Here is a 230,686-nt window from a genome sequence, read left to right on the forward strand (position 1 = left end):
AGAGAAGCTCATGATCGAAGCCCCGGTAAACGGCGGCCGTAACTATAACGGTCCTAAGGTAGCGAAATTCCTTGTCGGGTAAGTTCCGACCTGCACGAATGGCGTAATGATGGCCACGCTGTCTCCAGCCGAGACTCAGTGAAGTTGAAATTGCGGTGAAGATGCCGTATACCCGCGGCTAGACGGAAAGACCCCGTGAACCTTTACTATAGCTTGGCACTGAACATTGACCCTACATGTGTAGGATAGGTGGGAGACTTTGAAGCGGGAACGCCAGTTCTCGTGGAGTCGTCCTTGAAATACCACCCTTGTAGTGTTGATGTTCTAACCTGGGCCCCTAATCGGGGTTAGGGACAGTGCCTGGTGGGTAGTTTGACTGGGGCGGTCTCCTCCCAAAGAGTAACGGAGGAGCACGAAGGTTGGCTAAGTACGGTCGGACATCGTACGGTTAGTGTAATGGCATAAGCCAGCTTAACTGCGAGACAGACACGTCGAGCAGGTACGAAAGTAGGTCATAGTGATCCGGTGGTTCTGAATGGAAGGGCCATCGCTCAACGGATAAAAGGTACTCCGGGGATAACAGGCTGATACCGCCCAAGAGTTCATATCGACGGCGGTGTTTGGCACCTCGATGTCGGCTCATCACATCCTGGGGCTGAAGTCGGTCCCAAGGGTATGGCTGTTCGCCATTTAAAGTGGTACGCGAGCTGGGTTCAGAACGTCGTGAGACAGTTCGGTCCCTATCTGCCGTGGGCGTTGGATGATTGAGGGGAGTTGCTCCTAGTACGAGAGGACCGGAGTGAACGAACCGCTGGTGTTCGGGTTGTCATGCCAATGGCATTGCCCGGTAGCTACGTTCGGAATCGATAACCGCTGAAAGCATCTAAGCGGGAAGCGAGCCCCAAGATGAGTCATCCCTTGGACCTAGAGTCCACATAAGAGCCGTTCGAGACCAGGACGTTGATAGGTCAGGTGTGTAAGCGTTGTGAGGCGTTGAGCTAACTGATACTAATGACTCGAGAGGCTTAACCATACAACCCAGATGGGTTTTACGTTTTGCTTGAAGTACCCAAACTTGATTGAAGTCGAGACTCAAGGCTCAAAAGAGCAGCAGCACAGAATTTCCGGTCGCTTAGCTCAGCCGGGAGAGCACCTCCCTTACAAGGAGGGGGTCACTGGTTCGATCCCAGTAGCGACCACCATATTTCACTGCACAGCTTTCCAAATTACCAATTTTGTCTGGTGACAATAGCATTGTGGTCCCACCTGATCCCATTCCGAACTCAGAAGTGAAACGCAATCGCGCCGATGGTAGTGTGGGGTCTCCCCATGTGAGAGTAGGTCATCGCCAGACGCCTAATTTGGGCCTAGCCCAAAGGAGCGGTAGTTCAGTTGGTTAGAATACCGGCCTGTCACGCCGGGGGTCGCGGGTTCGAGTCCCGTCCGCTCCGCCAACATAAAGACGAAAGCCTCTGCAGCAATGCAGAGGCTTTTTTCGTTATGGCCCCGGTTTAGAGTGCTACCAACGGCTCACAAGCCTGCGCCGAGAAATAGCTGATTGCATCATCACCGTCTATACACTTATCGCTGCGCTTTTTAAGCCTTTTAAATACAGAGTGTTGCCAACTTTACACTTCGAAAGTTAGCTATCCTGCATCTCTCTTGCTATTGGGGCTTCCCTTACTTACCTTATAGCCAACTTGCAACCAAGGGATGTTGAGATGAAGCTTGAGATGATCTGCACCGGGGAAGAGGTGCTGTCGGGCCAGATTGTGGATACCAATGCGGCCTGGTTTGCCAATGTCATGATGGAACAGGGAATTGAGGTGCAGCGGCGGATCACCGTAGGTGACAGGCTCGAGGATCTGATCGCTGTGTTCCAGGAGCGCAGTTTGCATGCGGATGTGATTTTGGTAAATGGTGGTCTTGGGCCCACCAGTGACGATTTATCCGCCGAAGCTATGGCAAAAGCCAAAGGTGAACCCCTGGTGGAAAACCTTGTCTGGCGTCAGCGCCTGGAAGATTGGTTTACCCGCAATGGCAGGGAAATGCCGCTGAGTAATCTCAAGCAAGCGTTGTTGCCGGAATCGGCAGTGATGGTGGACAACCCGGTTGGCACCGCCTGCGGATTCAGGGTCAAGCTCAATCGCGCCTGGTTGTTCTTTACACCAGGTGTTCCTTTTGAGCTGAAGGAAATGGTGAAGGGTCAGTTTATTCCTTTCCTGCAGCAGGAGTTCGGTGTCGGTGCCAAGGTGGCGGTCAAAAAGCTGCTGACCATAGGCCACGGCGAATCCGCACTGGCGGACAAACTGGAGACCCTTGAGCTGCCGGAAGGGATTACCCTGGGCTATCGCTCCAGCATGCCCCACATAGAAATCAAGATATTTGCCCGTGGTGACAAGGCTATCGGCCTGTTGCCCAGAGTGACCAACCATGTGCGTCAGGTACTGGGTACGGCCGTGGTGGCGGAAGACAGGCAAAGTCTGGCGGAAGAAATTCATGCCAGACTCAATCAGTCCGGTTTTAGCCTGGCGTTGGCGGAATCCTGCACCGGCGGATTGATTGCCAGCGATCTGGTGACCTTTTCCGGCAGTTCATCCTACCTGCATCATGGGTTGGTGACCTACAGCAACGAGTCCAAGGTGAAGGTGCTTGGGGTGTCGCCCCAAACTTTGGATGATCACGGTGCCGTCTCCATTGCCACGGTGGAAGAAATGGCCGTGGGCGCCCGTCGCTTGCTCGACAGTGACTTTGCCCTGGCCACCAGTGGCATCGCCGGGCCCGATGGCGGCTCGGAGGAAAAGCCCGTTGGTACAGTAGCTTTGGCATTGGCAACCCGGGGTGGGGTCTATAGCCAGATGATTAAATTACCGCGGCGCTCGCGGGATCTGGTACGCAGCCTGAGCGCGGCAGTGGCCCTGGATATGCTGCGTCGCGAACTGCTGGGTGAGGCCGTGATAGTGGATTACGGCTCCATAGGCAGGTACAGCAAGTAACAATATAAGTAGCAAGCAGCCATAAAAAAACGCAGCCTTGGGGCTGCGTTTTCTGCTTCCTGGGGCCGTGACTTTCAGGACTGCTATTTGAATTCCAACACCAGCTTACCCGGTTGAACCCTGATGCGCCGGGTCATTTCAGCCATTAGCGCCTGCTGACTCTCTTTAACATCCAGTACATACACTGGCTCGCTTTCAAGATAGGTTCGCAAAAACAGCATCAGCTGAGGACTGATGCTTTGCAGAGCGCGGCCAAGTTCTTTGGGGCTGGATTCCACTTGCAGTAATTCCAGATCGCGCAAATACACGGCATGGCGCTCACTGTCGTACCAGGGTTTGGCCTCAAACTCGGCCGTAAGGCTGGCACGCAATGGCACGAACAGCGCCTTGAGCTCCAGCACCGAGGTGGCCTTCACCGCCATGGTGTCGGGTTTGTGGCCCAATCGAACCTCTACCTGGTTGACCCTGATGTCAGCGCTACGCAGGATCTTGTCCTTATGTATGTCTTGGCCCAAGCGACCGTCGAGGAAGGACTCAATCTGATTTTCGCTGATGCTGTATTGGCTGACGCAGCCACCGAGCAAGCCGACCAGCAACAGTGGCAGCCAAAGCCTGTTCATCCCGTGTTCCTCATGCCCGCCGCAACCCCGGCTATGGTCAACATCAGGGCCAGCTGCACCGGTGCCGATGGCGTTTCTTCCTTACGTGTCCGGGCCAGCAGCTCGGTTTGCAGGAAGTTCAACGGGTCTATGTAAGGGTTGCGCAGCCGCACCGATTCCCTGTTCCAGGGGGTGTGTGCCATCAGGCTGTCGCTGCCGGTCAGTTCCAGCACGGCTTCTATGCCGAGCGCCAGCCGCTGGCGCAGTTTTTTACCCAGGCCGTGTAACTCGCTGGGTACCAGGCACTGTTCATAGTAGCTCGCCAGATTGGGCTCGGCCTTGCTGTACACCATCTCCAGCATGGAAATCCGGGTATTGAAGAAGGGCCAATCTCGCTCCATTTCTTTAAGCAAAGGCATGTCGCCGCGATCGGCTGCCGCCTTGAGGGCCTCGCCGGCGCCGAGCCATGCCGGCAGCATCAAACGGTTCTGGGACCAGGCAAAGATCCAGGGGATGGCCCGCAGGCTTTCGATACCACCGTCGACCCGGCGCTTGGCCGGCCGGCTGCCCAGCGGCAGTTTGCCCAGTTCCACTTCCGGCGTGGCAGAGCGGAAATAGGGAACAAACTGAGGTTCTTCCCTGACTATGCCGCGGTAGGCAAGCACCGAGTCCTCGGCCAATCTTTGCATGCATTCACGCCAGGCCTGTTTGGGCTCCGGCGGTGGCAGCAGGGTGGCTTCCAACACCGCAGAGGTATACAGCGCCAGGGATTGCACCGCCAGTTTGGGCAGACCGAATTTAAAGCGGATCATTTCCCCTTGTTCCGTTACCCGGATGCGGCCATCCACGGAGCCCGGCGGCTGTGACAGGATCGCCTGGTGAGCCGGACCGCCGCCGCGGCCTATGGTACCGCCGCGGCCATGGAACAGATTCAGTTTGACTCCGGCCTTGCGGCAGACCTTCACCAGTTGTTCCTGGGCGCAGTATTGGGCCCAGGCAGCGGCCATCACCCCGGCATCCTTGGCGGAATCCGAGTAACCAATCATGACTTCCTGCATGCCCTTGGTGTAACCACGATACCAGTCGATATCCAGCAACGCCTGGATGCAGCTTGCCGCCTGGTTGAGATCGTCCAGGGTCTCAAACAAAGGCACTACCCTGATGGGATAGCTGCAGCCGCTTTCTTTGAGCAGCAAGAGCACCGCCAGCACATCCGAGGGATGACTTGCCATGGAGATAACATAGGAGCCCAAGGCCTGCTGTGGCTGGGATGCCACCAGACGGCAGGTTTTCAGTACCTCGGCTACTTCATCGGATGGCTGCCAACTGACAGGGATCAGTGGTCGGCGATTGGCCAGTTCCCGCAGCAGGAAGGCTTGCTTCTCATGTTCTTCCCAATGGGCATAGTCACCCATGCCCAGATAACGGGTCAGCTCGGCGATGACATCGCAGTGACGGCCGGCATCCTGGCGTATGTCGAGCCTGAGCATATGAATGCCGAAACAGGCCAGGCGCCGCAATATATCCAGCAGCAATCCGTTGGCAATCAGGCGCATGCCACAATCGCACAGGCTGCGATACAAGAGCTGCAGCGGCTCACGGATGTCGGCGTCTTCCCAGATGATGCTGTCGCGGCTGACCTCGGGTTGATGCCCTTCAATACGTGCATTGAGATAGTCTATGGTGTTGCGCAGCTTCTGCCGCAGGCCCCTGAGCACATCGCGGTAGGGTTCGCGGCTACCGGGATTGAGGGCCATAAGTTCGGCATTGGCTTGCTCCATCGACAGCTCATTGACCAGCTCGACTATGTCCTTGAGGTACAGGCGGGCGGCGGCATGGCGGTTTCTGTCCAGCACCTCGGCGGTGACCTTGGCGGTGACAAAGGGGTTGCCGTCGCGATCGCCCCCCATCCAGCTGGAAAAGCGTACCGGGGCTATGTCTGTGGCCAGCTGGACGCCGGTGCGTTCTTCCACCTTGTCATTCAGCTGACGCAGAAAGTCGGGAATGGCCTGCCACAGGGAGGTTTCTATGGTGGACAGGCCCCAGCGGGCTTCGTCTACCGGCGTGGGGCGTTCGGCACGAATTTCATTGGTATGCCAGATTTGGGCGATCAGCTGCCTTAATCTGAGCATGACGCTCTTGTGTTCCTGCTCGGTCAGCAGCGGATTTTCCATTTCCTGCAGGCAATCGACCACGGCGGAGTATTTCTGGATCAGGGTGCGGCGGGAAATCTCCGTGGGATGGGCCGTCAGCACCAGATCTATGTCGAGGGTCTGCAGGGTCTCCAGCATGGCATCGGCATCCACCTTGCCGCCGAGTATACGTCCAAGCAGCTGCTCTACCGGATCGGGAACGCACACCAGCTCATCGCAGTTGCGGCTGATGGTATGAAACTGCTCGGCGATGTTGGCCAGGTTAAGGAATTGGTTGAAGGCCTTGGCGAAGGGGGCCAGCTCTTCGTCCGGAAGTGCGGTCAACAGGGCCAGCATTTGCTCGCGGGCACTCTCATCGCCGCGACGACTTTGTTTGGCCAGCTGGCGGATTTGTTCGACCTTGTCGAGGAAGGCTTCACCCAAATGTTCACGCATGGTGTCGCCGAGTATTTGTCCCATCATGCCGACATTGGCTCGCAGCGGGGCGTACACGTCAGCCAGATTTTCACTTACCTTCATCTTGTCTCCAGTCACAGTTCGGCTGCCTGGGCAGGCTTGGTCGTTAAAGCACAATAAACAGCCGTGGCCTCGTGGTCAACTGCCTGCGGTAAATTGGACTGACCAATTTTTGGATTCATGCCATGGTGTTGTGGTTTATTGAATGCAGGCCCTATGAATTAATTTTTTCAATAATTCGACCGTAGGTTTGAGCTGATCCATTGCCAAATATTCATCCGGCTGATGTGCCTGCTCTATGCTGCCGGGGCCAAGCACCAAGGTTTGACAACCCAGACGCTGGATATAGGGGGCCTCGGTGGAGTAGTTCACCACCTGGGCCTCATTGCCTGACAGGGCCTCCACCAATTGGGTCCAGGGATTGTCGCGGCTGCCGGCAAAGGATTCGGCGCCGGGGTACAGGGTTGTGATGCTGATGGCGCCGGGGTAACGCAAACTGATGTCCTGCAGGTAGTTGGCCACCATCAGCTCCAAATCAGCCAACGACAATCCGGGAAGCGGACGAATATCCAGATGCAGATCGCAGCAGCCGCAGATTCGGTTGGCGGCATCGCCACCGTGTATATGGCCGAAATTCATGGTGGGATAGGGCACGCTGAAGGCGTCCTCGTGGAAATTATCCGCCAGGTGCTGCTTGAGTTTCAGTAGTTGGCCTATCACCAGGTGCATAATCTCAATGGCGTTCAGACCGCGGGCCGGATCCGAGGAGTGACCACTGCGGCCGCTGACCCGGATCCCCTGGGCCAGGTGGCCCTTGTGCATGTATACGGGGCGCAGATTGGTGGGCTCGCCTATCAGGGCATACTCGGGGCGGATACCGCTGTGCTCGGCGAAAGCCTTGGCGCCGCTCATGGTCGTTTCCTCATCGGCACTGGCAAACACATACAGAGGCCGCTTGAACTGGGCCGGGCTGAAGTCCTTGACCGCTTCCAGCACCAAAGCAAAAAAGCCCTTCATATCGCAGCTGCCAAGGCCATACCAGCGATTGTCTTTCTCCGTCAGGGTGAAGGGGCTTTGGGTCCAGCGCCCCTCATCGAAAGGCACTGTATCCGTGTGGCCCGCCAGCAGCAGGCCGCCTTGACCGCTGCCAATCTGGGCGAGCAAATTGTGCTTGTTGCGGGAGTCGATGACCTCGCTGCTGTGGCATTGAAAACCCAGGTCGCTGAACCATTGGTGCAGCAAGGCAATAACTGCATGGTTACTCAGATCTTGCTCTGGGGTCAGTGCGCTGATTGAAGGTGCAGCAATCAGCTTAGAAAATCGGGCTTTAAGTTCAGGAATTTTGTTCATTCGCAGTCAACCGTAAAAATAAGTATTCACATATATTGCATAAATAAATGTTTATGCTAGTCTAGCAAACACTTGAATCAGGCACCATAGAGCAGGCCTCGGGAATGAGAGAAAATATGGTTGGTTTTCATCCTTCTTGCCACAGTGGCACGTCTTTTCCGTTAGTGCGACGATAGTCCCGTGCCAATGGTGGCCAGAGGCTGCCACTCACTATGGTTTTTAGACCATACTTCTAATTCCTGTTTTGCGACCTAGACCAGAGAGACAATGAAAAGTATCGCTATTATCGGCGCCAGTGGTTACACGGGTGCCCAAATTACCGCCCTTATCCATTCCGAAGCCCAACTGAGTATTCAGGGGCTGTATGTGTCTGAAGGCAGTGCCGACAAGGGCAAGCCCCTGGCGGAACTTTACCCGGTATACAGCCACATAGATTTGTGCCTGTCGCCCCTGACCGAAGAGGCCAAGCATCAGATAGTACAGGATGCCGATGCCGTAGTGCTGGCAACCGAGCATTCGGTCAGTCTGCATCTGGCGGCCTGGTTTTATGCCCAGGGTCTGGCGGTGTTTGACCTCAGTGGCGCCTATCGCTTTGCCGATACCGCCCAATATCCCAAGTGGTACGGTTTTGAACATGCCCATCCCCAGGTGCTGGCGGAAGCCGTCTACGGTCTGGCTGAGTGGAATGCCGAGGCCATAGCCAAAACCCGGATGATCGCCGTACCCGGTTGTTATCCCACGGCATCCCTGTGTGCTCTCAAGCCGCTCAAGCATCTGCTGACCGACGCCTGGCCGGTGATCAATGCCGTCAGTGGCGTGACAGGTGCCGGCCGCAAGGCTCAGCTGCACACCAGTTTTTGCGAGGTCAGCCTGACGCCCTATGGGGTGCTGGGCCACAGGCATCAGCCGGAAATTGCCTCCCAGCTGGGGCAGGAAGTCATCTTTACCCCGCACCTGGGCAACTTCAAGCGCGGCATCCTGGCCACCATCACTGTGCAATTGAAACCCGGTACCCTTAGCCGCGACGTGGCCCAGGCGTACAGCGTGTATGACGATGCGCCTTTGGTGACGGTAAAGCAGAACCAGTTCCCCAAGGTAGATGACGTGGTCCATACCCCAAACTGCCACATTGGTTGGAAGTTTGATGAGCTCAGTGGCTACCTGGTGGTATCCAGCGCCATAGACAACCTGATGAAAGGCGCCGCCAGTCAGGCGCTGCAATGCATAAAGATTCATTTTGGCCTGTGATCCTGCCCCAGCAGATCCCGGATGAGAGAGAAATACAGATGTCAGCAAACAATGTTTTGGTTTTGAAGGTGGGCGGTGCCCTGTTGCAGTGCGAGATGGGCATGGAGCGGCTGATGAATACCGCCAAGCAACTGCTTGAAAGTGGTCAGCAGGTGATTCTGGTCCACGGCGGTGGCTATCTGGTGGATGAGCAGCTCAAGGTCAATGGTATGGACACGGTCAAGCTCGATGGCCTGCGGGTCACTCCGGCCGAGCAGATGCCCATTATCGCGGGTGCCCTGGCGGGTACCTCGAACAAACTACTGCAGGGTGCCGCCCGCAAGGCCGGTGTGCGCAGTGTCGGCATGAGCCTGTGTGACGGCAACCTGGTCAGCGCCGTTATCAAGGACGAGCGTCTGGGCATGGTGGGCGAAGTGAGCCCCCAGGATGCCGCCCTGCTGCACTTTGCCATGTCCCAGGGCTGGCTGCCGATTATCAGTTCCATCGCCATGTCAGACGAGGGCGAACTGCTTAACGTCAATGCCGATCAGGCCGCCAGTGTGCTGGCCAAGCTGGTGGGAGCCAAGTTGGTACTGCTGTCGGACGTGTCCGGGGTACTCGACGGCAAGGGCAAGCTGATTGAAAGCCTCGACAGCCAAAGCATCAGTGAGCTGGTGCAGCAGGGCGTGATCGAGAAAGGCATGAAGGTCAAGGTCGAGGCTGCTCTGGAAGTGGCCCAATGGTTGGGACGGCCGGTGCAGGTGGCCTCCTGGCGTGATGCACAGCAGCTGGCCGCCCTGGTCAGGGGTGAGGCCATCGGAACTCAAATACAACCTTAGAAGTGAGAAGTGGAGTGTGTCTATGAAGCATTTTTTGTCGATAAAGGAACTCACGCAACAGCAGCTGCTGGATCTGCTGGCGCTGGCCCGTAAGATTAAGGCCAAGCCCCAGGAGTACAGCCAGGCGCTCAAGGGCAAGAGTGTGGTGATGTTGTTCGAAAAGCCCTCTCTGCGTACCCGCGTCAGTTTCGATATCGGGATCAATAAGCTTGGTGGACACTGCCTCTACCTCGATCAGCAAAACGGTGCCCTGGGCAAGCGCGAGTCGGTGCAGGACTTTGCCACCAACCTGTCCTGTTGGGCCGATGCCATAGTGGCGCGGACCTTTTCCCACGGCACCATAGAACAGCTGGCCAAATATGGCTCAGTACCTGTGATCAATGCCCTGTCGGATCTCTATCATCCCTGCCAGGCGCTGGCGGATTTCCTCAGCCTGGCTGAGCAGCTGGATGACCTGTCCAAGCTCAAGCTGGTGTACATTGGGGATGGTAACAACGTCAGTCAGTCACTGATGTACGGTGCTGCCCTTCTGGGGGCACGTATGACAGTGATTTGCCCGGCCGGCCATTTCCCCGATGGCTTTGAGGTCACGGAGGCTCAGCGCATAGCCAAACAGCATGGCGGTGAGATAGTGCTGACCACGGATGTGAATGCGGTGCAGGGCCACGACGCCATCTACACTGATACCTGGATTTCCATGGGGGACAACACGGCGCTGACGGATATCCGTGCCAAGTTTGCCCCATACCAGGTCAACCGGGAGTTGATGAATCAGGCCGGTGCTCAGTATTTTATGCATTGCCTGCCGGCACACCGTGGCGTGGAAGTCACAGATGAGGTGATGGATGGCGAGGGTTCCTTGATCCTCGATCAGGCCGAGAATCGTATGCATGCTCAAAACGCAGTGTTGGTGACGCTGCTCGGATAATTTTCAATTAAGTTCAGGATTTTTCTATGGCAATTGCAAACAACAACACAGGCGTTAAAAAGGTGGTGCTGGCTTATTCCGGCGGCCTGGATACCTCGGCCATCATTCCCTGGCTGAAAGAAAACTATGACAACTGCGAAATCGTCGCCTTCTGTGCCGATGTGGGCCAGGGCGAGGAAGAGCTGGTGGGCCTGACCGAAAAGGCGCTGGCCTCCGGCGCCAGCGAGTGCCACATAGTGGACCTCAAAGAAGAATTCGTTAAAGACTACATCTATCCCACCATAGCCACGGGCGCCATCTACGAAGGCACCTACCTGCTGGGCACCTCCATGGCGCGGCCCATTATTGCCAAGGCCCAGGTGGAAGTGGCCCGCAAGGTCGGCGCCGATGCCCTGTGCCACGGTTGCACCGGCAAGGGCAACGATCAGGTACGTTTCGAGGGTTGCTTCGCCGCCCTGGCGCCGGATCTCAAGGTGATTGCCCCCTGGCGTGAATGGGAGATGCAAAGCCGTGAAGATCTGCTGGCTTATCTGGCGGAGCGCAATATCAAGACCTCGGCCTCGACCACCAAGATCTACAGCCGTGATGCCAACGCCTGGCACATCTCCCACGAGGGTGGTGAGCTGGAAGATCCCTGGAACGAGCCAAGCAAGGGCGTTTGGACCCTGACCGCCGATCCGCTGGATGCGCCCAATGAGCCTGAGTACGTCAGCCTCAAGATAGCCAACGCCCGTATTACCGAAGTCAACGGCGAGGCCTTGAGCCCCTATCAGGCGCTGATGAAACTCAATGCCATTGCCGCACCACACGGTGTCGGTCGTATCGATATTACCGAGAACCGTCTGGTGGGCATGAAGTCCCGTGGTTGCTATGAAACCCCGGGCGGCACAGTGATGTTTGCTGCCCTGCGTGCGGTCGAGGAGCTGGTGCTGGACAAGAGCAGCCGCGAGTGGCGCGAACAGATCGCTGCCCGCATGGCGCACCTGGTCTATGATGGCCGCTGGTTCACTCCCCTGTGTGAATCCCTGTTGGCGGCGTCCGAGTCTCTGGCCAGGGACGTTAACGGCGAAGTGGTGGTCAGGCTCTACAAGGGCCAGGCCGTGGCGGTGAAGAAGCGTTCTCCCAACAGCCTGTACTCGGAAGCCTTTGCCACCTTTGGTGAGGATTCGGTTTACGATCAAAAGCATGCCGAAGGCTTTATCCGCCTGTACTCGCTGGCGAGCCGCATTCGCGCTCTCAGCAGCAAGTAACAATTCAGGGCCCTGCGGGGCCCTTTGATTCTCATCCGTGATGGGCGCCGGTTGGGCGCAAAGGAGTGACACATGGCCCTATGGGGTGGCAGATTTCAGGGGCAGAGCAGCGCCCTGTTTCAACTCTTCAATGATTCTTTGCCGGTGGACTATCGCCTGTTCCAGCAGGATGTGGAAGGCTCCATCGCCTGGGCCGATGCCATCGCCAGTGTCGGTATCCTGAGTGCCGATGAATGTAAACGGCTGAAGCAGGCTCTGAACGACTTGCTGACCGAAGTGGGTGAGGACGGCAATGCCATTATTGCCAGTGGCGCCGAGGATATTCACAGCTTCGTTGAGCAGCGGCTGATTGCCAAGGTCGGGGATCTCGGCAAAAAGCTGCACACGGGCCGTTCCCGTAACGATCAGGTGGCCACGGATCTCAAGCTCTGGTGCAAGGCCACGGTTGCCGAATTGCAGCACAAGCTGCAGACCCTGGTTGGCGCCCTGCTGGCCCTGTGTGAGCGGGAACTGGATGCCGTGATGCCAGGTTATACCCATCTGCAAAGAGCCCAGCCTGTGACCTTTGGTCATTGGTGTCTGGCCTATGTGGAAATGTTTGAGCGGGATCTGTCCCGGCTCAATGATGCCCTGAAACGCCTGGATACCTGCCCTCTGGGCTCGGGCGCCCTGGCCGGGACCGCCTATGCTATCGACAGGCAAAAGCTGGCTCTGTCCCTGGGGTTCAATGGTCCCACCCTCAACAGCCTGGATGCGGTATCCGACCGGGATCACGTGGTGGAACTGTGCTCCGCTGCTTCCCTGTCCATGCTGCACCTGTCGCGCATGGCCGAAGATCTGATCTTCTTCAACTCAGGCGAGGCCGCCTTTATCGAGTTGGCGGACAATGTCACCTCGGGCTCGTCCCTGATGCCGCAGAAGAAAAACCCCGATGCCCTGGAGCTGATCCGCGGCAAGACCGGCCGTGTCTACGGTAACCTGATGGGCATTCTGACGACCATGAAAGCCCTGCCACTGGCCTATAACAAGGACATGCAGGAAGACAAGGAAGGCCTGTTTGATACCCTGGACTCCTGGGGCATTTGTCTCGACATGGCGGCGCTGGTGCTGGAGGGCCTCAAGGTCAACCGTGGCAATGCGCTGACGGCGGCCCAGCAGGGCTATGCCAATGCCACCGAGTTGGCGGACTATCTGGTGGCCAAGGGCATGCCATTCCGTGAGGCACACCATGTGGTGGGTGAGCTGGTGGTCAAGGCCATAGGCTTGGGCTTGCCGCTGGAGCAGTTACCGCTGGAGCTGTTACAGCAGAGCGCGGCGGTCATCCAGGATGACGTGTTTCCACACCTGAGTATCGAAGCCTGCCTCGGCAAGCGCGATGTATTGGGCGGCACAGCCATCAACCGGGTGCAGGCGGCCCTCAAGGTCAAGCAAGGTGACTGAGCCGCTGTGGCGATAACAGTTCCGGAAAACGACCAAAGAAAAAGGCTCGCAAATGGCGAGCCTTTTCGCAGGCGTCAGATTAGATTTCCTCTTCCCACACCACCTTGGCACCTCGGACACCGTCCACCTTGGCGCTGAAACGCGCTTCCAGCACGTGACGTTTGATCTTCAATGTTGGCGTCAGCACATCGTTTTCTATGGTCCAGGGATCCGTCACCACCACCACGGCATCCACTGTTTCATGGGATTCCAGATTGGGGTTGATGGCATCCAGGGTTGCCTTGATGGACACCCGCACTTCTTCCCTTGGTTGCAACTTGGCACCCTCGGACAATTGCACCAGGGCTATGGGGTGTGGCAGGCCGGAACCTATGACGCAGATAAGTTCAATATGGGGATCCTGGGCCAGCTTGCGCTCAATGGGCACTGGCGCCACATACTTACCTTTCGAGGTTTTGAAGTTGTCCTTCACCCGGCCCGTAATGCTGATACAGCCATCTTCATCTATGGTGCACAGGTCACCGGTGTGAAAGAAGCCATCGCCATCGAAGGCGGCCTCTGTGGCCTCCGGTTGCAGATAGTAGCCGCTCATTAGTCCCGGACTCTTCACCAGCAGTTCGCCATCCTCGCCGCGGCGCACATCGCAACCGACTATGGGCTTGCCAACCGTGCCTATCTTATTGGCGTCGAAGGGATAGTTGATGATCGAATAGGCACTGTTTTCCGTCATGCCCCAGGCCTCACAGATGTCCAGACCTATGCTGTGATACCACTGGATAAGCGATGCCGGTATGGGCGCCGAGCCCGAGCCCAGCAGACGGCATTGGTCGAGGCCCAGTCCCTTGTGGATCTTGCGCTTCACCAGATAACCGATGAGGGGGATCTTCAGCAGCAGTTGCAGTTTGTTGTAGCCAATCTTGTCGATAATGTTCTTTTGGAACAGGGTCCATAAGCGTGGTACCGAGAAAAATACCGTGGGGCGCATGCGCTGCACATCGGCGACAAAGGTGTCCAGGTTCTCGACAAAGGCCACCGGACTGCCGGAGTAGAAAGAAGAGCCCTCAATCGCCACCCGCTCAGTAATGTGTGCCAGCGGCAGGTAAGACAAGAGACGGTCTTCGCCACTGGTCTTGAGATCGCGCACCACGGCGCTGCAGGTCCAGGCATAACTGCCAAAGGTCTGGATGGCGCCCTTGGGTTTACCCGTTGACCCTGAGGTGTAGATCAGGGTCATGATGTCATCCAGCTTCGGCAGGGGGGCTTCCAGCAGGGGTTGGCCCATGGTCAGCAGCTGCTGCCAGCCATATTGGGTCGGCATGGTGTCGTAGGGCATGGCCAGACGCAAAATGCTGCCGCCGAGACCGGCCTCCTGCTCGGCCCAGTGATCCAGCTTGCCTATGATGATGGCCTTGGCACCACTGTGCTCCAGTACATAACGAATGGTATCGGCATTGGCAGTGGGATAGATGGGCACGCTGATGTAACCGCCGTACATCAAGGCCAGATCGCTGATAAACCACTCGGCACAGTTCTTTGACAGCACGGCAATCTTGTCACCCGGCACCAGACCAAGATGACGCAAGCCTCCGGCCAATTGCTGCATTTGCTGCTGCACCTGACGCCAGCTGAAATCCCGGTATTGACCGTTAATGGGTTGGCGTAAGTAGACTTCGTCGCCCCGGGTCTCCACCCAATGGGTCAACATTGCTATCGGGGTCTTGTTTTGGGTTTCCATCGGTTTATCCATCCACGATTATTGTTATTTTGCATGCTGCTTCAAACGCACGTTTAAGTTCCAGTATGTCGACTTTAGCGGCAATGGGCAAACAGTTTAGCAGATGGTGATATCTCTCTATTAATACAAATAGTTAATTGAGAAAATTCTTATGATTAACCTTGAGTTTACAACTTTTCAGGAAAGGAATAACATCTCGTCGCGGAATTCGGCATTACATTTACCGGCGATGAAAAGGTAAAGCTGGTGGTATTGCCTACCCAAGGACAGGTATCGGGAAGATACCGTGCTGCAAGAGCAATTCTTGCGACCAAGGAGTTTATTATCTTGCAAACCCCAAGCTATAGAAAAACCATCATCGCTTCTTTAATTGCCGCCTCCCTGTCAGCCTGTGGTGGTGGCAATGATGAGACTAAACCTGCGCCTGTTAACCAGGCTCCCACAGTTTCTGTGACCGATAGCAGCATCCAGGAAGGTTTGGCCATCAACCTGACTGCCGTAGCCAGCGACAGCGACGGCAGTATCAGCAGTTATAGCTGGAGTCAAAAATCGGGTACCAGCGTGATCCTGAATGGCGCAAATACCGCTTCCATCAGCTTTACCGCCCCTGCTGTGACCGAAGATGAGAACCTTGTATTCACTGTCACAGTGACAGATGACAAGGGCGCTACCGCTTTCAAAGATGTGACTGTGACAGTTACCGCCAAAATGCTGGAGCTGACTCTGCAGGGCAAGGTGACAGATGGTCCCATAGCCAATGCCAAGGTGACAGTATCTGTGGGTGAGCAAGAGTTTATCACTGCAGCTGATGAAAATGGTGATTACCATATCGGCTTGAGAGTCGACGATTCCTATGCCACCAAATTAATCAACATCACTGCAGTTGGACCTGCGCAAGGCAGTCCAGTCAAGTTGGTTTCTCTGCTCGGTAGCCTGGAACATCTCATTGAACAGGCCGGGGCGGATGGCATTCTGACTAAGGATGAGATATTTGGCGTTAACGTAACTAACGTGACTTCGGCTGTCAGTGCTCTCATGCAGGCTGCCAGCCCAGATGGGCTGATTTACACTCAAGATGCATTCGACAGTGCGGCCAGGGTCTATGACACTTCCCAAGTGCTACCATTGGCAACGGCTGTCAAATTACTGCTGGATTATGCTGAAGCCAATCCAGAGCTGGCAATACCTGAAGGGGTTGCCAATACCCAGGAATTGATTACTCATCTGGAATCGGCGCAAAAATACCTGAGACAAGCGCAATTGGGGATGACGTCAGTTTACGAAGAGGCTCTGGCCGCCATTATTAGCGATGAAAATATCGTTGCTACCAATACTGGGAGTGGCAATATCCCCATCGCTGACAGTTATTATTTTAAATCTTCGGGTGGGGACATGAATGGTGCCCGGTTAGTGTTGAACGCTGATGGCACAGGCTCGCTGCAGCATATTTATACACCTATGATCGAGTTGACATGGACCCTCGGCGATCAGGGACTGATACTCACATATGATGGTGATGGGCTCTGGTATATTAGGAATGAGCGTGAGGGGCAGGTCGAATATCACCGAACCCAGACGCACATTAAATGGCTATCCAGGAGTGGTGACGTCGACCAGATGATAATGCAGCATACGGCCAATACTCATTATCTTGAGGGACAGATTCCTGATGGTGAGGTGGTCTTTCCTGAAGTGGTCCAGGCGGTCAAGAGTGCCGGAGTTAAAACAGTACAACCTCAGCTGGAGATCGGTGCCCTTTATTCTGTGCCTCGCGCACATTATCTAGATGGAGATTTGAGCTATAGCGCTATCAATCTCCAGCTTGAAAATGCTGATACGGCAAAACTGGAATTTCCTATGATGTCAGCCGATGGTAGTCTGCATTTTCAACGTGTAACGGCACACTACAATTATAACGATGCCGGACATTTAGTTCTGACTACTGATTATAAGCAACAACCTTTGGCATTGGACTATGCCTTTATTGGAAAAGATAAGGTGCTGGAAGCAAACGTGTTTTTTGAGAATAAGACAGAGCAAAATGCTCTTTTGGAAAACGCATTGTTTTTAAGAAAAGAGGTGGATAAATGGAGCCTACAAAGTGTTGTGGGAATTTTTCAGGAAAAAAGCGCTGCAATACTGCCTCTTAATTATAACTGGACTGAAATTAATGCCGATGGCTCGGTGCTGATGGTAAAAGTAAGTGATGGAAATGCCGATGGTGAAATAAGCGAAAGGGAGATCTCTCATTATTCCGGATTATGGCAAATTACTGATAATGGCAACCTCAGTATACGTCGTTATCGCTTCAACAGGGCTGTTACGGACACAACAGGTTATTGCATACCTGATAGCTTTGACCCTGCATCAACCGATACCTGTGTACTTGAATATGAACGTCAGTGGAATCTGCATCAAGTAGTGGGCGATCAATACTATGTACAAAGGATTAACCGTAATTATGTGTATGGTTTGGATTCCACCGGGGAAGTTATTCAACAGCATACTGTGGATTACGCTTCTTTGTCTAACGCCGTGCTATATAAGGTTGATAGCCGTCCCTATCCGCTATCGGTCAATGTGCAATAAAGGAGTTTTGTCAGCGCACAATATGTCTCCGTGCCTCGCTCAATATAACACCTGGAAAGGTTGCCTCCCAAAGCAGATGAATAGGCTAGCAAAGCGGGTTTGCTCCGTCTAATGCCACAGCCTTAACCCGATAAGCCATGAAGCCCTTGGACTACTTTATGATGTGGTCCAAGGGCTTTGTATTATCCCGCAGCAGCGCGCATCTTGTCCCACCACTCGGGGGGAGCGTCTATCTGGCCCTGGTCATCGATGCGCGGGTAGGGCAGCTCTTTACGGCGGCAGGCCTTGGCCATAAGTGTTGGGGTGGCTGGGTATGGGTCACCCTTGTCTACTCAGGCCATTGTTTCTGGCATGGGGGCGCGCATCCTGTCCCACCAGTCCTTATCGGCAAGGATCTGTCCTTGCTGATCCAGTTCGGGGTAGGGGATGCCTTTGCGGCGGCAAGCCTTGGCGTAGATGGGGTGCCCCTGTTCGAACAGCAGCTTCTGACAATAGGCGTCATCCAGCTTGCGCTCGCCATACATGCCGGCCAGCTTGCGCTGGCGTTCGGCCTCAAACAGGATCAGTGCGGCGGCCACTGACACATTGAGGGATTGCACCATACCCACCATGGGAATGATCACCTGATGATCGGCGTGAGCTATGGCCTCGGCACTGACGCCGTTTTTCTCATGCCCCAGAATGATGGCGGTGGGGCGAGTGTAATCCAGCTCGCGAAAATCAACCGCTTCTGGCGCGAAGTTGGTTGCCACCACCTGCATGCCACTTTCCTTAAAGCCGGTGATGGCCGAGCTTACATCCGGATGCTTGACCGTTTTGACCCATTGCTGGCTGCCGGAAGCAGTATTGCCCGACACCTTCATATCCGGCTCGGGCCAGATGGCGTGGATTTCATGGACGCCCACGGCATCGGCGCTGCGCAGCACGGCGGCAATATTGTTGGTCTTGTGCACCTGATCGAGGCACAGGGTGAGGTCCACCTGGCGGTTGTCCAGCATGGCATTGATGCGGGCGAAACGTTCTGGGCTCATAGCTAAAAATCTGTTCTGACTTACAAAAACAAAAGGGCGCCGAAGCGCCCTGCAAACAACCGGAACTTAAAGTTCCATCACTCCGTCCATCTCGACCTGGGCACCCTTGGGCAGCTCTTTCACGCCGATGGCGGCGCGGGCCGGATAGGGTTGCTGGAAGTAACGACCCATGATCTCGTTCACCTTGGCAAAGTGGGACAGATCGGTGAGGAAGATGTTGAGCTTGGCTATATCGGCCAGGGAACCGCCGGCGGCTTCGCACACAGCTTTCAGGTTGTCGAACACCTGCACCACCTGGGCTTCGAAATCCTCACCCACCAGGGTCATGGTGGCCGGTACCAGGGGAATTTGGCCGGACAGGTAGACGGTTGCGCCTACTTTTACAGCCTGGGAATAGGTTCCAATCGCAGCCGGCGCCTTGTCGGTGGCGATGATAATTTTTTCAGCCATAGCACTCTCTCTCTGGTTGTTGATCTTGTTGATGTTCTTGTGGAGCGTTATCTGTTTCTTGAGGTTCTGAGCACCTCGGGCAGTACCCTGATGCGCCGCATCACGTTGGCCAGATGGATACGATCCCGCACCGAAATCCGCAGGTTGATCAGATACACCCGACCGTCGCGCTCTTCGGTGCTGAGGTTGTGAATGTTCGAACCCTCGCCAGCAATGATTGAGGTGATCTTGGCCAGGGCGCCCTGGTGGTTAACTATCTCCACCCTCAGGTTGGCCTGGTATTCAACGCCGTCGACCTTGTCCCACTGTACCGGAATGTACTTGTCGGGCTCGCCCTGGTAACCGCGGATATTGGCGCAGTTTTCCATATGCACCACCAGGCCCTTGCCGGGGCTCACGTGGGCTATGATGGCATCGCCGGGGATGGGGCGACAGCACTTGGCGAAGGACACCAGCATGCCTTCGGCACCGCGGATAGGCATCAGATGGGTCTCACCACCGGCGCTGCTGTCGATGTTATCGCCCAGCAGGCGTTGGGCTATGACTATGCTCATGGCGTTGCCGAGGCCAATGTCGGCCAGCAGGCTGTCGAGACTGGTGTGCTTGGTGTCACGGATAACCTTGTCAATCTGCTCCAGCGGTATGGTGTCCAGGCGGGTCTCACCCAGGGCATGGTTGAGCAGGCGCTTGCCGAGGGCAATGGCGTCATCCTGTTTGAGGCTCTTGAGCACCTGACGGATCTTGGCTCGGGCCTTGCCGGTGACCACAAAGTTGAGCCAGGCGGCATTGGGCCTGGCGCCCTTGGCGGTAATGATTTCCACCGTTTGGCCCGAGAGCAGTGGCTGGCTGAGCGGATAGGCCTGGCGGTTGACCCGGGCGCCGACGCAGGTATTGCCCACGTCCGTATGCACTTCGTAGGCGAAGTCCACCGCCGTGGCACCCACAGGCAGTTCGAGGATGCGACCCTCGGGGGTAAAGACGTAAATTTCTTCCGGGAACAGCTCGGTTTTAACGTTCTCGACAAATTCGAACGAGGAGCTGGCACTCTGCTGCAGCTCCAACAGGCTTTGCATCCACTTGCGGGCCCGCACCTGGGTGGTGGTGCCACCGCCTTCACTGCCACCCTTGTACATCCAGTGGGCCGCCACACCCTTGTCGGCCATCTGGTCCATGTCTTCGGTACGGATCTGGATTTCCACGGGGACACCATGGGGACCGAATAGCGAGGTATGCAGCGACTGGTAACCGTTGGCCTTGGGAATCGCAATATAGTCTTTGAAGCGGCCGGGGCGCGGCTTGTACAGACCGTGCATGGCGCCCAGTACCCGGTAGCAGGTGTCAATGGAGTCGACTATGACCCGGAAGGCATAGATGTCCATCACTTCCTGGAATTGCAATTCCTTGCTCTGCATCTTGTTGTAGATGGAGTAAAGGTTCTTTTCCCGGCCCTTGACCTTGCCGGGGATCCCCGCATCTTCAAGGCGGGCGGCAATGGCGGATTCTATGTTCTGGATCAGTTCCTTGCGGTTGCCACGGGCGGATTTGACCACCTCTTTGAGCACCCGGTAGCGCATGGGGTAATAGGCGTGGAAACCCAGATCCTCCAACTCGGTCTTGATATTGTGGATACCGAGACGGTTGGCTATGGGGGCGTAGATTTCCAGGGTTTCCCGGGCGATGCGGCGGCGTTTATCTGGCCGCAGGGCGCCGAGGGTGCGCATATTGTGGGTGCGGTCGGCCAGCTTGATGAGGATCACCCGGATATCTTGGGTCATGGCCATCATCATCTTGCGGAAGTTCTCCGCCTGGGCCTCTTTTTTGTCGCGGAACTTGAGCTTGTCGAGCTTGGAGACACCTTCCACCAACTCGGCCACCGAGGGGCCAAACAGCTCCGCCAGATCGTCCTTGGTGACGTGGGTGTCTTCTATGGTGTCATGCAGCAGGGCGGCCATCAGGGTTTCGTGATCCAGACGCATGTCCGCCAGGATCCGGGCCACCGCCACGGGATGGGTAATATAGGGTTCGCCACTGGTGCGCATCTGCCCTTCGTGGGCATCGCGCGCTACCTGATATGCCTGTTTGAGTAAAGCCATCTGCCCGCTATCCAAGTAGGCGGAAGCAGATTCTTTAAGACCTTCAAACAGATACAAGTGGCGCGTCTCCCTATATTGTCATTCCTTAGAATGTACGGCCTTCGGCGATGGCGGCAACGGCAGCGATTTCGGCTGCTTCGCGCTCACGCACGCTCTGACGCTCGTCGGCATCCAGAGTGGTGGAATTAACCAGACCGCTTTCGATTTCACGCAGGGCGATAACCGTTGGCTTGTCGTTTTGCTCTTCAACCATGGGGTCTTTACCCTGCACGGCGATCTGACGGGCACGACGCGCCGCAACCAGGATCATGTCAAAACGGTTGCCGATTTGCTTGACGGCATCTTCTACTGTTACGCGAGCCATGTGATGGAACTCCAGTTATCGAGAGGGAAAAAATGACGCAAAATTGTACACGAAGGCAATTACTCTGCCAACAGATCGTTAAGCATATCACTGTGGGTGCGGGCTTGACCAGCACAGCTTAGCCGGGCGGCGCGAATGATCGCCCGCAGATCCGCCAGGGCGGAATCAAAGTTATCGTTGACTATCACATAGTCATATTCGTTGTAGTGGGACATCTCGGACACGGCCTTGGCCATACGGCTGGCAATGACCTCGGCGCTGTCCTGGCCACGGCCGGTTAGGCGCCGCTCCAGTTCGGTCTTGGACGGCGGCAGGATAAAGACGCCTATGGCCTCCGGCATCAGTTTGCGTACCTGCTGAGCGCCCTGCCAATCGATATCGAGGAACACATCAATGCCCCTGGCCAGGGTGTCTTCCACCGCATGACGGGAGGTGCCGTAATAATTGCCGAACACCTCGGCCCATTCGAAGAAGGCCCCTTCGGCGATCAGACCCTTGAACTGGTCAACGCTGACAAAGTGATAATGCTGTCCGTTGGTTTCGCCTGGGCGCGGCGCGCGGGTGGTATGTGACACAGACACCTGCATATCCGCCGGTTTGTCCTGCAGCAAGGCCGCGATTAAGGAGGATTTTCCGGCGCCGCTGGGGGCCGATACGATAAACAGGTTTCCACGAGCACTCATGCTGATGCCATCCAATCGGGTTGGCCCCGTGCGCCTTGGCTTAGGGGCGAAAATCAAAGAGCTGGCCATTATATCTGCCGTGGGGCATAAAACGCCAGCGGGGCAGGGCTGACCGCTGACATTTGCGGGGAAATCCGCTACGCTGCCTCCCAGAATGAGTGCTTAAAAATCGCAACGGGAGTCAATTTTGCAGTATCGAACCTTAGTGACCAGTGACGGATGTGACAATGGACCACGGCTGGTGGCCATAGGCCTGGTTGGCCTGTTGCTGCCCGGCTTGGGCGCCCTGCTGTTTGGCGCCGGTCACTGGTTATGGGCACTTGGACTGCCTTTGATACTGGTGTCGTGGTTGTCGGCCAAGCGCCGTTGTCGCGACAGTTCCCGGCCGGGGTTCTGGGCCATGGCGCTGGTGGCCTTGATGTTGTTGTGGCTGTTAATGCTGACCCTGGCGGCGCCTGTGGCCGCCAGCCTGGGACTGCTGGCCCTGGCGGGCGCCATGCTGGGATTGCTGGCGGCGTTCCCATCCCATCCCCGCAAACATTACCGGGACGGTTATTGGCACATGGACATGCCTGTTCCTGAACCCTCAGTGGGGGGCCGTATTGAACCGAGCCTGGACGGCCACGCCGGAGCGGGGCCGGGGGGGCGTATTGAGCCGTCTCTTTCCATGGGCGGCCAGGCCATGCAAGCTCAGGCCATTCATGAGCGGGCCATGGAGGGGATAACCGAGGTATTGCCGGAACAGCTGGCCCACTCAGGTTACCGGGCACAAGATCAGCTGCCGGAAGACAGCGCCATAGGCGCCCCATGGCAGGCCGACGCCAATGGACCGGAAGCCTGGGATGAGGGCGCTGGTTGGCAAGCAAGGGAAGCTGAGGACGAACCGGATACCACGGGTTCCCTGACCGAGCTGATGCAGCAAATCTTGGTTGTATTGCAACGCTGGTGGCGCCCCATGTTGGCCTTGCTGGCACTGCTCGCCGTGGTTGCCTTGGTGACCTTGCTGTGGCCCAAGGGGCAAGACAGTGAAGAAAATGCCGGCGAGACTCAGCCCGAGAACCACAGCCGCGAACAGGTGAAATTGCCCGATGGCCTTAACCTGGCGCTGGAAGAAGAAGCACTGCTGCTTATCTGGAAAGGGGAGCGTACCCAGGAAGGACCCCTCTGGTCCCAGGCCACCGCCAAGGGTGATGCCACTTGCCGGGTATTGGAATTCAATAACGGCAGCCAATACAGACCTTTGGAGGTGCGGGTGCTTGCCTCCTCCGACACCGAGGCACGCTTCTCGCCGCTGGACAGCCGCGACATTATCCGCGACATGGCCCTGCGCGGCAGCGTCAGCCTCTGCGGCTACCAGTTCAGTCTCCGTGGCAGTCAGGCGGTGCTGGAGCAACAAGCCCACTTTGCCGAATACCTGCCCTGAATACCGACACATTTGATAAAAAGAAGGCACCCCTAGGGGTGCCTTTTGATTTTCCGGGCGTGCCTGGTTGCAGGCATAGCTTAGGGGGCCGGCGATATGCGCGGGCTCACTCGGCAGACGGCAATTTTCCTTGATCTATGCCGACCAGACGGCGAGTCTGCTCGGCTATCGGTAAGTACTGCGACCCGCTCTGCAGCTTGGCTTGCAACAAGGGCGCCGCTTCTGCGGCTATTTCACGGGCCTTGTTGGTTTCTCCCAGATACCAAAGAGCTTGCGCATTTTTGAGACGGATTAATTGGCCCTCGACCGAACCCGGAGGATGGTATTTTTCCGCCAGCTCCCATGCCCGCCCCAGCACCTTGTGGGCCTCTTGCCATTGCTGCGCGGCCAGATAGTAGTCGCCCTCGATACGAAGCAGGGTGACATGGGCCACATGATCCGGTGGGAAATGGGTCTCAAAAATGACCTTGGCCGCTTGTAACTTACTGTTTGCTTTTTCGAGGTCGTGATTGTTGAGGGCCACGGCTCCTTGCAGCAGTGAAACCAGGCCCAGGTTGTAGTCGCCTTTTTGGAATTGCTGTTCCGCCTGAACGTAAAGTTCCTCAAGTGCGCCATCAGCTATGGCTGCTTCACCGAGAAACGAGCGGCTGTAAGCCAGGAATAAACGGGCCGGGAATGTTTTCAGGGTGGAATCCGCGTAATGAGGGCTCAGCAGTGTCAAGGCTTGTTCAAAATCGTCCTTGCTGGCCTGGAAGTTGCCCAGTTCCAGATGGGCCTGCCCTCGGTCCGAGTGATAATTTCCAAGGGTGATAGGGTTGGTCAGATCCCTTGCCAGCTCCTGGTTGAGGATCTCGATTTCTTCCTGGTAACGTCCCTGATCCGTGAGCAGGTAAGCATAAGATTGGGTCACCGACTGATTGAGCTGAGAGTCGGGTTCGAGGATCCTGTGGGCCAGTTGATAGGCACGCACTATGGCGGTTTCGGCCTTTGCGTAGTCACCCAGATGGCGATAACAGTTGGACAGCATTCGCAGGGTGTCCAAATTCTGCGGATGATTGGCTCCGAACAGTCTCTCCGTATCGGTCAACAGTGCGCTCAATATGTCAATGGCCTGGGTATATTCCTCGGCATAGTAGTGCACATAGGCCAGGTGAAAACGGACGTCCAACGGCATTGTGTCCTGCGGGGACGGGTGTTGCTGCCAGTAGGCGTCGGCTTTTCCAAGGTAGTCCAACGCCTGGGCGAACTGGCTTTGCATCTCAAAGTAGGTCCCCAGATGATAATCCAGCAGCGCCTTGTCTTTTTCGCTGACACCGGGGGCCTGTGCCATCTGCTCGCCCCGGCGCAGGTAGCTGAGGGCCTCGTCAAATTGTCCGGCGCTGGCATAGGCACTGCCAAGCTCGGCGACATCGACCAAGGTTGGTTGCCCGCCGTTTTGCTGTTTCAACTTGAAGGCCTCTTCCATCAGGGCGACTGCCTGTTGATCCTGGCCGAGGTTGTTTTGCACCTTGGATAAAACCCCAAGCAGGCGGGACTTCACCTCGGGTTGTTGCGACAAGGTATTGCGGGTTTTGGTTATCGCGCTATTGACCAGCTTGTCGATACTGATGGCTTCACCCTGGGCATTTTCCGGCGAGGCGGCATCGAACATGTCGGTTAACAGCTCAATGACTTTATCCGCGGTGTGGGTTTGTTGTTGCAGGCTTGCCTGGGTGTGAATGAGTTCATCCCTTTGCTCGGTCAGGGAGCGGTTGAGCTTCGCAGTCACCACCAGGCCAGTAGTCATGGCAATGGCCAGTGCCGATGTCAGCAGGGAGGCGAGCGGGTGCCGTCCCAGCAGTTTACCAAAGCGATAACCCGGGGTGTTTTTGGTGGCCGACACTGTATGACCCGTGAGAAAGCGCTTGATGTCCCAGGCCAGCTCACCCACGGAGGCATATCTGTCTTCGGGACGCTTTGCCAGCGCCTTGAGCACTATATTGTCCAGGTCCTTCGGAATGCTGCGGTAGAGAGTGCTCGGCGTCTTGGGTTTGGTCTGGCAAATGTGTTCGAGGGTGGCGGACATATTGTCGCGGTCCACCGGCAAGGGAGCCTCACCCGTGAGCAGCTGGTACAATAGACTGCCCAGACCATAAACATCGGTGGCCGTGGTGGGTTGTTCGCCGCGGATCTGCTCCGGGCTGGCACAGCTTAGGGTCATGGCCAGCAGATGGGCTGCGCTGTCCCTATCCTGTCCCTGATTGAGCATGCGGCTGGTGCCGAAATCCAGCAGCTTGACCAGGCCAGTCTTGTTGACCAGCACGTTTTCCGGCTTGAGATCGCAATGAATAATCAAATGGTTATGGGCATAGCTGACCGCATCGCACACCCGCAGGAACAGCTCCAATCGCTCGGCCACGGACAGTTTGTTGCCAAGACAGTATTCCCTGAGGTTCAGACCTTCGACGAACTCCATCACCAGAAAGGGGCGGGCATCCTCGGTCAGGCCACCGTCGAGCAGCATGGCTATATGGGGATGTTGCAGCTTGGCCAGCAACTGGCGCTCGGTGGTGAAATGTTGCTGATCCTCACCGGCCACCATGGTCGGCGCCAGCTTGATGGCGACCTTTTGCTCGTATTGGCCATCGGCACGCTCGGCAAGAAACACCACGCCCATGCCACCTGTGCCAATTTTTTCGATGATTTTGTATGGCCCCAGCTGCTGACCAGGCGTCAGTTGCGATCCCAGTTCCCGAAGCTGATTGCCGATCAAGTCTCTCGCCTGCCCCGTGAGCACAGTGGTGGCCGCGCCGGCATGATCGAGCATGCGCAGCACCTGCTGGCGTTCGGCATCGCTGCAATTGCTGTGGTTCAGGAATTCAGTGCGCTCGCTGACCGGAAGCTCGATACAGGCATCAAACAGTTCTTTTATTCGTTTTAGTTCAGGCATGTTTGGTCTCAGTTGTTATGGTTCAGGCAATCGAAACTAATGCAGGCATCAATAAGTGTTTAAGTTCAGGCATGTTTGGTCTCAGTTGTTATGGTTCAGGCAATCGAAACTAATGCAGGCATCAATAAGTGTTTAAGTTCAGGCATGTTTGGCTTCAGTTGTTGTGGTTCAGGCAATCGAAACTAATGCAGGCATCAATAAGTGTTTAAGTTCAGGCATGTTTGGCGTCAACGTTACGGTTCAGACAATCGAATATATAGGCGCGGGCAAATGTCAGTTCCCGCTCCACCGTGCGCAGGCTGAGCTGCAGGGTTTCGGCCACCTTCTGTTGGCTGAATCCGGCGAAATAATGCAGCTCGACTATGGCCTCCATTCTGTCACCCAGGCTACTTATCTGGCTGATGCATTGCTCGACGGCAATCAGGCCCTCGTTTTCGTCTTCTGTGCTGAGTAAATCGTCCAGCCAGCGGGTCTTGATGGCCTTGCCACCGCGTTTGTCGGCGGTCTTGGCGCGGGCATAGTCAATCAGCAGATGACGCATTGCCTTGGCGGCGGTGCGAAACAGGTGTTCCTTGCTTTGATATTGGCCGTCAGCCTCTATGAGTTTGACGCAGGCTTCGTGAACCACCTCCGTGGTCTGCAATGTGATATTGCCGGCGTGCCGGGCCAGAATGCGGTTGGCACAGGCCTTGAGCTCCTGATAGAGCAGGGGATTGATCATGAGTTCGGCTGGGGTCAATTGGCCGGTCAAGGTGGCGGCCTCTGCTTTGGTGTAAGCCATATCGGAAGGGGACAATTTCATATTATTCCTTGCCCCGCTGTAACAGCTCTTCCATCAGGTGCTCAAATTCCAGAAACTTGGCATCCAGCCGGGCAAATGCCTGATCCTGATTATCGTACATGCCATCCTGTATGGCTTCGACATAGAGCTTAATCACCGAAAGGGGGGTGCGCAGCTCGTGTGACAGCATGGCCAAAAACTCGGCCTTTCGCGCCTGACATTCGGCGTCGGTCAGAGGGCTGTCGACGACAGCAGGGCCATCCGTATTCTCTGGCCGTTGCGGTAAAGGCTGGTTCATAATCTCTCTGGCACCCTGGCAATTAGTATGATTGCAGGATTAGAGCAGAAGAATATGCAGTGAGTATGCAGAAACCCCGGCGCCGGAGTATGTGTTCAGGGCAAGGGCTCGAATTTGTAACCTGCACCGTATACCGAGCGGATCAGTTCCTGCTCTATCCCCAGGGAGGCCAGTTTTTTACGGACATTGCGGATGTGACTGTCGACGGTGCGATCGGACACATCGCGGTAATCCTGATACACCAGATCCAAAATCTGGGCCCGGGAGTAGATGCGGTTGGGATTGGAGTACAACAAATGGAACAGCTTGAACTCAATGGCCGTCAGTTCCACCGCGGCCGCTCCCATTGACAGATTAAAGCTGGCGGTATTCACCTTTAAGCCGCTGTCCACCATGGGCTCACGATTGAGGCGCCGCAACTGTACCTTGACCCGTGCCACCAATTCCTTGACCGAGAAGGGTTTACAGACATAGTCGTCGGCACCTATCTCCAAGCCCACCAAGCGGTCGACTTCTTCCACCTTGGCCGTGGTCATTATGATAGGCAAATTGGAAAAGGCGCGAATTTCCCGGCACACCTCCAGCCCCTGCTTGGTGGGCAGATCGAGATCCAGCAGTACCAAGGCCGGAGCATGGGCTTGCACCCACCCGGCCACACCGGCACCATCGGCAAAGTGTTGGGTTTTCAGGCCCGCCGCGTGCAGGTACATCAGCACAATGTCGGCGATTTCCTGGTCGTCTTCGACCAGCACTACTGTATCTGTCATAGGCTCCGGTGCCTTAAAGCGGGAGCCGTATTCTAATGGCCAAACCGCCAAGAGAGGAAGCGCTGGCGGAAATCGCGCCGCCATGGGCCTCGACTATGGACTTGCAGATCCACAGTCCCAGCCCAGAGCCGGATTGGCTCCTGTCTTTGGTGGAGCCGGCGCGGTACAAACGCTCGAATATCCGCGCCAGCTCCTCGGTCGTGATGGCGGGCTTACTGTCTTCTACCTCAATCACCAGCCAGTTGTCGTCTTGGCTCAGGACGACCCGGGCCTGACCCCAATCATCCGTGTACCTGTAGCTGTTTTTCAGCAGGTTATTCATCAATTGCATCATCCGGCCCTGATCCAGTAAGGGCTCCAGTTGATGGGAGGTCTTATCCGTCAAGGTCAGCTGGATGGCTTTTTGTTGCATCATGGGCCTGAAGGATTCAACGCTGGATGCCAGCAGCTCGCTGATCTGGGTTGGTTGGCGATTTAATATCAGCGCCCCCGAATCCATCAGTGACAACTGGTAAATATCGCCCACCAGGTGGTTGAGGTTGGCGATGCGCTTTTGCAGCAGCTCATAGGATCTGTCATCCGGCTGCAATACCCCATCCTGCAAGGCTTCCAGCTGGATCTTGACCATGGCCAGTGGGGTACGCAAATCATGGGTAACCTCGGCCAACATCTGGTTTTTCTGCTCCATGAGTTCGCTCATCATCTCGGCCTTGCGCAGCGCCTCGCGCTTCTCGAAGACTTCCCTCTGCTTGGCCTTGGCCACCGCCAGGCGCCAGCGGAACAGCCAGTACAACATCAGACCCAGCAGCAGCAGACTCAGCAGGCGGAACCACAGGGTCTGGAAAAACTTGGGCTCTATATCCACGTCCAACACCAGGGGGGAGCCACTCCAATTGCCCGCGCGATTGCTGCCTTCCACAAGCAACCGATACTGACCCGGAGGCAAGGACGTGTACTTGGCCTGGCGCAGGTCCGCCGGCGTGGACACCCAGTCGCTGTCGTAGCCTTCCAGCTTGTATCTGTATTGATTGGCTCTGGGATCGGAAAAATCGAGTGCGGCAAAACGCAGCGAAAACTGATTGGCCGTGCTGGGCACCTTAATCTTGGGCTGGCGATAATCAAAGTTCAGCTTTTGATTGCCGACCATGAGTTCGGTCACCACCAGGGGGATCGCGTCCTGGCCTTTAATGCCCGGGTCCTGGTCAAGCAGCACCAGGGCATCGCGGGAGGCGTGCAGCAGTTGACTGTCGTTCAAACGCAGAAAATTATTGGCCTGCCCCATATCCAGGGCACCATCGGCCTCGTTCAGCGCCTGCAGCAGCTTGCCATCCTCATCCAACAGGAGGCGGGTTCCGAGCCAATAGTGGCCGTTTTCCAGCTGCAACAGACCATCTTCGTTGTCGATTTGACCTATGGCCTCGGCGGCAAAGGGCGCGAAGTGCAGCGTGCCGTCGTGCTCGGACACCAGCCTGTCTATGCCGGCATTGTGGTACACCAGGATCTCGCCGCGGCGGTTTTGCAGGAATTGCACGATAAAGTCATGCCTAAGGGTGCCGTCTGTGCCTTGTTTTCCGGTGTAGAGCCGCATCTGTTGCCGGCCATTGTCTATCAGGCCAAAACCGCTGGTGGTCGCTATCCACAGCCGGTTGCTGTTATCGACCATCAAGCGGCGCACGTAGTTGATGACCGGGCTTCCATCTGTGTTTTGCGGGACAGTGAAACTGCGACTGGCCAAATCCAGTCTGGCCAGGCCGCGATCCGACCCCACCCAGAGTTCCCCCTGTTTACCGAGCGCCAAATGGCGCACGTATACCCCCTCGGTCTTGGCCAGTGGCAGGCGAAACTCCTCGGCCGTGCCCAACTTGCGATCAAGCCTGAAAATATTGCCATTGCCTCCGCCGAGCCAGTAAATGTTCTCTGTCTCTCTGATGCCGGAGAAAAACGACTGCTTGCTCAGGCTGGGATCCTTGAGCAGGGGTTCGGTTTTCCCCGTGATTAGGTCGAGTTCTATGGGCTGGTGCTGATTGAAGATAATGAGTTGCGACTCGCTGACCTTGATAAGGTTGGCCAGGTAAGAACTGAAGGTATCCTCCAGCTGGGGCGAGAAGCGATCAAAGTAATGGAAGCGCTGGGTTTGCGGATTAAAAAACTGCAGCCCGAAGTTGGACACCCCAATCCATAGCAGTCCGTCCTTGGTTCTGAGCAGGGGATAGGCAAAGTCGCCCCGCAGGCCATGTTTGTCGAGCAGATTGCCCCGCAACTCCTTTTGCAATTGCCCAGTGTTTGCATCGCGGATCTCCAGCCCCAGGGTACCCGACAGCCACACCTGGCCGTCGCCGCTTTCGACAATGGCGGTGTTGGCGGCATCGGCCCGGGAATCCGGAGAATCCAGCTTGATGGCGGTTCGGCGATCGCGATTCAGTATATAGGTGCCCTGTTTTTGGGTGGCGAGCCAGATGCGCCCATCCTGTGCCAAATGCAGCCGCCTTATCACCACGCCATTCAGCAGGGCTGGCTCACTGACCAAAGCGAACTGCCGCCCCCCGGGCGCCATCTTGGCCAGCCCCTTGGCGCTGGACAGCCACAATGTGCCGTCACTGTCGACTTCCAAATCCAGCAAATAGTTGAAGAATCGCTCCCCGGCATTGTCGGCCGAATTGAAATGACTGAATTTCCGCGTCGTCAGGTCCAGGCGGTCGAGACCAAAGCTGTGGGCCAGCCACAGCCGACCCTCGGCATCCTTCTTGATGGCGTTGACCTGGTTACCGCCCAATGAGGCCGGATCGCCGTCATCGTGACTGAAGTGGCTGAACTCATAGGTGCGCAGATCCAGCCGCAGCAGGCCGCTGGTCATAGTGCCTATCCAGAGCACATCGCCATCGGCAAGCAAGGAGCGCACATAAATGCCGGACACATCGAAGGGCATGCCTTCAGAGGTCATTTTCAGGTTTTCATAGCCGTCAAAGCGGAACAGGCCCTTCTGGGTGCCGACCCAGATAAAGCCCCTGTCATCCTGGGCCAGCTTCAAAATTTCCTTGTTGGCCAGCTTGCCATCGGCCTCGGCCGCAAACAGCAGCGGTGAAAACAGCCTGGGATCATAGCTGGTGGCTGCCTGGCACAGGCAACTGAAAGTCAAAAGAAAACCAAGGATGATTCTGGTTCGGAATGAGGGCATATCCGCTGTTTATTTGTGCTTGTTATGGTGGAAATTCTGTCACAGCGGCACCGGGAGTGCCAGCGTTAAACCGGCACTGCCAGGATCCTCAAACCGGCGCCACTTTTTTCTCCAGCCGGGGCAGTCTGCAAACTCAGTGCACAATTCGCATTTTCAGTCTCCGGGTAAGCAAGAACGCTTTTAAAAAAATGTGGCGGGTTTGGTCTCAGGAATTCGTAACTGAAGTAGTGGGTTCACTGCAAGGGCGACGGGGGCTGGCAAATACAGAATGCCGCAGCGCGATGCTGGGCCCACCAAAAGCTGAGTAACAAACGGGGCCGCCAGGTGTTTGGGTTGTTGCCGTATATAAAAACCGAGGAGAAAGCTTGATGAGCAAGCAGTTTAAAATCAATAAATTGTCAGGTTTAATTACCGCAGCCGTGTTGGGCACGCTAAGCAGCACCGCAGCAATGGCGGCGATCCATCTCGATACCACCGTGGGTGAGGCGGCGTCTTTTAAAATGATTACCCTTGACGGTGGCAATGGTTATTTTGATAACACCTTTGAAGTGTCTGATCGTGTCACTGTCGACTCCGAGGGCCGTTTGCTGGTGGTGGGAACGACGTCGCCAGGCGTTGAGCAAAACGACCAGGTTTATATAGAGCGGCGCCTGGCAGATAACAGCCCGGATGCCAGTTTCGGCGACGGTGGTAAGGTGACCATCAGCGACGCCAATTATCGGCTGTTCGGTTCTGTTGTCGCCATAGACAACCAGGGCCGGATTTTGGTGGCAGGCGAAAGCGACAACAATGAGCTGCGCTTATATCGTTTACTTGCAAACGGGTCTTTGGACGGCAGTTTTGGCACTAATGGCGAAACCATTTTCAGCATTAATACTTACGGCCCTCAGACAACCAGCATTACCACAGATTCGCAAGGACGGATTTACCTGGCCGGACGGGTTTACACCGGCGCCGGAAATGATGCCTATATCGCTCGCTTTGACGCCAACGGCAACCTGGACACCGGCTTTAACAGCACAGGTTATTGGCTGCTGGGCGCCGAAAGTGACGACCTTATCAATGATTTGATGATTGACAGCAATGGCAAACTACTCGCCGCTGGTCACCTGGCCTTTGTGCCCACTTTGCTTCGCTTTAATCAAGACGGCAGTATGGATACCAGCCTGGCCGGTACAGGCCAGGTTTCAGTCAGTCGTGCCGCCACCCCCAACAGTGAAGCCTATGACCTGACCATTGACGCCACTGGCAAAATTTTGGTTACCACTACTGAGCGCACCAGCGACGTTGACGCAACGCCAATCTTTAATTTGTACCGCTATAACAGCGATGGCACCCTGGATACTGGCTTTGCCGACAATGGCTGGTTTGGCCTGGATGCAGCCAATGCGGGTACGCGCCGCTATAACGAGGCCTCCATGGTGGAACTGGACAGCCAGAACCGCATCTTGTTGGCCGGTAAAGTCGGGGATGGCAATGAAACGCATATGGCCATGTTACGCCTGACCGATGCCGGCCAGCTGGACAGCAGCTTCGGTAGCAATGGCATTGGCCATTACTATCTCGAGCCCGCTGAAGCAAACAGCAAACCGTTAATGGTGCATCAGGAATCCAACGGCAACCTGAATATCTTTTCCCACCAAACCGGCAATGAAGGCCATGACTTGGGTTGGACCAAGGTGAACGTTGACGGCCATGCCACCACCCCATTTGCCAATGACGGCACTGTGATTGCTGGCGCCGACGACCTGACCATCCCCTTTGATCAATTTGAAGACCTGAATAAAGTGCGGGTTGACGCCCAGGGCCGTACCCTGGCGGTAGGTAATGGCGAAGACAGCAACAAAACCACCGGCGAAGACGCTTTTATCCGCCGCTACAACGTCGACGGCAGTCTGGACACCAGCTTTGGTAACGGCGGTATCTATCAAGTGGACCTGGGGACCGGCGATTATATTCGCGATATTCAGTTGGATGACAGTGGCAATATCTGGTTACTGGAAACCTCAGACTGGAATAACACCACCTTTCACCTGATTAAACTTACGCCAGATGGTCAGCCGGATACCAGCTATGGCACCAACGGTGTGGCCACCTTAACGCCGGGTTTCGGCGCCGAGCTTATGGTGCTCACTAGCGACGGCAGTGCTGTGGTGACGAGCAGCACCTACCAGACAGTTAAAGTGCTGGCAGACGGCAGCCAGGACACCAGCTTTGGCAATAATGGGATATATGTGCCTGCTGGTCTGAGTGGTTTCTACCGCTCCAGATACCTCAGTCTGGACAGCCAGGGCCGGATTATATTGGCGGGTACTGTCAATAATGCTTCCAACAGCTTAGTAATCCGTGTGAATGCTGACGGCACGGTCGACAATACCTATGCCAGCAATGGTATGCTGACTGTCAGCCTGCCGACGTCACTTTCACCAAACGGCGATGCCAATTACACGGCCGCTTTGGTCGATGGCGATACCTTATGGCTGACAGTTGCGGCCCCAAGCAGCAATGGTGATATGAACTTTCTGCTGCGTATTGACGGCAATGGTGCCATTGACAGCAGCTTTAATGGCGGTTCACCAGCGCAATTTGGCGCTGGCCAGAAGTTTAATCCACTAACGATGCAGAAAGACAGTGCCGGCCGCCTGGTGATTGCTGGTTGGGTCAGCCGCTATAGCTACGATTTCTCCTTTGTCGCACGAATGAATGCCGACGGTAGCAATGACGAAACCTTTGCCACTGGCGGGGCTAAAACTTTTGATTTCAGCGCTAACACCGATTTCACTGACTTGGCGATTAAACCCAATGGCGATTTGGTGATTGCAACCTACGCGGGTTGGAACAATGACCGCGGCATGCTGGTGCACCTGACCGAGAACTCGCCGCCGACCATATCCGGTACCCCTGCAGCTGAGGTCAACCAGGACGCGGCCTACAGTTTCATCCCCACGGCCGCAGATCCTGAAAACGACAACCTCAGCTTCAGCATCCAGAACAAGCCCGCCTGGGGCAGCTTTGACACCAACACCGGCGCCCTCACCGGCACCCCGGGTTATGCGGATGTCGGCAACTTTAGCGACATAGTGATTTCGGTCAGCGACGGCAAGCTCAGCGCCAGCCTGGCGGCCTTCAATATCTCTGTGGCCAACGTCAATGACGCCCCCACCGGCAGCGTCACTATTGCCGCCAGCAGCCCCAACGGTCAGACCCTGATTGCCAGCAACACCTTAGCGGACCTTGATGGCATGGGCACTGTCGGCTATATCTGGTCACGCGACGGTATCGAGATCGCAAATGGCGCTCAATATACCCTGGTACTGGCGGATAAAGATCACAACATTAGCGTCAATGCCTATTACACCGATGGCTTTGGTACCATAGAATCAGTTGATAGCGCAGTCACTACAGCAACTGCCGACTTCTTCAACGCCGACGCCGATGGCGATAACCTCAGCAACGCCGAAGAACTGGCCCTGGGCACAGACTACACCAAGGCCGACAGTGACGCCGACGGCGTCAACGACGATGTCGACGCCTTCCCGCTGGATATCAACGAGTCGGTCGATACCGACCAGGACGGCATAGGCAACAACGCCGACACCGACGATGACAACGATGGTGTGCTCGACGTCAACGACGCCTTCCCGCTGGATGCGACCGAGACTGTCGATACAGATAACGACGGCATAGGCAACAACGCCGACACCGACGATGACAACGACGGTGTGCTCGACGTCAACGACGCCTTCCCGCTGGATGCAACCGAGACTGTCGATACCGACAACGACGGCACAGGCAACAACGCCGATACCGATGACGACAACGACGGTGTGCTCGACGTCAACGATGCCTTCCCGCTGGATGCCACCGAGTCTGTCGACACAGATAACGACGGCATAGGCAACAACGCCGATACCGACGATGACAACGACGGTGTGCTCGACGTCAACGACGCCTTCCCGCTGGATGCGACCGAGACTGTCGATACCGACAACGATGGCATAGGCAACAACGCCGATACCGACGATGACAATGACGGTGTGCTCGACGTCAACGATGCCTTCCCGCTGGATGCGGCAGAAAGCCTCGATACCGATAACGACGGCATAGGCAACAACGCCGACACCGATGACGACAACGATGGTGTGCCGGACAGCGAAGATGCGCTGCCGCTGGATCCGACCGAGACTGTCGACACCGACCATGACGGCATAGGCAACAACGCCGACACCGACGACGACAACGACGGCGTGGCCGACACCGAAGACGCCTTCCCGCTGGATGCCAGCGAGTCGGTCGACACAGACCAGGACGGCATAGGCAACAACGCCGACTTGGATGATGACAACGACGGTATCCCGGACGTGGATGACAGCGCGCCGCTGGATCCCAAGGTCGGTGACGCCATAGCGCCTGTGTTTGCCGCGCTGGAGCCGCTGGTATTTGAGGCCGAAGGCCCCACTACCGTGGTGACCTTGCCAGTACCTGTGGTGACTGACAATAACAGCCATGCCCCGAGCGTCAGTTCCGATCTGCAGGGCGGCTTGTCCCTGGGTGAGCACATCATCACCTGGACCGCCACCGACTATGCCGGCAACCAAAGCACCGCCGAGCAGAGCGTGACCATAGTGGACACCACGGCGCCTGTGTTTGCCGAGCTGCAACCGCTGGAGCTGAACGCGACCGGTCGCCTGACCGATGTTGCCGCCGTGCTGACCGCCAAGGCAGATGACCTGGTGGACGGTGAAGTGAGCGCCGAGATTGTCGGTGACAAACAACTGGTGTCCGGCCTGCATCAACTTGAGCTCAAGGCCAGCGACAGCGCGGGCAATGTGGCGACCACCCAGCTTGAGGTCAGCATACTGCCGAAACTGGAACTGGTGGCGAGCCTGCCGGTGGAAGCCGGTGGCGACTACCAGGTGCCCGTGAGCCTGAGCGGTCTGGCACCGGCCTATCCTGTGGACATCAGCTACAGCCTGTCGGTGGACGGCGCTCTGGTCAGCCAAGGCAATGCCGGCATAGCCAGTGGCACAGACGGCAAACTGTCTGTGACAGTACCGGCCACCGTTGGAGTGAACTCGACCGTCAGCCTCAACATAGACGAGGTCACGCATGCCTTTGCGCCCGAAGCAACGGCCAGCAAACTGGCGGTGATAGCGCAAAACCTGGCGCCGTCGATGACACTGCAACTGTCCCAGCAAGACGTCGTAGGTAACCTGGTTGACCCGGCCAATGGCACAGTGATGCTGAACGTGGCCGTCAGCGATGTGAACCAGGGCGACAGCCACAGCGTCAGCTTCGAGGTGCTGGACCAGGCCTTCAGCGGTACCGTGACCCAGGACGGTCTGGGCTTCGAGTTTGACCCCAGCGCCCTCGATGATGGCAGCTATGCCATAGAGGTGACAGTCACCGAGAGCAACCGCGTCGAGCCGCTCAGCAGCAAACGCCGGCTGAACTTCGTGGTGCAAACCCTGGCGCCGCTGACCGACAGCGACAGCGACGGTGACGGCATCGCCGACAACCTCGAAGGTTACGGTGACAGCGACGGTGACGGCATCGCCGATTACCTGGACAACGACAGCAATACTGCCCGCTTGCCTCTGGGTGACAACACAGAGCCGATGCAAACCACCCCGGGTATCCAGTTGTCTCTGGGCTCCCTGGTGAGTGCCGCCAATGGCAGCGCCGGCAGCGGTGCCGCCCTGAGCAACGAGCAATTGGCTGCACTGTTGGCCAATGACCCGACAGCGGCCAATACCACGGACGGTCACTATGTGGCGGCCACCCCGCTGCTGGACTTCAGCCTGAGCGACCTGAGCGAGGCGGGACAGACCGTGTCCGTGGTTATCCCACTGCCGAGCGGCGTACTGCTGCCGGAAGGGGCTGTGTACCGCAAGTACAACACCACCCAGGGCTGGTTCAGCTTCGTTGAGGATGCCAACAACCAGATAGGCTCGGCCCAATTGGATGCCAACGGCAACTGCCCGGTACCGGGCTCGGCTGCCTATGGTCAGGGATTGACGGCGGGCGATCAGTGTATCCAGCTGGTACTTGAGGACGGTGGTCCGAACGATGCCGACTTCAGCGCCAACGGTGCCATCGACGATCCGGGGGTGATCAGTACCCAGAGCCAGAACCGCGCCCCTGTGGTGGTGGATGATGTGGCCACCACCATGGCAGGTCAGACCCTGGTTATCGACGTGCTGGCCAACGACAGCGATCCGGACGGTGACAGCCTGACCCTGATCGGCGCCAGCGCCGACCATGGCCGCGCCGTGGTGACGTCCAACAACCAGCTGGGTTACATCCCGGCGGCGGGCTTCAGCGGCACGGCCACCATCACTTACCAGGTAAGTGACGGCATGGGCGGCAACAGCGAAGGTCAGCTGCAGGTGACTGTCACCCCGGCGCCGGTAGCGCCCGAGAAGGACGACAAGGGCGGCTCACTGCCACTCTGGTCGGTGCTGCTGGGTCTGCTGGAGCTGAGACGTCGCAAAGCCAAGTAATCTGAGGACTTCCGGCATCGCCTGGATATCCAGAAGCTCTTAAACAAAGCCTCCGCCATGCGGGGGCTTTTCTTTTGCCAGCAGGGACAGTGGGAGTTTATCCCACGGGGCCTGGGCCACATTTTACGAGTATTCTGCCCCAAGGCTGTTAACAGACTGTAGCCTGGCTGCGGGCCATGCAGTAAACTGCTCGCTTTTGCGGTGGGCCCAGATCCATGGGAAAGCGTCATGGGAAAACACAGATGAGTTCCGGAGAACAGCGCGGATGACGCAGGTCCTGACACTGGTGATCCTGGCGGCCGGTATGGGCAGCCGTTTTGGCGGTGACAAGCAGTTGGCCGAACTCGGCCCCAGGGGCGAGAGCCTGTTATTGCTGTCGCTGCGCCAGGCCTTTGCCGCCGGTTTCCGCAGGGCCGTGTTGGTGATCCGCCCCGAACTGGAGGCGCAGCTGTTGGCCTCGTTGCAAGGTCAATTGCCGGACGAACTGGAACTGCATTGCTGTTTTCAGCGCCTCGATGATCTGCCCGCGTCTGTGAAGACGGCACCGTGGCAAGGTCGCAGCAAACCCTGGGGCACGGCACACGCACTCTGGAGTGCGCGCCATCTGGTCAGCGGACCAATGGCGGTGATCACCGCCGATGATTTTTACTGTGCCGATGCCTTCGCGCAATTGGCCTTGGGGCTCAGGAACTCGGATAACTGGATGCTGGTGGCCTATCGCCTCGGCAATACCCTGTCGGAGCATGGCGGGGTCAACCGTGGTCTGTGCCGCGAAGCCGATGGCTGGTTGCAGGATATCCGCGAGTGCCTGGCGATTGAATATATAGATGGTCAGCTGCAGGGTAAACTGGCCGGCAACACAGTGGCACTGAGTGCGGACATGCCTGTGTCCATGACCAGCTGGGGCTTTCAGGCAGATATTTTTCCCCGGCTGGAGTCGGCGCTGACGAACTTTTTCAAGCAGCAGCCGCAAGCCTCCAGTGAGTGTTTCCTGCCGGATGTGGTACAAGAGGCCATGGCCTGCGGGCAACCGGTGCGACTCGCAACCGCCCGGGACATCTGGCTGGGGGTGACCTTCCCCGGGGATGCGCCCAGGGTCAGACAAGCTTTGATGGAGTTATTGGGTGATTGAACTCATACGGCAGCGGGTGCTGCCTCACTATTCGATAGCAGCTAACAGCGCAATAGCAGCAAGCAGCGCTGGCGAGATTAAGATTTCGCCCCTGGGCAACGGCCATATTAACGACACTTTTTTGGTGCGTGCCGGCGGCACAGAGTTGGTGCTGCAAAGGCTCAATACCCAGGTGTTTCCCGATCCCTGGACTTTGGTGAACAATGCGGCCCTGATTGATGCCCATCTGCAACGGCAGCAGGCGGCCGGTCGCTTCCGCTTGCAGCGCATAGATCCGCAGCTGACGCTGGATGGCAAGCTGGCGGTGGATTTGGGTGCCGACGGTTTCTGGCGTGCCATTCGCTTTCTGCCGCACAGCACCAGTCTGGAGGTGGTAGGCTCGATTGCCGAGGCAAGGCAGGCCGCTGCGGCCTTCGGCCATTTTGCCATGGCTCTCAGCGATTTTAATGCCTCGCTGCTCGGCGATGTGATCCCCAACTTCCACCATCTGCCGGGGCGTATGGCCCAGCTGCAACAGGCCGTGGCCGCAGACAAGGCCGGCCGGGTGGCCGAATGCCAGGATTGGCTGAGCTTTGTGCAGCAACAGCAGCCCCTGCTGGATGAACTGGCGCAAACCCTGCCCAACTTGCCGCTGCGGGTGTGCCATAACGACACCAAGATCAACAACATGCTGTTCGACAAGCGCGACGGCAGCGCCATGGCTATTATCGACCTCGACACCTGTATGCGCGGTCAGCTGATGTATGACTTCGGCGACATGGTGCGTACCTTCACCTCCCCCGAGGCCGAGGATTCTCGAAACCTGGATAAGGTGCGGGTGCGACCCGAGATGTTTGCCGCCATCTGCGAGGGTTTCCTGGGCGAACTGGGGCAAGTGCTGACCCAGGCCGAGCGCCACAGCCTGTGGCTCGGTGCCAGGGTCATGTGCCTGATGATTGGGGTGCGCTTCCTCACCGATCACCTCAATGGCGATGTGTATTTCCATATCCAGCGCGAGGGTCATAACCTCGATCGGGCCGCCAACCAGTTCAGCCTTTATCTGAGCCTGCTGGCCCAGGCCGACAGTTTGAAGGCCTGTTTGAGTTGAATCGCGCCAAGCCACAGCTGTCATAGCCTGAGCGAGTGTTGCCCTTACCCTATGCCAAAGTGCCAAGAGAAGCCCCTATGAACTGGAATGTTGACCCTATTTTGTTGCAGCTTGGAAGCATCAGCCTCCATTGGTACGGGTTGTTGTTTGCCACAGGTATCTGGGCCGGAGCGTCGCTGCTCAAACGCCTCTTGGTCGAGGGAAAGCAGAATGCTGAGCTGGTGGATGAGCTGTTTCTGCCCGTGTTTATCGGCATCCTGGTCGGCGCCAGGCTGATGCATTGCCTGGCCTACGAGCCGGACTACTTTCTCGCCCACCCCATAGAAATGCTTTACCTCTGGAAGGGCGGCCTCGCCAGCCATGGTGGCGGCCTGGGCGCTATTCTCGGCGTGCTGTGGGTGGCGAAACGACAAAAGGTCGGTCTGCTGTTCCTGCTGGACTATCTGGCCCTGCCGACCCTGGCATTCGCCGTTTGTGTGCGTACCGGCAATATGATGAACTCGGAAATCTACGGCACTGTGACCGACATGCCCTGGGGCATAGTGTTTGAACGTATTGATATGCTGCCAAGGCACCCGGCGCAGCTTTACGAAGCCCTGGGGTATCTGCTGCTGGCGCTCTTGCTGTGGCGTTTTCGCCGCGGCCTGCTGGCCCTTGAGGGGAGGCTGTTCGGCGCCTTCCTTATCGGGGTGTTTGTCATCCGCATGCTGGTGGAAACGGTCAAACCGGAACAGGCCAGTTATATTCCCGTGCTGCCCCTGACCGTGGGGCAAATTCTCAGCCTGCCCTTTATTCTCACCGGCGTCTGGCTCTGGCTGCGCGCCCGCCGCAGCTAAGGTGACAAGTCGTCGACAGTGTCGGCGGCAATATTTCCCGGCCCGATATTTCCCGACAATACTGGCAGTTGCAACAGGGTTAATTCATAATCGCCGCAGACTTTCTTTTTGCGGTCAGGTCAATGTCACGCTCAGATCCTTCGTCCCAGGAGCCATGCCAGAATCGCCGTGCCGAGCGTTGCAGCTGGTTGCGGCTGACCCTGAAGCGCTCCCAGCAGGAGGCTGCTGCCTCCTCGGCAATGACGGCCACCAGTGACAACTTCTTCAACGCCTATGCCATTTTCCTCGGCGCCAGTCTGGGGCAGATGGCCTGGGTCAGCGGTTTGCCGCAATTGTTCGGCGCCATCTCCCAACTGTTGTCCGTATGGCTCGCCAGTCACTTCTCCCGCAAGCAATTTATCGTCGCCTGTGCCGGCTTGCAGGCACTGGTGGTCATGGCCATGGGCGCAGTGGCGGCTTTCAGACCTGACGAGGGCGTGTGGATCTTTATCGGCCTGGCCGCCCTGTACCACGGCTTTATCAACCTCATTCAACCCCACTGGCGCGCCTGGATGGGGGCCATAGTGCCGGAGCGGCGCCGCGGCGCCTTCTTTGCTGCCCGCACCCGGCTGACCATGGGGGCTTCACTGTCGGTATTCTTCATCGGTGGCGGCATACTGACACTGACAGACTCGGCGGGTATGGCCTGGCTGGGGTTCAGCCTGCTGTTCTCCATCGCCGCCATGGGGCGTTTTGTGTCGGCGCGGTTGTTGTGGCTGATGCACGATCCCGAGCCCAGATACCCGCGGGAACGCGGGGTCTTTGTCCGTACCCTGAAAAACTTTGCCGGTGCCTGGAAGGATAAAACCTTCCGCCACTACAGCCTGTTCGTGGCCGGGATGCAGGCCATGGTGGCCATCTCGGCACCTTTCTTTGCTGTGTATATGCTGGAAGGGCTCAAGTTCACTTACCTGGAATTTGTGTTTGCCAGCGTGGCCTCCATCTGCACCCAGTTTGTCACCCTGAGATTTTGGGGCCGCTTCAGCGATCTCTACGGCAACCGCTTGGTGATGATCATCACCTCCTGCCTGATCCCCAGCCTGCCGCTGCTGTGGCTGTTCTCGGATAACTACGGTTACATACTGGCTATTCAGGCCTTCTCCGGCTTCGCCTGGAGCGGCTTTACCCTGAGCACCGCCAATTACCTGTATGACATCCGCCCCTTCCGCTCCGATTTCGCCACCTACGCGGCGTTGCAGGCGGCCCTCAGCGCCGGTCTGGTGTTTGTCGGCGCCATGTTCGGTGGTCTCATCGCCAGCCACGCGGCGGACTTCCTCGCCTGGAGCGGCTGGGATCTCGCCAGCCCCATCTTCGTGGTATTTCTGGTGTCGACGGCGCTGCGCACCCTGGTCACCGCCTGGTTTATTCCGCGTTCGGTGGAACCCAAGGTGCGCCCAAGGCCACAGCTGTTGCAGCTCATCTTCCGCATCCGCGGCTTCAATGCCATCAGCGGTGTGGCGCTGGATTTTCTTACCGTGGTCAAGAAGCGCAAGGATTAAGGTCAGATAGAAACAGCCCGGCGGTTGCCGGGCTGTTATTTGTGGAGCTGCACGGTATTGAGTGGGACCTATTGGGCCAGCCTCAGCCACTTGTCGCTCCATACCTCGCCGACGCTGCCATCCATGGGCGCCCAATCGCTTTCTTCATTGAAGCCCTTGATGGAGACATAGTCGCCATACTTGCCGAGCAAACTGAGGTAAGCCCTCATGGCCACACCGCCGTTGCCATCGCTCACTTCAACAACTATCTCGCCGAGATCATTGATGCTCCAACTGAAGTCTGTCGTTTCCGCGGGATCGACCATATAGTCGGTAAAGCTGCCGCCATTTTCATTAAAGAGGATCAGGGTCTCCAGGTTACCTTCGGAGTCGTATTCCTTGAACTGATAACCTGTCAGCATCCCGGCGGTAAAAGCCATGGCTCCGGCGTCACCGCGACAGCCGGCCACCAACTCGCGGTACTGTGTCAGTGACTTGAGGGTGTCGACTATTGGGCCACCGCTGCTGTCATCCCATTGGGTGTTGCCACTGTCGCAGACGAAATCTGCCGGCGGTATTCCACCGTTGAACAGGGTGAAATCCAGATTGTTGACTATGTCGTCTTTGGCTGTTTGGTTGAAGATGATTTCATCATCATCGTCGTGGCCCGCACCGGCGGGGATAAAGGCACCGATACGAACGGCATTCTGCAGCTCGGCGAACAGTATTTCCCCCATGTCTTCCATCTCATGGTCGCCGAAATGGCGCACCGCGTCCGGCAGGGCCAGCAGGAACAGGGTTTGTCCGGATTGGGTTACTGTGCGCCAGGTGCCGGTGGCGTAGAGCATGGCGCTGCGTGTCTGCATGCCCATGCCGTCCTCCATCCAGTACAGTTTGTGGTACTTGACTGTGCCGCCTTCAATCAATTCGGCCAATATGTTCATATCGTCATGCCAGGCAACGTAGGGGCCCACCAGATGATCGGCACTGCCATCGGAGGCGGTGGCGGACACCATGGAGGCCAGGGTCAGCGCAGGTCCTTCGGTGCCATCGGCCATGCGGGCCCAGACGCTGTTGCACATGCCTTCCACCGTGCCGTTGTCACCACATCCATCCCACAGAAACAGTCGATACTGGTCGTGATCCGTGGTGGCCTTAATGGCAAAGGCCTTGGCACCTTCACTGAAACTCACACTCTCAGGCATAACCTTGTGCCAGGCCCAGGTGTTTTCCTGCTTGGACAGCAGGAGTCTGGTATTGAGCCCGGCAAGGGCGTACTCGGTGGCGCTCAGGGTTTCACTCAGGGACGGAAAATCAGGATGGCTCAGGGTAATGGTACCGTCCTGATTCAAGCCGCTGATGACGAATTTTTCCGTGGTGGCTTGCCAACCGTTGTCGGTCAGCACAAAGTCATCCATATCAAATTCATCACTGCTGTGGACGACGAATTGGCCATTTAACAGTTCGTAGCGGGTCTCTGTGGTGGTCTGATTGGTGGCGTCATATTGAATGCCACCATATTCGAGACTCAGTTCGGCTTCCTCTACCTCGCCATCGAACCAGAAGATGCCGTTGCCACTGACCTCGGCCACCAGATTGGCCGCCGCCGCATTGGCTTCGGCGTGGAGCAGCGCGACCTGATCTTCCAGATTCTCACCGGACACGCCGGCGGCCCCTTCCACTTCATCTGAGCCGGCCACGGCGTCGGGATCAAACTCGCCACCGGCTTCCACCGCCGCCTGAACCTGGGCCACTATGGTGTCGAGGGCGTTGACCAGGGTATCCACAATCAAGGCAACCAAATCGTCGGTGGAGATGCCGGCCGCTGCGGCCGCTTCCTGGATTTGCGCCAGGTTGTTGGCTATCACCCGGGCTGTCACCTGGGCGACCTGGTGCAGCCGCTCAAAGGCGTCCCTTTGCTCTTCGGTCAGGCTATCGTTGTTTTGACCTGCCACATAGTCATCGGACAGCTCCATGCTGGTGCCCAGCAAGGCTTTCAGCCTGGCTTCGGCATCATCCTGGCTCGCGCCCTGATCCATCTCCCCCAGCACCATGGTGCTCAGGGGGCTGACAAAGTTGTAACCCGCAGGCGCAGTGAGTGTGTACCCCTTGACTATGGCTGCGCCTGTGTCTTCATCCATGGTACCGGCCGCCACTTCTACCAACAGGGGGAAGCTGTCCAATTGTTGTTGAGTGGCAGCGCTGAGGCTGAAACTGCCGCCGGCCCCTGTGGTGGCACTGGGCTCACCGGTATCGCAGACCTTATTGCTGTTCAAATCCAGGCACACCTTGGCGCCCACCAGATAGCCGTCCGCCACCTTGCCATTCAGGGTTACTGTGGTGGGTGGTGGGGGCTCAGGATTATTGTTATTGCTGCCGCCGCCACAGGCCGAGAGCACTGTGGCCAATGCCGTGGTGATTAAAAGCCGTTTGAGATTCATATGATCACTCCGCTGATATTGTTGGCTGAGTTCCTGATTGCGGGAGTCCTGTGCCTTGGGGACTGTGTGCTCCTGCGCTTCCTCGCCGCGCCTTCTCCTTTGGCGCGGTGAAATGTACTCAAAAAGTGTAGAAGCCAAATTGGGTGGGCGGTTGGAAATCGGATGTCGAATCAGGATCTGGCGGTGGCAAGCAGAGAGTACAGAGCCGGGGCTATCACAGAATTCCGGGTTTTAGGCGGGAAAACCTGAGGCGCTACAGCCTTAAATCAAAATGGCTTGAATCAGTTATGGCTTGAAACAGTTTTGGCTTGAAATCATTCGGCCTGGAATCAATCCGGCTTATAGTCGAAAAAGGCCCGCCGCTCGGGGCCGGAAAGATTGGCGCTGATCTTGTTGGGGTGTTTGAACTCGTCGAAGCCGGCCACGTTGCGGCCACGATTGAGGTGAGGGAAGGGCGTGTCCGCTGCTACCGGCGGCAGATCCAAAAATTCATGCAATTTTGCCAGGGCGCCGGGGGCGCTGATGTCCAGTATCAACAGGTCGTCGCGCCTCTTGGCGCCTTCCTTCCCGGAGAAATAAGCCACTGCTCCGGCGCGGTGGCGCTCATAGGCATTTTGCAAAGTCGCTTCCTCCTGCCTCTGCGGCGCCACGCCGAAACAGAGTTGGAAGCTGCGCTTCATGATCGGATGAAAGCGCCCGGACACAGGATCCAAATGGGGCCCCATCCGGCCCAGCAGCATCTGCATTGAGTTTACCCAGTCGGCCATTGTTCGCTCTAAGTAAACAAACTTGCTACCTGGAAAGAGTTTGTCCAGTTCTCTGTAGTCACTGAACACCGGAGCATCGGCAATAACCTCGGCGGCCGCGAACGACGCCTTGGTAAAAGCCGTATGGGCCACCTTTAACCCGGCCTCAAGCAAGGCCACACAAACGCTGGTGGTGCCGGTGCGGGGCAGGCCTATGATAAAAATCTTGTTGATGGGCAGGCTCATGTGGTGTCAGTCAGCTTGGTCACTCAGGTGCTGCTTCCCTGAGTAAGCAGCTTGATTCAGCACGGATTGAATAAGGGTCCTGATGGTATCAAATCGGGCGGGAAGTTGCCGCTGGCGTTTGTGAATAAGATACAAGGGCTCGAACACTGGCTCTTTGCCCACAAATACTGTGAGTTTGGCCTTGTTGCTGAACTGCTCCACCACAGACAAGGGCAGCACGGTGAAGCCGAGCCCCAAAGACACGGGCAGTAGAATCTGCCCTAACTGATTGATGTAGCTACTGACCGGGAAATCTTCGGCAAAGGCGCTTTGGTAACTCTCATGCTGGCTGTGGGCAAAAAACAGCGACAAATAATGTGCCGCATCCGGGTGGCTTATCAGCCCAAGCGCTTTTAATTCGTCAATCGGGGGCAGGGGAGAATCAAGAGTCGCTGGCATTGCCGTTTCTGAAATCGAAAAGTTCGACGCAGGCGTGATAAGACACAGTGCCTGAGTTCCTATGTCTTGCTCCTGAAACAGCCCCCGCGGTGGCGCGGCGGTAATAATGCCAAGGTCTTTATCTCCCTGCTGCACCTCGTTGATGATGCGCGCATTGGGCGCTGCCTCCACATGTACCTTAAGCCCCGGATGCGCAGATTGCAGTGCCAGCAGTTCTGGGTACAAAAGCTGCGCCAGGGCACCCGAGCAGGCGAGGCGACATGTGCCATTGAAGGGGGTGTCCTCACCCAGACTGTCGAGCAGTGCTGCCTCAGCTCGGGCTTGCTCAAGGGCATAATGATACAACCGCTCGCCAGCTTGGGTGAGTTCGATGCCGCTGCGGCTGCGAACCAGCAGCTGGTGGCCACAGGCCTGCTCCAGCTTATTCAGGTGCTGGCTTACCCCGGGCTGAGTCATAAACAGTTTGCTCGCCGTTTGGGTAAAGTGGCCTGTGTCCACCAGGGTGACAAAGGTCTTAAGCCATAGGGGATTAAGCATGGGTTGAGTTCTCGCAAAGGAAAGGGATGTGCGCGCCTTGGCCGCGGCTCCGTTTGGGTACTGGTGGGCACGTTTGATAATTAAAAATTATCAAAATAAGAATATATGATAATTATTCATTTGTGTGTCTCGGGCTTAATCTTTGTGCATCGGGAGGAGGGGCTGTGCACCACATGGGTTGCGGCTGTTGTCCTTCTCCCTTCGCATTAATGAACAGGAAGGCGAGGTTAGCCATGAACACATATCCACGCAGCTTTTCCCACATAGGTATCTCTGTGCCCGACCTTGAGGCCGCAGTGACCTTTTACACCGAGGTACTGGGCTGGTACCTCATTATGCCGCCGACCGAGATTGTGGAAGATGACTCGGCCATAGGTGAAATGTGTACCGATGTTTTCGGCGCCGGCTGGGAGAGTTTTCGCATCGCCCACCTGTCCACCGGCGATCGCATCGGCGTTGAGCTGTTCGAGTTCAAAAACCAGCAGAACCCGGAAAACAACTTCGAATACTGGAAAACCGGTATCTTCCACTTCTGTGTACAGGACCCGGATGTGGAAGGCCTGGCCGAGAAAATCGTCGCCGCCGGCGGTAAAAAACGCATGCCCGCCCCTCGCTACTATTATCCCGGAGAAAAGCCTTACCGCATGATTTATATGGAAGATCCCTTCGGCAATATTCTTGAGATCTACAGCCACAGTTATGAGCTGCACTACGCCAGTGGTGCCTATACCGGCTAATCGCTTTCAGGCTGCCGATTTGATTCAGCCTTTACCATCAAGCCCACGGTGTTGTTCTCATGAAGCCGAGACCGTGGGCTTTTTCACGCCTGCTCAAGCGTGCGGCTGTTGTTGTATCGCAGTGATTGCCGCGATGGCGTCGCTTTCGGCTTCGTTGGTTGACCAGGTTAACCCTTCGTCCCAGATGCCATCGTCTTTGACTATCGACCACATGAGGCCACCGCGATACCTATCCGGATTGGGAGCTATATAAATTATCCAATCGTCCTGTGCGATTTCAATTTCCATGGCAGCCCCTGTTTGTGCTCAAAACGTTGATGGGTTCAGGGTATGGGGAGTGGGAAAGATAAGCCACGGACTATGAGTCACATTGGGCCCCAGGTGTCATATATAGTTGTGCCAGAGGCGCGGTGCTTTTGATGTCCCTGTGGGACTGGCCGCTTGCAGCGGCCGGAAAGTCGCGGCCTTCCAGCCCGCCTCCGGGCAAGGGGCTTTGCTCGTCCAAAGCCCCTTGCAACCCAAAGGACGCCCCCGCGAAGCCGAGCGCTTTGGCCTTATGGGCTGAAAACGACCACCGTGACCGACTCGCTCCATGCTCGACGGTCACTGCCTCGATATCCCTATCTTGTCTTGGTCGTTTTCCCACGCCCAACAGCCAAAGCGGCTTCGATGGGGATTGGTGTATTCTGCAAACCTTTCCAACTAAGACGTCGATAGCAGTTGTTTAAGTTGGGTTATCGCTTCAGGAGAAAATCTAATACTTTGGCTCTTTTTCCCTTTTTCTTGGCGTTCTTTAGAGCCATAGGTGTCAATCTGTAAGTGCCGTTTGCCAGTAGAATCGACGACCCAGGTGTAAGTTGCATTGACTTCTGTGTGTTCCGAAGATCTAGTGAGCGTCAGAGGCTCCATTTTTCTGATAATCGCCATTAGCATTCCCTTGTTCTCAGTTGAATTAAATAAAAAAGTACGCCGCAAGTGCTGTGTGAAAGCCCTCCATTTAGCTTTAGTGATAACACGATTGATACGATACTAATCGTTCGGAACAGAGACACTCAAAATCGTTCTATTGCTTGCAATTGATGCAAGCCATTCGGCTGATACAGTCCGGAAGTGAGCTTGTAGTTCAAGCAACAGCTATGAGTGTCTCGGTGCCACTTGTAAACAAGTGTCATCATCAGCAAATCAGATGTGACTGCCTAGAACCACAGAATTTCAAAGGCAGCCTGATGCCAAACGTCTGCAACAAATTGGCTTTACCGTTACTCTCTCGGTATAGGCGAATAAATTGTTGCATGTTTCTCCCCTATATCGACATGTCCTACCATGTGACTGCACAGCTCTCTGATGGCTTTCCAAAGCATGGCTGATTCATAGTTCTCTAGATCTGCCGGCACATTATCCAGAAGAGATTTCGCACATACCACAATGAGGCGTTCTTGCGTTCTAGAGAATGCAACGTTGGCGCGGTTTAAGTCCAAGATAAACGCAGCATTCTTAGTAATAGCAGCCGTATCACTTGCTGTTGCCGATACAACTACAACCGGACATTCGCCCCCTTGCATCTTCTCTACGGTATCAATGCGAAGAATTTCATCACGCTTACCAAGCTGCTGTGTCAGAAGGCTGCGTTGAGCACGGTGCGGGGTCATTACCACCACGCTTTTGGGACTATGCCTGTTCTTGCTTTGAAGAATGGCCTCGATAATCTCCACTTCAAGCGGATTTGCTTTTACCGAGGTTTGATCGTCATGTACTACGAGATGCAGCCTTGCTGAATCAGTCCAGATTGCACTCCAGGGGGATTCAGCATCAACTTCGTGAGCATGATTTACCATTCCTTCGGCATCCTCCCTACCCAACAATTGAATGTTGTCGCGCTCGTAAACGGGATTTATAAGATGACGAACAACCTCTGGCAGTCGGAAGGTGAATGTCAATGAAGACAGCACAACCTGATTGTCTGCAACTTTGCGGTTAACCTTAATACCGCGCACAGCTTCATAGGCGCTTACATAAGGTTGGTAAACAGTTACTGGGTACCTGTCTTCTTCTTCCCAGTTATGAGCAACTATTGGCGCAAGCTGCCTGTGATCACCCGCGAGCATAATTTGACCATCTGCGGCGACAAGAGTTGTCAAAGCTAGGAAATGAGCGAGCACCATCATGCTGGCTTCGTCGATAATTAACAGTTTGCTCTGGAATCCGGTGGGCCGTTTTCCAAACGCAGCTGATGAGTCGAGATTAGCTGCCAACTTCAATAGCGCAGTTGTAGTGCCACCGAGGATGACAATTCCGTTCGCTTGAGCGCTTTTGAGAGCCCTGACTGCCGCAGTGCTATGAAGTGTTGCTATGCCGTCTAAGTCTTCATTTTCTCTTGGGTCAACGCGGAAGAGATTCACGGGGGGGGTTGGTAGTCCCGCAGCTGCAAAGCTGTGTTGTAAAGGTTCTACAGTTGTTAGAATGCGGCTCATGAGTTCGTTAACAGCCGTGTGCGTCTGTGCGCCAATTACAACAATATCGCCAGCTTGAAGCCCTATCCAGCAACGTGATAAAACGCTTGCTGCCGTCGTCTGCGTTTTACCTGTTCCAGGAGGGCCTTGTAAGAGTTGAATTCGTGCGGACTCACCCTCAATAACAGCTTGCTGCTGGTCGGGCATCAACTGATAGCCTTCTAAAGTACGGAATGCAGACAGTGCAGCAAGCAAGCGTTGGCTTGAGTTCTCTTCGAGCGCAGCCTTTGCTGGTACGCGAGGGTTAGCCGTATCGAGCCATTGGAATGTGTGATGAGCGGGAACTTCGACAAGTCTGGCATCGGCTTTTGGTGCCACGAAGTCACTTACGCTTTCATCTAATGTTGCAAACGAAAAAGCAATCTTATCAGCTGCTTTGCTAGCAGCTATATATCGACCGCTTTTCGAGTATAGAGGGGAAAGGCGGACGAATCCTCTTGTCCAATCGATATCTTCAACTACACAAGTAGAGCCGCCAAAAAGCAGTTGGTTAATTGTTTGACCTATCTCTGGATCTCCGGAGTGTGGACTTAATCTAGCAAACTCTGCACCACTGAAGATGTTTCGCAGAGTCGCCAGGTCAGTCTTATAAGTACCAACATCAATTTCTGCTGTCAGCTCTTTCCCTCCAGTCGCAACCTGCACATTACGGAGCGGGAGCGTAATTCCCTTGGCTACTCGATTTGCAGCCGGCACCATATGTATCGATAACCACTCAGCAATCTTGACATGGTGATCTAGTCTCAGGAAATCGAGCGCGGCTTCTGCTGGTGTTGTTATGCCTAGATTGAATTGTCTCAGAGCAACAACATCAAGCTGAGGCTTTGAAATTTCGTCGTTGCGAGGAAGGAACCATTCCACCCATCGCATGGCATGCACACGCGCTTGCAGAAGCCCTTGAAGATAATTTGGTTGTGTTGCTTCGTAATAGCGCTCCAGTTGACCGCGTTGCTGCGCGTCTTCTGCTGTTTCTGGTTTAGGAAGGGTGTTCCAGTAGGCCCTCCAATATGGGGCACTGAGCGAATCAAAGAAGCGACTCCTGATCTCAAAATGGTGTTCAGTCTTATCAACATCACGTTCTCGAGCCCATTCGTTATTTGGTCGAAGTTCAAGTGCTGTCTTGAAATCAAAGAGGTCTTGTCGGAAGACCCAGTCCAGGGGCACTGACTTACGGTTAATCGTGCGAGTCCAATGAAACCGCTCACCGAACCATCTTAACGAAGTCAAGACAGACAGCCCGCGGCCAGTCCAGCCAAAAGCAAGCTGATTGTCAGCTTCTTCACCAATACAAGAAAAAATTAGCTGATCGAGCGGTTCTCTGCAGCCCATCAGTTCCTGAAGGCTACGTAGTAGTCGTGTGTTTGACCGAAGGCATGCTTCGATAAGTTGTGACATTTCAGCACGTGCCCAGACATAGAAATGAATTGGCGCAAGCCGTCCTGGTGCAATGTCTACGATTGCATTTATCAAATCATCGAAGAAGCCTTGTAGTAGTTCGGCTTCTTGTCCTGAGGCTGTGTCATGATTACTTGACCATGGGGCTGCGCGTGTCCGAATGATGTCTCGACATTCAGTAAGCTCCCGTTGCTGATAGATGGGCCTGCCATCCTCTCCAACCGCTTCCGTCTTAAGCCGCTCAACTATCGTTGCCTCTGGAGCCCACCGACCATTCGTATGTTGGAACGGTGTATGAAGTTGCCATTGGCTCGTTGTGATATGAGCTGCGAGAGAACCAATTCTATTCTCAACATAATCGTAGTGAACACCTAAGTAGATTCGAACTACAGGAACACCTTGACTCTCGAACTTCGGCAATTGACTTTGCACTCGCCAAGGGAGTCTGGCTACAGGATAGTCCTCTGGCTTATGTGCTCCGTTTGGTAGAGTTGTTCTACGAGCTCGCGCAAGCGCTTTAAGTAGGGATAAATTGCCTGAGAATCCTGGGGCAGTTCTGCATCCTCGCGCAGCAGGCGAGTCAAGATCTAGCTCGGCTAGCTGATCGATGTTGCCAATTCCATTGCTCTTGAGAACCCTTGCCGCAGATGAGTCGATGGCAACTAGTTGCATGGCTCGAGTGCGGCCAGCTTCGGGAAGACAGACCACGTTGAATTTACAGTGATCACACTTAGATTCAATCGTGTATGGAAGGTCATTGAGATCCGTGGTGAAGACAGTATCTATTTGTCCACTTTGTTCAAGGAGCCGTAAGACATCTGAGGTTTCGACCTCCAAGTCAAGCGCGGTCAGGCCCCGTACTGGTTGAACTTCTTCCGTACCTTCGTCGATTCTCGCTACGACAGCTTCAATCGAATTCGCATGGACAGCGGCTCCGGCGATCTCCAGACCATGAACTTCGACCAGCCCTCGGACCAGCAACCTGTAGATAGCCGCTTGAATTCGCTGATACGTCTTATCTTTCCGTGAAGCTTTGCATTCAACAAGACGAATCCGTGGTAAAAGGTCATGCCATTCAACGATCACGAAATCGATCCGACCAAGCACTTCAAAGGCACCGACGAATCCACTTACATCTATCTCGCGTCCAAACGCTAGTTGCCCAGGCACAAGTGTCCTAAGTACCTCTGCAAATTCCATCCATGTCGTTTGGGTATCTTCGCCAGCATCTCTTCGAGCACGAAATCTTGTTAGGTCAACAAAATCTTCGGCAACCAGGCCATCATCAACTTCGTCTTCACGATCGGCTCCAGCAGTACGCAAGACAGGGTCAAGCGGATTGAATAGGCGGTTATAGAAGGGTAGCTCGCGTCGCAATTGCCGCTCATCATGCCCAAGCTTCAAGCGGCGAGCACAAGAGTGATGTCGGATATATTCCCCTATATCCGTGACTTTCAAAGCGACATGACCAGCATCTGGCATGTCGTCTTCCCTATCGAATATTGCTGTGGGCAGATCCATTTGCTCCTCTCCCCCAAAGTGAAGAATTACCCGAAGAATTTCGGCCTTTAATTCGTGTGCGTGTCGTGCTCCACGTTCAATGATGGCCCAGATCCGATCGGTAAGTGATCAGTTGTGATTGTTCATGAAGTGTATCTACATTCACCATGCGGAGAACATCTGTTTCTAATAATGTCTTTGATTGTAAAGTTGATAGTTATCAATAAGAAGAGGTGTCATGGAAATTAATAGTGATTTAGATCTCATTTTTTTTCAGAAACTAATCCGCCGTCCTTCATTGCGGAATCGCAAAGTGAGGAAGATGATGGTAACATTGGTTCAGCATCAAAATAATCTCCTACAGAACAAAATGAGCCATTAAATGATAAAATGTCATCTTTCAAAAGTGATGGGGGAGCAAAAGCTCAAAATATCCGATGTATCTAGAAAAACTGGGATCAACAGGGGAACTTTAACAAGGATGTATCATGAAACATTGGTACGAATTGATTTAGATACTATCAACACTCTCTGTGAGTCCCTAGGTATATCTGTAGATGAGTTATTCGAATATCAGAAAAAAGAGACGAACGTGTGAGCACTAAGCCAGCTAAGTATATGATGTCGCTTTTTAGTGGCGCCGGTGGTTTAGATCTCGGGCTAAAAGCAGCAGGATTCATCAATAAGCTCTGTGTCGAAATTGATACAGCGGCCCAAAATACAATTATATTAAACCACCCTCAATGGAAGCTCGCCTCTCAAGGTGATATTCATGCGTTAACACCAAAAGAGCTTTTAGATGAGGCAGGGCTTAAACCTAGGGAACTTACTCTACTTGCAGGTGGGCCACCATGTCAGCCTTTTTCCAAATCCGGATACTGGGCCACTGGTGATACAAACCGTCTCACAGATCCTAGGGCAAAAACCTTAAAAGCCTATTTGGATATTGTTGGTGAAGCTTTACCTGAAGTTATATTGCTCGAGAATGTAAAAGGTATTGCCTTTTCCGAAAAGGATGAAGGATTGCAGTTTTTTATTGATGAACTTAACAACATCAATAGAGTTAAAAAGACCAACTATCACCCAAACGTAATCGGTCTTAATGCTGTTGATTATGGCGTCCCACAGTCACGGGAACGCGTATTTATTATCGCAAGTAGAGATGGAAAACATTTTAAGTTGCCTTCGCCAACGCACTTTGATCCTGAGAAATGCCCGGATCAAGGTTTACCATATTTAACGGCATGGGATGCTATTGGTGATTTAGATGTTGATATTTGGTTGGACGAAGTTAAACCTTCTGGTAAGTGGGCCGACCTCCTGCCTTCGATTCCTGAAGGTCAAAACTATCTCTGGCACACAGAGAGAATGGGGGGGATACCGTTATTTGGGTGGAGAACCCGGTTTTGGTCATTTCTTCTTAAGCTTGCGAAAAATAAACCAAGTTGGACTATTCAAGCTCAGCCTGGTCCGGCAACAGGCCCCTTCCACTGGAAGGGGCGGCTGCTTTCAATTCGCGAACTTGCCCGGTTGCAAACTTTTCCAGATAGCTATGAATTTGCTGGTGATCGACGTGCTGTGCATATGCAAATTGGAAACGCTGTACCCCCGGCAATTGGAGAGTTCTTGGGCTTGGAGATTTGCCGCCAATTTTTTGGTGAAAGTGTCCGTAGAAGACTAGAGCTTATTCCTGAAAAAAGAACAGACTGCCCACCTCTAGAAACACCTAAAGCTGTGCCTAAAAAGTATTTATCGTTGCAAGGTGCTCACGGTGCTCACCCAGGACCAGGGAAAGGTCCTGGAGCACAAAAGCGAGAGCAAAAAGCACATGCTAATGTCTAATCACACATTAAAATTCAGTCTAATTTGATATAAGAGGTTTTGCTGGATGAGGTACGTCTCCGAGGTCCTTTTCATCCCATGAGGATCATGTAATGAGCTTAGTCCGGAGGCGGCAGGGACATATGTTCAGAAAGAGTAAGAGGGGCTTGCTGTTGAGCCCCTTTTGGCCGGGTGTGGGGTGGAGACCCACGACGTTTGCCAAGCGCAGCTTGGCATTACGTTATTGGGCTGATTTCGAAATCAGCCTACTCATCATCACATTCGATGCGATGGAAAACAGGCAGTAGCCGGTGAAGCACCAGAAACCGGGTTCCAGTTGGGCGTGCATTGTGATGAGCTCGCCCATCTGGCCCTTGGCGTTGCCGGCGAGGTAGCTGACTATAATGGCCACCACGAACACGTCGGCCATGCTCCATTTGCCGATAAGGCCAATAAAATGATGCAGGCTGCGGGCGAGCCGGTCTGCGGGTTTGAGTGCCAGTAGCCCCAGCTGGCACAGCAGCTTGAGGCCGGGGATGATGACGGAGAAGGTGGCTATCAGTACTGCGACCAGCAGGTTGCCGTGGTCGGCCAGATCCTGAATTGTGCCCCAGATGCTGCGGGTCTTTTGGTAGATTTCCACCTGTCCCTCAACACGATTGAAGCCCAGCAGGGCGGATACCGAGCCGAGAATGCCGCGCACCTCTCTGTCTTCTGTCATCATACCTATGGTGGTGTCGGCAAATTTGGCCTTATCGGCCTGGCCATCGAGGCTCAGCATCGGCAGGGTCAGGCCCGGGATCAGCAGGGTGAGGGCGATAAGAATGACCAGCAGTTGGGGCCAAAGGTTGCGCTTTATCATGGAGTCTCCTGAATGTTTTGTCACCGCCGTACCGGGGAAATGCCCAGTGTATTAATGGGGCATGAACGGCGCCTGAATGGCGCGACTTTAGCACGGTGGGCTGCTTAACGCCGCCTGTTTGCACTCTCCCCACCCAGTATTGGCTCACGGCATTTACTCACAGGGTTCACTCGCAGCGTCACCATTCCCGCTTCCCACTCATTCCATGCATTCTGCTCATGCCAGGCGCCGATGCTTTCTATCGGGGCCTGCGACTGATAAGTTAGCCCCATGGCCGTTAACATAGATTCAACACATGAGTTCAGAGACGTCTTATTCCTTTGCCCAAGCCGCTGCCGATTTTTCCGCTTTCTCCTGGGGGCCACACATGCTGGTGTTGCTGGTGGGTGGAGGCTTGTTTTTCCTGATCTATTCAGGCTTGGTGCCGTTTCGATACCTTAAACACGCCATCGATATCCTGCGGGGCAAGTACCCCGAAGCCAATGCGGTGGGCAATATCAGCCACGCAGGGGCGCTTTCCAGCGCCATGGCGGGGACTGTGGGTATGGGCAATATCGGCGGGGTGGCGATTGCCATAGTGGCCGGCGGTCCCGGGGCGATTTTCTGGATGTGGGTCAGCGCCCTGGTGGGCATGGCCACCAAGTTTTTTACCTGTACCCTGGCCATCATGTATCGCGGCAAGGATGAAACCGGGCGGGTGCGCGGCGGCCCCATGTACATCATTACCCAGGGGCTTGGCAGCAAATGGAAGCCGCTGGCGGTATTCTTTTGCTCCGTGGGCCTGGTGGGCAATTTCCCGCTGTTCAATACCAACCAGCTGGTGCAGATCCTCAAGGAATACCTGTTTCTGGCCCCCGGTAGCACGGGGGTGGCGGTGGGCAGCGGCGAACACTTCTGGATGGAATTCAGCCTTGGGCTGGCAATCATGGTGCTGGTAGCCCTGGTGATCCTGGGTGGGATAAAGCGCATCGCCGCCGTGGCGACCCGAGTGGTGCCGCTGATGATCCTGCTCTATGTCGGCTGCGCCCTGTATGTGATCCTCACTCACCTGGGTGATGTGCCCATGCAACTGGCGCGGATTGTGACCGATGCCTTTTCGGTGCAGTCTGTGGCCGGTGGATTGCTGGGCACCATGTTGACCGGCGTCAAGCGCGCGGCCTTTTCCAACGAGGCGGGCCTGGGCACAGAGGTGATGGTGCACGGCAATGCCAAAACCTCGGAGCCGGTGAAGGAAGGGCTGGTGGCCATGTTGGGTCCGGCCATCGACACCCTGCTGGTGTGCACGGCCACGGCGCTGATCATCCTGATTTCCGGTGTGTGGGAGAGCGGCGGTGCCAACGGCATCAGCCTGTCGAGCGCCGCCTTTGCCGAAACCATGCCCGGCGTCGGGCCCTATCTGATGCTGGTGTGCGTGAGCTTTTTTGCCATTACCACAATCTTCACCCAGGCCTTTTACGGCAGCCAGTGTTTTGCCTTCCTGTTCGGCGCCAAGCGCGAGCACTGGTATCTGTACCTGTATCTGTTGGCGATTTTGTTTGCCGCCACCAATAACCTCAGCGACATAGTCAATATCATCGACGGTGCCTATGGTCTGATGGCCATTCCCACCATGACGGCGGCGCTGTTGTTGGCACCCAGGGTCAGGGCGGCGGCGAAGGACTATTTCGGCCGCCTGCGTGTTGCCAATGCCGCGGTTGGGGCTAAGGATGTGCCCGCCAATCGTCGTTGAGTTTTGGGGGACAGTGTGAGTTGGCGTACAATCGACTCCTTCACCTTATTCAACGGGAGTGTGAATGTCGTATTGTGATCAGGTCGGATTTGACTGGGTGCTGTTTGACGCCGACGAAACCCTGTTTCATTTCGATGCCTTTGCCGGACTCAGACAGCTGTTTGCCGGCTTCGGGGTGGACTTCGGCGCCGTCGAATACGAAGAATATCAGCGGCTGAACAAGCCCCTGTGGGTCGAGTATCAGGAAGGCCGCATCAATGCCAAAACTCTGCAGGAAAGCCGTTTTGCCCTCTGGGGTGAGCGTCTGGGTGTGGCCCCGGCTGAGCTGAACTCGGGCTTTTTATCGGCCATGGCCGACATTTGCGCGCCGCTGCCCGGCGTGCCCGAACTGCTCAATGGCCTGCGCGGTCGCTATCGTTTGGGGATCATCACCAATGGTTTTACCGAGTTGCAGCGCATTCGCCTGGCGCGCACCGGCTTTGCCGAACACTTCGAAGTGCTGGTGATCTCCGAAGAAGTGGGGGTCGCCAAGCCCGACAAGGCCATCTTCGACCACGCCCTGGATGCCATGGGTAATCCCGATCCCGCCAGGGTGCTGATGGTGGGCGACACCCTGGCCAGCGACATCCTGGGTGGTCTCAATGCCGGCATGCAGACCTGCTGGTACAACCCGGGTGCCAAGGCAATCGATCCCGGTATCCAGCCGCACCTGGAAATCCGCTGTCACAGCGAGCTGGCCCGTTTGTTGGCCTGAGTCGATCCCCTTTATCCCCCCAGCCGCGGCGATTCGTTTCAGCGCTCGCGGCTTTGTTTTTCTTGCGGTTTTTCTTCTGCCCCCTGACCTTGCTGATTGTTGCAATTGTTAAGTTATTGTTGTGAATACGTATGCATAAGATTGAGCTGATAATTTGACCAGGCTTAGTATGGGGCCCACATGATCCAATGCTCCTTGGTGTCTGCTGTACAGGCGGGTGTTGGCAACAACAAGTGTCGCAAGACCAGGGAGAAAAACCATGTTCAAGCTCAAACCCAGTGTCCTGACTCTGGCGTTGGCGGCTGCCGGCCTGCCGGGGGCAATGCTGCATTCGGCGGCTTTTGCCGCCGAGCCGCAGCAGAGCGAGCCAACGCAAACCGCTGAAGCCACAGAGAAAGAGACCGCCAATCAGACCAAGATCAATCAGGAAGACCTGGAACACATAGAAGTCACAGGTTACCGCCGCAGCCTTATCGATTCACTCAATGCCAAACGTTTTGGCGATACCGTTTCCGAGCAGTTGTCCGCCGATGACCTGGGGGCCTTGCCCGACGTGTCCATGGCTGATGCTCTGACCCGCTTGCCGGGGATCTCGGCGGTGCGCACCGGCGGTCAGGCGGCGGAAATCAATATCCGCGGCATGTCCGGTGGTTTTGTGTTTTCCACCCTCAATGGCCGTGAGCAGGTGTCCACCAGTGGCTCCCGCAGCATCGAATTCGATCAATACCCTTCGGAACTGATCAGCTCCGCCGCCGTGTACAAGTCACCCAAGGCATCGCTGATAGAAGGCGGTCTGGCAGGCACGGTGGAGCTGGCCACCGCCAGCCCACTGGCGGCGGATAAAGAGCAGAATGTCACGGTCAACGTCCGTGGCATGTACAACGACAGGGCCAGCGAAGTGTATGGCGCCGAGGAATTCGGCCACAGACTGAGCTTTTCCTATCAGGGCAAGTTCCTCGATGAAACCCTGGGTGTGGCCCTGGGCTATGCCCGGCTGGAGCAGCCCAGCGTAGCCACCCAGTTTATCGGTCTGGCCTACAACGACAGCAAGGATGTGGACGGCCTGGCCAACGACACCAATGGTCCGGATGGCGGGCTGAACAAGGAGTACATCAGCGAAGGCTTCGAGTTGCAGCATCTTGGTGGGCTTGAGGTGCGTAACGGCTATATGGGCGCCATAGAGTGGGCGCCGGTCAGCAACTTTAAGCTCAAGGCCGATGCCTTCCTGTCGCGCTTTGACAGCGAGGCCTTTGCCCGCGGCTTTAGGGTCAAGCTTGGCGGTCCCAACGTTGCCGTTGCCAACCCGGTGCTCGACGGCAATGCGGTGATCGGCGGCACCTTCAACCGCACCTCAAGCAGCTATACCCGGGTGGAATTGGTCAACGATGACAACCAGGACTTCGATCAGGTCAACAGCTTTGGGGTCAACGCCGACTGGCAAGTGACCGACAGGCTGAATGTGGCGGCGGACGTCTCTTATTCCTCCGCCAAGAGCGATTTCCGCAACGGCCTGCTGTGGTCAAACGTGGCCGTGGATGCCAATGCGGACAAGCCGCTGTTCGATGAAAACGTCTCCATCAGCTATCAGCTCAATGGTCTCGACCTGCCGGATCTGGGCTTTAACCAGGCCGATGCCTTCTCCGATATCAACCGGGTGATGGTGAGCAAGTACGGCATTTATCCCTATGAAAACGAAGATGAAGTCAAAGCCTATCGCCTGGACTTCAAGTACGATCTCGACAGCGACTGGCTGGCATCGGTTGAGTTTGGCGTGCGTTGGTCCGACAGGACCTACAGCAATGACCGCTCGGTATTTGAGTTCGGCAACGATGGTGGCTTCTCCGGCACCGAGCCGCCGCTGCAACTGACCGAAGATATGGTGACAGTGGTGGACTGGAGCGGCGACTTCAGCTATTTCCCCTCCTATCTGGCGATCGATCTCGACCAGGCCCTCAATGCCTGGTTCCCCGAGGGAATTCCCCAGCCGGTACAAACCTGGGGTAATGCCAAAGGGGTCAGCGATTCCATGGGCTATACCTCTGACTACTCCTGGTCCGTGCAGCAAAGCGGCGAGGTGTACGAAAAGGTGCTGGCGAGCTACCTGATGTTCAATATCGACACCGAGATCGCTGGTTTGCCGCTGACGGGTAACATAGGCCTGCGCCGGGTGGATACGGATCAGTCGGCCACCCTGCTGCAGGACGTTGGTAGTGATCCCAGACAGGGTGCCCAGTACATTGTCGATGAGGTTGGCATAATCAATAACCTATATGCCCCGACCGTAGTGGGCATCACCTATACCGACTACCTGCCCTCCCTGAACCTGAGTCTCAAGCTCACCGAGGACAGCCAGCTGCGTTTTGCCGCTGCCAAGGTGATGGCGCGGCCGCCCATCAACCGTTTGGCGGGGGATGCCAGCGCCACAACCAATAACGATGGCGTAATTAACGGCTCCAGCACCAACAACCCCTTCCTGAAGCCCTTTTATGCCACCCAGTATGACCTGTCCTACGAACGCTATTTCGAGGAAGGGGCTCTGGTGGCGGCCCTGTTCTACAAGAACATCGACTCCTTTATCGACACTGTGGGTATTACAGGTTTCGACTTCCGTGGTCATGGCTTCAACGTGCCCGATTACATAGTGGATCCCGACAGCGGTGAGCATAAAGCGACTACCAACGGTACCTACACCACGGCGGTGAACAACACTGAAGGCGGCTATATCCGCGGTCTGGAACTGGCCTACACCCAGGTGTTTGCCTCCTTGCCCCGTCCCTTTGATGGTCTCGGTCTCAACGCCAGCTACTCCTATACCGAGAGCGAGGTGCAGAAATTCACCAGTCTGGGGGGCGACAGTGTGCCGCAAACCCTGGAAGGCCTGTCGAAAAACGTTGCCAACCTGACCCTGTTCTACGGCTATGAAGGTTTTGAGACCCGTGTCAGCGCCCGTTACCGCTCGTCATTCGTGTCCGAACAGGTGGCCATCAACAGCCAAGTGGTGAATTTCGATGCCGAAACCGTGCTCGATTACCAGGCCTCCTACCAGATTAATGACAATCTCGGAGTGCTGTTCCAGGTCAACAACCTCACCGATGAGCCCACCAAGAGCTACTTCGGCACCGAGGCCAAGACAGGCACCCTGCAGTACTTCGGCCGTCAATTCTTCCTGGGGGTGACCTATGCCATGTAATCCCAAGGCCGTTCGAAAAGGTCATAAACTCACTTTTACCGAGGGAAAACTCATGTTGAGTATCTCTAATCTTGCCCGACTGTCTGCGCTGGTGCTCGGCGCCAGCCTGCTGTGGGGCTGTGGCAGCGATTCATCCGAACCCGGTCAGGTACTGCTGACCTGTGATGTGCCCATGGTGCCCGACGCCAGCGGCACCCAGTGTGTGGCGCCGCCCCCCAAGGTCTGCCAGGCGCCCACGTTTCCCGATGCAAAAAATGAAAACTGCATAGTAGGTTACAACCCCGAGCTGCCGGACCCAGTGGTCTTTGCCGGTAAAAATCAGGCCGTGCTCTATTACAACCGCATCAAGGATAAAGACAACAGCAGCGCCAATCCCAATTACCCGGGTTACAAGTTGCACACCTGGAACAATGACACCTGCGATGCCTATGCGCCGCCGTTTGACACCAGTAGCTGGGCCAACGGTCATCCCTTCGATGGCATAGATCCCAACTACGGTGCCTACTGGATATTAACTCTCAAGGAAGGTCACAGTGATTGCGCCAACTTCATAGTACACACAGGTACCGAAGGCAGCGGCAAGGCCCTGGGTGATGGCGATCTCAAGATGAACCTCAAGCCTTTTGAGGATCCCAGTGCAGCCGAGGCCAGGTTCGACAGGGTCAACTTCACCATCCACGGTGAGAGTAGTGTTTACGACTTCCCTATTCTGGATGTGGGTTTTTCCATCTCGGGTGCCAGCGCCCACTGGCTGGATAAAGACACCTTGGTGTGGAATGAAAGCCCCGAAGGTATCAGTCAGTTCGTACTGCTGCACTCACCCAATGCCGACATTGGTGTCGATGAGCGCGGTAACCTCAGTGGCGCTCGGTTGCTGCTGACCCAAACCGAACTCAATGAAGTGCAAAAGGCCCAGGTACCGCAGCTGGCAAACTGGCCGGCGTATCGGCTCAGCCATTCTGACACTGAGGCCAGGGCCTTGGTGAAGGAACAACTGGTGCTGGCCGGTCTGGATGCCGACGGCAAACCTCTGGCCGCCACCTATGTGCAAAATGCGCGGGCCCTGGATGACCTCTATACCTCGGGAGATGCTGATGCCAATGAGGCGAGCCTGGGGATCAGCTATGAAGGCGATGCAGTTACCGCGAGACTCTGGGCGCCCACGGCTCAGGCGGTGACCCTCAAGGTGTATGACGAGGCGAAAAACTTAACCCGTAGCGAGACCATGACCGAAGACCCTGCCACCGGTATCTGGTCTTTCACTGGCACCGGGCTTGACCGTCGCTATTACCGCTATGAACTGACCCTGTATCATCCGGTCAGCAAAAAACTGGAAACCGTCGAGAGTACCGATCCTTACTCGGTCAACGTGTCCGCCAATGGCCGTTTCAGCCAGTTTGTTAACCTGAGCGATGCCGACACCAAGCCAGATGGCTGGGATGGTCATATGGTGCCCGAGGGCGCGGATCCCGAGGACATAGTGGTGTACGAGGGCCATGTCCGCGACTTCAGCATCCGCGATGACAGCACCAGCGCCGCCAACCGCGGCAAGTACCTGGCCTTCACCGAAGAGGGGTCGGCCCCTGTGGAGCATTTGCGTTCACTGGCACAAAAGGGCCTGACCCACTTCCATGTGCTGCCTGTGACCGACATGGCCACGGTGAACGAGCTGGAAGATGAGCGGGTGGAACTGACCGACACCCTGGGCAAGCTGTGCGGCAAGATTAACGACAGCGCCGATGCCTGTAAGACCAAGGACAAGGGCGCCACTATCCAGAGCCTGCTGGAAGACAGCCTGCCGGGCTCCGCCGATGCCCAGGCACTGGTGAATGCCATGCGTGGTCTGGATGGCTTCAACTGGGGCTACGACCCACAGCACTTCCTGGCACCCGAGGGCAGCTATGCCTCAAGCCCCGATGGTGTGGCCAGGGTTAAAGAGCTGAGAGCCATGAACATGGCGCTGCACGGCATTGGTCTTCGCACCGTGCTCGACGTGGTGTACAACCACACCAGCTCCTCCGGCTTGTATGACAACTCAGTGCTCGACAAGGTCGTGCCCGGTTATTACCACCGCTACGACCCTGTGACCGGTGCCATGCAGCGCTCCACCTGCTGCGAAAACACCGCCACCGAACACGCCATGATGGCTAAGCTGATGAACGACACCCTGGTGTCACTGGCGCAGGATTTTGGCTTTGACGGTTTCCGTTTCGACATCATGGGCCATATTCCCAAGTCGGCCATGCTGGCGGCGCGGGATGCGGTGCGTGCCGTGGACCCCGATACCTACTTCTACGGTGAGGGCTGGAACTTCGGCGAGGTGGCCGACAACCGCCTGTTCGAGCAGGCCACCCAGGCCAATCTGGCCGGCACCGAGGTGGGCAGCTTCAACGACAGAATTCGTGAAGCCATCCGTGGTGGCAGCCTGTTCCAGAGCGAGCTCAAGGACGAAGTGCTGCGGGATCAGGACACCCTCAGGCTGTCCATGGCCGGCAACCTTAAAGACTATGTGCTCAAGGACTTCAACGGCAATTCGGCCAAGGGCAGCAGCTTCAGCTGGAATTCCCAGCCCACGGCCTATGCCACCGATCCGGCCGACATCATCAACTATGTGTCCAAGCACGATAACGAGACACTGTGGGACAAGCTGCAATACAGCCTCCCCGTGGGCATGAGCCTGGAAGACAGAGTTAGGGCCCAGAACATTGCTGCCACTGTGCCACTGCTGAGCCAGGGTATTCCCTTCCTGCAACTGGGCGGTGACATGCTGCGCTCCAAGTCCATGGACCGCAACAGCTATGACTCAGGCGACTGGTTCAACTATGTGGACTTTACCCAGTCGGGCAACAACTGGAACGTGGGTCTGCCGCTGGCACAGGACAACCAGGGCAACTGGAATACCATCTCCGGTATTTCGGCCAACCCCAATACCGCGGCCTCGGCCAGCGAGATTGGCTTTGCCGCCGAGGTGTTTGGCGAGTTTCTGCAAATCCGTCATCAGAGCAAGCTGTTCCGTCTGACCACAGCCGAGGACATCATTGCCCGGGTTGGCTTCCACAACGTGGGCAAGCGCCAAACCCAGGGTGTGATTGTGATGAGCCTGGATGATGGTGCGGGTCTTACGGATCTCGACCCTGCGGTCGACGCCATAGTGGTGATGGTCAATGGCACGGCAAGCAGCCAGTCCCATACAGTACCTACGGCCTCGGGCTTCAGCCTGCATCCGCTGCTGGCATCTTCCATCGATGCCAGGGTGCGCGGCGCCAGCTTCAGCGCAGGCGATAACGAGGGCACCTTCACAGTGCCTGCCTACACCACGGCGGTGTTTGTTAAGGCCCAGGGCGCGGCCCAGGGCGAAGGTCTGTCGGCCAATGCCACCGTGGGCGCCCCCGATGTGGTGCCCTATGGCAGCACCACAGTGTATGTCCGTGGCAGCCTGAACGGCTGGGGCACAGGCAATCCACTGCAATACGTTGGCAACGGCGAATACCGGGTGGCTATCACCCTGGCGCCCGGCGACTATGAGTTCAAGCTGGCGTCGGAAGACTGGAGCACGGTGGACTTTGGTGGTGTGTCTGCGGACGTTGCCGATGTGGAAGAGGGCGTGGTTGAGCAATTGGCGGCCAAGGGTGCCAACCTTAAGTTCAGCGCAACCCTGGCGGCGACCTATGTGTTCTCCCTCGATGCCAGTGACAAGGACAATCCGCAGCTGACCGTGTACAACGAGGAGCCGTTCCCCGGCACCCAGGTGTACCTGCGCGGTGATATGAACGGCTGGGGCTCCGACAACGCCATGACCTATCTGGGTGGCGGCGTTTACCGGGCCGATGTAGCGCTGACCGCCGGCAGCAAGGGCTTCAAGCTCGCCTCCAGCGACTGGAGCACAGTGGATTTTGGCAGCGGTGAGGCCGATGGCAGTGTGACCCTGGGCGTGGAGAAATTACTGGCCGTTAAGGGCGGTAACCTCAGCATGAACTTTGATGAGGACACCAGCTACAGCTTCATCTTTGACCTGTCGAACCGTAGCGAACCTTTGCTGACCGTGTTCAAGACCGACATTTTTGCCGGCACCCAGGTGTTCCTGCGCGGCGGCATGAATGGCTGGGGCACAGACAACCCCTTAAGCTATCAGGGAGCAGGTGTCTACAGCACAGACGTCAGCCTCGGCGCTGGTGCGGTTGAGTTCAAGGTGGCAAGCTCGGATTGGAGCACAGTGGATTTCGGTGCCCTGTCAGGCGATGTTGCCGATGTGGCGCTGGACGAGGCCGAGCCGCTGGCGGCCAAGGGCACCAACCTCAAGCTCAATGTGGCCGAGGCAGGTACTTACCGCTTCACGGTAGCAGGGCCGGACCCGAGTGCGCCCAGCTTGACCGTCACCAGGGTCAATTGACCTGACATTAAAAAAGCCGCCCTTGGGCGGCTTTTTTGTCCTTGTCATTCCCTTGGCTGAGTTGGTCCTCGGCAGACTTGTTATCGGGGCCTAAGCTGTTACAGTCAGTCGTATTCTTATAAATGGAGACCAAGATGTCCCTGCCGCAATATGCCGATGTGCTGGCCGCCAGCGAACGAATTCAACCCTATATAAGTGAGACCCCGATAGTCAGTTCCTACCTGCTGAACGATTGGCTCGGCCACAAGGTGTTTTTCAAGGCCGAATGCCTGCAACGGGTCGGTGCCTTCAAGTTGCGCGGTGCCACCAATGTGCTGGCCTGGCTCAAGGAACAGGGCAAGCTGCCCAAAAAGGTGGTCGCCAACAGCTCGGGCAATCACGCCCAGGCGGTAGCCTATGCCGCGCGCCAGTTTGGGGTGGCGGCGCAGATTTTCAGCCCGCAGAACGTGTCCAAGGTCAAGGCCGCCGCGACCCGTTTCTATGGTGCCGAGCTGGTGCTGTGCGAGACCCGGCAAGAGGCCGATGAGCAGGTGCAGGCCGCCGCGGCCGCAGCCGACACTGTGTGGATCCCCCCCTTCAACCATCCGCAGATTATTGCCGGTCAGGGCACGGCGACGCTGGAAGCCCTTAGGCAATTGCCGCCCATGGATGGGGTGTTTGCCCCCTGCGGTGGTGGTGGCCTGCTCAGCGGCACCCTGCTGGCGACCCGGGAACTGTGTCCCCATGCGGCCGTGGTCGGTGCCGAGCCCTTGCTCGGCAATGACGCCGCCCGCTCACTGCGAAGTGGCTCAATAGTGCGTCTCGACGCCCAACCCGACACCCTGGCCGATGGCGCCGCTACCCTGGCGGTGGGTTCTCTGACCTTCCCCCTGTTGCAGCAACTGGATGATTTTTACGAGGTGGATGAAGAGCGCATCGCCTATTGGACCCAATGGTTACAGCACCTGCTGAAGCTGCATGTGGAACCCACCAGTGCCATGAGCATGGAGGCCGTGGTGCAATGGCTCGGCAAGCAAACCAGCCCCAAACAGGTGCTGGTGATCCTCTCCGGCGGCAATATAGATCAGGCTAAAATGCTGCGCATCTGGCAGGATGACCACCTGCTGCACAGGCCCGGGCTTTGAAGCGCCGATTGCCACCTAATGCAAAAACGCCAGCAAAAGCACAATAAAAAACGGCTGCAATGCAGCCGTTTTTTTCAGTCACAGACATTCTGCGTAATGGTTTGGAGCCTGTTTCATATGTGTCATAACAGCACTCTCAGGTTGGATTTGGCCGGTTTAACCAGGGATCTTATCCATGATCTTTATACAGCGTTCCACCCGCTCTTTTTTCACTTTCAGTGAGCGCACCACGGGGAACTTAAGCCCCTGCCACTCGTTCAGCAATTTGCCGAGCAGTTCAGCATCATCGTGGTTACAGTTGGACGGCAGCATGGCATTGGCGTAGCTCACCAGGAAACGATCATCGGCGCTGTCGTTAAGCTTGGGAATAGTGTCGATAATGGTGTCCAGATAGGGCGTCCTCAGTTCTGGGTGTTCGTTATTGAACAGCGAGAACATGATGAACTGTTGTTCCCTGAGTTTGAGGTTGGCCGCGTCATTTTGTATGGTGCTGAACCACTTGGCTTTGACATCGACCAGAGGGCGCGACACCTCGGTCGCCAGGGCGCTCAGCTTGCCCCGATCGGAATTGTCGCGCTGTTTCTCTTCCTCCAGTAATCGCTGATAGTCACCTTGAAGGAAGCGGTTCGCCATGCCAACCAGGCGCCAACGTTTATCCTGATCCAGGGTAAAGCCATCGAGTTGTTCCTTACCGCTGATAAAGCCCAGCAAGGTATGCCAGTGGCTTGGACTGTCGACGCTGCCAATGTACAGATTAAACCAGAGCTTTTGCAGATCGGAACCCGGCTTGGCAGCCTTAAGCTGTTGCCAGGCGAAGCTTTCAACATTGGTGATTTCTTCTTGTACTTGTTTGCCTTGGCGACGAGCTTCCCACAGAACGTTATTAGCATACTCCAGACCATCCACCACCAGGGCTATGATGGTTTCGTCCTGTTCCTTGGGCAGGTTGGCCATGGCAAAGTCCACATATTCCATGGGCGTGATCTCTGCCTCATTGACACCGTCAATCAGGCTTTGCCACAGCATCAGGCGGGTATAGTTGTCTGATACACCGTTGATATGTGTCTTCAGGGTTTGATGGGACTTTTCGTCAAGAATCACCTTGGCATAGGCAAAGTCGCCCTCGTTGGGGTACACCATATCCGGGCAGGGGGCGCCGATAAGTGAACTGACGTCGGTATTGGCTCCCCGATAGATCAGATCTTCAACCCGGGTCTTGGTGAGTTTGCCGGCCTTTTCATTGAAGAGGGCAATACGGGTTTTTTGGGTGCGCAGGGTACTGTCGTGCTCGCCGTGGCCCTGTTGCAGGCTGAATTGGCTGATACGCTCATCTTTACACTGATAGCTGACCTTGATGTTGTTAAGTCCGGAAGTGTAGAGCCATTCCTTTGACCAGGCATCGAGGTTAACCCCTGAACTGTGTTGCAGCGCGCCGATAAAGTCGGCCAACTGGGTGTTTTTCTCGCTGTGGGTTTTCAGGTAGTGACTGACGCCCTCACGGAACTTGTCCTCGCCCAGATAGAACCACAATTGCTTGAGCACTGAGCCACCCTTGCCATAGGTGATACCATCGAAGTTGGAGAAGGCTTCGGTGGTATTGGCGACATCGAGTTGAATGGCGTGGGTGGTGACCGAATCGTCGGTCCCATAGGCCCACTGCTTGGTGCTGCTGTAGTAATTTTCCCAGACTCCCGGGAACATCTCGGTTTTATACAGCGCCAGGTTGGACATAAAGGTGGCAAAGCTTTCGTTGAGCCACAGGCCATCCCACCATTTCATGGTCACCAGATTGCCAAACCACATATGGGCCAGTTCGTGGGCTATGGTGTTGGCATGATTACGGCGGGCATCAAGGGTTTTTTCTCCGCGGCTGATATAGCTCTCATTGAAAGTCACTGCGCCGACGTTTTCCATGGCCCCGGAGTTGAAATCGGGCACCATCAGCTGGTCGTATTTATGGTAGGGATAGTGGATATCAAAATATTGATTGAAAAAGGCAAATGACTTCTTGGTCGGCTCAAACCATTCCTCGGGCTTGACGTACTTTGCCATGCTCTTGCGGGCAAATAGTCTTAAGGGTACGTCACCGGCTTTGTCTTGCCACTGGACAAAGGGACCGGCGTGCAGTGCAAACACGTATGAAGAAAAACGGTCGGTTTGCTTAAATTGCCAATGCCTGGTGTTTTCTTGTTCATCTATGCGGCTTTCCCTTTGGTTGGAGATCACCTGCCAATCGGCGGGCGCCTTCACATCCAGCAGGTAGGTGGCTTTTAAATCGGGCTGGTCAAAGTGCGGGAACAGGCGGTTGGCATCGTAGGGCTCAAAGTCCGTGTAAAGGTAGACGGCATTATCTTCGGGATCTTTGAAACGGTGCAGTCCGGTACCCGTATTGCCATAGTTGGCGCGGTAGCGGATTTCGATGCGGTTATGCCCATCAGCCAGTTGTTGCGAGGGGATTTCGATAAACCATTTGCTATAAGTAAACTCGGCCGGCTTACCGTTGATGAGTATGGTTTCCACGGCTCCCTGATAAAAATCCACCGTCAATGGCAATGTTGTCAGCGGTTTATAGTCAAAGGTGATCACACTGGTACCGGAAAAACTTTCATCGCCCAGGGTGAAGTCGACGGATAACCGGTAATCGACCTTGCTGATAAGGGCGCTGCGTTGGGCCGCATACCCCTGTTCCAGTGCATCGGACTGCACCCGTGGCGCAAATGCTATTTGAGTTACAGCCTCAGTGGTGTTGGTTGCAACCTGGCCAGGAGCACTACTGCATCCCTGCATCAACAGAAGTCCGGTTAAGGTGCTGGCGATAATAGATTTTTTCATTAAAGAAGATCCCCTTTCTTGAGTCAGTGTCCGTGTATAACACAAGCTCGATGGTTATCAGAGTGTAAAAATTGTAACCGGGGGTGAACCGTAGAACGCAAGGCGCAGCAGCGTGGCCAAGTTGGGCTGGGTGCCATAAAGAAGAGCGCCAATAGGCGCTCTTCTTTATGGGGGAAGTAATGGGATTATTCCACGTTCTGGATCTGTTCGCGCATCTGCTCGATGATGACCTTGAGTTCCACCGCGGCGGCCGTGACTTCTGAATTGATGGACTTGGAGGCCAGGGTGTTCGACTCGCGATTGAATTCCTGCATCATAAAGTCTAGGCGACGCCCTTCACTGCCACCTTTTTTGAGGATACGGCGGGCCTCATTGACGTGGGCCTCGAGTCTGTCCATTTCTTCGGCAACGTCCTGTTTCTGGGCCAGCAACACAAGTTCCTGCTCCAGGCGGGCGGGATCCAGCTCGGCCTTGATCTCGGCGAGACGGCTGGTGAGTTTTTCCCGCTGCCATTCCATCACTTTCGGCATGTGAGCTCGCACCAGGGCGATTTGGGCTTCGACCCCGTCAAGGCGGGTCAACAGCATCTCCTTGATGGCGCTGCCTTCGCGGCCGCGAGCCTCGATAAATTGATCGATTGCGGTGTCAAAGGCCTGCAGCAGCTCGGTGCTGATGGTATCCATGTCCTGCTCGGCTGTGGCGATAACGCCGGGCCAGCGCAGTATGTCGGTGAGGCTGATTTCACCACTGCCGGCTTCCTGCTTGAGCCAGTCGGCGGCCGCCAGCAGTTTGCGGGCCAATGGTTGGTTGAGGTTGAGCTCGGCACCACTGTCTTCGGCCAGCTCATAGCGCAGATTGACTTCCACCTTGCCGCGGTTGAGGCGTTTGCGCAGCTTGTCCCTGAGCACGGGCTCCAGGCTGCGGAACTGCTCGGGCAGGCGCAGGTAGGTCTCAAGGTAACGCTGGTTGACCGAGCGGATCTCCCAGGAGGCGTTGCCCCAGGAGGCTTTGTGCTCAATACGAGCATAGGCTGTCATGCTTTGGATCATTGGCTTTTCCGCAGAAGTGATTCCGGATTGAAGGCCGATTATAACCACAAGACAGGGCAAAGATCAGTGCCTGGTACATAAAGCGGCGCCAGGGTGAGTATTTTTCCGCTATCGGCCCGGCTCTGGGCGCTAAATGCCAAGCCGGCATGGCATAGCGGCCGCCATGGCCCTATAATGTGCAGCCAACTAAATGAATCCCCCAAATTTACAGGAATCGCCATGCGTCCAGGTAATCGTACTCCGGCTCAAACCCGGCCCATCACCATCACCCGTCAGTTCACCGCCCATGCCGAAGGCTCGGTACTGGTGGAGTTCGGTGAGACCAAGGTGTTGTGCACCGCGAGCTTTACCGAGGGCGTACCCCGTTTCCTCAAGGGCCAGGGCCAGGGCTGGGTAACCGCCGAATACGGCATGCTGCCGCGTTCAACCCACACCCGCATGGACAGGGAAGCGGCCCGTGGCAAGCAGTCCGGTCGCACCCAGGAAATCCAGCGTCTTATCGGTCGCGCCCTGCGTGCAGCTGTGGATATGAAGCTGCTGGGTGAAAATACCCTGGTGATCGACTGTGACGTGATCCAGGCCGATGGCGGCACCCGCACCGCGGCCATTACAGGTGCCTGTGTGGCGCTGGTGGATGCCCTTAATTGGGCCCGCGGCAAGGGCATCATCAAGGCCAATCCCTTGAAGTTCCTGATCGCCGCCGTCAGTGTGGGCATTCACAATGGTGAGGCCATCTGCGATCTGGAATATGTGGAAGACAGCGCCGCAGAGACAGACATGAACGTGGTGATGACCGAGACCGGCAAGATCATCGAAGTGCAGGGTACCGCCGAGGGCGAACCCTTCAGCCACGAAGAGCTGCTCAGCATGCTGGAGCTGGCCAAGCACGGCATTCGCGAGATCATCGATGTGCAGAAGGCTGCACTGAACTGATCCCATCAAGGACCCCACGGGGTCCTTTTTAGCAACAGATTTAGCAATTGAATGTGACCCGCCAATAGTCGCGGGCGGTCACGGCAGTGACCCGAGTTAACCCTTAAAGGAGCGATTGTGAAAGCCTATCAGCGTGAGTTTATTGAGTTTGCCCTGGAGCGCAATGTACTGAGATTCGGCGAGTTTACCTTGAAGTCGGGTCGTACCAGCCCCTATTTCTTCAACGCCGGCCTGTTCAATACCGGTCGCGATCTGGCCCGTCTGGGACGTTTTTATGCGGCGGCGCTGATGGATGCCGGCATAGATTACGATTTGCTGTTTGGCCCGGCCTACAAGGGTATTCCCATCGCGACTACCACTGCTGTGGCCTTGGCCGAGCACCATGATGTGGATGTGCCTTACTGCTTCAATCGCAAGGAAAAGAAAGACCACGGCGAAGGTGGCACCCTGGTGGGCAGCGAGCTCAAGGGCAAGGTGATGCTGGTGGACGACGTGATCACCGCAGGTACCGCCATCCGCGAATCCATGGAAATCATCCAGGCCAACGGCGCGACCCTGGCCGGTGTGCTTATCGCCCTCGATCGTCAGGAGAAGGGCAAGGGTGAGTTGTCCGCCATTCAGGAAGTGGAGCGGGATTTTGGTTGCAGCATAGTGGCCATTATCAAGCTTGAAGACCTGATTGCCTATCTGGCCGAAAAGCCCGGCCGGGAGCAGGAACTGGCGGCCGTTCGTGCCTACCGTGAGCAATACGGCATCTAAGGCGCTAAGTGCAGATAGCAAAAAGCCAGACCTGAGTCTGGCTTTTTTGTTGTCCTGATTTTGAGAGCCGGCTTAGCGGCTCTTTTGCAGGAACTCGGCGCGGGTGGCCGGATTGGACTTGAAGATCCCGCCCAGGGCCGTGGTGGTGGTGGAGCTGGTGGAGTCCATCACACCGCGGGCTTTAACGCAGTAATGCACGGCATCAATCTTGACCGCCACATCCTTGGTTTCCAGCAGGGTCTGCAGAGCCACCAGAATTTGCTGGGTCAGCCGCTCCTGCACCTGGGGACGTTGGGAAAAGAAGCGCACTATGCGGTTGATCTTAGACAGACCGATGATCTTTTTACGCGGTAAGTAGGCCACGGTAGCCATGCCGTCTATGGTCACCAAATGATGTTCGCAGGTACTGGTCAGGCTGATGTCCTGCACCCGCACCATTTCGTCCACGCCCATCTTGTTGTCTATGACGGTGATCTTGGGGAAATTTTGGTAATCGAGACCGGAAAAAATTTCGTCCACATACATCTTGGCGATACGGCGGGGAGTGTCGGCCAGGCTGTCATCACGCAGATCCAAAGACATCAGGCTCAAAATGGCCTTCATGTGCTCTTCGATCTTGCTCTTGCGCTCTTCGCTGCTGAGACCGCAGGGAACCATGGGGGTTTCCAAGCCGTGTTCCAGCAGTGCTGATTGAACCTGAATTGCTGCTTCGGTAATTGCCATTGTTTCCTCCACCACTTAACGGGACGCGGTCGGCCGCCGCCATCCTCCGCAGGCATTCGACCGGAACAGACAGTCGGCCGAAATGCGGAAGCGGGAGGATACTCTCATTTGCTGCAAATTCATACTAAATTCGCACGTCAGCCCATGAAAAGGCCGCCCCATGGGACGGCCTTTTGGGATGTACGCTAAGCTATTAGAGCTTGAGGTTGGCTTTAAGGAACAGCAAAAGTTCCGAGTAATACTTGGCCCTGTGGGTTTCATTGTAGAAACCGTGGCCTTCGTTATCCATCACCAGGGTCTGATACGGATAATTGCGGGCCTTCAACGCATCTTCCAGAGCTTCGAATTGCTCTATTGGGGCTCGTTCATCTTTGCCACCGTGCACCAGCAGCAGCTTTGCCTTGAGCTTGTCAACGTTATGCACCGGAGACATGGCTTGCAAGGTGGCCTTGTCCTTGGGAAGAACGTCCTTCAAGTATGCTCGGCCGGACGCCCGTTGCTGTACGTCACCCTCTTCAAACATCATTTCCAGGTCGTAAATGCCGGCAAAGCTTACCGCGCACTTGAACAGATCCGGGGCCAGAATAGAGCTTTGCAGGGCACTGTAGCCGCCAAAGCTTCCTCCCACGATACAGATACGATTCTTATCTGCGGTGCCCTCTGCAATTAACTGTTGAGTGGCATCAATGATGTCATATTGAATGTCAGAACCCCATTTGCGGTAACCTGCTGATTCAAACGTTTCACCATATCCTCCCGAGCCTCGGAAATTGACTTGCAGAACCGCTATGCCATTGCTGGCCAGCAATTGGTTCTGTGGATCAAATGCCCAGTAATCCCTGGGACCGTGGGGACCACCATGGGGGTTGACCACCAAGGGCAGGCTTTTCCCTTCCGATCCGGGTGGAATGGTCAGGTAAGCCTGAACTTGAGTGCCATCCCGGGCAATAACTTTAAAGGGTCTAACCTCGGCCATCTTCTCTGGATCCACGGCATTATTGACTGAGACCAGATAGCGCAGTTTGTTGGTCTTGCTGTTAAACAAGTAGTAATCACCGGGATTACGATCATTAAAGGCGGCGATCACCATCAACTCACCTTTGTCATCTTCGCTGACAATTCGCACTTGGTGCCCGGGAAGTGCGGTAAGCAGATTCTTCATCAACTTGGCCCGTTCATCTTCCGGGTTTACAAACGCATAGGTGGGATAACCATCAGCGAATTCAATGGCGTACAACTGCTTGGTTTGGCCATTAATCCAGTATTTATCCGGATCGACTTTTGCGTCCTGAATGATCTTAGTTTTTTCGCCTTTCTTCAGATCTATTCTATATATTCCCTGCGTTTGACCTGATTCAGTACCTGCGGCATAAATGACATCTCCGCTGTCAGCAAATGACAAAGGCCGAAAGTTTTTCAATTGCAAATCCAAGTTTTTGCTCTGGAGCCAATCCCCATCCTCCCGGTAGTAGACTTGGGTTTTATTATTGCGATCAATACCCGAGACGAAACGGACATCACCCTCATCATCTGGTAAAAACTCGGCGTAACTGATTGGGGCTGTAGTAATTTTACGTCTGATGCCACGGTAGACATCCACTTTGTAGACATCGGCTGGTGTTTCTAAAAGCGGTCCGGAAGTGTTCCAGGAAAAGGCTTTGACCAACATGTTCTTTTTATCATTTTTTAATGGGTCAAGAATAAAAGCCGTGGCATTGATGGCCGTATTCTTCTTCAGGTGAGAGCCTGTTTGTTGTTGGCCATTGTTATAGCCAAATAAATAGGTGGCCTTGCTGCCATCTGCATTGACCGCAAAAAGTTCGCCGTAATACTGAGGCACATCGCTCCATCCTTTAAGGTACTCTTTTGCCAAAACGATGCGCTCACCATTGACCCATTCGTAGTCGCCGACTTGTGCATTTCCAGGGAAAAATACGGCATGTTTAAAATTAAGTGTCTCCGTGTCTAAAATCACCAGCTTAGCTTTGCCTTCATTGATCATGATAGCGCTCAAGTAGGTGCCGTCTGGTGATAATTTAACATTAGAATATTGGCTGGGACGGGCAAAAGTCTCTTCCTGTGTCATTGCATATGATGCCGTACTGAGGCCCAGCAATAAGGCGCAGATAAGTCTGTGCATTGGTATGTGACGTCCTTGTATGATGTGTTAGATTTTCGAGGCGAGTGTAATACAAAGGTTTGGTGTGGAAAAGAAAAAGGATGGCGATGCCATCCTTTTTATGAGTGAGTTAACTCTGTAGCAACTGTTGCTGAATAAAGGTCCACTGCTCATCAAAATGGGTGGTGGGCTTTATTTTAAACTCGCTGCGGATGTATTGGGCGATGCGGCCTTCGGCAAAGGCCAGTAATAAGTTGGCCAGAATGCCTTCGTCCAGATTGAAGCCCTTGCCTTCGCGCAGGGTCTTTTCCCGCAGTATTTGCTTGAGCTGGGTTTCTATTTTGGCGAACAGGGTGCCGATGCGATCCCGCAGGCGTTCATTTTCGCCCAGCAGGGCGTCGCCGCTGAGCACTCGGGAGATGCCGGGATTGCGCTCGGCAAACAACAACAGCAGTTGCAGCACCAACTGGCAACGGCGCATGGTGTCTTTTTCGTCGTCCATGATGAGGTTAATGCGCGACAGCAGCGACTCTTCAATAAACTCGATAAGACCTTCGAACATGCGGGCCTTGCTGGGGAAGTGGCGGTAAAGGGCCGCTTCCGATACGCCCACCTCGGCGGCCAGCTTGGCCGTGGTTATGCGTTGTCCCGGGCTGGTTTCCAGCATCTGCGCCAGGCACTGGAGAATATGATCCCGGCGATTGATTTTTTCTTTGATGGCCATTACGGCGTCCTTCACTCTACTGCTACTACAGACATCAGCGGGTGCCGGAATGGCCAAAACCACCTTCGCCCCGTGAAGAGGTGTCAAATTCATCCACCAGTTTGAATTGCGCCTGAACAACAGGCACAAACACCAGTTGCGCCAGACGATCGCCGATTTCCAGAGTGTAGGGTTCGCTGCCACGGTTCCAGCAGGACACCATCAGGGGCCCCTGATAATCCGAGTCGATAAGCCCCACCAGATTACCGAGCACTATGCCGTGTTTATGACCCATACCCGAGCGCGGCAGAATGACAGCCGCCAAACCCGGATCGGCCACATGAATGGCGATACCTGTTGGAATAAGGACGGTTTCACCGGGCGCTATGGTTAAACGGGTGTCCAGCATGGCGCGCAGGTCCATGCCAGCACTGCCCGGAGTGGCATAGGCCGGCAGCGGAAATTCCGAGCCGATGCGTGAGTCGAGGATTTTCAGTTCTATCGGTGTTTTCATGGATTATTTTTATGTTTCACTATCAGGGAAAGCAATTGATTGGCCAGTGACAGCTTATCGGTTGCCGGCAAGTCTTCGGCGCCCGATTGCCAGAAAACCCTAAGGGCATTTTGATCGGCATTGAAACCGAGCCCGGGGATGGACACATCATTGGCGGCAATCATATCGAGGTTTTTGCGCTGGAGTTTATCTCTGGCGTAGGTTTCCACCTCGTGGGTTTCGGCGGCAAAGCCCACGGTAAAGGGCTTGGGATTGCGGGCCGCGACCGTGGCTAAGATATCAGGATTGCGTACCAGTGCAAGGGACATGGTCTCGCTGGACTTTTTAATCTTGCCCTCTGCCACTTCGGCAATGCGATAGTCGGCTACTGCGGCGCAGCCGATGAATATGTCCTGGCCATTGATGTCCGCCAATACGGCATCGAGCATCTGCTGGGCCGATTCGACGTTTATCCGCTTCACGCCCGCAGGGGTTGCCAGGTTTACGGGACCGCTCACCAGGGTCACCTCGGCGCCCATGGCGCTGGCTGCCTGCGCCAGGGCATAACCCATCTTGCCCGAGCTGTGGTTGGAGATATAACGCACAGGATCTATGGCCTCACGGGTGGGCCCGGCGGTGATCATCAATTTGGACCCGGCAAGCAGCTTGGGGGCAAAAAACTGCTCGGCACGCTCGGCGATGTCCAGAGGCTCCAGCATTCGGCCAGGGCCGACTTCGCCGCAGGCCTGACTGCCGCTGCCCGGCCCCCATATTGTCATGCCGCGGTTAGCGAGTGTCGCCAGATTGTCCTGGGTGGCCGCATTGGCGTACATCTGTTGGTTCATGGCCGGGCACAGCACCACGGGGGCCGAGGTCGCCAGAGCGGCCGTGGTGATCAGTTCATCGGCCATGCCTGCGCGCAGACGGGCAATAAGGTTGGCGGTGGCCGGAGCAATCAGCAGCATGTCGGCCCAGCGTGCCAGCTCTATGTGGCCCATGGCGGCCTCGGCGGCGGGATCCAGCAGATCCATGGCCACGGGAAAACCGCTGAGTGCCTGCAATGTCAGTGGGGTGATAAATTCACAGGCACTGCGGCTCATCACCACCTTCACTTCGGCGCCCCGCTCTTTGAGGCGCCTGACCAGATCGGCACTCTTGTAGGCTGCTATGCCTCCGCCGATACCCAGCAAAATTTTGCGATTTGTCAGGCTCACAGATCCATTCCGGCTAAAATTAACAAGCGTCAACGATACCATAAAGCCTTGGCCTGTAGTGAGCGCCGAAGGGAATATTGATGGCCACAGGGAGTGTGACTATGGGCATGAAAGACTGGCCCCGGGGCGAAGGCCCGCGGGAAAAACTGTTGGAGCGGGGCGCATCTGTACTGTCCGATGCCGAATTGCTGGCGGTATTGTTGCGTAATGGCCTGCAGGGACACAGTGCCCTGGATTTGGCCAGGCAGCTGATCATCGAATTCGGTGGACTGCGGGGGTTAATGTCGGCATCCAAAGCACATGTGTGTCGACTCCCGGGGCTGGGACCGGTAAAATACGCCCAGTTGCAGGCAGCGGCCGAGCTGTCGCGACGTTTGGCTGCCGAGTCCCTGTTGCGTGGGCAGGTGCTGACCAGCCCGGACCTGACCCGTCACTATTTGCTGAGTCAGTTGACGGACAGGGGATATGAGGTGTTTGCCCTGTTGCTGCTGGATAGCCAGCACAGGCTGATCCAATTTGTGGAGCTTTTTCGCGGCACCATAGATGCAGCATCTGTGTATCCAAGGGAAGTAGTGGCCTTGGTGCTGGAGAAAAAAGCGGCAGCCGTGATCCTTTGTCATAATCATCCTTCCGGGGTGGCTGAGCCCAGTCAGGCCGACAGACGGATCACCGAAAGATTGAAAAATGCCTTGGCAACCATAGACGTGCCTGTGTTGGACCATATGGTTGTTGGCGATCGGGAGATAGTCTCCTTTGCCGAGCGCGGGTGGATAAGTTGATCTATTGCTTGATCTCACCCTGCCATTCGTGTATAAAATGCGCCCTCTTTGTGCCTCGGGCGACGGCCATACGAGGTACATTAATGCTCGAGCGTTAAAATTGTTTTTTGGAGAAGATTGACATGTCAAGAGTATGCCAAGTTACTGGCAAGCGACCAATGGTTGGTAACAACCGTTCGCACGCAAAGAACGCGACTCGTCGTCGTTTTTTACCTAACCTGCAAAACCATCGTTTCTGGTTAGAAGGCGAAAAGCGTTTCGTACAACTGCGCGTTTCCACCAAGGGTATGCGCATCATCGACAAGAAAGGCATTGAAGTCGTTATCGCTGAACTTCGTGCCCGTGGCGAGAAGGTGTAATAGAAAATGGCTAAAGCTAAAGGTAACCGTGAGAAGATCAAGCTGGTTTCCAGCGCTAAAACTGGTCACTTCTACACTACCGACAAGAACAAGCGTAACATGCCAGAAAAGATGGAGATCAAGAAGTTTGATCCTGTGATCCGTCAGCATGTTATCTACAAAGAAGCCAAGATCAAGTAAGACTACTTGAACCGGTTTCCCAAAAAGCCCCTGCATTGCAGGGGCTTTTTTTTGGACTATACTTAGGCCGCAATGTTTAATTTTATATTCATGTAGTTAAGGCTCGAAGCAGTGTAAATTGTGTGATGACGGCGACGGGTCTTTAGCTATTGCGCCTTTGCTCTCAAATTGAGAATAAATGCTTTCAATGTGAATTTAAATGCAATAAAATTGCGCGTTCATTCAGTGCTGTGATGCTCAGTGCTGTGATGCTGGAAAAACAGCCGTGTCAGCCCACGTTTTTGCGAGGTAACTAAAGTCAGTGCGTACCACCGAATTGGTTGATGGATTTCGTCACTCCGCCCCCTATGTCAATGCACACAGAGGCAAGACCTTTGTGGTCATGCTGGGTGGTGAAGCCCTGGCCCAGCAACAGTTTCGCGCCATTATCAACGATGTGGCCCTGTTGCACAGTCTGGGGATCAAGGTTGTGCTGGTGTATGGTGCCAGGCCTCAGATAGACGGCGCCCTGGAACAGCATGGTATCGCGCCGGCTTATCACAATGGCGTGCGGATCACCGACGAAGACACCTTAAGGGTGATCAAGCAGGTAGCCGGGGTGTTGCAATTCGACATCACCGCCCGCCTGTCCATGAGCCTGTCCAATACCCCGATGCAAGGCGCCCAGCTCAATGTGGTCAGCGGCAACTTTGTGATTGCCCAGCCGCTTGGAGTGGAAGATGGCGTCGATTTTTGCCTGTCGGGCAAGGTCCGCAGAATTGACACCCAGGGATTAAGGCGCCAGCTGGATAATAACGGCATAGTGCTCATGGGCCCCATTGCGGCCTCTGTGACCGGTGAAAGCTTTAACCTGACGGCCGAAGAAATTGCCACTCAGGTGGCGGTCAAGCTCAAGGCCGACAAGATGATTGGCTTCAGCGCCCAAAACGGTATTCTCGACCGCGACGGCGATGTGATTGCCGAGCTGATGCCCACCGAAGCCCAGAAGATTTTGACCAAGCTGCAGGAGCAGGGCACCGCCTGTGTTGGCACCATGGCGTTTCTCAAGGCCAGTATCGATGCCTGTCGCATGGGCGTGCCCCGTTGCCATCTGGTAAGTTATCTCGAAGACGGCGCCCTGTTGCAGGAACTGTTCTCCCGTGACGGTATCGGTACCCAAATAGTGACCGAAAGCGCCGAACGGCTGCGGCGGGCATCCATTGCCGATATAGGTGGCATTCTCAACCTCATCCGCCCCATGGAAGAGCAAGGGATCTTGGTGCGCCGCTCCCGTGAGCAGCTGGAAATCGAGATTGAGCAATTTATGGTGATCGAGCGTGATGGCCTGGTGATCGGCTGTGCCGCCTTGTATCCCTTTGAAGAGGACAACGCCGGCGAGTTTGCCTGTCTGGTGGTGCATCCCGATTATCGCGATGCCGACCGGGGCAGCCTGCTGCTGAAGAACATCATAGGTCAGGCGAGGGTGCGTGGGTATTCCAGATTGTTTGCCCTGACGACCCGCAGCATTCACTGGTTTTTGGAGCACGGCTTTAATCTGGTGGAGGTCGACGCCCTGCCGACCAAGAAGAAGCAACTGTACAACTACCAACGCCGCTCCAAGATCCTGGCGCTGGATCTGCAGTAAACACTGTATCTGCAGTAACCTCTCTACATCCCATAACAAACAACCCGCCAAGGCGGGTTGTTTGTTATTTCAATCCTGCGACGGGCTTTTAGTTTCTGCGCCGCCTGAACATGTCCAGGGTGAAAATCGCCAATGCGCTCCAGATAAAACCGAAGGTAACGCCTTTTTCTATATCAAAAGGTTCGTTGAACAGGCTGACCGCCAATATAAACATGATGCTGGGGCCTATGTATTGGAAGAAGCCCAGCATGGACAAGGGGATACGTACAGCTGCGCCGGCGAAACACAGCAGGGGCGCCGTGGTGACCACACCCGCAGCCATCAGCAGCAGGTTCAGCGTCCAGGTATTGGTCAACATGCTGGCACTGCTCGTGGTAAGCATTAGGTAGATCAGTGCCACTGGCATCAGAATAGCGGTTTCTACCAATAGCCCCGTCTTGGCATCCACATTGGCTTTCTTGCGCAGCAGGCCATAAAGACCAAAGGAGCCCGCCAGGGCCAGGGATATCACAGGCACAGAGCCAAAGGAAATCACCTGGATCATCACCCCTATGGTTGCCAAGCCCACCGCCAGCCACTGCAATCTGCGCAGGCGCTCGCCCAAAAATAGCATACCGAGCAAGACGTTAAACAGGGGATTGATGTAATAGCCGAGACTGGCATCCAGCATATGGTCATTGTTAACCGCCCAGATAAACAACAACCAGTTGCCGGCAATCAAGGTCGAGGTTAACAGCAGCACGGCTAGGCGTTTTGGTTGACGCAGCAGCTGATGCAGGCGCTCGAAACCACCGATGAACACCATCAGCAGCGCGGTGAAGAAAAAGGACCAGATGATCCTGTGCAGCAGAATTTCGGTGGCGGGAACGGCTGCTATCAGTTTGAAATACAAGGGCGCGAAGCCCCACATGGTGTAAGCGCCAATGGCCAGAAATATGCCCTTGCGGTGCTCGCTTTCGGCTGTGTGCATCTGCGAAAGTCCTGAAATCTTTGGGAGGAAGGGCATTGTAAGTGGGTCATTGGCCAGCCACAAGCCCGCTGCCCGGTTTTAGCGAACGACAACCGGGTCCCGGGCAAGCTTCAAACATAGACCGAATTTGGGCAAGACAGGGGCTGTCAGGTACTTTAGAATTGGGCTCCTTTTGATATTTAAGCTGTCCCATGGATCTTCAAACTACTCCTGCCACCGAAGACGCTTTAGCTCAATGCCTGCACCAGGTATTTGGCTACCGTGAGTTTCGCCCCGGCCAGCGGGAAGTCATTGAACGGCTGTGCCAAGGGCAGGATTGCCTGGTGATCATGCCGACCGGCGGTGGCAAGAGCCTGTGTTATCAGGTGCCGGCGCTGGTGTTACCCGGAGTCGCGCTGGTGGTATCGCCGCTGATCTCCCTGATGAAAGATCAGGTCGACAGCCTGCTGCAGTCCGGAGTGGCCGCCGCCTTTCTCAATTCATCCCAGCCACGGGAGCAAAGCATAGAAGTGCTCAGGCAGCTGCGCCACGGCGAGCTTAAACTCTTGTATGTCTCACCCGAGCGCCTGCTGCAGGCGGATTTTCTCGACCGGCTCGGTGATATGCACATCAGTCTGTTTGCCATAGATGAGGCTCACTGCATCAGCCAGTGGGGCCATGATTTCCGCCCCGAATACGCGGCCCTGGGACGACTGCGGCAGACCTTTCCCGGTGTGCCCATCATGGCATTGACGGCGACCGCCGATCTGGCGACCCGCAGCAGCATCTGCGAGCAGTTGCAGATTAACCCCCATCAGCAGCTATCGAGCTTCGACAGACCCAACATCCGCTATACAGTGGTTGAAAAGCTCAATGCAGGAAATCAATTAAAGCAATTCATCGCAGCAAGGAAAGGCGTCAGTGGCATAGTCTATTGCAGCAGTCGTCGCCGGGTTGATGAAGTGGCAGAGCGCTTGCGGCTGCAGGGATGTTTCGCCGAGGGCTACCACGCCGGCATGACCCAGGAAGAAAGGGCCAGCGTTCAGGACAGGTTTCTGAAAGATCAAATCGATGTGGTGGTGGCGACTGTGGCTTTTGGCATGGGGATCAATAAGTCCAACGTGCGCTTCGTGGTGCATTATGACATTCCCAAGAGCATTGAAGCCTATTACCAGGAAACCGGAAGAGCGGGCCGTGATGGCCTGGAGGCCGAGGCTTTAATGTTGTTTGACCCGGGTGACATAGGTCGGGTGCGTCACTTAATCGAACAGCAGGAGCCGGGGCCGCAGCAACAGGTAGAATTCCACAAGCTCTACTCCATGGCGGCCTTTGCCGAGGCGCAAACCTGTCGGCGCCAGGTGCTGCTGCATTATTTCGATGAGCCGGCCCTGGAGCCCTGTGGTAACTGCGATATCTGCCTCGACCCACCCAAGCGCTATAACGGTACCGAGGATGCCCAGAAGGTGCTCTCCTGCATCTACCGGTTGAATCAACGCTTTGGCATTCAGCATTTGATTGAGGTGCTCAGGGGCTCAAAAGCCTCGGGTGTGGTGGACAAGGGCCATGACAAGTTGTCCACCTGGGGTATAGGCAAAGACAAGAGTCCGGAGCACTGGCTCAGTGTGACCCGCCAGTTAATTCATCTGGGGCTCGCCAGCCAGGATATTACCCGGGGATCGTCGGTCAGGCTCAATCCGGCGGCCAGGGCGGTACTCAAAGGGGAAATGGCCCTGATGCTGGCGGAACCCAGAGTGTCCCTGGCACAGATCCCACAGCGCAAAAGCAGCCGTGCGCCCCTCAATTACGATCGTAAGCTGTTTGCCCGCCTGAAACATTTGCGTCGCACCATAGCCGAGGAGCATGACCTGCCGCCCTATTTGGTGTTCAACGATGCGACTCTGGCCGAAATGGCCTTTATGCTGCCCAAAAGCGCGGCGGAGTTGCTGGCGGTCAATGGCGTCGGCGAGCGCAAGCTCAGCCGCTTTGGCGACGCCTTTCTTGACGAGATTGCCGCTTATCTCAGTGGCGAATAAGCAACCTTGCTAGGCCAGCGAGGACTGACTCAACCCGCGGCAACTGGCGCGTTTCAGCAGCGAGGCGCAGCTGTCAAATTGTTGCAAGCTGGCATGGCCGACGGCTCGGGTACCTGTATTCAGCAAAGGGCTGAGTTGCGCCATCACCCGCTCCAGTCCCTTGTTACTGGTGTAGGGTAAAAGTACCAGCCAGTCTTCAGCCCCTAAAGCCACTATGGCGTCGGTTTCCCTGAGGGATTGCTCCAATCGGGAACGCAGTTGTTCCAGCTGAGATTCAGTTGCGCCCGATACCTCCAGCAAAAGGACCGACAGCGGATAGTTGCCACGTTTGGCATGCTGCATGGCATTTTCCAACCGTTCCATACCGGTTTGCGCCTTATCGCTGACGGCATTTTGCGGTGCTGTCTGGGGGCGGCCACTGCGGACAAACAATGCCAGCGCCACGGCGACCAATATCAGGGTCAGCATCAGCATGGTGGCGTACAGCCAGTTGAACCGGTATTTTTGCTGCAGATCCTCTTCAATCAATTCTGCCTGGGTGTTGGCTGTCGACTGCTGTGCCAAGCGAGCCTTGTATTGCAAAATTCTGGCGGCATTCGTACTGGTATTGGCCTTGGCAGCAGCAGTTGCAGCGCGTTGTGACAGCGCGTAGGCAGATTTGAAGTCGCCGGCATCCGCATAAGTTTGAGCCAACATGGTCAGGGCAATATCGAGTTCGTTATAGCGTTCTTTATCTTCAGTAATCTTGATCACCGTTTCCAATTCGGCTCTGGCTTGCTTTTGCTGTCCCTGCATCAAATAACTCTTGGCCAGCAGTCTGTGGACCCGCATAGCATTCAATGAGTTATTTTCATGATCGAAGGTGTTCAGTGCCAGTCTCAGCATGTCCTGTGCATTGCCAATGTCGCCCAATTCCAGCTCAATGGAAGCAATAGTGGCATAACTGGTTGCCAGATCTTTGGTTGACTTTATCTCTGGTAATAGCTGTTTGGCTTGTTTCAGAAGACTTGCTGACAGGTTGTAATTTTTAAGGGTTAAGGCCGCCCTGGCGGAGTTGATTAGCAGAACCTGGCGAATTTTTCCTTTTGCGGTGTCATCTTCAAGACCTTGCTGGTTGTATTCCAATCCTCGAGTCAAATCACCACTGGAATAAAGCAGATTGCCCATGGCGGCGAGCAAGTAAGGCTTGGGAGGCCAGGTCCAGTGTTGGCGTTGACTCGGTACATCGTCATAGGCATCCAATGCCAGACGCAGATCTTCAATGGCAGACCCATAGTTTTCATTATCTGTATCCAGCTGCCCTCTCAGCCTGAGGGCTGTGACCAGTGCCTGGGGCTGCTGATGGTGGCGGGCCAGTGATATGGCGCTGTCCAGCAGCGGCATGGCGTGTTCCAGATCGTCAAAGCCGGAGTAACCGTCTGCCAGGCAACTTTGGAAATAGGGCCTTGCCTGCTCATGTCCGAGCTTTTTTGCGTTGGCATCACCCCACTGTGCCAGATTGATGGCTGCCTGAAATTCGCCGAGTTCCAGTAAAGTGAAACACTTTAGCGCAGAGAGTCGCAATTGGGTTTGCTCGTCGGCAGGCGCTTGTGCCAGGGTCTGCTCCAGTTGGATCAATTGCTCATTGGCCTGCTGGGGATATTGATACAGCAGGGTGTTGATCTCATCCATGGTGGCTTCTGTGCTGGCCAGCAGCGCCGGGCACCACAGCAATAAACCAAGAAGCAGGGGGCGAAAATCCATTCGGGCTCCGATCCAATAAGGGCAAAAATGTGAGGTGAGAAAATTTCGCGGCAGTATAACAACTTTTGTGACAATTGTGCATAAATCCAACTAATTGGCCCTGTGGATCATACTTGAATTACGGCTCAGGTTGCGCACTTTCCCAATCTCCATGCCGTTATCGCGGTGCCGATGTTGAAAATTATTGGGGTTGACACTCATCGGGGGGCGGGTTAAAAGTAATCAGGTCAGCAGGGCGCAATCTGGAATAAATACCCAAATATTATGCATAAAATTACGCTAACACTTAACATCCTTCTTCTTTCTCTCGCAGATTCTGCGCGGAGGGAATAGTGTTGCACGCTCGCTAACCAGGCAAAGCATCCACCAAACCCCGCGCAAACCCGCGGGGTTTTTTGTTTCTGAGCGCCAATCAGGAACCCAAACAGCTTGAAAACGGAGAAACGGAATGTCAGACAGAGTCATCATCTTTGATACCACCTTGCGGGATGGCGAACAGGCGCTGGCCGCCAGCCTGTCGGTAAAGGAAAAGCTGCAGATAGCCCTTGCGCTGGAGCGTTTGGGGGTGGATGTGATGGAAGTGGGTTTTCCTGTGTCCTCTCCGGGGGATTTTGAATCGGTACAAACCATAGCCCGCACCATCAAAAACAGCCGGGTTTGTGCCCTGTCGCGGGCGCTGGAAAAAGACATAGACGCTGCCGCCCAGGCCCTGTCGGTGGCAGAGCAGTTCCGCATCCATACTTTTATCTCCACCTCCAATATCCATGTGGAGAGCAAGCTGAAACGTTCCTTCGATGAGGTGCTGGACATGGCCGTGGGCGCGGTCAAGTACGCCCGCCGCTTCACCGATGATGTGGAATTCTCCTGTGAAGATGCCGGTCGTACCCCGATGGATAACCTGTGCCGCATGGTGGAAGCGGCCATTCGCGCCGGGGCCCGTACCATCAATATCCCCGATACCGTGGGTTACACGGTACCCAGTGAATTTGGTGGCATTATTCAGACCCTGTTCAACCGGGTGCCCAACATAGATCAGGCAGTGATCTCAGTGCATTGCCATGATGATCTGGGCTTGTCCGTGGCCAACTCCATTGCCGCGGTGCAGATGGGGGCGCGCCAGATAGAATGCACCATGAACGGCATTGGCGAGCGTGCCGGTAACTGTTCTCTGGAAGAAATCGCCATGATACTGGCGACCCGCAAGGATTTGCTGGGACTGCATACTGGTATTAACGCCCGGGAAATCCACCGCACCTCCAGCCTGGTGAGCCAGCTGTGCAACATGCCCATCCAAGCCAACAAGGCCATAGTGGGAGGCAACGCCTTTACCCATTCCTCCGGCATTCATCAGGATGGCATGCTCAAGGCGCAAAATACCTATGAGATCATGACGCCCGAGAGCATAGGCCTGAACCGCAATAACCTGAACATGACCTCCCGCTCCGGTCGCCATGTGATCAAGCACCGTATGGAGGCCATGGGCTATGGTCCCAATGACTACGATATGGACAGCCTGTATGCCGAGTTTTTGAAGCTGGCAGACCGCAAGGGCCAAGTGTTTGACTATGATCTGGAGGCATTGGCCTTTATGGAGGCCCAGGCCGAAGAGGATGATTTTTACACCATGGAGCAGTTGGTGGTGCAGTCTGACTCCACCGAGGGTATGGCCACCGCCACTGTGCGTCTGAATATGGGCGGCGCGGTGATTACAGAGGCGGCTACGGGCAATGGCCCGGTTGATGCTGCCTACAACGCCATTGCCCGGGCCAGCGGCCGTACCATAGATATTCACAGTTACAAACTGAGCGCCAAGGGTGAAGGTCAAAATGCCCTGGGGCAGGTGGATATTACCGCCCGTTATGATGGCCGTAATTTCCACGGGCTGGGGCTGGCAACCGACGTGGTTGAAGCGTCGGCCCAGGCCATGGTGCATGTAATGAACCTGACATGGCGCGCCGACAAGGTGGCCGATTGCAAACAACGAATTCAATTGAACCGGGAATTGGGGGGCGTATGAGTTTTCAGATAGCCGTATTGGCAGGGGATGGCATTGGTCCCGAGGTGATGACCGAGGCCCGTAAGGTGCTCAGTGCCGTGGAGGCACGTTTTGGCCTGGACATCAAGTACAGCGAATACGACGTCGGCGGCATCGCCATAGACAACCACGGCTGCCCGCTGCCTGAGGCGACCCTCAAGGGCTGCGAGGCCGCCGATGCCATACTGTTCGGCTCTGTGGGCGGCCCCAAGTGGGAGCATTTACCGCCCAATGAGCAGCCCGAGCGGGGCGCCCTGTTGCCACTGCGCGGCCATTTTGAGCTGTTTTGTAATTTGCGCCCGGCCAAGTTGCACTGCGGGCTGGAGCATATGTCACCGCTGCGGGCCGATATCTCATCCCAGGGTTTTGATGTGCTGTGCGTACGTGAGCTCACCGGCGGCATCTATTTCGGCAAACCCAAGGGGCGTCAGGGTGAGGGCGAAGAGGAAGAAGCCTTCGACACCATGCGCTACAGCCGCCGCGAAATTCGCCGCATCGCCAAAATAGCCTTCGAGGCCGCCCGTGGCCGCCGCGGCAAGGTGACCTCGGTGGACAAGGCCAACGTGCTGGCCTGCTCGGTACTGTGGCGCGAAGTGGTGGAAGAAGTCGCCAAAGACTTCCCCGATGTCACCCTGGAGCACATCTATATAGACAACGCCACCATGCAGCTGCTGCGCCGGCCCTTTGATTTTGATGTCATGCTGTGCTCCAACCTGTTCGGCGACATTCTTTCCGATGAGATTGCCATGCTGACCGGCTCCATGGGCCTGTTGTCCTCGGCCTCCATGAACGGTTCCGGTTTTGGTCTGTATGAGCCGGCCGGTGGCAGTGCGCCGGACATCGCCGGCAAGGGTATTGCCAATCCGGTGGCGCAAATTCTGTCGGCGGCGCTGATGTTACGTCACAGTCTGCAGCAGGAAGAGGCCGCGGCCTGTATCGAGCGCGCCGTGGGTAAGGCGCTGGAAAACGGTTATCTCACCGGCGAGCTGCTGCATGCCAGCGAGCGGCATATGGCCAAATCCACCAAAGAAATGGGCGACTTTATCGCTGACGCAATCCGGGAAGGTGTTTGATGGGAAAGACTCTGTATGAAAAAGTGTGGGACGCCCACCTGGTGGCCGAGCCCACTGGGGAAGCGCCCATCATTTATGTTGACCGCCATCTGGTGCATGAGGTGACTTCACCCCAGGCCTTCAGCGGTCTGAAAATGGCCGGCCGTCAACCGCGGGCGGTGGAAAAGACCTTTGCCACCATGGATCACAACACCAGTACCCGCAGTGCCAGCCTGGCGGCCCTGAGTCCCATGGCCCGCACCCAGGTGGAAACCCTGGCGGAGAACTGCCGCGACTTTGGCGTGCGCCTGTACGATATTCACCATCCCAACCAGGGGATAGTGCATGTGATGGGGCCAGAGCTTGGTATCACCCTGCCCGGCACTGTTATCGTCTGTGGTGACTCCCATACCGCCACCCACGGTGCCTTCGGTGCCCTGGCCTTTGGCATTGGCACCTCGGAGGTGGAACATGTGCTGGCCACCCAAACCCTGCGTCAGCTCAAGGCCAAGACCATGAAGATCGAGGTGCGCGGCAAGGTGGCCGAGGGCATTACCGCCAAGGACATAGTGCTGGCCATCATAGGCAAAATCGGCATGGATGGCGGCACAGGTTATGTGGTGGAGTTCTGCGGTCAGGCGATTCGCGATTTGTCCATGGAAGGCCGGATGACTGTGTGCAACATGGCCATCGAAATGGGGGCCAAGGCCGGTATGGTCGCCCCCGACGAAACTACCTTTGCCTACCTCGAAGGTCGCGAGTTTGCCCCCAAGGGTGACGCCTGGCAGCAGGCCCTCAGCGATTGGCGCGAGCTCAAGACAGATGCTGATGCTGTGTTTGATGCCGAAGTGGTGCTCGACGCGGCCACTATCGCACCGCAACTGACCTGGGGCACCAACCCGGGCCAGGTGGTGGCCATAGATGGGGTGGTGCCCAATCCCGCCGATGAGGCCAATCCCGTGGTCCGCGCCAGCATGCAAAAGGCGCTGGAGTACGTGGCGCTGATCCCGGGAACGCCCATGACAGACATCAGCATCAATAAGGTGTTTATCGGCTCCTGTACCAACTCCCGCATCGAAGATTTGCGTGCCGCAGCGGCCCAGGCCAAGGGCCGCAAGGTGGCCGCCGGGGTCACCGCCATAGTGGTGCCCGGTTCAGGTCAGGTGAAGCTGCAGGCGGAAGCCGAGGGACTGGACAAAATTTTCCTCGATGCCGGGTTCGAGTGGCGTCTGCCCGGTTGCTCCATGTGTCTGGCGATGAACGACGACAGGCTCGAGCCCGGCGATCGCTGCGCCTCCACCAGTAACCGCAACTTTGAGGGACGGCAGGGGCGTGGCAGTCGTACCCATCTGGTGAGCCCTGCCATGGCTGCGGCTGCGGCTGTGTCAGGTCACTTTGTCGATATCCGTGTTCACAGACCCCTGGAGGAATAAGCAATGCAGGCATTCACTACCCATAGGGGGCTGGCGGTCGCCATAGATGCGGCCAATATCGACACGGATCAGATCATCCCCAAGCAATTTCTGTCCAAGGTCACCAAGGATGGTTTCGGGGTGCATTTGTTCCACGACTGGCGCTACCTGGACGAGGCGGGCAATGAGCCCAATCCCGACTTCAGCCTGAATCAACCCCGTTACCGCGGCGCCACCATCTTATTGGCTCAGGAGAACTTTGGCTGTGGCTCCAGTCGTGAGCATGCGCCCTGGGCCCTGGCCGATTTTGGTCTGCGGGCCATTATTGCCCCAAGCTTCGCCGATATCTTCTACGGCAATGCCATCAACAACGGCCTGCTGCCGGTGAAGCTGCCGGTGGAAGCTGTGCGCCAATTGATGGATGAAGTGGTCGCAGAGGAAGGGGCAGAGATCACTGTGGATCTGCAAAACTGCAAGGTGATATCGCCATCCGGTGCCGAGTTCGGTTTCACCCTGGCGGAGTCGGCTAGACAGAATCTGCTTAAGGGCCTTGATGCCATTGGCCTGACCCTGGCGCACGAAAGCGCCATCGCCGAATACGAGAGCAGGATCCCAGCCTGGCGCCGCTGATATTGTTATTTTCTGCGCTTAAGGCCACTGTCACAGTGGCCTTTTGTTTTTCATAGTCTGAGTTTTTGCAGGGAGGGAGATTGAAGCTAGTGAATTATGCTGAAAATAACTCCCTGGTTCAGCGAACACTTGTGTTGGCGCTGTTTTGGGTTTCGGCTCAATAAATACAATTTGTTGGGTGCTGCGGTTGTTGGGTGTCTGTCATGACTCGGAGAGCATCTGAATCGACTTCGGCGACCTGGTTGAGTTTCAAACCGTGATCTGGCTCATTTTGTCACTGCCTTGGAGGCGAAAAGCCAGTGATTACTGCTGTTTTTCCTGCTGCTGTTGCAAAGAACGTCTGTGAGGGTACACTGCCCGCTCTTGATTTGAGTTAACACTCTAACTCATCGCCACTGACTTGATGCCGCCCTTGGCATGCATTCACCACAACAACAGAGAATAACAATGAAAAAGTGTCTACTGACCTTAGCCGTATCATCGGCACTTTTGACTTCCATGACTCAGGTACAGGCCGCCGGATTCCAGTTGGCCGAATACTCTGCCACAGGCCTTGGCCGAGCCTTTGCCGGTGAAGCCGCCATGGCCGACAACGCGTCGGCACAGGCGCGCAATCCGGCATTACTGACGCTGCTGCCCGGACGCCAGGTATCCACCGGGGTCATTTATGTGTCCACCGAAGTGGATGTGACCGGTGACGTGCACCTGAGCTCGCCGCTGCTGGGACCCAATGGCCTGACCCTGCCCGCCGATGCCTTTGATGTGGCCGACAGTGCCTATATTCCCAACTTCTATTATTCCAGTCAGATGGATGACAACTGGAGTTGGGGCCTGGCGATGAATTCCAACTATGGTTTGGCCACCGAGTTGCCCAAGACCCATAGTGCTGCCATCTTCGGCAATGAAACCTCGGTCACCACAGTGGAGCTGGCCCCGAATCTGGCCTACAGACTCAATGAGCAACTTGCCTTGGGCGCCGGTGTGCGTCTGGTCTATGGTGAGGGCAGCATAGGTGCGTCCACGCCGGCCTGGGTCGGTGCCATCAAGGCCAACCCCATGTTGCCGGCTCAGATCGCCGCCCGTTTGCCTGACCCAGGGACCAGTCTCAAGACCATGGAAGGCGATGATCTGGGCTATGGTTGGCAGTTGGGCGCCACCTGGCAGCCAAGTTTGAATCACAGATTTGGCCTGGCCTATCACAGCGGTGTTGAGCTGGAGTTGTCCGGCAGTGCTTCCGGCGTTATGTATACCGGCGGTCAGCCGCTGGAAATCGACGGTTATCTGCCACTGGAATTGCCGGCGTTCGCCGAGCTGTCTTCGTTCCATCAATTGAGTGATGCCCTGGCGCTGCATGCCAGCATCAATTGGACGCAGTGGAGCAGTTTCGATCGCCTGGTGGCCTACTTCCCCGGTGACACCAAGCCCATTGGCGGCCTGGAGTCAGACCTGGTGAAGGAAGAGCACTTCAAGGACAACTGGCGTTATGCCCTGGGTGCCAGCTATGTGCTGAACCCGCAGTGGACACTGCGTGCCGGTGTGGCACTGGATCAAACCGCGGTGGATGATGAGTGGCGTACCACCACCATTCCCGACAGCGATCGGCTTTGGTTCTCCCTGGGTGCCAGCTATCAGTTCAATGATAAGTTGACCCTGGATCTGGCGCTTACCCATTTGCGCGCCCACGGCGATGCGCCCATTACCGAGCAGCAGGATCTGGCCGGTTTGGCGCTGGTCGAGTTCGATGGTGAGGCCGGTGGCAAAGTGTGGCTGGCCGGTATCCAGCTGAGCTACAAGTTGTAATCTTAAGTGGTTGAATCGCGGCGCTAGCCCGATCTTCAAGTACCTATGAATCAAGCCCCGCAATGCGGGGCTTTTGCTTGCCGATTTATCTTGTATAGTGTTGGGCACAACCACCCATTTACAAGAGGTGCTCCATGAAAGCCCTAATCCTGTTAGCCGCCGCGCCCTTGCTGGCTTTGGCCGGTCCCTTGCCCGGCGATGCGCCCGCCGACACTGTGCGTGCCTTTCTCGCCGCCTTCAACGAACACAAGGTCGAGGCCATGTTGGCCTACACCCAGCCCCAGGTGCACTGGAATCATATCAAGGGCCAAAAGGTGGACACCGAGGCCGATACCCAGGCCGAATTCGGTGCCGCCATGGCCGACTATTTCCAGACCCTGCCCAACGCCAGGGCCGATATTCTCAGCCTGACCGAGTCCGGTAACTATGTCAGCATCCTGGAGCGCATCAGCTGGGACAACGATGGCGAAACCGGCAGTCAGTGCTCCATAGGTGTCTATGAGTTGAGTGGTGGCAAGATCAGCTCCATCTGGTATTACCCGGCCCATGCCTGCAACCCGGAAGTGGCGCCGGAAATCGGCGTACTGCAGGAAACCCGTCAATAAGGATTTGTTGTGACAGAGAAATATGTAGTGGCACTGGATCAGGGCACCACCAGTTCCCGTGCCATAGTCTTTGACAAGGACGCCAATCCGGTTGCTGTCTCCCAGCGGGAATTCAGCCAGATCTATCCCAGGGGCGGCTGGGTCGAGCACGATCCCATGGAGATCTGGGCCTCCCAAAGTTCGACCCTGATTGAAGTGTTGGCCCGGGCCGGGATCCACAGCGATGAAGTGGCCGCCATAGGTATCACCAACCAGCGGGAAACCACTGTTATCTGGGACAGGGAAACCGGCAAGCCGGTGTACAATGCCATCGTCTGGCAATGCCGTCGCAGCAGTGCCATCTGCGAGGAACTTAAGGCCAGGGGCCTGGAGGCCCGTTTCCGGGAAAAGACCGGTCTGCTGCTCGACCCCTATTTTTCCGGCACCAAGATCAAGTGGATCCTCGACAATGTCCCCGGCGTACGCGAGCGGGCCGAGGCGGGGCAACTGCTGTTCGGCACCATTGACACCTGGCTGGTGTGGAAGCTCACCGAGGGTAAGGTTCATGTGACCGACCCCACCAACGCCTCGCGCACCCTGATGTACAACATTCACAGCCAAGGTTGGGATCCCGAGCTGCTTGAAGCACTGGATATTCCCGCCAGCCTGTTGCCTGAAATTAAACCGTCCCAGGCCGTGTATGGCACTACCCGTATCGCCGGTGAGGGCACAGAGATCCCGGTGGCCGGTATGGCCGGCGATCAGCAGGCGGCCCTGTTTGGGCAGCTGTGTGTTGAGCCGGGCATGGCCAAGAATACCTATGGCACAGGCTGTTTCCTGTTGATGAACACCGGCAGTCAGGCCGTCAGCTCAAAACACGGGCTGTTGACCACCATAGCGGTCGGTGCCGATGGGGGCATCAGCTATGCCCTCGAAGGTTCGGTGTTTATGGGCGGTGCTACCATCCAATGGCTCAGGGATGAACTGGGCCTCATCCGCGACGCCAGCGATACCGAATACTTTGCTTCCAAGGTGGAGGATACCAATGGCGTCTACTTGGTGCCGGCCTTTGTCGGTCTGGGCGCACCCTATTGGGATCCCGATGCCCGCGGTGCCCTCTATGGTCTGACCCGGGGCGCCAACCGCAACCACATCATCAGGGCGGCGCTGGAGTCCATCGCCTTCCAGAGTCGGGATCTGCTGGATGCCATGAGCAAGGACAGCGGCGTGGCCCTGAAACAGCTCAGGGTCGACGGCGGAGCCGTGGCCAACGATTTCCTGATGCAGTTCCAGGCCGATATCACAGGGGTTGAGGTGTTGCGCCCGGCGCTGACGGAAACCACTGCCATGGGGGCGGCGTTTCTCGCCGGCCTGGCGGTGGGATTCTGGGGCTCGGTGCAGGAGGTCAGTGACCGCAGTGCCATAGATAAGTGCTTCCTGCCGCAAATGGACGCCGTCAAACGCGGTGCCCTTTATCATGGCTGGCAGGATGCCGTGGCCAGGAGTCGCAGCCGCTAATCAGCGGCTGTCGCCGGTTTGCCCCAAGGCGCCCAGGCGCTTTTTTATTGGCTTACATATAGGTGTTCCATGGCGGAATAGGTGCCCAGGGTGACATTGGACAGCGGAAGAGTGACTATCCAGATACCTAAGCATTCGGCGCCACCACAGTGAAAATTAAAGTCGTGAGTGGGGGACTCAAGTCTCAAATCAGGCTTCGGTATCGATATGACCCGGGTCGGCTCGGCGATCCCCACGGCCACTGCGCTGGGAGTGTTCGTACTGGGGATTGCTGTCGTTGCGCAGATCTTCCCCGTCGGGGTTGCGGCGATCCCGCTCGGCCTTGCGTCTGTCCTTGGTGATCTTGGGGGGCAACTGAGATTGAGGCGCTTCATGGCTGTCGGCAGCAATGGCGGTATCCTTGTCCAACTGCTCGACCACACGCTTGTTTTCTCTGATTGCCTGTACCGGTTTTGCCAGCATGGCATAAATACTGTCCAGCCCTACCATAAGCCCTCCTGTCTCTCCCTTACAGATCTTATCGGCAGCCTTTGGTTATTATTTAGTCTATCACGTCAAGGGCCTGATCACCCAGTGGAAGCCTGGCCTGGGTCAACCAATGGCGTGCCTGGGCCGGGCTTGCCAGTTGATAGTAGCCACTGCCGTGACTGTGTTGGCAGGCCAGTCGCAGTCCCTGTTCCAGTCTGCTGGGGCGCAGCAGGGCCTTTTCCTTGTCGTTGGCCGGCGGCGGCTCGGAGCATTTGAGTACACACAGGCCGCAACTGCCACCACCACCACATTGGGTCAGCAGCCACTCGGTTTGGTGGTTGATACTGTCGAGCAGATTGCTGCCGTGGCTGTCGAAGTGGCCCAATAGGGTGCCATCCCTGTCCCTGACCTCAAACCGGCTGCCGCGGCCCGGCAGTGTCAGGCGATACTGGCCTGCTTTCAGCTGCCTGAACACCAGCACCCAGCCACTGATGCTGAGCAACAGGGTCAGTATGGCCAGCAGGCGAATGGGCAAGTGGTTGAAGTGAATGCCATCGCCGGGCATATAGTCCATAAAGTGCATCATCATCAGCACGGATTTGAGATCCGAGCCAGCCGTTTGTTGCTCCAGTATGCGGCCGTTGCCCGCATCCAGCAGAATGCGGGTGCCATCGCGGGCGACGAAACGCGCGACTGTCGGTGTGTCCGGGTAACCGGTTTCATCCCCCGGGAGCAGGTCGATCCCCAACTCCAGCGGGGACTCTATGCTGGCGGCCGCCAGTTGACGCAGCTGGGCCTTATCCAGCGTCAGCGGGGTTAGGGTATCGGCCCAGTACAGTGGCTGTTGTTCAAGCTGCTGCAACTGATAGACGGGACGGTTCAGTATGCCGGACAGCTCGACGCTGTGGGTTGATGGCCCTAAAAGTTCAGAGACAGCTCTGGGGGGCGTAGTGAAAGCCGTTGATGGTCGCAGCCGCGCGCGGTTGCCATCGAGCCAATCTTCATCCAGCAGGCTTAACGCCAGTCCCGAACCCAGCCACAGAATGAATTGCAAGCCGACGATGGCGCCAAGCCACAGGTGCAACCTTTGCCAGCCTTTCGGTGCTTGATTGCGGCTGCGCAGGCCCCGCCAGGCCAGGATGGCACCCATGAGGGCGGTGATGAGGCCCAATGTTGCCAGTGATTGCAGCAACAGGTTATGGATATTCTCCCGGCTGTCGTAATCCATGATGTGCAACATCCACATCACATCGAACAAGCGCCAGCCGGTATGGCGCTTGGTCACCACCCGTCCTTCAATTGCCGAGACATACAGGCTGCTGTTGCCGGCATCGTTAAAGTTTATCTGCCACAGGGGCAGCAATCTGGGGCTGACCTCGGCCGGAGCTTCTTCCGAAAACAAGCGGGCGTCGCTGATTTGACCCGTGCCTGTATACACTTGTGTTGCGACCTTACTGGCGTCCTGCTCCGACAGTAGTGCCATGGGCGAGCCGTTCAAAGCGCTTATCCTGAGCTTTTCGCCATGGTGGCGCAGGCTGTAGAAGGGGCCCTGGGCTGAAGCTTGCAGCCTGACCTGCTCCGCCGCCGGATAGTCCTTCAGTAACTTATCCATGTCATACGCAATGGTCCCGGTTTGCAGCGTCGGGGCGCGGCCTGGCTCCAGCAGGTGATCGCCGTGAATGAAGTCTATGTCTGTGACCACCATATAGAGTCCTGACAGACTCCACAGAAAAAGTTGTACTCCAATGAGCAGCGCCAACCACCGATGCAGGTTGCGTATGGTACGAATTGAAGGCATAAATCCGACTTAAGCAGGAGAATTTGTGAGCCATCTTAACCCAGTCTTGTATCGGGATGAAAAGAGGCGATGCTATCTTAAGGGCGTCTTTATGGGCCGGAACACCACTGAATTGGTTCCTTGATGCACTTTGCCCCCGAAGTTAATGTGTGTTTTTTCCACCGTTTAGCATTTTTCACCCACAATTTCCCACCGAATTTCCTCCATGGCCGCTTCCGGCCAATCGGCTTAGAAGCCGCTCCCAGACTGGATTTTTAACCTTGACCCCACCTTGACATTGGTTGTCAAGTGTCCCTACACTTAGCAATTGTGGGAAATTGTGGATTTTTGTGGATCAAAAAGCAGAGCAGGAGCTGAATAACAGTGTTTCGGGGTGCGAGTGCAATTAATCTGGATGCCAAGGGGCGGATCGCTATTCCAATGCGATACCGGGACTCCCTGCATGCGGAGCACGGCGGCAAACTGGTGATCACTGTCGATATTCAATCCAGCTGTTTGCTGCTCTATCCCATCCACGAGTGGACCAAGATCGAAGCCAAACTGATGTTGCTGTCCGATACCCAGCCGACACAGCGGGCGCTGAAACGCATGTTGCTCGGTTATGCCCATGAAATTGAATTGGACGGCAATGGCCGCTTATTGCTGCCCTTGCCCTTGCGCCAGTATGCCAACCTGGATAAGCAGGCCATGCTGGTGGGACAGTTGAACAAGTTTGAACTCTGGGATGAGCAGGCCTGGCAGAGCGAAATCGCCGCCAGCCAGCAAACCATACGTCAGGAAGACCTTGCCGCAGATGCGCGCCTGGCGGATTTTTCACTGTAAACATGACCCGATAGACAGACAAAAAGAAGAGAGCCATGAGCCAGGAATTTGCCCACCTTTCGGTCTTGCTCAATGAGACAGTGGAAGGATTGAACATACGCGCCGACGGTATTTATATCGACGGCACCTTCGGCCGTGGCGGGCATTCCCGTGAGGTGCTCAAGCGGTTGGGGCCCAAGGGCCGGCTGATCGCCATCGACAGGGATCCCCAGGCCATAGCGGCGGCGGAGCAATTTGCCGCAGATCCCCGCTTCCAGATAGTCCATGGTGGCTTTGGCCAGCTGGCGGACTATGTGGCCGAGCTGGGACTGACCGGCAAGATTGATGGTGTGCTGCTGGATCTTGGCGTGTCCTCTCCCCAACTCGACGATGCCGAGCGGGGTTTCAGTTTCCTGCGCGACGGTCCGTTGGACATGCGCATGGACAACAGCCAGGGTGAAACCGCAGCCCAGTGGCTGGCGAGGGCAGAGATTGAGGATATGGCCTGGGTGTTCAAAACCTATGGTGAAGAACGCAATGCCCGCCATATCGCCCGCTGCATTGCCGCTGACAGGGACAAGACCCCTTTCCTGCGTACCAAGGATTTGGCGGATCTCATCGCCCGCATCAGCAAAAGCAAAGAACGCAACAAGCATCCGGCTACCCGGGTGTTTCAGGCTATCCGCATCTACATCAACAGCGAACTGGAACAGATAGACCAGGCCCTTGAAGGCGCGCTCAAGGTGCTGGCGCCCAAGGGACGCCTGTCCATCATCAGCTTCCACTCGCTGGAAGATAGGATAGTGAAACGCTTTATCCGCCGTCACAGCCAGGGTGAGGAATTGCCCCACGGCCTGCCGGTGACCGAGGCTCAGCTCAACCGCAACCGGCTGTTGATGCCGGTAGGCAAGGCCATGAAGCCCTCGGATGAAGAAATTGATCGCAACGCCAGGGCCCGCAGCTCGGTACTGCGGGTGGCCGAGCGGCTGGATAACTGAGGCCGGCAACATGAGCAAGGCGCAGTTGCGGCTGACCCGGATAATCCTGTTGGATCTGTGGCATCACAAGTGGGTGGTGCTCTTGGCCATCATGGTGATGCTCAATGCCGTGGCCGTGGTTTACAGCAGCCACGTCAGCCGCAAACTGACTTCCCAGTGGGATCAGTTGCTGCAACAAAGGGACAAGCTGGACATAGAGTGGCGCAACCTGTTGTTGGAAGAACAATCCCAAACGGAGCACAGCCGGATCACCCGGATTGCAACCAAGGAGTTGAACATGGTGAGGCCTTTGCCCAATGAAGAAGTGGTAGTGAGAGTGCCATGAGCAAACAGGCAAAACGCAAACAGAAACCGCAACTGATCCACTGGCGTTTATACGTGGTGGTGGGCTTCGTTTGTCTGCTGTTCACCAGTCTGATCGGCCGGGCCGCCTACATTCAGATTATCGAGCCGGAAAAGCTGCGCCACGAGAGTGATATGCGCACCCTGCGCACCACCAGTCGCGAGGTGCAGCGTGGCCTGATCACCGACCGCAACGGCGATATGTTGGCGGTCAGTGTGCCTGTGCGCGCCGTGTATGCCGATCCCAAGGTGGTTCACGACAAGGATGGCTTTGCCGATATGCGTCGCTGGCAGGCGCTGGCGGAAGTGCTGCACGAGAATACCGATGAGCTGGTGGCCCGGGTCAGGGATAACCCCAGCAAGCGCTTCACCTACCTTAAGCGCCAGGTGACGCCGGCGGTGGCCGAGTATATTGAACAGCTCAAACTGCCGGGGATCTTCCTCAAGTCCGAGTCACGCCGCTATTACCCCACAGGGGAAATCACCGCCCAGTTGGTGGGGGTGACCAATATCGACGATGTGGGTATCGAAGGCATAGAGAACACCTACAACAGCTGGTTGACCGGCACACCGTCGAAGCAGAAGGTGCGCAAGTCCCGTGACGGCCACGTGGTCGAGCGGCTGGACATAGTGCAGGAAGGTGAGAGCCCCAACGATCTGGTGCTCAGCATAGATCAACGTATTCAGCAGCTGGCCTACCGTGAGCTCAAGCGCGCCACCGAGATGAATCAGGCCACCTCGGGCTCTGTGGTGGTACTCGACATCCATACCGGTGAAGTGCTGGCCATGGCCAATACCCCGTCCTACAACCCCAACGCCAGGGACGATTGGCAAAGCTTCAAGATGCGCAACCGCGCCCTGACCGATACCTTCGAGCCCGGCTCCACGGTTAAGCCCTTCGTGGTGGCGGCGGCACTGGAAGCCGGTGTGGTCAAGCCCGATGAGATTATCCCCACCTCGCCCGGCTGGATGCGGGTCGGTGGCCGTCAGGTGCGGGACTCCAACAACTATGGCGACATGTCACTGGGCAAAATTCTGGTCAAGTCCAGTAACGTGGGCATCAGCAAGCTGGCACTGGCAATGCCGGTGGAACAGTTGCTGGGTACCTATTATTCCATGGGCCTTGGCAACTATTCCGGCATCAACCTGGCGGGCGAAAGTGCCGGTCTTATCCAGGAGCGTCACCGCTGGTCCGATTTTGAACGCGCCACTCTGTCCTTCGGCTATGGCTTGACCGCCACCACGCTGCAACTGGCGCGCATGTACGCCACCCTCGGCAGCGGCGGCATGCTGTACCCGGTTTCCATTCTCAAGCTCAAGCAGCAGCCCCAGGGGCAGCAGGTGATTAGCCCTGAAGTGGCCAAGGCGGTAATGCACATGCTGGTGGGGGTTACAGAGCAGGGCGGCACCGCCACCCAGGCCCACATCGATGGCTATCCCGTGGCCGGCAAGACAGGCACCAGCCGCAAGGCGGTGGCCGGCGGTTACGGCGATGATTATATGGCCCTGTTTGCCGGGGTTGCTCCAGTGCACAATCCCAAGCTGGCCATAGCCGTGGTGATCAACGAGCCCAAGGGCGATCGCTATTATGGCGGTGACGTGTCGGCGCCTGTGTTTGCTGCCGTGATGTCAGGTGCGCTGCAAATGCTCAATGTGGAGCCCATCAGCAGCCGTGAACAGGTGCAACTGGCCGCCAATCCAAGGAGGGCGGAATGATATTGCTCAAGGACTTGTTGGCCCCCTGGTTTCACTATGCCGGCTCCGAAGCCGTTGCTGCCCCGACCCTGGACAGCCGCGCCGTCACCGGCGGCGGTTTGTTTGTAGCCGTTCCGGGTCATCACAGCGATGGCCGTAACTACGTGGCGGCGGCCTTTGCCAAGGGAGCTGCGGCAGCGCTGCTGCACACGGACGATCCCGCCCTTCATGGGCAGGTTGATACCGAGTCTGGCCTGTGCATTCATTTCTTCCAACTGGGACGGCAGGCGTCTGCCCTGGCTGCTCAGTATTACCAGTTGCAACCCCGCACCCTGAAAATTGCCGGTGTCACCGGTACCAATGGCAAGACGTCGGTCACCCAGTTGATGGCGCAGCTGAGTGAGCGGGTGGGGATCCGCGCCGCCGTCATGGGCACTTTGGGCAATGGCCTCTGGGGCGAGCTTATCGACAGTGGCAACACCACGGCCGATGCCATCCGGGTGATGGCCGATCTGCAAGCTTTCCAAAGCGCGGGCGCCGGACTTTGTGCCATGGAGGTCTCCAGCCATGGCTTGGTGCAGGGCCGGGTTGAGGCCGTGCCCTTTGATGTGGCCGTGTTTACCAATCTCAGTCGCGATCACCTGGATTATCACGGTGACATGCTGTCCTATGGTGCCGCCAAGCGCCGCTTGTTCAGTTTCGGCAGTCTGCACCGGGGCATAATCAATGCCGACGATCCCGTGGGCCAACAATGGCTGCTGGAACTGGGCGAATTGGCGCTCGGCTACAGCACAGTGCCCGGCAGTCAGGCCGCCTACGGCGTGATTGCTGCCGAATTTCATCAGCAGGGCATAGAAGCGCAAATTCGCTGGCCCGGAGGCGAGGGCAAGATGAGTTCGCAGTTGCTGGGTGAATTCAACCTCGCCAATCTGCTGGCTGCGCTGGCTGCGTTGCATCAACTGGGTTACGACATGCAGCAGCTGCTGGCTGCAGCGCCTGGCTTGACGCCGGTGCCCGGCCGTATGGAATGTTTTCCCGCCGGCGACGTCGCCATGGTGGTGGATTATGCCCATACCCCGGATGCGGTGGAGCAGGTGCTCAAGGCCGCCCGCAGGCATTGCCGGGGCCAGCTCTGGTGCCTGTTCGGTTGCGGCGGTGACAGAGACAAGGGCAAGCGGCCCCTGATGGCGGCTGCGGCCGAGCGCTGGGCCGATCGCCTGCTGCTGACCTCGGACAACGCCAGAAGTGAAGATCCCCAGGCCATTATTGCCGATATGCAGGCCGGACTCAGTGAACCAGACAAGGCACTGGTGGAAGCCGACCGCATCAAAGCCGTGCAGCTGGCGCTGTCACTGGCCAAACCCGGTGATCTCATTCTTTTGGCCGGCAAGGGCCACGAGACCTATCAGGAGATTGCCGGCGTGAAACACGATTATGACGAGCGCGCCTATGTGCAGCGTCTCGCGAAGGAGCAACAGTGATCTCCCTGAGTTTACAGGAGCTGGCAACCGCCACCGGTGGGCGATTGCTGGGTGAAAATATTCAAATCGATGCCGTTGGCAGCGACAGCCGCGCCATGAAGCCAGGAAGCCTGTTTGTGGCCCTGGTTGGCGAGCGCTTCGATGGCCATGATTTTGCTGCCAATGCCGTGACTGCAGGCGCCTCGGCTCTGCTGGTTGAACGCGAGTTGCCGCTGGCCGTGCCGCAGCTGTTGGTGGAAAGTGGCCTCAAGGCCCTGGGGCAAATTGGTGCCCTGGTGCGCGACAAGGTCAATCCCGAGTGTGTGGCTCTCACCGGTTCCAATGGCAAAACCACAGTAAAGGAAATGATTGCCACAGTGCTGTCGCAACGGCATCGGGTGCTGTTTACCGCCGGCAACTTCAACAACGACATAGGTGTACCCCTGACTCTGTTGCGCCTGAGCGCAGGCGACGAGTACGGGGTGTTTGAACTGGGTGCCAACCATAAGGGCGAGATTGATTACACCTCGGCCCTGGTCAGGCCCAGGGTTGCCCTGGTCAATAACGTTGGCAGCGCCCACCTGGAAGGCTTTGGCTCCATTGAAGGGGTGGCCGCCGCCAAGTCGGAGATCTATGGCCATCTGCCCGACGATGGCGTGGCGGTGATCAATGCCGACGATGCCTTTGCCGACTTTATGGCCCAGGCCGCCGCGGGCCACAAGATGATTCAGTTCGGCATTCACAACCAGGCCGATGTGACTGCAACCGGGCTTGAGGCCGATGCCTTCGGTTGTTACGGCTTTCAGCTGCACTGGCAGAAACAAACAATAGCCATCAAGTTGCCGCTGGCCGGTGCCCATCAGGTTAACAACGCTTTGGCCTGCACCAGTGTCTGTCTGGCCCTTGGCCTGAGCCTTGCGGAGATAGCCTCCGGGCTGGCCGCACTCAAGCCGGTAAAGGGCAGAATGTTGCCCCACAGGCTGGGTCGCCTCACCCTGGTGGATGACAGTTACAACGCCAATCCATCCTCGGTGAAGGCCGCCATCGACTGGTTAAGAGAAATTAACGGAAATCGCTGTTTGGTACTGGGCGATTTGGGCGAATTAGGCGACAATGCTGCCCTTTTGCACGCCGAGGTGGGTGACTTGGCCAGGGACAGTGGCATAGAGGCGCTGTTCTGTCTGGGCCGTCTCAGCGAGCATTGCAGCCGAGCCTTCGGCAGCGAACATTTTGTTGACCTGGATGTCTTGGTAAACAAGTTGATTAAACACATCAACCAGTTACATGGAAATGTGACTGTGTTGGTCAAAGGGTCCCGCAGCGCCGCCATGGAGCGGGTTGTGGAGGCCTTAATTGCGGCCCATGGTCGCGGGGAGTTAAAGTAAATGCTGGTTTATCTGGCTGAGTATCTGACCCAGTTTTACACTGGCTTCAATGTATTTTCCTATGTGACCTTCAGGGCCATTCTGGCACTGTTGACCGGTCTCAGCTTCAGCCTTTGGTGGGGGCCCAAGCTTATCACTCGCCTGCAACTGTTGCAGATAGGTCAGGTGGTTCGTAACGATGGTCCCGAATCCCATTTCAGTAAGCGTGGCACCCCCACCATGGGCGGGATCCTGATCCTGGCCGGTATTTTTATCGGAGTGCTGCTGTGGGGCGATCTGGGCAGCCGCTATGTCTGGGTCATGCTGTTTGTACTGGCGACCTTCGGCATGATTGGCTTTGTCGATGATTACCGCAAGGTGGTGCGCAAGGATCCCAAGGGGTTGATTGCCCGCTGGAAGTACATATTCCAGTCCCTGGCTGCCATGGTGATCGCCCTTTACCTGTACTTCTCTGCTTCGACACCCGGCGAAACCCAACTGGTACTGCCCTTCTTCAAGGACATCATGCCGCAACTGGGGCTGATGTTCATTGTGCTGGTGTACTTCACCATTGTGGGCTCCAGCAATGCGGTGAACCTGACCGATGGTCTCGATGGTTTGGCCATCATGCCGACCGTGATGGTGGCAGCGGCTTTTGCATTGATTGCTTACCTGTCCGGACACGTTCAGTTTGCCAATTACCTGCATATCCCTTATTTGCCCGGCGCCGGTGAGCTGGTGATTGTCTGTACCGCTATTGTGGGTGCCGGTCTTGGTTTCCTCTGGTTCAACACCTATCCGGCCCAGGTCTTTATGGGCGATGTGGGTTCCCTGTCTCTGGGCGCAGCCCTGGGCACCATAGCCGTGCTGGTACGCCAGGAAATCCTGCTGGTGATCATGGGTGGGGTGTTTGTGATGGAAACGTTGTCGGTGATCCTGCAGGTGGGGTCTTACAAGCTGCGCGGTCAGCGCATTTTCCGCATGGCGCCCATACATCATCATTACGAACTCAAGGGCTGGCCCGAGCCGCGGGTGATAGTGCGCTTCTGGATCATCTCGCTGTTCCTGGTGCTGCTTGGCCTGGCCACGTTGAAGTTGAGGTAAGTCATGACCATGCCGCTCGCCCATACCTACTCACACATAGTCCTTGGCCTGGGAGCCACAGGGCTGTCTGTGGTGCGCTATTTGGTGCGTCAGGGCATTGAGCCGCTGGTGATGGACAGTCGCCGTGAACCGCCTGGTGCTGACAAGTTGCGTCGGGAGTTTGCCAATGTGCCGCTGATGAGCGGTGGCTTTGATTGTCGCTATTTGGTACAGGCCAAGCAGATAGTCATCAGTCCGGGGATTGCCATGGACACCCCCGAGGTGCAGGCCGCGCTGGATATGGGCATAGAGGTCATAGGCGATATCGAGCTGTTTGCCCGCGCCATTGCCGACAAGCCACCCTGTGTGCTGGCCATTACCGGCTCCAACGGTAAGTCGACCGTCACTACCCTGGTGGGGGAAATGGCCAGGGCCGATGGCAAGCGGGTTGCGGTTGGCGGCAACATAGGTATTCCGGCACTGGAATTGCTGGAATCGGACGCCGAGCTTTTCGTACTGGAATTGTCCAGTTTCCAATTGGAAACCACCCATAGCTTGAATTGCATTGCTGCCACCTGCCTGAATATCAGTGAAGATCATATGGACAGATACAGCGATCTGGAGAGTTATCGTCGGGCCAAGTTGCATTTGTATGACCAGACACGGCTGTGCATTTTCAACCGTGACGACAGCCTGTCCATACCCACAGAGCCACACAACCAGAACAGTTTTGGATTGGGTATTCCCAAGGTGGATGAGTGGGGCATAGCCGATGGCAAGATTTACCACGGCGCTACCGAGATTATGCCGTTGCTGCATGTGGCGCTGATCGGCAGTCATAACCATGCCAATCTGATGGCGGCCATGGCCCTGGCCGATGCCGCCGGGATTAGCCGTCCAGCCATGGTCAAGGTGGCCCGCGAGTTTACCGGACTGGCCCATCGCTGTGAGGCGGTCGCCAGCCATGAAGGTATCACCTGGGTCAATGACTCCAAGGCCACCAACGTGGGCGCCACAGTGGCGGCGCTCCATGGTTTGAGCGGCCATTTGGGCGAGATCATTTTGATCGCCGGTGGTGATGGCAAGGGCGCGGACTTTGAGCCCCTGCGCGAGGCGCTGCACGGTGTCAGCCAGCTGATTACCCTGGGGCGTGACGGCCATAAGATCGCCGCGCTGAAGGAAGGTGCGATAGAGGTAGCCAATATGGCCGAAGCCGTGGCCAAGGCTGCGACCTTGGCCGGTAGCGGCGATATAGTGCTGCTGTCGCCTGCCTGCGCCAGCCTCGACATGTACAGCAATTTCATGGCCCGGGGTGATGATTTCCGTCATCAGGTGGAGCTTCTGTATGGCAACTGACAGCAGACAGCTCAACTTGTTTGAGCGCAGTGGCAATCTTTGGACGGCCTGGTGGGGAGGCCAAAAGGCGCCCGGCACCCAGCTTTACGACCGTTCATTGCTGACGGCTGTGTTGTCGCTGATCGCTTTTGGTTTTGTGATGGTGATGTCGGCTTCCATGCCAGAGGCTCAGAGTCTGACCGGCAACCCGTTCCATTTTATGATACGTCACTGCGCTTACCTGGTGGGGTGCGTGATTATTGCCACCCTGGTGCTGCGCATCGAAATGAGCCGCTGGCAACAGGTCAGTCCGCTGTTGTTGCTGGTGGTGGGCCTTATGTTGGTGGGGGTGCTGATAGTAGGTACTACGGTGAACGGCGCCAAGCGCTGGTTGTCCGTAGGGCCGATACGCATTCAGGTGGCCGAATTGGCCAAGTTTGCCTTTGCCGTGTACATGTCCGGCTATCTGGTGCGTCGTCACCAAGAGTTGCGCGAAAACGCCAAGGGGTTCTACAAACCCATTGCAGTGTTTGCTGTCTACGCTGTGCTGATCCTGGCCCAGCCGGATCTGGGAACCGTGGTGGTGCTGTTTGTTGGCACTGTGGGGCTGTTGTTCATGGCCGGGGCCCGTTTGCTGGACTTCTTCGCCCTGATCCTCTCCGGGGTGTTGGCCTTTGTGGCCCTGGTGCTGCTGGAGCCCTACCGGATGCGGCGGGTGACTTCTTTTATGGATCCCTGGCAGGATCCCTTCGGCAGCGGTTACCAGTTGACCCAGTCCTTGATGGCCTACGGCCGCGGTGACTGGTTGGGGCAGGGGCTAGGCAACAGTATTCAGAAGTTGGAATATCTGCCCGAGGCCCACACCGACTTTATCTTTGCCGTGATAGGGGAAGAGTTGGGATTCGTTGGCATAGTGATGGTGCTGTCGGTGCTTTTATTTGTGGCGCTGCGGGCCATTCGCCTGGGTAATCAGTGCCTGTCGCTGGATAAGGCCTTTGAAGGTTACCTGGCCTATGCCATAGGGATCTGGATCTGCTTCCAGACCGTGGTGAATGTGGGCGCCAGTATCGGCATGTTGCCCACCAAGGGGCTGACCTTGCCCTTTATCAGTTACGGTGGTTCAAGTTTGTGGGTCATGACCGCGGCAGCCATGTTGCTGCTGCGTATCGATCACGAGCGGCGTTTGGGGATGATCCAGGCGGTGCAGGGGAGAACTTCATGAGCCGGCAAAAACGCATTCTGGTGATGGCCGGCGGCACCGGCGGTCACGTGTTCCCGGCGCTCGCCGTGGCGCGAACCTTGGCCAAAGATGGCTGGCAGGTGCGCTGGTTGGGTACGGCCGACAGGATGGAGGCCCGCCTGGTGCCCCAACACGGATTCGATATCGACTTTCTCGATATCAAGGGCGTGCGCGGCAATGGCCTTATTCGCAAGCTTGCAGCGCCGTTCAAGATTTTGCGCTCCATTTTGCAGGCGCGGGCCGTGATCAAGGAATTCAAGCCCGATGTGGTGCTGGGCATGGGCGGCTTTGCCAGTGGTCCCGGTGGCGTTGCCGCCTGGCTCAGTGGTATCCCACTGGTGCTGCACGAGCAAAATGCCGTGCCCGGTGTGACCAACAAATTGCTGTCGCGTATTGCCACACGGGTGCTGTGTGCCTTCAAGGGCGCCTTTGACCATGGCGCCGAGGTGGTGGGCAATCCCATTCGCCAGGAGTTGGTGGCACTGGGCGCCGAGCGGCAACAAAGTGGTGAGCACGGTGACTCAATGCGCTTGTTGGTGGTGGGTGGCAGCCTGGGGGCTCAGGTGTTCAACGAACTGCTGCCTGAGGTCTGCGCCCGTTTAAGCCAAAGCCAATCCGTGACCGTCTGGCACCAGGTGGGCAAGAACAACCTGGCCAAGGTCCAGGCCGACTACCAGCTGCGTGGCCAGGATGGCGGCGTCAAGGTGGCCGAATTTATTGATGACATGGAAGCGGCTTACCGCTGGGCCGATCTGGTGATCTGCCGTGCCGGTGCCCTGACAGTGTCTGAACTTGCCGCAGTGGGACTGCCCGGCATTTTGGTGCCCTTTCCCCACGCGGTGGATGATCACCAGACGCTCAATGCCAGGGTGCTGGTAGATGCCGGGGCAGCTTTTTTGCTGCCGCAGACCATAGTGACGGCCGATCTGCTGGTCAGCAAGTTGCAGTTGCTGGCCGGTGACCGAGAAGAACTTTCCCGCATGGGACAACGAGCCAGGGCGGCCGCAGTACTGGATGCAACCGACAGGGTTGCCGACGTGTGCCGTCAGCTGGCGCGATAAAGGTTAGTTATGACAGAAACAGAAAAGTACCGACAGCTCAGAACCATGATCCCGGAAATGCGCCGCATTCGCCGCATTCACTTCGTCGGCATAGGCGGCGCGGGTATGGGCGGTATCGCCGAGGTGCTGCTCAATGAGGGCTATCAGATCAGTGGTTCGGACATAGCCGCCAATGCCGTGACCGAACGCCTGGCGTCCCTCGGCGCCAAGGTGATCATTGGCCACGACGCTGACAATGTGGCCGGTGTTGATGTGGTGGTGGTCTCCACCGCCATCAAGAGTGACAACCCAGAGATAGCCGCCGCCCAGCAGAACAGGACCCCCATAGTGCGCCGGGCCGAGATGCTGGCGGAACTGATGCGTTATCGCCATGGGGTGGCTGTGGCCGGTACCCACGGCAAGACCACAACCACCAGTCTGATTGCCAGCATCTATGGCCAGGCCGGTCGTGATCCGACCTTTGTGATTGGTGGCCTGCTCAACAGTGCCGGCACCAATGCCCGTCTGGGATCGAGCCGTTACCTGATTGCCGAAGCGGACGAGAGTGATGCCAGCTTCCTGCATTTGCAGCCCATGGTGACCGTGGTAACCAATATCGAAGCCGATCATATGGATACCTATGGTGGCGACTTTGAGCGGCTCAAGTCCACCTTTGTGGACTTTATGCATAACCTGCCGTTTTACGGTGTGGCCGTGGTCTGTATCGACGATCCCGTGGTGCGGGAAATCATGCCTCGCATTGGCCGTAAGGTAGTGACCTACGGTTTCAGCGAAGATGCCGATGTGCGGGCACTGGATTTTGTGCAACAGGGGCATAAGTGCCGCTTCACCGTCCGTCGTCAGGGCCGTGATGATTTGGCTTTGGTGGTGAACCTGCCCGGTCAGCACAATGTGCTCAATTCCCTGGCCGCCATCGCTGTGGCCACAGAGGATGATATTGAGGATGAGGCCATCATCAAGGCGCTGGAAGAATTCCAGGGCATAGGTCGCCGCTTTCAGCATCTGGGCAAGTTTGCCACCCCCAAGGGCGAGGTCATGTTGGTTGACGACTATGGTCATCACCCCAGCGAAGTGGCGGCCACCATCAAGGCGGCTCGCGCCGGATGGCCGGATAAACGTTTGGTAATGGCCTATCAGCCACACAGGTACAGCCGTACCCGGGATCTGTACGAGGACTTCGTCGAAGTGCTGTCCCAGGTGGACAAGCTGTTGCTGCTGGAGGTCTATGCCGCCGGTGAAACGCCGATCCCGGGCGCCGATGGCCGGGCGCTGTGCCGCTCCATCCGTCAGCGGGGCTTGTTGGAGCCGATATTTGTCGCCGGGCCCGAGCAATTGGCGCCGCTATTGGCCGATGTGCTTGCCGATGGTGACCTGTTGCTCTGTCAGGGCGCCGGAAACATAGGTGCCCTGTCGCGGCAGTTGGCGGCTTCGGAACTGGGCTTTGCCAAATCGGAAAAAGATGATGCAGATCAGTGAATCGCAGTCACTGAATAATTACTGCTCCGGGGACTTTGACCTGGGATCTGCGGTCGATATAATGGCCGGTTTTCGGCGTCCGTACGGAGAAGCCTGAACCATGGGCAGGGTCGATGGCCTGAAGCAAAAGCTGGCGGCGGTGGACTGGTATTTAACTTCCGGGCTGCTGTTTTTGGCCTTGGTATTGAGTGGACTGGGTTATGCGGCCTATCGGTTGCAGCTGTTGCTCAATGATGCCGAGGCCTTGCCGATTGAGGCCGTGGTGATCAAGGGCGAGCGCAGGCTCACCTCCGAGGAGGAAATCCGCGGCGCCCTGCAGAACTTGATGGCCAGAAGCTTTTTCAGTGCCGATGTGACCGAGGTGCAAAAGGCCATAGAGGCCTTGCCCTGGGTATACCGGGCCTCGGTACGGCGGGTATGGCCGGCCCGGCTGAAGGTGTATCTGCAGGAGCAGCAACCTGCGGCCCATTGGAACCAGGATAAGTGGCTTAATGTCCACGGGGAAGTGTTCCAGGCGCCGCTGCGGGAGGGACTGCCGCAGTTGCCGAATTTGGCCGGTCAGGATCAGAGTGCCGCCGAGGTGCTGGAAAGTTTTAAACAGATGAGCGAGCTGCTTGAGCTCAACGGGTTTACCCTGGCATCCCTGAGCCTGAGTCCCCGCCACGCCTGGATAGCCACCCTGGAAAAGGGGGTGGTACTGGAGTTGGGACGGGAAGACAAGATGGCCAGGATCCAGAGATTTATTAATGTTTACCCCACCCTGGCACAGCAGCAGAAAGGGATCGCCAAGGTGGATTTGCGCTACGACACAGGTTTGGCCGTAGGCTGGGAAGAGACAAAAAAAGAGAGCCGTTAACTGATGACCAAGAACCAGGATAGAAATCTGATAGTCGGATTGGACATAGGTACCTCCAAGGTCGCTGTGATCATTGGAGAGGTCTTGCCTGACGGAGAGATCTGCGTCGTTGGCCTGGGCAGTCATCCGTCCCGTGGTATGGACAAGGGCGGCGTCAACGATCTGGACTCCATAGTGCGCAGCGTACAGCGGGCGCTGGATCAGGCCGAGCTGATGGCCGATTGTCAGGTGTCCTCCGTGTACCTGAGCATTTCCGGCAAACACATCGCCTGTCAGAACGAAAACGGCATGGTGTCCATCAATGACGAGGAAGTGACCCAGGAAGATGTGGACAACGTGATCCACACGGCCCGTTCGGTGAAGATCCCCAACGAACGCCGCATCCTGCATGTGCTGCCCCAGGAATATGCCATCGACGTTCAGGAAGGCATCCGCAGCCCCATAGGTATGTCCGGCATGCGTATGGAGGCCAAGGTGCACATGGTCACCTGCGCCAATGACATGGCCAAGAACATTACCAAGAGCGTCGAGCGTTGCGGCCTGAAGGTGGACGATCTGGTGTTTTCCGGCATCGCCTCCGCCGACTCAGTGCTGACCAATGACGAGAAAGATCTCGGCGTCTGCCTGGTGGACATAGGTGGCGGTACCACGGATATCGCCGTCTATACCAATGGCGCTCTGCGTCACTGCGCCGTGGTACCGGTTGCCGGTAATCAGGTGACCAGTGATATCGCCAAGATTTTCCGTACACCGCTGACCCATGCCGAGCAAATCAAGGTGCAGTATGCCAGTGCCCGCAGTGCCATGGTCAGCCGCGAAGACAGTATCGATGTTCCGTCCGTGGGGGGACGGCCATCAAGGACCATGTCGCGCCATACCCTGGCCGAAGTGGTCGAACCCAGATATCAGGAGCTGTTTGAGCTGGTGCTCAAGCAGCTCAAGGACAGTGGTCTGGAAGATCAGATCGCTGCAGGCATAGTGCTGACCGGGGGGACTGCCTCCATCGAAGGGGCGGTCGATGTGGCCGAAGCCACCTTCGGTATGCCGGTCAGGGTCGCTTCACCGCTGCCGGTGAAGGGCTTGTACGAATATGTGGACCAGCCGATTTACTCCACCGGGGTAGGCTTGCTCCACTATGGGGCCAGAAGGGTTATCGAACGTCAGTTCGAGCGCCCCGAACGCCAAGGGGTCACCAGTCTCTGGAATCGGGTCCAGAGCTGGTTTAAAGGTGAATTTTAAAATAACGCAGGCAAACGGAGATTTAGACCATGTTTGAAATCATGGAAACCCATTCCGACGAGGCGGTGATCAAGGTCATCGGTGTCGGTGGTGGCGGTGGTAACGCCGTCGAGCATATGGTGAAGCACAATATCGAAGGTGTGGAGTTTGTGGCCACCAACACGGATGCCCAGGCGCTGCGCAAGTCCGCCGCCGGGTCCACCATCCAGTTGGGTCGTGATGTCACCAAGGGCCTGGGTGCCGGAGCAAACCCTGAAGTGGGTCGTGCCGCAGCCGAGGAAGACAGGGAAAATATCCGTGCCGCTATCCGCGGTTCGGACATGATCTTTATCGCTGCCGGTATGGGCGGTGGTACAGGTACGGGCGCCGCACCTGTTGTGGCCCAGATTGCCAGGGAAGAAGGCATTCTGACCGTAGCCGTGGTCACCAAGCCGTTCCCCTTCGAAGGCAAGAAGCGTATGGCCTATGCCGAGCAGGGTATCGCCGAACTGGCCAAGTATGTGGACTCGCTGATCACCATACCCAACGAGAAGTTGCTCAAGGTACTGGGTCGCGGTACCTCGCTGCTCGATGCCTTTGCTGCCGCCAACAACGTGCTGCTGGGTGCTGTACAGGGTATTGCCGAGCTGATCACCCGCCCAGGTCTTATCAACGTCGACTTCGCCGACGTGAAGACAGTGATGTCCGAAATGGGCAACGCCATGATGGGTACAGGTGTGGCCAGCGGTGACGACCGCGCAGAAGAAGCCGCCGAAGCCGCCGTCGCCAGCCCACTGCTGGAAGACATAGATCTCGCAGGTGCCCGCGGCGTGTTGGTGAACATCACCGCCGGTATGGATATGAGCATTGAAGAGTTCGAGACTGTGGGTAACCACGTCAAGGCTTATGCCTCTGATAACGCCACTGTGGTGGTGGGTGCGGTTATCGATCCTGAAATGAGCAACGAGCTGCGGGTAACTGTGGTTGCCACAGGTATCGGCGCCGACAAGAAGCCCGATATCCAGCTGGTACACAAGGCGCAGCCACGGATTGAGCCTGTGATCCAGGTTGAGCCTCGCATTGAGCCCATGGTGACCGAAGAGCCTGTATACCAGACTCACACTGCCGCCATGGCCAAGAGCAACGCCGCACCACAGGTGAACCCGACGCCTGCGCCTGCGGTGAAGAACGAGCTTGATTATCTGGACATTCCTGCCTTCCTGCGCAAACAGGCGGATTGATCACGGGACTCTGGGCTGCCAGTGGACAACCTCGGCAAAGTAGCTTAATTTTTGTGAAATGCCAAAGTTGTGCTAGCATATCCGACCAGCCGATTTGACGGCTGTTGGCTATGCCTGCCTGAATGATGGCTAACTAGTTGAAATGTAAACGGGTATCTGAATGATTTTTCAAAGAACTGTTCAAAACATGGTAAAGAGCACTGGGGTCGGATTGCATTCCGGCAACAAGGTGACTTTGACCATAAAACCCGCACCCATAAACGCCGGAATTACTCTGGTGCGTACCGATTTGACGCCGGCGGTGGAAATCCCTGCCAAGGCCGATCAGGTACGTGAAACCACTATGTGCACCGCACTGGTGAATGACGAAGGGGTTCGCATTTCGACCATTGAGCATCTGTTCGCCGCGCTTGCCGGTTTGGGCATAGACAACGCGATCATCGAAGTGGATGCGCCGGAAATACCGATAATGGATGGCAGTGCCAGTCCATTTGTATTCCTGCTGCAAACCGCCGGTATTCAGGAACAGGCCGCACCCAAGAAGTATCTCAGGATCAAACGCACTGTGCGTGTTGAAGACGGCGATAAGTGGGCCGAATTGCGTCCACACCAGGGGTTCAGGGTCAATTTTGCCATTGACTTCAAGCACCCCGAGATTGCCCGCAGTCAACAGCACATGGTGATGGACTTCTCCAGCACCGCGTTTGTCAAAGACATCAGCCGCGCCCGAACCTTTGGTTTTATGCGCGATATCGAGTATCTGCGTGCCAACAACCTGGCACTGGGTGGCAGCATGGAAAATGCTGTGGTGCTTGACGAATACCGCGTCCTCAACCCCGATGGCCTGCGTTATGAGGATGAGTTCGTAAAGCACAAGATCCTGGATGCCTTTGGTGATCTTTACGTTGCCGGGCACGCGATAGTCGGTGAGTTCTGTGCCTTCAAAACAGGCCATGCCCTGAACAACCAATTGGTCAGGGCCCTGCTGGCACAGCAGGATGCCTGGGAACTGGTGAGCTTCGAAAAAGAAGCCGATGTTCCGGTCAGCTTTATGGTGCCCCAGGGCGCCGTGCTGGCCTAATCCGAATTAAGACTGCCTTTTACGGCTGGCTAATGCAGCCAGCCGTTTTAGTTTCTGGCCCAGGGATCCTTCGGTGTGCTCGGCCAGGGCATTGATGTGTGCGGCAGCCGTTTCGCTCAATTGATTGGTGTTATTGCGTGAGATTGGCGTATACATAGCCAATCCCGGGTTGACTTTAACCTCGATAGAGGTAAGCATTGGGAGCGTTTCGGCCTGGAGCCGTGCCAATAATGCGGACTTTTGGAAGTTTATCCTGGCTGCCCAGGCAGCCGTGGTGGTTTCAATAATAAGAATACCCTGGCGGAGATTGGCCACTTTGAGCTGCTCCGTCACCGGACCAGAAAGCATCTGTTTCACCGCGTGATTCAGATTGGTCAGCAGTTCTGCTTTTTCTGCAAGATCCGGCAGCTGACCTGCCTGGTGAAGCAGCAGACTGAGGTCCTGGGGAAGCTTCTTCATATGATAATAAGATGGCTGAATTAGGCTATGAGTGTAACAGTTTTTATTCAAGGTCGGAATGGCGTGACCCGTTGGCAGCCAGGCAAACGCTGGTTGCTGTTGCCTTTTCTGCTGCTGGCGGCAGGCACCGGCTTTTACCAATACAACAGCGATCGCTTTGAATCGCAACGGGCCCGTGTCGAAGGTGAGCGCGAGGCCCGTGAAGCCCAGAAAAAACAGGTGTTGGAACTTAAATCCGCCACCGAAACCCAACTTGCCACCCTGGTGACCTACGTTGCCCGGATGCAGGCAAAAATGACCCGTCTTGAAGCGCTGGGGCAGCAGCTCGCCCAAAACTACCAACTGGAAGATCAATTTGATTTCTCCGCTGAAGTGGGTGTGGGTGGTATGAGCGAACTCGGCAGCAGCATAGAACTTGGTCAGCTTATTGAGGACATGGATAAGCTGGCATTCAGAATTGATAACAATGACGCTCAGATGGCGCTGCTTGAAACAGTGACATCCAATCTCCATATAGATGAAGAGCGTTTTGTATCAGGGCGTCCGGTCAGCAAAGGCTGGCTATCTTCGCCCTACGGTTTACGCAATGATCCCTTCACCGGCCGCAGAACCATGCATAAAGGCATAGACTTTGCGGGTACAGAAGGGGCGGATGTCCTCGCCACCGCCGGTGGTGTGGTGACATGGGCAGGGAACATGTTTGGCTATGGCGAATTGGTGGAGATAGATCATGGTAATGGTCTGCGCACCCGTTATGGTCACAATCAAGCTTTGTCAGTAACTGTGGGTGACGTGGTCGCCAAGGGCGAGAAAATTGCCTCAATGGGAAGTACTGGGCGGTCTACCGGCCCCCATGTGCATTATGAAGTGTTGCGCAGTGGACAGCAGATCGATCCGCAGAAGTTCGTCTACCGCAAGGCTGGTTAATTTTAATTTTGGCTTTTGACTCGACCAGGGACTTGGCCTTCACAGAGATAAGTGATTCAGATGTTAGGTAAATTACTGACAAAAATTTTTGGTAGCCGCAACGACCGCACCCTCAAGGCCCTTGGCAAAGTCGTTAACCAGATCAACGCGCTGGAAAGCGAATACGAGCAACTGTCCGATGAAGCCCTGAGGGCGAAAACGGCAGAATTCCGCGAGCGCCTGGAGAAGGGGGAAACCCTGGATGACATCATGGCCGAGGCTTTCGCCACTGTACGTGAAGCGTCCAAACGCGTCTTTGAAATGCGTCACTTTGATGTGCAGCTGCTCGGCGGCATGGTACTGGACAGTAACCGCATCGCCGAAATGCGTACCGGTGAAGGTAAAACCCTGACCGCAACCCTGCCGGCCTACCTCAACGGTCTGACCGGTAAAGGCGTACACGTAATCACAGTCAACGATTACCTGGCCCGCCGCGATGCTGAAAATAACCGTCCCCTGTTTGAATTCCTCGGCCTGACCGTAGGCATCAACGTGGCTGGCCTGAGCCAGGCTGACAAGAAAGCCGCCTACAACGCCGACATCACCTACGGTACCAACAACGAGTTCGGTTTTGACTACCTGCGTGACAATATGGCCTTCGCGCCTCAGGACAGGGTACAACGTCCGCTGCATTATGCGCTGATCGACGAAGTGGACTCCATCCTGATCGACGAGGCCCGTACCCCACTGATCATCTCCGGTGCTGCTGAAGACAGCTCCGAACTCTATGTTCGGGTCAATAAACTGATCCCCAGTCTGGTGCGTCAGGATAAGGAAGACACCGAAGAGTATGTCGGTGAAGGTGACTACACCATTGACGAGAAGGCCAAGCAGGTGCACATGACCGAACGCGGTCAGGAAAAGGTCGAGCAGCTGCTGATCGAGGCGGGCTTGCTTGCCGAAGGCGATTCTCTGTACTCAGCCGCCAACATTTCTCTGCTGCATCACGTCAATGCTGCCCTGCGTGCCCACACCCTGTTCGAAAAGGACGTGGATTACGTGGTGCAAAACGGCGAAGTGGTGATAGTGGATGAACACACAGGCCGTACCATGCCCGGCCGCCGTTGGTCCGAAGGTCTGCATCAGGCGGTGGAAGCCAAAGAAGGCGTCCACATTCAAAACGAAAACCAGACTCTGGCCTCCATTACCTTCCAGAACTACTTCCGCCTGTATGAGAAGTTGGCCGGAATGACAGGTACCGCCGATACCGAAGCGTTCGAATTCCAGCACATCTATGGTTTGGATACAGTGGTGGTGCCCACCAACAGGCCGATGATCCGCAACGACATGGCCGATCTGGTGTACCTCACAGCCCGTGAGAAATACCAGGCCATCATCGCCGACATCAAAGATTGCCGTGAGCGTGGTCAACCCGTGCTCGTGGGTACCATCTCTATTGAGCAGTCCGAGCTGCTGTCGCGCTTGCTGAACCAGGAAAAGATCCCCCATCAGGTACTGAACGCCAAGTTCCACGAGAAGGAAGCGGAAATTGTAGCCCAGGCGGGTCGCAGTGGAGCTGTGACCGTGGCCACCAACATGGCAGGTCGTGGTACCGACATTGTGCTCGGTGGTAACTGGAAGTCAGAAATTGAAGCCCTGGAAAACCCAACCGACGAAGAGATAGCTAAGATCCGTGCCGATTGGGAAGTACGCCACAACGCTGTGGTGGAAGCCGGCGGTCTGCATATTCTCGGTACCGAGCGTCATGAATCCCGTCGTATCGACAACCAGCTCCGTGGTCGTTCCGGTCGTCAAGGGGATCCGGGCTCATCCCGTTTCTACCTGTCCATGGAAGACAGCCTGATGCGTATCTTCGCCTCCGAGCGTGTATCCAACATGATGAAGAAGCTGGGGATGGAAGAGGGCGAAGCCATTGAGCATCCATGGGTATCCCGCGCCATTGAAAATGCCCAGCGTAAAGTTGAGGCCCGTAACTTCGATATCCGTAAGCAGTTGCTGGAATTTGACGATGTGGCCAACGACCAACGTCAGGTGGTTTACGCCCAGCGCAACGAACTGATGGATGCGGAAAGTATCGAGGCCACCATCAACAACATTCAGGCCGATGTAGTCAACGGCGTGATCGACCAGTACATTCCTCCTCAGTCTGTGGAAGAGCTGTGGGACGTTGCCGGTCTGGAAGAACGTCTGGCTCAGGAGTTCGCGCTGCGCTTGCCGGTGCAGGAGTGGCTGGATAAGGAAGAAGATCTGCATGAGGACACGCTGCGTGAGCGCATTCTCGATGTATGGAACCAGGCTTACCAGGCCAAGGCTCAGATGGTTGGTCCCCAGGTGCTGCGTCAGTTTGAAAAAGCCGTGATGATGCAGACCCTTGATGGCCTGTGGAAAGAACACCTGGCTGCCATGGATCATTTGCGTCAGGGTATCCATCTGCGCGGTTATGCCCAGAAGAACCCCAAGCAGGAATATAAGCGTGAATCCTTTGAGCTGTTCCAGCAGATGCTGGAAACCCTCAAGCATGATGTGATTGCCATCCTCTCCAAGGTGCAGGTGCAAGCCCAATCGGAAGTGGAAGAGATGGAAGCGCGCCGCCGTCAGGAAGAAGCCCGTATGCAGCGCGAGTATCAACACGCCCAGGCTGAAGCCTTGGTAGGTGGTGACGATAATGCCGCTGAATTGGCCTCTGGTATCCCGATTGTTCGTGACGGCGAGAAGGTAGGCCGCAATGATCCTTGTCCTTGCGGCTCAGGTAAGAAATATAAGCAATGTCATGGCAAGTTGACCTGATATAGCAATGCAAAATAAAAGGCGCCTTTATGGCGCCTTTTCTTTTTTGTGACGCTGCCAAATGCTTTCTGCATTTAAGGCTAAATATTGCCCACCGAAGACGGCAATGTGGATAAGTTTGGGGGTAACTTGGGAGCTGTTTGTGTGCAACAGGAAAGCCTGAAAAAAGATCGCAATTTCCTTAAAAAAGCCCTTGCACAAAAAGTTCGGCTCCCTATAATGCGCCACCACTGACACGGCAAAGCAGCGACACTAGAGGTCCATGGTAAGCCGGTCCGGCAGCAAGCCAGAACATTAAAACAGCAGTTGAAAATGTTCGTAAAAAAGGGCTTGACGCTGAAAAAGGGATGTGTAGAATACGCAGCCCTGACCAGAAGAGAAATGGTCAACGTTCTTTAACAATTTATCAAGCAATCTGTGTGGACACTCGCAGAGCTGATGACATCGACAACGATATTCATCAGTGAATGATGTCCATGCAAACATGCAGTTTGCGACTGTTTACAGTTGCAAAATCGACAGAATTCATTGAGCAGTTTGGCGTAAGCCAAACACCAAAACTTTTAATTGAAGAGTTTGATCATGGCTCAGATTGAACGCTGGCGGCAGGCCTAACACATGCAAGTCGAGCGGTAACACAAGGGAGCTTGCTCCTGAGGTGACGAGCGGCGGACGGGTGAGTAATGCCTGGGAACTTGCCCATTCGAGGGGGATAACAGTTGGAAACGACTGCTAATACCGCATACGCCCTACGGGGGAAAGCAGGGGAACTTCGGTCCTTGCGCGAATGGATAGGCCCAGGTGGGATTAGCTAGTTGGTGAGGTAAAGGCTCACCAAGGCGACGATCCCTAGCTGTTCTGAGAGGATGATCAGCCACACTGGGACTGAGACACGGCCCAGACTCCTACGGGAGGCAGCAGTGGGGAATATTGGACAATGGGGGAAACCCTGATCCAGCCATGCCGCGTGTGTGAAGAAGGCCTTCGGGTTGTAAAGCACTTTCAGTGGGGAGGAAAGGTTGTAGGTTAATACCCTATAGCTGTGACGTTACCCACAGAAGAAGCACCGGCTAACTCCGTGCCAGCAGCCGCGGTAATACGGAGGGTGCAAGCGTTAATCGGAATTACTGGGCGTAAAGCGTGCGCAGGCGGTTTGTTAAGCGAGATGTGAAAGCCCCGGGCTCAACCTGGGAATTGCATTTCGAACTGGCAAACTAGAGTCTTGTAGAGGGGGGTAGAATTCCAGGTGTAGCGGTGAAATGCGTAGAGATCTGGAGGAATACCGGTGGCGAAGGCGGCCCCCTGGACAAAGACTGACGCTCAGGCACGAAAGCGTGGGGAGCAAACAGGATTAGATACCCTGGTAGTCCACGCCGTAAACGATGTCTACTCGGAGTTTGGTGTCTTGAACACTGGGCTCTCAAGCTAACGCATTAAGTAGACCGCCTGGGGAGTACGGCCGCAAGGTTAAAACTCAAATGAATTGACGGGGGCCCGCACAAGCGGTGGAGCATGTGGTTTAATTCGATGCAACGCGAAGAACCTTACCTACTCTTGACATCCAGAGAACTTGGCAGAGATGCCTTGGTGCCTTCGGGAACTCTGAGACAGGTGCTGCATGGCTGTCGTCAGCTCGTGTTGTGAAATGTTGGGTTAAGTCCCGCAACGAGCGCAACCCTTATCCTTACTTGCCAGCGGGTCATGCCGGGAACTTTAGGGAGACTGCCGGTGATAAACCGGAGGAAGGTGGGGACGACGTCAAGTCATCATGGCCCTTACGAGTAGGGCTACACACGTGCTACAATGGTCAGTACAGAGGGTTGCGAAGCCGCGAGGTGGAGCTAATCCCATAAAGCTGGTCGTAGTCCGGATTGGAGTCTGCAACTCGACTCCATGAAGTCGGAATCGCTAGTAATCGTGGATCAGAATGCCACGGTGAATACGTTCCCGGGCCTTGTACACACCGCCCGTCACACCATGGGAGTGGGCTGCAAAAGAAGTGGGTAGCTTAACCTTCGGGGGGGCGCTCACCACTTTGTGGTTCATGACTGGGGTGAAGTCGTAACAAGGTAGCCCTAGGGGAACCTGGGGCTGGATCACCTCCTTACCTAAGCGATGCGTCGCTGTGCTGAGTGTTCACACAGATTGCTTGATAGATGAAAAGAGACAAATGCGTGAGGGTCTGTAGCTCAGGTGGTTAGAGCGTACGCCTGATAAGCGTAAGGTCGGTAGTTCGAGTCTACTCAGACCCACCAAATCTCCGCTTCTGCTTTGTTGTAAAGCGCGTCGTTTAGGCAACTAAACTTCCTTGCTCTACGCCGCGCATAAGCGCAGATTGATTTCTCGCATTGTTTCGGACTGTGATGACGGCGGATGCTGTCTGAAATGGGGCTATAGCTCAGCTGGGAGAGCGCCTGCCTTGCACGCAGGAGGTCTGCGGTTCGATCCCGCATAGCTCCACCACTTCGCTGCCACAGCGACAGTCTCAGGAATAGAGACGCCAAAGATAAGTGATGAATTTATCTTTGGCTTTTTTAAGTCCGCTCTTTAACAATTTGGAAAGCTGATAGTAGAAACTGGACCTTCTCTTTGAGATGGGATTCAGTTAATACAAAAATTGAGTTCTCAAACACTTCAATCAAGTGTTTTGGGTATTCTTCAAGGCGGGTCCATTTCCTACCCTGGAAATGAGACCAAGTAAAACCAGCTGGTCGCAATGCGGCTCAGATGAGTGAAACTCATTTGGGTTGTATGGTTAAGCGACTAAGCGTATACGGTGGATGCCTTGGCAGTCAGAGGCGATGAAGGACGTAGTAACTTGCGAAAAGCGTTGGTGAGGTAGTAACAACCGTTATAGCCAGCGATGTCCGAATGGGGGAACCCGGCAGCATAAGCTGTCATCACTACATGAATACATAGTGTAGTGAGGCGAACGAGGGGAACTGAAACATCTAAGTACCCTTAGGAAAAGAAATCAACCGAGATTCCCTAAGTAGCGGCGAGCGAACGGGGATTAGCCCTTAAGTCTTTGGGGTGTTAGTGGAATGAGTTGGAAAGCTCAACGGTACAGGGTGATAGTCCCGTACACGACAACTAACCAGAGATGAAAACGAGTAAGGCGGCACACGTGATATGTTGTCTGAACATGGGGGGACCATCCTCCAAGGCTAAATACTCCTGACTGACCGATAGTGAACCAGTACCGTGAGGGAAAGGCGAAAAGAACCCCTGTGAGGGGAGTGAAATAGAACCTGAAACCGTATACGTACAAGCAGTGGGAGCGGTTCTTGAGACCGTGACTGCGTACCTTTTGTATAATGGGTCAGCGACTTACATTTAGTAGCGAGGTTAAGCGAATAGCGGAGCCGTAGGGAAACCGAGTGTTAACTGCGCGTTTAGTTGCTAGGTGTAGACCCGAAACCCGGTGATCTAGCCATGGGCAGGTTGAAGGTTGAGTAACATCAACTGGAGGACCGAACCGACTAATGTTGAAAAATTAGCGGATGACTTGTGGCTGGGGGTGAAAGGCCAATCAAACCGGGAGATATCTGGTTCTCCTCGAAAGCTATTTAGGTAGCGCCTCGGACGAACACCTTTGGGGGTAGAGCACTGTTAAGGCTAGGGGGTCATCCCGACTTACCAACCCTTTGCAAACTCCGAATACCAAAGAGTGCTATCCGGGAGACAGACGGCGGGTGCTAACGTCCGTCGTCAAAAGGGAAACAACCCAGACCGTCAGCTAAGGTCCCAAAGTAATTGCTAAGTGGGAAACGATGTGGGAAGGCTTAGACAGCTAGGATGTTGGCTTAGAAGCAGCCATCATTTAAAGAAAGCGTAATAGCTCACTAGTCGAGTCGGCCTGCGCGGAAGATGTAACGGGGCTAAGCAATTCACCGAAGCTACGGGTGTGCACGATAACGTGTACGCGGTAGAGGAGCGTTCTGTAAGCCGTTGAAGGTGAAGGGGTAACCCACACTGGAGGTATCAGAAGTGCGAATGCTGACATGAGTAACGATAAAGGGGGTGAAAAACCCCCTCGCCGAAAGACCAAGGGTTCCTGTCCAACGTTAATCGGGGCAGGGTGAGTCGACCCCTAAGGCGAGGCCGAAAGGCGTAGTCGATGGGAAACGGGTTAATATTCCCGTACTTCTGCTAACTGCGATGGAGAGACGGAGAAGGCTAGGCCAGCACGGCGTTGGTTGTCCGTGTTTAAGGTGGTAGGTGGTGTGCTTAGGCAAATCCGGGCACACATACACCGAGAGCTGATGACGAGGTGCTACGGCACTGAAGTGGTTGATGCCAGGCTTCCAGGAAAATCTTCTAAGCTTCAGGTTAGCAGGAATCGTACCCCAAACCGACACAGGTGGTCGGGTAGAGAATACCAAGGCGCTTGAGAGAACTCGGCTGAAGGAACTAGGCAAAATGGTACCGTAACTTCGGGAGAAGGTACGCTGCTGTTGGTGGAGGGACTTGCTCCCCGAGCTGACGGCAGTCGCAGATACCAGGTGGCTGCAACTGTTTATCAAAAACACAGCACTGTGCAAACTCGCAAGAGGAAGTATACGGTGTGACGCCTGCCCGGTGCCGGAAGGTTAATTGATTGGGTTATCGCAAGAGAAGCTCATGATCGAAGCCCCGGTAAACGGCGGCCGTAACTATAACGGTCCTAAGGTAGCGAAATTCCTTGTCGGGTAAGTTCCGACCTGCACGAATGGCGTAATGATGGCCACGCTGTCTCCAGCCGAGACTCAGTGAAGTTGAAATTGCGGTGAAGATGCCGTATACCCGCGGCTAGACGGAAAGACCCCGTGAACCTTTACTATAGCTTGGCACTGAACATTGACCCTACATGTGTAGGATAGGTGGGAGACTTTGAAGCGGGAACGCCAGTTCTCGTGGAGTCGTCCTTGAAATACCACCCTTGTAGTGTTGATGTTCTAACCTGGGCCCCTAATCGGGGTTAGGGACAGTGCCTGGTGGGTAGTTTGACTGGGGCGGTCTCCTCCCAAAGAGTAACGGAGGAGCACGAAGGTTGGCTAAGTACGGTCGGACATCGTACGGTTAGTGTAATGGCATAAGCCAGCTTAACTGCGAGACAGACACGTCGAGCAGGTACGAAAGTAGGTCATAGTGATCCGGTGGTTCTGAATGGAAGGGCCATCGCTCAACGGATAAAAGGTACTCCGGGGATAACAGGCTGATACCGCCCAAGAGTTCATATCGACGGCGGTGTTTGGCACCTCGATGTCGGCTCATCACATCCTGGGGCTGAAGTCGGTCCCAAGGGTATGGCTGTTCGCCATTTAAAGTGGTACGCGAGCTGGGTTCAGAACGTCGTGAGACAGTTCGGTCCCTATCTGCCGTGGGCGTTGGATGATTGAGGGGAGTTGCTCCTAGTACGAGAGGACCGGAGTGAACGAACCGCTGGTGTTCGGGTTGTCATGCCAATGGCATTGCCCGGTAGCTACGTTCGGAATCGATAACCGCTGAAAGCATCTAAGCGGGAAGCGAGCCCCAAGATGAGTCATCCCTTGGACCTAGAGTCCACATAAGAGCCGTTCGAGACCAGGACGTTGATAGGTCAGGTGTGTAAGCGTTGTGAGGCGTTGAGCTAACTGATACTAATGACTCGAGAGGCTTAACCATACAACCCAGATGGGTTTTACGTTTTGCTTGAAGTACCCAAACTTGATTGAAGTCGAGACTCAAGCTCGTAAGAGCAGCAGCACAGAATTTCCGGTCGCTTAGCTCAGCCGGGAGAGCACCTCCCTTACAAGGAGGGGGTCACTGGTTCGATCCCAGTAGCGACCACCATATTTCACTGCACAGCTTTCCAAATTACCAATTTTGTCTGGTGACAATAGCATTGTGGTCCCACCTGATCCCATTCCGAACTCAGAAGTGAAACGCAATCGCGCCGATGGTAGTGTGGGGTCTCCCCATGTGAGAGTAGGTCATCGCCAGACGCCTAATTTAATCAAATTGCTAATGTGATTTGAAAGAATTTGCTGATATGGCTCAGTCGGTAGAGCGCATCCTTGGTAAGGATGAGGTCCCCAGTTCGATTCTGGGTATCAGCACCATATTCGCTGCAATAGAAAGCAGCATAAAAATTTGTTTGGAAACCATAGTGCTGTGGTCCCACCTGATCCCATTCCGAACTCAGAAGTGAAACGCAGTCACGCCGATGGTAGTGTGGGGTCTCCCCATGTGAGAGTAGGTCATTTCCAAACGCCAAATTTTAGCAAGGCCACCCTCAGGGTGGCCTTTTGCTTTTTTGCATTCCAGCAATCTTGAATCAGTCCCCACACTGTTTTGGCGACACAGGCATATAACTTTCCGCCAACTTGCCTGCACGCCGGCAACTCCTGGCAGCTTCTTATGCTTGGAGCCCTTATCTGGGAGTTTCCTGGTCTTTGGGACAGAGAGGTGAAGTTGATAGCCTTAAGTCACCGTCAGTCCATTTCCGGAGCCAACCGGTATTGTGGGATTGTCTGCCTGACAATAACCGCAGTGTCCTCAATCATCCTGGGATTACAGATCAACATCGCTCTATCAGGTACGGTTCTTTGGCAGTATTTGCGGCATCGATGTCTTCTATTGGCACCACGGGAACGATATTTCTTGTGCCCAATGCGGCGATTTTTATGTCCCGCATACAACCAAAGAAAAATAGTTCAGACACAGGTGTGCTTTGTGATCCCTGCTATACTGGTAAGCCCGCCTGTGGATAAGCAGTAGGTAACTTGTGTGTTAGCTTAGGGTTTAAGCATATACACTCAAAGTCGCGAATTTTTACCGAAAAGCCCTTGCGTAAAAAGTGCGGCCGCCTATAATGCGCATCCACTGACACGGCAGGCAGCGCAAGGCGCGGCGGCAGGTGAAAGTGGTCGGAGTGAAGCTCCGGCAGCGTCGAAAAAAGTTTTCAAAAACTGCTTGACGCCAAAACGGGGTTCTGTAGAATACGCAGCCCTGACCCGCTGAGAACTCGGTGGGATGCCCAAGCGGCACCGTTCTTTAACAAGTTATTAAGACAAGCAAATCTGTGTGGACACTCGCAGAGCTGATGACATCGACAACGATATTCATCAGTGAATGATGTCCATGCAAACATGCAGTTTGCGACTGTTTACAGTTGCAAAATCGACAGAATTCATTGAGCAGTTTGGCGCAAGCCAAACACCAAAACTTTTAATTGAAGAGTTTGATCATGGCTCAGATTGAACGCTGGCGGCAGGCCTAACACATGCAAGTCGAGCGGTAACACAAGGGAGCTTGCTCCTGAGGTGACGAGCGGCGGACGGGTGAGTAATGCCTGGGAACTTGCCCATTCGAGGGGGATAACAGTTGGAAACGACTGCTAATACCGCATACGCCCTACGGGGGAAAGCAGGGGAACTTCGGTCCTTGCGCGAATGGATAGGCCCAGGTGGGATTAGCTAGTTGGTGAGGTAAAGGCTCACCAAGGCGACGATCCCTAGCTGTTCTGAGAGGATGATCAGCCACACTGGGACTGAGACACGGCCCAGACTCCTACGGGAGGCAGCAGTGGGGAATATTGGACAATGGGGGAAACCCTGATCCAGCCATGCCGCGTGTGTGAAGAAGGCCTTCGGGTTGTAAAGCACTTTCAGTGGGGAGGAAAGGTTTGTGGTTAATACCCACAAGCTGTGACGTTACCCACAGAAGAAGCACCGGCTAACTCCGTGCCAGCAGCCGCGGTAATACGGAGGGTGCAAGCGTTAATCGGAATTACTGGGCGTAAAGCGTGCGCAGGCGGTTTGTTAAGCGAGATGTGAAAGCCCCGGGCTCAACCTGGGAATTGCATTTCGAACTGGCAAACTAGAGTCTTGTAGAGGGGGGTAGAATTCCAGGTGTAGCGGTGAAATGCGTAGAGATCTGGAGGAATACCGGTGGCGAAGGCGGCCCCCTGGACAAAGACTGACGCTCAGGCACGAAAGCGTGGGGAGCAAACAGGATTAGATACCCTGGTAGTCCACGCCGTAAACGATGTCTACTCGGAGTTTGGTGTCTTGAACACTGGGCTCTCAAGCTAACGCATTAAGTAGACCGCCTGGGGAGTACGGCCGCAAGGTTAAAACTCAAATGAATTGACGGGGGCCCGCACAAGCGGTGGAGCATGTGGTTTAATTCGATGCAACGCGAAGAACCTTACCTACTCTTGACATCCAGAGAACTTGGCAGAGATGCCTTGGTGCCTTCGGGAACTCTGAGACAGGTGCTGCATGGCTGTCGTCAGCTCGTGTTGTGAAATGTTGGGTTAAGTCCCGCAACGAGCGCAACCCTTATCCTTACTTGCCAGCGGGTCATGCCGGGAACTTTAGGGAGACTGCCGGTGATAAACCGGAGGAAGGTGGGGACGACGTCAAGTCATCATGGCCCTTACGAGTAGGGCTACACACGTGCTACAATGGTCAGTACAGAGGGTTGCGAAGCCGCGAGGTGGAGCTAATCCCATAAAGCTGGTCGTAGTCCGGATTGGAGTCTGCAACTCGACTCCATGAAGTCGGAATCGCTAGTAATCGTGGATCAGAATGCCACGGTGAATACGTTCCCGGGCCTTGTACACACCGCCCGTCACACCATGGGAGTGGGCTGCAAAAGAAGTGGGTAGCTTAACCTTCGGGGGGGCGCTCACCACTTTGTGGTTCATGACTGGGGTGAAGTCGTAACAAGGTAGCCCTAGGGGAACCTGGGGCTGGATCACCTCCTTACCTAAGCGATGCGTCGCACTGTTGAGTGTTCACACAGATAGGTTTGTCTTAAAACCTGCATTATCGAAAGATAATGTTGCTCTTTAACAATTTGGAAAGCTGATAGTAGAAACTGGACTTGTTCCAGTTAATACAAAAATTGAGTTCTCAAACACTTCAATCAAGTGTTTTGGGTATTCTTCAAGGCGGGTCCATTTCCTACCCTGGAAATGAGACCAAGTAAAACCAGCTGGTCGCAATGCGGCTCAGATGAGTGAAACTCATTTGGGTTGTATGGTTAAGCGACTAAGCGTATACGGTGGATGCCTTGGCAGTCAGAGGCGATGAAGGACGTAGTAACTTGCGAAAAGCGTTGGTGAGGTAGTAACAACCGTTATAGCCAGCGATGTCCGAATGGGGGAACCCGGCAGCATAAGCTGTCATCACTACATGAATACATAGTGTAGTGAGGCGAACGAGGGGAACTGAAACATCTAAGTACCCTTAGGAAAAGAAATCAACCGAGATTCCCTAAGTAGCGGCGAGCGAACGGGGATTAGCCCTTAAGTCTTTGGGGTGTTAGTGGAATGAGTTGGAAAGCTCAACGGTACAGGGTGATAGTCCCGTACACGACAACTAACCAGAGATGAAAACGAGTAAGGCGGCACACGTGATATGTTGTCTGAACATGGGGGGACCATCCTCCAAGGCTAAATACTCCTGACTGACCGATAGTGAACCAGTACCGTGAGGGAAAGGCGAAAAGAACCCCTGTGAGGGGAGTGAAATAGAACCTGAAACCGTATACGTACAAGCAGTGGGAGCGGTTCTTGAGACCGTGACTGCGTACCTTTTGTATAATGGGTCAGCGACTTACATTTAGTAGCGAGGTTAAGCGAATAGCGGAGCCGTAGGGAAACCGAGTGTTAACTGCGCGTTTAGTTGCTAGGTGTAGACCCGAAACCCGGTGATCTAGCCATGGGCAGGTTGAAGGTTGAGTAACATCAACTGGAGGACCGAACCGACTAATGTTGAAAAATTAGCGGATGACTTGTGGCTGGGGGTGAAAGGCCAATCAAACCGGGAGATATCTGGTTCTCCTCGAAAGCTATTTAGGTAGCGCCTCGGACGAACACCTTTGGGGGTAGAGCACTGTTAAGGCTAGGGGGTCATCCCGACTTACCAACCCTTTGCAAACTCCGAATACCAAAGAGTGCTATCCGGGAGACAGACGGCGGGTGCTAACGTCCGTCGTCAAAAGGGAAACAACCCAGACCGTCAGCTAAGGTCCCAAAGTAATTGCTAAGTGGGAAACGATGTGGGAAGGCTTAGACAGCTAGGATGTTGGCTTAGAAGCAGCCATCATTTAAAGAAAGCGTAATAGCTCACTAGTCGAGTCGGCCTGCGCGGAAGATGTAACGGGGCTAAGCAATTCACCGAAGCTACGGGTGTGCACGATAACGTGTACGCGGTAGAGGAGCGTTCTGTAAGCCGTTGAAGGTGAAGGGGTAACCCACACTGGAGGTATCAGAAGTGCGAATGCTGACATGAGTAACGATAAAGGGGGTGAAAAACCCCCTCGCCGAAAGACCAAGGGTTCCTGTCCAACGTTAATCGGGGCAGGGTGAGTCGACCCCTAAGGCGAGGCCGAAAGGCGTAGTCGATGGGAAACGGGTTAATATTCCCGTACTTCTGCTAACTGCGATGGAGAGACGGAGAAGGCTAGGCCAGCACGGCGTTGGTTGTCCGTGTTTAAGGTGGTAGGTGGTGTGCTTAGGCAAATCCGGGCACACATACACCGAGAGCTGATGACGAGGTGCTACGGCACTGAAGTGGTTGATGCCAGGCTTCCAGGAAAATCTTCTAAGCTTCAGGTTAGCAGGAATCGTACCCCAAACCGACACAGGTGGTCGGGTAGAGAATACCAAGGCGCTTGAGAGAACTCGGCTGAAGGAACTAGGCAAAATGGTACCGTAACTTCGGGAGAAGGTACGCTGCTGTTGGTGGAGGGACTTGCTCCCCGAGCTGACGGCAGTCGCAGATACCAGGTGGCTGCAACTGTTTATCAAAAACACAGCACTGTGCAAACTCGCAAGAGGAAGTATACGGTGTGACGCCTGCCCGGTGCCGGAAGGTTAATTGATTGGGTTATCGCAAGAGAAGCTCATGATCGAAGCCCCGGTAAACGGCGGCCGTAACTATAACGGTCCTAAGGTAGCGAAATTCCTTGTCGGGTAAGTTCCGACCTGCACGAATGGCGTAATGATGGCCACGCTGTCTCCAGCCGAGACTCAGTGAAGTTGAAATTGCGGTGAAGATGCCGTATACCCGCGGCTAGACGGAAAGACCCCGTGAACCTTTACTATAGCTTGGCACTGAACATTGACCCTACATGTGTAGGATAGGTGGGAGACTTTGAAGCGGGAACGCCAGTTCTCGTGGAGTCGTCCTTGAAATACCACCCTTGTAGTGTTGATGTTCTAACCTGGGCCCCTAATCGGGGTTAGGGACAGTGCCTGGTGGGTAGTTTGACTGGGGCGGTCTCCTCCCAAAGAGTAACGGAGGAGCACGAAGGTTGGCTAAGTACGGTCGGACATCGTACGGTTAGTGTAATGGCATAAGCCAGCTTAACTGCGAGACAGACACGTCGAGCAGGTACGAAAGTAGGTCATAGTGATCCGGTGGTTCTGAATGGAAGGGCCATCGCTCAACGGATAAAAGGTACTCCGGGGATAACAGGCTGATACCGCCCAAGAGTTCATATCGACGGCGGTGTTTGGCACCTCGATGTCGGCTCATCACATCCTGGGGCTGAAGTCGGTCCCAAGGGTATGGCTGTTCGCCATTTAAAGTGGTACGCGAGCTGGGTTCAGAACGTCGTGAGACAGTTCGGTCCCTATCTGCCGTGGGCGTTGGATGATTGAGGGGAGTTGCTCCTAGTACGAGAGGACCGGAGTGAACGAACCGCTGGTGTTCGGGTTGTCATGCCAATGGCATTGCCCGGTAGCTACGTTCGGAATCGATAACCGCTGAAAGCATCTAAGCGGGAAGCGAGCCCCAAGATGAGTCATCCCTTGGACCTAGAGTCCACATAAGAGCCGTTCGAGACCAGGACGTTGATAGGTCAGGTGTGTAAGCGTTGTGAGGCGTTGAGCTAACTGATACTAATGACTCGAGAGGCTTAACCATACAACCCAGATGGGTTTTACGTTTTGCTTGAAGTACCCAAACTTGATTGAAGTCGAGACTCAAGCTCGTAAGAGCAGCAGCACAGAATTTCCGGTCGCTTAGCTCAGCCGGGAGAGCACCTCCCTTACAAGGAGGGGGTCACTGGTTCGATCCCAGTAGCGACCACCATATTTCACTGCACAGCTTTCCAAATTACCAATTTTGTCTGGTGACAATAGCATTGTGGTCCCACCTGATCCCATTCCGAACTCAGAAGTGAAACGCAATCGCGCCGATGGTAGTGTGGGGTCTCCCCATGTGAGAGTAGGTCATCGCCAGACGCCTAATAAATGAAAAATCCCCAGCACTTAGTGTTGGGGATTTTTTCATTTATCAGCCTGTGAAAGTCTGCGCTCACATGGGGAATGACTCAGTGCATGCAAAGCATGCATCCTTACCATGTGATAGTAGGGTGAAGCTGTTGCGCTTACCAAACGAAGTTTGGTGCGACAGCTGAACGCGGAGAGCTTGCTCGAAGCTGGCCATCGCCAGACGCCTAATAAGACGAAAAGGCCACCCAAGCGGGTGGCATTTTTGCTTTGGTCGTTTCGTAAGGTACTGACCCTTGGTCTTCCCTGATGGGAAACCACAGGACACAAGGTCCCACAGCGCCCATTAGTTAGCTGGCAGCGAGCTGGTAACCTGCAATACCGTAGCTATACGCATCAGAAACATCCATTGGCACCCTCTTGACGACAGGCTAGCGGGCCGAATGTGTGATGGGATGAAAGCCTTCTAGTCGTATCTTCACACTGGATACCAGCATAAAACTCGCCAATATGGATGTACTGCACTCCTTCTATTTTTCCACTCTCCCTTTCGGCAATATATTTGTTACATCTTTGTGTTGATTTTGTGTTTTATGTGATCAATAGTCGTCGCTTGCCCGTTCCAGGGGCAAGGCTGTGCACTATTTGAAGGAACGATAACAACAGGATTCGGAGGAATAATGATCCGTAAATCACTTATTGCTATATCGGTTGCTACCAGCGCCTGTATAGGTTTTCAGGCTTTAGCAGCAGACAAACCAGAACTGCATCAGCAAAGTGGCTTCGATATGGCCATTGCTGATGAACACAAGCTCATTGAGATGTTAAAGCAGTCCGGCAAGATTGCTCAAAATGCCACGTTAAACGAAGCCGAGCAGGCATTAACAAGTTACCTGCGTGAACGTCAGCAACAAGAACGGGCACGAAGCGGTGCCGTGTCTGACGAGGCGATCAAGCAGTTCGGCCTTGGCACCAGCAATCACTTTGAAGGTGCCTTACAAAACGGCGGTGGCAACAAACTGGGGATTGGAAAGCAAAACAAACCTGCCCCCATGGCGTTGGAAAATTATAGTGGCGAGCAGCGTACCGCGAAAATTCTGGCTGTCCTGATGGAATTCCCGGATTTTCCCCATAACAGCATTCAGCCGGGTGAAACAGGCATGTACTATGCCGACTACACTCCTGCGCACTACAGCGAACTGATGTTCGGTGAGAATGGCTGGACCGGTCCTGCGGGCCAGAACTTCATTTCCATGAAGCAATATTACGAAGCTCAGTCGGGTACCAGTTATTCCGTTGAGGGTCACGTTGCCGGTTGGTACATGGCACAGCACAATGCGGCCTATTATGGCGGTAATGAGTCAGGCAATATCCGTGCTCTGGTGCGTGAGGCACTGGCTGCTGCGGCTGCTGACCCTACCGTGGATTTGTCACAGTTTGACGTTGAAGACCGTTATGACCTCGATGGCGACGGTAATGTCTGGGAACCGGATGGTCTGGTCGACCACGTCATGGTTATCCACTCCAGCGTGGGCGAAGAGGCCGGCGGTGGTCAGTTGGGTGAAGATGCCATCTGGTCTCATCGTTGGAACCTGGGTGGCGTGTTTGGCATCCCCGGTACCTCAACCCCAGTGCCTTACTGGGGCGGTGTGATGGGTGCCTTCGACTATACAGTTCAGCCTGCTGATGGTGCGGTTGGCGTATTTGCCCATGAATACGGCCATGACCTGGGTCTGCCCGATGAATACGACACCCAGTATACAGGCCGCGGTGAACCTGTATCTTCCTGGTCCATCATGTCCAGCGGCAGCTGGGCAGGCGTTCTCGGTGGCACAGAGCCCACAGGTTTCAGTGCCTGGTCCAAGGAGTTTCTGTCCCACAGATGGGGGCTGAACTGGCTTTCCGGCAGTACCATTCATTTCAATGATATCCCTGAGGGGGGGATCACAGGTCTGCTGGATCAAGCCGCCTCCAAGGGCACCAATAATGACGCTATCCGCATCGACCTGCCCAACAAGGAAAAGATCATCGCTACGCCAACCAGCGGCCAATACGCTTACCATGGCGGCTCAGGCAACAACCTGCGCAATCAAATGTATATGCCATTGGACCTGACTGCAGCAAGCAGTGCCAGCGTCAGCTTCAAAGCTTGGTACGATATCGAAGCTGAGTGGGATTACGGCTATGTGATGGTATATAACCCTGCTACAGGCACCAGCGAAACCGTGGCCGGTAACATCACCACCACTGCCAACCCCAATGGCCAAAACTTTGGCAATGGCATCACGGGTCAGTCTAACGGTTGGGTTGATGCCAGCTTTGACTTATCTGCCTATGCCGGTCAGCAGGTGTATCTGATGATGTACTACTGGAGCGATGGCTATGTCGCCAATCCAGGTCTGTATATCGATGATATCCGTGTTGCGGTAGATGCCAATGTGGCCACAGATGATGTTGAAGGAAATGGCTTGTTTGCTCTTGCCGGATTTGCCAAGGACATGGGTAAAACAAGCACCCCACACTACTATCTGGTGGAGTGGCGCAATCACCAGGGTGTTGATAAGGGACTCAAGCATATCAACGTAGCCGGTCAACTGATGGAGTTCAACGAAGGCTTGGTGGTCTGGTATGTCGATCCTTCCTTTGACAATAACTGGGTTGGTGAACATCCAGGTGATGGCTTCCTGGGGGTGGTTGATGCCGATCGTCATACCAACCTTTGGAATGGCACAGACGTGGCCTCAACCCGCTACCAAATCCACGATGCGGCTTTTGGCATAGACAAGTCAACCAAGCTGTCACTGGATTTGAAGGCCTATGACCTGATGCTGCATGACAACTTTACCAAGCGTAATGCCGTGTTCGATGACAGCAATTCCTTTATCAGCAACGACATTCCTGATGCCGGCCGCAATGTGCCCAACTACGGTCTGAAAATCCGCGTGGTGAGCCAAAGCGACGACAAGTCAGTGGGTCAGATCCTGATTTACAAATAAGCCCTCGCCGGCGTTATGCCGGTGCTCAAGCTGTATTAAAAATGCCGGCCGGGTTCACTGACCGGCATTTTTGTTTCATAACAGAGCCGTCATTAACGGGTAAGTAGGCCAATTGGCTGATCCAGATCAGCGCAGCATATCCCAATGTCGCTAGGCTAATGTGAATGGTTGTTGAGAATCGCGGGTGGGAATCGCTACTGCGATTAGCTGGCACAGTGGCGCAACTGTAGAGGGTATTGCAGGGGAGAGTAAATATGGCGACCGTGGAGGACAGCAGGCTTATTCGGCTGCTCAAGGCGATAATGCTGCTGGGAATAGCGCTTATCCTGCTGGGTATCTATCTGCACAACTTCAGCGAAGCCATAGCGCAGCTCGGCGTCACCGGCATTATCATCAGCGCCCTGTGCGTCGCCATCGGCATGGCCCTGTCACTGCCCACCAAGATGTACCTGACCTTTGTCCTGGTCAGAAGGGAAGAGAGGGCGAGACAGAGCCAAGACAAGCCCCGGGACGCTTTATAATCATGCTTATCAGCCGTTTGTCCACATAGGCGCAACAGGTTGCTCGCCAGGTAAAGTCGAAGCCCTTAAGCGAGATTGTTGGGTCATGCTATGAGAGCAAGAAGCCCGAAGCCAATGATGCCGCACTTGCTGAGGAACTTATGTTGAATTGTCACAGCGCCAGAGAGTCGAGAAACCTGGCGGCATCATCGCTGTCGGCTTCCGGATAAATGGCGGTTTGGGTGACCAAGACATCGTAGAAGTCGATCATTCTCTGGGTGATCTGACGCTGGCCAAAGTCCATTTTAAACTCATAGCCATAGTGACCGTCGACCATCACATTGGTCTTGCTGACCAGCTTGGCCCCTTTATTGGTCAAAGCATGGGGATAGGCATCATCGATGTTGAAATCCAGGTTATGCGTCACGACAAGGCTGTAATCGGCCGAGCCAAAACGCACTCCTTGCCATTCAACATCCAGCCCATCCACATTATGCCGCTCTATCCTCGGATTTTTCGGAAACATCACATTGACGTCCACGCTGTCCAGGGAAAAGCTCTGCCAAGCCACCTCGGACTTGGGCTTCACCGCATAGTGCTTTTGGTACTGGTCATAGCCACCATAAGCCACGGCAGCAACAAACAAGACTTTTACGAATCCATTCACAGTTAATTTCCTTTTGGGGTGAGAGCTTGTTGCTACAGGCATTTAAGCCATACCTGTGGCGGTCTCCGTGTCAGGAGAGCAGTAACCAGTTACAGCGGAACTGCGACTTTTGATGTTTGCATGTGCCAACTCATAATCGACGAGAGCGTTGTTCACATGGCGCACAGAGATAACCACGATACCGTCTTTGGCCATATACAAACCCATAACGAGGCAAAACAGCCCTATTAGCAGAAGTCCTGCATTGAAGTTGGCAATAATTGAGTAAAGCGCCAGCATGGTCAGAGGTATCCCAAGCAAAGCCAACGAAAAACCTAAAATAAGGTTGTACCAACCGCTCCATTTATCAAACCAACTAAGTTTTACTCGAAAGGCGAGGGAGTCGATATCGTCAATGTCAGGCGATATTTTGATGACATTCAACACATGCCTAAACTGCACCTGGGCTCCGACACGTGCTTTCAACACCATTGCCGCATTCAGCATTGGTGTGCTGAGCCTGACACCGTGAATGATCCTGAAATGCTCAAGATTGGCTTCATCCCTTAAATGCTCCTTCAGCTCATCGGTAACATTGGGATCGGCAAGAGCCGCGGTTATAGAGGCGCTTCTTAGTTTCTTACTGGAATCGTAGAACTCGACAATGTGCTTTAAAGAGCTGATAACGGGAATGACAAATGCAAGTATCGCTAGCCAAAAATAGCCATCTTTAAATAAGTTAATAATTAAATCTATGTTCATGTGTTAAAAGCCTAATGCCTTCAGTTATCGTTGAATGTCAACATTTCTAAAGATTACTTTTCTATCATTCGCTGTGTAATTGAGTGGTAGAGTTAGCTTCTTAATTGATTTTGAGATTGCAGCTGTATCAAAACTGAAAAACAGTTTTACATTGGAAGTTGACAGCTTTGTCATTAAAAATGTTGAATTTGAAAGCTTGTTGTTTTCCAAAGTAACTCTTTCAATGGATGACTTTATGTTGTTTTCATTATATGCAATCGAGTTTTTCAATCCATATATTTCAACGTCTTCATCTGAAATGTTTCTAAGTTGAATTTCACACGTAACTTGAGAGCCTGAACCATTGCAGGAGATAACCTCAAACTCAACACCAGCCTCCGTTTGTATTTTGCTGTATATTATGCGGCCATCTTCATTTAAAAACAAACTGCTCATAGAATTGGACGGAGCGTAGACTTCTCGTAAGCAGAATGACATTGAACTTATAGCCAGAAGTGTCAGTGTATAGTATCCATATTTTTTGAGCTTGCTACGTACTTTTGATACGGATAGCAATCTGTTGATTGTGTAAAAGATAACAAAAGCACAAGTCGATGAGAGAATTACTAAAATTGATTGATATATCATTAATCCATCAATATCAAAACTTATAAGTCTTTTAAAAAAGTCATCACCTCTAAATGTAGGTACTATCAATGCTATAAAGGCAAGGGCGAATGATATTAGTGTGCTCGAATCAGCAAGATAGTTACTGAAATCTTTCTTGTTATTATTTTCCACATATTCTCCAAAATATAAAGGTAAAAATATAGCTGTGTCACATTAAGCTTTAGTTACTGTTATAGCTATTTTAAAAAAGCTGGTGACCGGTATCATGACAAGCTTTGACTAGAGCTTGGGTGAGCGATGGCAGATTTATATAACATTTAATAATTCATTTTTTTGAACTGTTTCTAATGTCAGAGATAACCAGCTGTCTTTTTAATATCATATCTGCAATTTCAGTAATCGCTTTCTCTGAGTATCGATGATACTCTGGGTCAATATTTTTATAATGCCACTCGTTGTTTGTATCCTTCCAATTCAATTTAGCTACTATTAGCCGAAAGTCATAAGACGAAAAGCAGGGAGTTCCAGATCTCTTTTCTGTTGCTACAAACAACAAGGAAAGAGCATTTACACTGCATTGAGATTTTATTATTCTATTTATGGCTAATACTGCCTCAGTCTCTTTATGCGGGTGAGTTTTTTCTCGATCAATTGGCTTCTCAATAATGACAGCATTTTTTAGCCCCTCAATACCCTCTCCAACATGAGACAGAATAATTGGGTGACCATCCATATCATCTTTAGCAAACACTAATTTAATAGGGAGTGGTATGGCAAAAGATGCATCGTTATACTTTTCTATGTCTGTTTCTAATTCTTCTATTAATTGAGCTACGTCTGACCCAATGTTAATCCCGTAGTCTTGCTTCAATTGCATTAAATTTGGCTTTGAAATATCACCAGTTAAAGTTAACAGGCCTGATTGATTTGGGGACAAAAAAGGCAGCTCTGAAAAATCCTCAAATTCTGATGCATAATTCATTACTCCAGATTGAAACAGCCTGGAAAGTAACCCTTGGGTCTCTGGCATCAAAAGGTGCGCAGCACAATCTCTATAATTTGCGATTTTTTCAATATTAACTCTTATAGATAAGTTTTCACCATAAATCTTGTTCAAACAGTTTCTAAGTGAAATTGTTTTTCCATATTTGATTTTTGAATCTTTGTCAAATATTGAATCCTCTCCGTAGCGCTCAATAATAATACTCTTTAACAATTGCTCCCAAGAAGTACAAAAACAAAGAATAAAACTATCCAGACGATTCTCTAATGATGGTCTATTATATAATTCTAAAGCCAAGATCATGTTTTCTCTAGATCTTTTTAATAGGGCTTTTGCAAGCTTTGAAGCACAATTATGACCTAGTTCTTGTATATGTTTTGCTTGAGAAAGCTTTTTTACAAACTCTACAACCGATAAGTTAATTGTATTAGAAACGTCGAATGGCCCTTCATCCGTGAAAGCGCTTAGAAAAGGGGATAACTGTCCTTTTTTCCAGTATGTTTGAAAAGTAGATGGCATCCAACCCGCAGCCTCAAGAATTTCATCGAGAGTCACTTTCATTTTCATAGACTCAGATGTCTTTAGCAACTCTAATAATGAACGTTGTGATTTTTTAATTCTCATGCAAACCTTCCTGTGTTCAAGTGTTTTGTTATCGTGCAGAGATTATTTCGACGTTTATTCATTAAATTCGTTACTGAATATAATCTTGGAATATCAAATTAAGAGGTAAATATCCATATACTTAACGCTTTCGAGATAATTCTAGCGAGCAGCCCCAAAGTACAGGGTTACAGAATGCCCAGCCCGCTTGAAGCGGCCGAAGGTGTTGGTGCAAATGGCGTGGCGAGGCATGGATGCGGAAGCAGCGTCAGTCGAATCAGGGATGAGCGTCTGACGCGTTAGCCAAATTTGCACCATAAACCCGAGGGGCTTTCCGCTTCGTTGCGGGTCGCTGGGGGATCGGACAAGGGGGCAAGTCGAAACTGCCCCCTTTCCCCGGGTGTGGGTCGGAAACCCACGACCTTTGCCAAGCGGAGCTTGGCCCCGTCGCAGCAGGCGAAGCCTGCACAAGCTCCTGCCACGCTACCGCCCCATACTTACGGGCGTATCCTTCCCTAAAATCCACCAAGCCTATAAATAACAACATAAAAATTGCAGAGACAGCTGTGCCGGAAATCGCATTTATTACAATGCAGTAGCTGAGGCAAACAGCAAGCAGGCAACTGCCGAGGCCATCGGGCAATCATCTGGGCCATCAGGGAATCATTCTGGGGTAAGGAGAGAAGAGAACGCATTTCCATTGCCCACGGCCAACGCCGTTTCATCCCTGTGGCCCTAACCATAGGCAATTTAGCTATGGCTAAAGCATTATTTTTACTGTGTTATTTCAATAAGAAGTAACTGGCACGAGCGTACGATAAAAATTCACTCTGGGCAATAGCTCGCCAAACGAAAGCCATAAGCTGCTGTCGTGGCGGGAAAAGCGCTGATAGCCGGTAGGATATGCGGAGGAAGGCTGCGGGTTATCACATCAATGGAGGAAAGCCCAAACGCAAGAAGGCCAGTCCGGAGACTGGCCTTCTACTTCTTAGCGCTGTAACTCAAAGCCCATGCCGACCTTAGTCAGCTTGCTTTTCGCTTTCACTGCGTATTTCTTAAGTTTTGGGGATTGGGTGTCAGTCGCAATTTCATTGAGCGCCTGCTCATAACGCAAATTGCCACTGTTGCCAACCACGGTACAAAGCCAAGCTACGGCGTCAATCATCTGTGCATCTGTGGTGTTGCGCTCGTCCCATACTTTTTGGGTAAAGCTGTCCAGGAGTTCGTTGGATACCTCAGATTGTTGGGCAAAGGCTCTGGCCATATCTCGGATTTCTGCGGCGCCCATGCCATCGAGGTCATTGCTCAACTTGGCAATATCCTCTTTGCCCTGCAGCGCAACTTCAACCTTGATAACGCTGTTTGCATACCAGTTTTTTTTGCTTTTTGTGGCTTCAAATTGGATCAGGCCAAGTTCGGGATAGTGGTATATCACCTTGGTCTGCCTGTTTGAGAAAATATTCGCTTCATTCACGTCAATCGAGGCCGGTTCGCCAAGTTTTTTGATGACCTGTGCTGTCGATTCACCACCGCGGATGGTGGTAAACAGCGCCTTCTTATCCTTGGCTGGGGCTGGGGCGGCTGGCTCTGTTAGCGTTCGGGTGGATTTACCGGATTTATCTATCACATCTGTTACCCGGTTGCCGTGAAGATCTTCTATCCATATCTGGCTGTTATCCTCACCCAAGGTACCAACGACCGTGTAAAACTCGTTGGCTTTCGGCGTAAAGCTCACGTCACCCGATACATAAAAAGAATCGGCAAATACCCCCACAATAGGTGCGCTGTGTGCAGTTCTACCTATGAGGGTTAGCTGATAGTTTTTGCCTGCCTCAAGCGGCCTTGATATGCCTCGCACCACCAAATGACCTTGGTTGAAACTTGAAGATTCGGAGAATTCAGCACTGTTTACCATGGGTTTGCCGTCAATTTTGGACGCAACAAAAAAATGGCCGGAGTGGTGGGACAGGTGACTGAAGCTGTCATCAAGTGATGCTGTGGCACCCTGGAAGCCTTTGGGCAAGGGGGAGGTCGACTGGCAGCCGAACAGTAAAATGGCACATAGAGTGGAAATCAGCAGTTTCATATCAATCCCTTGTTTGGTTATCGGCAGGATAAAAAGACAGTCTCTCTGTCTGCCGGGAGAGTGTTTTTTAGCTCTTTGCTCAAGTTGTTCGGAGCCCAAGCATTTTAGCTGTGATTGTAGTCGCCAAATTTACTATGTTATTAAAGATGGCTAAAGCATTATTCTTGCTGCGTTATTTGAGTAAGAGGCAATGAACGCTAGCGTGTGATAAAAAATTATCCGCAGCTAATAGAAAGAGATAACGGCTGCTACCGAAAGACCGGGCCAGACTGCAGGCTGGGTTATGAAAATGAAAGCCAGCGAGTTATCGCGACATTGGAAGATATGCCCTCGGTGGCCAAAACGCAAAAAGGCCAGTCCGGAGACTGGCCTTTTTATCAAGCTAGGAACCGATGGTTATCAGTTCATGCCATATTTTTTCAGCTTCTTGCGCAGGGTGCCGCGGTTGATGCCGAGCATGTTGGCAGCGCGGGTTTGGTTACCGCGGGTGTGTTGCATGATGATATCAAGCAGAGGGGCTTCAACTTCGCAAAGCACCATTTCGTAAACTTCCTGGGCTTCCTGACCGTCCAACTGGGCGAAGAAGTTGCTGACGGCGCGCTTCACTGCGTCACGCAGCAGTTGCGGCTTGATGGTGCCGTTTGCGGTTTCGATTTTGCCTACGGTAAGCTGATGAGCTTCAGTGTGAGTTGTCTGATCAAACATTCGTATTCTGCTCTTTATTGATACTTTACTAATTCATCGAAATAACGTTCCACGGCGGAACGTTGCTCGGCAGCGGATTCCAATGTATTGAATTCACTGCGGAATTCGCGCTGTTCGTCCTGGTCCAGGTACCAGCCGATATGTTTTCTGGCGAAGCGAACACCCTTAAATTCGCCATACAAATCATATATTTTGGTGAGATGTTCCAGCATCACCAGACGCTTTTCATCCATCCCCACCGGTTCGAGCCGGTGACCCGTGTTCAGAAAATGCTGGATTTCCCTGAAAATCCAAGGCCTTCCCTGGGCACCCCGTCCTATCATCAGGGCATCGGCACCGGTGTAATCGAGCACATGACGTGCCTTTTCCGGACTGACGATGTCCCCGTTGGCGACAACAGGAATCGAGACACTCTGTTTGATGGCGCGGATGGTGTCGTACTCGGCGTCGCCTTTGTACATGCATTGCCGGGTACGGCCGTGAACGGCCAACGAGGCTATGCCACAATCTTCTGCTATCCGGGCGATTTGAACACCGTTCCTGTGTTCCGGTTCCCACCCCGTGCGAATCTTCAGCGTGACCGGTACGTCCACTGCGCTTACCACGGCCTTGAGGATGGACTCCACCAGTTCCGGGTATTGCATCAGGGCCGAGCCCGCCTGCTTTTTATTCACCTTTTTTGCCGGACAACCCATGTTGATGTCGATGATTTGGGCGCCTTGCTCCACGTTGAAGCGGGCGGCCCAGGCCATCTGTTCGGGATCTGCGCCGGCAATCTGCACTGAGCGTATGCCTTCCTCTCCCGAATGTGCCATGCGTTGGCGGCTTTTGTCCGTGTCCCAGAGCTCCGGGTTGCAGGACAGCATCTCTGACACGGCCATGGCGGCACCATAGCGCAGGCAGAGATTGCGGAAGGCTTGATCCGTGACACCTGCCATTGGTGCCACGATCAGCTGATTGGTCAGTTGATAGGGGCCAATTTGCATTTTTGTCGTTTCACCCAGCGCTTCAAAGGGGCGCTATAGTACGTCTTTTTGTCAGCGCTGAAAAGGTCAATAAATGACCTGAGCGAAACTTTTTTTCTTGACTTTTGCGACCCGGGTTTTCAGTGCCCATGCGGGTCGTGGGCCTATTACAAGGTTTTGCGGCGTCCTGTCAAGCGACACCATTCGTCTTTGTGCGCTACGGGATCCATGTCAAACCACTGGGCGTAACAGGCGCTGATTTCGTCGGCCTGTTCGGCCAGCAGACCGGAGAGTGCCAGCAGGCCACCCGGAGCCACCAGATCTTGAATAAGCGGCGCCAGTTCCCGCAGTGGGCCGGCGAGGATATTGGCCACCAGTACCTCGGCCTTGAGGCCCTTGGGTTGGTCTTCCGGCAGGTACAGCGCCAGACGGTCGGCGACGCCGTTGCGCTCGGCATTGTCACGGGAAGCATCTATGGCCTGGTAATCAATGTCGATCCCGGTGGCCTTGGCAGCGCCGAGCTTAAGGGCGGCCACCGCCAGAATGCCGGAGCCACAACCGAAATCTATGACTTCCTTGCCACTGAGATCCAGGCTGTCGAGCCATTCCAGGCACAGGGCCGTGGTGGGGTGGGTGCCGGTGCCAAAGGCCAGACCGGGATCCAGGATCACGTTCACCGCCTCTGGGTCGGGGATTTCACGCCAGCTGGGGCAGATCCACAGCCGCTCGCCAAACTGAATGGGGTGGAAGCTGTCCATCCACTCGCGTACCCAGTCCTTGTCTTCAATCTGTTCTATCTTGAATTGCATGTCCGGGCCACAGAAGGGCTGGGCCTTGAGCAGCTCGACCGTGGGCATCAGATCCGTGCCGGCATCAAACAGGGCGACCACCACGGTATCGGCCCACAGCGGGGTTTCACCCAGCTTGGGTTCGAAGATGGGGGTGTCTTTGCCGTCTTCGAAGGTGATCGAAACCGAACCTTCCTCCAGCAGCAGATCGCTGATGGCTTCGGCGTGTTCGCTGTTGCTGTGAACGCGTAATTGGATCCAGGGCATGGTGATTCCTGCTTATTTAAAGACTAAAGGTGTAAAAACGAAAAGTGTGCAAACAAGAAGTATGGACGCTTATTTGGGCGGCATTGTAGCGCGTTTGCCCGCGCTTGACACAGGCTGATTGGGGCGCCAGGGCGGCAGACCACTATCGGGCCGGAAAAATTTTGCTTAAGCGTATGGTGAACTATTATCCATTGCCTTGATCTTCTTCACAGTATGTCGCTGGCATCTGAGCGACATTAGGCCAGTATCCTATATAAAAAGCGCCGGCCAACCGGCCTCTCAAGGAAGCAAGTCATGACCAACAAGACGGCAAGCCGCTGGAGCGGCTACCTGGATTTGGGCCAAAGCCTGTCCGGGGTGATATTGGCGTTGTTCCTCTGGACCCACCTGCTGCTGGTGTCCTCCATTCTTATCGGTCCCGAAGCCATGGACTGGGTTGCCCGCACCATGGAGCTGAGTTTCCTCAGTGCCGACGGCCACGGTTACCCCTGGGTGGTGAGTCTGATAGCCATAGGCATAGCCCTGCTGGCGCTGCTGCACGTGGTGGTGGCCATTCAGAAGATCCCCTTGAACCTCAAACAGCAAAAGGCGCTGGCGAGCCAGATGCAGATAGTCAATCACGGTGACACCCGCCTGTGGCGCTGGCAGGCCATTACAGGTGTGGTGATCCTGCTGCTGTTGCCGATTCACCTGTGGCTTATCGGCTCGGCGCCGGAAACCATAGGGCCGGTGGGCTCGGCCCGCCGCATCTGGGGCGAATACGGTTACCTTTTTTACCTGCCACTGTTGCTGACGGTGGAGCTGCATGCCGCCGTCGGCCTGTACCGGGCGGCACTCAAGTGGGGCCTGGTGTCCGAAAGCGCCGGGCGCAGCCGGCTCAAGACACTCAAGACAGTGTTCAGTCTGGTATTTGTCATCATAGGCCTGGCGGCACTGTTGGCCTTTATTCCCCATAATCCGGCCTGAGCGGCTGCCTAAGGAGTCACTGTGAAAATTATTTATACCGACTCGCTGGTCATAGGTGCCGGTCTTGCCGGACTCAGGGTGGCCATAGCCTGCAAACAGCGGGGGCTGGACACCCTGGTGCTGTCGCTCATTCCTGCTAAGCGTTCCCACTCCGCCGCCGCACAGGGCGGCATGCAGGCGAGTCTGGGCAACACGGTCAAGGGCATGGGCGACAACGAGGACGTGCATTTTCAGGATACGGTGAAGGGCTCCGACTGGGGCTGCGATCAGCAGGTGGCGCGAATGTTTGCCCACTGTGCCCCCAAGGCGGTGCGCGAGCTGGCCCATTGGGGCGTGCCCTGGACCCGGGTCACCAAGGGGCCGCGGGAGGTGGTGGTCAATGCCGAACGCATTACTTTGGAAGAGGCCGAGGAAGCCCATGGCCTGATCAATGCCCGGGATTTCGGTGGCACCAAGAAGTGGCGCACCTGCTACACCGCCGATGGCACAGGCCATTCGCTGCTGTATGCCATGGATAACAAGGCCATCTCCCTCGACATCCCGGTACACGAACGGGTCGAAGCCCTGGCGCTGATCCACGACGGTGGCCGCTGCCACGGAGTGGTGGCCCGCTGTCTTATCACCGGTGAATTGCGGGCCTATATCGCCAAGGCCACCACCATAGCCACCGGTGGCTACGGCCGGATTTACTCCGTCTCCACCAATGCGGTGATCTGTGAGGGTATAGGGCAGGCGCTGGCGCTGGAGACCGGAGTTGCCGCCCTTGGCAACATGGAGGCGGTGCAATTTCACCCCACGGCCATAGTGCCCGTGGGCATTCTGACCACAGAGGGCTGTCGCGGTGACGGCGGCCTGCTCAGGGACAAGGACGGCTACCGTTTTATGCCGGACTATGAGCCGGAGAAGAAGGAGCTGGCATCCCGGGACGTGGTCTCCCGGCGCATGACCGAGCATATGCGCAAGGGCAAGGGCGTCGACAGCCCCTATGGTCCCCATCTGTGGCTCGACATTACCCTGCTGGGCCGTGAGCACATAGAGACCAACCTGCGGGAAGTGAAGGAAATTTGTGAAAACTTCCTCGGCATAGATCCGGCCAAGGATTGGATCCCGGTGCGGCCGACCCAGCACTATTCCATGGGCGGCATCCGCACCACGGCCCAGGGCCAGAGTCCGCAGCTTAAGGGCCTGTTCAGTGTCGGCGAGGCCGCCTGTTGGGATATGCACGGCTTCAACCGCCTGGGTGGCAATTCGCTGGCCGAGACTGTGGTCGGCGGCATGATTATCGGCAAGTATGTGGCGGACTTCTGCGAGGACGAGCCCCTGGTGCTGGATACCGCATTGGCGCAGCAATTTGTCGACAAGGTGCGCGCCGAAATCGATCAGCTGCTGGAGGGGAACGGCCAGGAAAAGGCCTGGGATCTCAAGCAGGAAATGCAGCGCATCATGATGGACTATGTCGGTATTTTCCGTAACGGCCCCGAGCTGGACAAGGCGGTGACCGAGTTGCAGGCGCTGCTCAAGCGTTCACGGGATCTGGGGGTGAGCTGCAAGAAACGCCACGCCAATCCCGAGCTGGTGGAAGCGCTGCGGGTGCGGCGCATGCTCAAGGTGGCCATCACTGTTGCCAGCGGCGCGGCGGCACGCACCGAAAGCCGCGGCGCCCATGCCCGGGAGGATTATCCCCAACGCAATGACAGGGACTGGCTGAGCCGCACCCTGGCCACCTGGCCCGATGCCGAGGCCCTGATGCCGGTGCTCAGTTACGAGAAGCTGGATGTGATGCAGATGGAGCTGCCGCCGGGTTACCGCGGCTATGGCGCCGACAATGCCATCCACCATCCAGACACGCCGCTGCGGCTGGCCGAGATAGAACGCATTCTGGAAGGCCTCGGGCCCAATGCCAGCCGTGAACAGCGCCAGGCGGCACTGATGCCCTTTGAATTGCCGGCAGCGCTGATGCCCGCCAATGAACGTTTGGCCGACAGACTGGCGCCCGCCTGTGTGCTGTCGCCCCCAGTGGAACCCAATTTAGCCGGAGACGACAACTCATGACTGGCCGTATCTTAAGTTTCGATATTTTCCGTTACGACCCCCAGGATGAGGGCGACAGCCCGAAAATGGCGCGTTATGAACTGGAAGAAACCCCGGGCATGACGGTATTTATCGCCCTCAACCGTTTGCGTCAGGAGCAGGATCCCTCGCTGCAGTTTGATTTTGTGTGCCGTGCCGGGATCTGCGGCAGCTGTGCCATGGTAATCAATGGCATGCCGACCCTGGCCTGTCGCACCCTGACCGCCAAATATCCCGAGGGCAGCTTCAGGCTGATGCCCTTGCCGGGCTTTGAGTTGATTGGCGATCTGTCGGTTAACACAGGCAAGTTTATGCGTGAGCTGGCGGAGCGACTGGAGCTGTGGCTGCATCCCAAGGCCGGTGACCATGATATCCATAGACTGGAAGATCCCATGGATCCCCAGGAGGCCGCCAAACTCTATGAGCTGGAGCGCTGTGTCGAGTGTGGGGTCTGTGTGTCCGCCTGCGCCACCAAGCAGATGCGCGACACCTTTGTCGGTGCCGTGGGCATGATGAAGATTGCCCGCTTCGAGCTCGACAGCCGCGACAGCCGCAGCGCCGATGATTTTTACCATGTGATAGGCAACCAGGACGGGGTCTTTGGTTGCATGACCCTGCTGGGCTGTCAGGACAACTGCCCCAAGGATCTGCCGCACATGCAGCAGATTGCCTACCTGAGACGCAAGATGGCCTCGACCCTGCTGTAGTGGATGTTTGGCAGAGATGAAAAAGCCGGTGCATGCACCGGCTTTTTTATTTCTTGGGATCAGAGCCTTGGCGCCTGTTCGCCGATGGCGATGGCACGCAGCTCGGGATCGGCAAAAATCTGTTGCAGCTGATCGCGGTAGGCGCGCAGCACGTTGTTCTGTGGCGATTCCGAGGCTTTCTCGTCAATCACGTCACGCTCTTTAATCTGCTTGTACAGCACTTCGCCGGCACCGTCTTCAAATACGTGCAGGTGGGTGTCGGTATCGAAGTTAAAGGCGCTCACCCAGTTGAGGTTAATGCTGAAGTACCAGTCTTTCAGTACCAGCACCATCAGTTCTGATGCCTGGTTCTGCTTCAGTACGTCGCTGGCTTCAACCGGCGTTGGCAGAGCCTTGAAGGGCACGGCCTTGACCTGCCAGCCCTTGCTGCTCAGGCCATTGACTATGCGATTTTCCAACCATTGGGCCAGGGTCAGCTCTTTGTCTGTCTTTTCAGTGGCCAAAACCTGATGTACGTGCCAATCGACCGGGATGCCGAAGGCGCCATGGGCAACGCCGATAAAGTTGGCTGGTTTGCCTTCCGCCAATTGTGGTCTTTCGTCAACCACGGCAACGATCACGGATTTGCTCGGTACGTATTCCGGGGTGGGGACTTGTTCTTTGATGGGGATGGCTGATACACAGCCGGAAAGGGCCGTAATAGCCATGATGGCCGCCAGTAAATGCTTCATGTGTGCTCCTTGAGCTTCATGTGTGCTCTTTGAGTGATCGTCATTCCTTCGGCGCCTTGGGCGCGGGTATAAGTATGCCTGTCGCGGCACCTGCACTCAAATCTTTGCAACTTTTTCATTACATTTATTGATCGGCGTTAAAAAAACGCACCTCTTGGGTGCGTTTTTTAAGGCAGAGCTGCGACAGCCGTCGGCCGTCTTAGTGGCTGCGATTACTGCTGTTCGCGGGCGATGGCGCGGTAGCCTATGTCGGTGCGGAAGTAGACATCGTCCCAGTGGATTTCATCCACCAGAGCGTAAGCGGCTTTTTGTGCTTCGGTCACGCTGTTGCCCAGGGCGGTGGCGCACAGCACGCGGCCACCGTTGGTGACGACGCGGCCATCAACCATCTTGGTGCCGGCATGGAACACCTTGGCGTCTGTGTTGCCAAGGGACAGACCTTCGATCACATCGCCCTTGCGATACTCGTCTGGATAGCCACCGGCGGCCAGCACCACGCCCACAGCGGCGCGGCTGTCGTACTCGGCGGTTACCTGGTCCAGTTCACCACGGCAGGCAGCCAGACACAGCTCAACCAGATCAGATTTCAGGCGCATCATGATGGGCTGGGTCTCGGGATCGCCGAAGCGGCAGTTGTATTCCAGCACCTTGGCTTCGCCCTGAGGGTCCACCATCAGACCGGCATAGAGGAAGCCGGTGTAGACATTGCCTTCGGCTGCCATGCCATCAACGGTTGGGCGAATGACGTTGGCCATCACCCAGTCGTGTACGTCTTGGGTCACCACGGGGGCGGGCGAGTAGGCACCCATGCCACCTGTGTTGGGACCGTGGTCCGCATTGTCGCGGGCCTTGTGATCCTGGCTGGTGGCCATCGGCAGTATGTTTTTGCCGTCGACCATGACGATGAAGCTGGCTTCTTCGCCCCTGAGGAATTCTTCCACCACCACGCGGGAACCTGCGTCGCCAAACTTGTTGCCGGCCAGCATATCGTCGATGGCGGCATCGGCCTCAGCCTGGTCCTGGGCGATGATCACGCCCTTACCGGCGGCCAGACCATCGGCCTTGATCACCACGGGGAAGCCGGTCTTGGCGGCAAGCGTGGATACAAAGGCCTTGGCGGCCGGAATTTCAGTGAAGTTCTGATAATCGGCGGTAGGAATGTTATGGCGGGCCAAAAAGTCCTTGGTAAAGGCCTTGGAGCCTTCCAGCTGGGCAGCACCCTGGGTGGGGCCGAAAATGGTCAGGCCTTCGGCGCGGAACGCATCCACCACACCAATCACCAGCGGCGCTTCGGGGCCCACTATGGTCAGGTCTACTTTGCTTTCTTTGGCAAAGGCCAGCAGCGCAGGAATGTCGGTGGCCTCGATGGCGACGTTTTCCAGCTTGGGTTCCAGGCTGGTACCGGCATTGCCTGGGGCAACGAATACGGTTTCAACAGCAGGGTTTTGGGCAGCCTTCCAGCCCAGGGCATGTTCGCGTCCACCACTGCCAATCACGAGGATTTTCATCTGCTTATTCCTTATAACTTGAATGCGAAAGGCAGCCCGTAGGCTGCCTGAACTTTATCAGTGGCGGAAGTGGCGCATGTTGGTGAACACCATGGCCATGCCGTGCTCGTCGGCGGCGGCAATCACTTCCTCGTCGCGGATGGAACCGCCGGGCTGGATGATGCAGCTGATACCGGCAGCGGCCGCGGCGTCGATCCCGTCGCGGAACGGGAAGAAGGCGTCTGAAGCCATTACCGAGCCCTCAACCACCAGACCTTCGTCGGTGGCCTTGATGCCGGCGATCTTGGCACTGTAGACGCGGCTCATCTGGCCGGCGCCCACACCTATGGTCATGCCGTCTTTGGCATAAACTATGGCGTTGGACTTAACAAACTTGGCTACCTTCCAGCAGAACATCAGATCTTTCAGTTCGGCCGCTGTGGGTTGACGCTTGGACACCACCTTGAGATCGGCCTCGGTCACCATGCCCTGGTCGCGGTCCTGGATCAGCAGACCACCGTTAACGCGCTTGTAGTCCAGGCCCTTGGTCTGCTCGGCCCATTGACCGCATTCCAGCAGACGCACATTGGTCTTCTTGGCGACCACGTCACGGGCGGCCTGGCTGACCACGGGGGCGATGATCACTTCCACAAACTGGCGCTCAACAATGGCGCTGGCGGTTTCGGCATCCAGCTCACGGTTGAAGGCTATGATGCCACCGAAGGCGGAGGTTGGGTCTGTCTTGTAGGCGCGGTTGTAGGCGTCCAGCAGGTTGTCGCCCAGGGCCACACCGCAGGGGTTGGCGTGCTTGACGATAACGCAGGCCGGGGCGTCGAATTCTTTTACGCACTCCAGCGCCGCATCGGTATCGGCGATGTTGTTGTAGGACAGTGCCTTGCCCTGCAGCTGAGTGGCGGTGGCCACTGAAGCTTCGTCCGTGTGCAGATCCACGTAGAAGGCGGCGCTCTGATGGCTGTTTTCGCCGTAGCGCAGATCCTGCTTCTTCACCAGCTGGGTGTTGAAGGTACGGGGGAATTTGGAGTCGTCGTGACACTCGTCGTCGCTGTGGGCAGGAGCCCCATTTACCGCGTGCGGTGGTACGAGGGTACCGAAGTAGTTGGCAATCATGCCATCGTAAGCGGCGGTGTGCTCAAAGGCGGCAATGGCCAGATCGAAACGGGTGGCGTGGGTGGTAGAGCCGCCGTTGGCGCTCATTTCGGCCAGCACCCTGTCATAGTCCTTGGCGTTAACCACAATCACCACGTCTTTGTGGTTCTTGGCAGCAGCGCGCACCATGGTGGGACCGCCAATATCGATGTTCTCGATGGCGTCTTCCAGGGTGCAGCCTGGCTTGGCCACGGTAGCGGCAAAGGGATACAGGTTAACGGCCACCAGATCTATAGGGCCTATGTTGTTGGCGGCCATCACGTCTTCGTCCAGACCGCGGCGCGCCAGAATGCCACCGTGCACCTTGGGGTGCAGGGTCTTGACCCGACCGTCCATAATCTCAGGGTGACCTGTGTAGTCAGAAACTTCGATCACAGGCACGCCGTTGTCGGCCAGCAGCTTGGCTGTGCCGCCGGTGGACAGCAGTTCCACGCCCTGGGCATGCAGTGCCTGGGCGAACTCGAGGATACCTGTTTTATCGGACACGCTCAGCAGCGCGCGACGAATGGGTCTGGCGTTATTCATTTTGGGTACAGTTTTCCGCTTTTTTAGGGTTCAAGGATCTTTCGGAAAACAAAACAGCATCAAAGATTTCGATGCCGGAATGCTTTCCAAAAGTCCCTCGGGTGTCCCCAAGTCGGATTTATTGGTATGCCAGGGTGCCGTTTCGGCGCGCGTATTCTACCGTAAAACTGCCGATTGCGGTTTTTTTTCTGCGCGATTTCACAATATTGCTCTGCGAACACAGTCGCGAACAGCACAAGTGGAAATAACCCTTGACCTTGGATTTAACTCCAAGGTTTATAATCACCCCATCAGATGCATTATCGGGTAAGGCAAATGTACCGGATTGGCGAACTGGCCGACCTCTGTGAGGTCAAGGCTGACACCTTGAGATTTTACGAAAAGCACGGGCTTCTCTCGCCCTCGATGCGCAGCGACTCGGGCTACCGGTTGTACAGCAGTGAGGATGCCGCCAGGCTCAGATTTATTCTGCGGGCCAAGGCCGTGGGCTTTACCCTGAGCGAGATCACCGAGCTGCTGTCCATTGAGCTGAATAAGGCCGACTGGGCCTGTGCCGACGTCAAGGGCATGGTGGACGTTAAGCTGGAACAGGTCAGCGCCAGGATTGCCGAACTCTCGGCGTTTCGTGATTCATTGCAGCGCTTGTCGGATGCCTGTTGCGGCGGCCCCGAGAGTGCTATGCATTGCTCCATTCTGGAAGCGCTGGAAACCAATCATCAGGTCAGGCCTGAATCTCACCAACACATCGCAGACAAGGACAAAAAACCATGTTGCTGACCAATTTTCTTCACCTGTTTCTGGAGTCGGCTCCCTGGCTGTTGCTGGGCCTGATCCTGGCCGGCTTGCTAAAGGTGTTTGTGCCCATGGAATGGATGCAAAGGCAGCTCGGTGGCCATGGTTTCAAGGCGACTGTGAAGGCGGCGCTGTTGGGGGCTCCGCTGCCACTGTGCTCCTGCGGGGTGATCCCGGCCGCCGTGGGCCTGCGCCGCAGCGGCGCCTCCAAGGCGGCCACCACCTCTTTCCTGGTATCGACCCCGGAGACTGGCGTTGACTCGGTTACCGTATCCTACGTATTGCTCGGTCCCTTTATGGCCATAGTGCGGCCCATAGCGGCGGTTACCAGTGCCATAGTGGCCGGTATGCTGGTGGGCCGCGATGATGACGCAGTACCGTCAGCAACCCCAAATGCCACTGCCGATGGATGCGCGGGCGGCAAGGCGCCTGCCGCTTCCGCCAGCCGTTTCACACCCATGACGGCTGCGCCTGCGACTTTGGCTCCCCTGGCCGCAGCGACGTTCAAACCCCAGGCCAAGGCGCAAGCCGACAGCTGTTGTGCGCCGAAGGCTGAAACTCCAAGCTGCTGCGCCCCCAAGGTTGAAAGCTGCTGCGACAGCGCTCCAAAGGCGGAAGCTTGTTGCGACAGTTCTGCTGCCGTGGCCGTTTCCTCTTGCTGTGCCGGTGAAAACACTGCGGCAAGCACTTCCTGTTGCGATTCAGGCTCGGCGGTAAAGGAGGAGGCGTCAGTTCCGGCAAAGGTAGTCCGTGGGTTGCAATACGCCGCCACAGACCTGGTAAGCGATACCGCCCTTTGGCTGCTGGTGGGGCTGTTCTTTGCGGCGCTGGTGCAAACCTATGTCCCCGCCGACTATCTGGCCCAGTGGGGCAATGGCATACTGGCCATGCTGGTGATGGTGCTGGTGTCCGTTCCCATGTATATCTGCGCCACCGCATCCACACCCATTGCCGCAGGACTCTTGCTGGCCGGTGTCTCTCCCGGAGCCGTGTTGGTGTTTATGATGGCCGGTCCTGCGACCAATATTGCCACCCTGGGTGTGGTGACCAAGGAGCTTGGCAAGCGCGCCCTCTATGGCTACCTCGGCGGTGTGCTGGGCGTGGCCCTGGTGGCTGGTATGCTGGTCAATCTGCTGGTGGAGAAATTTGGCTTTGAGGTGGCGCCGCAGATCGGTGCCGAGCATGCCATGTTATCGCCAGCCCTGGTGGCCATCAGCGGCCTGGTATTGGCCGCCCTAATGGGGCGGGCGCTGTGGCAAAAACTGCCGCGGCGTAAAAAAGCTGCCGGTGACTGCTGTTCCTGAATTCGTTATTGAAAAAGAAAATCCCCGATCAGGATATCTGAGCCGGGGATTTTTTGTTTCGGGCCATCTATTTCAGTCTTAGTTGCCTTTCTTGGCGTCGATAAAGGGCAGGGCACCGTTTGGCAGCACAGTGGTTGGCAGCTTGCCATCCCATTTTTCGGCCTTGGTCAGTTCCACCAGGTTGGAGTTCTGGGCCAGGGCCTCGGCGCGGCTCTTGATGGCTGAGGCTTCGGCTTCACCCTTGATGCGGATGCTCTCGGCTTCGGCCTTGGCACGGGCCAGTTGTGAGTCTGCCTGAGCCTGGGCCTGGGTTACCGCAATTTGGGCACTGACCCTTTCTTTTTCCAGATTCTGCAACTGGGTTTGCACTTCAACCTCGGCGCGCATCCTGTCCTCGACGGATTTCTCGTAGGCGTTGCTGAAGTCGATGTTTTCTATCTGTACCGAGGTGATCTCAATCGGGCCCTTAACCGCATGCACTATGGCGTCGGTGACGTCTATGCCGAACTTGATCCTTTCCTGCACTACGGAAATCGCCGTGTATTTACCAAAGATGTTCTCCACCTGGGTGGGGACCTGCCTGTCGAGCAGACGTGCCACCATGGCATCAATGCTTTTGAAATTGGCATACACTTCTTCAACCCTGTCCGGTGGCACGCTGTAGGTGACCGAGGCTTTCAGAGTTGCCGGCTGCTGATCACGGCTGTAGGCCTGCAGCGTGCCATAGCTGGTGGTGTGGGTTTGGGTGGAAATCTTCACCACAGTATCAATCAGGGGGATCTTGAAGCCAAGACCAGGTTCGGCCGTGCCTATGACCCTGCCGTTACGCAGCAGCACGCCACGTTCGCCCTGATCGACAGTGTACCAACTGCCCAAAAAGGTGATGAACAGCAGAAGCAGCAGGACCACGGGAATGATCTTGCCGAGGTGATTGGAGGCCGGGGTGGAGATATCGCTTTTAAACATTGAGCATCCCTTGCAAAGGTGAGTGTGGCCCTGATTGACCAAAATGTTGCAGACAGCTGTTGTAGTAAAGGCAATCTAACCCAATAGCGTGGGTGGGGCAAGTTGCCGTTATATAAGCACATTTATCAGAATGCGATGCGATTTCGACCCAGGCTGGTGGCCTGGTCTGGCTTGTGTCTCCCCGTAACTTTCTATAGGGTTAACAAAAATTTTACAAAGCAGCGTTTTTTGCTGCATACAAAAGGAATGTCAGCATGGAAATGCGTAAATTGGCTATCTGTATGGCCGCGGCAACCCTGTTGGGGGCGTGCGGCAGTGACAAGGACAATACTCCGCCGGAGCCGAGTGAAGAACAACTGCTGACCCAAACCCTGCGCCAGACTGTGAGTGAATTGGGGTTCAGGGGCGACCCCTCCGAAGGGCGCAGCTTACCCGCCATGGAGAATAATCCCAAGGCCGAGCTCGGCATGCAGCTGTTTTTCACCAAGGCCCTCAGCGGTGAGATGGATACTGCCTGTGTGACTTGCCACCACCCCTTGCTCGGTGGTGGTGATGATCTCAGTTTGCCTGTCGGGGTCGAAGCCGTTGATCCCGATTTATTGGGACCTGGGCGGGAGCACAGCTCGGCAGGGACCGCTTTTGATGGTGGCCCAACAGTGCCGCGCAATGCCCCCACCACCTTTAACATTGCCCTGTGGGATCGCAGCATTTTTCACGACAGCCGCATCGAAAGTCTGGAGGCGACGCCGCGCGCCAACGGGGAAGGCACCAGCATAGTGACGCCGGATTCCAGCGACCGATTGAGCGCGGATACCAACGCCGTCAATCTGGTACAGGCCCAGACACGTTTCCCTGTTACCTCAAACGAAGAAATGAAGGGACACCATAAGGGCGATCTCAACAATGCCGCTATTCGTGCCTACCTGATTGCCCGCCTCAGGGGGGACAATGCAGATTTAACCGAAAACCAATGGCTTGAGGCTTTCCGTTTGGGATTGGGTCAGCCGGAGGGGACAGCCGAAGCCCTTATCACCGAAGAAAACCTCTTCGGTGCCATTGCCGAATATGAACGCAGCCAGGTGTTTGTCGATACGCCCTGGCGGGATTTCGTCAAGGGCGATGACGCTGCCATCACTTTTGATGCCAAGCAGGGGGCGCAGCTGTTCTTCGCTTCGCAGGAGCAGGGCGGTGCCGACTGCGCTTCCTGTCATAGGGGCGACTTCTTTACCGACGAGCGCCATCACAATATTGCCCTGCCTCAGTTGGGCCGTGGCAAGGGCGATGGCGCGGATGGCAGCAATGACTTTGGTCGGTTCCGGGTTAGCAAGGAAGAGCGCGATCGCTTTGCCTTCCGTACCCCAACCCTGCTGAACGTCACCGAAACTGCACCCTACGGTCACAGTGGTGCCTTCGACAGCCTGAGGGATATGGTCAAACATCACCTGAACGCGGCCGAGTCGGTGGCCAACTATCAGCAGGCGAATGCCATAGCCCAGCAAGGCGTGCAGGGGGACAAGATGATGGTCAATACCCAGGCGGCCCTGGACAAGCTGCTGGCCGATCGCACCATGGGGGCGCCGGTATTGCAGGATGTGGCGCTGACGGAGGCGCAAGTGGACCAACTGCTGGCCTTCCTCGCGACCCTGACCGACAGGTGCGTGCTGGACACTGCCTGTTTGGCCAAGTGGATCCCGTCCGATACCACAGCCGATCCGGACAGTATGCAATTGCATGCCAAATTCGAGTAATAGCGAGTCAAGCTGAAGTAAAAAGGCACTCATATGAGTGCCTTTTTTGTGACGGCGTGCCACCCGAGAATTTGAGACCGATTGACTCTTGCGGGGGTATGCTTAGCGCCTTGCTACTTGTTGATGTTCTCAACTCTGGTTGGGGCTGCGCCCTGTTTTTTGGCATGCTTGGCGGCGCGTTTTTCCTTGGCCGTCATTAAGGGTTGTTTCTTCTGATTCTTGCTGCTTCTGTGCTCTTTACTCATAGTCTGCTCCATGTCCCGAAGGGTCGCGTTATAAGTTCTCACTGACAGCGCAGGGGGCTTGGATATCCCTCTGTGTGGTGCCTGACAAAAGGCAGGCTACGCCTCAGTGTAAGCCGCGGCTGCCGCATTGTGAGCCCTGTTTCGATAGAATATTTAGCGATTGCATTAGACGTAATAAGACTAAAAAAGCAGCAATAAAAAAGCCCCGGGTAATACCGGGGCTGGTTATTGCGACTGGATTAGGTAGCGGGTACGAAATCCATCGGCAGATTGCGGGTGGTGGTGGTGCCCTGAGTCACGGTGACACCCTGCTCATCGGCATGGATGAAGAAAGGCATTTCCACATCTGTCGGGGCATCGTCGGCTTCGGGATCGTCATTTTGAGCCACACAGGTGTAACCCAGGCTGTAGCTGCCGGCGACCACAAAACCAAACTCATAGCTGTGGCCCGTGACCTGCTGTTGCTCGTTGAGGATCTCGTTGACCCGGGCGGAAGCCACTGGCAATACCTGGGGCGCTGTGGCCGCAAGACGGACGTCGCTCATGTTTTCCAGCGCAGTCGCGTCGGGATACAGGTATATGGCATGACTGAATTCGGAACCACCGGCGGCGGTTTCACAGGCAGTCATAATGTCGTCACTCAGCTGACCATTGATGGCGCCGACTTCGGCGGTGTTAACCAGTTGCACCGAGGTGGGCTTGAGGGTCCAGTAATCCTTGTTGCCGTGTGGGCCGACAATACCGCGACCGAGATCGAATTCGGCCACATAGTTGTTGGCGCCGGCGGCAATGGTGAATGATTTATTGAAGAACAGTCGGCCGGTACCGGCTTCATCGGCGCCCGTGCCACCACAGCTGCCATTGCTGTTGGTCACCAGACCCAGATCGGCGCCGTCACCGTCTTTGACATAGGAACCGTTGGCGTCAAAGGTTTCGTTGTTCTGCATATAGATGCACATTTGGTAGGTGCCAAAGGGAACTTGTACCCCGGTCACCAGGGATTCTGCCGAGCTGCCCTGGAATTCAAGCAGGTCCACCTGTTTGGCGGCGCCGCTGTTGGACACGTCGAAAGAGAAGGTTTCCCCGGTGCTGCTGTTTTTGAGCACCACTTGTTTGAAGGCGATGACCACGTTCTGGGCATCGGCTGGGTTGTCAGATACGCCCAGGCTGAATTGGCCCATGTCCGGGCCCTTGCTGTCGCTGCCGCCGCCACAGGCGCTCAGTAAACCGGCAATCGACAGGGCAATTAATGTGTGAGTGTATTTCATAATGCACCACTCTCCTTGAGTTGTGTTATTCAGAGTTACGTCTTATCCCTTTTATATTATTGGGGATCTTCCCTGAACCCAGGGTACGTGCCAAAGCACGCCCTCGGGACAGCATAGCGTAAACGCAATTCATTCGCTATTGGCAACGGCAAGAGGGCAGGCTTAGCGGGCCGTGTCGTCGGGCCGCTGGATGAAGTCGGGTACCTGCAATACCTCGGCGCCGTTGTTGGTAAACAGGTACTGGTAAATAAATTCGATAAATACCCGGTACTTGCGTGGCAGATAGGCCCGTTTGGGGTAACTCAGGGTCACGTTGGTCTGGCGCATCGGAAAATCTTCCAGCAGAGGTACCAGCAATCCCTGCTCCAGGGCTTCCTGGGCAATCATAGTAGGAACTGTGGCAATGCCCAGACCCTCGATGGCGGCTTCCCGTGCCAGGGTGACATTGTTGACCGTCAGCTGGGCAAGGGGCTCCGGGGTGACCCAGCGTTTACCGTCGAACAGGCTCCATTCAATGTCTATGTGGGGTGAGTGCAGCCGTATGGCCTTGTGCCGGTTCAAATCGTCCGGTGTGCTCGGCGTACCATATTTGGCCAGGTAGGCGGGGCTCGCCAATAACACCTTATGGGTGTTGAGCAATGCCAGGGTGTGCAGCCGGTTGTCCTTGGGCTCGGCTATCTGGAACAGGATATCAACCCCTTCCTCCAGCGGATCCACCTTGCGGTTGGTCAGCTCCACTTCAATATTGATTTCCGGGTATTTGGCCAGAAAGCGGGCCAGTATCTTTCCCAGCACCAGTTGCCCCAGTTCAATGGGGCAGGCAATTTTCAGGCTGCCACGCACGTCCAGCTGGCTGGCACTGAGCAGATCTTCGGCCTGCTGCAGATCCGACAATATTCTGTGGATGTGGCTGTAATACTCGCTGCCCGCTTCGGTCAGCTTAAGTGCCCTGGTGGTGCGATACAAAAGTTGTACCCCGGCATCCGCTTCCAATTCAGCGACTTTGCGACTGACGGTGGCCTTGGTGACCCCCAGGGCGTTGGCCGCGGCCGTGAAGCTGCCCTGTTCGACCACTTGGGCGAATATTTGTACCCGGTTGAGATCCATTTATTGTTACACCTGTGGAACAGTGGGTTGAATTTTAGCTGACTAATAATATTGGCGATACAGTCGTACAATAGCACTCACTAACACAGGAGTCTATTTCATGCCCAAGTCCAAAGCCCTCATCATTCTGCCCCTGGTATTGGCACTCGCTGCGGCTGGTGGCTATGGCTGGAGCCAGTTGCGCTTCACCGAAACCACGGACAACGCCTATGTGGAAGCCGACATTTCCCATGTCAGTGCCAAGGTGGCCGGATACCTGGTGGCCTCCAGCATTACCGACAACCAGCATGTGCAGGCCGGCCAATTGCTGGCCAAGCTGGAAGACAGTCAGTTCAAGGCCCGCCTGGCCCAGAGCGAAGCCAGTCTGAGCAGCGTTCGGGCCCAGAAGACCACCCTCGACGCCAAGGTGGTGTTGCAGCAGGCGCTCATAGCCCAGGCGCAGGCCGGGGTGGCTGCGGCCCGTTCCGATCTCAACCGGGCCCAGCAGCAGCTGGAGCGGGCCCAGAAGCTGAGACAAAAGAATTACAGCTCCCAGGATGACGTGGATCAGCTGGCTTCGGTCAGTAATGCGGCCAGTGCCCGTCTTGACGAGGCCAAGGCTGCCCTGAATGCCCGCGAGCGGGAATTGGCGGTATACCAGGCGCAGCTGCAGCAGGTGGCTGCCGATGTGGAGCAGGCCGAGGCCAGTGTTGAATTGGCCAGGCTGCAGTTGGCCGATACCGATATCCGGGCGCCCTTTGCCGGGATTGTCGGCAAGCGCGGAGCCATGGTGGGGCAGTATGTCCAACCGGGCCAGGCGCTGTTCAGTTTGGTGCCGGATGGCGCAGTGTGGATCACGGCGAACTTTAAGGAGACCCAGATCCAGCACATGCAGCCAGGACAGCCGGTGCAGGTGTCACTCGATGCGTTTCCCGACCATTCCTTCAATGGAATCATTGACAGTCTGTCACCGGCGTCCGGCGCCAAATTTGCCCTGTTGCCCGCCGAAAATGCCAGCGGCAACTTCACCAAGATAGTGCAGCGTATTCCGGTGCGTATTCGGCTTGATGCCAATGAACTGGCCGGGAGAGTGGTGCCGGGCCTGAGCGCCGTGGTGTCTGTGGATACCGAAATCGCGACCACGGATGCCGCTATCACGGCCAAGCGTTGAGGCGGCAGCTATGAGCACTATCACGGCAGAACAGGCACCTCAGGTTGAGGCGGGTTATGAGCGCGGTGGCCGCCGGGCCTGGATAGCCGTGGCCGGTGGTCTTATTGGCGCCTTTATGGCGATCCTCGATATACAGATCACCAACGCGTCGATGAAGGAAATTCAGGGTAGCCTGGGGGCAACCCTGGAGGAGGGCTCCTGGATTTCCACCGCCTACCTGGTGGCAGAGATGATAGCTATTCCCCTGTCGGGCTGGCTCAGCACCGGTTTGTCGGTGCGCCGTTATCTGGTGTGGACCACGGCGGCCTTTATCTTCGCGTCGATACTTTGCTCCCTGGCCTGGGATCTGGAAGCCATGATTGCCTTCCGTGCCCTGCAGGGCTTTTTTGGTGGCGCGCTCATTCCGCTGGCCTTTCGGTTGATCCTCGAATGCCTGCCCGATGACAAACGTGCCGCGGGAATGGCGCTGTTCGGCGTCACGGCCACCTTTGCACCGTCCATTGGCCCGACTCTGGGGGGATGGCTGACCGAGCATTTCAGTTGGCATTACCTGTTTTACATCAACGTGCCGCCGGGATTGTTGGTGCTCTATATGCTGGCCTACGGGCTGCCGAAACGTCCGATCCTCTGGGACAAGCTCAAGGACGCCGATGTGCCGGGGATCATCACCATGGCGCTGGGCATGGGCTGTTTGGAAGTGGTGCTGGAGGAGGGCAACCGCAAGGATTGGTTTGGTTCGGATCTGATCTTCAATCTGAGCATCATAGCCGCGGTCAATCTGGTGTTATTTGTATGGCTGCAACTGAGGCGTACTAACCCTCTGGTGAATCTGAGGCTGCTGGCCCAGCGCGACTTTGCCCTGTCCTCGCTGGCTTATTTTCTGCTGGGTATGGCCCTGTTTGGCGCCATCTACCTTATCCCTTTATACCTGTCGCAGATCCACAACTATACCCCGCTGGAAATCGGTGAGGTGATCATGTGGATGGGCTTTCCGCAGCTGCTGGTGTTGCCACTGGTGCCCAAATTGATGGCCAGGTTTGATGGCCGCTATTTGGCTGCCTGGGGATTTTTGCTGTTTGCCATCAGCTATTACCTCAATTCCCACATGAGTCTCGACTTTGCCGGTGACCAAATGGTGTTGTCCCAGGTGGTGCGGGCCTTGGGCCAGCCTTTTATCCTGGTGCCCATAGGCATGATAGCCACCATGCACCTTAAGCCCGTCGATACCCCCAGCGCGTCGACGCTGCTGAACGTAATCCGCAACCTGGGGGGCGCCTTCGGCATAGCCCTGGTGGCCACTGTGGCCGATACCCGGGCCAGAATGCACCTGGCCCATATCCGCGAAAGTCTGCCGGCGGTCAGCGCCCAGGCCCAGGAATACCTCAATAACCAGAGCCAGAGCCTGTTTGCCGGTGGCAACAACTGGGTCAGTGCCGATGCCATGGCGCAAAGCCTGCTGGGACAAACCATGTCGCGGGAGGCCTATATTCAGGCTTACAACGATGTGTTCTTCCTGATGGGGGCCCTGTTGTTGCTGGCCGTTATTGCTGTGCTGATGATCCGCAAGGCGCCTGCCCAGGCCGTGGCAGTCGAGGGTATGCACTGATAAAGGTGCCGAGGCGCAGAGGTTTTTCTTCGATTGCAGCGATGTTAGACTCGGGAGATTCTTCAAGGAGGCCCGATGACTCAAAGGCAATCTATCCATTGGCAATCGCTGCGCTTTGACCAGCTTGACACCCTGACGCTGTACCGTCTGCTCAAGCTGCGGGTTGATGTGTTCGTGGTGGAGCAGACCTGTCCCTATCCCGAGCTGGATGACAAGGATCTGCACCCTGACACCCTGCATCTGCTGGCCTTGGACGACGGGGGGCAACCCTTGGCCTATGCCAGGTTGCTGCCGCCGGGACTGAGTTATCGGGATGCCAGCATAGGCAGGGTGGCCGTGGCCGCCAGCGCCCGGGGGGCCGGTTTGGCCGGGGAGCTGATGCAGCGTGCCATAAGCCAAACTCTGGCCAACTGGCCCGAATACGGCATTACCATAGGAGCCCAGGATTATCTCAGGGGCTTCTATTCTCGCCTGGGATTTGAAGCCATTTCCGAGGTTTATCTTGAGGATGGGATCCCCCATCTGGACATGCACTATCAACAGGGACGTTCGCTATGACCGAATACAGCATCAACCGCAGCCAACTGGTTTGTGTCGCCAGCTTTCTGGCCTTTCCCGGCAAGGAAGTGGCCTTGATTGAGGCCTTGGGCAGCCTTATCCCAGATACCCGCCGTGAACCCGGTTGTATCCGCTATGAGCTGAATCAAAGCCGCGATGAACCCAGGCGCATTACCTTTGTGGAGAAGTTTGTCGATGTGGCGGCCTTTGAGGCCCACTGTGCCAAGGATGCCATTCAGGATTATTTCCACAAGGTGATGCCCGAGCTGGTGGAGTCCTTCCATGTGGAAACCTATCACGAGATTATCGTCTGATAGTGAACGGATACGAAAAGCCCCGGAATGATCGGGGCTTTTTCTTGTGGAGCAGAGATCAGTGCCGCAGAACAATTCCGGGTTCGGTATCCAGGATACCATCGGCACTCAGGGTGGCCAGGGTCTGATCCTGGGCAATAATGGCAAGGGGCGCTGACGCTTGATTGCGAACAAACAGCAACCGGTAGCCCCAGGGCTGCAGCCGATACAAGGTCAGTTTTTGTTCGGCCGTCATGGCCTGCCAATGTTGTTCGTGGCTGAGCGGAACCGTCCGTCTGTTCTGATTGCCTGTGACTGCAGAATCCATTATTTTGCCGTCTTTAGCTGACTGAATAATTCAGTGTAGTCAGGATCCCTTGTCCGGGATATGAGCCAGCGCAAATTTTCGACAAAATCCGCGCACAATTAGGTTATGCCCATGCTTGATTACATAGGGCCTGTGTTCAGGCCACCGTCGGAGTGGAAGTCACTTATCCTGCAGGTGACCAATGGCTGCAGCTGGAATCAGTGTGCCTTCTGCGACATGTACACCCAGCCCCAGAAGCGTTTTCGCGCCTTCAAGGCCGACAAGATTGAGGCCGACCTGCAGCAAGTGGCGGCCAGCGGCCGGCCTGTCAGCCGGGTATTCCTGGCCGATGGCGATGCCATGACCTTGCCCTTTGCCCGCCTGGAAGCCATCTGCGAGCTTATTCACCATTACTTGCCCGGCGTACAGCGCATCAGCAGCTATTGCCTGCCGCGCAATCTGAGTAACAAAACTCCGGAGCAATTGCAGCGTTTACGTGAGCTGGGGCTGTCATTGCTGTATGTGGGCTGTGAGAGCGGTGACGATGAGGTGCTCAGGCGCATCGGCAAGGGGGAGACCTATGCATCCTCGCTGGCGGCCCTTGAGAAAATGCACAGTGCCGGGATCAAGTCTTCGGTGATGATCCTCACTGGGCTCGGAGGAGAGGCGCTGTCGCGTCAGCATGCCCTGGCATCGGCAGCGCTGATGAATGCCGCCCAGCCCCATTACCTGAGCACCCTGGTGGTGAGCCTGCCCCTTGGCAAGCAACGCCTGGATGCCTGCTATGAGGGGGATTTTCGCCTGCCGTCAACCCGGGGACTGCTGGATGAGCTGGCGCTGATGCTGGAGCAGTTGGAGTTGCGACAGACCATATTCCGCTCGGATCATGCTTCCAATTACCTGGCGCTCAAGGGCATCTTGGGGCGGGACAAGGCGCGCCTGCTTGACGAACTGCGTCAGGCCCGCGATGGCCTGTTGCCACTGCGACAGGAGTGGCAACGGGGCCTGTGACCGACTTACTGCCGGCGGGTGTCTTCTACTATGTGAATGTTGCGCGCCGGGGCGGGTATGCTGACACCGGCAGATAGCAATGCCTGCCAAACCGCTAAGTTAATCTTGTACTTATCCTGATAATAGCTGGCGCTCGGGATCCAGAATCTCAGTCCCAGCTCGATTCCGGCACTGCTGAAACCGTTGATGCCAACCTGCATTGCCTGGTCCTGGGCCACGGCCGGCTGCTGCTTCAGCACTGCCGTGATGACCTCTATGGCATGCTCGGGATTGGCGTCGAATGCCAGATTAAAGTGGGATTCCACCAGGCGGTTGCCGAAGGAGTTATACAGTATCTCGCCGACTATATGTTTGTTGGGAATACTGATTTGCTCTCCTTCCTCATTACTGAGCAGGGTCAGTCCCAGACGCACATCCTTCACCACCCCGGTCACACCCCGCACCGTGATGGTGTTACCTACTGTGAAGGGGCGGGTGACTATTATGGTCAAGCCGGCGGCATAGTTGGACAACATGCCCTGTACCGCCAAGCCGGCCCCCAGGGACACAGCACCTATGGCGGCAATCATGGGGGTGACACTGATCCCCAATTTGCCCAGGGCTACTATGGCTACCATGACCACTATCAGCAGCCGGATCACATTGGTGCTGAAATGGCTCAGGGTGGGGTCTATATGGTGCTTTTCAAACTGGTGTTCCACCATCCTGGCCACCTTGCCCGCCAGCCACAGGCCAAGCAAGAAGATGAGCAGGGCACCCACCAATTGAAAGCTGTAATTGACCAGAAACTCGGTCAGCAGGGTGTAGACATTTTGCAGTTGCGCCAATTCCTGTTCCAGGCCTGTTTCATTCATTTCGGATCCTCCTTCGGCAGTCTGTCCTATTGTGCCTGTTGGTGCGTGCTCAGGGAAGTCACTGATTTTCCGCATTATCGCGCCCACTTCAAAAGCTGTTTTCCTGGCCCGTAATGGGCTTTGCCACCGCAGCTGTTTTCAGCCTGAATTTTGTTCAGACATGACATTAGGGCCGGCTTGCCGACCCGCTGTGTTTTTGTGACTTATACTGTAGATTCAAGTAGCTGGGATGTGGGATTAATGCTCGAATAAAAAATTAATTATTGGGCATAAAAATTCGTTGCATCTTGGTCGAAAATAGCGTCTACTTCGCACGTTTTTTTACCGCCCCGGCAGAGCCGGTCAATACACTGAACCGACAGGAGACCCTGGCCAAATGAGCCAATTTCAATCTATTGATGTTGCTGATTACTATGACAAAGAAACCTTCGCCCGCATCGAAGAATTTGCCAAGGACAAAGCAACGCCTTTTGTAGTGATAGATACTGCCATCATTGCGAAACAATACGATGACATGGTCACCAACTTTCCGTATGCCAGTGTTTATTATGCAGTTAAAGCCAACCCGGCCAAGGAGATCCTGACCCTGCTCAAGGACAGGGGCTCCAATTTCGACATCGCCTCCATCTATGAGCTGGATATGGTGATGGCCGTGGGCGTGACCGCCGATCGCGTCAGCTTTGGCAACACCATTAAGAAGCGCAAGGACGTCAAGGCCTTCTACGATCGTGGCGTGCGTATGTTTGCCTCTGACTCCGAAGCCGATCTGCGCATGATTGCCGAAGAAGCCCCGGGCTCTCGCATCTACGTCCGAATCCTGACCGAAGGCACAGACACAGCCGATTGGCCACTGTCGCGCAAGTTCGGTTGTCAGAACGAGATGGCTTACGAGCTGTTGGTGCTGGCCAAGGAGCTGGGACTGGTGCCCTATGGCATCTCTTTCCATGTGGGTTCACAACAGCGTGATATTGGTGCCTGGGATTCCGCCATTGGTAAGGTAAAGCACATTTTCGATCGTCTGCGCGATGAGCACGGTATAGTGCTGGAGATGATCAATATGGGTGGTGGCTTCCCCGCCAACTATATCGACAAGACCAATGAACTGGCTACCTATGCCGAGCAGATCACCCACTTCCTCAAGGAAGACTTTGGTGACGACCTGCCACAGATCATCCTTGAGCCAGGCCGTTCACTGATCTCCAACGCCGGGGTACTGGTATCCGAAGTGGTGTTGATCAGCCGCAAGTCCTACACAGCGCTGGAGCGTTGGGTGTTTACCGATGTGGGTAAGTTCTCCGGTCTTATCGAAACCATGGATGAGGCCATCAAGTTCCCCATCTATACCGAGCGCCAGGGCGAGTTGGAAAAGTGTGTGATTGCCGGTCCAACCTGCGACAGTGCCGACATAATGTACGAGCAGTATGCCTATGGTTTGCCGAACGATCTGGCCATTGGCGACAGGCTTTACTGGTTGACCGCCGGTGCCTACACCACCACCTATTCGGCCGTGTGCTTCAACGGTTTCCCACCGCTGAAGGATTACTATCTGTAATTCCCGGATCGTGCCATAGCAGCAAGGGGCCTTTGGGCCCCTTGTTCTTTTGTGTCTTAAGAACGTTTTGCTTACCTGCTTCTGACAAATGGGCCTCTGGGCTTGACCATGGTAGTCATTGCACCTCAGGCGTTTTGCAACGGCCTCTGATATTGGGTGCCTCTGGGCTCAATCCAGCAACAGGCTTTGACCTGATATTGTATTTTTGCAATCTGTTAATCGAACTTGGCGTGGGCTCGGACCCGGGTGGTCGTTAACTCAGGCTATCCTGCGGATGCCTCTTTCTGTGGAGCCGCTGCCCAAATATCGATTGGCTGCTGTTTTGTCCTCCTGTTGCCTGCATTCATGGCGGCAAAGCGCTGCGTTATGAATAGCCGAGTTGCCTTGCCCTGGTCTTTGATCCGCCGTTCGCGGTTGTTTCGTCGTATAGGGCCTGCCAGTGGTATGGACTTGGTTGAACCTGTGTTCTTTGCCCTGTGACTCGAATCCCGTGTCGGTGCTTGTCTGGTTTACTTTTGACTCCCGGTTGGTTTCGCCTTGTATGGTTACAGACTAGGAAAGCCGCTAACAGAAAAATGTGACCCGTGCCTCAGAGTGTGGCACTGGAAGTGCTGTAGTTTTTAATTGATTGAAAAATAAAGATATATAAATTTTTGGTTGTGGGAAGTTGGATCTGCTTCACAGTCCGCAAAGGACACTGGCACTGCTGTGGCCAGCTGCTATCTTAAAAATCAGTCATTTCCGCTGATTAAGTAAGAAGATTACGGTAATTGAATTAGGCGTTGCCTGATTTTTCGTGATCAAGTTAACCTTATCCGCTTCGATACTAGGTTAAAGTCGAAGCAATTAGAATTTTATAATCAAAATTGAAAGGGGTTTTCACCATGGCTGATGTATTTCACCTGGGTTTGACAAAAGCAATGCTCGATGGCGCCACCCTGGCGATTGTGCCGGGCGATCCTGAGCGGGTAAAACGTATTGCCGAGTTGATGGATAATGCGACCTTCCTGGCCAGCCATCGCGAATATACCAGTTACCTGGCATACCTCGACGGTAAGGCCGTGGTGGTGTGCTCCACCGGCATTGGCGGTCCTTCCACCTCCATCGCCGTGGAAGAGTTGGCCCAGCTGGGGGTGACGACCTTCCTGCGCGTAGGTACCACGGGTGCGATTCAACCCCATGTGAATGTGGGTGATTTGATTGTGACCCAAGCCTCTGTGCGTCTCGACGGTGCCAGCCTGCATTTTGCCCCCATGGAGTTTCCTGCGGTAGCCAACTTCGAATGTACCACCGCCATGGTGCAGGCCTGCCGCGATGCCGGTGTTGAGCCGCACATTGGCGTGACCGCTTCCAGCGATACCTTCTATCCCGGTCAGGAGCGTTATGACACAGTCACTGGTCGTGTGACCCGTCGCTTCGCCGGTTCCATGAAGGAGTGGCAGGACATGGGCGTGCTCAACTATGAAATGGAGTCCGCGACCCTGTTCACCATGTGTGCGACCCAGGGCTGGCGTGCCGCCTGTGTGGCTGGAGTGATAGTGAACCGTACCCAACAGGAAATTCCGGACGAGAAAACCATGAAGCAGACCGAGGTCAGTGCCGTGTCTGTGGTGGTGGCCGCGGCCCGCAAACTGCTGGCCTGATTGCCTGCAGCAGTAATGAAACCGTGAATAAAAAAGGCGCCCTTGGGCGCCTTTTTTGTCACCGGCACTATACCGGATCAGAAATGGTACTGGGCAATCAGTGAATAGGTGTTCTGATCTATGCCATCAACACCGTACTTGTTGCGCCAGTAATCATATTCGATACCTACCAGCAGGGCGTCCTTGCGGTGATCGCCGAATACCATCTGGCCCAGATCGAATTTCACCTGCGGGTTGAAGTGCAGGTTTTCATGGTAGCCGTTACCGTCGGTGCGGAATACCCAGTCGGCGAAACCATCGATCACCAGGTTGCTGCCGGCAAAGGGAATATCGACTCGGTACACGGGAGTGATCTGCCAACCGTCGCTGTTATTGGCGCCGTTGATGGCGTGACGGCGATAGGTGTTGAGCTGAAAGTAGCTGAAAATCGGCAGCTTGAAATCCAGTCCAATACCGTAGAGGAAAGACTCCACCGGACCTTCACCTTCTTCCAGAGTCAGGGCCAGTGACACATCGGTCACGGGGCCGAAGGCCAGCTTTTGGTTCAGCAACTTACCGGCACTCAGGCGGGTGGACAGCTCACCATAGGTGGTGCCTTCATCGGCGCCATTGAAACGGATAAAGTCCTGGAACACATACCAGTCACCGTATTTCCAACCACCGGCACTGTCGAGGGTAATAGTGGTTTGCTCGTCCGATGGGGCCAGGTCATAGTTCTTGCCGTACAGACCGGTGATACCGGCATTCCACCATTGGACCCACTCACCGGCGAAGGCTTGTGGTGACAAGAGCAGGGCCAGGCAAAGACAGGTTTTTTTCATTGTTTGCATCCTTAAAAGCCAAGGGAGTAGGGGGGGCTGGGCGCCCCCGGTAACTGCGGTGCAATATAGGGAAAAAGACGCCGCTATTCAAAGGATTTTGGTGGCAAGCTGTTAAAATGCTTCGGAGCGTTAGCGTCTGGCATAGGGTAAAAAAGAAGCGAAAATATGACATAATATGTCGCCTTGGCAATATCGAGCTGATATAGTCTTTGCAGGAGATACTCGCATTTCGGGGGGAATATGGAGTTTTCTAATCCTGTACTGCTGTGGGCCGGTTTGGGCCTGGTGCTTATACTGGCCGAGGTGGTGGTGCCCGGTGGCATAGTGATACTGTTGGGCGCCGCTTGTTTGCTGGTGGCCGGCGCCTTGACTCTGGGGCTGGTCAGTACTCTGCCGCAGGCCCTGACCCTGTGGTTTATCAGCTCCATGGCGCTGCTGCTGGGCTTCAGGCAGCTGACCCAGCGTTTGGTGGGTGGGGATGCCCATGTGGACAACACAGACGAAGAGCTGGATTTGTTCAACCAGACCGCTCTGGTGAAGGCCGACATAGGCCCGGGCCAGCAAAGGGGCCGGGTTGAATTTCAGGGCAGTGAGTGGCCCGCCCTGGGGGATGGCAGCCTGATCACCAAGGGCACAACCGTCAGGATCATCTGCCGGGAAAATATCGCCCTGGTGGTGGAACCTCTGCCCTCGGATGTCTGAGCAAGGTCGTATTCAATAGGGCAGTTCTGCCCACATATCGATAGGAAGGAATCTATGCTGATTTTTACCATTGTTTTTCTGCTGGTCCTCTTTGTGCTTTATAAGCTGATGCTGATCGTTCCCATGCGCGAAGTGCATGTGATTGAGCGTCTGGGGAAGTTCCGCACCGTACTTGAACCGGGATTCCATTTTTTGATCCCCTTCTTTGACCGGGTAGCCTATCGCCACGATACCCGTGAGCAGGTGCTGGATGTTCCGCCACAAAGCTGTATTTCCAAGGATAACACCCAGCTGGAAGTGGATGGCCTGGTGTATCTCAAGGTGATGGATGGCAAGCTGGCCAGTTACGGCATCGAGAACTACCGCATGGCGGCGGTGAATCTGGCCCAGACCACCATGCGCTCGGAAATCGGCAAGCTCACCCTGAGCGAGACCTTTTCCGAGCGCGACCGGCTCAATGAATCCATAGTGCGTGAGATTGATAAAGCCTCAGATCCCTGGGGGATCAAAGTGTTGCGCTATGAGATCAAGAATATCAGCCCATCGCGCCATGTGATCCACACCCTGGAGAAGCAGATGGAGGCCGAGCGCCGCAAGCGCGCCGAGATCACCCTCGCCAGTGCCGAGAAGGCGGCGATGATCAACATGTCCGAAGGTGAGCGTCAGGAGGCCATCAACATCTCCGAAGGCCAGAAGCAAAAGCGTATCAACGAGGCCAAGGGCACGGCGGCCGAGATTGCCATCATAGCCAAGGCCAAGGCCGAGGGCATGAATATGGTGGCCCAGGCACTGGCGGTGCAGGGTGGCACCGATGCGATGAACATGCAGCTCAAGGAGCAGTTTATCAAACAGGTGGGCAATATCCTGGAGCAAGCCGAAGTGTCAGTGGTGCCGGCGGAGCTGGCCCGTTTGGAAGGCTTTTTTGAAGGCATGGACAAGGTCACCCAGGGCCTGGCGCCCAAGGCATAAGGAGCAGCATTATGGCAATAAATCTCGACTTAGTGGTAACGGCCATTTGGGGCCTGATTTTCTTCATCTTTATCATCAAGCTGTTTCAGTCTATCCGTTTGGTACCAACCAAATCCGCCTACATAGTGGAACGTTTGGGTAAATACCATGCGACCCTGGATGCGGGCTTTCATGCCCTGATCCCCTTTATCGACAAGGTGGCCTATATCCACGACCTGAAAGAGGAAACCATAGACGTGCCGCCGCAGGAGTGTTTCTCCAGTGACGAGGTCAATGTGGAAGTGGATGGCGTTATTTACATCTCTGTGACCGACCCGGTCAAGGCCAGCTATGGGGTGACGGACTACCGTTACGCCGCCATCCAATTGGCCCAGACCACCACCCGCTCTGTGATAGGCACCCTGGATCTGGACCGCACCTTCGAGGAGCGCGACGTGATCAGCGCCAAGGTGGTCGAGGTGCTCGATCAGGCCGGTGCCACCTGGGGGATCAGGGTGCACAGGTACGAGATCAAAAACATCACCCCGCCGGAAACGGTGAAAAACGCCATGGAAATGCAGGTCAACGCCGAGCGTGAGCGTCGGGCATTGCTGGCCAAGAGCGAAGGCGACAAGCAGTCCAAGATCAACCGCTCCGAGGGTATCAAGGCCGAAACCATCAACCGCTCCGAGGGGGAAATGCAGCGCCGTATCAACGAGGCCGAAGGTAAGGCGGAAGAGATACTGTCCATCGCCAAGGCCACGGCGGAATCCATCGAGCGTCTGGCGGCGGTGATCGCCGCCCCCGGTGGCCAGAACGCGCTGCGGATGCAACTGGGTGAGCAGTACCTCAAGCAGCTCGATGGCCTGGGCCAAAGCGGCAGCCGGGTGATCCTGCCCGGCAACATGGTGCATTTCGAGCAGTGGATGGACGCCATGGGACTGCAGGAGCAGCGCTGACTGTATCGACCAAGAAATATACGGCGGCAACTCGCCGCCCTTAACAATGACATTTTCCAAGGAGGAAAAATGAAAAAATCACTGACGGCCCTGTTGTTGGGAGCCAGCCTGTTGACCTTACCGGCCATGGCAGGTGAGGTAGACCGTCGTGCTCAGGTAGAAGAGCTACTGAATGCCATGAAGGCCGATAGCTTGATGGACAGCATCTATAGCCAAATGGATGGCATGATGCAGCAAATGGCAGCCCAACTGCAGGTCAAGGACAGCGAGCGGGAACAATTTACTGCATACACTCAAAAGGTTATCCAACTTATTACAGATGAAATGGGTTGGAATAAGATCAAGGGCCCCATGGTCGATATCTATGTGAACAACTACAGCGAAAAAGAACTGGCTGACATGCTGGCCTTCTATCGCAGCGAGTCAGGTCAATCCATGGTGAACAAGATGCCAGCTGTGATGCAGCAATCCATGCAGTACACCATGGGTATGATGCAGCAGCTAACGCCGAAGATCCAGGCCATGTCTCAGGAGTTCCAGCAGCAGTTGCAGGCTTCCCGGGAACAGGCTCAGTCCAGCAAACAGTAAGCACCATCCCCAAAAGCGGCTGCCATTGGCGGCCGTTTTTTATTGGCGGGTTAGCGGTTGCGGTCGTTGGCCATTGGCCGCCACCTGGGCCAAGGCTTCTGATATAATGCCGGCTCGATTGTTGCGGAGGCGGGAATGGACGTATCTTCTTTACTGGATGGCCTGAATGATAAACAGCGCGAGGCGGTGGCGGCGCCATTGTCGAGCATGCTGGTGCTGGCGGGTGCCGGCAGTGGCAAGACCCGGGTGCTGACCCACAGGATCGCCTGGCTGATCCAGGTTGAAAACCAGAGCCCCTATTCCATTTTGGCCGTGACCTTTACCAACAAGGCCGCCGCCGAGATGCGTGAGCGGGTGGAGAAGATAGTCGGCAATCACATGGGCCGCATGTGGATTGGTACCTTCCACGGCCTGGCCCACAGGCTGCTGCGCACCCACTGGCAGGATGCCAACCTGCCGCAGAATTTCCAGATCATGGACTCGGACGATCAGCAGCGACTGATCAAACGCATCCTCAAGAGCATGAATCTGGACGAAAAACAGTATCCACCGCGGCTGGTGGCCGGTTACATCAACGGCAAGAAAGATCAAGGCCTGCGGCCCCAGCACATAGACGCCGGCGCCTTCCCCATGGAGCAGATGCTGCTCAACTTGTACCGTGTGTATCAGGACAGCTGCGACCGCGCCGGGCTGGTGGACTTTGCCGAGATCCTGCTGCGTGCCCACGAGTTGTGGCTTAACAAGCCACACCTGTTGGCCCATTACCAGGACAGGTTCCGCCATATTCTGGTGGACGAATTCCAGGACACCAACGCCATTCAGTACGCCTGGATCCGGGTGCTGGCCGGCAACAGCGCTAATGTGATGATAGTGGGCGATGACGATCAGTCCATCTACGGCTGGCGTGGCGCCCAGGTGGAAAACCTGCATCGCTTTCTCAAGGATTTCCCCGGTGCCAGCACCATACGCCTGGAGCAGAATTACCGCTCCAGCGGCAACATACTCAAGGCCTCCAACGAGCTGATTGCCAACAACCCAGAGCGCATGGGCAAGGAGCTGTGGACCGAGGACAAGGATGGTGAGCCTATCTCCCTCTACTGCGCCTTCAACGAAATGGACGAGGCCCGCTTTATCGTCGGTCGCATCGGCGACTGGCAGGACAAGGGCGGCGCCCTGTCCGAGTGCGCCATACTGTACCGCTCCAACGCCCAGTCGCGGGTACTGGAAGAAGCCTTGTTGCACAAGGGCTTGCCCTACCGCATCTATGGTGGCCTGCGCTTCTTCGAGCGTCAGGAGATCAAGGACGCCATGGGCTACCTGAGGCTGATTGCCAACCATGACGACGATGCCGCCTTCGAGCGGGTGGTCAACACCCCGCCGCGGGGCATAGGCGATCGCACCCTGGACATTTTGCGCACCACGGCGCGGCAGCAGCAGCTGACCCTGTGGCAGACCTGCCAACGGTTGCTGGAGGAAAAGGTGTTGGCCGGGCGCGCCGCCAACGCGGTGCGCGGCTTTATGGATCTGATAATCCAGCTCGGCAACGACACTGCCGAGCAGCCTCTGTACCGCATGGCCGACTGGGTTATTTTGCACTCGGGCCTCAAGGCCATGTACGAGGAAGAGAAGGGCGAAAAGGCCCATGCCAGGGTCGAAAACCTGGAGGAACTGGTGACCGCCGCCCGCAGCTTCGAGATGCCGGAAGAGCTGGAAGACATGGGCGAACTCAATGCCTTCCTGTCCCACGCGGCGCTGGAGGCTGGTGAAGGTCAGGCCGATGCCCACACGGACGCGGTGCAGCTGATGACACTGCATTCGGCCAAGGGCCTGGAGTTCCCTGTGGTGTTTATGGCCGGGGTGGAAGAGGGCATATTTCCCAGCAAGCTGGCGCTGGAGGAGGGCGACAGGCTCGATGAGGAGCGGCGTCTGTGCTACGTGGGCATGACCCGCGCCATGGAAAAACTCTATATCACCTATGCCGAGTCGCGCCGCATCTATGGCCGCGAGGATTACGCCAGACCTTCGCGCTTTATCAAGGAAATTCCGCCGCAATATGTGCAGGAAATCCGCCTCAAGGCCCAGGTATCGACCCCGCTGGCAAACAACCGCTTCGCCCATGCCCAGCAGGCTTTTGATGACTCGGGCTTTCGTTTGGGACAAAGGGTCATGCATCCCAAGTTCGGCGAGGGCGCCGTCACCAACTACGAAGGCAGCGGTCCCCAGGCCAGGGTGCAGGTCAATTTCGACGATGTCGGCAGCAAGTGGCTGGTGGTGGCCTACGCCAGGCTGGAAACCGTCTAACCCTGTTTTCGCTGGCCCTGTTTTCGCTGGCCGCCGGGCGCTATAATCCGCGCGGCCAGAACACCTAATTTCAGGAATAATCCATGACTCTCACCCAAAAATGGGACAGCTATGCCCGCTTGATGCGCCTCGACAGGCCCATAGGCACACTGCTGTTGCTTTGGCCCTGCCTGATGGCACTGATGTTGGCGGGCAATGGCCTGCCGGATATCAAGGTACTGGTGATTTTTACCATTGGTGTGGTGGTGATGCGTGCCTGTGGCTGCATCATCAATGACTACGCCGATCGGGAGTTGGATGGCCATGTGGAACGCACCCGCAGACGGCCCCTGGCAAGCGGCGAGGTGACGGTAAAAGAAGCGCTGGGCCTGTTCGTGCTTCTGGGCATGTTTGCCTTTGGCCTGGTGTTGCTGCTCAACTCCCTGGTGGTCAAACTCTCTGTGGTCGGCATCATCTTGACCATCATTTATCCCTTCACCAAGCGCTGGACCAATATGCCGCAGATGTTTCTCGGTGTGGTCTGGAGCTGGTCCATTCCCATGGCCTATGCCGCCCAGCTGGGCACTGTACCAGCCGAGGCCTGGTGGCTGTTTGCCGCCAACTGGTGCTGGACCGTGGCCTACGACACCATGTATGCCATGGTGGACCGGGACGATGATATCAAGGTGGGGATCAAGTCCACCGCCATACTGTTCGGACGCTTCGACCGGCAGATCATCGGTCTGTTCCAATTGGCGGCCCTGGGCTGTTTTGCCATGGCGGGACTGAGCGCCGGACTCGGTTGGATTTACGGCTTGGGCTTGCTCGGCTTTATCGGTTTTGGCCTGTACCAGCAAAAGCTGATCTTCGGCCGTGAGCGCGAGCCCTGCTTTAGCGCTTTCCTCAACAACAACTGGGCCGGACTGGTATTGTTCGCGGCCCTGGGGTTTGACTATCTGGTATAGGCTGGCTGAACCAGCCCATCACCATCAGCCAGTTACTAACGGGGCAAGATTGGCGGGACGGTAGTAAACGGATTTGAGCACCTTGCCCTGACGTACCGTCTTGCCTTCCAGTTCCACGTCCTTGGCACACTTGGCGATCAAAAAGTCGCCCTGGCGGCTGCCGCTGATCTCAACACCCTGGGCAGCGTAATGGGCTATGGTATCGGCCAGCTCCTGCTCGTTGCGGCAGACCTTGCTCATATTGCTGGCATGGACTTCATCCCAGCAGGGCTCGAAGTCTATGCCGCGGTTGGCGGCCACATGCAGCAGCACATCGATGAAATAGCTGATCTCCAGTTGCGCCAACATATCCCTGGCACCCAAATGTACGGCGCGGCCCATGAGCACATAGACGCTGTCGACTATGGCGTCCGCCTGTTCCACCTTGTCTTTGGCCTCGGCCAGTTCGGTCAGCTCTTCGATAATCAGCGAACTGTGCAACTTGTCCATCTTCTCGTCGAGACTGGTGGGGGAGTCCACCGGCAGGTCAAAGGTGGCACGGAATTCATGGATATCGCGGTACAGCTTGGCGTACAGGGCTTCGGTCAGGCAGGTCAGTCGCATTAGAGGGCCTTTATTCTGGGTTGGCACTGGATGGGTAATCAGCGGGCATGATAAAGAAAGGGCGGCTGAATGGCAAAGTGACATGATTCTCCAGCTCGCTTATTTGCACTGGATTAGGCAGTAAGAGATGTGGATGCGGCAAATGCCGGGTTATGGTTATCTAGTCGATTATGTGATCGAACCGCCATCAACGCATTGGTAACACTGGAAAATCTTCATAATACTATTGCCTTATACATTGGCTTGGAATAGATTAGCCGCCTGTTTGTAATCTCACCTCTGTGTGGGCATGGATGAATCATTTAAGTCAGGATGGCTCCTTTCTTCTGCTGGTCCCAGCTTTTCAACATGTCAGTAATATTGGTGCAGTTGCCAACAAAAATTAGCTTTTAATACATAGCCGTTACTCTCTAGATTGGTTTCATTGAAAAGGAGATTAAATGAAACTTAAGTATATTATGCTGTTGCTTGGCATGAGTTCTTTGTCATTGCATGCAGAACAAACAAGTCCCATTGACGGGGTTGACTATGTTGCCGCTGACTCTGCTAATTTATCAATACGCAATTTACCAATGCGTAATTTATTCAGTGATAATGTCACTTAGAGCATTTATGGAGCGGGGTTTTCATTATCATATCTCTCCAATGGCTGCCAAGATCCTAGCTGAGTCTATATTTAGATTAAAAGATGTGATTCATGGCTTTGTTAAGTATCGCGTCCCAGATGAATGACACTGACAATAAACTTGAAGTTAAGCGGAAACTTTGGTGCGTGTTGTTTTCATTTGCAGCTATATTGTTGGTAGCTGATAGGGAACAAAATTGGAATATACATTGGAATGCTCCCGGTAAAGGCTATGATAGCCAAGGGGAGTGTTGCAATGGTGTAAAAGGCAGATTAATGCCTATATATCAAATTCATACTATGTATGACAGTCAGACTCATACATGGTTGAATCAACAAACTGTTTAAAATAAAGGAATATGTCATGTTTAAAAAAATATCTATTATTATGTCCCTCGTTGCTGTCACTCTGTTGTCAGGTTGTGCTTCAGTACCTATGGCATCAAATGATGAAGATAAGGCCGTTAAGGAATTCCAAAAACCACAAGATGGGAAAGCGGGCCTGTATATATATCGCAATACTTTTGTTGGCCAAGCGCTGAAGAAGAATGTGTACATTAATGGAAAATTGGTTGGCGAAACCGCAAATAAAACTTTTTTCTATAAAGAGCTGGCTCCTGGCGCCTACGAATTGGCAACTGAGTCTGAGTTCAGTGAAAACAATGCGAATCTGAAAGTTGAGCCAGGACAACTGTACTTTGTTGAGCAAAAGATCAAGATGGGCGTGTTTGTTGGTGGCGCGGCTCTGGAGCAGGTTGACAGTGAAACTGGCATGAAAAATGTGCTGCAGTGTAAGTTGGCGAAAGAGACTGACAAAGAGTTTTACCTGAAAAAGGCCACTACCAACTGATTTAAAGGTAAGTTGGTGACGATATAAAAATGCCAGGTTTACCTGGCATTTTTGTTTTTTATCTGTAGTTGTTAAAAGATGACTGTCACTATGTCCGAACAATCGCTGCTGCCGGTGTTGCAGACCTGATAGTCGTAGCTGCCGGCGCCCTTGAGGTTGAGGTTGTCGGTGTAATCGCTGCCGGGAGCCGTCGCTATCTTGGTGGCATTGCGAAGTATGTCCACATCACCGTTGTTCCCGCTCCAGGACAGGTCCACCTGTTGCACGCCCTTCACCTTGTAACCGCTGGCCGTCAGGCTTAAGCCGGTACCCAGAGTCGTGGTCGCGCTTGCCTCATTGGAATAGCCGGAATTGCCATTTTGGTTAAAGGCGCTGACGCGATACCAATATTGGGTATTGGACGCCAACCCTGTGTCGCTGTAGCCGCTGCCATCCACACCCGTGGTGAAGATGCTCGCCCAGTTCACTCCATCCACAGAGCGCTCTACGCTATAGCCCAGTTCATCGTTGGCATTGTCGCTCCAGGACAAGTCTATCTGGCTGGCGGAGACCGAAGTGGCTGATAACGCTGTCGGCGACGCAGGCACAGCACCGCCGCTTTGGTTGTCGGTGCGAATATAGAGCAGGTCCAGATACAGGCTGTCGAGTGACAGGTGACCGACGCTCTGGTCGCTGTCACGGACACTGATTTGCACCTGACCGCTGAGGTTTGACGGCAGCGGAATGGATTGCGGGCCCTGATCGCTGCTGGGCAGTTGGGTCAGCAACACATCGGTAGCCGTGCTGCTGGTTAAATACAGCCGCAGCTGATCGCCATCGCTGGATGCCGATTGCCAGCCGTCGAGCACCAAGGTGACGGCATTGCCGCTTTGGACATTGAAGCTCCAGCTGTGATCCAGATAGCTGTACCTGCTGGTCTTCCTGCCGCCGGACTCCCGCTCGGTAATGATTTCCAGCACACCGTCATCGCCCTGTAGATTGGCCAGACTGCCGCTTACCGTGCCCGCCGCCGTGGTTTCGCTGCCGGCATATTGCAGCAGGAAGGGGGCGGGGGCCACCTCTATGGCCGGCAGTGTGGTCATGCCCGTGGCACCCAGATTATCAGTGACCGTCAGCGTGGGGGTGAAACTGCCGGCCTGGCTATAGCTGTGGCTGGCAAAGCCTAAATTGCTACCGGAAGCACCGCTGCCATCACCAAAGTCCCATTGATAGCCGTTGATAGTGCCTGAGCTGTCCTGATCATGGGAGCCCGAACCATCGAAGTTGACAGTTAGCGGCGCTGTGCCGGAAAGCGCGTCGGCAGAGGCCACGGCGACCGGTGGCAGGTTTTGTACCTTCACCACCTGGCTGGCTTGGCCACTGAGGTTGTCATTGTCCGTGACCGTTAGTACCACAGTAAAATCACCGGGTGCCTGGTAGACATGGCTGACCTGAGCGCCACTGGCATTGGTGCCATCACCGAAGTCCCAGTCATAGCTCATGATAGTGCCATCACTGTCGTCCGAACCCGAGCCGTCAAAGTTTACGCTTAAAGGGGCGGGGCCCGGGGTGTAACTCAGGGCCATGGCGGCTGTGGGGGCGGCGGCAGTGCCGCCATCGACCGCAGTTCCGCTGATGCTGTAACGGCCCAGACTGGCATAGTCCGTGTAGCCTGTGTCGAGGGGATCGCCCTTGCCTGTGCCATCCACCTTGACGAAATAGTCTCCGGCGCTGGCCAGGGTGCCACTTAAGTTGGCGGTCAGGGCATCGAGCGGATTGCTGCTGGCCAGCAGATTGCCATTGGCATCATAGAGCTGGGCCAGAATATCCAGATTGGGGGCAAAGGGGGCGGGCTGCACATCGATACTGTAACTGCCTGCGCCGGCATGGAAGCGGAACAAGTCCACATCCTGACGGCTGTGGATAAGACCGCTGCCATCGAGGCTGAGGAGGCCATTGCTTGCGCTGGCATTCAGCGGCGTGGCAGTTGCCAGGCTGTTGCCGTGATCGTCGGCCACCAAGGGCGCGCCGTAGGTTTGGATGCGGGCTATATCATCCTGGGTTTGGTTGGCGTTGAGGTATTCGCCCTTGCTCCATTGCACCAAGGCCTGGTAATACCCCACCCCCATTATGGGGGCCCAGCCGGTGGCGCCACTGCCGTGGCCGGCATAGTAGGTGGCACCGCCAATCACTCCGTCGTGGCTCAGGCTGAGGTTATGCCCCGCCTCGTGGGAGATGGCTTCCCCGGCACCCACCAAACTGGTGTTGAACACAAAGGCCGGTTTGTAATAGTCGCCCACATCATCAAATACCGTCAGGTAGGCAAAGCCGCCGCAGCCGCAACCGGCAAAGTTGTCCTTGGTGACCACCACCCGGGTTCCATAGACCTGATCCGACATGCTGCTGCGGGTAATGGCGTTGAGGCCCGGATCTTCGGTGGTGATATCCACGTTGAAGGGGGCATAGTCTTCGGCCACCTGGCGCCACATGTTCTGTATGTCCTGCAACTCTGATGTACTGAAGGTGCTGGAGTCCGAGTCGCGGCTGTAGGGTGGCGAGACTATGGGATCGACGCCATAGGAGCTGTTCCAGGCCGTGCCTGTGGTGAGATGACCGTCGAAGTCCAGGTAAATCACCCGATTGGCGCCTGGGCGGCTGTGAAGATGGAAGGTGTCTTCCAACGGATAGGGGGCTTCCTGCAACAATTGGGCATCGGCCGGATCGGCAGCCTGAGGGAATTGATCCACATAGAAGGCGCGGCCCTTGGTATCGAGCCACAAACTGGCATCGCTGCGCAGCTCGCGGGCAAATTCATCCGGGCTCATGCCGTACCAGGCCGCCACCTCGGGCAGTTTGGCGCCCAAGGCCGCGATGGCCTGTTCGCCCTGGACTTTTGTGGGCAGTGACAGCTGAGGAAAGATGCGCTGATTCGGCGGGGGATTGGCACTGCTTACCGTCAGTGGCCACAGGCTGAGCCCAAGGAGCACCAATGTCGTCAAAGGCAGTGTCGAATACTTCATGGCGCTTCCCCCAATTAGATGCCCAAATAGCTGCCCCAAGAGATGCTGGCAGCAATTTGAGAATAGCCTAAAAAACACCCAGCTCTAACCTCGATATAGCGTCAAAGCCTCGTCAGTCAAGGGCTGGCGTCCAGTAACGTCTTTTTACACAGTGGTTTATGGTGAGGCGTGCTTGCTAAAAAACTCACCCTTGTTGCTGAATTGCTGCCGACTGGACAGCAAACTGGTGCTCACGGACAATAGGCCTGCGCATTCAAGGCAAGGAAACCCAATGAAGCCCTCCAAGGTCGATCGCAACAAGCTGCAAACGCTGACGGATTTACCCAATGTCGGCGAGGCCACCGCCGCCGATCTGCGTCTGCTGGGGATAGATAAACCCGAGCAGCTATGTGGCAAAGATCCCTTCACCCTCTACATCGAACTCTGTGATTTGACCGGGGTACGCCACGACCCCTGTGTGCTGGATGTGTTTATGTCGCTCACCAGCTTTATGGATGGCGGACCTGCCTTGCCCTGGTGGGATTTTACCGCCGAGCGCAAGGCCAAAATGCCGCGCATTTAAGATAAAAAAGCCCGCACACTGCGGGCTTTTCAATGGTTGGAGCCTGCCTGGAAGGCAGATACTCAGGCAATAAACTTATTCGGCAACCGCCACGGTTTCGCTGTGATCCTGCAGCACCTCGGCGACCCGGATGCGATAGGATTCAAACAGGCAGGGCACTATGCCGGATTCGGCGGCTATGCTGTGTGCCATCTGATTGCGCCACTGGGTGATGGAGGCCAGATCTTCCCAGAATGACAGGCTGAGCACCTTGCCTTCGTCGGTCAGACTTTGAAAACGCTCAATGGAAATCAGGCCCTTGCGACCTTCCAGATGCTTGCGCATCTCTTCGGCCACGTGCAGGTATTCTGCTTTGCCTTCCGGCGTGGGTATCACTTCGAAAATCACGGCTATCATGGAATGCTCCTTTTTTCAGACAGACAAAGACTAGCCTATCTGCTGGCTTAAGGCACTCAAGGAAAAGGTTTTATTCTGAATTTGTGAGCCGGTAATGGCTTAAAGCAAGACCCCGGCCTTGGCCGGGGTCTGAAGATCACTTGATAAAGGCGAAGGCATCACCGTAGAGGTGTTGTTCTTCCACCCCCATTTCACGGAATTGCTCCCGGGCGGCGCCGACCATGTTGAAACGACCGGCAATATAGATGTCGTAGCCAACCAGGCTGATAAAGTCGGCCTTGATCTGTGCCAGCAGGTTGTTGGTCTTGCCATCCCAATCTTCGGCGGCCTCTTCGATGACGGGTACCAGATGCAGCCAGGGGAAGTTGTTGTGCCACTCGCGGGCGATGGACTCATAGTACATGGCATCGCGGGTGCGGCAACCCCAATAGAGCATGGTTTCAATTTCTTGTCCCAGGCTTATCTGGCGCTCCACCAGGCTCTTGATGTAAGAGAAGCCGGTGCCGCCGGCCACCATCAGCCTGGGTCTGTGGCTCTCTTCCCGCAGGAAGGCTTCGCCGCCCGGCGCTTCAATGTCTATGTGAGTCGAGTTCTGCAACCGCTCCACCACCTGCATCGGATAGCTTTCGGTGATGGCGGCTCCTATGTGCAGCTCCAGCTGTTCGGCACCCGGGGCAGAGGCGATGGAAAAGGGGCGCTTGTCCTGCTCTCCCATGACGACACACAGGTATTGGCCTGCCTTGAACTCCAGCGGAGTCTCGGGGCTGAGGATCACCTGGTAGACGGCGTCATTGAAGGGGGTGACGCGCTCGATTCTGCAACGGATGCTGTTCATCTGGTTTCTCTATACCTCTTCGGGTGTTTTTATGCTGTTGGCTGATTATAGGGTAGGGCTGTCGTCTATGCCCAATTGGTCCCAGATCTCGTCAACCTTTTGTTTAACCTGGGGATCCATGACTATTGGCGTACCCCATTCCCGCTGGGTTTCTCCGGGCCACTTGTTGGTGGCATCCAGGCCCATCTTGGAGCCCAGGCCCGCAACCGGCGAGGCGAAGTCCAGATAGTCTATGGGGGTGTTGTCCACCATCAGGGTGTCGCGAATGGGATCCATACGGGTGGTGATGGCCCAGATCACGTCCTGCCAGTCCCGGCAATTGACGTCATCATCCACCACCACGATAAACTTGGTGTACATAAACTGGCGCAGGAAGGACCAGGCGCCCATCATTACCCGCTTGGCATGGCCCGGGTACTGTTTGCGGATGGAAATCACCGCCATCCGGTAGGAACAACCCTCGGGTGGCAGATAAAAATCAACGATTTCAGGGTACTGCTTACGCAGTATCGGCACAAATACCTCGTTCAGCGCCACCCCCAGCATGGCGGGCTCATCCGGTGGCCGCCCCGTGTAGGTGCTGTGGTAGATGGCGTCTTTCCTGTGACTGATGTGGGTCACGGTAAACACGGGGAAACTGTCGGTCTCGTTGTAGTAGCCGGTGTGATCGCCGTAGGGGCCTTCCTCGGCCATCTCGCCGGGAGCTATGTAACCCTCGAGGATGATCTCGCTGGTGGCCGGCACTTCCAGATCGCAAGAGAGGGCCTTGACCACTTCGGTGCGCTCGCCCCGCAGCAGTCCGGCAAAGGCATATTCGCTCATGCTGTCCGGCACCGGAGTGACGGCGCCGAGAATGGTGACGGGATCGCTGCCCAAGGCCACCACCACAGGGTAGTTTTCACCTGGGTGCTGTTCCTGGAAATCCTTGAAGTCGAGGGCGCCGCCACGGTGTGACAGCCAGCGCATGATGAGCTTGTTCTTGCCCAGCAGCTGCTGGCGGTAGATCCCCAGATTCTGGCGTTTCTGCCGAGGGCCCTTGGTGATGGTCAGACCCCAGGTCATCAGGGGGGCCACATCGCCGGGCCAGCAATGCTGAATGGGCAGCTTGGTCAGATCCACCGCATCGCCGGTCAGGATCACTTCCTGACAGGGGGCCTTGCTGACGGTTTTGGCTGGCATATTGAGCGCCTGCTTGAACAGCGGCAGTTTGGACAGGGCATCCTTGAAACCCCGCGGTGGCTCGGGCTCTTTCAAAAAGGCCAACAGCTCACCCACTTCCCTTAGCGCCAGCGGATCTTCCTTGCCCAGGGCCATGGCGACCCGTTTTGGGGTACCGAACAGGTTGGCCAACACAGGCATACTGTGGCCCTTGGGCTGTTCAAACAGCAGCGCCGGGCCGCCTGCACGCAGCACCCGGTCGCAAATCTCGGTCATTTCGAGATGAGGATCCACCGGATAGCTGACGCGCTTCAACTCACCGTTCGCTTCCAGGTGCGCGATGAAGCTGCGTAAATCCTTAAAACTCATTTGGAAATGGCCTCTGTTTGCAAAACCTTCAAGTGGCGCGCACTATATCATTAATGGCCCCCGGCGAAAACCATGGCCGGGGCACGCCCGCGGGTGGGGAGGCCGAAATGAAACATCCGATATTGACAGTAATTTGCTTGTTGGGAACCTTGTTTGTCTGCACATCCCTGGCGGCCAATTCACCGGAGGCCGGCAGCGAGCACAGGGGCGAAAAGCACCTGGGCACCAACCGGGTCTGGGATGAGGTCCACTGGGGGGACGAGCACAGACACAGGGGCCATAGGCATCACAGGAGTGGTTGGCGCTACGGCATCAATCTGGGCTGGTATTGGAGTAACTACCCCTGGCGCTACGATCCCTGGCGTTCGTCATGGCCCTATTGGGAAAATGACCTCTATATAGATCCCAGAGTGCTTACCTATCCGCAGCCCAGTGAGCCGCTGCCCAGTTATCCCGCCCCGGAACGACGCACTTTGGGACCCATTGAGCGGGTGGAAGGACGCGACAGTCTGCCCGCCAACGCCAGGGTGAGGATAGTCGATGGCCAGCCTCTGTACGAATGGGAAGGTATCTACTACCGCTACGACTGGGTCAGCGAACAATATCTGCCGGTGCCGCAGGAACAGCCATAAGCCCGTATATCCTCCAAAGAAAAAGGCGCCATTGTGGGCGCCTTTTTTGTCTGCCAAGCAGGTTTTAGAAGGTGACAGTTTCCATATCAGACAGGGCGCCGTTGGCGGCATGGATCTGATAAGTGACGCTGTCTCCGCTTGAGGCACCAAAGCGATCGCTGAAGCTGTTGATCGTGGTGGAGCCCACCAGGTTGCCATTGCGGTAGATGTCATAGCTGCTGCTGTTACCGGTCCACTCCAGATTGACCCGGGCGACACCGCGGCGCGACAAGGTGGCGCGGGTGATGGTCAGGTCCATCTCTATGGCAGGCAATACCACATCTATTACCTGGGTGGCACTGGCGCTGGCACCATAGTCGTCGGTTACCGTCAGGGTCACGCTGTAGCTGCCGCTGGTGCTGTAGCTGTGGCTGACATTGGCGCCGCTGCCGCTGCTGCCATCACCGAAGTCCCAGCTCCAGGACACTATCTGGCCGTCGCTGTCACTTGAGGTGCTGCTGAAGCTGTATTGGCCGTCAGTGCCGGTTGTATCGAAGCCGGCGCTGGGGGCCTGATTTGGCACACCGCCGCCGTCAAAGCTGCCCACCAGGCTGGTGCCGCTGTAGCTGCTGTAGCCGTTGATCATCACCCAATAGGTGCCTTCGTTGGCGGGATTCATGGGGCAGCTTTCATTGTTGCCACCTGAGTAGGGGCGACAGTCGTAGCTGGTGCTGGTGGGCGCGGAGCCGAACTTGACGTACAGATCCGCATCGCCGCTGCCACCGGACATATTGAACACCAGGTTGCTGGCTCCCGCGGGCACATCCAGGGTGAAGTAGCGCTTGCTGCCACTGCTGCCGCTGAGGTTATCAACGGACACTCCATTGGTCAGGGCCTGGGCCTCGGGATCGGGGCCTGGGCCAGGATCGTTACAGGGGCTGACACCCACCACGGCAAAGGCCGCATCCACATCGGCCGTGCTGTAGCCCAGATCCGTGGCGGCGCTCTTCACGCCACAGGCACCGGATACATAGGTGCTGTTGGCCGTCCAGTACAACTGGTTGGCCACCACAAACACATGGAAGGCCTTGCGGGTATCCCAGCCACTGGTGTTGGCCAGGGTATAGAAGGCCTTGTTGAACACCCCTGAACTGTAATGCACGTCCAGGCCCTCGTAGTAGTCATTGGCGTGACCGATTGAGCGGCCATCGCGGGTCGGGTCATCCATGTAGCGCAGGGCACCGTTACCCTTGAAGATGTCAGCCCCCACCTCCCAGTCGTTGCTGCCGCGCATAAAGTACTCGGCGGCTTCACCGGCCATGTCGGAGAAGGCTTCATTGATACCGCCGGACTGGGAGCTGTAGACCAGACCCGAGTTCTGTTCGGTAAAGCCGTGGCTGACCTCGTGGGCCGACACATCGAGGGATACCAGCGGATAGAAGGTGGTGGCCCCATCACCGAAGGTCATGGCCTGGCCGTCCCAGAAGGCGTTTTCATAGTTGCTGCTGTAGTGCACCCTCATGCTCAGCTGAAAGGTCAGCGGCGCCGTGTTGTACCACTGGCTGTACATGTTGTAGACCACGTTGCCAAAGTAGTGGGCATCGTTCAGCGGTGAGTAGGCACCGTTGATGCTCTTGACCGTGTTACGGGGACAGGTATAGCTGAAGGCCGTCGTGCCCGAGGTGCCGTGGTTGAGGTTGACGGTTTTGACGTTGGGGCTGTTCATGGTGCAGGTAGAACCCGACTCGGTCACATCCAGGTAGCCATAGTCTGTACCGTACTCATATTGACCTGTCTTCTGGTTGCCACCTGGGCCCGTGCCTATCAGGGCATGGTTCAGACCTTCCCAGCGCTTGAGCACTTCACCGCTGTGGGCATCTATCAGGCTAAAGGGGCGGCTGGGCTCGGCGCCGTCCACCAGGTAGGACACCTGGTACACCAGCCTGGGCTCGTCATTGTCATCGAGGAAGACAAAGAGTTCCGCCTTGTCGTTACGGCTTTTCACTGCGGCGGCGCCGGGAGCTGCCTTGGTGCTCTTGGCCTTGGCTATAGCCTGTTTGGCCTGCAGTTTGGGTTTGACGAAGTCGGCATCCTTATCGATGTTGGCCAGCATCTGGCCCTGAAGGTTGCTGTAGATGCCCATTTCCGAGCGGTCGGCCGCTATGCTGAAACCATAGACGGGGACACCATGGAAATACTGTTGCAGCCTTTCCTTATTGTGGCCCTTGCCCAGGGAAACCTGGCGGCTGGTACGGAATTCCTGTCCCGCCTCCAGGGGTAACATACGGTTGATATCGGCGTTGGATGAAGCGTGCCTGAGGGCGGCCACATCCACGCGGTTGGCGGCATGCGCCGAGGTAGCCAGGGTGGCCGAAACGGCCAAAAACAGCAGTGTGAGTCTTTGTTTGTGCATTGTAGAGTATTCCTTTTGGTGGCAGCGGGCTGAACCCGTGCCGGTGATAAAAGTTTTTACCCAAATAATACAAAGGCTAAGATGGGTCGTGCCGAACCAGGACTGCTGGCTGTCCGGCACAGGCACCGCAGAGGGTGCGGGGATCAATACTAGGAGGCTGCCGACGGGGCAGCAATTATACTAATGCACTAAAATTTAGGCATTATTTGAGGTTTTTATGCTGCTTTGGTGTTGGTTTTGAGTCAAAGCTCTGGTGTGGTAGCGCTTTTGAGGGGCCATGCCTGCACTATGGCCGGCCATTGGGTCAGCGGTAGCTGATTTTCATGGCGATCAGTGGCTCACGGGAGCCCTTTTCAGCCTTGAGTCGGTCCAGATAATCCTGCCACAGCTGCTGCTGGTGGCTTGCCAAGTGATGCAACACCTGCCAGGAATAGAGGCCGGTATTGTGGCCATCGTCGAATACCAACTTGACCGCATAATTGCCCACGGGCTCAATCGCACTGATATTGACGTCTTTCTTGTGGGTAACCAGCACGGGCTGGCCATGGCCGTGTACCTCGGCCGAGGGGGAGTGAACCCGCAGAAACTCGCAGCTCAGTTCAAAACTGCTGCCGTCATCAAAACCGATTTCCAGCAACCTGGACTTACGTTTCAGCTTGAGTGAGGTGACTGTGGGACTGTTCATTTGATCTCCTGTGTGTTCCTGCTCATTGTAAGCCCAAGCGCCGGACAAGAGCAGGGCCTTATCCGGCGCTTGGACACAACCGGGCTCAGCCCTTGAACACCTTACCGTCCTTCATCACAAAGCTGACCTTTTCCAGCAGGGAAATTTGCTCCAGGGGATTGCCATCGACGGCAATCATATCCGCCAGGAAGCCGGCTTTCAGCTGCCCCAGATCTTTCTGTTGCAGCAGACTGGCGCTGTTGATGGTGGCGGCCTGAATCGCCTGCAGCGGGCTCATGCCAAAGGTGACCATGGTGCTGAATTGCTTGCCGTTGTCACCGTGGGGATAGATGGCGGCATCGCTGCCGAACACCATCTTGACTCCGGCCTTGGCGGCGAGACGGAAGCTGTCGCGCTGGGCCTGGGACACCTGCTTTTCCTTGTTGATGTTCTCTTCCGGCACGCCGTTGGCGGCGCCGAAGGCCAGGGTGTATTCGGTGTTGTAGATGTCGCAGGACAGGAAGGTGCCGTGTTTGAGCGCCAGTTTGACCGCCTCGTCATCCATAAAGCTGCAATGCTCTATGCTGTCGATGCCAGCGCGGATGGCGGCCTTGATACCGCCGGTGCCGTGGGCATGGGCGGCGATGATCATCCCGCGCTGGTGGGCCTCTTCGGCGGCAGCGCGCAGCTCATCTTCGCTGTATTGCTGTATGCCCACCTTGGTGCCCTTGGAAAAGACTCCACCGGTGGCGCAAATCTTGATGGTGTTGGCGCCGTATTTGATGTTTTCCCGCACCTTGGCCCGCACAGCCCAAGGGCCGTCGGCCACGCCGCCGGAGACCGAATGCATTTCCGGGGCGCTGAAGTTGTCATCGCAATGACCGCCGGTAATGGACAGGGCATTGGCGGCACTCCAGATGCGCGGGCCGACAATTTCACCGGCATTGATGCCATCACGCACCGCGATCACGCTGTAACCGGCATCCCCCAGATCCCGCACCGTGGTAAAGCCGGCCATCAGGGTGCGCTCGGCATTTTTCACCGCTTTTACGGTTTGTCTTGGCACCGAATAGTTGAGGGCCTCGAGAAAGTTGTCCTCGGCGTCGCTCGACAGGTGCACGTGCATGTCCATCAGTCCTGGTAGCAGGGTTTTACCGGCCAGGTCGAGATGCTCGGCGCCCTGAGGCATGGCCAGACTGTTTCGGGTGCCAACCTGGACTATGCGGTCGCCATCGACCAGCAGCGCCGGCTGCTCAATCAGCTTGCCACTGGCCACGTCCAGCATGGCATCGGCGGTGATATAGGTGGCGGCCTGCAGGCTTGTGCTTGTCAGGCCACAGAGTCCGGAAATCAGCCCCGAGAGCAGTAGGGTTTTCGTTTTCATCTTATTGTTCTCTTTTTTATTTTATTCAGTGTATGTCGTCAAAGGTACAGCCGCGGCCAGCATACCCCATGGCCTGTTTGCTGGCTATTGGGCCGGTCAGCAGCCAATGCGCGCCATCGCGTCGTTGGCAAAATGGTAAAAGGCATCCTGGGGCTTGTCCTGGCGCCACATGGCGCTGTCATCCAGTCCCAGCAGCAGGCCGCGCAGCACCACAGTGGTTATCCCGTGGCTGACTATGATGACCCGCTCCGGCGTGGCGGGATCCTGCAGCCACTCCAGCAGCCGCGCCCGAATCGCCGCCAGGGTTTCCGCCCCCGGCGCCTGCAGATACCAATCGTTGCGCCCGGCAAGTACCGGATAGGCGGCGTGGATGTCGGCAATGCGAGCCATTTCCCACTCGCCGAGTCCGGCTTCCATCAGTCGTGGTTCCTGAGCTATGGCTGTTGTGGCCAAGCCCAGCTCGGCTGCAACCAGAGCAGCGGTTTCCATGGCCCGGCCAAGGGGGCTCGACAGCAGTTGAAAGCCAGCTGTGTCACAGGGCGGATTGGCCAGTGTTTTGCCGTAGGCCCTGGCCTGGGCGCGGCCAAGGTCGGTCAGCGGCGAGTTGCAGTGCCCCTGCAGCTTGCCGTCGGCGTTAAATTCGGTCTGGCCGTGACGCAGTATGTAGATCTCTTGGAGCATAAGAAGGGGCAAAAACAGTCGATGACAAAGGTTGGCAATGTAACCCGAAGTCATGTGGGGCTCAAGCCGGGCCGCAGATTGCAGTACAGGCCAAGATGATACAATTTTGCACAAGCTTGCTGACGCACCGTGCAGGAAGGTGTGTATAGAATATAATTTCATGGGCTGACTCAGTAAATTCGGCTCCCAGGGATAAAAGTACACAAGGACTCCGCTATTGAATTTTTTCCATTCGGAAAAGAGGCATCGGACGCTTGCCTCAATGAAAAGCCAGGTGAAACTGATCATCCTGCTGCTTTCCAGTGTTAGCATACTGGTGTTCCTGCTGGGGCTGTTCCAATCCGAAGTGATCAATGGGGTGCGCACCTACGTTCAGGGCGAGGGCCTGTGGGCCAAGGCGGAAAAAGACTCTGTCATGTTGCTGCACAGGTATGTGGACACCAATGATGAAGCCATTTACCGGGAATTCAGCAGGAGCCTGAGTGTGAATCTGGGGGATCGCCGGGCGCGATTGGCGTTGCAGCAAACGCCGCCGGATCTTGCCGCCGCCAGGGCGGGGTTTCTCGCAGGGGGCAACCACCCGGATGATATCGACAGTCTGATTAGTTTTTTCCTTTATTTTCAAGATGTCTCCTATATGCGCGAGGCCATTGCCATCTGGACCGAGGCCGATGAGGAAATTGCCAGATTGCAGCAATTGGGAGAATTTGCCTTCCAGGCTCACCAGCGTGGTGATGACGACATGTTGCAGCTGTTGCAGCAGCGGGTGAACGAACTGAACAGCAAACTCAATCGGCTGGAAATAGATTTCTCCGGGGTGCTCAGCGATGGCTCGCGCTGGGTCAAGCAGGTCACCTTGTATGTCTCTGTTTTCTCAATGGTCTTCCTTATAGGCATCGCCTTGTATATTTCGCGGCGCATCACCCAAAGGCTCAATGACACTGAGGTGCAGTTGCGTTTCAGCCAGAACCGGCTCAACAGCCTGTTGCAATCTGAACTGCTGGGGATCCTCGACTGGGATGCCAATGGTGGTGTTCTTGATGCCAATGATGTGTTTCTCAATATGCTCGGCTATAGCCGTGAGGAGCTGAACTCCGGGTGCCTCAATTGGCGCAACATCACGCCGGAGGAATTTCACGATGCTGATGCTGCTGCCATGATGCAGATTGAACGGGAAGGTTATTGCACCCCCTTTGAAAAGGAGTTTATCCATAAAGAGGGTCACAGGGTGCCGGTCTATGTGGGCGGCGCCCTGTTTGATGGTCACAGTGACCAGGGCATAGCCTTTGTGCTGGATCAGACGCTGAAGAAAGAGGTGGAGCAGCAACTGCGCCTGTCAGCCAGCGTCCTGGAAGGCAGCCGCGATGCCATAGTGATTACCGATGGTCACGGGCAAGTGATCCGGGTGAACCAGGCCTATTGCGACCTGACCGGCTTGGCAAAGGAGTCTTTGCTCGGGCGGCGGCTGGATAGCCTGTTTACCGCCAATGGTGCCACCATCAGTGAACTGTTGCAGACAAAAGGCTATTGGCAGGGGGATGCTGAGTTACTGAAGCGGCAGGAGCAAAGCGTTCCCGTGCTCGGCAGCATCAATTCGGTGGCCAGTGATGCAGGTGATTTGTTGTACTATGTCGCGATTTTTGTCGACATCAGTGAGCGGGTGGTGCAGGAGCGCAAGCTCTGGGATCTGGCCCGTTACGATCATTTAACCGGCCTGGTGAACAAACACTTTTATTCGGAATTGGTGACCAAGGCGCTGGAGCGGGCCAAGGCCAGCGGCAACCGCTGTGCCTTCTTCTTTATCGATTTGGACAAGTTCAAACCGGTGAACGACAGCTATGGTCATCATGTGGGCGATCAACTTTTGGCCGCCGTAGCCGAGCGTTTGACCACCACGGTCCGCAGCCATGACATAGTCTCGCGCCATGGCGGCGACGAGTTTTCCATCATAGTTGAAGATGTGGGCTCCAAAGAAAACGCAGCCATGATAGCCCGCAAGATCATCGACAATGTGCAGAAGCCTTTTCACATCGAAGGCCGACAGATCCATGTCAGTTGCAGCGTGGGTATCAGCCTGTATCCCGACCACGGCCACAATGCCAGCGGACTTATCCGCGCCGCCGATCAGGCCATGTATGAGGCCAAGAGTTCCGCCGCGGACGGCTATCAGATCTATCAGCTGATGTAAGCGGGTCGTCAGTCAGTTGCCGCCAAGGCGCTCGGCTATCACGGCGCCGATGCCGGCACCGACCGCCAGGCAGATGGCGATCCACAACCCGAGATCATCGGCGAACTGTCCTATGACTACACCCACCACCACACCCAGGCTAATGCCGACACCTATGGCTTTTTCCCTGGCAGCGAATTGCTGCTCTTGCTTGTCTTTGTTCATGGCCTTTTCCTTGGTTAATGAATGCTTATCTCTGCCGGCCCCGGGATTGCAGTATTGTCCGAGTTTTCACAATCACCGGCCCTTGAGTGCATGGGCAGCAAGTACATGGTGCAGCAAATAGCCGCTGAAATATAGTTCATGGGGAGTGGCAGTGGATCGGGTATGAATTCCGAATTTGGTTTCTTGGTGTTCGTGACTCATTGGTCACTAACGACATACACCATTTGAATTTTGTAAATAATTACATACAATCAAGTTTATGGAAGCTGCGAGCTTGAAATCATGGACTTAAATGAATTTATCCTTCTGGTCGACGACGATCAGGAATTGACAGAACTGTTGAGCGACTTCCTCGGCAAGAATGGCTTTGAGGTCAGAACCGAGGCCAACGGTGCGGCAGCCGCGAGGCGTATCATTGAGGAGCGTCCGCGTCTGGTGGTATTGGATGTGATGTTGCCCGAGCTTGATGGCCTGTCTATTTGTCGCAAAGTGCGGGCCAGCTATCCCGGTCCGATACTTATGCTCACAGGTCTGGGGGATGATATAGACGAAGTGGCCGGGCTCGAAACCGGGGCCGATGACTATATCGCCAAGCCGGTGCGTTCGCGGGTGCTGCTGGCCAGGATCCGCAGTCTGTTGCGGCGCTACGAGCTGCTGGAAAACCTGAAACAGGAACCGGCGGTGGTCAATACCGAAGTGCAACTTGTGGTCAATGGACTGCGCCTGGACAAGCTTGCCCGCAGTGCCAGTCTGCACGGAACCGCCCTGGAGCTGACCATAGCCGAATTTGAGTTGCTGTGGTTGCTGGCCAAACACGCGGGACGGACTCTGGACAGGGATGCAATTTGCGATCACTTCAGGGAGTTGGGATACGACAGCACGCACCGCACCATAGATCTCAGGGTATCGCACCTGAGGCGCAAAATGGGTGACGATCCCAGGGAGCCGGTGCTCATTAAAACCATGCGTGGCCAAGGCTACGTTTTGACAGTGAAGTGATTGCAATGAAATCAGCAATGTCCCGCCACCAATGGCTCCTGCTGGGGATAGGGATCACGCTGATTTTGCTGTTATTGCTGCTGCCCTCCGACAAAAGCCAGACCCAGGTTGCGCCCCCTACACCCCAGAGTCAGAAGATTGAAGCCCTGCTGGCGTTGGCCGCCTCGTCCAGAAACGAAGAGCCGCAAAAGACCCTGGAATACGGTGAGCAGGCATTGGCCTTGCTGGCGCAGTCGCCGGATGCTGAAGCGGAAGTGATGGCGCTCAGTAATCTCGCCTGGGCGAAGATGATGCTGGGTCAGTTTACCGATGCGGCCCGCCTGGGGGAGCAGGCATTGTCTGTGGCCGAGACGCAAACAGATCAGACTCTGCTGGTGGTACCCCTCAATGTGACCGGGCTGATTTATTGGCGCCAGAGTCAACTGGATAAGGCCCTGACCTATTACCAGAGAGCTCTGACGCTGGCGAAGGAGCTTGGCAAGCCGTCTTTTGAAGCGACCACTTACATCAACATGGGCCTGATATACAGTGACAAGGCCGAGTATCAGCAAGCGCTGGAATGTTTCAGTAAGGCCAGGGATATTCACAGTGGTTTGGGAGAGGAGCGGCCACTGGCCACGGCACTGAATAATATCGCCGGTATCTATGCCGCTCTGGGCGATTTTGGCGAGGCACTGGCAAATCAGCAACAGGCGCTCAGGATCCGGGAGCAACTGGATGACAGGCCCGGCATTGCCGAGCTGCATCACAACATCGGCATTACCTATGAACATATAGGCGATCTCAAGGCCGCCAAGGTGCAACTGCAAACCGGCCTGGCGGGATTCGAGGCCCTGGGTGACAAGACAGGCATGGCCCAGGCACTGAATGCCTTGGGCACGGTCAATCAAAAACAACAGCAATACGACGCCGCCAAGACCAATATGGAGCGGGCGCTCGCCTATGGCGAAGAACTGAATGACGGCAATATCACCGGCGAAGCCTTGCTCAGTCTGGGCAAATTACATCTTGCTCAGGGCGACCCCCAAAAAGCCAGGCGCTACCTGGAGCGTGGCCTGGCCATAGCCGATCGTCTTGGTCTGGTGGCACTGCAGGCGGAGGGGCGCTTGCGCCTGGCCGACTATTTTCTTGCGGTGGGGCTTGGGGATCTTGCCCTGGAGCGAGCCAATCAGGCCTTGCAGCAGGCATTGGCCAGCGGCGATCGCAGCCAGCTCAGGGACGCCAATGCGTTACTGGCACAAATTTATGAACGCAAAGGGGATTTTCGCCAGGCACTGGCCAGTCACAAGGAATTTAAAAGCATCAATGATGCCCTGTTCAACAGCGCGTCCCAGGAGCGACTGGCCTGGCTGCGCAGTTCGTTCGAAGATGAAAAGCGGCAGCGGCAGATAGCCCAGTTGGAGCGGGACAAAGCACTGCAGGATGAGGTGATCCGGCAGCAGCGCTTCACCCGCAATATCTGGATTGTGGCTCTGGTGGCCCTGGCAGCTATTTTGTTGCTGCTTTACGGGCGCCACAGCCAAGCCAGAGTGAATCACGCCCTGCAGCGTGCCATCCTGATGCAACGTAACTTAATGCAGGCGGTAGCACATGAGTTCAGGGCCCCCCTGGCCAGGGTGCAATTGGCCTTTGATATGTTGCTTGAGGCCGATGCCGGCGAAAGGCCTCAGCTTGAAGACAGGATCCTCAAAGGGCTGGAAGAATTGGATGAGCTTATCCGAGAGATAGTGAAACTCATCAAGGCCGAAGGCAGCCCCAGAAGGGCGCCGGCGGAGGGCATAGAGTTGGCCCCCTTGCTGGAAACCCTGGTGGCCAGGCTGCAACCCTTGTTTCCGGATAAACAGGTGGGCTTGAGCAATGCCGGCCCCGAGCTGCAGATCATGGCCAGCAAGAAGCACTTTGAGTGGCTTATCAATAACCTGCTTTCCAATGCGCTCAGATACAGTCGTGAGCAGGTGCAAATAGCCTGCTCCGTTGAGCCCGGGCATATCAGCATAGTGGTTGATGATGATGGCCCCGGGGTGCCAGAGGAGGAGCGGGAAAGGATCTTTGAACCTTTTGTCCGCCTCGATCCCAGTCGTACCCGCGCCACCGGTGGCGTCGGCCTGGGTCTGGCCATCGCCCGCCGGCTGGCCGAAAATGGCCGCGGCCATATCGAAGTCAGTGACAGCCCCTTGGGTGGTGCTCGCTTTAAATTAATTTGGCCCCGCTGACCACATATAGCCCCCTTCCTACAAAGTGTGTGAAAACATACAAATCAGTGATTTGACCGCAATCACACCTTCCTAAACGCCCTTTATTCAGTCTTCTGTTGGACTTTTGCTGTTCAAAAAGTGACTTTTTGTTTGCTTTTTGTTTTTTGTGTGACTAAATTGTGTCTGAGCGCATACACAAACATTACATATAGTGCGCTCTGAACCTCAGGAGAACACAAATGAGAAAGCCACATATCCGCTTAAGCCGCTTAACGCTGGCGATGCTGTCAACATCGCTGATGGCGGTGTCTGCACCAACACTCGCGGCCAAAAAGCTCGAAGCCAAAGATGATTTCGAACCATCCTCTGTGATTGTCAAATTCAAGGAAAGTGCCAAGAAGGCCGAGCGCAAGCAACTCGCCAACCTGCTGGGCGCCTCGTTCAAGGACAAGAATGACGACGGCGTTGACGATCGCTTCCGCAATATCGCCAAGGGGCGTCTGGCAGAGCTGACGTTGCCTATTGGCCTTGACCCCAGGGTGGTAATTGAGCGCCTTAAGCACAACCCCCATGTCGAGTTCGCCGAGCTCAATACCCGTTTTCATCCTTCCGTGGTGCCCAACGACCCGCTGTACGGTCAGCTGTGGGGCATGCCCATGATCAGCGCCGAAAAGGCCTGGGAAATGAATATGGGCACCAAGAATGTGGTGGTTGGCATCATTGACACCGGCTTTGATTACACTCATCCGGACCTGCGTGACAATATCTGGACCAACCCCAATGAAGTAGCTGATAACGGTATAGATGACGACGGTAACGGCTACATCGACGATATCCATGGTATTTCCGCCATCAATGACAACGGCAATCCCATGGATACCCATTACCACGGTACCCACGTGGCCGGCACCATTGGTGCCACCGGAAACAACGGTATCGGTGTGGCAGGGGTGAACTGGAACACCTCCATGATTGGTTGTTCTTTCCTGGGCGGTCAGGGGGGCACCACGGCTGACGCTATCCAGTGTCTCGATTACATGGTTGACATGAAAAACCGCGGCGTGAACATCCGCGTACTGAACAACTCCTGGGGTGGCGGTGCCTTCAGTCAGGCACTGAAAGATGCCATTGCTGCCGCCGACAATGCCGGCATGCTGTTCGTTGCCGCCGCGGGTAACGACGCCGTCGATAACGATGTCAATGAGAACTGGCCATCGAATTATGATGTACCTAACGTATTGGCCGTGGCCTCAACCACCAGTACCGATGCCATGTCCAGCTTCTCCCAGTGGGGTCTGAACACAGTCGACATGGGTGCCCCGGGCTCAAATGTTTACTCCACCATTCCGGGTAGTGATTATAACACCCTGAGCGGTACTTCTATGGCGACACCGCACGTGGCCGGTGCCGCGGCGCTGGTATTGGCAGCCGATCCTTCTTTGACCACAGCCGATGTGAAAAACATTCTGATGGCTTCAGGGGATCCCAACGCCGCCCTGGAAGGCAAGACGGTTTCCGGTAAGCGCCTGAACGTGGAAAGCGCCCTGAACATGGCCGGTGCCGGTGGTCCGGGTTACTACCTGCTGGTGAGTCCACCCAGCCGTACCGTTAACCAGGGGTCACCCACCTTCTTCGATATCGATATGAATGCCGTGGGTGGTTATAACGGCAACGCGACCTTCAGCGCTGAAGTGCCGGCTGGCCTTAATGCCGTGGTCAGCTTCTCCAATACCACGGTTCCTGCCGATGGTATGACGACCATGACGGTAACCACAGACTCAAACACAGCGCTGGGCAACCACGTGATCACCATCAATGCGGTGGACGGTGATATCACCAAGAGTATTGATGTCAGCCTGCTGGTGTATCCTGCCGGTACCTTCAGCACTACCTACAGCAACACCACTCAGGTATCCATTCCCGACAACGATGCCAACGGTATCAGCAGTATCATCAATGTACCCATGAACCTGACCCTGACGGATCTGGTCGTGAATGTGGATATCACCCACTCCTACATTGCCGATTTGCTTGTGACCCTGACCTCACCCAGTGGTCGTACCGTCACCCTGCACAACCATACCGGTGGCAGTGCCGACAACCTGGTGGCCAGCTTCCCGCTGGAGGATTTCGACCTGGAAGACGCTTTTGGTGACTGGATCCTCAAGGTTGCCGATACTGCCGGTCAGGATGTGGGCACCCTTAACAGCTGGAGTCTGGATGTGACCGGTGGCTCGCAGCCGGGTACCAACCTGCCTCCCACTGTGACCCTGGGCCAGAACCTGGCAAATGCCCTGTACCTGCCCGGCGATGCCATTCACTTTGTGGCCGACGCCCAGGACTCTGAAGACGGCGATGTGCGTGCCTCTTTGGTGTGGATTTCCAGCCTGGACGGTCAGATAGGCACAGGTGGCAGCTTCACCCGCGCAGATCTGAGCCAGGGTAGCCACCAGATCACTGTGACTGCCACTGACAGTCAGGGTGTGACCAGCAGCCGTGAGTTCTTTCTGTATGTTGTTAGTGACGGCACCGTTGTTTCCTACGAGGACACTACGCGTCAACCACTCCCTGATATGGCTACAGTAATCGCCGAAATCGAAGTGCCCTTGGGGGTCAAGATCCGCGACATGAGCTTGTTCGTTGATATTCAACACAGTTTTGCCAACGACATGCTGATCCATCTGGTGTCTCCAAACGGTACCCGGGTTGAGATTTTTGATCGCAAAGCAAGCGGTGAGTACTACCGTGATCTGGTGAAGACCTTCTTCCCGGTTGAATTCAACGGTGAAGTTGCCACAGGCATCTGGCAGTTGGTCATCAAGGATGAATGGAGCAACAACTCCGGTTGGCTGAACCGTTGGGAACTGAGCTTTACCCATGACGGCAGTGGCAGCGACCCGGTTAACGCCGCGCCTGTGGTCAGCATCAGCGACCCTGTAGGTGGCACGAGCTTTACCGAAGGTGATCTGGTGACCTTCGTGGCCTCTGCCAATGATGCCGAAGATGGTGATGTCACCAACACCCTGGTGTGGTCTTCCAACCTTGACGGCGTTATCGGCAACGGTGCCAACTTCAGCACCACGGCACTGAGTGTGGGCAGCCACACTGTAACCGCCAGCGCGTCCGACAGCGCCAATGCGTCCGGTGAAGCGGTTGTTTCTTTGACCGTTAACCCTGCGCCCGTCAACCAGTTGCCGACCGCTGAGTTCAGCTTCACGGCCGCCGGTCTGAATGTGAACTTCAGTGACCAGTCCGGAGACACTGACGGTGCGGTAGTGACCTGGCTCTGGGACTTCGGTGATGGTGAGATATCCAGCCTGGCCAACCCAAGCCACAGCTATGCCACAGGTGGCAGCTACCAGGTCAACCTGACCGTTACCGATAATAGCGGTGACAGCCAAAGCGTGACCCACACAGTCGCAGTGGCAGCCCCAGTGAGCCTGATGGGTAATGGTGTGGTAAGTGGTGACCGGGTGGTTGTGGATCTGGCTTGGTCCGGTTCCAAGAGCAACCTGGTGGATATTTACCGTGATGGCCAGCTGATTGCCAGCACCCGCAATGACGGCAGCTATACCGACCGTTTCAGAAGCGTTGCCGGCAACTTCAGCTACCAGGTGTGTGAGCAGGGCAACAATGCCTGTTCAGAAGTGGTTAATTTCACACCTGAAACCAGCACCAAAGGACGCAATAAGCAGTAAGCCGTAAGCAATAAGCCTTTGCGTCAATACACAGCCGCCTTCCCTGGAAGGCGGCTTTTTTTATTCCGGAGCAGCAATCAATTGGAATATCAAAATGTGCATAAGCCTATGGGTTTTCCTTACGGCAGCGGACAGGCATCATTGGTGCACTGTGCCATAGTGTGGCCTTACTGACCCAAGGGGCGATGCTGCTGTGCTGTTTTTTGTTGCGCTTGGTTTTGCGCTGGATTTTGTTGAGTAATGGCTTGTGCCGCCAGCAGCTGTCGCGCCTGGAGCAGCAACAGATTGCCGCTGCGATAGGGCTGGTGATAGAGGGCCTGCGCCAACAGGACAGGATCCGGCCTTTTACTTGGGTAGATGACCAGGGTGTCCGGATGCTGCTCTAACCAGGCCAGGTTCAGCTCCTCTTCCTGCTGCAGCTCCACCAGAGGTTGTTGCAGACGCCCGGCGAATTGAAACTGGGCGTCATAGCTGCCCCAGAAGGCCAGGGTTTGCCCTTCTTGTTGCAGCTGTTGCACCCGGGTGGCCAGCGGCGTCATATCGTAGTTGTCGAACATAGGTTGCCGGATGGCGACAAGCAAACAGCTGATAAGCATTGGAAATAACAACAGTTGCCCCGGCCTGGCCCACTCAGAGTCGGGCTTGCGGAACAGTGCCGGTAAAGCCAGCACCAAAGGCAGCAATGCCAAGGCTGGGCTGAATTGGGTGGTGGGCGGCTTGCCAAACAGCCCACCGGCCCACCAGGGCAGGCCCAGGATGAGCAGGGCTATCAAGAGGGCAAACACTGCCAGGGGGTATTGGCGAACGGCTTGCCAGGTGCCCATTCTGTTGCCTATGTACAGGGCCACGAAGGGCAGCAGTGGTGTCAGGTAATGCACCTGCTTGCCGCTTATCAGACTGAAGCTGACGAGGATGAAACCGCCATAGAGCAGCAGTGCCCGGTCGCAGCCACTTTCGGGGCGGCTGAGAACAGCACGCCAGATACCTCGCAGCAGTGGCAGGGGCAATAGCATCACAGGCAAGAGTAACAGATACCAGTAAAAGGGCCGGGCGTGGTCAAAGGACTGCACCATGCGACCCGTGGTTTGCTTCCAAATCAGTTCGTTTTCATAGCCGCTGCCGCCGGCAATCACAGCCGGGATCAGCCAACAGGCAAACAAGGCCAACCCGAGCGGCAGTGCCATAGCCAGCCCGCGGAAAAATGTCGCTGACCTCAGGTTGCCCTCCTTGCGCCACAGTCCCTGCAGCGCGGCAAAGGGCAGGGCGTAGAGCAGGAATACAGGTCCCTTGGCCAGGAGTCCCAAGCCCAACGTTGCGGCCGCCAGGGCGATAAAACGTCGCAGCCCCCGTTCGCTGTAGTGGAGGCAGGCCAGGGCCCAGGTCAGTACAAACAGGCTCAGCAGTTGATCGAACATCAACATGGACGAATACAGGTTCCAGCCGGCGAGGGAAAACAGCAGCACTGGAGCGTAGCGCGCCGCGGTGTCTGTCTGCGGGTAATAGCGGCGGGCCAGGGCGAACAGCAACACATAGTTGCCACAGTTGATCAGGCTGACAGCCAGTCGGGCCGCCCATTCACTGACCCCAAACAGGGCCCAGGACAGCTGGATAAGCCAGAACAACAGGGGTGTCTTGTGGGCATAGGGCTCACCATTCTTGAGCGGCACCAGCAAACTGTTATCGCGCCACATCTCCCAGGCCACAGATATGTAGCGGGTTTCATCCACCGGCGTGAGCGGCCTGAGCCACAGGTGCAGCAGTGCCAACATCAGCGCCGCAACCAAAGTGGCGCAGAGCCAAGCCTGTGGTGAGTTGTAACTGGGTGTCGGTGGCGTTTGGGTCATGATGGTGTGGCGATTGCGCTGGATTGGTGCTTAGGGTGGCAGGCAAATATGAAAAATTAATTAAGCACCAAGCATAGATGCTGCCGGCCATTGGCGCACTGGGACTTAAGTTGGATTCTCGGCTGGCGCGACAGGTTGTGGTGAGTGGCATAAAAAAAACCGGGCTCAGGCCCGGTTTTTTATTGGGAATGGCTTTAAAGGATAAAGCGGCTCAGGTCTTCGTCCTGCACCAGGTTGTCCAGGTGTGCATTCACATAGTCGGCGTCTATGGTGAAACTGGCCCCCGACTTGTCCGAGGCCTCGAAGGAGATCTCTTCCATCAGTTTTTCCATGACAGTGTGCAGGCGGCGGGCACCGATATTTTCGGTGCGCTCGTTAACCTGCCAGGCAGCCTGGGCGATACGTTCAATGCCGGAGGTGGTAAATTCCACCGTCACCCCTTCGGTGGCCATCAGCGCCGTGTATTGCTCGGTCAGGGAGGCGTGGGGTTCGGTAAGGATGCGCTTGAAGTCATCGGCAGACAGGGCATCCAGTTCGACCCGGATGGGCAGACGACCCTGCAGCTCAGGGATCAGATCCGAGGGCTTGGACATCTGGAACGCACCCGAGGCGATAAAAAGTATGTGGTCCGTTTTCACCATGCCGTGCTTGGTGTTGACCGTGCAGCCTTCCACCAGCGGCAACAGATCCCTCTGTACCCCTTCGCGGGATACGTCCGGGCCCGAGGTTTCACCGCGTTTGCAAATCTTGTCTATCTCGTCGAGGAAGACTATGCCGTGCTGCTCCACCAGTTCAATGGCCTGCTCCTTGAGATCCTCCTGGTTCACCAGCTTGGCGGCTTCCTCTTCGCTGAGCTGCTTCAGGGCGTCCTTGATCTTGAGCTTTTTGCGCTTGGCTGGCGCCTGGCCCATGTTCTGGAACAGGCTCTGCAGCTGGTTGGTCATCTCTTCCATGCCCGGTGGCGACATGATTTCCACACCAATCTGGGGTGCGGCGACCTCGATCTCGATTTCTTTGTCGTCCAGCTGACCTTCACGCAGTTTCTTGCGGAAGATCTGGCGGGTATTGGAGCTGTCTTCGCTGGCGGTTTCCCAATCATTTTTCGGCTTGGGCAGCAGGGCATCGAGGATGCGCTCCTCGGCGGCTTCCTCGGCGCGGGTGCGGCATTTTTTCATCTGCTGCTCGCGGGTCAGTTTGATCGCCACATCGGTGAGATCGCGGATAATCTGTTCCACTTCCTTGCCCACATAGCCCACTTCGGTGAATTTGGTGGCTTCCACCTTGATAAAGGGGGCGTTGGCCAGTTTGGCCAGTCGACGGGCGATCTCGGTTTTACCGACACCCGTGGGGCCTATCATCAGGATATTTTTCGGGGTCACTTCGTGGCGCAGTGCAGCGTCGAGCTGCATGCGGCGCCAGCGGTTACGCAGGGCGATGGCGACACTGCGCTTGGCCTTCTGCTGACCTATGATATGGGCGTCCAGCTCGTGGACTATCTCGCGTGGGGTCATTTCAGACATGGGAATTCCTTGCGCGCGCTCAGTAGTTGAGCTCTTCAATGGTCTTGTACTGGTTGGTAAACACGCAGATGTCGCCGGCTATGGTGAGGGCCTTCTCGGCTATGGTGCGTGCGTCCAGCTCGGTATTTTCCAGCAGGGCGATGGCGGCGGCCTGGGCGAAGTTGCCACCTGAGCCTATGGCAATCAGATCGTTCTCCGGCTGCACCACGTCACCGTTACCCGTGATGATCAGTGAACTCTCGGCATCGGCCACCGCCAGCAGGGCTTCCAGCTTGCGCAACATGCGGTCGGTGCGCCAGTCTTTGGCCAGCTCGACGGCAGCCCGGAGCAGATGGCCCTGGTGCATTTCCAGCTTGGCCTCGAAGCGTTCGAACAGGGTGAAGGCGTCGGCGGTGCCGCCGGCAAAACCGGCCAGCACCTTGCCGTGGTACAGGCGGCGCACCTTCTTGGCATTGCCCTTCATAACGGTATTGCCAAGGGAGACCTGGCCATCACCGGCGATAACCACCTGGTTGTTGCGGCGTACGGATACGATAGTAGTCACAGTGGATCCTCTTTGTGATGCCGAAGGCTGTGGCCTGCGGGGGACTATGACTCTTGATATGGGGACGCTGTCGCGGATATCAAGCTTGATGGTTTGAGGAAGGTCACAAAAACAGCGGGGGCCGCCCCTAGGCCGCCCCCGTTACAGACTGGATCAGTTTTGCCAGAGCCAGATGCGGCAACCGTTCATGCCAATGCTCTGCAGCTTGTGCTTGGCCTTTTCGCCGTCGCGTTTACGCTCGAAGGGCCCCAGCACCACCTTAAACCAGACACCGCTGGAACCTTCGACCCGGCGCACCTGGGCTTCCAACCCCTGGAAGGCGATCACGGCCTTCATTTCCTCGGCCTGTTCCTGCTTGCGGAACGAGCCGCACTGCATCTGGTAGGGACCGGCGGATTTCATAGCATCGTCGGGCACATCCACCTCAACCTGCTTTTTCTCCAGCTCCTCCAGGTAGGTCCACTCTTCCTTGGGCATGGGTGGCAGGGCGTTGGGATCCTTCTTGGCCGGGCTGGCGGCCTGGATCTTGGGTTCTGTTTGCTTGGCCTCAGGTGCCTCGGCACTGCCCTTGATGGACCAGAGGAAGTAACCGAAGGCCGCCACGGCGGCCACCACTATGGCGATCAGCAACCAGGGCTTGCGCGCCGGTGGAGCCGACTTTTTGCGGCTTCCACGGGACGCCGGGCCGCGGGGCTTGCGGTTGGCGTAGTCGCGACTCATGACTTACATGCGCTCCAGTGTCTCAATGCCCAGCAGTGACAGACCCTGTTTAAGGGTGCCTGCGGTCAGACGGGCCAGCAACAGACGGCTGTCGCGGGCGCTGTCGCTGTCGGCGTTCAGCACAGGGCAGGCCTCGTAGAAGCTGGAAAAGGCACCGGCCAACTCGTAGAGGTAGCCGCAGAGTATGTGTGGCTGCCCCTTGTCGACCATGCGATTGAGGATCTCGCCGAACTGGGCCAGCTTGTTGCCCAACTCTTTTTCCTTGTCGTGCTCGAGCTGGATTTTGGCCTGGCTCAGGTCGATGTTCTCGGCGCGCTTGAAGATACCGGCCACCCGGGTGTAGGCATACAGCAGGTAAGGTGCGGTATTGCCTTCGAAGCTCAGCATCTGCTCGAAGCTGAAGATGTAATCGCTGGCGCGGTTTTTGGACAGGTCTGCATACTTGACCGAGGCAATGCCCACCACGCGGGCGATTTCCTTAACTTCGGCGTCGCTCATGTCCGGATTCTTGCTGCGCACCAGTTGCTCGGCGCGCTCCACCGCTTCATCCAACAGATCCACCAGTTTCACTACGCCACCGGAGCGGGTCTTGAACGGACGGCCGTCTTCACCGTTCATGGTGCCAAAGCCCATGTGCTCCAAAGTCATTTCCGGACGGACAAAACCGGCCAGGCGTCCCAGGCTGAACACCTGTTGGAAGTGCAGCGCCTGACGCAGGTCAACGAAATACAGGGCGCGGTCTGCCTTGAGCACGTTGGAGCGGTAGCGCATGGCCGCCAGATCCGTGGTGGCATAGAGGAAGCCACCGTCGGCCTTCTGGATGATCACCGGCAGCGGCTCGCCTTCCTTGTTGCGGAATTCTTCCTGGAATACCACCTTGGCGCCTTCGCTCTCGGACAGCAGCCCCTGGGCGTCGAGATCTTTAACCACCTGGGCCAGATCGTCGTTATAGGCGCTCTCGCCGTGGACATCGGCGCGGGTCAGGCTGACCCCCAGACGGGCATAAACGTCGTGGCAGTGGCTCAGGGAAATGTCGTTGAATTCACGCCACAGCTTGTTGCAGTAGGCATCGCCGGATTGCAGCTCCACCACCAGTTGGCGGGCGCGGGTGGCAAACTCGGCCGACTCGTCAAAACGCAGTTTGGCGGCGCGGTAAAAGCTTTCCAGATCCGACAGCTCCAGATTGGCCTGCTCGCCGTTATTGGCGCGCAGTTCTTCCATGTAGGCCAGCAGCATGCCGAACTGGGTGCCCCAGTCGCCGACGTGGTTTTGGCGGATCACCTTGTGACCAAGGAACTCCAGTGCCCGCACCACGCTGTCACCAATGATGGTGGAACGCAGGTGGCCCACGTGCATCTCTTTGGCCAGATTGGGGGACGAGTAGTCCGCCACTATGGTTTGTGGCTTGGGCAGGGCGATTCCCAGATGCTCATCGGCCAGGGCCGCCTGCAGCTGGTTTGCCAGGGCGTTGTCGTCGATAAAGAAGTTGATAAAGCCGGGACCGGCGATCTCCACCTTGGCCACATGGCTGGAGGCAGGCAGGTTGTCGATGATCAGTTGCGCCAGTTCACGGGGATTCTTGCCGGCTACCTTGGTCAGCATCATGGCCAGGTTGGTCGCCAGATCACCATGGCTCTTGTCCTTGGTGCGGTCGACCTGAATGCGGGCCTCAAAATCGGCCGGCAATATGCCCTGTTGCTTGAAGGATTCGACGGTTTGTTCCAGCAAAGATTGAATATGTGATTTCATTGGCGTTTATCAACACTGACTGCAGTTGGTTAATACGGAATAACCGCACATTCTAGCGCTTCAAGGTGAGTGAATGCTATCTCTGGGGGGATTTTTTTGCCCTGATTTGAGGACGGTTTCCCGGGTAGGTCGTCATCTTGTTGGCTTGGGAAAGACGGTTATGGCAAATCCGCTGCCGACGGGCGGGTGAGGCCCTGCACTCAGCCATGGAGATTATTGGGTTGAGTCAGGGGCATGGGTGCTTCGAAGTGGGCGTTGACCGGAAAGCGGATGGCAAAGGCCGCACCGCCCAGACTGGAATTCGGCACATAGCGGACATTGCCCTTGAGCAGGGTGGCGGCATTGAATGCCGCAGACAGCCCAAGGCCGGTGCCGCCACGACTGCGGCTGGTCGTAAAGAAGGGTTCAAACATGTGCTCGGCCACCTCGGCCGTAATGCCCTTGCCATTGTCTTCAATCAGAATTTCCAGATGGTGATTTTTCACTTCGGCACGGATTTGCAGCTTGTTTTCCCTGTCCCGATTGAAGGCATGGGTATAGGCATTGGACAGGATATTGCTGACTATCTGACTCAACAGACTTTGATTGGTGGTGATATAGAGGTTTTCGTCTGCTTCTATGTCGAGGTCCACCTTCATGGGGGCGAAGATCAGCGAGGTGGACTCGCAGATTTCACCCAGCACCTGCTTGAGGTTGATATTACGGTGTTCCTCGTGGCTTTGCTCGGCGGCCACGGTTTTGAATTTCTGGATCAGGTTGCTGGCGCGGGTGATGTTGCTGACGATAAGTTCACAGCTTTGCTGATACTCATCCAGTATGGCGTTGATTTCCTCCAGGGTGGCATCGGGGCTGTGGATAAGTTTGACCAGTTCGTCGATATGGGCCAGCTGGGCGCTGGCGGCGGTCAGGCAGATGCCTATGGGGGTGTTGATCTCGTGTGCCACCCCGGACACCAGGCCCCCCAGGGCCGCCATTTTTTCCTGTTCCACCAGCACCTGTTGCGCCCGCTTAAGGATTTGCAGCGAGTGTTCCAACTCCTGGGTCCGCTCCTTGACCTGTTTGGCCAGTTCATCCTTGTAGGAGCGTTCCAGTTCCAGCAGTCTTTCCCTGTCTTCCAGGGCTATCTGCAGCTCGGTACGGGATTTTTTGATGGCACTGAAGGAGCGCCGCAGTTGCTCCTGCATTTCATTAATCGCCAATGCCACCAGGTCAAACTCGTTTTGTTTGCCCTTCTGGTGAAAGGCCAGTGGCGAGAACTCACCTTCAAGATCAATGCGTTGACAGTATTCGCTGAGGCTGTGAAGGTGGCGGGTGATGTTGATCCACACCAGAAACAGGATCATGCCGGCCACCAGAAAGGTCTTGATGGCATTGGACAGCAAGATCAGGATTGCCCTGTCATAGAGGCGTTGGTAAATGGCATTCAAATCCGCCTGCACCAGCAGCTTGCCAACGGCGATGGATTCGCTGCCGGAGTTATACTGCAGCGGAAATTCCCGCTCCAGCACGTTATCGTCCAGGCGCTCACCTATTGCCCAGTGCTGGCCGCTGTCATCATTGATCAATATGTAGGTGATATCCGGCAGCTGGATTAAACCATTAAGCTGGGTATTGATCAGTCGCTCGTCTATGACCCAGATGCTGGCGGCCAGCACGTCGAGGTTGACCGTTTCTATGGTGGTGAATGCCCGGTCAATACGGCCCAGGTCGCTGCGGTAATCCATCACCAGCTGGTAGCCCGTGGTCACCAGGGTGATCAGCGAGCTGAACAGCACTATGGAGATCATCAATTTTCTGCCGATGGGGCTTTGCACCAATTGACGGGAGAAAGTCAGCATAGAGGGACAGGTATCCTAAAGGCCCGGGGTTTGATTATGTATAAGCATAGCCCCCTTGTCCAAATCACACAGAAAATCTATCAGATTGAACAGGCTATACCCAAGCAGCCAATGCTGGCATCCATTTTGCTTTACTTGATTGCTGTTCAATTTTCTGACGCATGGGATGAGCTATGAACAAACTGGATCTGACATCATTGGGTGGTCTTAATGGTAAACATTGGTTGACCAAGACCATGTTGTGGTTGGTGGTCGCCTGTGGCGGCTTGCTGTTTGGGCCCCAGGCGCTGCTGGAAGCCCTGAATTTGAATTCTGTGGTACAGAGTCAGCCCCAGCTTTTGGGATTGGGACTGATTATCGGTGCCGCTTACTTTGTCAGTCGATTGTTGAATTTTCTATTGGACGAAGCCATCTGTTATTTGGGTGACAGACGAGCGGTGGAAACCATTGAAAAAAAGGTGCGTTTGCTGGATCCGGCCGAGCGCGCCCTGTTGCGGGAGTTCTTTCTGCAGGGGGCCACTATTTTAACCTTGCCCAAGGACGAACTGGCGGTGAAGAGCCTGGTGGCCACCAATATCCTCGAATGCCTGGGAAATGAGCGTCATTATGCGATTCAGGGTTCCACGGCTGACTATAAAATTTCCATGAAAGCCAGGATTTACCTGAACCGTGATGTGCTGCGACTGCCGGCGGGAGAGCCCAGTCAGGAAGAGTTGCAGCAGCTTATCCGCACCCGTCCAAGCTTTGTCACCGGCCTGGTTCAGGCCCGCAAGCCAGGCTCACAACGCGCAGCCTGAGCCTGATTCCAGGTAGGGATGCCGACAATAAAAACGGGGGCCAATGGCCCCCAAAATAAATCACTCAATACTTGCAACTTGCACAGATCAGAACAACAGAAAGCAAAAACCCTAGGGCTTGGCAGACTTCACAAAGAACATCCACGATAAATAGGAAATAATCCCTATCGTGCTGAAGATAACTATCATAGAGAGTAAACCGATAGGGTTACCAAACATTAAATCGAGCCAAAACGCCATGATTGAAATCCTCTTTCTTGTGCGGTCGTGATTAACCTATCTCGATGACGCTCCCGAATTACTGATCCTGATCAATAAAGTCCCCATCCCGGCCTCCTGACACATTTTCAGTGTTAAAAGTTTGAGTTTCATCAAGTTTATTGTGATTTTTTGATCGCAGCCGATTTTCCGGCTTGTTGGCACTGCACCTTTGTAGGGCAAAAGTTGACAAAATTCTCTGTATTTACAAAAAGATTCAATGAAAAGTGCGTTCGCAATTTTTGGACCTTGCATCTATAACTAACAGTGAAGAAGCGAATGGAAAGGAAGCCTCGAATGCTATTTTCATCCCAGTCTACGCCTCCGGCGACCATACTCATTGTTGATGATGAATTGGCCAACCTGTTGTTGCTGGAAGAGGCTCTGAAGGAGCTTGGCAGCATTATCACCACCCAGGATGGTGAAGAAGCGCTGCTGTTGGCTGAGCAGCACAGACCCGAAGTGATATTGCTGGATATCGAAATGCCGGGCATGGGCGGCTTTGAAGTCTGCAAGCGGCTGAAGCGCAGCCCCAATACCTGTAACAGCGCCGTTATTTTTGTCACCTCCCATTCCGCCTCCGAGTTTGAATATCAGTCATTGAGCTACGGCGGTGTCGATTTTCTCAGCAAACCCATAGATTTCAGGCTGTGCCAATTGCGGGTCAGGAGTCAGCTGACCCTGGTGCAACAGGCCAATGCGCTGCGTACCGCCAGGGAAGAGTTACACGATTTGGTGACCCATCTGCCGGTATTTATTTCCTATTGGTCGCCTGACTGGCGCAACCTGTACAGCAATGACTTTGCCGGCCAGTGGTTCGAGCAAGGTGCCCAAAGCATGAAGGGGGAAGAGGCCATAGAGGTCCTGCCGCCTGAGTTGTGGCGCCAGCTGCCCTTGCATGGGGTCCATTCCGAAACCACCAGTCTGGTTTCCGTGCATCTGGACTCACCCATTCAGGGCGCCGAGGATCTGCAGGCCTATATTTCGCCCCGTTTTGAAAAAGAAGATGTCTGTGGCTACCTTCTGACCCTGGTGGATGTGACTGATATCAAGCGGGCCAAACGCGAACTATCGGCAGAAAAGGAACGCCTCAAGGTCACCTTGAGTTCCATAGGTGATGCCGTCATAGCCACAGATCTGGAGGGATGCATCAGTTTTATGAATCCCATTGCCGAGCGCATGACCGGCTGGTTGCTGCGGGAGGCCGAGGGAGAGCATATAGAAACCGTGATGAATCTGAGGGATGCCGACACCCAGATGCGTGGCCTGAATCCGGCTATCCTGGCGCTGAACGAGAAACGAATCGTCGCCATGGCGCTGAACAGTCAGCTGACCAGCCGCGATGGTACAGTGTACCGGGTCGAAGATTCGGCCGCCCCCATCAAGGATGAACTGGGCCAGGTTATAGGCGCCATCATGGTATTCCATGACATCAGCGAATCGATTGCCATGGCGGTAAAGATGAGTTACCTGGCCAATCACGATCAGCTGACGGACTTGCCCAATAGGATCCTGCTCCATGACAGACTCTGTCAGGCCTGCAAGACAGCCAAAAACAAGGGACGGCTGGTGGCCCTGTTCCTTATCGATATAGATCATTTCAAATACCTCAATGACTCCCTGGGGCACCATCATGGCGATGTGCTGATAAAACAGGTGGCCAAACGGCTGGAGTCGTTGATTGACACAGACTCCACCCTGGCCAGGATAGGCGGTGATGAGTTTGTACTGGTGATCCCCGAAATAGACAGCCCCGGGGTGATAGATTCCATGGCCCAGACCATTATCCGTTGCATGGAAGAGCCCTTCAGGCTCGAAGGCAAGGAGTACCAGCTGAGTGTCAGCGTCGGCATCAGCGTCAATCCGACCGATTCTGAGTCTGAAGAGAGCATGATGCGCTATGCCGATGTGGCCATGTACCGTGCCAAGCAGCAGGGGCGGAACCGCTACTGCTTCTTCTCCGAGGATCTGGAAGCCGAATTAATGCGCCGCCATGATATTGAAATGTTGCTGCGTCAGGCGATAGATCAGGATGGTTTCGAGGTGTTTTTCCAGCCCCAGTTTGCATTGCGCAACATGGCTCTGATTGGCGCCGAGGCCCTGGTGCGCTTGCGGGACAAGGATGGTAATTTCATTTCGCCGGCAGATTTTATTCCTTTGGCGGAAGAAACCGGCCTTATCAATCAGTTGGGGCGGCAGGTATTAAGAAAAAGTTGCCTGGCTGCCAAGGGCTGGCAGCGTTATGGCAAGGAACTGAGGGTCGCGGTCAATATTGCCGCCAAACAGTTTTCCAATCCTGCCTTTATCGATGAGGTGGCGGCGGCACTGGAAGAGTCGGAGCTGCGCAGTCATTTGCTGGAGCTGGAAGTCACCGAAAGTGCCCTGATGCTGGATTTTGACCAGGCGCAAAGCACCCTGGTTAAGTTGTCTGCCCTGGGTTTGTCTATCGCCATTGATGATTTCGGCACCGGTTATTCCAGCCTGTCTTATCTTAAGTTGTTCCCCGTGGATGTGCTGAAGATTGACCAGTCTTTTGTCAGGGATATGCTGGATGACGGCCAAAGTCTGGATATTGTCAGAACCATAGTGCATTTGGCCAAGTCGCTGAATCTGACCTTGGTGGGGGAGGGGGTAGAACGGGAATCCCAGAAACAGACCTTGCTGGAATTGGGCTGCGATCTCGGTCAGGGCTTCCTGTTTGCCAGGCCACTGCCTGCTGATGAATTTGAGCGCTTGTTGGTTGATTAGGCTTGTTGCTGCTTGATAAACGGCTACAGGCTTGCTTCGCATTGCGCCGGCTGCAGATCCCAACTTCGAAAGCAGTTGCGGCCTTCATGTTTGGCCCGGTACAGTGCCTGATCGGCAAGGACCAGAAGTTTGTCGGCATCCAATTCGGCGGCGGGGACTTGTGATGCCAGGCCTATGCTGAGACTGACACTTGCAGCCGCGGTTGAGTGTTCGTGGGGAATGGCCCGCTGTATCAATTGCTCCTGTATCAGGCGTGCCAAATGCTCGGCACCGGCCAGATCGGTATTGGGAAGCAAGGCCGCCAACTCGTCACCGCCATAGCGGCACAATAAATCAGATGGCCGCTTCAGCACTTGCCTGATGCATTGGGCTACCTGCGCCAGACATTCATCCCCCGCCAGATGGCCATAGTGATCGTTGAATGCCTTAAAGTGATCCACATCCAGCAGCATCAGGGTCAGAGGTTGTTCATCCCGCATGCACTGGCGCCACAGTGTTTGTAGCGCTTCATCAAAGCGTCGACGGTTGCCAATGCCGGTGACGCCGTCGGTAAGGGCCATGTTTTTGATAATCTGATATTGCAGTTTGACAGCCAATTGGGTGCGTACCCTGGCCTGAACCGTGACAGGGTTAATGGGTTTATTGATGTAGTCCACTGCCCCGAGAGCAAAGCCCGACGCCTCATCTTCGCCATCTGTCCTGGACGTCACAAAGATCACCGGAATATCCTCGGTAAGGGGATCGCTCTTGAGGAGTCGGCACACCTCGTGTCCGTCCATGCCAGGCATCACTACATCCAGCAATATGATGTCGGGAGATTGGTTGCGAGCCTGCTCCAGGGCGCTGGCACCATCAAGGGCCATCAACACATCAAAGTCGCTCTTGAATACTTCGTTGAGTGCCATGATGTTGATGGCCTGGTCATCGACCACCAATATCTTGGCCCGCTCGTTTGAAAGTGACAGGGTATGGTGGACTCGCTCCAGGATCATAATTGCTCCCTTAATTTACTGAGCAGGTTGAGCGCATCCTTGAACTTCAGCGATTCGGTCAGTTTCACCAACTTATGGGAGTCGGTATTCAGGGACGACAGGCCCGTGAGGGCTTGATGCAGTTCTCCCACCAAATCCAATGCCTTGAGGTTGCCCGTGTGTAAGTGGGCGGCCAGCTCATCGGCCATTTTCATCAATTCCTCATTGCTGATGGAAACTTCGTCGGGAGCTTGTTGCCGAACCATCTCTGGCAAGGCACCGTGGATCAAATCCAGGTTTTTGGCCGCCAGCTCATTCAGGGCGGGAACCAGCTCCCTGGCAAATTTCAGCGTCAGTGCTTCAGGATCCTTGGCCGTGCGCAATGCGATTTCCAGATTGGCGGCCTTGTCCCTGACGGCACTGACACCTATGGTGGCGCTGGTGCCCTTCAAGGTGTGCAGGGTTTGCCCGATAGCTGAAATATCGCCGGCATCAAGCTGTTGTTGCAGTTTATCTGTGAGTTGGCGCAGGTCACTCCGATAGTTGTCCAGCAGTTTGCGGTACAGGCTGATGTCGTTGCCAAAGCGCTTGAGTATGGCTTCGACGCTCTCTTCTTGAGCTGTTTTCCTTGGTATTGAGGCCTCTGCCATGGCGGTTTTGGGGCTGACATAAGACAGTATGAGTTGCACCACTTCGCTGAAATCCAGGGGTTTTCCCAAATGGGCGTTCATGCCCGCCAGCAAGCAGGCTTTCTGGTCCTCGGCACTGACATTGGCGGTCATAGCTATGATGGGGAGTTGTTTGAGTTCTCCATGGCTGCGGATTCGACGGGTGGCCTCCAGGCCATCAATGCCCGGCATTTGCATATCCATCAGCACCAGATCAAAGTGGTTCCGCGGATCTGTGGCCAATTTGACACCCTGCTCGCCGTCTTCGGCAATTTGTACCTTGGCCCCTTCTCCCTCCAGCAGTTCCAGTGCCACCAAGCGATTGAATTCATTGTCTTCCACCAATAATATCCGCAAGCCTTCCAGGCGTTGGCTGGGTTCCAGCCGTACGAGAGGCAAAGACACAGAGCCTGTCTTGGCACCTTCCAGGGTATTAAGCAACTGGCTGGGGGTGAAGGGTTTGCAGATGTAACCTTCAAACAGGGATGAGCCACTATCTAATGCCCGGTCCAATTCGATTGGCGAATAAGCCGTGACCATGACTATGGTGGGGCATAGTGCTTTCCCCTGCCGGCCTTTGATTTCCCGGGCGACCTCGAAACCTGTCATATCAGGCATATAACAGTCCAGCAGCACAGTATCGAACTCATCTGACTGCGCCAGCAGGCTCAAGGCCTCACTGCCGCCAGATGCCGCCTGGTATTCAAAGCCAAGCTCGGCCAGTGTACGGCACATGACGGTCAGGGACAGTGCATTGTCGTCCACCACCAGCACCCGCCCCCGGGACTGCTGTGGCAGGGCAATGGGTGAGTCTTCGGCAGGCAGACGCAGGTCGAACCAAAAATGGCTGCCGACACCGGGTTCGCTGTCCAGATGTAACTCGCTGCCCATCAGATCTATCAGGCAGCGGGATATTCCCAATCCCAGCCCGGTACCGCCAAAACGTCTGGATATGGAAGCTTCGGCTTGGGTAAAGCCTTCAAAAATCTTTTGCTGTTGGTCCTTGTTGATACCTATTCCCGTATCTTTGACGCTGATGCGAATAAGGGTTTGATCTTCATCCCTTTCCAACAGATGAACGCCGATAACGACCTCCCCATGCTCGGTAAACTTGATGGCATTGCTGGCCAGATTAATCAGCACTTGCTGCAGTCTCAGCCTGTCACCGCGAACCAGGTCGGGCAGGGCCAGATCTATGTCGTACATCAGCTCCAGATTCTTGTCCTTGAGGTTACCCAGCAGGATCACCGCCAGATCCTGCATCAGCTCATTCAGGCTGAAGGGATGCAGTTCCAGCTCCAGTTTGCCGGCATCGATTTTGGAGTAATCCAGAATGTCGTTAAGCAGGTTCAGCAGCGACGTGGCGGCAATCTGGGCCTTGGACACATATTCCTGTTGCTTGGCTGACAGCTCGGTTTTGTGCAGTAATTGCAGCATACCCAGGGCGGCATTCATGGGGGTGCGGATTTCATGGCTCATATTGGCCAGGAAGATGGACTTGGCAGCGCTGGCGGCGTCCGATTGCTCCTTGGCCTGGCGCAACCAGGATTCCAGCTCCCGTTCCGAGGTGATGTCCCGGTTGATGCCCATGACCTTGAGCGCATTGCCCTGGCCGTCATATTCCACATAGGCGCCCGCCTGAATGTAGCGCACCTGGCCACTGGGCAGTTGTAGCCTGAAGATAGGGTCAAAGCGACTGATGCCTTCGACTGTCGCCTGTAACTGGGCCTGTATCCTGTCCTTGTCCTGTGGGTGCAGTCGCTCCTGCCAGTGACTCAGCTTAAGCCCCGTTTGCCGCAGCTCCGTGGGCTGTTCGTACAGCTCATACATCTTGTCGTTCCACTCCAGGCTGTTGCTGCTCAGGTTCCAGCTCCAGATCCCCAGCTGCGCCACCTTGGCAGCCATCAGCAACTGGTCCCTGACCGAAATCAGTTCATCCCGAGCCGCTTCCAGTTCCTGCTGGTGGTTACGCTGTTGACTGATATCCGTGGCAATCTGCAGGTATCCTATGATCTTGTTGTCGGCATCCCGCATTGGGGTGACGCTCAGGGACACGGGCAGGGTATTGCCGTCCTTGCGAACATAGGTCCATTCGCGGGTCTCGGCTCCCAATAACTCCGAGCGTATGGTGAGGGTTTTAAAACCTGTTACCTGATAACCATACTCGCGACTTAACAACTGGGCCCTGGAATCCAGCTCGCTCTCCAGATGGAAGCGCACCGGAGTGCAGTGGCCCTGAACCTCATTACTCTTGTATCCCAGCAAACATTCGGCGCCATGGTTGAACAGGCGTATCTGGCCATGGATGTCCGTGGCTATGATGGCCACTTCGGAGGCCGCCCGCAGCACGTTGCTGAGCAGCACATTCACCTTGGCCAGTTCGGAGGTACGCTCCTGTACCTGGCGTTCCAGATTGCTGTTGAGCTGTTGAATTTTGAGCTCGGAGCGTTTCTGCTCCGTAATGTCCCTCACCGTAGTGGAAGCCCCTATGACCTTGTTGTGGTCATCGTAAATGGGCGACGCGGTTACCGAGACGTAGACCATGCTGCCGTCCTTTCTGCGCCTTTGGGACTCGAAGTGGGGGATAGACTCGCCTTGGGCGAGACGTGCCAGTATCTGTGCCTCTTCATGCTTCAGGTCATCCGGCAGCAGCAGTTTTTCGACCGTCTGGCCCAGGGCCTCGTCCGCGAGGTAACCGAATATCTTGCGGGCGCCGCCGTTCCAACTGGTGATGACCCCCGCCAGTGTCTTGCCTATGATGCCATCGGCAGAACTCTCCACTATGGCGGCCAGTTTGGCCTGCTCCTGCTGCAGCCGGGCTTTATTCCTGTGATTGATATTGATGACCCCAACCAGGGCCGACAGCAGTAGGCTGGCGCTGATCCCCAGTATGGCGAGGGCGCTGCTGGTGGGCAGGTGTAATTGCGACACAAACAGTGGCGTTACCGAGTAACGGGCCTTCCAGGTGCGGCCAAATACCTGATGTATTTCCTCATAGGGATAGAGATCGTCCGTGTCGGTCTGGCCACTGTCGAAGAACACCTCCTCCTGTTCGGCGGTAACATCGAATAACTGCAAGCGCATGCGTTTGGGATCCAGACGTTGGTCCGCCAGCACTTCGGACATGATCAGCGGCGCATAACTCCAGCCAAAGGCCGCCTCGCGTCGCTGTTCCCGCGTTGGCGGCACCTTGCCGCCGCGATAAATGGGCATGAGGATCAGAAAGGATTGTTGTGGCAATCCCGTGGCCTGCACCAGGGTGATGGGACCTGTGAGCCTGACTTCGCCGCTGTCCATGGCATCATCGGCGGCGGTGCGCCGGTTGAGTTCCGAGGCTATGTCCAGGCCCACGGCCTGAATGTTGCGATCCACAGGTTCAATATATTGGATGATGTAACGTTCGTCCGGGTGTCTTGCCAACTGGCGGATGCTGAAGTCGGGCCAATCATCGGCCCTGGCCTGGTGGATAAATTCCGCCTCTTTGGCTTCCGGTACCCGACGAATGAAGCCAAAACCGCGGGCGCCAGGGAACTCGGTATCCACATTGCGGGTGTAACTGTAGCGGCGGAATAACTCGCGGCTGATGCCGTCCTCTCCTGCCGTGAGTACCGCGCCTCTTGCACCCCGCAGGCCATATTGATACAGCTCGATGCGGGTTAGTGCTGAATGGATGGCTTGGTCGGCGGATTCGCGTACCGCATCCCTGATCCTGTCTTCGTTGCGACGGGATATGTGTTCTGTCACCAACAGGCTCAAACCAATACCCAGCACCAAGGTCAGCAGAACCCACTTATCCTTAAGCAGTGACGTCAACTCCAGTTTCATCAATCTCAGCTCCTTGCCAAGTTGAAAAGTGTTCCGGGCCCAGGGCGTGAGCCGAGTCTATTCCTGACAAATCAAACACATTTTTTGCCGACTTAATTAGTCTAGAACAAATGCTGCTCAGGTAGCCAAGAATATACAAAGCTTTGTTAAAGGCAGTAATTCGTGGAATATCTGCTATTTTTCTAAAGGCATAGGCGGGTGCACTGAAAAATAACAGGGAAGGCAGCATATGGCATGGGCTCCGGGAGCAGCGGTTAAGGCGTTCAGGCGTTTTGGGATCTTGCCCATGGGGGCGCTGTTGCTGGTGGCCGTGTGTATTGCCGGTGTCAGTTATCAGGAGCAACGGCTTGAGTCCCAGGTTGAGCTGGAATTGCAGCAATCCATGTCCCGCAGTGCCGCTTTTCTGGCAACCAAATTATCGACGCTGTATGACCAGCAGCAAAAGAACCTGCGTTTTTTGCATGCGACTCCACCCATAGCCGGCCTGGCCCGGGCCGAACTCCATGGCGGGGTGGACCCTTTGGATGGCACTCATTTTTCCCAATGGCAACGGCGGCTGGAGACGATTTTCAGTGCCATGTTGCTCAACAATCCGGAAATAGATCAGTTACGGGTTATCCGGGGGGATACCGGGGGCAAGGAGATAGTCAGGGTCGACAGGTTGTCCGGCAATATCAGGGTGATTGAAGCACAACGGCTGCAATCCAAGGCCCAGGCCTATTACTTTGCGGCGACCATGGCCTTGGCTCCCGGCCAAATGTACATATCTTCACTGGATCTTAATCGGGAATATGGTCAGGTAGAGTTTCCCTATCGGCCGACCACCCGTTTTGCCCTGCCCATCTTTACCGCAGAGGGGCAAAAATACGGTTTCATCATTCTGAATCTCAATACCGGCAGCCTGCTGACACAGATGCGTCAGGCAGCCGGGCCCGGGGAAGAACTGATATTGGTCGACAGCCAGGGAAACTTTATTGTCCATCCCAAACCCGAATTCCAATTCAGCCGTGACCTGGACTCGGGCCACAGCTGGCAAGCGGACTACAGGGTTAAACAGGTTAACGGCTATTTCGGTCTGGTGCAGGAGCAAAGCGATGGCGCTGAAGCCTTTTTCCTCAGGCGCACTGTGCGTTATGGCGGTCAGCCCGACGAGCAGTTCCAGTTGCTGCTGACCCGCTCCAGGAGCCAGTTGGACTCCATGTTGCTGGACAAGCGGATAGACAGCTATGGTTTTGTGCTGACCATATTGCTGGTGGCTTCGCTGCTGTTGGTGTTGCTGAACCGGAATTACCGCAGCAGCCACAAACTGGCGGAAACCCGGGCCGAGCAGGAAGCCATCATCAGCGGTTCGGCGGATGCCATTATCGGTCTGGACTTGTTTAACCGGGTCACCAGTTGGAACCGGGCAGCCGAGCAATTGTTTGGCTACAGTGCCCAAACCGCAATGGGCAGCGATATTGACTCTTTGGGGCTGTTTCGGGATTTCGGCTTTTCCGAGTTGATGGCGCGGGCCCACGCGGGGGGCAGTCTGACCGCCACCATCAGCTCCAATGAAGGCGACAGGGAGTTACAACTGGAGTTGACCCTGTCTCCCATTCAATTGCTGGGACAAAAGGTCTGCGGGACTGCGCTGATTGCCCGGGATGTGACGGCGCAATATGAGGCCCAATCGAGGATCCGGATGATTAACCAGGAGCTGGAGAGTCAGGTGGCAACCCGAACCGAAGAGCTGGCCGACGCGCACAAGAAGGCACTGCAGGCCAGCGAGATCAAAAGTGCCTTTGTTTCCAATGTCAGTCACGAGATGCGTACACCGCTCAATGGCATCATGGGCACCTTGAACCTGATCAAGCGTGAGCCCCTGAGCCAGTCACAGATGAAGTATGTTGATATGGCGGAGTCCAGCGCGGCGGCCCTGTCGAGCCTGATTAACGACATTCTCGACCTGTCCAAAATTGAAGCCGGCAAACTGGAGTTTGACAGCCAACCCTTTAACCCGGTGCGGGTGATGGAGACTCTGGTGTGCTCCGCTGCCATTCGGGCCATGGAAAAGGATTTGGAAATCATTCTCGACATCAGCGAGTTGGATTATGTGTGCCTGATGGGGGATGCCAGCCGTCTTAAACAAGTACTCAATAATCTGCTCAGCAATGCCATCAAGTTTACCCATAAAGGCGAAATACTGATCCGTGCCCGAACCCAGGTCAGTGCGGATAACCAGATACGCCTGGATGTGGATGTCTTTGATACCGGCATAGGCATAGCCGAAGAAAACCAACAGAAGCTGTTCCAGGCCTTCAGTCAGGAGCATGGCAGCATATCCAGTGAATATGGCGGTACGGGCTTGGGGTTGTCCATCAGTCGCCAGCTGTGCCAGCTGATGAAGGGCAATATAGGTTTTGAATCGGAGAAAGACAGGGGCAGTCATTTTTACTTCCATGTTTACTTCGGCCAGGAAGGCGCCAAGAAGGAGCAACATCAACAGCCCCTCGCAGGGGTCAATGCGGCGGTACTGAGCCCCAATCCCAGATCCAAGGAGGTCTTGGAGCGCATGTTGGCCCGCTATGGCGCCACAGTGATGCAACTCAATGAGCAAAGGACGCTGCCAGCGGGGGAGTTGGTGCTGCTGGTGGACAATCTCTACCCTGTGGGCAGCGGCACCGCCCAGTGGCTGAGCCGCGAGGCGGAGCTGAAAATTCTCCGTTTTGGATCCGCAATCAAGGAGTGGCCCTGTAAGGTGGACCATGAACTTGGCAAGCCGGTAAACCGGGCCGAGTTGCTGGCGGCCATTACCGGACAGGTGCAGGAGGTCAATGTCAGTCAGTCCCAGCTTGGCAACCATTTCCCTGTGGCCGCCCTGGAAGGGGCCGGCATCCTGGTGGTCGACGATAACCATATCAATCAGGAAGTGGTGAAAGGCTTTTTGGCGCCGCAACAGGCGGAGCTGTGGTTTGCCTCCACCGGCAAGCAGGCGCTGGACATTATGGTGCGACTCAGTCAGCAGGGGACCCGACTCAATTGCGTGCTGATGGATTGTCAGATGCCGGAGATGGACGGTTATGTGTGCACCAAACTGATCCGATTGGGGGAGGGCGGAGAGGCATTTCGGCAGGTGCCAATCATAGCCATGACGGCCAACGCCATGTCGGGAGAACGTGAAAAATGCCTGGCGGCGGGGATGTCCGACTACATTACCAAGCCCATATCCTACGATCAGTTGCTGAGCCATGTACTGCAATGGGTCACATCCGGCGCCGGAACCCCAGCCATCGCCGAGCCCAAATTGCCCTCAAACAATTTGCCAGTGTGGGACAGAAAGGCTGCCCTGGCGCGCATGTTGGACAACCACAAGCTGGTGGACAAGATCACCCGTATGTATGTCGATACTGTGCCTGAGAAAATCGATAACCTCAGGTTGGTGGTAGAAGCCATGGAACTCAATGCCATCAGGGAGTTAGCCCACAAGCTCAAGGGCCTGTCCGGCGATATAGGCGCCAGTCAGTTGCACCGGTTGCTGGCCGAGTTGGAACAGGCCAGCAAGCAGGGTAGCAGCGAAGATATCAATGGGTTGTTTAGCCGAATTTGCCAGGGTTTTGATGAGCTGTTCCCCATGTTGGAACAGCATCTGGCCACCAATGGCAGTTCAGTGGATGCACCGCCAAGGCCGTTGCAATAGCGCTCAGGCGCTGACCATCACAATAACGCTCAAGCGCGGGCCTCTGTGCCGGACCTTGCCGCCAGTACTATGGCCAGCATGCGGCCAATCAGGAGGCCGGACAGGGTGCCGTAGGCGGCACTGCTGCCAAGAAGCAGCCCTGGCGTCGTCAGCAGTTCCGGGGCCCGGGCCTGCAATACGCCACTGACATAATGCAGCAAGAAAATACTCAACATCAGCACCAGGGGCAGGGGGCTGCCGGGCACCAGATACAGGCCCTGTTCGCGGCGTACCGCCCGCCTTGGCATCAGCAACATCAGGACTGTACCCAGCACAGCGGCGCCCAGATAGCAGAGCAGGGATTGGGTGCTCTTGTCTGTGAGGGACATCAGGGACCAGGTGCCCATGGCCAGCGGCAGCAGCACCAGGCGCTGGGGCGACAGAGGCCTTAACCGCAGCTGTTTGACGCCCAGCAAGGTGAGACCGGCGAGCAGGCCAAAGACCCAGAGTGGTGTGTTGGCGATTATCATCAGCAGGTTTTCCATAATGTGTTCTCCTTGAGTAATTTCTTGTCAAATGAGGGCCATTTGCAGGCTCTTGAGTACCGCCTGGGTACGGTCGCGGCAGTCGAGCTTGGTCAATATGTTGGACACGTGATTTTTCACCGTGCCCTCGGCCAGAAATACCGCCTCGGCAATTTCGCGATTGGAGAAGCCCCCCGCCATCAGGCGCAGTATGTCGCGCTCCCGGCCGGACAAGAGTTCTCCCTGTGGCGCCGCCGCGGGTGTCTTGGTTTGCAGTTGCGCCAGTAATTCGGGTTCGATCAGAAAGCCGCCATCCGCCACCTGCGCTATGGCCCCCAGTAACTTGTCCAGCGATACGTCCTTGAGCAGGAAGCCATTGGCACCGGCGCGCATGCTGGCGAGAAACAGCTCGCTGTCATCGAAGGTGGTCAGCATCAGCACCGGCAGCCGTTCACCCTGCTGGCGCAGCTGCTTGAGCATGCCGATACCGTCGAGCACCGGCATACGAATGTCACTCAGCAGCACATCCACAGGAGCCCGGGCCAGCTTGTCCAGGGCCTCTTGTCCCTGCTCCGCCTGCCAGCAGACCTCTACCTGCTCCGACAGCGCCAACAGGCCCGCTATGCCCTGACGCACCAGTTGCTGGTCTTCCACCAGGGCAACCCGGATACGTCGTACTTGGTGATTAGTCATCTGGATTCCTTTCGCTGTATTTTCTGTGCGTGATTTAAGTGTGATTAAGGCAGGTCGACCACGAGTGTCAGGTTGGCACCCGCCGCCTCCGGATTAGGGTGCAGGCTCACCTCGCCATTGAAGGCGGCGAGCCGTTCCTGCATTCCACTTAGCCCTGAACCGGCCTTGACCCTGGTTGTGCCCAGGCCGCGGCCATTGTCTGAGAGGCTGCAGCACAGGCGATGATCTGCTTGGGTCATGGTCAGGCTCAGTTGGCTCGCCTGACCGTGACGCACCGCGTTGCTGATGCCTTCCTGCAGCGCCAGCACCAGGGCCTGGGCCAACTCGGCCGAGGGCAGGGGCAAGGTCTGCGGGCAATCCAGGCTGACACCGGGCAGGCGCACCATCAGCGCCTGTAGAGGTTGACGCAGATCCAGTGCCACATCGTTGCGTTGATCCCGCACCACGGCGCGTATGCTGCCCAGCAGTTCCCGGGCCAGTTGCTTACTCTGGGTCAGCTCGGATCTGAATTCTTCGGGCAGCTTGTGCCCCAGGACTTCCAGTTGCAGCGACAGGGCGGTCAACTGATGGCCTATGATGTCGTGCAGATCCCGTGAGATCCGCAGCCGTTCCTCGCTGCGGCTGGCCTGACCCAAGAGGCTGCGGGTGGCGATCAGCTGCTGGTTTAGGGTTTCCTGGGCCAAGCGGGCCTGACGTTCACCGAGGCGGGCCAGGCTGCTGCTGTAACCGAAGAGTTCGAAGCCGAAGAAGATCAGCAAGGTGGGCCAGGGATTGGATTCCTGCCAGTGCTGAACCAGGATCTGGCCGTAGGCGCCATTGACCAGTAACAGCAGAATGAAGGCCTGACGCTTGTCGAAGGCGGCCGGCAACAGGGTTGCCCAGATCACCAGCAGTATGGGATTCAGGCCAGCGTCCAAGCGGATAAGCCCCAGTGCCAACGCGGCCTGAAGCAACAGAGCCAGTTTGCTCAGGGCCTGGCTGCGGCGAGGCAGCCACTCCAGCGCCAAGAGTGCGAACAGGGCGATAAAACCGAGATCCATGGCTGCCATGACCCATCCAAGCTGTCCCGGTTGCCGCTGCAGGCCGAGCCAAGCCACCAGGGCCCAGGTGAGTACGCCGGCAATGATCAGCATGCCCTGGGAGCGTGTGGTTGAGCTCTTGTCCATGAAAAATCAGTCCTTTAACCAAAAGAGGTGCCCATTTTAGGCCATGGGCGCCAGATGTCACTATGCCAAAAGTCATCTTATGGGCTGAGTAAGTCATGACTTTCGGCACCTGTGGTGCAGCGGGAGATTGCTTAAGCTGGGTTCAGTTTTTCGGCGTGGTGTTTTGCGCGCTGCTTATCCCACTCAGTGAAAGGAATATCGCCATGACAGCTTCCAAGTTATCCACCGCCTTGCTGCTCTGCCTCTGTGGTCTGGGCCAGGCTCAGGCACACACTCTCACCCTGTCCCTGGATCAATTTCGGGTCAAGGGAGGCAAGCTGATGGTGGAGCTCTATGACAACCAGGCCGCCTGGAACGAAGGCAAGGGTGCCAGGGACTACAAAATTGCCGAGGTTGAAGGCGACAGTCTGCAGCTGGTGTTTGACCATCTCGATGCCGGCCATTACGCGGTCAAGGTGTTCCACGATGAAAACGGCAACGGCCGGCTCGACAGCAATTTTCTCGGGGTGCCGAACGAGGGCTACGGCTTCAGCAACAATGCCGGCCGTTTTGGTCCGGCAAGCTTTGAAGATGCCGGCTTTGACCTCAATGCCGACCTGGGTCTGAACATTCACATACGCTAGGAGCCAGGATCATGGATAGAAGACAGTTTTTACGTGGCAGCGGTGCCGTGCTGGGGGCGGCGCTCTGGGGTGGTGTAGCTGATAAGGTATTGGCCCTGGGGGGCACGGAAATCCTGGCCCGCCAACCCTGGGCCAAGGGCTTTGATGGTGTGGAGCAGGACCTACCTTTGCTGGAAATGACCTGCAGCGGTGACTGGCCCAGGAGCCTCGAAGGCAATTTGTACCGCAACGGTCCGGCGCGCTTCAGTCGCCAGGGTTTTCACTATCGGCACTGGTTCGACGGTGATGGCATGGTGCAGCAATTCCGCATTCAGCAGGGGGGCATCCGGCACCAGGGGCGCTTTGTGCGCACCCACAAGTTCCAGGCGGAGCAGGCTGCCGGCCGCTTCCTCTATAACGCGGCCGGCACCGCCGTGCCCGGTGCCTTGCCGGTGCGCAACAATGACGATGCCAACGTGGCCAACACCGCCCTGTTGCCACGCAACGGTGAATTGTTGGCACTGTGGGAGGCAGGCTCGCCCTACCGGCTTGATGGTGACAGCCTGGAAACTCTGGGTGTCAAGAGCTTTGGTGACAAGTTCAAGGGATTGCCCTTCTCGGCCCACCCCTTGGTGGACGGTGTCGGTGGTTTGTGGAACTTTGGCTGCTGGTATGTGGGCGGTGACAAAGACCTATTGTTGTACCACATAGCCCCGGATGACAGCGTGGCGGCCATGGAGGTCATCAATCTGCCCCAGGCCGGCTATATCCATGCCTTTGCCCAGAGTCAGACCAAGCTGCTGTTTTATGTCTCCAGCTGTGTGTACGAGGAGGGCGATACCTATGTGGGCTCGTTCCGCTGGCGCCCTGAGCTTGGTGCCAAGTTGCTGGTGATCGACAAGGCGGATCTGAGTCGGCAGCAGTGGCGGGATCTGCCACCCGGATTTGTGTTTCATTTCGGTCAGGCACTGGAGTCAGAGGGTGAACTGCTGTTGCAACTGAGCCTGTATTCGGATTCCGCCATACTCACCCGGGGTATGCAGGCATTGCTGACCGGCCAGGTGCGGGAGCAGAGCCCGGATGCCGAGTGGGCCACTATACGTGTGGGGCTGGATGGCAGCGGAAAGTTGCAGGGCGAACCCGCCATAACGCGTTCGGGCATTCACATGGAATTTCCGCAATTTGAGGCCAGCGCCACGCCGACGCGGCTGGAAACCGTGTTTGGCATAGGCGCCTCTGACCACAGCGCCTCCGGGCTCAGCGATACCCTGTATGCCATGGGGGGCAACGGCGAGCGCAAGCAATGCTATCTGGGGCCGGATCGCATTTTGGAAGAACCCCTGTATCTGCCCGCGACCCCGGAGCGGGCAGCCATGGTGTTGATGACCTGGCTCGATTACCGGCAGGGCCGCACCGGTCTGTCGCTGTTCAGTGCGGCCGACATCAGTCGGGGGCCCATTGCCGAGGCCAGTATGGACAGGGTGCTGCCGCTGGGGTTTCACGGCTGTTTTGCTTGAGTAATAAGCATTAACAAGCTGATAAATAAAGATATCAACTTATCTTTTAGCGCTGTGTATCAAGCTTGATTCCAGGGCCTGGCCCCGGGATTAATTTGCTGTTTTATGATCCATGTCAGATACATCTTTTAATTTATCACATAAGATGCATTAAAAATGTTGGTTAATTTGGTCAGGGCTATTCGAGCTGTGGCCATGAAACGATGAGGATCACACATGAAAAATACCGCGATGATTATCCTGGCAGCCCTCTTGTCCCTGCCCGCAGTGGCGGCCGATGCCGAAGCTGGCAAGGCCAAGGCCGCTGTTTGTGCCGGTTGCCATGGCGCCGACGGCATTTCTTTCACGCCTTTATACCCCAACCTCAAGGGCCAGAAAGCGGCTTACCTGGAAAAGCAATTGCATGCCTTCAAGGATGGCAGTCGTACCGATCCTGTGATGGGGCCCATGGCCGGTCCTTTGTCCGATGAGGACATCAGCAATTTGGCGGCCTATTTCTCCAGCCTGAAATAAGTCCAACCGGCGGGCATCAGTGATACCCGTCGGTTAATTTATTGTTTCTCAATTGTCAGTAAGTTGATCTGTGTCACTGCCAGACAAGGCTTCAAGTTTTAGTGTATTTAAGATGACTCTTTTCAAGTTCAGATTGGAGTCCGGGTCAGCTTGAAAGGATTTCAATGTGAACCAAGGTAACAGGCGTGTTGGTCTGACGCTGCAATTTTTGATGTTTTTCCTGCTCAGCCTGCTGGCTGTGCCCAGCCATGCCTTGTTTGTCAGCCAGGCCAAGGACCCCAAGCCCCTCATCACCGAGATTTTTCCGTCCGCCACATCGGTATCCGAAAAGCAGGGCGAGGTGCCGGTATGGACCATACTCAGGGATCAGCAGGTATTGGGCTATGCCTTTGAAACCAATGATATAGCACGCATTCCCGCCTATTCGGGTGAGCCGGTCAACATGCTGGTGGCCATTGACCCCCAGGGAAAATTCCTCGACGCCAGGGTGCTGGAGCACCATGAGCCCATCATTCTCGCCGGCATTCCCGAAAGCAAACTGTGGGACTTTATCAGCCAATACAAGGGGCTGAGTGTAAAAGATCAGATTAAAATCGGCGCTGCCACCCGGGATGAACATCTGAGCATAGATGGTCTCTCCGGTGCCACTGTGACCGTGATGGTGATGAACCAGGCCATTACCAAGGCCGCCACCAAGGTGGCCCAGTCCCTGGGCATTCTGGCCAAAGATGTGGCTGCGTCCCGGCCCAAGGCCAGCATCAAACAGGATCTGTATGAGGTCGCCAATTGGCAGCAGCTGACCGGTGACGGTTCCATTCGCAAGTTATACCTCGACCGTGGCGCAGTCGACCAAGCCTTTGTCGGCACCGAAGCCGAGCATGTGGATGAGGCCGATGGGGCCCATAAGGCCGACAGCTTCGCCGAGATTTATTATGCCCTGGCCGATGTGCCCTCCATAGGTCGCAACCTGTTTGGGGATGCCGACTACCAGTGGTTGATGTCCATGCTTGAGCCAGGTGAGCACTATTTGGTGCTGCTGGGGAACGGCTATTCCTTCAAGGGTTCGGGCTATGTCCGTGGCGGTATCTTTGATCGCATCCAGCTGCATCAGAACGACAATGCCATTTCCTTCCGGGATCTCGACCATAACCGCATCAGTGATATCTATATTGCCGGTGCGCCAAGCTTCAATGAGATGTCGGTATTCAAAATCGGTGCCCAGCAGGAGTTCGACCCCGGCAGCAGTTGGGAGCTGGAGCTATTGGTCAGGCGGCAGTTGGGCGCAATTGACAGCATCTTCAGCAGCTTCAAGGCAGGGTATGACATACCTGAGCGTTATGTTGATATCCCCCAAATAGCCGAACCTGAGCCGGAACGTACCCTGACCCAGCAGATTTGGCACGACAAACGCTATGAGGTGTGGATCCTGGTGGCCTTGATGTTGGTGCTGCTGCTGATCCTCTTCTTCCAGGATGTGCTGGTGCGCCATCCCACCTTTATCCATAACCTGCGCCACGGTTTCCTGGTGGTAACTGTGGTGTTTATCGGCTGGGCCTGGGGTGGTCAGCTGTCCGTGGTCAACGTATTCACCTTCCTCCATGCCCTGATGCGCGATTTCTCCTGGGACTTGTTCCTGATGGATCCGGTGATCTTCGTGCTCTGGTGCGGCGCCGCCGTCACCATGTTGCTCTGGGGCCGCGCCGTGTATTGTGGCTGGCTCTGCCCCTTCGGTGCCCTGCAGGAGCTGGTCAATACCGTCGCCCGCTATATCAAGTTACCCCAATTCGAGTTGCCCTACGCTGTGCACGAGCGGCTGTGGGCAATCAAGTACCTGATCTTGCTGGGTCTGTTTGGCCTGTCGCTGGACTCACTGGCCATGGCCGAGCAATTTGCCGAGGTGGAGCCCTTCAAGACCACCTTCCTGCTCAAGTTTGACCGCGAATGGCCCTTCGTGGCCTGGGCCAGCTTCCTGATTCTGCTGAACCTGTTCAATCGCAAGACCTTCTGCCGCTACCTGTGTCCCCTGGGGGCCGCCCTGTCGGTGGGCAGCAATGTGCGTCTGTTCAACTGGCTCAAGCGTCGTCCCGAGTGCGGCTCACCCTGTAAGACCTGTGCCAAGGAATGCGAAATCCAGGCTATTGCCCCCGATGGGGTGATCAATATGCGCGAATGCCATTACTGCCTGGATTGCCAGATCACCTACTTCAATGACGAAAAATGTCCGCCATTGAAAAAGCAAGCTTATAAAAACCGTCGCTTTGAAGAGAATCCGATCCCCACCCGGGTGACCGAGGCCTGACAGCGACAACAAAGCCATCGATAGCAGATTATCGAACCAGACGGAGACACCAAGATGCATAGAAGCGATGATGAACAGCAGGCACAGGGCCTTGAAAACGCCGGCCGCCGCAGTTTTATGAGCAAGACCGCCCTGCTTGGGGCCGGTGCGGTAACGGCCCCCATGACGGCGGCGATGTTTGCCTCCATGGCCAAGGCCAATGCCGCCGAGGCCGCCAACAGCCCCATTCGCCACCCCGGCGAGCTGGACGAATACTACGGTTTCTGGAGTGGTGGTCACTCGGGCGAAGTGCGTATCATGGGCTTGCCCTCAATGCGTGAGTTGATGCGCATTCCCGTGTTCAATATCGACAGCGCCACCGGCTGGGGCCTGACCAATGAGAGTAAACGCATCAAGGGTGACAGTGCCCACCTGATGGCCGGTGACTCTCACCATCCGCACATGAGCATGACCGACGGCCGCTATGACGGCAAATACGTGTTCATCAACGACAAGGCCAACTCCCGCGTGGCCCGTATTCGCTGCGACGTGATGAAAGTCGACAAGATGATCACCATTCCCAACGTTCAGGCCATTCACGGTCTGCGGGTGCAGAAGGTGCCATATACCAAGTACGTGATCTGTAACGGTGAGTTTGAGATCCCCATGAACAACGACGGCAAGTCGTCCATGGAAGATGTCAGCACCTACCGCTCGCTGTTCAACGTGATCGATGCCGAAACCCTGGAAGTGGCCTTCCAGGTCATGGTCGACGGTAACCTGGACAACACGGATGCCGACTACGACGGCAAGTACTTTGCCTCCACCTGCTACAACTCCGAAATGGGCATGACACTGTCGGACATGATCGCCTCCGAGCGTGACCATGTGGTGGTGTTCAGCCTGGAACGCTGTCTGGCGGCACTCAAGGCCGGTGATTTCAAGACCTACAATGGCAATAAGGTACCCGTGCTCGATGGTCGCAAGGGTTCCAAGCTGACCCGTTATATTCCTGTGCCCAAGTCACCACACGGTATGAACACGTCGCCAAACGGTGAGTACTTTGTGGCCAACGGTAAGCTGTCCCCCACAGTGTCAGTGATCTCCATCAAGAAGCTCGACGACCTGTTCAACGACAAGATCCAACCCCGTGATGCCATAGTGGCCGAACCCGAGCTGGGCCTGGGCCCCTTGCATACCGCCTTTGATAACCGTGGCCATGCTTACACCACGCTGTTCCTCGACAGCCAGATTGTAAAGTGGAATGTGGAAGAGGCTATCCGCGCCTATCAGGGCGAAAAGGTTAACTACATCAAGCAGAAACTGGACGTGCACTACCAACCCGGTCACAACCATACCTCCCAGGGCGAAACCCGGGATGCTGATGGCAAGTGGCTGGTGTCCCTGTGTAAGTTCTCCAAAGACAGATTCCTGCCCGTTGGACCGCTGCGCCCCGAGAACGATCAGCTGATCGATATCTCCGGTGACGAGATGAAACTGGTACACGATGGCCCAACCTATGCTGAGCCACACGACTGCATCATAGTGCACCGCAGCAAGCTGAAGCCCAAGAAGCTGTGGACCCGCGATGATTCCATCTTCGCCGACACTGTTGCCATGGCCGAGAGGGATGGTGTTAACCTGATGGCCGATAACAAGGTGATCCGTGACGGTAACAAGGTGCGTGTTTACATGACCTCCATCGCGCCCACCTATGGCATGACCGAGTTCAAGGTTAAGCTGGGTGACGAAGTGACTGTGGTGGTGACCAACCTGGATCAGGTGGAAGACGTGACTCACGGCTTCTGTATGACCAACCACGGGGTGCAGATGGAAATTGGTCCCCAGGCCACCTCTTCCATCACCTTCATCGCTGACAAGCCCGGCGTGCAGTGGTACTACTGCAACTGGTTCTGCCACGCACTGCACATGGAAATGCGCGGTCGTATGTTGGTAGAGGCCTAAAGCGCTACGGCGGCGTGTCTGGTCCACGCCGCCGATTTCTTTTTCTCCAGACTGAGGCAACGCCATTCGCCAATGCTGAACCGGATCCTGATTTTCCTGTGTCTGCTCGGTTGCACCTTGGGTGCATCGGCCGAGACCTGGCACCTTACCCCGGACGACGAGCTTCAGGCTCGCCTGGATTCCGCCGCCGACGGCGACACCTTAATACTTGCCGACGGCATATACCGCGGCAACTTTGTGATAAAACACGCCATCAGCCTCAGGGCCGAACACCCTCACCAGGCCGTTATCGATGCCGGTGGCCAGGGGCATGGTCTGCTGTTAACCCACTCGGACGTTGAAATTACCGACCTTGCCATAGAGCACTGGGGCCGGGATCTGACCGCCCAGAATGCCGGCATTTATTCGGATCAGGGGGCGAGTAACCTGGTCATCCGCAATAACCGCCTCAAGGGCGACGGTTTCGGGATCTGGCTGCAAAAGGGTCAGCAGATCAAGGTGCTGGGCAACCATGTGCGTGGCAATACCGAACTCAGATCATCCGATCGCGGCAACGGTATCCAGCTGTCGATAGTGCAACAGGTGGAGGTGGCCGACAACGATGTGGCCGAGACCCGCGATGGTATCTACATTATTTCCAGCCAGAACAACGTGATACGTAATAACACCATGCACGACCTGCGTTATGGTATCCACTACATGTATTCCCACAGCAATCAGGTGCTGAATAACTATGCCCACCACACCCGGGCCGGTTATGCCCTGATGAGTTCCCGGCTGTTGACCGTCAGCGGTAACCTCACCGAGGAAAGTGAGGACTATGGCTTCCTGATGAACTTCATCACCTCCTCCACCATCAGTCACAACCGCATTAAACAGGTGTGGACCAAACCGGAGCACAAGGCGCTTGGCCGTGAGGGCAAGGGACTGTTTGTCTATAACTCGGGTTACAACAATATCAGTTTCAACCGGGTCGATACCGCCGAGATAGGCATCCACCTGACCGCGGGATCGGAAAATACCCAGGTGTACGGCAATGACTTCATCAATAACCAGTTGCAGGTAAAGTATGTGTCCAACACCCCCCAGGAATGGAGCCAGGATGGTCAGGGTAACTTTTGGAGCAATTACCTGGGCTGGGATCTCAACAACGACGGCCACGGTGATACCCCCTTCGAACCCAATGACGGCATAGACAAGATTGTCTGGCAATATCCCCAGGCCAAGGTGCTGCTGGACAGCCCGGCGCTGCTGTTGCTGCGCTGGATCCAGAAGCAGTTTCCCGTGCTTAAGCCCGCCGGAGTGAAGGACAGTTTTCCGGCCATGGGCCCAATCAATGCATCCAATACAGAGGCGGGCCTGACCTTGGCCGGCCATCAGGAATGAAACCATGAGCAAAGCGATAGTGTCACTCACTGGCATTGGCAAGCGCTACGGCACCCTGCAGGCGCTCAGCGGCATTGGGCTGCAACTGGCCCCCGGTGAGGTATTGGGTCTGTTCGGCCATAACGGTGCCGGCAAGACCACCATGATGAAGATTATCCTCGGGGTGCTGGCACCCAGTGAGGGTGAGGTCAGGGTATTCGATGTCGATCCCCAGTCCAAACAGGCCTGGCAGGGGCGGCGGCAGATAGGCTATCTGCCTGAAAACGTCAGTTTTTACGATCAGCTGAGCGGCCGACAGGTGCTGAGTTATTTTGCCCGCCTCAAGGGGGTGGCCAAGACCGAGGTGCTGCGGCTATTGCAGCAGGTGGGTCTGGACAAGGCCATGGACCGTCAGGTCAAAACCTACTCCAAGGGCATGCGCCAACGGCTGGGCTTGGCTCAGGCCTTTCTCGGCGATCCCAAACTGTTGCTGCTCGATGAACCCACAGTGGGCCTGGACCCCTTGGCCACCGCCGAGTTCTATCAGGCGGTGGACAAGCTCAAGCAGGATGGCGCCAGTATCATACTCTGCTCCCATGTGCTGCCGGGCGTGGAGCAACATATCGACAGGGCCATGATCCTCTCCGGTGGCCGGGCCCTGGCGCTGGGCACCCTGGAGGAGCTGCGCCGTCAGGCCAGCTTGCCGGTGGCGATCCGCACCAAAGGACTCAACGGCACGCTTGGGAAAGACAGTCGTTTCCAACCCTACATGGTCGACAGCAACAGGTTGTTGGTGACCGAAGAGCAGAAACTGGCGACCGTGCGGGCGCTGCTGGAATTTGAGGCCCTGGAAGATCTGCAACTGGAGCCCGCGGATCTGGGGCAGTTATATCAGCATTATTTGGGCGCGACTGCCCGGGAGACACTATGACTCAGAGTCCGGTATTGGCGGTCGCCATCAAGGAATTTCAAGATGGGCTGCGTAACCGCTGGCTGTTGTCCATTACCCTTATTTTTGCAGTGCTGTCCCTTGGCCTCAGCTACTATGGCGCCGCAGCATCGGGGACCGTTGGCACCCTGTCGCTGTCGTCCACCATCGCCAGCCTGGCGAGCTTGGCGGTGTTTCTCATACCGCTGATAGCCCTGCTGCTCGCTTACGACAGCTTTGTGGGGGAGCAGGAGTCCGGCACCCTGCTGTTGCTGCTGACCTATCCCCTGAGCCACAACCAGTTGCTACTGGGCAAATTTATCGGTCAGGGGACCATTATCAGCCTGGCGACGGCCTTGGGTTTTGGCAGTTCGGCACTGCTGCTGGCACTGCAAACCCAGGTTGAGGGACTGCTGCCGGCCTTTGGCCTCTTTATTCTGACCGCGGCCCTGCTGGGCCTGTGTTTTATTGCCCTGGCCTATGTGATCAGCCTGTCTGTGAGCGAAAAATCCAAGGCCGCCGGATTGGCCTTAAGCCTCTGGTTTGCCTTTGTATTGGTATTCGATCTGGCGCTGCTGGCCCTGCTGGTGGGGGTGAAGGATGGCCTTGATCAACAGTGGCTGATCCAGATCATGCTGCTCAATCCGGCGGACCTGTTCCGGCTGATCAATATGGCGGCCCTGGACACCAGCGATGTGAATGGGGTGCTCGCCGTCGCTATCAACAGCAGTTGGTCGGTGCCGTCCCTGCTGGCGCTGATGCTGGCCTGGGTCTTGGTGCCCCTGGGACTGGCCGCGCTGATTTTCAATCGCAAAAGCTTATAGTTGTGACACTTCAAG

General features: G+C 55.7%; 166 protein-coding genes, 7 tRNA genes and 9 rRNA genes (1 of these 182 running past the window's edge). 108 read left to right on the forward strand and 74 right to left on the reverse strand.

Going from position 1 to position 230,686, the window contains the following annotated elements; all coding sequences use genetic code 11:
• The 5 genes from JYB84_RS01220 to JYB84_RS01240 all read left to right on the forward strand — a co-directional run.
• Positions 1–1,033 (forward strand): 23S ribosomal RNA (locus JYB84_RS01220); it begins 1,860 nt to the left of the window's first position.
• A 93-nt stretch (positions 1,034–1,126) separates the two neighbouring features.
• A tRNA-Val gene (locus JYB84_RS01225) sits at positions 1,127–1,202 on the forward strand.
• 36 nt (positions 1,203–1,238) lie between these two features.
• Positions 1,239–1,354 (forward strand): 5S ribosomal RNA (gene rrf / locus JYB84_RS01230).
• Between the two features lie 23 nt (positions 1,355–1,377).
• A tRNA-Asp gene (locus JYB84_RS01235) sits at positions 1,378–1,454 on the forward strand.
• 267 nt (positions 1,455–1,721) lie between these two features.
• Complete coding sequence (locus JYB84_RS01240) at positions 1,722–2,996, forward strand: CinA family nicotinamide mononucleotide deamidase-related protein (RefSeq protein ID WP_207321653.1); 1,275 nt, start codon at positions 1,722–1,724, stop codon at positions 2,994–2,996.
• An 83-nt stretch (positions 2,997–3,079) separates the two neighbouring features.
• On the opposite strand, the gene JYB84_RS01245 is transcribed toward JYB84_RS01240, so the two are convergent.
• The 3 genes from JYB84_RS01245 to argE form a co-directional block, all read right to left on the reverse strand.
• The gene (locus JYB84_RS01245) at positions 3,080–3,616 is read right to left on the reverse strand and encodes a DUF1439 domain-containing protein (RefSeq protein WP_207321654.1); all 537 of its coding nucleotides are present in this window, start codon (positions 3,614–3,616) and stop codon (positions 3,080–3,082) included.
• Positions 3,613–6,249 (reverse strand): phosphoenolpyruvate carboxylase, encoded by a 2,637-nt coding sequence (gene ppc / locus JYB84_RS01250; protein ID WP_207323061.1) that lies wholly within the window; start codon positions 6,247–6,249, stop codon positions 3,613–3,615. The genes JYB84_RS01245 and ppc overlap by 4 nt, the downstream gene beginning before the upstream one ends.
• Positions 6,250–6,402: 153 nt before the next feature.
• Positions 6,403–7,554, reverse strand: coding sequence for an acetylornithine deacetylase (gene argE / locus JYB84_RS01255; RefSeq protein ID WP_207321655.1), 1,152 nt, complete (start codon positions 7,552–7,554; stop codon positions 6,403–6,405).
• 267 nt (positions 7,555–7,821) lie between these two features.
• Between argE and argC the strand changes: the two genes are divergently transcribed.
• The 5 genes from argC to argH all read left to right on the forward strand — a co-directional run bounded on the left by argC (position 7,822) and on the right by argH (position 13,238).
• Positions 7,822–8,802: an N-acetyl-gamma-glutamyl-phosphate reductase gene (gene argC / locus JYB84_RS01260; RefSeq protein WP_207321656.1), complete on the forward strand. Its 981-nt coding sequence runs from the start codon at positions 7,822–7,824 to the stop codon at positions 8,800–8,802.
• A 38-nt stretch (positions 8,803–8,840) separates the two neighbouring features.
• On the forward strand, positions 8,841–9,620 hold the full coding sequence (gene argB / locus JYB84_RS01265; RefSeq protein WP_207321657.1) for an acetylglutamate kinase: 780 nt from the start codon (positions 8,841–8,843) through the stop codon (positions 9,618–9,620).
• 22 nt (positions 9,621–9,642) lie between these two features.
• The gene (locus JYB84_RS01270) at positions 9,643–10,548 is read left to right on the forward strand and encodes an ornithine carbamoyltransferase (RefSeq protein ID WP_207321658.1); all 906 of its coding nucleotides are present in this window, start codon (positions 9,643–9,645) and stop codon (positions 10,546–10,548) included.
• A 26-nt stretch (positions 10,549–10,574) separates the two neighbouring features.
• Positions 10,575–11,798, forward strand: coding sequence for an argininosuccinate synthase (locus JYB84_RS01275; protein ID WP_207321659.1), 1,224 nt, complete (start codon positions 10,575–10,577; stop codon positions 11,796–11,798).
• A 72-nt stretch (positions 11,799–11,870) separates the two neighbouring features.
• Positions 11,871–13,238: an argininosuccinate lyase gene (gene argH, locus JYB84_RS01280; protein ID WP_207321660.1), complete on the forward strand. Its 1,368-nt coding sequence runs from the start codon at positions 11,871–11,873 to the stop codon at positions 13,236–13,238.
• A 79-nt stretch (positions 13,239–13,317) separates the two neighbouring features.
• Here the strand turns inward: argH and JYB84_RS01285 are convergent, their stop codons facing one another.
• A complete protein-coding gene (locus JYB84_RS01285) occupies positions 13,318–14,973 on the reverse strand; it encodes an AMP-binding protein (protein WP_207321661.1) in 1,656 nt (551 codons plus the stop codon).
• A gap of 246 nt (positions 14,974–15,219) precedes the next feature.
• On the opposite strand from JYB84_RS01285, the gene JYB84_RS01290 reads away from it, so the two are divergent.
• Positions 15,220–17,562, forward strand: a complete 2,343-nt coding sequence (locus JYB84_RS01290) for a PKD domain-containing protein (protein WP_207321662.1) — start codon at positions 15,220–15,222, stop codon at positions 17,560–17,562.
• Between the two features lie 182 nt (positions 17,563–17,744).
• Here JYB84_RS01290 and JYB84_RS18505 read toward each other — a convergent pair whose 3' ends face one another.
• The 6 genes from JYB84_RS18505 to gmk all read right to left on the reverse strand — a co-directional run bounded on the left by JYB84_RS18505 (position 17,745) and on the right by gmk (position 22,183).
• Positions 17,745–17,855: a hypothetical protein gene (locus tag JYB84_RS18505; RefSeq protein ID WP_207321663.1), complete on the reverse strand. Its 111-nt coding sequence runs from the start codon at positions 17,853–17,855 to the stop codon at positions 17,745–17,747.
• A gap of 39 nt (positions 17,856–17,894) precedes the next feature.
• Positions 17,895–18,593 carry a tRNA (guanosine(18)-2'-O)-methyltransferase TrmH gene (gene trmH / locus JYB84_RS01300; protein WP_207321664.1) on the reverse strand — a complete coding sequence of 233 codons (699 nt, stop codon included), beginning with the start codon at positions 18,591–18,593 and terminating at the stop codon, positions 17,895–17,897.
• A gap of 66 nt (positions 18,594–18,659) precedes the next feature.
• The gene (locus JYB84_RS01305; RefSeq protein WP_207321665.1) at positions 18,660–19,043 is read right to left on the reverse strand and encodes a RidA family protein; all 384 of its coding nucleotides are present in this window, start codon (positions 19,041–19,043) and stop codon (positions 18,660–18,662) included.
• A 47-nt stretch (positions 19,044–19,090) separates the two neighbouring features.
• On the reverse strand, positions 19,091–21,193 hold the full coding sequence (gene spoT, locus JYB84_RS01310) for a bifunctional GTP diphosphokinase/guanosine-3',5'-bis pyrophosphate 3'-pyrophosphohydrolase (protein WP_207321666.1): 2,103 nt from the start codon (positions 21,191–21,193) through the stop codon (positions 19,091–19,093).
• A gap of 28 nt (positions 21,194–21,221) precedes the next feature.
• Positions 21,222–21,500, reverse strand: a complete 279-nt coding sequence (gene rpoZ / locus JYB84_RS01315; protein WP_207321667.1) for a DNA-directed RNA polymerase subunit omega — start codon at positions 21,498–21,500, stop codon at positions 21,222–21,224.
• A gap of 59 nt (positions 21,501–21,559) precedes the next feature.
• Positions 21,560–22,183 carry a guanylate kinase gene (gene gmk / locus JYB84_RS01320; protein WP_207321668.1) on the reverse strand — a complete coding sequence of 208 codons (624 nt, stop codon included), beginning with the start codon at positions 22,181–22,183 and terminating at the stop codon, positions 21,560–21,562.
• Between the two features lie 187 nt (positions 22,184–22,370).
• On the opposite strand from gmk, the gene JYB84_RS01325 reads away from it, so the two are divergent.
• Positions 22,371–23,606 carry a hypothetical protein gene (locus JYB84_RS01325; RefSeq protein WP_207321669.1) on the forward strand — a complete coding sequence of 412 codons (1,236 nt, stop codon included), beginning with the start codon at positions 22,371–22,373 and terminating at the stop codon, positions 23,604–23,606.
• A 106-nt stretch (positions 23,607–23,712) separates the two neighbouring features.
• Here JYB84_RS01325 and JYB84_RS01330 read toward each other — a convergent pair whose 3' ends face one another.
• The 5 genes from JYB84_RS01330 to JYB84_RS01350 all read right to left on the reverse strand — a co-directional run bounded on the left by JYB84_RS01330 (position 23,713) and on the right by JYB84_RS01350 (position 31,517).
• On the reverse strand, positions 23,713–26,535 hold the full coding sequence (locus JYB84_RS01330; RefSeq protein ID WP_207321670.1) for a serine/threonine-protein kinase: 2,823 nt from the start codon (positions 26,533–26,535) through the stop codon (positions 23,713–23,715).
• A 211-nt stretch (positions 26,536–26,746) separates the two neighbouring features.
• The gene (locus tag JYB84_RS01335) at positions 26,747–27,337 is read right to left on the reverse strand and encodes an ECF-type sigma factor (RefSeq protein ID WP_207321671.1); all 591 of its coding nucleotides are present in this window, start codon (positions 27,335–27,337) and stop codon (positions 26,747–26,749) included.
• A 1-nt stretch (position 27,338) separates the two neighbouring features.
• The gene (locus JYB84_RS01340; RefSeq protein WP_207321672.1) at positions 27,339–27,614 is read right to left on the reverse strand and encodes a histidine kinase dimerization/phospho-acceptor domain-containing protein; all 276 of its coding nucleotides are present in this window, start codon (positions 27,612–27,614) and stop codon (positions 27,339–27,341) included.
• 95 nt (positions 27,615–27,709) lie between these two features.
• Positions 27,710–28,381, reverse strand: coding sequence for a response regulator (locus JYB84_RS01345; RefSeq protein ID WP_207321673.1), 672 nt, complete (start codon positions 28,379–28,381; stop codon positions 27,710–27,712).
• Positions 28,382–28,394: 13 nt separating this feature from the next.
• Positions 28,395–31,517 carry an ATP-binding protein gene (locus JYB84_RS01350; RefSeq protein ID WP_207321674.1) on the reverse strand — a complete coding sequence of 1,041 codons (3,123 nt, stop codon included), beginning with the start codon at positions 31,515–31,517 and terminating at the stop codon, positions 28,395–28,397.
• A 407-nt stretch (positions 31,518–31,924) separates the two neighbouring features.
• Between JYB84_RS01350 and JYB84_RS01355 the strand changes: the two genes are divergently transcribed.
• From JYB84_RS01355 to JYB84_RS01375, 5 genes are all read left to right on the forward strand, one after another.
• Positions 31,925–38,059 carry an Ig-like domain-containing protein gene (locus tag JYB84_RS01355; protein WP_207321675.1) on the forward strand — a complete coding sequence of 2,045 codons (6,135 nt, stop codon included), beginning with the start codon at positions 31,925–31,927 and terminating at the stop codon, positions 38,057–38,059.
• 265 nt (positions 38,060–38,324) lie between these two features.
• Positions 38,325–39,191, forward strand: coding sequence for an NTP transferase domain-containing protein (locus JYB84_RS01360; RefSeq protein WP_207321676.1), 867 nt, complete (start codon positions 38,325–38,327; stop codon positions 39,189–39,191).
• On the forward strand, positions 39,184–40,278 hold the full coding sequence (locus JYB84_RS01365; RefSeq protein ID WP_207321677.1) for a phosphotransferase enzyme family protein: 1,095 nt from the start codon (positions 39,184–39,186) through the stop codon (positions 40,276–40,278). The genes JYB84_RS01360 and JYB84_RS01365 overlap by 8 nt, the downstream gene beginning before the upstream one ends.
• A gap of 77 nt (positions 40,279–40,355) precedes the next feature.
• Positions 40,356–41,114 carry a prolipoprotein diacylglyceryl transferase gene (gene lgt / locus JYB84_RS01370; RefSeq protein WP_207321678.1) on the forward strand — a complete coding sequence of 253 codons (759 nt, stop codon included), beginning with the start codon at positions 40,356–40,358 and terminating at the stop codon, positions 41,112–41,114.
• A 122-nt stretch (positions 41,115–41,236) separates the two neighbouring features.
• Positions 41,237–42,652: an MFS transporter gene (locus JYB84_RS01375; RefSeq protein ID WP_207321679.1), complete on the forward strand. Its 1,416-nt coding sequence runs from the start codon at positions 41,237–41,239 to the stop codon at positions 42,650–42,652.
• 68 nt (positions 42,653–42,720) lie between these two features.
• Here JYB84_RS01375 and JYB84_RS01380 read toward each other — a convergent pair whose 3' ends face one another.
• From JYB84_RS01380 to JYB84_RS01390, 3 genes are all read right to left on the reverse strand, one after another.
• Positions 42,721–45,072 carry a hypothetical protein gene (locus tag JYB84_RS01380; RefSeq protein ID WP_207321680.1) on the reverse strand — a complete coding sequence of 784 codons (2,352 nt, stop codon included), beginning with the start codon at positions 45,070–45,072 and terminating at the stop codon, positions 42,721–42,723.
• A 329-nt stretch (positions 45,073–45,401) separates the two neighbouring features.
• Positions 45,402–46,064 carry a sulfotransferase family protein gene (locus tag JYB84_RS01385; protein ID WP_207321681.1) on the reverse strand — a complete coding sequence of 221 codons (663 nt, stop codon included), beginning with the start codon at positions 46,062–46,064 and terminating at the stop codon, positions 45,402–45,404.
• 6 nt (positions 46,065–46,070) lie between these two features.
• Positions 46,071–47,039, reverse strand: coding sequence for a LysR family transcriptional regulator (locus JYB84_RS01390; RefSeq protein ID WP_207321682.1), 969 nt, complete (start codon positions 47,037–47,039; stop codon positions 46,071–46,073).
• A gap of 233 nt (positions 47,040–47,272) precedes the next feature.
• Between JYB84_RS01390 and JYB84_RS01395 the strand changes: the two genes are divergently transcribed.
• Positions 47,273–47,776, forward strand: coding sequence for a lactoylglutathione lyase family protein (locus JYB84_RS01395; protein ID WP_207321683.1), 504 nt, complete (start codon positions 47,273–47,275; stop codon positions 47,774–47,776).
• A gap of 93 nt (positions 47,777–47,869) precedes the next feature.
• Here JYB84_RS01395 and JYB84_RS01400 read toward each other — a convergent pair whose 3' ends face one another.
• Positions 47,870–48,064 carry a hypothetical protein gene (locus tag JYB84_RS01400; protein WP_207321684.1) on the reverse strand — a complete coding sequence of 65 codons (195 nt, stop codon included), beginning with the start codon at positions 48,062–48,064 and terminating at the stop codon, positions 47,870–47,872.
• A gap of 971 nt (positions 48,065–49,035) precedes the next feature.
• Positions 49,036–53,202 (reverse strand): AAA domain-containing protein, encoded by a 4,167-nt coding sequence (locus JYB84_RS01405; protein WP_207321685.1) that lies wholly within the window; start codon positions 53,200–53,202, stop codon positions 49,036–49,038.
• Positions 53,203–53,590: 388 nt separating this feature from the next.
• On the opposite strand from JYB84_RS01405, the gene JYB84_RS01410 reads away from it, so the two are divergent.
• Positions 53,591–53,779: a helix-turn-helix domain-containing protein gene (locus JYB84_RS01410; RefSeq protein ID WP_407696022.1), complete on the forward strand. Its 189-nt coding sequence runs from the start codon at positions 53,591–53,593 to the stop codon at positions 53,777–53,779.
• Positions 53,776–55,023: a DNA cytosine methyltransferase gene (locus tag JYB84_RS01415; RefSeq protein WP_228290857.1), complete on the forward strand. Its 1,248-nt coding sequence runs from the start codon at positions 53,776–53,778 to the stop codon at positions 55,021–55,023. The genes JYB84_RS01410 and JYB84_RS01415 overlap by 4 nt, the downstream gene beginning before the upstream one ends.
• A 220-nt stretch (positions 55,024–55,243) precedes the next feature.
• Here JYB84_RS01415 and JYB84_RS01420 read toward each other — a convergent pair whose 3' ends face one another.
• Positions 55,244–55,864, reverse strand: a complete 621-nt coding sequence (locus JYB84_RS01420; RefSeq protein WP_207321687.1) for a paraquat-inducible protein A — start codon at positions 55,862–55,864, stop codon at positions 55,244–55,246.
• A gap of 295 nt (positions 55,865–56,159) precedes the next feature.
• Here JYB84_RS01420 and JYB84_RS01425 point away from each other — a divergent pair, with 295 nt between their 5' ends.
• From JYB84_RS01425 to JYB84_RS01445, 5 genes are all read left to right on the forward strand, one after another.
• A complete protein-coding gene (locus JYB84_RS01425; RefSeq protein ID WP_207321688.1) occupies positions 56,160–57,593 on the forward strand; it encodes an alanine/glycine:cation symporter family protein in 1,434 nt (477 codons plus the stop codon).
• A gap of 64 nt (positions 57,594–57,657) precedes the next feature.
• The gene (yjjG, locus tag JYB84_RS01430; RefSeq protein WP_207321689.1) at positions 57,658–58,347 is read left to right on the forward strand and encodes a pyrimidine 5'-nucleotidase; all 690 of its coding nucleotides are present in this window, start codon (positions 57,658–57,660) and stop codon (positions 58,345–58,347) included.
• A 259-nt stretch (positions 58,348–58,606) separates the two neighbouring features.
• Positions 58,607–61,537, forward strand: coding sequence for a TonB-dependent receptor (locus JYB84_RS01435; protein ID WP_207321690.1), 2,931 nt, complete (start codon positions 58,607–58,609; stop codon positions 61,535–61,537).
• Positions 61,538–61,589: 52 nt separating this feature from the next.
• Positions 61,590–65,927 (forward strand): alpha-1,6-glucosidase domain-containing protein, encoded by a 4,338-nt coding sequence (locus JYB84_RS01440; RefSeq protein WP_207321691.1) that lies wholly within the window; start codon positions 61,590–61,592, stop codon positions 65,925–65,927.
• 134 nt (positions 65,928–66,061) lie between these two features.
• Positions 66,062–67,051 carry a serine/threonine dehydratase gene (locus tag JYB84_RS01445; protein ID WP_207321692.1) on the forward strand — a complete coding sequence of 330 codons (990 nt, stop codon included), beginning with the start codon at positions 66,062–66,064 and terminating at the stop codon, positions 67,049–67,051.
• Positions 67,052–67,207: 156 nt separating this feature from the next.
• Here the strand turns inward: JYB84_RS01445 and pepN are convergent, their stop codons facing one another.
• Both pepN and JYB84_RS01455 read right to left on the reverse strand, forming a co-directional pair.
• Positions 67,208–69,883, reverse strand: coding sequence for an aminopeptidase N (gene pepN, locus JYB84_RS01450; protein WP_207321693.1), 2,676 nt, complete (start codon positions 69,881–69,883; stop codon positions 67,208–67,210).
• Between the two features lie 185 nt (positions 69,884–70,068).
• Complete coding sequence (locus JYB84_RS01455) at positions 70,069–70,932, reverse strand: YicC/YloC family endoribonuclease (RefSeq protein WP_207321694.1); 864 nt, start codon at positions 70,930–70,932, stop codon at positions 70,069–70,071.
• 219 nt (positions 70,933–71,151) lie between these two features.
• On the opposite strand from JYB84_RS01455, the gene rph reads away from it, so the two are divergent.
• Both rph and pyrE read left to right on the forward strand, forming a co-directional pair.
• On the forward strand, positions 71,152–71,865 hold the full coding sequence (rph, locus tag JYB84_RS01460) for a ribonuclease PH (RefSeq protein WP_207321695.1): 714 nt from the start codon (positions 71,152–71,154) through the stop codon (positions 71,863–71,865).
• Between the two features lie 117 nt (positions 71,866–71,982).
• A complete protein-coding gene (gene pyrE / locus JYB84_RS01465) occupies positions 71,983–72,624 on the forward strand; it encodes an orotate phosphoribosyltransferase (RefSeq protein WP_207321696.1) in 642 nt (213 codons plus the stop codon).
• A gap of 72 nt (positions 72,625–72,696) precedes the next feature.
• Here the strand turns inward: pyrE and folE are convergent, their stop codons facing one another.
• The 5 genes from folE to coaBC all read right to left on the reverse strand — a co-directional run bounded on the left by folE (position 72,697) and on the right by coaBC (position 77,918).
• Positions 72,697–73,347 (reverse strand): GTP cyclohydrolase I FolE, encoded by a 651-nt coding sequence (gene folE / locus JYB84_RS01470; protein ID WP_207321697.1) that lies wholly within the window; start codon positions 73,345–73,347, stop codon positions 72,697–72,699.
• Positions 73,348–73,540: 193 nt separating this feature from the next.
• Positions 73,541–75,487 (reverse strand): alpha/beta hydrolase family protein, encoded by a 1,947-nt coding sequence (locus JYB84_RS01475; protein WP_207321698.1) that lies wholly within the window; start codon positions 75,485–75,487, stop codon positions 73,541–73,543.
• A gap of 109 nt (positions 75,488–75,596) precedes the next feature.
• Positions 75,597–76,190: a nucleoid occlusion factor SlmA gene (slmA, locus tag JYB84_RS01480; protein WP_207321699.1), complete on the reverse strand. Its 594-nt coding sequence runs from the start codon at positions 76,188–76,190 to the stop codon at positions 75,597–75,599.
• 34 nt (positions 76,191–76,224) lie between these two features.
• On the reverse strand, positions 76,225–76,683 hold the full coding sequence (gene dut, locus JYB84_RS01485) for a dUTP diphosphatase (RefSeq protein ID WP_207321700.1): 459 nt from the start codon (positions 76,681–76,683) through the stop codon (positions 76,225–76,227).
• Positions 76,680–77,918 carry a bifunctional phosphopantothenoylcysteine decarboxylase/phosphopantothenate--cysteine ligase CoaBC gene (coaBC, locus tag JYB84_RS01490; protein WP_207321701.1) on the reverse strand — a complete coding sequence of 413 codons (1,239 nt, stop codon included), beginning with the start codon at positions 77,916–77,918 and terminating at the stop codon, positions 76,680–76,682. Before coaBC ends, dut begins: the two co-directional genes overlap by 4 nt.
• Positions 77,919–77,977: 59 nt before the next feature.
• On the opposite strand from coaBC, the gene radC reads away from it, so the two are divergent.
• The 4 genes from radC to argA all read left to right on the forward strand — a co-directional run bounded on the left by radC (position 77,978) and on the right by argA (position 80,818).
• The gene (gene radC, locus JYB84_RS01495) at positions 77,978–78,655 is read left to right on the forward strand and encodes a RadC family protein (RefSeq protein ID WP_207321702.1); all 678 of its coding nucleotides are present in this window, start codon (positions 77,978–77,980) and stop codon (positions 78,653–78,655) included.
• A gap of 122 nt (positions 78,656–78,777) precedes the next feature.
• Positions 78,778–79,014, forward strand: a complete 237-nt coding sequence (gene rpmB, locus JYB84_RS01500) for a 50S ribosomal protein L28 (protein WP_207321703.1) — start codon at positions 78,778–78,780, stop codon at positions 79,012–79,014.
• 6 nt (positions 79,015–79,020) lie between these two features.
• Entirely contained in the window at positions 79,021–79,194 is a 174-nt protein-coding gene (gene rpmG / locus JYB84_RS01505) for a 50S ribosomal protein L33 (RefSeq protein ID WP_011758450.1), read from the forward strand.
• 301 nt (positions 79,195–79,495) lie between these two features.
• The gene (gene argA / locus JYB84_RS01510; protein ID WP_207321704.1) at positions 79,496–80,818 is read left to right on the forward strand and encodes an amino-acid N-acetyltransferase; all 1,323 of its coding nucleotides are present in this window, start codon (positions 79,496–79,498) and stop codon (positions 80,816–80,818) included.
• 88 nt (positions 80,819–80,906) lie between these two features.
• On the opposite strand, the gene rarD is transcribed toward argA, so the two are convergent.
• Positions 80,907–81,788, reverse strand: coding sequence for an EamA family transporter RarD (rarD, locus tag JYB84_RS01515; RefSeq protein ID WP_207321705.1), 882 nt, complete (start codon positions 81,786–81,788; stop codon positions 80,907–80,909).
• A gap of 191 nt (positions 81,789–81,979) precedes the next feature.
• Here rarD and recQ point away from each other — a divergent pair, with 191 nt between their 5' ends.
• A complete protein-coding gene (gene recQ / locus JYB84_RS01520; RefSeq protein WP_207321706.1) occupies positions 81,980–83,800 on the forward strand; it encodes a DNA helicase RecQ in 1,821 nt (606 codons plus the stop codon).
• 9 nt (positions 83,801–83,809) lie between these two features.
• On the opposite strand, the gene JYB84_RS01525 is transcribed toward recQ, so the two are convergent.
• Entirely contained in the window at positions 83,810–85,543 is a 1,734-nt protein-coding gene (locus JYB84_RS01525; RefSeq protein ID WP_207321707.1) for a GGDEF domain-containing protein, read from the reverse strand.
• Positions 85,544–85,991: 448 nt separating this feature from the next.
• Between JYB84_RS01525 and leuA the strand changes: the two genes are divergently transcribed.
• From leuA to glpK, 7 genes are all read left to right on the forward strand, one after another.
• Positions 85,992–87,560 (forward strand): 2-isopropylmalate synthase, encoded by a 1,569-nt coding sequence (gene leuA, locus JYB84_RS01530; RefSeq protein WP_207321708.1) that lies wholly within the window; start codon positions 85,992–85,994, stop codon positions 87,558–87,560.
• Complete coding sequence (leuB, locus tag JYB84_RS01535) at positions 87,557–88,651, forward strand: 3-isopropylmalate dehydrogenase (RefSeq protein ID WP_207321709.1); 1,095 nt, start codon at positions 87,557–87,559, stop codon at positions 88,649–88,651. The genes leuA and leuB overlap by 4 nt, the downstream gene beginning before the upstream one ends.
• Positions 88,651–90,063, forward strand: a complete 1,413-nt coding sequence (gene leuC, locus JYB84_RS01540; protein ID WP_207321710.1) for a 3-isopropylmalate dehydratase large subunit — start codon at positions 88,651–88,653, stop codon at positions 90,061–90,063. The genes leuB and leuC overlap by 1 nt, the downstream gene beginning before the upstream one ends.
• A 3-nt stretch (positions 90,064–90,066) precedes the next feature.
• The gene (gene leuD, locus JYB84_RS01545; protein ID WP_207321711.1) at positions 90,067–90,672 is read left to right on the forward strand and encodes a 3-isopropylmalate dehydratase small subunit; all 606 of its coding nucleotides are present in this window, start codon (positions 90,067–90,069) and stop codon (positions 90,670–90,672) included.
• Positions 90,673–91,119: 447 nt separating this feature from the next.
• Positions 91,120–92,472, forward strand: coding sequence for an outer membrane protein transport protein (locus JYB84_RS01550; protein WP_207321712.1), 1,353 nt, complete (start codon positions 91,120–91,122; stop codon positions 92,470–92,472).
• 134 nt (positions 92,473–92,606) lie between these two features.
• Positions 92,607–93,077: a nuclear transport factor 2 family protein gene (locus JYB84_RS01555; protein WP_207321713.1), complete on the forward strand. Its 471-nt coding sequence runs from the start codon at positions 92,607–92,609 to the stop codon at positions 93,075–93,077.
• Between the two features lie 9 nt (positions 93,078–93,086).
• Entirely contained in the window at positions 93,087–94,574 is a 1,488-nt protein-coding gene (gene glpK / locus JYB84_RS01560; RefSeq protein WP_207321714.1) for a glycerol kinase GlpK, read from the forward strand.
• Positions 94,575–94,763: 189 nt separating this feature from the next.
• On the opposite strand, the gene JYB84_RS01565 is transcribed toward glpK, so the two are convergent.
• Together JYB84_RS01565 and JYB84_RS01570 are read right to left on the reverse strand one after the other, a co-directional pair.
• Positions 94,764–95,063 (reverse strand): hypothetical protein, encoded by a 300-nt coding sequence (locus JYB84_RS01565; RefSeq protein WP_207321715.1) that lies wholly within the window; start codon positions 95,061–95,063, stop codon positions 94,764–94,766.
• 52 nt (positions 95,064–95,115) lie between these two features.
• Complete coding sequence (locus tag JYB84_RS01570; RefSeq protein WP_207321716.1) at positions 95,116–96,840, reverse strand: PepSY domain-containing protein; 1,725 nt, start codon at positions 96,838–96,840, stop codon at positions 95,116–95,118.
• 363 nt (positions 96,841–97,203) lie between these two features.
• Here JYB84_RS01570 and mraZ point away from each other — a divergent pair, with 363 nt between their 5' ends.
• The 15 genes from mraZ to lpxC all read left to right on the forward strand — a co-directional run bounded on the left by mraZ (position 97,204) and on the right by lpxC (position 114,091).
• Positions 97,204–97,662: a division/cell wall cluster transcriptional repressor MraZ gene (gene mraZ / locus JYB84_RS01575; RefSeq protein ID WP_207321717.1), complete on the forward strand. Its 459-nt coding sequence runs from the start codon at positions 97,204–97,206 to the stop codon at positions 97,660–97,662.
• 35 nt (positions 97,663–97,697) lie between these two features.
• Complete coding sequence (gene rsmH, locus JYB84_RS01580) at positions 97,698–98,639, forward strand: 16S rRNA (cytosine(1402)-N(4))-methyltransferase RsmH (RefSeq protein ID WP_207321718.1); 942 nt, start codon at positions 97,698–97,700, stop codon at positions 98,637–98,639.
• A 10-nt stretch (positions 98,640–98,649) separates the two neighbouring features.
• Positions 98,650–98,964, forward strand: coding sequence for a cell division protein FtsL (gene ftsL, locus JYB84_RS01585; RefSeq protein ID WP_207321719.1), 315 nt, complete (start codon positions 98,650–98,652; stop codon positions 98,962–98,964).
• On the forward strand, positions 98,961–100,697 hold the full coding sequence (locus JYB84_RS01590) for a peptidoglycan D,D-transpeptidase FtsI family protein (protein ID WP_207321720.1): 1,737 nt from the start codon (positions 98,961–98,963) through the stop codon (positions 100,695–100,697). Before ftsL ends, JYB84_RS01590 begins: the two co-directional genes overlap by 4 nt.
• A complete protein-coding gene (gene murE, locus JYB84_RS01595) occupies positions 100,694–102,157 on the forward strand; it encodes a UDP-N-acetylmuramoyl-L-alanyl-D-glutamate--2,6-diaminopimelate ligase (protein WP_207321721.1) in 1,464 nt (487 codons plus the stop codon). The genes JYB84_RS01590 and murE overlap by 4 nt, the downstream gene beginning before the upstream one ends.
• Complete coding sequence (locus JYB84_RS01600) at positions 102,154–103,521, forward strand: UDP-N-acetylmuramoyl-tripeptide--D-alanyl-D-alanine ligase (protein ID WP_207321722.1); 1,368 nt, start codon at positions 102,154–102,156, stop codon at positions 103,519–103,521. The genes murE and JYB84_RS01600 overlap by 4 nt, the downstream gene beginning before the upstream one ends.
• On the forward strand, positions 103,522–104,604 hold the full coding sequence (gene mraY / locus JYB84_RS01605; protein WP_207321723.1) for a phospho-N-acetylmuramoyl-pentapeptide-transferase: 1,083 nt from the start codon (positions 103,522–103,524) through the stop codon (positions 104,602–104,604).
• Between the two features lie 3 nt (positions 104,605–104,607).
• Positions 104,608–105,939, forward strand: a complete 1,332-nt coding sequence (murD, locus tag JYB84_RS01610; protein ID WP_207321724.1) for a UDP-N-acetylmuramoyl-L-alanine--D-glutamate ligase — start codon at positions 104,608–104,610, stop codon at positions 105,937–105,939.
• Positions 105,929–107,140, forward strand: a complete 1,212-nt coding sequence (gene ftsW / locus JYB84_RS01615) for a cell division protein FtsW (RefSeq protein WP_207321725.1) — start codon at positions 105,929–105,931, stop codon at positions 107,138–107,140. The genes murD and ftsW overlap by 11 nt, the downstream gene beginning before the upstream one ends.
• Positions 107,137–108,219 carry an undecaprenyldiphospho-muramoylpentapeptide beta-N-acetylglucosaminyltransferase gene (murG, locus tag JYB84_RS01620; protein ID WP_207321726.1) on the forward strand — a complete coding sequence of 361 codons (1,083 nt, stop codon included), beginning with the start codon at positions 107,137–107,139 and terminating at the stop codon, positions 108,217–108,219. Before ftsW ends, murG begins: the two co-directional genes overlap by 4 nt.
• A gap of 9 nt (positions 108,220–108,228) precedes the next feature.
• The gene (murC, locus tag JYB84_RS01625; RefSeq protein ID WP_207321727.1) at positions 108,229–109,695 is read left to right on the forward strand and encodes a UDP-N-acetylmuramate--L-alanine ligase; all 1,467 of its coding nucleotides are present in this window, start codon (positions 108,229–108,231) and stop codon (positions 109,693–109,695) included.
• A 100-nt stretch (positions 109,696–109,795) separates the two neighbouring features.
• The gene (locus tag JYB84_RS01630; protein ID WP_207321728.1) at positions 109,796–110,551 is read left to right on the forward strand and encodes a cell division protein FtsQ/DivIB; all 756 of its coding nucleotides are present in this window, start codon (positions 109,796–109,798) and stop codon (positions 110,549–110,551) included.
• 3 nt (positions 110,552–110,554) lie between these two features.
• A complete protein-coding gene (ftsA, locus tag JYB84_RS01635; protein WP_207321729.1) occupies positions 110,555–111,790 on the forward strand; it encodes a cell division protein FtsA in 1,236 nt (411 codons plus the stop codon).
• Between the two features lie 29 nt (positions 111,791–111,819).
• A complete protein-coding gene (gene ftsZ, locus JYB84_RS01640) occupies positions 111,820–113,010 on the forward strand; it encodes a cell division protein FtsZ (RefSeq protein WP_207321730.1) in 1,191 nt (396 codons plus the stop codon).
• 160 nt (positions 113,011–113,170) lie between these two features.
• Positions 113,171–114,091 carry a UDP-3-O-acyl-N-acetylglucosamine deacetylase gene (gene lpxC, locus JYB84_RS01645; protein WP_207321731.1) on the forward strand — a complete coding sequence of 307 codons (921 nt, stop codon included), beginning with the start codon at positions 113,171–113,173 and terminating at the stop codon, positions 114,089–114,091.
• 6 nt (positions 114,092–114,097) lie between these two features.
• Here the strand turns inward: lpxC and JYB84_RS01650 are convergent, their stop codons facing one another.
• Positions 114,098–114,550 (reverse strand): DUF721 domain-containing protein, encoded by a 453-nt coding sequence (locus JYB84_RS01650; protein ID WP_207321732.1) that lies wholly within the window; start codon positions 114,548–114,550, stop codon positions 114,098–114,100.
• A gap of 27 nt (positions 114,551–114,577) precedes the next feature.
• Between JYB84_RS01650 and JYB84_RS01655 the strand changes: the two genes are divergently transcribed.
• From JYB84_RS01655 to JYB84_RS01730, 16 genes are all read left to right on the forward strand, one after another.
• Entirely contained in the window at positions 114,578–115,477 is a 900-nt protein-coding gene (locus tag JYB84_RS01655) for a M23 family metallopeptidase (RefSeq protein WP_207321733.1), read from the forward strand.
• 60 nt (positions 115,478–115,537) lie between these two features.
• Positions 115,538–118,264, forward strand: coding sequence for a preprotein translocase subunit SecA (gene secA, locus JYB84_RS01660; RefSeq protein ID WP_207321734.1), 2,727 nt, complete (start codon positions 115,538–115,540; stop codon positions 118,262–118,264).
• A gap of 564 nt (positions 118,265–118,828) precedes the next feature.
• Positions 118,829–120,371: ribosomal RNA gene (locus tag JYB84_RS01665) — 16S ribosomal RNA — on the forward strand.
• Positions 120,372–120,442: 71 nt separating this feature from the next.
• Positions 120,443–120,519: transfer RNA gene (locus tag JYB84_RS01670), tRNA-Ile, on the forward strand.
• A 132-nt stretch (positions 120,520–120,651) separates the two neighbouring features.
• Positions 120,652–120,727 (forward strand) — tRNA-Ala (locus tag JYB84_RS01675).
• A 290-nt stretch (positions 120,728–121,017) separates the two neighbouring features.
• Positions 121,018–123,910: ribosomal RNA gene (locus tag JYB84_RS01680) — 23S ribosomal RNA — on the forward strand.
• Positions 123,911–124,002: 92 nt separating this feature from the next.
• A tRNA-Val gene (locus tag JYB84_RS01685) sits at positions 124,003–124,078 on the forward strand.
• 36 nt (positions 124,079–124,114) lie between these two features.
• Positions 124,115–124,230 (forward strand): 5S ribosomal RNA (rrf, locus tag JYB84_RS01690).
• 41 nt (positions 124,231–124,271) lie between these two features.
• A tRNA-Thr gene (locus JYB84_RS01695) sits at positions 124,272–124,347 on the forward strand.
• A gap of 34 nt (positions 124,348–124,381) precedes the next feature.
• Positions 124,382–124,497: ribosomal RNA gene (gene rrf, locus JYB84_RS01700) — 5S ribosomal RNA — on the forward strand.
• Between the two features lie 959 nt (positions 124,498–125,456).
• Positions 125,457–126,999 (forward strand): 16S ribosomal RNA (locus JYB84_RS01705).
• 275 nt (positions 127,000–127,274) lie between these two features.
• Positions 127,275–130,167, forward strand: a 23S ribosomal RNA gene (locus tag JYB84_RS01710).
• Positions 130,168–130,259: 92 nt separating this feature from the next.
• Positions 130,260–130,335: transfer RNA gene (locus JYB84_RS01715), tRNA-Val, on the forward strand.
• 36 nt (positions 130,336–130,371) lie between these two features.
• Positions 130,372–130,487: ribosomal RNA gene (gene rrf, locus JYB84_RS01720) — 5S ribosomal RNA — on the forward strand.
• The 16S, 23S and 5S rRNA genes sit together here with 5 tRNA genes alongside, the layout of an rRNA operon.
• A 668-nt stretch (positions 130,488–131,155) precedes the next feature.
• The gene (locus JYB84_RS01725) at positions 131,156–133,471 is read left to right on the forward strand and encodes an immune inhibitor A domain-containing protein (protein ID WP_207321735.1); all 2,316 of its coding nucleotides are present in this window, start codon (positions 131,156–131,158) and stop codon (positions 133,469–133,471) included.
• 263 nt (positions 133,472–133,734) lie between these two features.
• Positions 133,735–133,992: a hypothetical protein gene (locus tag JYB84_RS01730; protein WP_207323063.1), complete on the forward strand. Its 258-nt coding sequence runs from the start codon at positions 133,735–133,737 to the stop codon at positions 133,990–133,992.
• Between the two features lie 151 nt (positions 133,993–134,143).
• Here JYB84_RS01730 and JYB84_RS01735 read toward each other — a convergent pair whose 3' ends face one another.
• From JYB84_RS01735 to prmA, 8 genes are all read right to left on the reverse strand, one after another.
• A complete protein-coding gene (locus JYB84_RS01735; protein WP_207321736.1) occupies positions 134,144–134,638 on the reverse strand; it encodes a hypothetical protein in 495 nt (164 codons plus the stop codon).
• A gap of 42 nt (positions 134,639–134,680) precedes the next feature.
• On the reverse strand, positions 134,681–135,379 hold the full coding sequence (locus tag JYB84_RS01740; RefSeq protein ID WP_207321737.1) for a hypothetical protein: 699 nt from the start codon (positions 135,377–135,379) through the stop codon (positions 134,681–134,683).
• 24 nt (positions 135,380–135,403) lie between these two features.
• The gene (locus tag JYB84_RS01745) at positions 135,404–136,159 is read right to left on the reverse strand and encodes a hypothetical protein (protein WP_207321738.1); all 756 of its coding nucleotides are present in this window, start codon (positions 136,157–136,159) and stop codon (positions 135,404–135,406) included.
• Between the two features lie 154 nt (positions 136,160–136,313).
• On the reverse strand, positions 136,314–137,615 hold the full coding sequence (locus JYB84_RS01750; RefSeq protein WP_207321739.1) for a DUF3644 domain-containing protein: 1,302 nt from the start codon (positions 137,613–137,615) through the stop codon (positions 136,314–136,316).
• A 967-nt stretch (positions 137,616–138,582) separates the two neighbouring features.
• Positions 138,583–139,680: a hypothetical protein gene (locus tag JYB84_RS01755; protein ID WP_207321740.1), complete on the reverse strand. Its 1,098-nt coding sequence runs from the start codon at positions 139,678–139,680 to the stop codon at positions 138,583–138,585.
• Positions 139,681–140,079: 399 nt separating this feature from the next.
• Positions 140,080–140,385: a DNA-binding transcriptional regulator Fis gene (fis, locus tag JYB84_RS01760; RefSeq protein ID WP_025011339.1), complete on the reverse strand. Its 306-nt coding sequence runs from the start codon at positions 140,383–140,385 to the stop codon at positions 140,080–140,082.
• A gap of 14 nt (positions 140,386–140,399) precedes the next feature.
• Complete coding sequence (gene dusB / locus JYB84_RS01765) at positions 140,400–141,371, reverse strand: tRNA dihydrouridine synthase DusB (protein ID WP_207321741.1); 972 nt, start codon at positions 141,369–141,371, stop codon at positions 140,400–140,402.
• Between the two features lie 146 nt (positions 141,372–141,517).
• Complete coding sequence (gene prmA / locus JYB84_RS01770; protein WP_207321742.1) at positions 141,518–142,405, reverse strand: 50S ribosomal protein L11 methyltransferase; 888 nt, start codon at positions 142,403–142,405, stop codon at positions 141,518–141,520.
• A gap of 294 nt (positions 142,406–142,699) precedes the next feature.
• On the opposite strand from prmA, the gene JYB84_RS01775 reads away from it, so the two are divergent.
• From JYB84_RS01775 to JYB84_RS01785, 3 genes are read left to right on the forward strand one after another with little or no spacing between them, the layout of a single operon-like run.
• Positions 142,700–143,371: a fumarate reductase cytochrome b subunit gene (locus tag JYB84_RS01775; protein ID WP_207321743.1), complete on the forward strand. Its 672-nt coding sequence runs from the start codon at positions 142,700–142,702 to the stop codon at positions 143,369–143,371.
• A gap of 21 nt (positions 143,372–143,392) precedes the next feature.
• On the forward strand, positions 143,393–145,423 hold the full coding sequence (locus tag JYB84_RS01780) for a fumarate reductase flavoprotein subunit (protein ID WP_207321744.1): 2,031 nt from the start codon (positions 143,393–143,395) through the stop codon (positions 145,421–145,423).
• Entirely contained in the window at positions 145,420–146,148 is a 729-nt protein-coding gene (locus JYB84_RS01785) for a fumarate reductase iron-sulfur subunit (RefSeq protein ID WP_207321745.1), read from the forward strand. Before JYB84_RS01780 ends, JYB84_RS01785 begins: the two co-directional genes overlap by 4 nt.
• 59 nt (positions 146,149–146,207) lie before the next feature.
• Here JYB84_RS01785 and JYB84_RS01790 read toward each other — a convergent pair whose 3' ends face one another.
• The 3 genes from JYB84_RS01790 to purH form a co-directional block, all read right to left on the reverse strand.
• Entirely contained in the window at positions 146,208–146,879 is a 672-nt protein-coding gene (locus JYB84_RS01790) for a hypothetical protein (RefSeq protein ID WP_207321746.1), read from the reverse strand.
• A 212-nt stretch (positions 146,880–147,091) separates the two neighbouring features.
• Positions 147,092–148,387 (reverse strand): phosphoribosylamine--glycine ligase, encoded by a 1,296-nt coding sequence (gene purD, locus JYB84_RS01795; RefSeq protein WP_207321747.1) that lies wholly within the window; start codon positions 148,385–148,387, stop codon positions 147,092–147,094.
• A 57-nt stretch (positions 148,388–148,444) separates the two neighbouring features.
• Positions 148,445–150,058, reverse strand: coding sequence for a bifunctional phosphoribosylaminoimidazolecarboxamide formyltransferase/IMP cyclohydrolase (gene purH / locus JYB84_RS01800; protein WP_207321748.1), 1,614 nt, complete (start codon positions 150,056–150,058; stop codon positions 148,445–148,447).
• A gap of 315 nt (positions 150,059–150,373) precedes the next feature.
• Between purH and zntR the strand changes: the two genes are divergently transcribed.
• Together zntR and JYB84_RS01810 are read left to right on the forward strand one after the other, a co-directional pair.
• Positions 150,374–150,835 (forward strand): Zn(2+)-responsive transcriptional regulator, encoded by a 462-nt coding sequence (gene zntR / locus JYB84_RS01805; protein WP_207321749.1) that lies wholly within the window; start codon positions 150,374–150,376, stop codon positions 150,833–150,835.
• The gene (locus tag JYB84_RS01810) at positions 150,826–152,154 is read left to right on the forward strand and encodes an SO_0444 family Cu/Zn efflux transporter (protein ID WP_207321750.1); all 1,329 of its coding nucleotides are present in this window, start codon (positions 150,826–150,828) and stop codon (positions 152,152–152,154) included. Before zntR ends, JYB84_RS01810 begins: the two co-directional genes overlap by 10 nt.
• Before the next feature lie 78 nt (positions 152,155–152,232).
• Here the strand turns inward: JYB84_RS01810 and JYB84_RS01815 are convergent, their stop codons facing one another.
• Positions 152,233–153,120, reverse strand: a complete 888-nt coding sequence (locus JYB84_RS01815; RefSeq protein ID WP_207321751.1) for a prohibitin family protein — start codon at positions 153,118–153,120, stop codon at positions 152,233–152,235.
• 254 nt (positions 153,121–153,374) lie between these two features.
• Here JYB84_RS01815 and JYB84_RS01820 point away from each other — a divergent pair, with 254 nt between their 5' ends.
• Positions 153,375–154,868, forward strand: coding sequence for a cytochrome-c peroxidase (locus JYB84_RS01820; protein ID WP_207321752.1), 1,494 nt, complete (start codon positions 153,375–153,377; stop codon positions 154,866–154,868).
• Positions 154,869–154,981: 113 nt separating this feature from the next.
• Here the strand turns inward: JYB84_RS01820 and JYB84_RS18455 are convergent, their stop codons facing one another.
• The 3 genes from JYB84_RS18455 to JYB84_RS01830 all read right to left on the reverse strand — a co-directional run bounded on the left by JYB84_RS18455 (position 154,982) and on the right by JYB84_RS01830 (position 157,488).
• Entirely contained in the window at positions 154,982–155,113 is a 132-nt protein-coding gene (locus JYB84_RS18455; protein WP_266097106.1) for a hypothetical protein, read from the reverse strand.
• A gap of 239 nt (positions 155,114–155,352) precedes the next feature.
• Positions 155,353–156,381: a DUF4382 domain-containing protein gene (locus tag JYB84_RS01825; RefSeq protein WP_207321753.1), complete on the reverse strand. Its 1,029-nt coding sequence runs from the start codon at positions 156,379–156,381 to the stop codon at positions 155,353–155,355.
• Positions 156,382–156,543: 162 nt separating this feature from the next.
• Positions 156,544–157,488, reverse strand: coding sequence for a LysR family transcriptional regulator (locus tag JYB84_RS01830; RefSeq protein WP_207321754.1), 945 nt, complete (start codon positions 157,486–157,488; stop codon positions 156,544–156,546).
• 100 nt (positions 157,489–157,588) lie between these two features.
• Between JYB84_RS01830 and JYB84_RS01835 the strand changes: the two genes are divergently transcribed.
• The 4 genes from JYB84_RS01835 to JYB84_RS01850 all read left to right on the forward strand — a co-directional run bounded on the left by JYB84_RS01835 (position 157,589) and on the right by JYB84_RS01850 (position 161,116).
• On the forward strand, positions 157,589–158,638 hold the full coding sequence (locus JYB84_RS01835) for an HlyD family secretion protein (RefSeq protein WP_207321755.1): 1,050 nt from the start codon (positions 157,589–157,591) through the stop codon (positions 158,636–158,638).
• Between the two features lie 10 nt (positions 158,639–158,648).
• Positions 158,649–160,244 (forward strand): DHA2 family efflux MFS transporter permease subunit, encoded by a 1,596-nt coding sequence (locus JYB84_RS01840; protein WP_207321756.1) that lies wholly within the window; start codon positions 158,649–158,651, stop codon positions 160,242–160,244.
• A 93-nt stretch (positions 160,245–160,337) separates the two neighbouring features.
• Positions 160,338–160,802 (forward strand): GNAT family N-acetyltransferase, encoded by a 465-nt coding sequence (locus JYB84_RS01845; protein ID WP_207323064.1) that lies wholly within the window; start codon positions 160,338–160,340, stop codon positions 160,800–160,802.
• Complete coding sequence (locus JYB84_RS01850; protein ID WP_207321757.1) at positions 160,799–161,116, forward strand: putative quinol monooxygenase; 318 nt, start codon at positions 160,799–160,801, stop codon at positions 161,114–161,116. Before JYB84_RS01845 ends, JYB84_RS01850 begins: the two co-directional genes overlap by 4 nt.
• A 58-nt stretch (positions 161,117–161,174) precedes the next feature.
• Here the strand turns inward: JYB84_RS01850 and JYB84_RS01855 are convergent, their stop codons facing one another.
• Positions 161,175–161,423, reverse strand: a complete 249-nt coding sequence (locus JYB84_RS01855) for a hypothetical protein (RefSeq protein ID WP_207321758.1) — start codon at positions 161,421–161,423, stop codon at positions 161,175–161,177.
• Between the two features lie 111 nt (positions 161,424–161,534).
• Here JYB84_RS01855 and JYB84_RS01860 point away from each other — a divergent pair, with 111 nt between their 5' ends.
• Positions 161,535–162,413 (forward strand): radical SAM protein, encoded by an 879-nt coding sequence (locus JYB84_RS01860; RefSeq protein WP_207321759.1) that lies wholly within the window; start codon positions 161,535–161,537, stop codon positions 162,411–162,413.
• A gap of 5 nt (positions 162,414–162,418) precedes the next feature.
• Here the strand turns inward: JYB84_RS01860 and JYB84_RS01865 are convergent, their stop codons facing one another.
• Complete coding sequence (locus tag JYB84_RS01865; protein WP_207321760.1) at positions 162,419–163,267, reverse strand: mechanosensitive ion channel family protein; 849 nt, start codon at positions 163,265–163,267, stop codon at positions 162,419–162,421.
• Between the two features lie 376 nt (positions 163,268–163,643).
• Between JYB84_RS01865 and JYB84_RS01870 the strand changes: the two genes are divergently transcribed.
• Both JYB84_RS01870 and udp read left to right on the forward strand, forming a co-directional pair.
• Positions 163,644–164,819, forward strand: a complete 1,176-nt coding sequence (locus JYB84_RS01870) for a type III PLP-dependent enzyme (protein WP_207321761.1) — start codon at positions 163,644–163,646, stop codon at positions 164,817–164,819.
• 884 nt (positions 164,820–165,703) lie between these two features.
• The gene (gene udp, locus JYB84_RS01875) at positions 165,704–166,462 is read left to right on the forward strand and encodes a uridine phosphorylase (RefSeq protein ID WP_207321762.1); all 759 of its coding nucleotides are present in this window, start codon (positions 165,704–165,706) and stop codon (positions 166,460–166,462) included.
• A gap of 77 nt (positions 166,463–166,539) precedes the next feature.
• Here udp and JYB84_RS01880 read toward each other — a convergent pair whose 3' ends face one another.
• Positions 166,540–167,283 (reverse strand): outer membrane protein OmpK, encoded by a 744-nt coding sequence (locus JYB84_RS01880; RefSeq protein ID WP_207321763.1) that lies wholly within the window; start codon positions 167,281–167,283, stop codon positions 166,540–166,542.
• Positions 167,284–167,523: 240 nt separating this feature from the next.
• Between JYB84_RS01880 and JYB84_RS01885 the strand changes: the two genes are divergently transcribed.
• The 6 genes from JYB84_RS01885 (at position 167,524) to ubiA (ending at position 173,725) form a co-directional block, all read left to right on the forward strand.
• Complete coding sequence (locus JYB84_RS01885) at positions 167,524–167,985, forward strand: NfeD family protein (RefSeq protein WP_207321764.1); 462 nt, start codon at positions 167,524–167,526, stop codon at positions 167,983–167,985.
• Positions 167,986–168,039: 54 nt separating this feature from the next.
• A complete protein-coding gene (locus JYB84_RS01890; protein ID WP_207321765.1) occupies positions 168,040–168,954 on the forward strand; it encodes an SPFH domain-containing protein in 915 nt (304 codons plus the stop codon).
• A gap of 11 nt (positions 168,955–168,965) precedes the next feature.
• Entirely contained in the window at positions 168,966–169,892 is a 927-nt protein-coding gene (locus JYB84_RS01895) for an SPFH domain-containing protein (protein WP_207321766.1), read from the forward strand.
• 69 nt (positions 169,893–169,961) lie between these two features.
• Positions 169,962–170,480, forward strand: a complete 519-nt coding sequence (locus JYB84_RS01900; protein ID WP_207321767.1) for a DUF2059 domain-containing protein — start codon at positions 169,962–169,964, stop codon at positions 170,478–170,480.
• Between the two features lie 135 nt (positions 170,481–170,615).
• Positions 170,616–172,781: a DNA helicase II gene (uvrD, locus tag JYB84_RS01905; protein WP_207321768.1), complete on the forward strand. Its 2,166-nt coding sequence runs from the start codon at positions 170,616–170,618 to the stop codon at positions 172,779–172,781.
• A gap of 83 nt (positions 172,782–172,864) precedes the next feature.
• Positions 172,865–173,725: a 4-hydroxybenzoate octaprenyltransferase gene (gene ubiA, locus JYB84_RS01910; RefSeq protein ID WP_207321769.1), complete on the forward strand. Its 861-nt coding sequence runs from the start codon at positions 172,865–172,867 to the stop codon at positions 173,723–173,725.
• A 24-nt stretch (positions 173,726–173,749) separates the two neighbouring features.
• On the opposite strand, the gene JYB84_RS01915 is transcribed toward ubiA, so the two are convergent.
• Positions 173,750–174,328: a nucleoside triphosphate pyrophosphohydrolase family protein gene (locus JYB84_RS01915; protein ID WP_207321770.1), complete on the reverse strand. Its 579-nt coding sequence runs from the start codon at positions 174,326–174,328 to the stop codon at positions 173,750–173,752.
• A gap of 440 nt (positions 174,329–174,768) precedes the next feature.
• On the opposite strand from JYB84_RS01915, the gene JYB84_RS01920 reads away from it, so the two are divergent.
• Entirely contained in the window at positions 174,769–174,933 is a 165-nt protein-coding gene (locus tag JYB84_RS01920) for a hypothetical protein (RefSeq protein WP_207321771.1), read from the forward strand.
• Between the two features lie 384 nt (positions 174,934–175,317).
• On the forward strand, positions 175,318–175,803 hold the full coding sequence (locus tag JYB84_RS01925) for a DUF2846 domain-containing protein (protein WP_207321772.1): 486 nt from the start codon (positions 175,318–175,320) through the stop codon (positions 175,801–175,803).
• A 71-nt stretch (positions 175,804–175,874) separates the two neighbouring features.
• On the opposite strand, the gene JYB84_RS01930 is transcribed toward JYB84_RS01925, so the two are convergent.
• Positions 175,875–178,802 (reverse strand): PKD domain-containing protein, encoded by a 2,928-nt coding sequence (locus tag JYB84_RS01930; protein ID WP_207321773.1) that lies wholly within the window; start codon positions 178,800–178,802, stop codon positions 175,875–175,877.
• A gap of 271 nt (positions 178,803–179,073) precedes the next feature.
• Here JYB84_RS01930 and JYB84_RS01935 point away from each other — a divergent pair, with 271 nt between their 5' ends.
• Complete coding sequence (locus JYB84_RS01935) at positions 179,074–179,364, forward strand: helix-hairpin-helix domain-containing protein (protein WP_207321774.1); 291 nt, start codon at positions 179,074–179,076, stop codon at positions 179,362–179,364.
• Between the two features lie 75 nt (positions 179,365–179,439).
• Here the strand turns inward: JYB84_RS01935 and JYB84_RS01940 are convergent, their stop codons facing one another.
• From JYB84_RS01940 to ubiD, 3 genes are all read right to left on the reverse strand, one after another.
• Positions 179,440–179,760, reverse strand: coding sequence for an antibiotic biosynthesis monooxygenase family protein (locus JYB84_RS01940; RefSeq protein ID WP_207321775.1), 321 nt, complete (start codon positions 179,758–179,760; stop codon positions 179,440–179,442).
• Positions 179,761–179,896: 136 nt separating this feature from the next.
• The gene (fre, locus tag JYB84_RS01945; protein WP_207321776.1) at positions 179,897–180,595 is read right to left on the reverse strand and encodes an NAD(P)H-flavin reductase; all 699 of its coding nucleotides are present in this window, start codon (positions 180,593–180,595) and stop codon (positions 179,897–179,899) included.
• A gap of 45 nt (positions 180,596–180,640) precedes the next feature.
• Positions 180,641–182,122, reverse strand: a complete 1,482-nt coding sequence (gene ubiD, locus JYB84_RS01950) for a 4-hydroxy-3-polyprenylbenzoate decarboxylase (protein ID WP_207321777.1) — start codon at positions 182,120–182,122, stop codon at positions 180,641–180,643.
• A 107-nt stretch (positions 182,123–182,229) separates the two neighbouring features.
• On the opposite strand from ubiD, the gene JYB84_RS01955 reads away from it, so the two are divergent.
• The gene (locus tag JYB84_RS01955; RefSeq protein WP_207321778.1) at positions 182,230–182,754 is read left to right on the forward strand and encodes a hypothetical protein; all 525 of its coding nucleotides are present in this window, start codon (positions 182,230–182,232) and stop codon (positions 182,752–182,754) included.
• Between the two features lie 64 nt (positions 182,755–182,818).
• On the opposite strand, the gene JYB84_RS01960 is transcribed toward JYB84_RS01955, so the two are convergent.
• From JYB84_RS01960 to JYB84_RS01975, 4 genes are all read right to left on the reverse strand, one after another.
• Positions 182,819–185,146, reverse strand: coding sequence for a M4 family metallopeptidase (locus JYB84_RS01960; RefSeq protein ID WP_207321779.1), 2,328 nt, complete (start codon positions 185,144–185,146; stop codon positions 182,819–182,821).
• A 304-nt stretch (positions 185,147–185,450) separates the two neighbouring features.
• A complete protein-coding gene (locus tag JYB84_RS01965) occupies positions 185,451–185,831 on the reverse strand; it encodes a gamma-butyrobetaine hydroxylase-like domain-containing protein (protein WP_207321780.1) in 381 nt (126 codons plus the stop codon).
• A gap of 85 nt (positions 185,832–185,916) precedes the next feature.
• The gene (locus tag JYB84_RS01970; RefSeq protein WP_207321781.1) at positions 185,917–187,194 is read right to left on the reverse strand and encodes a Xaa-Pro dipeptidase; all 1,278 of its coding nucleotides are present in this window, start codon (positions 187,192–187,194) and stop codon (positions 185,917–185,919) included.
• A 96-nt stretch (positions 187,195–187,290) separates the two neighbouring features.
• Entirely contained in the window at positions 187,291–187,875 is a 585-nt protein-coding gene (locus JYB84_RS01975; RefSeq protein WP_207321782.1) for a histidine phosphatase family protein, read from the reverse strand.
• A gap of 274 nt (positions 187,876–188,149) precedes the next feature.
• On the opposite strand from JYB84_RS01975, the gene JYB84_RS01980 reads away from it, so the two are divergent.
• The gene (locus JYB84_RS01980) at positions 188,150–190,063 is read left to right on the forward strand and encodes a diguanylate cyclase domain-containing protein (protein ID WP_207321783.1); all 1,914 of its coding nucleotides are present in this window, start codon (positions 188,150–188,152) and stop codon (positions 190,061–190,063) included.
• Between the two features lie 12 nt (positions 190,064–190,075).
• Here the strand turns inward: JYB84_RS01980 and JYB84_RS01985 are convergent, their stop codons facing one another.
• On the reverse strand, positions 190,076–190,267 hold the full coding sequence (locus JYB84_RS01985) for a hypothetical protein (protein ID WP_207321784.1): 192 nt from the start codon (positions 190,265–190,267) through the stop codon (positions 190,076–190,078).
• Between the two features lie 282 nt (positions 190,268–190,549).
• Between JYB84_RS01985 and JYB84_RS01990 the strand changes: the two genes are divergently transcribed.
• From JYB84_RS01990 to JYB84_RS02000, 3 genes are all read left to right on the forward strand, one after another.
• Positions 190,550–191,266 (forward strand): response regulator transcription factor, encoded by a 717-nt coding sequence (locus JYB84_RS01990; RefSeq protein ID WP_207321785.1) that lies wholly within the window; start codon positions 190,550–190,552, stop codon positions 191,264–191,266.
• Between the two features lie 5 nt (positions 191,267–191,271).
• Positions 191,272–193,479, forward strand: a complete 2,208-nt coding sequence (locus tag JYB84_RS01995) for a tetratricopeptide repeat protein (RefSeq protein ID WP_207321786.1) — start codon at positions 191,272–191,274, stop codon at positions 193,477–193,479.
• Positions 193,480–193,700: 221 nt separating this feature from the next.
• Positions 193,701–197,159 carry a S8 family serine peptidase gene (locus JYB84_RS02000; RefSeq protein WP_207321787.1) on the forward strand — a complete coding sequence of 1,153 codons (3,459 nt, stop codon included), beginning with the start codon at positions 193,701–193,703 and terminating at the stop codon, positions 197,157–197,159.
• A 167-nt stretch (positions 197,160–197,326) separates the two neighbouring features.
• On the opposite strand, the gene JYB84_RS02005 is transcribed toward JYB84_RS02000, so the two are convergent.
• The 6 genes from JYB84_RS02005 to JYB84_RS02030 form a co-directional block, all read right to left on the reverse strand.
• A complete protein-coding gene (locus JYB84_RS02005) occupies positions 197,327–199,003 on the reverse strand; it encodes an ArnT family glycosyltransferase (RefSeq protein WP_207321788.1) in 1,677 nt (558 codons plus the stop codon).
• A gap of 194 nt (positions 199,004–199,197) precedes the next feature.
• The gene (hslU, locus tag JYB84_RS02010) at positions 199,198–200,523 is read right to left on the reverse strand and encodes an HslU--HslV peptidase ATPase subunit (RefSeq protein ID WP_207321789.1); all 1,326 of its coding nucleotides are present in this window, start codon (positions 200,521–200,523) and stop codon (positions 199,198–199,200) included.
• A gap of 19 nt (positions 200,524–200,542) precedes the next feature.
• Positions 200,543–201,067: an ATP-dependent protease subunit HslV gene (gene hslV / locus JYB84_RS02015; RefSeq protein WP_207321790.1), complete on the reverse strand. Its 525-nt coding sequence runs from the start codon at positions 201,065–201,067 to the stop codon at positions 200,543–200,545.
• A gap of 153 nt (positions 201,068–201,220) precedes the next feature.
• On the reverse strand, positions 201,221–201,787 hold the full coding sequence (locus JYB84_RS02020) for an SPOR domain-containing protein (protein ID WP_207321791.1): 567 nt from the start codon (positions 201,785–201,787) through the stop codon (positions 201,221–201,223).
• Positions 201,788–201,790: 3 nt separating this feature from the next.
• Positions 201,791–203,536 carry an arginine--tRNA ligase gene (gene argS, locus JYB84_RS02025; protein ID WP_207321792.1) on the reverse strand — a complete coding sequence of 582 codons (1,746 nt, stop codon included), beginning with the start codon at positions 203,534–203,536 and terminating at the stop codon, positions 201,791–201,793.
• 200 nt (positions 203,537–203,736) lie between these two features.
• On the reverse strand, positions 203,737–205,374 hold the full coding sequence (locus JYB84_RS02030) for a sensor histidine kinase (RefSeq protein WP_207321793.1): 1,638 nt from the start codon (positions 205,372–205,374) through the stop codon (positions 203,737–203,739).
• A 173-nt stretch (positions 205,375–205,547) separates the two neighbouring features.
• Between JYB84_RS02030 and JYB84_RS02035 the strand changes: the two genes are divergently transcribed.
• On the forward strand, positions 205,548–206,171 hold the full coding sequence (locus tag JYB84_RS02035) for a superinfection exclusion B family protein (RefSeq protein ID WP_207321794.1): 624 nt from the start codon (positions 205,548–205,550) through the stop codon (positions 206,169–206,171).
• 111 nt (positions 206,172–206,282) lie between these two features.
• Here the strand turns inward: JYB84_RS02035 and JYB84_RS02040 are convergent, their stop codons facing one another.
• Complete coding sequence (locus JYB84_RS02040) at positions 206,283–206,411, reverse strand: DUF3149 domain-containing protein (RefSeq protein ID WP_207321795.1); 129 nt, start codon at positions 206,409–206,411, stop codon at positions 206,283–206,285.
• A 315-nt stretch (positions 206,412–206,726) separates the two neighbouring features.
• Between JYB84_RS02040 and JYB84_RS02045 the strand changes: the two genes are divergently transcribed.
• A complete protein-coding gene (locus JYB84_RS02045) occupies positions 206,727–209,177 on the forward strand; it encodes a two-component system response regulator (RefSeq protein WP_207321796.1) in 2,451 nt (816 codons plus the stop codon).
• Positions 209,178–209,200: 23 nt separating this feature from the next.
• Here the strand turns inward: JYB84_RS02045 and JYB84_RS02050 are convergent, their stop codons facing one another.
• Genes JYB84_RS02050 through JYB84_RS02060 form a run of 3 tightly spaced genes read right to left on the reverse strand, consistent with a single transcriptional unit; the run spans position 209,201 to position 214,870 of the window.
• Positions 209,201–210,169: a diguanylate cyclase domain-containing protein gene (locus JYB84_RS02050; RefSeq protein WP_207321797.1), complete on the reverse strand. Its 969-nt coding sequence runs from the start codon at positions 210,167–210,169 to the stop codon at positions 209,201–209,203.
• Entirely contained in the window at positions 210,166–214,641 is a 4,476-nt protein-coding gene (locus JYB84_RS02055) for a CHASE domain-containing protein (RefSeq protein ID WP_207321798.1), read from the reverse strand. The genes JYB84_RS02050 and JYB84_RS02055 overlap by 4 nt, the downstream gene beginning before the upstream one ends.
• The gene (locus JYB84_RS02060; protein WP_207321799.1) at positions 214,613–214,870 is read right to left on the reverse strand and encodes a hypothetical protein; all 258 of its coding nucleotides are present in this window, start codon (positions 214,868–214,870) and stop codon (positions 214,613–214,615) included. The genes JYB84_RS02055 and JYB84_RS02060 overlap by 29 nt, the downstream gene beginning before the upstream one ends.
• Here JYB84_RS02060 and JYB84_RS02065 point away from each other — a divergent pair, their 5' ends adjacent.
• Complete coding sequence (locus JYB84_RS02065) at positions 214,871–218,317, forward strand: ATP-binding protein (protein ID WP_207321800.1); 3,447 nt, start codon at positions 214,871–214,873, stop codon at positions 218,315–218,317.
• A 29-nt stretch (positions 218,318–218,346) separates the two neighbouring features.
• On the opposite strand, the gene JYB84_RS02070 is transcribed toward JYB84_RS02065, so the two are convergent.
• From JYB84_RS02070 to JYB84_RS02080, 3 genes are read right to left on the reverse strand one after another with little or no spacing between them, the layout of a single operon-like run.
• Positions 218,347–218,841 (reverse strand): DUF6622 family protein, encoded by a 495-nt coding sequence (locus JYB84_RS02070; protein ID WP_207321801.1) that lies wholly within the window; start codon positions 218,839–218,841, stop codon positions 218,347–218,349.
• 27 nt (positions 218,842–218,868) lie between these two features.
• Positions 218,869–219,513 carry a response regulator gene (locus JYB84_RS02075; protein ID WP_207321802.1) on the reverse strand — a complete coding sequence of 215 codons (645 nt, stop codon included), beginning with the start codon at positions 219,511–219,513 and terminating at the stop codon, positions 218,869–218,871.
• Positions 219,514–219,557: 44 nt separating this feature from the next.
• Entirely contained in the window at positions 219,558–220,679 is a 1,122-nt protein-coding gene (locus tag JYB84_RS02080) for a sensor histidine kinase (RefSeq protein WP_207321803.1), read from the reverse strand.
• A gap of 203 nt (positions 220,680–220,882) precedes the next feature.
• On the opposite strand from JYB84_RS02080, the gene JYB84_RS02085 reads away from it, so the two are divergent.
• The 8 genes from JYB84_RS02085 to JYB84_RS02120 all read left to right on the forward strand — a co-directional run bounded on the left by JYB84_RS02085 (position 220,883) and on the right by JYB84_RS02120 (position 230,671).
• A complete protein-coding gene (locus JYB84_RS02085; protein WP_207321804.1) occupies positions 220,883–221,302 on the forward strand; it encodes a DUF2141 domain-containing protein in 420 nt (139 codons plus the stop codon).
• An 11-nt stretch (positions 221,303–221,313) separates the two neighbouring features.
• Positions 221,314–222,798 (forward strand): carotenoid oxygenase family protein, encoded by a 1,485-nt coding sequence (locus JYB84_RS02090; protein WP_207321805.1) that lies wholly within the window; start codon positions 221,314–221,316, stop codon positions 222,796–222,798.
• A gap of 216 nt (positions 222,799–223,014) precedes the next feature.
• The gene (locus JYB84_RS02095) at positions 223,015–223,311 is read left to right on the forward strand and encodes a c-type cytochrome (protein WP_207321806.1); all 297 of its coding nucleotides are present in this window, start codon (positions 223,015–223,017) and stop codon (positions 223,309–223,311) included.
• A gap of 211 nt (positions 223,312–223,522) precedes the next feature.
• Positions 223,523–225,610 (forward strand): transcriptional regulator NosR, encoded by a 2,088-nt coding sequence (nosR, locus tag JYB84_RS02100; protein WP_207323065.1) that lies wholly within the window; start codon positions 223,523–223,525, stop codon positions 225,608–225,610.
• 54 nt (positions 225,611–225,664) lie between these two features.
• Positions 225,665–227,554 (forward strand): TAT-dependent nitrous-oxide reductase, encoded by a 1,890-nt coding sequence (gene nosZ / locus JYB84_RS02105; RefSeq protein ID WP_207321807.1) that lies wholly within the window; start codon positions 225,665–225,667, stop codon positions 227,552–227,554.
• Between the two features lie 72 nt (positions 227,555–227,626).
• Positions 227,627–228,940: a nitrous oxide reductase family maturation protein NosD gene (locus JYB84_RS02110; RefSeq protein ID WP_207321808.1), complete on the forward strand. Its 1,314-nt coding sequence runs from the start codon at positions 227,627–227,629 to the stop codon at positions 228,938–228,940.
• 4 nt (positions 228,941–228,944) lie between these two features.
• Positions 228,945–229,850: an ABC transporter ATP-binding protein gene (locus JYB84_RS02115; protein ID WP_207321809.1), complete on the forward strand. Its 906-nt coding sequence runs from the start codon at positions 228,945–228,947 to the stop codon at positions 229,848–229,850.
• Positions 229,847–230,671, forward strand: a complete 825-nt coding sequence (locus JYB84_RS02120; RefSeq protein ID WP_207321810.1) for an ABC transporter permease — start codon at positions 229,847–229,849, stop codon at positions 230,669–230,671. The genes JYB84_RS02115 and JYB84_RS02120 overlap by 4 nt, the downstream gene beginning before the upstream one ends.
• Positions 230,672–230,686 lie beyond the last annotated feature (15 nt).

Source organism: Shewanella cyperi (assembly GCF_017354985.1).
Taxonomy (GTDB): Bacteria; Pseudomonadota; Gammaproteobacteria; order Enterobacterales; family Shewanellaceae; genus Shewanella; species Shewanella cyperi.

Bases quoted from the DNA above. Each gene is read 5' to 3' on its own strand.
- udp (WP_207321762.1), top strand. From the start codon at position 165,704: ATGGCTGATGTATTTCACCTGGGTTTGACAAAAGCAATGCTCGATGGC.
- JYB84_RS02045 (WP_207321796.1), top strand. From the start codon at position 206,727: ATGCTATTTTCATCCCAGTCTACGCCTCCGGCGACCATACTCATTGTT.
- JYB84_RS01915 (WP_207321770.1), bottom strand. From the start codon at position 174,328: ATGCGACTGACCTGCCTGACCGAAGCCCTGTACGCCAAGCTGTACCGC.
- hslU (WP_207321789.1), bottom strand. From the start codon at position 200,523: ATGTCTGAAATGACCCCACGCGAGATAGTCCACGAGCTGGACGCCCAT.
- radC (WP_207321702.1), top strand. From the start codon at position 77,978: ATGGGCATGAAAGACTGGCCCCGGGGCGAAGGCCCGCGGGAAAAACTG.
- JYB84_RS01880 (WP_207321763.1), bottom strand. From the start codon at position 167,283: ATGAAAAAAACCTGTCTTTGCCTGGCCCTGCTCTTGTCACCACAAGCC.
- ftsL (WP_207321719.1), top strand. From the start codon at position 98,650: ATGAGCAAGGCGCAGTTGCGGCTGACCCGGATAATCCTGTTGGATCTG.
- JYB84_RS01630 (WP_207321728.1), top strand. From the start codon at position 109,796: ATGGGCAGGGTCGATGGCCTGAAGCAAAAGCTGGCGGCGGTGGACTGG.
- JYB84_RS02040 (WP_207321795.1), bottom strand. From the start codon at position 206,411: ATGGCGTTTTGGCTCGATTTAATGTTTGGTAACCCTATCGGTTTACTC.
- JYB84_RS02080 (WP_207321803.1), bottom strand. From the start codon at position 220,679: ATGGACAAGAGCTCAACCACACGCTCCCAGGGCATGCTGATCATTGCC.
- JYB84_RS01920 (WP_207321771.1), top strand. From the start codon at position 174,769: ATGAAACTTAAGTATATTATGCTGTTGCTTGGCATGAGTTCTTTGTCA.
- JYB84_RS01820 (WP_207321752.1), top strand. From the start codon at position 153,375: ATGGAAATGCGTAAATTGGCTATCTGTATGGCCGCGGCAACCCTGTTG.
- JYB84_RS01305 (WP_207321665.1), bottom strand. From the start codon at position 19,043: ATGGCTGAAAAAATTATCATCGCCACCGACAAGGCGCCGGCTGCGATT.
- slmA (WP_207321699.1), bottom strand. From the start codon at position 76,190: ATGGCCATCAAAGAAAAAATCAATCGCCGGGATCATATTCTCCAGTGC.
- folE (WP_207321697.1), bottom strand. From the start codon at position 73,347: ATGGCAATTACCGAAGCAGCAATTCAGGTTCAATCAGCACTGCTGGAA.
- uvrD (WP_207321768.1), top strand. From the start codon at position 170,616: ATGGACGTATCTTCTTTACTGGATGGCCTGAATGATAAACAGCGCGAG.
- rph (WP_207321695.1), top strand. From the start codon at position 71,152: ATGCGTCCAGGTAATCGTACTCCGGCTCAAACCCGGCCCATCACCATC.
- JYB84_RS01955 (WP_207321778.1), top strand. From the start codon at position 182,230: ATGAAACATCCGATATTGACAGTAATTTGCTTGTTGGGAACCTTGTTT.
- JYB84_RS01935 (WP_207321774.1), top strand. From the start codon at position 179,074: ATGAAGCCCTCCAAGGTCGATCGCAACAAGCTGCAAACGCTGACGGAT.
- JYB84_RS01785 (WP_207321745.1), top strand. From the start codon at position 145,420: ATGACTGGCCGTATCTTAAGTTTCGATATTTTCCGTTACGACCCCCAG.
- JYB84_RS02060 (WP_207321799.1), bottom strand. From the start codon at position 214,870: ATGCTGCCTTCCCTGTTATTTTTCAGTGCACCCGCCTATGCCTTTAGA.
- leuD (WP_207321711.1), top strand. From the start codon at position 90,067: ATGCAGGCATTCACTACCCATAGGGGGCTGGCGGTCGCCATAGATGCG.
- JYB84_RS01345 (WP_207321673.1), bottom strand. From the start codon at position 28,381: ATGACAGATACAGTAGTGCTGGTCGAAGACGACCAGGAAATCGCCGAC.
- JYB84_RS02020 (WP_207321791.1), bottom strand. From the start codon at position 201,787: ATGAGTCGCGACTACGCCAACCGCAAGCCCCGCGGCCCGGCGTCCCGT.
- JYB84_RS01860 (WP_207321759.1), top strand. From the start codon at position 161,535: ATGCTTGATTACATAGGGCCTGTGTTCAGGCCACCGTCGGAGTGGAAG.
- JYB84_RS01455 (WP_207321694.1), bottom strand. From the start codon at position 70,932: ATGATCCAAAGCATGACAGCCTATGCTCGTATTGAGCACAAAGCCTCC.
- JYB84_RS01330 (WP_207321670.1), bottom strand. From the start codon at position 26,535: ATGCCTGAACTAAAACGAATAAAAGAACTGTTTGATGCCTGTATCGAG.
- JYB84_RS01850 (WP_207321757.1), top strand. From the start codon at position 160,799: ATGACCGAATACAGCATCAACCGCAGCCAACTGGTTTGTGTCGCCAGC.
- JYB84_RS02035 (WP_207321794.1), top strand. From the start codon at position 205,548: ATGAACAAACTGGATCTGACATCATTGGGTGGTCTTAATGGTAAACAT.
- JYB84_RS18455 (WP_266097106.1), bottom strand. From the start codon at position 155,113: ATGAGTAAAGAGCACAGAAGCAGCAAGAATCAGAAGAAACAACCCTTA.
- JYB84_RS01340 (WP_207321672.1), bottom strand. From the start codon at position 27,614: ATGAACCAGCCTTTACCGCAACGGCCAGAGAATACGGATGGCCCTGCT.
- JYB84_RS01890 (WP_207321765.1), top strand. From the start codon at position 168,040: ATGCTGATTTTTACCATTGTTTTTCTGCTGGTCCTCTTTGTGCTTTAT.
- leuB (WP_207321709.1), top strand. From the start codon at position 87,557: ATGAGTTTTCAGATAGCCGTATTGGCAGGGGATGGCATTGGTCCCGAG.
- JYB84_RS02115 (WP_207321809.1), top strand. From the start codon at position 228,945: ATGAGCAAAGCGATAGTGTCACTCACTGGCATTGGCAAGCGCTACGGC.
- argS (WP_207321792.1), bottom strand. From the start codon at position 203,536: ATGAAATCACATATTCAATCTTTGCTGGAACAAACCGTCGAATCCTTC.
- JYB84_RS02085 (WP_207321804.1), top strand. From the start codon at position 220,883: ATGACAGCTTCCAAGTTATCCACCGCCTTGCTGCTCTGCCTCTGTGGT.
- JYB84_RS01885 (WP_207321764.1), top strand. From the start codon at position 167,524: ATGGAGTTTTCTAATCCTGTACTGCTGTGGGCCGGTTTGGGCCTGGTG.
- prmA (WP_207321742.1), bottom strand. From the start codon at position 142,405: ATGCCCTGGATCCAATTACGCGTTCACAGCAACAGCGAACACGCCGAA.
- JYB84_RS01445 (WP_207321692.1), top strand. From the start codon at position 66,062: ATGTCCCTGCCGCAATATGCCGATGTGCTGGCCGCCAGCGAACGAATT.
- JYB84_RS01360 (WP_207321676.1), top strand. From the start codon at position 38,325: ATGACGCAGGTCCTGACACTGGTGATCCTGGCGGCCGGTATGGGCAGC.
- JYB84_RS01270 (WP_207321658.1), top strand. From the start codon at position 9,643: ATGAAGCATTTTTTGTCGATAAAGGAACTCACGCAACAGCAGCTGCTG.
- JYB84_RS01380 (WP_207321680.1), bottom strand. From the start codon at position 45,072: ATGAATCTCAAACGGCTTTTAATCACCACGGCATTGGCCACAGTGCTC.
- JYB84_RS01835 (WP_207321755.1), top strand. From the start codon at position 157,589: ATGCCCAAGTCCAAAGCCCTCATCATTCTGCCCCTGGTATTGGCACTC.
- JYB84_RS18505 (WP_207321663.1), bottom strand. From the start codon at position 17,855: ATGGCCAAGGCCTGCCGCCGTAAAGAGCTGCCCTACCCGCGCATCGAT.
- ubiD (WP_207321777.1), bottom strand. From the start codon at position 182,122: ATGAGTTTTAAGGATTTACGCAGCTTCATCGCGCACCTGGAAGCGAAC.
- ftsZ (WP_207321730.1), top strand. From the start codon at position 111,820: ATGTTTGAAATCATGGAAACCCATTCCGACGAGGCGGTGATCAAGGTC.
- JYB84_RS01810 (WP_207321750.1), top strand. From the start codon at position 150,826: ATGTTGCTGACCAATTTTCTTCACCTGTTTCTGGAGTCGGCTCCCTGG.
- JYB84_RS01755 (WP_207321740.1), bottom strand. From the start codon at position 139,680: ATGAAACTGCTGATTTCCACTCTATGTGCCATTTTACTGTTCGGCTGC.
- JYB84_RS01895 (WP_207321766.1), top strand. From the start codon at position 168,966: ATGGCAATAAATCTCGACTTAGTGGTAACGGCCATTTGGGGCCTGATT.
- JYB84_RS01750 (WP_207321739.1), bottom strand. From the start codon at position 137,615: ATGAGAATTAAAAAATCACAACGTTCATTATTAGAGTTGCTAAAGACA.
- leuC (WP_207321710.1), top strand. From the start codon at position 88,651: ATGGGAAAGACTCTGTATGAAAAAGTGTGGGACGCCCACCTGGTGGCC.
- JYB84_RS01435 (WP_207321690.1), top strand. From the start codon at position 58,607: ATGTTCAAGCTCAAACCCAGTGTCCTGACTCTGGCGTTGGCGGCTGCC.
- JYB84_RS01555 (WP_207321713.1), top strand. From the start codon at position 92,607: ATGAAAGCCCTAATCCTGTTAGCCGCCGCGCCCTTGCTGGCTTTGGCC.
- JYB84_RS01440 (WP_207321691.1), top strand. From the start codon at position 61,590: ATGTTGAGTATCTCTAATCTTGCCCGACTGTCTGCGCTGGTGCTCGGC.
- JYB84_RS02075 (WP_207321802.1), bottom strand. From the start codon at position 219,513: ATGACTAATCACCAAGTACGACGTATCCGGGTTGCCCTGGTGGAAGAC.
- JYB84_RS01375 (WP_207321679.1), top strand. From the start codon at position 41,237: ATGTCACGCTCAGATCCTTCGTCCCAGGAGCCATGCCAGAATCGCCGT.
- JYB84_RS01965 (WP_207321780.1), bottom strand. From the start codon at position 185,831: ATGAACAGTCCCACAGTCACCTCACTCAAGCTGAAACGTAAGTCCAGG.
- JYB84_RS01995 (WP_207321786.1), top strand. From the start codon at position 191,272: ATGAAATCAGCAATGTCCCGCCACCAATGGCTCCTGCTGGGGATAGGG.
- JYB84_RS02055 (WP_207321798.1), bottom strand. From the start codon at position 214,641: ATGAAACTGGAGTTGACGTCACTGCTTAAGGATAAGTGGGTTCTGCTG.
- fre (WP_207321776.1), bottom strand. From the start codon at position 180,595: ATGAACAGCATCCGTTGCAGAATCGAGCGCGTCACCCCCTTCAATGAC.
- rarD (WP_207321705.1), bottom strand. From the start codon at position 81,788: ATGCACACAGCCGAAAGCGAGCACCGCAAGGGCATATTTCTGGCCATT.
- JYB84_RS01525 (WP_207321707.1), bottom strand. From the start codon at position 85,543: ATGGATTTTCGCCCCCTGCTTCTTGGTTTATTGCTGTGGTGCCCGGCG.
- JYB84_RS01390 (WP_207321682.1), bottom strand. From the start codon at position 47,039: ATGCTTAATCCCCTATGGCTTAAGACCTTTGTCACCCTGGTGGACACA.
- JYB84_RS01475 (WP_207321698.1), bottom strand. From the start codon at position 75,487: ATGCACAGACTTATCTGCGCCTTATTGCTGGGCCTCAGTACGGCATCA.
- JYB84_RS01725 (WP_207321735.1), top strand. From the start codon at position 131,156: ATGATCCGTAAATCACTTATTGCTATATCGGTTGCTACCAGCGCCTGT.
- rpmG (WP_011758450.1), top strand. From the start codon at position 79,021: ATGGCTAAAGCTAAAGGTAACCGTGAGAAGATCAAGCTGGTTTCCAGC.
- JYB84_RS01650 (WP_207321732.1), bottom strand. From the start codon at position 114,550: ATGAAGAAGCTTCCCCAGGACCTCAGTCTGCTGCTTCACCAGGCAGGT.
- JYB84_RS02070 (WP_207321801.1), bottom strand. From the start codon at position 218,841: ATGGAAAACCTGCTGATGATAATCGCCAACACACCACTCTGGGTCTTT.
- murC (WP_207321727.1), top strand. From the start codon at position 108,229: ATGACAGAAACAGAAAAGTACCGACAGCTCAGAACCATGATCCCGGAA.
- JYB84_RS01855 (WP_207321758.1), bottom strand. From the start codon at position 161,423: ATGGATTCTGCAGTCACAGGCAATCAGAACAGACGGACGGTTCCGCTC.
- JYB84_RS01900 (WP_207321767.1), top strand. From the start codon at position 169,962: ATGAAAAAATCACTGACGGCCCTGTTGTTGGGAGCCAGCCTGTTGACC.
- JYB84_RS01275 (WP_207321659.1), top strand. From the start codon at position 10,575: ATGGCAATTGCAAACAACAACACAGGCGTTAAAAAGGTGGTGCTGGCT.
- yjjG (WP_207321689.1), top strand. From the start codon at position 57,658: ATGTCGTATTGTGATCAGGTCGGATTTGACTGGGTGCTGTTTGACGCC.
- JYB84_RS02005 (WP_207321788.1), bottom strand. From the start codon at position 199,003: ATGACCCAAACGCCACCGACACCCAGTTACAACTCACCACAGGCTTGG.
- JYB84_RS02110 (WP_207321808.1), top strand. From the start codon at position 227,627: ATGCTGAACCGGATCCTGATTTTCCTGTGTCTGCTCGGTTGCACCTTG.
- JYB84_RS01940 (WP_207321775.1), bottom strand. From the start codon at position 179,760: ATGATAGCCGTGATTTTCGAAGTGATACCCACGCCGGAAGGCAAAGCA.
- JYB84_RS01815 (WP_207321751.1), bottom strand. From the start codon at position 153,120: ATGTTTAAAAGCGATATCTCCACCCCGGCCTCCAATCACCTCGGCAAG.
- JYB84_RS01990 (WP_207321785.1), top strand. From the start codon at position 190,550: ATGGACTTAAATGAATTTATCCTTCTGGTCGACGACGATCAGGAATTG.
- argE (WP_207321655.1), bottom strand. From the start codon at position 7,554: ATGAACAAAATTCCTGAACTTAAAGCCCGATTTTCTAAGCTGATTGCT.
- nosZ (WP_207321807.1), top strand. From the start codon at position 225,665: ATGCATAGAAGCGATGATGAACAGCAGGCACAGGGCCTTGAAAACGCC.
- JYB84_RS01335 (WP_207321671.1), bottom strand. From the start codon at position 27,337: ATGAAATTGTCCCCTTCCGATATGGCTTACACCAAAGCAGAGGCCGCC.
- ftsW (WP_207321725.1), top strand. From the start codon at position 105,929: ATGGCAACTGACAGCAGACAGCTCAACTTGTTTGAGCGCAGTGGCAAT.
- JYB84_RS02030 (WP_207321793.1), bottom strand. From the start codon at position 205,374: ATGCTGACTTTCTCCCGTCAATTGGTGCAAAGCCCCATCGGCAGAAAA.
- JYB84_RS02095 (WP_207321806.1), top strand. From the start codon at position 223,015: ATGAAAAATACCGCGATGATTATCCTGGCAGCCCTCTTGTCCCTGCCC.
- lgt (WP_207321678.1), top strand. From the start codon at position 40,356: ATGAACTGGAATGTTGACCCTATTTTGTTGCAGCTTGGAAGCATCAGC.
- pepN (WP_207321693.1), bottom strand. From the start codon at position 69,883: ATGAAAAAATCTATTATCGCCAGCACCTTAACCGGACTTCTGTTGATG.
- JYB84_RS01930 (WP_207321773.1), bottom strand. From the start codon at position 178,802: ATGAAGTATTCGACACTGCCTTTGACGACATTGGTGCTCCTTGGGCTC.
- rpoZ (WP_207321667.1), bottom strand. From the start codon at position 21,500: ATGGCTCGCGTAACAGTAGAAGATGCCGTCAAGCAAATCGGCAACCGT.
- JYB84_RS01970 (WP_207321781.1), bottom strand. From the start codon at position 187,194: ATGAAAACGAAAACCCTACTGCTCTCGGGGCTGATTTCCGGACTCTGT.
- JYB84_RS01565 (WP_207321715.1), bottom strand. From the start codon at position 95,063: ATGGTAGGGCTGGACAGTATTTATGCCATGCTGGCAAAACCGGTACAG.
- JYB84_RS01245 (WP_207321654.1), bottom strand. From the start codon at position 3,616: ATGAACAGGCTTTGGCTGCCACTGTTGCTGGTCGGCTTGCTCGGTGGC.
- JYB84_RS02065 (WP_207321800.1), top strand. From the start codon at position 214,871: ATGGCATGGGCTCCGGGAGCAGCGGTTAAGGCGTTCAGGCGTTTTGGG.
- gmk (WP_207321668.1), bottom strand. From the start codon at position 22,183: ATGAGTGCTCGTGGAAACCTGTTTATCGTATCGGCCCCCAGCGGCGCC.
- leuA (WP_207321708.1), top strand. From the start codon at position 85,992: ATGTCAGACAGAGTCATCATCTTTGATACCACCTTGCGGGATGGCGAA.
- dusB (WP_207321741.1), bottom strand. From the start codon at position 141,371: ATGCAAATTGGCCCCTATCAACTGACCAATCAGCTGATCGTGGCACCA.
- ftsA (WP_207321729.1), top strand. From the start codon at position 110,555: ATGACCAAGAACCAGGATAGAAATCTGATAGTCGGATTGGACATAGGT.
- JYB84_RS01865 (WP_207321760.1), bottom strand. From the start codon at position 163,267: ATGAATGAAACAGGCCTGGAACAGGAATTGGCGCAACTGCAAAATGTC.
- JYB84_RS01960 (WP_207321779.1), bottom strand. From the start codon at position 185,146: ATGCACAAACAAAGACTCACACTGCTGTTTTTGGCCGTTTCGGCCACC.
- JYB84_RS01405 (WP_207321685.1), bottom strand. From the start codon at position 53,202: ATGGATCTGCCCACAGCAATATTCGATAGGGAAGACGACATGCCAGAT.
- JYB84_RS01790 (WP_207321746.1), bottom strand. From the start codon at position 146,879: ATGAAGCATTTACTGGCGGCCATCATGGCTATTACGGCCCTTTCCGGC.
- JYB84_RS01425 (WP_207321688.1), top strand. From the start codon at position 56,160: ATGAGTTCAGAGACGTCTTATTCCTTTGCCCAAGCCGCTGCCGATTTT.
- JYB84_RS01395 (WP_207321683.1), top strand. From the start codon at position 47,273: ATGAACACATATCCACGCAGCTTTTCCCACATAGGTATCTCTGTGCCC.
- JYB84_RS01420 (WP_207321687.1), bottom strand. From the start codon at position 55,864: ATGATAAAGCGCAACCTTTGGCCCCAACTGCTGGTCATTCTTATCGCC.
- dut (WP_207321700.1), bottom strand. From the start codon at position 76,683: ATGAAAACACCGATAGAACTGAAAATCCTCGACTCACGCATCGGCTCG.
- zntR (WP_207321749.1), top strand. From the start codon at position 150,374: ATGTACCGGATTGGCGAACTGGCCGACCTCTGTGAGGTCAAGGCTGAC.
- JYB84_RS01870 (WP_207321761.1), top strand. From the start codon at position 163,644: ATGAGCCAATTTCAATCTATTGATGTTGCTGATTACTATGACAAAGAA.
- JYB84_RS01925 (WP_207321772.1), top strand. From the start codon at position 175,318: ATGTTTAAAAAAATATCTATTATTATGTCCCTCGTTGCTGTCACTCTG.
- murD (WP_207321724.1), top strand. From the start codon at position 104,608: ATGACCATGCCGCTCGCCCATACCTACTCACACATAGTCCTTGGCCTG.
- JYB84_RS01825 (WP_207321753.1), bottom strand. From the start codon at position 156,381: ATGAAATACACTCACACATTAATTGCCCTGTCGATTGCCGGTTTACTG.
- JYB84_RS01975 (WP_207321782.1), bottom strand. From the start codon at position 187,875: ATGCTCCAAGAGATCTACATACTGCGTCACGGCCAGACCGAATTTAAC.
- argC (WP_207321656.1), top strand. From the start codon at position 7,822: ATGAAAAGTATCGCTATTATCGGCGCCAGTGGTTACACGGGTGCCCAA.
- JYB84_RS01400 (WP_207321684.1), bottom strand. From the start codon at position 48,064: ATGGAAATTGAAATCGCACAGGACGATTGGATAATTTATATAGCTCCC.
- JYB84_RS01655 (WP_207321733.1), top strand. From the start codon at position 114,578: ATGAGTGTAACAGTTTTTATTCAAGGTCGGAATGGCGTGACCCGTTGG.
- JYB84_RS01285 (WP_207321661.1), bottom strand. From the start codon at position 14,973: ATGGAAACCCAAAACAAGACCCCGATAGCAATGTTGACCCATTGGGTG.
- argB (WP_207321657.1), top strand. From the start codon at position 8,841: ATGTCAGCAAACAATGTTTTGGTTTTGAAGGTGGGCGGTGCCCTGTTG.
- murE (WP_207321721.1), top strand. From the start codon at position 100,694: ATGATATTGCTCAAGGACTTGTTGGCCCCCTGGTTTCACTATGCCGGC.
- JYB84_RS01775 (WP_207321743.1), top strand. From the start codon at position 142,700: ATGACCAACAAGACGGCAAGCCGCTGGAGCGGCTACCTGGATTTGGGC.
- JYB84_RS01840 (WP_207321756.1), top strand. From the start codon at position 158,649: ATGAGCACTATCACGGCAGAACAGGCACCTCAGGTTGAGGCGGGTTAT.
- JYB84_RS01570 (WP_207321716.1), bottom strand. From the start codon at position 96,840: ATGCCTTCAATTCGTACCATACGCAACCTGCATCGGTGGTTGGCGCTG.
- ubiA (WP_207321769.1), top strand. From the start codon at position 172,865: ATGACTCTCACCCAAAAATGGGACAGCTATGCCCGCTTGATGCGCCTC.
- trmH (WP_207321664.1), bottom strand. From the start codon at position 18,593: ATGAGCCCAGAACGTTTCGCCCGCATCAATGCCATGCTGGACAACCGC.
- JYB84_RS02090 (WP_207321805.1), top strand. From the start codon at position 221,314: ATGGATAGAAGACAGTTTTTACGTGGCAGCGGTGCCGTGCTGGGGGCG.
- purH (WP_207321748.1), bottom strand. From the start codon at position 150,058: ATGAATAACGCCAGACCCATTCGTCGCGCGCTGCTGAGCGTGTCCGAT.
- JYB84_RS02000 (WP_207321787.1), top strand. From the start codon at position 193,701: ATGAGAAAGCCACATATCCGCTTAAGCCGCTTAACGCTGGCGATGCTG.
- purD (WP_207321747.1), bottom strand. From the start codon at position 148,387: ATGAAAATCCTCGTGATTGGCAGTGGTGGACGCGAACATGCCCTGGGC.
- JYB84_RS01410 (WP_407696022.1), top strand. From the start codon at position 53,591: ATGGGGGAGCAAAAGCTCAAAATATCCGATGTATCTAGAAAAACTGGG.
- fis (WP_025011339.1), bottom strand. From the start codon at position 140,385: ATGTTTGATCAGACAACTCACACTGAAGCTCATCAGCTTACCGTAGGC.
- lpxC (WP_207321731.1), top strand. From the start codon at position 113,171: ATGATTTTTCAAAGAACTGTTCAAAACATGGTAAAGAGCACTGGGGTC.
- JYB84_RS01355 (WP_207321675.1), top strand. From the start codon at position 31,925: ATGAGCAAGCAGTTTAAAATCAATAAATTGTCAGGTTTAATTACCGCA.
- JYB84_RS01590 (WP_207321720.1), top strand. From the start codon at position 98,961: ATGAGCAAACAGGCAAAACGCAAACAGAAACCGCAACTGATCCACTGG.
- murG (WP_207321726.1), top strand. From the start codon at position 107,137: ATGAGCCGGCAAAAACGCATTCTGGTGATGGCCGGCGGCACCGGCGGT.
- argH (WP_207321660.1), top strand. From the start codon at position 11,871: ATGGCCCTATGGGGTGGCAGATTTCAGGGGCAGAGCAGCGCCCTGTTT.
- rsmH (WP_207321718.1), top strand. From the start codon at position 97,698: ATGAGCCAGGAATTTGCCCACCTTTCGGTCTTGCTCAATGAGACAGTG.
- rpmB (WP_207321703.1), top strand. From the start codon at position 78,778: ATGTCAAGAGTATGCCAAGTTACTGGCAAGCGACCAATGGTTGGTAAC.
- recQ (WP_207321706.1), top strand. From the start codon at position 81,980: ATGGATCTTCAAACTACTCCTGCCACCGAAGACGCTTTAGCTCAATGC.
- JYB84_RS01740 (WP_207321737.1), bottom strand. From the start codon at position 135,379: ATGAACATAGATTTAATTATTAACTTATTTAAAGATGGCTATTTTTGG.
- JYB84_RS02120 (WP_207321810.1), top strand. From the start codon at position 229,847: ATGACTCAGAGTCCGGTATTGGCGGTCGCCATCAAGGAATTTCAAGAT.
- JYB84_RS01240 (WP_207321653.1), top strand. From the start codon at position 1,722: ATGAAGCTTGAGATGATCTGCACCGGGGAAGAGGTGCTGTCGGGCCAG.
- mraY (WP_207321723.1), top strand. From the start codon at position 103,522: ATGCTGGTTTATCTGGCTGAGTATCTGACCCAGTTTTACACTGGCTTC.
- JYB84_RS01550 (WP_207321712.1), top strand. From the start codon at position 91,120: ATGAAAAAGTGTCTACTGACCTTAGCCGTATCATCGGCACTTTTGACT.
- JYB84_RS02050 (WP_207321797.1), bottom strand. From the start codon at position 210,169: ATGATCCTGGAGCGAGTCCACCATACCCTGTCACTTTCAAACGAGCGG.
- JYB84_RS01985 (WP_207321784.1), bottom strand. From the start codon at position 190,267: ATGAACAAAGACAAGCAAGAGCAGCAATTCGCTGCCAGGGAAAAAGCC.
- secA (WP_207321734.1), top strand. From the start codon at position 115,538: ATGTTAGGTAAATTACTGACAAAAATTTTTGGTAGCCGCAACGACCGC.
- JYB84_RS01385 (WP_207321681.1), bottom strand. From the start codon at position 46,064: ATGAGCCTGCCCATCAACAAGATTTTTATCATAGGCCTGCCCCGCACC.
- nosR (WP_207323065.1), top strand. From the start codon at position 223,523: ATGTTTTTCCTGCTCAGCCTGCTGGCTGTGCCCAGCCATGCCTTGTTT.
- coaBC (WP_207321701.1), bottom strand. From the start codon at position 77,918: ATGGTATCGTTGACGCTTGTTAATTTTAGCCGGAATGGATCTGTGAGC.
- JYB84_RS01830 (WP_207321754.1), bottom strand. From the start codon at position 157,488: ATGGATCTCAACCGGGTACAAATATTCGCCCAAGTGGTCGAACAGGGC.